This window comes from Gemmobacter aquaticus (genome assembly GCF_007859075.1).
In the GTDB taxonomy this organism is placed as follows: Bacteria; Pseudomonadota; Alphaproteobacteria; order Rhodobacterales; family Rhodobacteraceae; genus Gemmobacter; species Gemmobacter aquaticus.
The window spans coordinates 1-222945 of sequence record NZ_VOAK01000020.1 but is presented as its reverse complement, the minus strand read 5'-3'; the positions used below and the strand labels follow the sequence as shown (position 1 = coordinate 222945).

At 63.9% G+C, this 222945-nt stretch carries 216 protein-coding genes, 7 tRNA genes, 1 pseudogene and 2 riboswitches (1 of these 226 only partly in view); of the genes and pseudogenes, 105 read left to right on the top strand and 119 right to left on the bottom strand.

All coding sequences use genetic code 11. The features are described from left to right. The 10 genes from FQU74_RS10805 to FQU74_RS10760 all read left to right on the top strand — a co-directional run. Positions 1-319: the 3' portion of a tellurite resistance TerB family protein gene (locus FQU74_RS10805; protein ID WP_146286476.1), read on the top strand. Its footprint begins 122 nt before the window's first position; the window shows 319 of its 441 coding nt (coding positions 123-441); its start codon lies beyond the left edge, outside the window; the stop codon is at positions 317-319. A 192-nt stretch (positions 320-511) separates the two neighbouring features. Further along, the gene (locus FQU74_RS10800; protein WP_146286475.1) at positions 512-1312 is read left to right on the top strand and encodes an ABC transporter ATP-binding protein; all 801 of its coding nucleotides are present in this window, start codon (positions 512-514) and stop codon (positions 1310-1312) included. A gap of 35 nt (positions 1313-1347) precedes the next feature. Then, on the top strand, positions 1348-2070 hold the full coding sequence (locus tag FQU74_RS10795; protein ID WP_146286474.1) for a transporter substrate-binding domain-containing protein: 723 nt from the start codon (positions 1348-1350) through the stop codon (positions 2068-2070). Between the two features lie 67 nt (positions 2071-2137). Continuing rightward, positions 2138-3019 (top strand): ABC transporter permease, encoded by an 882-nt coding sequence (locus FQU74_RS10790; RefSeq protein ID WP_146286473.1) that lies wholly within the window; start codon positions 2138-2140, stop codon positions 3017-3019. Beyond that, the gene (locus FQU74_RS10785; RefSeq protein ID WP_146286472.1) at positions 3016-3843 is read left to right on the top strand and encodes an ABC transporter permease; all 828 of its coding nucleotides are present in this window, start codon (positions 3016-3018) and stop codon (positions 3841-3843) included. Before FQU74_RS10790 ends, FQU74_RS10785 begins: the two co-directional genes overlap by 4 nt. Before the next feature lie 212 nt (positions 3844-4055). Further along, complete coding sequence (locus FQU74_RS10780) at positions 4056-5390, top strand: glutamine synthetase family protein (RefSeq protein WP_146286647.1); 1335 nt, start codon at positions 4056-4058, stop codon at positions 5388-5390. A 102-nt stretch (positions 5391-5492) separates the two neighbouring features. Next, positions 5493-6179, top strand: coding sequence for a type 1 glutamine amidotransferase (locus tag FQU74_RS10775; RefSeq protein ID WP_146286471.1), 687 nt, complete (start codon positions 5493-5495; stop codon positions 6177-6179). 34 nt (positions 6180-6213) lie between these two features. Further along, positions 6214-7569 (top strand): glutamine synthetase family protein, encoded by a 1356-nt coding sequence (locus FQU74_RS10770; RefSeq protein WP_146286470.1) that lies wholly within the window; start codon positions 6214-6216, stop codon positions 7567-7569. 7 nt (positions 7570-7576) lie between these two features. Then, complete coding sequence (locus tag FQU74_RS10765; protein WP_146286469.1) at positions 7577-8878, top strand: NAD(P)/FAD-dependent oxidoreductase; 1302 nt, start codon at positions 7577-7579, stop codon at positions 8876-8878. Positions 8879-9035: 157 nt separating this feature from the next. Then, positions 9036-10232, top strand: coding sequence for a DegT/DnrJ/EryC1/StrS family aminotransferase (locus FQU74_RS10760; RefSeq protein WP_146286468.1), 1197 nt, complete (start codon positions 9036-9038; stop codon positions 10230-10232). Here FQU74_RS10760 and FQU74_RS10755 read toward each other — a convergent pair. From FQU74_RS10755 to phaC, 4 genes are all read right to left on the bottom strand, one after another. Then, on the bottom strand, positions 10219-11181 hold the full coding sequence (locus FQU74_RS10755; protein ID WP_146286467.1) for a LysR family transcriptional regulator: 963 nt from the start codon (positions 11179-11181) through the stop codon (positions 10219-10221). The genes FQU74_RS10760 and FQU74_RS10755 overlap by 14 nt on opposite strands. Positions 11182-11184: 3 nt before the next feature. After that, positions 11185-11751, bottom strand: a complete 567-nt coding sequence (gene phaR / locus FQU74_RS10750) for a polyhydroxyalkanoate synthesis repressor PhaR (protein WP_146286466.1) — start codon at positions 11749-11751, stop codon at positions 11185-11187. A gap of 158 nt (positions 11752-11909) precedes the next feature. Further along, positions 11910-12362, bottom strand: coding sequence for a Phasin (locus FQU74_RS10745; protein ID WP_146286465.1), 453 nt, complete (start codon positions 12360-12362; stop codon positions 11910-11912). A gap of 151 nt (positions 12363-12513) precedes the next feature. Further along, a complete protein-coding gene (phaC, locus tag FQU74_RS10740; protein ID WP_146286464.1) occupies positions 12514-14307 on the bottom strand; it encodes a class I poly(R)-hydroxyalkanoic acid synthase in 1794 nt (597 codons plus the stop codon). A gap of 108 nt (positions 14308-14415) precedes the next feature. Here phaC and phaZ point away from each other — a divergent pair, with 108 nt between their 5' ends. Further along, positions 14416-15687 (top strand): polyhydroxyalkanoate depolymerase, encoded by a 1272-nt coding sequence (gene phaZ, locus FQU74_RS10735; protein WP_146286463.1) that lies wholly within the window; start codon positions 14416-14418, stop codon positions 15685-15687. Positions 15688-15846: 159 nt separating this feature from the next. On the opposite strand, the gene FQU74_RS10730 is transcribed toward phaZ, so the two are convergent. After that, positions 15847-16596: an alpha/beta hydrolase gene (locus FQU74_RS10730; RefSeq protein ID WP_146286462.1), complete on the bottom strand. Its 750-nt coding sequence runs from the start codon at positions 16594-16596 to the stop codon at positions 15847-15849. A 48-nt stretch (positions 16597-16644) separates the two neighbouring features. After that, complete coding sequence (locus tag FQU74_RS10725; RefSeq protein WP_146286461.1) at positions 16645-17313, bottom strand: DNA-3-methyladenine glycosylase I; 669 nt, start codon at positions 17311-17313, stop codon at positions 16645-16647. Positions 17314-17474: 161 nt separating this feature from the next. On the opposite strand from FQU74_RS10725, the gene thrS reads away from it, so the two are divergent. Together thrS and FQU74_RS10715 are read left to right on the top strand one after the other, a co-directional pair. After that, a complete protein-coding gene (thrS, locus tag FQU74_RS10720; RefSeq protein WP_146286460.1) occupies positions 17475-19427 on the top strand; it encodes a threonine--tRNA ligase in 1953 nt (650 codons plus the stop codon). 220 nt (positions 19428-19647) lie between these two features. Continuing rightward, positions 19648-19854 (top strand): cold-shock protein, encoded by a 207-nt coding sequence (locus FQU74_RS10715; protein WP_146286459.1) that lies wholly within the window; start codon positions 19648-19650, stop codon positions 19852-19854. Between the two features lie 60 nt (positions 19855-19914). On the opposite strand, the gene FQU74_RS10710 is transcribed toward FQU74_RS10715, so the two are convergent. The 4 genes from FQU74_RS10710 to thyX form a co-directional block, all read right to left on the bottom strand. Beyond that, positions 19915-20241 (bottom strand): arsenate reductase family protein, encoded by a 327-nt coding sequence (locus FQU74_RS10710; protein WP_146286458.1) that lies wholly within the window; start codon positions 20239-20241, stop codon positions 19915-19917. Between the two features lie 57 nt (positions 20242-20298). Further along, on the bottom strand, positions 20299-20700 hold the full coding sequence (locus FQU74_RS10705; RefSeq protein WP_146286457.1) for a DUF2177 family protein: 402 nt from the start codon (positions 20698-20700) through the stop codon (positions 20299-20301). Positions 20701-20839: 139 nt separating this feature from the next. After that, a complete protein-coding gene (locus tag FQU74_RS10700) occupies positions 20840-21733 on the bottom strand; it encodes a type II toxin-antitoxin system death-on-curing family toxin (RefSeq protein WP_206665016.1) in 894 nt (297 codons plus the stop codon). Further along, positions 21730-22635, bottom strand: coding sequence for an FAD-dependent thymidylate synthase (gene thyX / locus FQU74_RS10695; RefSeq protein ID WP_146286456.1), 906 nt, complete (start codon positions 22633-22635; stop codon positions 21730-21732). The genes FQU74_RS10700 and thyX overlap by 4 nt, the downstream gene beginning before the upstream one ends. Before the next feature lie 196 nt (positions 22636-22831). Here thyX and FQU74_RS10690 point away from each other — a divergent pair, with 196 nt between their 5' ends. The 5 genes from FQU74_RS10690 to FQU74_RS10670 all read left to right on the top strand — a co-directional run bounded on the left by FQU74_RS10690 (position 22832) and on the right by FQU74_RS10670 (position 27625). After that, positions 22832-23788 (top strand): hypothetical protein, encoded by a 957-nt coding sequence (locus FQU74_RS10690; protein WP_146286455.1) that lies wholly within the window; start codon positions 22832-22834, stop codon positions 23786-23788. After that, a complete protein-coding gene (locus tag FQU74_RS10685; protein ID WP_146286454.1) occupies positions 23773-25182 on the top strand; it encodes a surface lipoprotein assembly modifier in 1410 nt (469 codons plus the stop codon). Before FQU74_RS10690 ends, FQU74_RS10685 begins: the two co-directional genes overlap by 16 nt. A 77-nt stretch (positions 25183-25259) precedes the next feature. Then, positions 25260-25688 (top strand): VOC family protein, encoded by a 429-nt coding sequence (locus tag FQU74_RS10680; RefSeq protein ID WP_146286453.1) that lies wholly within the window; start codon positions 25260-25262, stop codon positions 25686-25688. A 56-nt stretch (positions 25689-25744) separates the two neighbouring features. Further along, positions 25745-27490 carry a single-stranded-DNA-specific exonuclease RecJ gene (gene recJ, locus FQU74_RS10675; protein WP_146286452.1) on the top strand — a complete coding sequence of 582 codons (1746 nt, stop codon included), beginning with the start codon at positions 25745-25747 and terminating at the stop codon, positions 27488-27490. 60 nt (positions 27491-27550) lie between these two features. Then, a tRNA-Glu gene (locus FQU74_RS10670) sits at positions 27551-27625 on the top strand. A gap of 138 nt (positions 27626-27763) precedes the next feature. Here the strand turns inward: FQU74_RS10670 and FQU74_RS10665 are convergent. The 8 genes from FQU74_RS10665 to FQU74_RS10630 form a co-directional block, all read right to left on the bottom strand. Then, positions 27764-28606 carry a fumarylacetoacetate hydrolase family protein gene (locus FQU74_RS10665; RefSeq protein WP_146286451.1) on the bottom strand — a complete coding sequence of 281 codons (843 nt, stop codon included), beginning with the start codon at positions 28604-28606 and terminating at the stop codon, positions 27764-27766. A 10-nt stretch (positions 28607-28616) separates the two neighbouring features. After that, positions 28617-29357 (bottom strand): SDR family oxidoreductase, encoded by a 741-nt coding sequence (locus FQU74_RS10660; protein WP_146286450.1) that lies wholly within the window; start codon positions 29355-29357, stop codon positions 28617-28619. Continuing rightward, positions 29350-29703 carry an L-rhamnose mutarotase gene (locus FQU74_RS10655; protein WP_229704366.1) on the bottom strand — a complete coding sequence of 118 codons (354 nt, stop codon included), beginning with the start codon at positions 29701-29703 and terminating at the stop codon, positions 29350-29352. The genes FQU74_RS10660 and FQU74_RS10655 overlap by 8 nt, the downstream gene beginning before the upstream one ends. Then, positions 29679-31187, bottom strand: coding sequence for a UxaA family hydrolase (locus tag FQU74_RS10650; protein WP_146286449.1), 1509 nt, complete (start codon positions 31185-31187; stop codon positions 29679-29681). Before FQU74_RS10650 ends, FQU74_RS10655 begins: the two co-directional genes overlap by 25 nt. Further along, complete coding sequence (locus FQU74_RS10645) at positions 31187-31963, bottom strand: L-fucose dehydrogenase (RefSeq protein ID WP_146286448.1); 777 nt, start codon at positions 31961-31963, stop codon at positions 31187-31189. Before FQU74_RS10645 ends, FQU74_RS10650 begins: the two co-directional genes overlap by 1 nt. Positions 31964-32048: 85 nt before the next feature. Beyond that, positions 32049-32996, bottom strand: a complete 948-nt coding sequence (locus FQU74_RS10640) for an ABC transporter substrate-binding protein (protein WP_146286447.1) — start codon at positions 32994-32996, stop codon at positions 32049-32051. Between the two features lie 60 nt (positions 32997-33056). After that, on the bottom strand, positions 33057-34058 hold the full coding sequence (locus tag FQU74_RS10635; protein ID WP_146286446.1) for an ABC transporter permease: 1002 nt from the start codon (positions 34056-34058) through the stop codon (positions 33057-33059). After that, on the bottom strand, positions 34055-35575 hold the full coding sequence (locus tag FQU74_RS10630) for a sugar ABC transporter ATP-binding protein (RefSeq protein WP_146286445.1): 1521 nt from the start codon (positions 35573-35575) through the stop codon (positions 34055-34057). Before FQU74_RS10630 ends, FQU74_RS10635 begins: the two co-directional genes overlap by 4 nt. Positions 35576-35757: 182 nt before the next feature. On the opposite strand from FQU74_RS10630, the gene FQU74_RS10625 reads away from it, so the two are divergent. Further along, complete coding sequence (locus tag FQU74_RS10625) at positions 35758-36660, top strand: GntR family transcriptional regulator (RefSeq protein WP_146286444.1); 903 nt, start codon at positions 35758-35760, stop codon at positions 36658-36660. 83 nt (positions 36661-36743) lie between these two features. After that, complete coding sequence (locus FQU74_RS10620) at positions 36744-37571, top strand: amidohydrolase family protein (protein ID WP_206665015.1); 828 nt, start codon at positions 36744-36746, stop codon at positions 37569-37571. Here the strand turns inward: FQU74_RS10620 and FQU74_RS10615 are convergent. Continuing rightward, on the bottom strand, positions 37568-37993 hold the full coding sequence (locus tag FQU74_RS10615) for a Fur family transcriptional regulator (RefSeq protein ID WP_146286442.1): 426 nt from the start codon (positions 37991-37993) through the stop codon (positions 37568-37570). The genes FQU74_RS10620 and FQU74_RS10615 overlap by 4 nt on opposite strands. Before the next feature lie 113 nt (positions 37994-38106). On the opposite strand from FQU74_RS10615, the gene FQU74_RS10610 reads away from it, so the two are divergent. The 4 genes from FQU74_RS10610 to FQU74_RS10595 are packed head-to-tail and all read left to right on the top strand — an operon-like array spanning position 38107 to position 41555. Then, positions 38107-38994: a metal ABC transporter substrate-binding protein gene (locus FQU74_RS10610; protein ID WP_146286441.1), complete on the top strand. Its 888-nt coding sequence runs from the start codon at positions 38107-38109 to the stop codon at positions 38992-38994. 4 nt (positions 38995-38998) lie between these two features. After that, on the top strand, positions 38999-39880 hold the full coding sequence (locus FQU74_RS10605; RefSeq protein WP_146286440.1) for a manganese/iron ABC transporter ATP-binding protein: 882 nt from the start codon (positions 38999-39001) through the stop codon (positions 39878-39880). Then, entirely contained in the window at positions 39877-40731 is an 855-nt protein-coding gene (locus tag FQU74_RS10600) for a metal ABC transporter permease (protein WP_146286439.1), read from the top strand. The genes FQU74_RS10605 and FQU74_RS10600 overlap by 4 nt, the downstream gene beginning before the upstream one ends. After that, entirely contained in the window at positions 40731-41555 is an 825-nt protein-coding gene (locus FQU74_RS10595; RefSeq protein ID WP_146286438.1) for a metal ABC transporter permease, read from the top strand. The genes FQU74_RS10600 and FQU74_RS10595 overlap by 1 nt, the downstream gene beginning before the upstream one ends. A gap of 72 nt (positions 41556-41627) precedes the next feature. Here the strand turns inward: FQU74_RS10595 and FQU74_RS10590 are convergent, their stop codons facing one another. Beyond that, positions 41628-42236, bottom strand: a complete 609-nt coding sequence (locus tag FQU74_RS10590) for a calcium-binding protein (RefSeq protein ID WP_146286437.1) — start codon at positions 42234-42236, stop codon at positions 41628-41630. A 112-nt stretch (positions 42237-42348) separates the two neighbouring features. Continuing rightward, positions 42349-42594 (bottom strand): PepSY domain-containing protein, encoded by a 246-nt coding sequence (locus FQU74_RS10585; RefSeq protein ID WP_158635576.1) that lies wholly within the window; start codon positions 42592-42594, stop codon positions 42349-42351. Between the two features lie 117 nt (positions 42595-42711). On the opposite strand from FQU74_RS10585, the gene FQU74_RS10580 reads away from it, so the two are divergent. The 3 genes from FQU74_RS10580 to FQU74_RS10570 are packed head-to-tail and all read left to right on the top strand — an operon-like array spanning position 42712 to position 45064. Further along, entirely contained in the window at positions 42712-43026 is a 315-nt protein-coding gene (locus FQU74_RS10580; RefSeq protein ID WP_146286435.1) for a PepSY domain-containing protein, read from the top strand. Continuing rightward, complete coding sequence (locus tag FQU74_RS10575; protein ID WP_146286434.1) at positions 43026-43688, top strand: response regulator transcription factor; 663 nt, start codon at positions 43026-43028, stop codon at positions 43686-43688. The genes FQU74_RS10580 and FQU74_RS10575 overlap by 1 nt, the downstream gene beginning before the upstream one ends. Then, positions 43685-45064: a sensor histidine kinase gene (locus tag FQU74_RS10570; protein WP_146286433.1), complete on the top strand. Its 1380-nt coding sequence runs from the start codon at positions 43685-43687 to the stop codon at positions 45062-45064. Before FQU74_RS10575 ends, FQU74_RS10570 begins: the two co-directional genes overlap by 4 nt. A gap of 10 nt (positions 45065-45074) precedes the next feature. Here the strand turns inward: FQU74_RS10570 and FQU74_RS10565 are convergent, their stop codons facing one another. Beyond that, on the bottom strand, positions 45075-46289 hold the full coding sequence (locus FQU74_RS10565) for a hypothetical protein (RefSeq protein WP_146286432.1): 1215 nt from the start codon (positions 46287-46289) through the stop codon (positions 45075-45077). Positions 46290-46299: 10 nt separating this feature from the next. Then, the gene (locus FQU74_RS10560; protein ID WP_146286431.1) at positions 46300-47055 is read right to left on the bottom strand and encodes a cytochrome c biogenesis CcdA family protein; all 756 of its coding nucleotides are present in this window, start codon (positions 47053-47055) and stop codon (positions 46300-46302) included. A 144-nt stretch (positions 47056-47199) separates the two neighbouring features. Here FQU74_RS10560 and FQU74_RS10555 point away from each other — a divergent pair, with 144 nt between their 5' ends. Next, complete coding sequence (locus FQU74_RS10555; RefSeq protein ID WP_146286430.1) at positions 47200-47427, top strand: sulfurtransferase TusA family protein; 228 nt, start codon at positions 47200-47202, stop codon at positions 47425-47427. A gap of 33 nt (positions 47428-47460) precedes the next feature. Here the strand turns inward: FQU74_RS10555 and FQU74_RS10550 are convergent, their stop codons facing one another. Beyond that, positions 47461-50208, bottom strand: a complete 2748-nt coding sequence (locus FQU74_RS10550) for an Rne/Rng family ribonuclease (protein ID WP_146286429.1) — start codon at positions 50206-50208, stop codon at positions 47461-47463. Positions 50209-50436: 228 nt separating this feature from the next. Further along, on the bottom strand, positions 50437-50670 hold the full coding sequence (locus FQU74_RS19295; RefSeq protein WP_158635575.1) for a hypothetical protein: 234 nt from the start codon (positions 50668-50670) through the stop codon (positions 50437-50439). A gap of 20 nt (positions 50671-50690) precedes the next feature. On the opposite strand from FQU74_RS19295, the gene FQU74_RS10545 reads away from it, so the two are divergent. Next, positions 50691-51500 carry a calcium-binding protein gene (locus tag FQU74_RS10545; RefSeq protein WP_146286428.1) on the top strand — a complete coding sequence of 270 codons (810 nt, stop codon included), beginning with the start codon at positions 50691-50693 and terminating at the stop codon, positions 51498-51500. A gap of 38 nt (positions 51501-51538) precedes the next feature. Here FQU74_RS10545 and FQU74_RS10540 read toward each other — a convergent pair whose 3' ends face one another. From FQU74_RS10540 to FQU74_RS10520, 5 genes are all read right to left on the bottom strand, one after another. After that, the gene (locus FQU74_RS10540) at positions 51539-52864 is read right to left on the bottom strand and encodes a sigma-54-dependent transcriptional regulator (RefSeq protein ID WP_146286427.1); all 1326 of its coding nucleotides are present in this window, start codon (positions 52862-52864) and stop codon (positions 51539-51541) included. Between the two features lie 7 nt (positions 52865-52871). Beyond that, a complete protein-coding gene (locus FQU74_RS10535; RefSeq protein WP_146286426.1) occupies positions 52872-54683 on the bottom strand; it encodes a sensor histidine kinase in 1812 nt (603 codons plus the stop codon). A gap of 48 nt (positions 54684-54731) precedes the next feature. After that, a complete protein-coding gene (gene purQ, locus FQU74_RS10530) occupies positions 54732-55400 on the bottom strand; it encodes a phosphoribosylformylglycinamidine synthase subunit PurQ (RefSeq protein WP_146286425.1) in 669 nt (222 codons plus the stop codon). A 211-nt stretch (positions 55401-55611) separates the two neighbouring features. After that, entirely contained in the window at positions 55612-55851 is a 240-nt protein-coding gene (gene purS, locus FQU74_RS10525; RefSeq protein ID WP_146286424.1) for a phosphoribosylformylglycinamidine synthase subunit PurS, read from the bottom strand. Positions 55852-55864: 13 nt separating this feature from the next. Continuing rightward, positions 55865-56626, bottom strand: a complete 762-nt coding sequence (locus tag FQU74_RS10520; protein WP_146286423.1) for a phosphoribosylaminoimidazolesuccinocarboxamide synthase — start codon at positions 56624-56626, stop codon at positions 55865-55867. Between the two features lie 198 nt (positions 56627-56824). Between FQU74_RS10520 and FQU74_RS10515 the strand changes: the two genes are divergently transcribed. Beyond that, complete coding sequence (locus tag FQU74_RS10515; protein WP_146286422.1) at positions 56825-57139, top strand: DUF1476 domain-containing protein; 315 nt, start codon at positions 56825-56827, stop codon at positions 57137-57139. 180 nt (positions 57140-57319) lie between these two features. Next, on the top strand, positions 57320-58342 hold the full coding sequence (gene bmt, locus FQU74_RS10510; RefSeq protein ID WP_146286421.1) for a betaine--homocysteine S-methyltransferase: 1023 nt from the start codon (positions 57320-57322) through the stop codon (positions 58340-58342). Positions 58343-58469: 127 nt separating this feature from the next. On the opposite strand, the gene FQU74_RS10505 is transcribed toward bmt, so the two are convergent. Continuing rightward, complete coding sequence (locus tag FQU74_RS10505) at positions 58470-59555, bottom strand: PA0069 family radical SAM protein (protein WP_373289014.1); 1086 nt, start codon at positions 59553-59555, stop codon at positions 58470-58472. A 154-nt stretch (positions 59556-59709) separates the two neighbouring features. On the opposite strand from FQU74_RS10505, the gene FQU74_RS10500 reads away from it, so the two are divergent. The 4 genes from FQU74_RS10500 to FQU74_RS10490 all read left to right on the top strand — a co-directional run bounded on the left by FQU74_RS10500 (position 59710) and on the right by FQU74_RS10490 (position 62695). Continuing rightward, entirely contained in the window at positions 59710-60402 is a 693-nt protein-coding gene (locus tag FQU74_RS10500; protein WP_146286419.1) for a corrinoid protein, read from the top strand. 113 nt (positions 60403-60515) lie between these two features. Continuing rightward, a complete protein-coding gene (locus tag FQU74_RS19420; RefSeq protein WP_170246229.1) occupies positions 60516-60665 on the top strand; it encodes a hypothetical protein in 150 nt (49 codons plus the stop codon). Next, the gene (locus FQU74_RS10495; RefSeq protein WP_146286418.1) at positions 60662-61303 is read left to right on the top strand and encodes a DUF1638 domain-containing protein; all 642 of its coding nucleotides are present in this window, start codon (positions 60662-60664) and stop codon (positions 61301-61303) included. The genes FQU74_RS19420 and FQU74_RS10495 overlap by 4 nt, the downstream gene beginning before the upstream one ends. Before the next feature lie 30 nt (positions 61304-61333). Then, on the top strand, positions 61334-62695 hold the full coding sequence (locus FQU74_RS10490) for an FAD-binding oxidoreductase (protein WP_146286417.1): 1362 nt from the start codon (positions 61334-61336) through the stop codon (positions 62693-62695). On the opposite strand, the gene FQU74_RS10485 is transcribed toward FQU74_RS10490, so the two are convergent. The 13 genes from FQU74_RS10485 to FQU74_RS10425 all read right to left on the bottom strand — a co-directional run bounded on the left by FQU74_RS10485 (position 62689) and on the right by FQU74_RS10425 (position 76839). Then, positions 62689-62850: a DUF3563 domain-containing protein gene (locus tag FQU74_RS10485; protein ID WP_146286416.1), complete on the bottom strand. Its 162-nt coding sequence runs from the start codon at positions 62848-62850 to the stop codon at positions 62689-62691. The two genes, FQU74_RS10490 and FQU74_RS10485, sit on opposite strands and share 7 nt — an antisense overlap. Before the next feature lie 107 nt (positions 62851-62957). Then, entirely contained in the window at positions 62958-64601 is a 1644-nt protein-coding gene (gene recN / locus FQU74_RS10480; protein WP_146286415.1) for a DNA repair protein RecN, read from the bottom strand. A 36-nt stretch (positions 64602-64637) separates the two neighbouring features. Next, positions 64638-65486, bottom strand: coding sequence for an outer membrane protein assembly factor BamD (locus tag FQU74_RS10475; RefSeq protein WP_146286414.1), 849 nt, complete (start codon positions 65484-65486; stop codon positions 64638-64640). A gap of 146 nt (positions 65487-65632) precedes the next feature. Next, positions 65633-66553: a UDP-3-O-acyl-N-acetylglucosamine deacetylase gene (lpxC, locus tag FQU74_RS10470; protein WP_146286413.1), complete on the bottom strand. Its 921-nt coding sequence runs from the start codon at positions 66551-66553 to the stop codon at positions 65633-65635. Positions 66554-66790: 237 nt separating this feature from the next. Then, the gene (ftsZ, locus tag FQU74_RS10465; protein WP_146286412.1) at positions 66791-68428 is read right to left on the bottom strand and encodes a cell division protein FtsZ; all 1638 of its coding nucleotides are present in this window, start codon (positions 68426-68428) and stop codon (positions 66791-66793) included. A gap of 218 nt (positions 68429-68646) precedes the next feature. After that, entirely contained in the window at positions 68647-69981 is a 1335-nt protein-coding gene (gene ftsA / locus FQU74_RS10460; RefSeq protein ID WP_146286411.1) for a cell division protein FtsA, read from the bottom strand. Further along, on the bottom strand, positions 69978-70811 hold the full coding sequence (locus FQU74_RS10455) for a cell division protein FtsQ/DivIB (RefSeq protein ID WP_373289017.1): 834 nt from the start codon (positions 70809-70811) through the stop codon (positions 69978-69980). The genes ftsA and FQU74_RS10455 overlap by 4 nt, the downstream gene beginning before the upstream one ends. Positions 70812-70930: 119 nt before the next feature. Then, the gene (locus tag FQU74_RS10450) at positions 70931-71854 is read right to left on the bottom strand and encodes a D-alanine--D-alanine ligase (RefSeq protein WP_146286409.1); all 924 of its coding nucleotides are present in this window, start codon (positions 71852-71854) and stop codon (positions 70931-70933) included. A 39-nt stretch (positions 71855-71893) separates the two neighbouring features. Then, on the bottom strand, positions 71894-72820 hold the full coding sequence (murB, locus tag FQU74_RS10445) for a UDP-N-acetylmuramate dehydrogenase (protein WP_146286408.1): 927 nt from the start codon (positions 72818-72820) through the stop codon (positions 71894-71896). A gap of 57 nt (positions 72821-72877) precedes the next feature. After that, positions 72878-73108, bottom strand: coding sequence for a DUF2484 family protein (locus tag FQU74_RS10440; protein ID WP_188781581.1), 231 nt, complete (start codon positions 73106-73108; stop codon positions 72878-72880). Positions 73109-73145: 37 nt separating this feature from the next. Beyond that, complete coding sequence (gene murC / locus FQU74_RS10435) at positions 73146-74567, bottom strand: UDP-N-acetylmuramate--L-alanine ligase (RefSeq protein ID WP_146286406.1); 1422 nt, start codon at positions 74565-74567, stop codon at positions 73146-73148. Further along, entirely contained in the window at positions 74564-75670 is a 1107-nt protein-coding gene (locus tag FQU74_RS10430) for a UDP-N-acetylglucosamine--N-acetylmuramyl-(pentapeptide) pyrophosphoryl-undecaprenol N-acetylglucosamine transferase (protein WP_146286405.1), read from the bottom strand. The genes murC and FQU74_RS10430 overlap by 4 nt, the downstream gene beginning before the upstream one ends. A gap of 2 nt (positions 75671-75672) precedes the next feature. Further along, positions 75673-76839: a peptidoglycan glycosyltransferase FtsW gene (locus FQU74_RS10425; protein WP_146286404.1), complete on the bottom strand. Its 1167-nt coding sequence runs from the start codon at positions 76837-76839 to the stop codon at positions 75673-75675. A 191-nt stretch (positions 76840-77030) separates the two neighbouring features. Here FQU74_RS10425 and murD point away from each other — a divergent pair, with 191 nt between their 5' ends. Beyond that, positions 77031-78431, top strand: coding sequence for a UDP-N-acetylmuramoyl-L-alanine--D-glutamate ligase (murD, locus tag FQU74_RS10420; protein ID WP_146286403.1), 1401 nt, complete (start codon positions 77031-77033; stop codon positions 78429-78431). A 99-nt stretch (positions 78432-78530) separates the two neighbouring features. On the opposite strand, the gene mraY is transcribed toward murD, so the two are convergent. From mraY to FQU74_RS10380, 8 genes are all read right to left on the bottom strand, one after another. Further along, positions 78531-79613, bottom strand: coding sequence for a phospho-N-acetylmuramoyl-pentapeptide-transferase (gene mraY, locus FQU74_RS10415; protein ID WP_146286402.1), 1083 nt, complete (start codon positions 79611-79613; stop codon positions 78531-78533). After that, entirely contained in the window at positions 79613-81055 is a 1443-nt protein-coding gene (locus FQU74_RS10410; protein ID WP_146286401.1) for a UDP-N-acetylmuramoyl-tripeptide--D-alanyl-D-alanine ligase, read from the bottom strand. The genes mraY and FQU74_RS10410 overlap by 1 nt, the downstream gene beginning before the upstream one ends. Continuing rightward, positions 81052-82527, bottom strand: a complete 1476-nt coding sequence (locus FQU74_RS10405) for a UDP-N-acetylmuramoyl-L-alanyl-D-glutamate--2,6-diaminopimelate ligase (RefSeq protein ID WP_146286400.1) — start codon at positions 82525-82527, stop codon at positions 81052-81054. Before FQU74_RS10405 ends, FQU74_RS10410 begins: the two co-directional genes overlap by 4 nt. 29 nt (positions 82528-82556) lie before the next feature. Continuing rightward, positions 82557-84350 carry a peptidoglycan D,D-transpeptidase FtsI family protein gene (locus FQU74_RS10400; protein WP_146286399.1) on the bottom strand — a complete coding sequence of 598 codons (1794 nt, stop codon included), beginning with the start codon at positions 84348-84350 and terminating at the stop codon, positions 82557-82559. Continuing rightward, positions 84347-84712, bottom strand: a complete 366-nt coding sequence (gene ftsL, locus FQU74_RS10395) for a cell division protein FtsL (protein WP_146286398.1) — start codon at positions 84710-84712, stop codon at positions 84347-84349. Before ftsL ends, FQU74_RS10400 begins: the two co-directional genes overlap by 4 nt. Then, complete coding sequence (rsmH, locus tag FQU74_RS10390; protein ID WP_146286397.1) at positions 84712-85692, bottom strand: 16S rRNA (cytosine(1402)-N(4))-methyltransferase RsmH; 981 nt, start codon at positions 85690-85692, stop codon at positions 84712-84714. The genes ftsL and rsmH overlap by 1 nt, the downstream gene beginning before the upstream one ends. 3 nt (positions 85693-85695) lie before the next feature. Next, positions 85696-86217 carry a division/cell wall cluster transcriptional repressor MraZ gene (gene mraZ, locus FQU74_RS10385; protein ID WP_146286396.1) on the bottom strand — a complete coding sequence of 174 codons (522 nt, stop codon included), beginning with the start codon at positions 86215-86217 and terminating at the stop codon, positions 85696-85698. Between the two features lie 686 nt (positions 86218-86903). Then, positions 86904-87974: an Mrp/NBP35 family ATP-binding protein gene (locus FQU74_RS10380; RefSeq protein WP_146286395.1), complete on the bottom strand. Its 1071-nt coding sequence runs from the start codon at positions 87972-87974 to the stop codon at positions 86904-86906. 262 nt (positions 87975-88236) lie between these two features. Between FQU74_RS10380 and FQU74_RS10375 the strand changes: the two genes are divergently transcribed. Both FQU74_RS10375 and FQU74_RS10370 read left to right on the top strand, forming a co-directional pair. Further along, positions 88237-88452 carry a DUF1127 domain-containing protein gene (locus FQU74_RS10375; protein WP_188781582.1) on the top strand — a complete coding sequence of 72 codons (216 nt, stop codon included), beginning with the start codon at positions 88237-88239 and terminating at the stop codon, positions 88450-88452. A gap of 562 nt (positions 88453-89014) precedes the next feature. Further along, positions 89015-90160: a benzoate/H(+) symporter BenE family transporter gene (locus FQU74_RS10370; RefSeq protein ID WP_146286394.1), complete on the top strand. Its 1146-nt coding sequence runs from the start codon at positions 89015-89017 to the stop codon at positions 90158-90160. Between the two features lie 72 nt (positions 90161-90232). Here the strand turns inward: FQU74_RS10370 and FQU74_RS10365 are convergent, their stop codons facing one another. Further along, positions 90233-92650 (bottom strand): ATP-dependent helicase, encoded by a 2418-nt coding sequence (locus FQU74_RS10365; protein WP_146286393.1) that lies wholly within the window; start codon positions 92648-92650, stop codon positions 90233-90235. Between the two features lie 247 nt (positions 92651-92897). On the opposite strand from FQU74_RS10365, the gene FQU74_RS10360 reads away from it, so the two are divergent. From FQU74_RS10360 to FQU74_RS10330, 7 genes are all read left to right on the top strand, one after another. Continuing rightward, on the top strand, positions 92898-96338 hold the full coding sequence (locus FQU74_RS10360; RefSeq protein ID WP_146286392.1) for a pyruvate carboxylase: 3441 nt from the start codon (positions 92898-92900) through the stop codon (positions 96336-96338). A 515-nt stretch (positions 96339-96853) separates the two neighbouring features. Further along, positions 96854-96928 (top strand) — tRNA-Gly (locus FQU74_RS10355). A gap of 30 nt (positions 96929-96958) precedes the next feature. Then, positions 96959-97033: transfer RNA gene (locus FQU74_RS10350), tRNA-Gly, on the top strand. A gap of 113 nt (positions 97034-97146) precedes the next feature. Continuing rightward, a tRNA-Gly gene (locus tag FQU74_RS10345) sits at positions 97147-97221 on the top strand. A gap of 129 nt (positions 97222-97350) precedes the next feature. After that, positions 97351-97938 (top strand): imidazoleglycerol-phosphate dehydratase HisB, encoded by a 588-nt coding sequence (gene hisB / locus FQU74_RS10340; RefSeq protein ID WP_146286391.1) that lies wholly within the window; start codon positions 97351-97353, stop codon positions 97936-97938. Positions 97939-97996: 58 nt separating this feature from the next. Continuing rightward, the gene (hisH, locus tag FQU74_RS10335) at positions 97997-98635 is read left to right on the top strand and encodes an imidazole glycerol phosphate synthase subunit HisH (RefSeq protein WP_146286390.1); all 639 of its coding nucleotides are present in this window, start codon (positions 97997-97999) and stop codon (positions 98633-98635) included. Beyond that, on the top strand, positions 98635-99546 hold the full coding sequence (locus tag FQU74_RS10330) for a glutaminase (RefSeq protein WP_146286389.1): 912 nt from the start codon (positions 98635-98637) through the stop codon (positions 99544-99546). The genes hisH and FQU74_RS10330 overlap by 1 nt, the downstream gene beginning before the upstream one ends. Here the strand turns inward: FQU74_RS10330 and FQU74_RS10325 are convergent. Both FQU74_RS10325 and FQU74_RS10320 read right to left on the bottom strand, forming a co-directional pair. Then, the gene (locus tag FQU74_RS10325; RefSeq protein WP_146286388.1) at positions 99543-100400 is read right to left on the bottom strand and encodes a DMT family transporter; all 858 of its coding nucleotides are present in this window, start codon (positions 100398-100400) and stop codon (positions 99543-99545) included. The two genes, FQU74_RS10330 and FQU74_RS10325, sit on opposite strands and share 4 nt — an antisense overlap. 61 nt (positions 100401-100461) lie before the next feature. Further along, on the bottom strand, positions 100462-100845 hold the full coding sequence (locus tag FQU74_RS10320) for a DUF2147 domain-containing protein (protein WP_146286387.1): 384 nt from the start codon (positions 100843-100845) through the stop codon (positions 100462-100464). Between the two features lie 148 nt (positions 100846-100993). On the opposite strand from FQU74_RS10320, the gene hisA reads away from it, so the two are divergent. The 3 genes from hisA to FQU74_RS10305 all read left to right on the top strand — a co-directional run bounded on the left by hisA (position 100994) and on the right by FQU74_RS10305 (position 102880). Then, entirely contained in the window at positions 100994-101713 is a 720-nt protein-coding gene (gene hisA / locus FQU74_RS10315) for a 1-(5-phosphoribosyl)-5-[(5-phosphoribosylamino)methylideneamino]imidazole-4-carboxamide isomerase (RefSeq protein WP_146286386.1), read from the top strand. Between the two features lie 97 nt (positions 101714-101810). Beyond that, complete coding sequence (hisF, locus tag FQU74_RS10310; RefSeq protein ID WP_146286385.1) at positions 101811-102572, top strand: imidazole glycerol phosphate synthase subunit HisF; 762 nt, start codon at positions 101811-101813, stop codon at positions 102570-102572. Beyond that, complete coding sequence (locus FQU74_RS10305; protein WP_146286384.1) at positions 102569-102880, top strand: phosphoribosyl-ATP diphosphatase; 312 nt, start codon at positions 102569-102571, stop codon at positions 102878-102880. Before hisF ends, FQU74_RS10305 begins: the two co-directional genes overlap by 4 nt. A 24-nt stretch (positions 102881-102904) precedes the next feature. On the opposite strand, the gene FQU74_RS10300 is transcribed toward FQU74_RS10305, so the two are convergent. Then, positions 102905-103321 (bottom strand): CoA-binding protein, encoded by a 417-nt coding sequence (locus tag FQU74_RS10300; protein ID WP_146286383.1) that lies wholly within the window; start codon positions 103319-103321, stop codon positions 102905-102907. 173 nt (positions 103322-103494) lie between these two features. Beyond that, on the bottom strand, positions 103495-104283 hold the full coding sequence (gene rlmB, locus FQU74_RS10295) for a 23S rRNA (guanosine(2251)-2'-O)-methyltransferase RlmB (protein WP_146286382.1): 789 nt from the start codon (positions 104281-104283) through the stop codon (positions 103495-103497). 130 nt (positions 104284-104413) lie between these two features. On the opposite strand from rlmB, the gene FQU74_RS10290 reads away from it, so the two are divergent. Continuing rightward, positions 104414-104497 (top strand) — tRNA-Tyr (locus FQU74_RS10290). Positions 104498-104654: 157 nt separating this feature from the next. Here FQU74_RS10290 and FQU74_RS10285 read toward each other — a convergent pair. The 7 genes from FQU74_RS10285 to gltX form a co-directional block, all read right to left on the bottom strand. Further along, positions 104655-104730 (bottom strand) — tRNA-Ala (locus FQU74_RS10285). Between the two features lie 84 nt (positions 104731-104814). After that, positions 104815-105258, bottom strand: a complete 444-nt coding sequence (gene trxC, locus FQU74_RS10280; protein ID WP_146286381.1) for a thioredoxin TrxC — start codon at positions 105256-105258, stop codon at positions 104815-104817. Between the two features lie 115 nt (positions 105259-105373). Continuing rightward, complete coding sequence (gene gcvP, locus FQU74_RS10275) at positions 105374-108214, bottom strand: aminomethyl-transferring glycine dehydrogenase (protein WP_146286380.1); 2841 nt, start codon at positions 108212-108214, stop codon at positions 105374-105376. A gap of 80 nt (positions 108215-108294) precedes the next feature. Then, complete coding sequence (gcvH, locus tag FQU74_RS10270) at positions 108295-108654, bottom strand: glycine cleavage system protein GcvH (RefSeq protein WP_146286379.1); 360 nt, start codon at positions 108652-108654, stop codon at positions 108295-108297. A gap of 19 nt (positions 108655-108673) precedes the next feature. Then, on the bottom strand, positions 108674-109819 hold the full coding sequence (gcvT, locus tag FQU74_RS10265; protein ID WP_146286378.1) for a glycine cleavage system aminomethyltransferase GcvT: 1146 nt from the start codon (positions 109817-109819) through the stop codon (positions 108674-108676). Between the two features lie 125 nt (positions 109820-109944). Next, positions 109945-110059, bottom strand: a riboswitch (glycine riboswitch). Between the two features lie 78 nt (positions 110060-110137). Further along, positions 110138-111466: an MATE family efflux transporter gene (locus FQU74_RS10260; protein ID WP_146286377.1), complete on the bottom strand. Its 1329-nt coding sequence runs from the start codon at positions 111464-111466 to the stop codon at positions 110138-110140. 102 nt (positions 111467-111568) lie between these two features. Continuing rightward, a complete protein-coding gene (gene gltX / locus FQU74_RS10255; protein ID WP_146286376.1) occupies positions 111569-112894 on the bottom strand; it encodes a glutamate--tRNA ligase in 1326 nt (441 codons plus the stop codon). A gap of 99 nt (positions 112895-112993) precedes the next feature. Here gltX and FQU74_RS10250 point away from each other — a divergent pair, with 99 nt between their 5' ends. Both FQU74_RS10250 and FQU74_RS10245 read left to right on the top strand, forming a co-directional pair. Then, positions 112994-113404 carry a metallopeptidase family protein gene (locus tag FQU74_RS10250; RefSeq protein ID WP_146286375.1) on the top strand — a complete coding sequence of 137 codons (411 nt, stop codon included), beginning with the start codon at positions 112994-112996 and terminating at the stop codon, positions 113402-113404. A gap of 98 nt (positions 113405-113502) precedes the next feature. Beyond that, a complete protein-coding gene (locus tag FQU74_RS10245) occupies positions 113503-114429 on the top strand; it encodes an MBL fold metallo-hydrolase (RefSeq protein ID WP_146286643.1) in 927 nt (308 codons plus the stop codon). A 40-nt stretch (positions 114430-114469) separates the two neighbouring features. Here the strand turns inward: FQU74_RS10245 and wrbA are convergent, their stop codons facing one another. Further along, positions 114470-115066, bottom strand: coding sequence for an NAD(P)H:quinone oxidoreductase type IV (gene wrbA, locus FQU74_RS10240; RefSeq protein WP_146286374.1), 597 nt, complete (start codon positions 115064-115066; stop codon positions 114470-114472). A 163-nt stretch (positions 115067-115229) separates the two neighbouring features. On the opposite strand from wrbA, the gene FQU74_RS10235 reads away from it, so the two are divergent. Further along, positions 115230-116177 (top strand): 1-phosphofructokinase family hexose kinase, encoded by a 948-nt coding sequence (locus FQU74_RS10235; protein ID WP_146286373.1) that lies wholly within the window; start codon positions 115230-115232, stop codon positions 116175-116177. Next, a complete protein-coding gene (locus FQU74_RS10230) occupies positions 116174-116797 on the top strand; it encodes an alpha/beta hydrolase (protein WP_146286372.1) in 624 nt (207 codons plus the stop codon). The genes FQU74_RS10235 and FQU74_RS10230 overlap by 4 nt, the downstream gene beginning before the upstream one ends. 122 nt (positions 116798-116919) lie before the next feature. On the opposite strand, the gene FQU74_RS10225 is transcribed toward FQU74_RS10230, so the two are convergent. Then, entirely contained in the window at positions 116920-118578 is a 1659-nt protein-coding gene (locus FQU74_RS10225) for an NAD+ synthase (protein WP_146286371.1), read from the bottom strand. A gap of 90 nt (positions 118579-118668) precedes the next feature. Between FQU74_RS10225 and FQU74_RS10220 the strand changes: the two genes are divergently transcribed. Then, a complete protein-coding gene (locus FQU74_RS10220; protein ID WP_241659875.1) occupies positions 118669-120150 on the top strand; it encodes an MORN repeat-containing protein in 1482 nt (493 codons plus the stop codon). Positions 120151-120315: 165 nt separating this feature from the next. Here FQU74_RS10220 and FQU74_RS10215 read toward each other — a convergent pair whose 3' ends face one another. After that, positions 120316-120942, bottom strand: a complete 627-nt coding sequence (locus FQU74_RS10215) for a nicotinate-nucleotide adenylyltransferase (RefSeq protein ID WP_146286370.1) — start codon at positions 120940-120942, stop codon at positions 120316-120318. A gap of 196 nt (positions 120943-121138) precedes the next feature. Here FQU74_RS10215 and ettA point away from each other — a divergent pair, with 196 nt between their 5' ends. Then, positions 121139-122794, top strand: coding sequence for an energy-dependent translational throttle protein EttA (gene ettA / locus FQU74_RS10210; protein WP_146286369.1), 1656 nt, complete (start codon positions 121139-121141; stop codon positions 122792-122794). A 125-nt stretch (positions 122795-122919) separates the two neighbouring features. On the opposite strand, the gene parA is transcribed toward ettA, so the two are convergent. Together parA and FQU74_RS10200 are read right to left on the bottom strand one after the other, a co-directional pair. Then, positions 122920-123543: a ParA family partition ATPase gene (parA, locus tag FQU74_RS10205; RefSeq protein WP_146286368.1), complete on the bottom strand. Its 624-nt coding sequence runs from the start codon at positions 123541-123543 to the stop codon at positions 122920-122922. Positions 123544-123636: 93 nt separating this feature from the next. Then, entirely contained in the window at positions 123637-124989 is a 1353-nt protein-coding gene (locus tag FQU74_RS10200) for a 1-acyl-sn-glycerol-3-phosphate acyltransferase (protein ID WP_146286367.1), read from the bottom strand. Positions 124990-125124: 135 nt separating this feature from the next. Between FQU74_RS10200 and FQU74_RS10195 the strand changes: the two genes are divergently transcribed. Continuing rightward, positions 125125-127089, top strand: a complete 1965-nt coding sequence (locus FQU74_RS10195; protein WP_146286366.1) for a protein meaA — start codon at positions 125125-125127, stop codon at positions 127087-127089. 178 nt (positions 127090-127267) lie between these two features. Here FQU74_RS10195 and lpdA read toward each other — a convergent pair whose 3' ends face one another. The 12 genes from lpdA to mdh all read right to left on the bottom strand — a co-directional run bounded on the left by lpdA (position 127268) and on the right by mdh (position 140352). After that, on the bottom strand, positions 127268-128656 hold the full coding sequence (gene lpdA / locus FQU74_RS10190) for a dihydrolipoyl dehydrogenase (protein WP_146286365.1): 1389 nt from the start codon (positions 128654-128656) through the stop codon (positions 127268-127270). A 76-nt stretch (positions 128657-128732) separates the two neighbouring features. Next, entirely contained in the window at positions 128733-129128 is a 396-nt protein-coding gene (locus FQU74_RS10185; RefSeq protein ID WP_146286364.1) for an MAPEG family protein, read from the bottom strand. Beyond that, positions 129125-130003, bottom strand: coding sequence for a sulfotransferase family 2 domain-containing protein (locus tag FQU74_RS10180; RefSeq protein ID WP_158635574.1), 879 nt, complete (start codon positions 130001-130003; stop codon positions 129125-129127). The genes FQU74_RS10185 and FQU74_RS10180 overlap by 4 nt, the downstream gene beginning before the upstream one ends. Before the next feature lie 43 nt (positions 130004-130046). Further along, the gene (locus tag FQU74_RS10175; protein WP_146286362.1) at positions 130047-130439 is read right to left on the bottom strand and encodes an MAPEG family protein; all 393 of its coding nucleotides are present in this window, start codon (positions 130437-130439) and stop codon (positions 130047-130049) included. Positions 130440-130462: 23 nt separating this feature from the next. Then, positions 130463-130969, bottom strand: a complete 507-nt coding sequence (locus tag FQU74_RS10170) for a hypothetical protein (protein ID WP_146286361.1) — start codon at positions 130967-130969, stop codon at positions 130463-130465. Positions 130970-131103: 134 nt separating this feature from the next. After that, a complete protein-coding gene (gene odhB / locus FQU74_RS10165; RefSeq protein WP_229704368.1) occupies positions 131104-132309 on the bottom strand; it encodes a 2-oxoglutarate dehydrogenase complex dihydrolipoyllysine-residue succinyltransferase in 1206 nt (401 codons plus the stop codon). 4 nt (positions 132310-132313) lie between these two features. Beyond that, on the bottom strand, positions 132314-135280 hold the full coding sequence (locus tag FQU74_RS10160; protein ID WP_146286360.1) for a 2-oxoglutarate dehydrogenase E1 component: 2967 nt from the start codon (positions 135278-135280) through the stop codon (positions 132314-132316). A gap of 172 nt (positions 135281-135452) precedes the next feature. Then, positions 135453-136337, bottom strand: coding sequence for a succinate--CoA ligase subunit alpha (sucD, locus tag FQU74_RS10155; protein WP_146286359.1), 885 nt, complete (start codon positions 136335-136337; stop codon positions 135453-135455). Between the two features lie 4 nt (positions 136338-136341). Further along, the gene (sucC, locus tag FQU74_RS10150; RefSeq protein ID WP_146286358.1) at positions 136342-137535 is read right to left on the bottom strand and encodes an ADP-forming succinate--CoA ligase subunit beta; all 1194 of its coding nucleotides are present in this window, start codon (positions 137533-137535) and stop codon (positions 136342-136344) included. A 189-nt stretch (positions 137536-137724) separates the two neighbouring features. Continuing rightward, positions 137725-138402, bottom strand: a complete 678-nt coding sequence (locus FQU74_RS10145; protein WP_146286357.1) for a class I SAM-dependent methyltransferase — start codon at positions 138400-138402, stop codon at positions 137725-137727. Next, a complete protein-coding gene (locus tag FQU74_RS10140) occupies positions 138402-139214 on the bottom strand; it encodes a glycosyltransferase family protein (protein ID WP_158635573.1) in 813 nt (270 codons plus the stop codon). Before FQU74_RS10140 ends, FQU74_RS10145 begins: the two co-directional genes overlap by 1 nt. A 175-nt stretch (positions 139215-139389) precedes the next feature. Next, complete coding sequence (mdh, locus tag FQU74_RS10135; RefSeq protein WP_146286355.1) at positions 139390-140352, bottom strand: malate dehydrogenase; 963 nt, start codon at positions 140350-140352, stop codon at positions 139390-139392. A gap of 158 nt (positions 140353-140510) precedes the next feature. On the opposite strand from mdh, the gene FQU74_RS10130 reads away from it, so the two are divergent. The 14 genes from FQU74_RS10130 (at position 140511) to FQU74_RS10065 (ending at position 150140) form a co-directional block, all read left to right on the top strand. After that, positions 140511-141263, top strand: a complete 753-nt coding sequence (locus FQU74_RS10130; protein WP_146286354.1) for a sulfite exporter TauE/SafE family protein — start codon at positions 140511-140513, stop codon at positions 141261-141263. Positions 141264-141359: 96 nt separating this feature from the next. Continuing rightward, the gene (locus tag FQU74_RS10125) at positions 141360-142229 is read left to right on the top strand and encodes an HpcH/HpaI aldolase/citrate lyase family protein (RefSeq protein WP_146286353.1); all 870 of its coding nucleotides are present in this window, start codon (positions 141360-141362) and stop codon (positions 142227-142229) included. A 41-nt stretch (positions 142230-142270) separates the two neighbouring features. Next, on the top strand, positions 142271-142831 hold the full coding sequence (locus tag FQU74_RS10120; protein WP_146286352.1) for an NnrU family protein: 561 nt from the start codon (positions 142271-142273) through the stop codon (positions 142829-142831). Positions 142832-142835: 4 nt separating this feature from the next. Then, complete coding sequence (locus FQU74_RS10115; RefSeq protein ID WP_146286351.1) at positions 142836-143039, top strand: DUF1737 domain-containing protein; 204 nt, start codon at positions 142836-142838, stop codon at positions 143037-143039. A 49-nt stretch (positions 143040-143088) separates the two neighbouring features. Beyond that, the gene (locus FQU74_RS10110) at positions 143089-144120 is read left to right on the top strand and encodes a MaoC family dehydratase (protein ID WP_146286350.1); all 1032 of its coding nucleotides are present in this window, start codon (positions 143089-143091) and stop codon (positions 144118-144120) included. Between the two features lie 338 nt (positions 144121-144458). Beyond that, positions 144459-144842, top strand: a complete 384-nt coding sequence (gene sdhC, locus FQU74_RS10105) for a succinate dehydrogenase, cytochrome b556 subunit (RefSeq protein WP_146286349.1) — start codon at positions 144459-144461, stop codon at positions 144840-144842. A gap of 11 nt (positions 144843-144853) precedes the next feature. Next, complete coding sequence (sdhD, locus tag FQU74_RS10100; RefSeq protein WP_146286348.1) at positions 144854-145225, top strand: succinate dehydrogenase, hydrophobic membrane anchor protein; 372 nt, start codon at positions 144854-144856, stop codon at positions 145223-145225. Positions 145226-145232: 7 nt separating this feature from the next. Next, positions 145233-147041, top strand: a complete 1809-nt coding sequence (gene sdhA / locus FQU74_RS10095) for a succinate dehydrogenase flavoprotein subunit (protein WP_188781583.1) — start codon at positions 145233-145235, stop codon at positions 147039-147041. Continuing rightward, positions 147041-147466 carry a hypothetical protein gene (locus FQU74_RS10090; protein WP_146286347.1) on the top strand — a complete coding sequence of 142 codons (426 nt, stop codon included), beginning with the start codon at positions 147041-147043 and terminating at the stop codon, positions 147464-147466. The genes sdhA and FQU74_RS10090 overlap by 1 nt, the downstream gene beginning before the upstream one ends. A 1-nt stretch (position 147467) precedes the next feature. Continuing rightward, positions 147468-147797, top strand: coding sequence for a hypothetical protein (locus FQU74_RS10085; RefSeq protein ID WP_229704369.1), 330 nt, complete (start codon positions 147468-147470; stop codon positions 147795-147797). Between the two features lie 4 nt (positions 147798-147801). Next, on the top strand, positions 147802-148092 hold the full coding sequence (locus tag FQU74_RS10080) for a hypothetical protein (protein WP_146286345.1): 291 nt from the start codon (positions 147802-147804) through the stop codon (positions 148090-148092). A 3-nt stretch (positions 148093-148095) separates the two neighbouring features. Further along, positions 148096-148872, top strand: coding sequence for a succinate dehydrogenase iron-sulfur subunit (locus FQU74_RS10075; RefSeq protein WP_146286344.1), 777 nt, complete (start codon positions 148096-148098; stop codon positions 148870-148872). Between the two features lie 57 nt (positions 148873-148929). Continuing rightward, positions 148930-149121, top strand: a complete 192-nt coding sequence (locus FQU74_RS10070) for a hypothetical protein (protein WP_146286343.1) — start codon at positions 148930-148932, stop codon at positions 149119-149121. Between the two features lie 155 nt (positions 149122-149276). Continuing rightward, positions 149277-150140 (top strand): urea carboxylase-associated family protein, encoded by an 864-nt coding sequence (locus FQU74_RS10065; RefSeq protein WP_146286342.1) that lies wholly within the window; start codon positions 149277-149279, stop codon positions 150138-150140. A gap of 12 nt (positions 150141-150152) precedes the next feature. On the opposite strand, the gene FQU74_RS10060 is transcribed toward FQU74_RS10065, so the two are convergent. The 4 genes from FQU74_RS10060 to FQU74_RS10045 all read right to left on the bottom strand — a co-directional run bounded on the left by FQU74_RS10060 (position 150153) and on the right by FQU74_RS10045 (position 153326). Further along, positions 150153-151094, bottom strand: coding sequence for an aldo/keto reductase (locus FQU74_RS10060; RefSeq protein WP_308423076.1), 942 nt, complete (start codon positions 151092-151094; stop codon positions 150153-150155). A gap of 108 nt (positions 151095-151202) precedes the next feature. Continuing rightward, positions 151203-151907 (bottom strand): purine-nucleoside phosphorylase, encoded by a 705-nt coding sequence (gene deoD / locus FQU74_RS10055; protein ID WP_146286340.1) that lies wholly within the window; start codon positions 151905-151907, stop codon positions 151203-151205. Between the two features lie 44 nt (positions 151908-151951). Then, complete coding sequence (locus FQU74_RS10050; protein ID WP_146286339.1) at positions 151952-152593, bottom strand: GntR family transcriptional regulator; 642 nt, start codon at positions 152591-152593, stop codon at positions 151952-151954. A gap of 31 nt (positions 152594-152624) precedes the next feature. Further along, complete coding sequence (locus FQU74_RS10045) at positions 152625-153326, bottom strand: M48 family metallopeptidase (RefSeq protein ID WP_146286338.1); 702 nt, start codon at positions 153324-153326, stop codon at positions 152625-152627. Positions 153327-153519: 193 nt separating this feature from the next. Between FQU74_RS10045 and FQU74_RS10040 the strand changes: the two genes are divergently transcribed. Both FQU74_RS10040 and FQU74_RS10035 read left to right on the top strand, forming a co-directional pair. After that, positions 153520-153852 carry a TIGR02300 family protein gene (locus FQU74_RS10040; RefSeq protein ID WP_146286337.1) on the top strand — a complete coding sequence of 111 codons (333 nt, stop codon included), beginning with the start codon at positions 153520-153522 and terminating at the stop codon, positions 153850-153852. 151 nt (positions 153853-154003) lie between these two features. Then, a tRNA-Ala gene (locus tag FQU74_RS10035) sits at positions 154004-154079 on the top strand. 87 nt (positions 154080-154166) lie between these two features. Here the strand turns inward: FQU74_RS10035 and ade are convergent. Continuing rightward, on the bottom strand, positions 154167-155867 hold the full coding sequence (gene ade, locus FQU74_RS10030; protein WP_146286336.1) for an adenine deaminase: 1701 nt from the start codon (positions 155865-155867) through the stop codon (positions 154167-154169). 113 nt (positions 155868-155980) lie between these two features. Between ade and FQU74_RS10025 the strand changes: the two genes are divergently transcribed. After that, positions 155981-156922 (top strand): DMT family transporter, encoded by a 942-nt coding sequence (locus FQU74_RS10025; protein ID WP_146286335.1) that lies wholly within the window; start codon positions 155981-155983, stop codon positions 156920-156922. Positions 156923-156928: 6 nt separating this feature from the next. On the opposite strand, the gene FQU74_RS10020 is transcribed toward FQU74_RS10025, so the two are convergent. Continuing rightward, a complete protein-coding gene (locus tag FQU74_RS10020) occupies positions 156929-157750 on the bottom strand; it encodes a uracil-DNA glycosylase (RefSeq protein ID WP_146286334.1) in 822 nt (273 codons plus the stop codon). Between the two features lie 137 nt (positions 157751-157887). On the opposite strand from FQU74_RS10020, the gene FQU74_RS10015 reads away from it, so the two are divergent. The 4 genes from FQU74_RS10015 to plsY are packed head-to-tail and all read left to right on the top strand — an operon-like array spanning position 157888 to position 161233. After that, positions 157888-158850, top strand: coding sequence for an aspartate carbamoyltransferase catalytic subunit (locus tag FQU74_RS10015; protein WP_146286333.1), 963 nt, complete (start codon positions 157888-157890; stop codon positions 158848-158850). Further along, a complete protein-coding gene (locus tag FQU74_RS10010; RefSeq protein WP_146286332.1) occupies positions 158847-159344 on the top strand; it encodes a hypothetical protein in 498 nt (165 codons plus the stop codon). The genes FQU74_RS10015 and FQU74_RS10010 overlap by 4 nt, the downstream gene beginning before the upstream one ends. Then, the gene (gene pyrC, locus FQU74_RS10005; protein ID WP_146286331.1) at positions 159341-160618 is read left to right on the top strand and encodes a dihydroorotase; all 1278 of its coding nucleotides are present in this window, start codon (positions 159341-159343) and stop codon (positions 160616-160618) included. The genes FQU74_RS10010 and pyrC overlap by 4 nt, the downstream gene beginning before the upstream one ends. A gap of 6 nt (positions 160619-160624) precedes the next feature. Continuing rightward, positions 160625-161233 carry a glycerol-3-phosphate 1-O-acyltransferase PlsY gene (gene plsY / locus FQU74_RS10000; RefSeq protein ID WP_146286330.1) on the top strand — a complete coding sequence of 203 codons (609 nt, stop codon included), beginning with the start codon at positions 160625-160627 and terminating at the stop codon, positions 161231-161233. 32 nt (positions 161234-161265) lie between these two features. Here plsY and FQU74_RS09995 read toward each other — a convergent pair whose 3' ends face one another. Genes FQU74_RS09995 through FQU74_RS09985 form a run of 3 tightly spaced genes read right to left on the bottom strand, consistent with a single transcriptional unit; the run spans position 161266 to position 163929 of the window. Then, complete coding sequence (locus tag FQU74_RS09995; RefSeq protein WP_146286329.1) at positions 161266-162612, bottom strand: glutamate--cysteine ligase; 1347 nt, start codon at positions 162610-162612, stop codon at positions 161266-161268. Positions 162613-162670: 58 nt separating this feature from the next. After that, positions 162671-163204, bottom strand: coding sequence for a hypothetical protein (locus FQU74_RS09990; RefSeq protein WP_229704370.1), 534 nt, complete (start codon positions 163202-163204; stop codon positions 162671-162673). Beyond that, positions 163201-163929 (bottom strand): 16S rRNA (uracil(1498)-N(3))-methyltransferase, encoded by a 729-nt coding sequence (locus FQU74_RS09985; RefSeq protein ID WP_146286327.1) that lies wholly within the window; start codon positions 163927-163929, stop codon positions 163201-163203. Before FQU74_RS09985 ends, FQU74_RS09990 begins: the two co-directional genes overlap by 4 nt. 11 nt (positions 163930-163940) lie before the next feature. Here FQU74_RS09985 and ubiA point away from each other — a divergent pair, with 11 nt between their 5' ends. The 4 genes from ubiA (at position 163941) to FQU74_RS09965 (ending at position 168945) form a co-directional block, all read left to right on the top strand. Beyond that, on the top strand, positions 163941-164912 hold the full coding sequence (ubiA, locus tag FQU74_RS09980; protein WP_146286326.1) for a 4-hydroxybenzoate octaprenyltransferase: 972 nt from the start codon (positions 163941-163943) through the stop codon (positions 164910-164912). A 61-nt stretch (positions 164913-164973) separates the two neighbouring features. Further along, positions 164974-167001 carry an OmpA family protein gene (locus FQU74_RS09975; RefSeq protein ID WP_146286325.1) on the top strand — a complete coding sequence of 676 codons (2028 nt, stop codon included), beginning with the start codon at positions 164974-164976 and terminating at the stop codon, positions 166999-167001. Positions 167002-167026: 25 nt separating this feature from the next. Next, positions 167027-167362 (top strand): hypothetical protein, encoded by a 336-nt coding sequence (locus tag FQU74_RS09970; protein WP_146286324.1) that lies wholly within the window; start codon positions 167027-167029, stop codon positions 167360-167362. Between the two features lie 104 nt (positions 167363-167466). Continuing rightward, complete coding sequence (locus FQU74_RS09965; protein ID WP_146286323.1) at positions 167467-168945, top strand: NAD-dependent succinate-semialdehyde dehydrogenase; 1479 nt, start codon at positions 167467-167469, stop codon at positions 168943-168945. Between the two features lie 113 nt (positions 168946-169058). On the opposite strand, the gene FQU74_RS09960 is transcribed toward FQU74_RS09965, so the two are convergent. Together FQU74_RS09960 and FQU74_RS09955 are read right to left on the bottom strand one after the other, a co-directional pair. After that, positions 169059-169637, bottom strand: coding sequence for a DUF1190 domain-containing protein (locus FQU74_RS09960; RefSeq protein ID WP_146286322.1), 579 nt, complete (start codon positions 169635-169637; stop codon positions 169059-169061). 15 nt (positions 169638-169652) lie between these two features. Then, positions 169653-170816: a glutathionylspermidine synthase family protein gene (locus tag FQU74_RS09955; RefSeq protein WP_146286321.1), complete on the bottom strand. Its 1164-nt coding sequence runs from the start codon at positions 170814-170816 to the stop codon at positions 169653-169655. A 120-nt stretch (positions 170817-170936) separates the two neighbouring features. On the opposite strand from FQU74_RS09955, the gene FQU74_RS09950 reads away from it, so the two are divergent. Beyond that, complete coding sequence (locus tag FQU74_RS09950; protein WP_146286640.1) at positions 170937-171473, top strand: RNA polymerase sigma factor; 537 nt, start codon at positions 170937-170939, stop codon at positions 171471-171473. An 89-nt stretch (positions 171474-171562) separates the two neighbouring features. Next, the gene (locus FQU74_RS09945) at positions 171563-173461 is read left to right on the top strand and encodes a vWA domain-containing protein (RefSeq protein ID WP_421800975.1); all 1899 of its coding nucleotides are present in this window, start codon (positions 171563-171565) and stop codon (positions 173459-173461) included. 59 nt (positions 173462-173520) lie between these two features. On the opposite strand, the gene FQU74_RS09940 is transcribed toward FQU74_RS09945, so the two are convergent. From FQU74_RS09940 to FQU74_RS09920, 5 genes are all read right to left on the bottom strand, one after another. Beyond that, the gene (locus tag FQU74_RS09940; RefSeq protein ID WP_146286319.1) at positions 173521-174000 is read right to left on the bottom strand and encodes an Hsp20 family protein; all 480 of its coding nucleotides are present in this window, start codon (positions 173998-174000) and stop codon (positions 173521-173523) included. A gap of 160 nt (positions 174001-174160) precedes the next feature. Continuing rightward, a complete protein-coding gene (locus tag FQU74_RS09935) occupies positions 174161-175009 on the bottom strand; it encodes a trypsin-like serine peptidase (protein ID WP_146286639.1) in 849 nt (282 codons plus the stop codon). A 51-nt stretch (positions 175010-175060) separates the two neighbouring features. Continuing rightward, a complete protein-coding gene (glcF, locus tag FQU74_RS09930) occupies positions 175061-176344 on the bottom strand; it encodes a glycolate oxidase subunit GlcF (protein WP_146286318.1) in 1284 nt (427 codons plus the stop codon). Between the two features lie 42 nt (positions 176345-176386). After that, positions 176387-177445, bottom strand: coding sequence for an FAD-binding protein (locus FQU74_RS09925; RefSeq protein WP_146286638.1), 1059 nt, complete (start codon positions 177443-177445; stop codon positions 176387-176389). Positions 177446-177499: 54 nt separating this feature from the next. Then, positions 177500-178933, bottom strand: coding sequence for an FAD-linked oxidase C-terminal domain-containing protein (locus FQU74_RS09920; protein WP_146286317.1), 1434 nt, complete (start codon positions 178931-178933; stop codon positions 177500-177502). Between the two features lie 82 nt (positions 178934-179015). Here FQU74_RS09920 and FQU74_RS09915 point away from each other — a divergent pair, with 82 nt between their 5' ends. Beyond that, positions 179016-179738 (top strand): DUF599 domain-containing protein, encoded by a 723-nt coding sequence (locus FQU74_RS09915; protein WP_146286316.1) that lies wholly within the window; start codon positions 179016-179018, stop codon positions 179736-179738. 5 nt (positions 179739-179743) lie between these two features. On the opposite strand, the gene FQU74_RS09910 is transcribed toward FQU74_RS09915, so the two are convergent. Genes FQU74_RS09910 through FQU74_RS09895 form a run of 4 tightly spaced genes read right to left on the bottom strand, consistent with a single transcriptional unit; the run spans position 179744 to position 186445 of the window. After that, positions 179744-181819, bottom strand: coding sequence for a glutamine amidotransferase (locus FQU74_RS09910; RefSeq protein ID WP_146286315.1), 2076 nt, complete (start codon positions 181817-181819; stop codon positions 179744-179746). An 8-nt stretch (positions 181820-181827) separates the two neighbouring features. Then, positions 181828-184578, bottom strand: a complete 2751-nt coding sequence (locus FQU74_RS09905; protein WP_146286314.1) for a DUF4159 domain-containing protein — start codon at positions 184576-184578, stop codon at positions 181828-181830. After that, entirely contained in the window at positions 184578-185450 is an 873-nt protein-coding gene (locus tag FQU74_RS09900) for a DUF58 domain-containing protein (RefSeq protein WP_229704372.1), read from the bottom strand. The genes FQU74_RS09905 and FQU74_RS09900 overlap by 1 nt, the downstream gene beginning before the upstream one ends. Continuing rightward, the gene (locus FQU74_RS09895; RefSeq protein ID WP_146286313.1) at positions 185447-186445 is read right to left on the bottom strand and encodes an AAA family ATPase; all 999 of its coding nucleotides are present in this window, start codon (positions 186443-186445) and stop codon (positions 185447-185449) included. Before FQU74_RS09895 ends, FQU74_RS09900 begins: the two co-directional genes overlap by 4 nt. A gap of 61 nt (positions 186446-186506) precedes the next feature. On the opposite strand from FQU74_RS09895, the gene FQU74_RS09890 reads away from it, so the two are divergent. The 3 genes from FQU74_RS09890 to FQU74_RS09880 all read left to right on the top strand — a co-directional run bounded on the left by FQU74_RS09890 (position 186507) and on the right by FQU74_RS09880 (position 188097). Then, complete coding sequence (locus FQU74_RS09890) at positions 186507-187100, top strand: DUF1285 domain-containing protein (protein ID WP_146286312.1); 594 nt, start codon at positions 186507-186509, stop codon at positions 187098-187100. A gap of 117 nt (positions 187101-187217) precedes the next feature. Then, the gene (locus FQU74_RS09885) at positions 187218-187403 is read left to right on the top strand and encodes a zinc-finger domain-containing protein (RefSeq protein ID WP_146286311.1); all 186 of its coding nucleotides are present in this window, start codon (positions 187218-187220) and stop codon (positions 187401-187403) included. A gap of 10 nt (positions 187404-187413) precedes the next feature. Further along, entirely contained in the window at positions 187414-188097 is a 684-nt protein-coding gene (locus FQU74_RS09880; protein ID WP_146286310.1) for a DUF2459 domain-containing protein, read from the top strand. On the opposite strand, the gene FQU74_RS09875 is transcribed toward FQU74_RS09880, so the two are convergent. The 4 genes from FQU74_RS09875 to ccrA form a co-directional block, all read right to left on the bottom strand. Then, positions 188084-188320 carry an Lrp/AsnC family transcriptional regulator gene (locus tag FQU74_RS09875; protein WP_146286309.1) on the bottom strand — a complete coding sequence of 79 codons (237 nt, stop codon included), beginning with the start codon at positions 188318-188320 and terminating at the stop codon, positions 188084-188086. The genes FQU74_RS09880 and FQU74_RS09875 overlap by 14 nt on opposite strands. Before the next feature lie 58 nt (positions 188321-188378). Beyond that, complete coding sequence (locus tag FQU74_RS09870) at positions 188379-189905, bottom strand: ATP-dependent DNA helicase (RefSeq protein WP_146286308.1); 1527 nt, start codon at positions 189903-189905, stop codon at positions 188379-188381. A gap of 43 nt (positions 189906-189948) precedes the next feature. Beyond that, entirely contained in the window at positions 189949-190122 is a 174-nt protein-coding gene (locus FQU74_RS19290; protein WP_158635572.1) for a hypothetical protein, read from the bottom strand. A gap of 157 nt (positions 190123-190279) precedes the next feature. Further along, a complete protein-coding gene (gene ccrA / locus FQU74_RS09865; protein WP_146286307.1) occupies positions 190280-191572 on the bottom strand; it encodes a crotonyl-CoA carboxylase/reductase in 1293 nt (430 codons plus the stop codon). A gap of 348 nt (positions 191573-191920) precedes the next feature. Between ccrA and FQU74_RS09860 the strand changes: the two genes are divergently transcribed. Beyond that, positions 191921-192127, top strand: a complete 207-nt coding sequence (locus tag FQU74_RS09860; protein ID WP_146286306.1) for a cold-shock protein — start codon at positions 191921-191923, stop codon at positions 192125-192127. An 89-nt stretch (positions 192128-192216) separates the two neighbouring features. Here FQU74_RS09860 and FQU74_RS09855 read toward each other — a convergent pair whose 3' ends face one another. The 9 genes from FQU74_RS09855 to miaB all read right to left on the bottom strand — a co-directional run bounded on the left by FQU74_RS09855 (position 192217) and on the right by miaB (position 200912). Beyond that, positions 192217-192657, bottom strand: coding sequence for a hypothetical protein (locus tag FQU74_RS09855; RefSeq protein ID WP_146286305.1), 441 nt, complete (start codon positions 192655-192657; stop codon positions 192217-192219). 188 nt (positions 192658-192845) lie between these two features. After that, positions 192846-194012 carry a methionine adenosyltransferase gene (metK, locus tag FQU74_RS09850; RefSeq protein WP_146286304.1) on the bottom strand — a complete coding sequence of 389 codons (1167 nt, stop codon included), beginning with the start codon at positions 194010-194012 and terminating at the stop codon, positions 192846-192848. Between the two features lie 8 nt (positions 194013-194020). Then, positions 194021-194068, bottom strand: a riboswitch (SAM-SAH riboswitch). Between the two features lie 32 nt (positions 194069-194100). Next, complete coding sequence (gene lnt / locus FQU74_RS09845) at positions 194101-195585, bottom strand: apolipoprotein N-acyltransferase (RefSeq protein WP_229704373.1); 1485 nt, start codon at positions 195583-195585, stop codon at positions 194101-194103. Next, entirely contained in the window at positions 195586-196515 is a 930-nt protein-coding gene (locus FQU74_RS09840; RefSeq protein ID WP_146286303.1) for a transporter associated domain-containing protein, read from the bottom strand. Positions 196516-196537: 22 nt separating this feature from the next. Beyond that, positions 196538-197050, bottom strand: coding sequence for an rRNA maturation RNase YbeY (gene ybeY / locus FQU74_RS09835; RefSeq protein WP_146286302.1), 513 nt, complete (start codon positions 197048-197050; stop codon positions 196538-196540). A gap of 110 nt (positions 197051-197160) precedes the next feature. Continuing rightward, the gene (locus FQU74_RS09830; protein WP_146286301.1) at positions 197161-198174 is read right to left on the bottom strand and encodes a PhoH family protein; all 1014 of its coding nucleotides are present in this window, start codon (positions 198172-198174) and stop codon (positions 197161-197163) included. Between the two features lie 246 nt (positions 198175-198420). Further along, complete coding sequence (locus FQU74_RS09825) at positions 198421-198780, bottom strand: hypothetical protein (protein WP_146286300.1); 360 nt, start codon at positions 198778-198780, stop codon at positions 198421-198423. A 5-nt stretch (positions 198781-198785) separates the two neighbouring features. Next, the gene (locus tag FQU74_RS09820) at positions 198786-199358 is read right to left on the bottom strand and encodes an OmpA family protein (RefSeq protein ID WP_146286299.1); all 573 of its coding nucleotides are present in this window, start codon (positions 199356-199358) and stop codon (positions 198786-198788) included. 210 nt (positions 199359-199568) lie between these two features. After that, on the bottom strand, positions 199569-200912 hold the full coding sequence (miaB, locus tag FQU74_RS09815; RefSeq protein WP_146286298.1) for a tRNA (N6-isopentenyl adenosine(37)-C2)-methylthiotransferase MiaB: 1344 nt from the start codon (positions 200910-200912) through the stop codon (positions 199569-199571). A gap of 130 nt (positions 200913-201042) precedes the next feature. Here miaB and FQU74_RS09810 point away from each other — a divergent pair, with 130 nt between their 5' ends. Together FQU74_RS09810 and FQU74_RS09805 are read left to right on the top strand one after the other, a co-directional pair. After that, positions 201043-201915, top strand: coding sequence for a hypothetical protein (locus tag FQU74_RS09810; protein ID WP_146286297.1), 873 nt, complete (start codon positions 201043-201045; stop codon positions 201913-201915). Between the two features lie 322 nt (positions 201916-202237). Continuing rightward, the gene (locus FQU74_RS09805) at positions 202238-202969 is read left to right on the top strand and encodes a hypothetical protein (RefSeq protein ID WP_146286296.1); all 732 of its coding nucleotides are present in this window, start codon (positions 202238-202240) and stop codon (positions 202967-202969) included. Positions 202970-202982: 13 nt separating this feature from the next. On the opposite strand, the gene irrA is transcribed toward FQU74_RS09805, so the two are convergent. Next, complete coding sequence (gene irrA, locus FQU74_RS09800) at positions 202983-203447, bottom strand: iron response transcriptional regulator IrrA (RefSeq protein WP_146286295.1); 465 nt, start codon at positions 203445-203447, stop codon at positions 202983-202985. A gap of 227 nt (positions 203448-203674) precedes the next feature. Here irrA and fabA point away from each other — a divergent pair, with 227 nt between their 5' ends. The 3 genes from fabA (at position 203675) to FQU74_RS09785 (ending at position 206288) form a co-directional block, all read left to right on the top strand. Beyond that, positions 203675-204184, top strand: coding sequence for a bifunctional 3-hydroxydecanoyl-ACP dehydratase/trans-2-decenoyl-ACP isomerase (gene fabA / locus FQU74_RS09795; protein WP_146286294.1), 510 nt, complete (start codon positions 203675-203677; stop codon positions 204182-204184). Between the two features lie 22 nt (positions 204185-204206). Beyond that, positions 204207-205436 carry a beta-ketoacyl-ACP synthase I gene (gene fabB / locus FQU74_RS09790; protein ID WP_146286293.1) on the top strand — a complete coding sequence of 410 codons (1230 nt, stop codon included), beginning with the start codon at positions 204207-204209 and terminating at the stop codon, positions 205434-205436. Between the two features lie 63 nt (positions 205437-205499). After that, positions 205500-206288 carry an enoyl-ACP reductase FabI gene (locus tag FQU74_RS09785; RefSeq protein ID WP_146286292.1) on the top strand — a complete coding sequence of 263 codons (789 nt, stop codon included), beginning with the start codon at positions 205500-205502 and terminating at the stop codon, positions 206286-206288. A gap of 327 nt (positions 206289-206615) precedes the next feature. On the opposite strand, the gene FQU74_RS09780 is transcribed toward FQU74_RS09785, so the two are convergent. From FQU74_RS09780 to FQU74_RS09770, 3 genes are read right to left on the bottom strand one after another with little or no spacing between them, the layout of a single operon-like run. Further along, the gene (locus tag FQU74_RS09780) at positions 206616-207779 is read right to left on the bottom strand and encodes an MFS transporter (protein ID WP_146286291.1); all 1164 of its coding nucleotides are present in this window, start codon (positions 207777-207779) and stop codon (positions 206616-206618) included. Beyond that, positions 207770-209134 carry an FAD-dependent oxidoreductase gene (locus tag FQU74_RS09775; RefSeq protein WP_146286290.1) on the bottom strand — a complete coding sequence of 455 codons (1365 nt, stop codon included), beginning with the start codon at positions 209132-209134 and terminating at the stop codon, positions 207770-207772. The genes FQU74_RS09780 and FQU74_RS09775 overlap by 10 nt, the downstream gene beginning before the upstream one ends. A gap of 50 nt (positions 209135-209184) precedes the next feature. Continuing rightward, the gene (locus tag FQU74_RS09770) at positions 209185-209487 is read right to left on the bottom strand and encodes an ArsR/SmtB family transcription factor (RefSeq protein WP_146286289.1); all 303 of its coding nucleotides are present in this window, start codon (positions 209485-209487) and stop codon (positions 209185-209187) included. 223 nt (positions 209488-209710) lie between these two features. Here FQU74_RS09770 and FQU74_RS09765 point away from each other — a divergent pair, with 223 nt between their 5' ends. From FQU74_RS09765 to FQU74_RS09710, 12 genes are all read left to right on the top strand, one after another. Beyond that, positions 209711-210709 (top strand): permease, encoded by a 999-nt coding sequence (locus FQU74_RS09765; RefSeq protein WP_146286288.1) that lies wholly within the window; start codon positions 209711-209713, stop codon positions 210707-210709. 12 nt (positions 210710-210721) lie between these two features. After that, positions 210722-210949: a thioredoxin family protein gene (locus FQU74_RS09760; protein ID WP_146286287.1), complete on the top strand. Its 228-nt coding sequence runs from the start codon at positions 210722-210724 to the stop codon at positions 210947-210949. A 316-nt stretch (positions 210950-211265) separates the two neighbouring features. Next, positions 211266-212276, top strand: coding sequence for a substrate-binding domain-containing protein (locus FQU74_RS09755; protein WP_146286286.1), 1011 nt, complete (start codon positions 211266-211268; stop codon positions 212274-212276). Between the two features lie 77 nt (positions 212277-212353). Continuing rightward, positions 212354-213865 (top strand): sugar ABC transporter ATP-binding protein, encoded by a 1512-nt coding sequence (locus FQU74_RS09750; protein ID WP_146286285.1) that lies wholly within the window; start codon positions 212354-212356, stop codon positions 213863-213865. A gap of 2 nt (positions 213866-213867) precedes the next feature. Further along, positions 213868-214854 (top strand): ABC transporter permease, encoded by a 987-nt coding sequence (locus tag FQU74_RS09745; RefSeq protein WP_146286284.1) that lies wholly within the window; start codon positions 213868-213870, stop codon positions 214852-214854. Then, positions 214851-215822: a sugar-binding transcriptional regulator gene (locus FQU74_RS09740; RefSeq protein ID WP_146286283.1), complete on the top strand. Its 972-nt coding sequence runs from the start codon at positions 214851-214853 to the stop codon at positions 215820-215822. Before FQU74_RS09745 ends, FQU74_RS09740 begins: the two co-directional genes overlap by 4 nt. Next, positions 215819-216811 (top strand): aldo/keto reductase, encoded by a 993-nt coding sequence (locus FQU74_RS09735; protein WP_146286282.1) that lies wholly within the window; start codon positions 215819-215821, stop codon positions 216809-216811. Before FQU74_RS09740 ends, FQU74_RS09735 begins: the two co-directional genes overlap by 4 nt. 60 nt (positions 216812-216871) lie before the next feature. Next, positions 216872-218554, top strand: coding sequence for a glycerol-3-phosphate dehydrogenase/oxidase (locus FQU74_RS09730; RefSeq protein WP_146286281.1), 1683 nt, complete (start codon positions 216872-216874; stop codon positions 218552-218554). Positions 218555-218579: 25 nt separating this feature from the next. Continuing rightward, positions 218580-219398, top strand: coding sequence for a class I fructose-bisphosphate aldolase (locus FQU74_RS09725; RefSeq protein ID WP_206665014.1), 819 nt, complete (start codon positions 218580-218582; stop codon positions 219396-219398). Beyond that, positions 219388-220893 carry an FGGY-family carbohydrate kinase gene (locus tag FQU74_RS09720; protein WP_146286279.1) on the top strand — a complete coding sequence of 502 codons (1506 nt, stop codon included), beginning with the start codon at positions 219388-219390 and terminating at the stop codon, positions 220891-220893. Before FQU74_RS09725 ends, FQU74_RS09720 begins: the two co-directional genes overlap by 11 nt. Then, complete coding sequence (locus tag FQU74_RS09715; protein ID WP_146286635.1) at positions 220893-222494, top strand: GMC family oxidoreductase; 1602 nt, start codon at positions 220893-220895, stop codon at positions 222492-222494. The genes FQU74_RS09720 and FQU74_RS09715 overlap by 1 nt, the downstream gene beginning before the upstream one ends. Continuing rightward, positions 222491-222799: a putative quinol monooxygenase gene (locus FQU74_RS09710; RefSeq protein WP_146286278.1), complete on the top strand. Its 309-nt coding sequence runs from the start codon at positions 222491-222493 to the stop codon at positions 222797-222799. Before FQU74_RS09715 ends, FQU74_RS09710 begins: the two co-directional genes overlap by 4 nt. A gap of 21 nt (positions 222800-222820) precedes the next feature. Here FQU74_RS09710 and FQU74_RS09705 read toward each other — a convergent pair. Beyond that, positions 222821-222945: pseudogene (locus FQU74_RS09705) on the bottom strand (electron transfer flavoprotein subunit alpha/FixB family protein); the annotation flags it as partial.

The window sequence follows — 222945 nt, the reverse complement described above, 5'->3', positions numbered from 1 at the left end:
GGCCGGAGAGGTCACCCGCATCGACCGGGTGCTGACCGGTATGTATGCGCTCTCCCCCTTTGCCGCAGCCGCCCTGCGTCAGCAGGCCGAAACACTCGAATCCGAGGCCCCCGACACCGTGCGCTTTACCCGTGCGTTGAAGGATGCGGTGCCGCTTGACGAACGTCGCGCGCTGATCGAAGCGCTCTGGTCCGTCGCCTTGGCCGATGGCGCAAGGGGCGATGAAGAGGATCAGGTGATCCGCCTGACCGCCTCGCTTCTGGGTCTGACCGACCGGGAATCGGCCGAGGCGCGCCAAAGCGCCGCAGCGCGAAGCTAGTCCTGTCAGGCGCGAAAGCCAAAGCCATTGGGGCGCGTTCAATGCGCGCAAGGCCTGCGCATTCCGTAAAGGCAGATTGACCAAAGTGATGGCAAAACGGATTGTTTCGGCACAATTGCCGTTGCAAGGCGCCGTAATTTCCGCCCTACTTGCCCCAAGGGAGCCAATCTGGCCAACGATAAGCGAGTAAACGTGACAGCCGAACCGAATGCTACAAACCCGGCCCGCGACGTGCCGGTGATCGAAATTCGTGACCTTCACAAGAGCTATGGCCAGTTGGAGGTGCTGAAAGGCGTGGACATGACCGCGCCCAAGGGGCATGTCATCTCGCTGATCGGGTCTTCCGGCTCAGGCAAGTCGACATTGCTGCGGTGCTGCAACCTGCTTGAGGACAGCCAGCAGGGCGACATTCTGTTCGAGGGCGAGGCCGTGCGCTGGCGTGGAACCGGCCTGAACCGCCACCCTGCAGACAAGGCGCAGGTACTGCGCATCCGCACCAACCTGTCGATGGTGTTCCAGCAGTTCAACCTCTGGGCACATATGTCGATCCTGCAGAACGTGATGGAGGCGCCGCTGACGGTGCTGAAGCGCGACCCGGCAGAGGTTGAAGAGAAGGCGCGCGGCTATCTGGCCAAGGTGGGCATCGCCGACAAGGCCGACGTCTGGCCCGCGCAGCTTTCCGGTGGCCAGCAGCAGCGCGCCGCAATCGCCCGCGCCCTGTGCATGGAGCCGCGGGCACTTCTGTTCGATGAACCCACATCGGCGCTCGACCCCGAGCTTGAGCAAGAGGTGATCAAGGTGATCAAGGCGCTGGCCGAAGAGGGGCGCACGATGATCATTGTGACGCATGACATGAAACTGGCCGCTGACGTGTCGGACCATGTCGTGTTTCTGCACAAGGGCAAGATCGAGGAAGAAGGGCCGCCGGACACCCTGTTCGGCAACCCGCAGACCGAACGTCTGCGCGGCTTCCTTTCGGCCACGATGGCCTGAAAAGTTACCAATAAACCACCAACGGGAGTTACCACATGAAGAAACTGCTTCTGGCCACCGCGCTGCTGGCGCTGTCGGGCGGGATCGCCGCGGCGCAAACCGTGCGTCTTGGCACCGAAGGCGCCTACCCTCCCTACAACTTCATTGACGACGCGGGCAATGTCGCTGGCTTCGAGCGTGAACTGGGCGATGAGCTGTGCAAACGCGCCGGCCTGACCTGCGAATGGGTCACGAACGACTGGGATTCGATCATCCCGAACCTGCAGTCGGGCAACTACGACGTGATCATCGCCGGCATGTCGATCACCGATGAGCGCGAGAAAGTCGTCGATTTTTCGGAAAACTACATCCCGCCGGCCGACAGCGCATACATGGGCCTGACCGCTGATGCCGACATCAAGGGTGGTGTTGTTTCTGCCCAGGTTGGCACGATCCAGGCTGGCTATGTAGCCGAATCGGGCGCCACCTTGCTCGAATTCGCGACGCCGGATGAAACCGTGGCTGCGGTCCGCAACGGCGAGGCCGCGGCTGTCTTCGCCGACCTCGACTACCTCGCCCCCTTCGTCAAAGAATCGAACGGCGAGCTGACCTTTGTGGGTGAGCCCGTTCCGCTGGGCGGCGGCGTCGGCATGGCGTTCCGCGATAGCGATGATGAACTGCGCGAGAAGTTCAATGCTGCCATCAAGTCGATGAAGGAAGACGGCACCCTGAACCCGCTGATCACAAAGCACTTCGGGCCGGACACCAAGCTGTTCTGATCGCCCTGCCCCTGCCGATTTTTCCTGATCGGCAGGGGCATTTCATTCCGCTATCCCCCGGATCGCCATGTTCAGTTCCTGCGCCGACCCCAAGAGCCTTGAGGGGATCAGCTGGCTTCTTTGCTATCTGACCTCGGGCAAGCACATCGACTTCTACTGGTCATTCCTGACGGTGTTCGTCCTGCTGGCCGTGACGGCGCCGGCGGCGCTGCTGTTCGGCTTTGGCGGGGCCATGGCCGCGCGCAGCCATGTGGCGCCCCTGCGGTGGCTGGGCAAGATTTACACCGCCATGGTGCGGGGTGTTCCTGACATCGTGTTCTTCCTGTTCTTCGTTATCGCGCTCGATCAGGGGATCGAGTGGATGACCCACAAGATCGTCTGCCCTGACTGGACCGAACCGATCCGCCAGGGGCTAGAATTCCGCGTCTGCCCCGAGGCAAAGGTTCCGCCGGGCGACGCCCCCCAATTCTGGCACCAGCTATACGGCTTTGCTCTGGCGGTCTTCACCTTTGCCATTGTCTTTGGCGCCTTTGCAGCCAACGTGCTTTACGGCGCGATGAACGCCGTGCCGCGTGCACAGCTGGAAACGGCCGAGGCCTATGGCATGACGCATGGTCAGGTGTTCCGCCGCGTTCTGGTGCCGCAGATGTGGACCTATGCCCTGCCTGGCCTGTCGAACCTGTGGCTGATCCTTGTGAAGGCGACACCGCTTCTGTTCCTGCTGGGGGTCAAGGACATAGTCTATTGGGCGCGTGAATTGGGCGGATCCAAGACGCAGGCCTATGCCTATCCGCACCCCGACTGGCGCCTTTGGTACTTCCTCTTCCTTCTCGTGGCCTATCTCTGCATGACCCGCGTTTCTGAAATCGTGCTTGCGCGCATTGCCAAGCGGCTGAACCACGGCCAGGCCACCGCTGCCGGCGAAGCGATGCGGAGGGCTGCCCAATGAGCTGCTGGGATACGGTACAGGCCTATGCCTTCCGCAGTCTGGGCTTTGGCGAAAAGCTGCTGCCAAAATCCGACTTCACGCTTTGCGAGCACTTTACCCTGATCGGGTCTGGGCTGATCTGGAACATCTACTTCGGCGCATTGGCACTGTTCTTCGGCTTCTTCTTCGCCAATGCGCTTGCGCTGGCGAAAGCCTCGAAGAATTCTTGGCTGAAAAAGCCGGCTGACTGGTTCATCTTTGTCTTCCGCGGCTCACCGTTGTTCATCCAGTTCTTCCTCGCCTATTCGGCGCTGGTCATGCTGCCGCGTGGCGGGATCGACATCCTTGGCTTGCACATCCCCACCAGCTGGATGACCTCGGCCTGGGCAGGTGCGCTGTTCGTGCTGTTTCTCAACACATCCGCCTATGCTGCCGAGATCTTTTACGGCGCGCTGCAGTCGATTCCCAAAGGCGATCTTGAGGCTGCCGATGCTTACGGCATCTCGGGGTGGAGCAGGTTCCGCCGGATCCAGTGGCCGACGATGCTGCGGCTGGCATGGCCTGCCTACACGAATGAGGCGATCTTTCTGTTCCACGCCACGACGCTGGTGTTCTTTTCCGGCTTCCCGGCGTTCCAGCAGAGGGGTGACGCGCTCTATTACGCAAACTTCTTTGCGGACAAGACCTTCAACCCCTTCGTCGCCTATCCGATCGTGGCCTTCTACTTCATCCTGCTGACCTTTGCCCTGATCTACGGCTTCGGTCTGGTTAATCGCATGCTCAATCGGCACCTTCCGTCCAATATACGCAGCAGAATTCGCTTGCGTCCGCAGTTGGTCCGGTAGTATCCTGTATTTGATCAAATTCTTCGGGCCGTCGCCCGAACCGTGCTCCGGGTGGGGCATGGCGTCCCCTGTCCAGATGGGCGGGCGCGGATGGCAAGGATCAGACAAGGGAGAAAGGGCCAAGGGCATGGTCCTCACCCGCAGGGCGGCCGCAGGCGCGGCGTCGATGTGGCGGTGATCCCGTGCCCCGGGTCTTGAATGACACGATGAGCATGAAGGATTGGCTGAGAAAGCACCCCGAGGTCCGCACGATCCGTGTGGCCGCGGCGGATTTGAACGGTCAGGCGCGGGGCAAACGGGTCCCGGCACGATTTGCCGAAAGCGTGGTGAAGAACGGCACACGTTTCCCGTTTTCGGTACTGAACCTCGACATCTGGGGTGAAGACATTGACGACAGCCCGCTGGTCTTTGAACAGGGCGATCAGGACGGCGTGCTGAAACCTACCGAGCGCGGCTTCATGCCAATGCCCTGGCTCGAAGCCCCGACGGCACTGCTGCCGATTTGGATGTTCCGCGAAAACGGACAACCCTATGAGGGCGACCCGCGCCATGCGCTGAACGCAGTGGTGCAGCGCTACAAAGAACGAGGCCTTACCCCCGTCGTCGCAATGGAGCTTGAGTTCTTCCTGATCGACGACAGCGGCAAGACCCTGCAGGCACCGGCCTCTCCGCGGTCCGGCAAGCGCCGCAAGGCAGCCGAGACGCTGTCGATCCGGGCCCTCGATGCCTTCGACAGCTTCTTTACCGACCTCTACGACGCCTGCGAGGCGATGGACATCCCGGCCGATACCTCGACCTCGGAAACCGGTCTTGGCCAGTTCGAGGTGAACCTGATGCATTGCGATGACGCCCTGCGCGCCGCCGACGATGCCTGGCTCTTCAAGATGCTGGTCAAGGGGCTGGCGCGTCGCCACGGCTTCGCCGCAAGCTTCATGGCCAAGCCCTATCCTGAATACTCGGGCTCTGGCCTGCATACCCATTTCTCTGTCATCGACCAGAAGGGCGACAACATCTTTGACAGTGGCGGGCCGAAGGGTACGGCGACCTTGCGCCATGCTGTTGCCGGCTGTCTGAACGCGATGCACGACTCGACGCTGATCTTCGCGCCGCACCAGAACAGCTACAACCGTCTGGTGCCGGGCAAGCATGCGCCGACCTCGATAGCCTGGGGCTTTGAAAACCGCACGGCGGCCGTCCGCATCCCCGCGGGCAACCCGGCTGCACGCCGGATCGAGCATCGGGTCGCGGGGGGTGACGTAAACCCCTATCTCATGCTGACCGCTATTCTTGGTGCGGCGCTGACCGGGATCGAGGACGCGGTCGAGCCGCCTGCCCCGATCACCGGGAATGCCTACGCCATGGACCTGCCGCAGATCCCTGCCGATTGGGAACATGCGATCGACGCGTTCGAGAACAGCGACATTCTCTATCGCTTCTTCTCGAAAGAGCTGATCCGCAACCTCGTGCAGACCAAGCGCCAAGAGTTGCACTACACGGCCGAGCTGACCCCCGAAGAGCTTGTCGAGCTCTACCTCGACACTGTCTGACCTGAACCGCGGGCGGGCTTCGTCCCGCGCCGCACGGTATCGGCCCTTGCCCTGTGCAGGGGCCGATTGCTAGATTTCATCTGCATCTATCCTGGATACCCCATGCTGATCGGCATTCTGCAAACCGGTGAAGCCCCCGATGTTCTGGCACCCACCTCGGGTGACTACCCCGACATGTTCGAGCGCCTGCTGGCGGATCAGGGCCTGTCGTTCCGTACCTACCGGGTGCTGGATATGGAGTTTCCAGAGTCGGTCAATGACTGCGACGGCTGGCTGATCACCGGCTCGCGCTTCGGCGCCTATGAAGACCACGCCTTCATCCCGCCGCTCGAGGATTTCATCCGCGAGGCCTATGCCAAGGCCGTGCCGATGGTCGGCATCTGCTTTGGGCATCAGATCGTGGCCCAGGCACTTGGCGGCAAGGTGGAGCGCTATTCTGGCGGCTGGTCTGTCGGCCCCACGGAATACGACTTTGACGGCGAAACCCTGCGCCTGAATGCCTGGCACCGGGATCAGGTGACCCGCAAACCCGATGCGGCCGAGGTGCTGGCCTGCAACGACTTTTGTGAAAATGCCGCGCTGGTTTACGGTGACCGCATCTTCACCGTGCAGGCCCACCCCGAATTCCGCTCGGAATTCATTGACGGATTGATGAAGACCCGGGGCAAGGGCCTTGTCCCGGATACGCTGATGGCTGAGGCGGGCGCGCGTCTCGACCAGTCGATCGATGACCAGGCACTTGCGCGCCGCATTGCAGATTTCTTCAAGGCGTCGCGGACTGCCGCCTGACGGCTTCCGCTCGCCCAAACCAAGAGTGTGACCCATGTCCGACTGGACGTCCAAGCTGCCCGAGGCAGCCCGTGCCTATATTGCCGACCGTCGTATTGATGAAGTGGAATGCATCATCGGCGACATTGCCGGTGTTGCACGCGGCAAGGCCATGCCCGCCGCGAAGTTCGGCAAGCAGACCAGCTATTTCCTGCCGAACTCGATTTTCCTGCAGACCATCACCGGCGAATGGGCCGACAACCCCTTCGACGCCTTTACCGAGCCGGACATGATCCTCGTGCCCGACTATTCGACCGCAACCGCCGCCCCCTGGACGGCAGACGTCACCTTGCAGGTGATCCACGACGCACAGGACCAGCAAGGCAACCCGGTACCGTTCAGCCCGCGCAACGTGCTGCGGCGTGTTCTCGCGCTGTTTGAAGCCGAAGGGCTGCGCCCGGTTGTTGCGCCCGAGATGGAATTCTTCCTGACTGCCCGCAACATCGACCCGAACCAGCCGGTTCAGCCCCCGATGGGTCGCTCTGGTCGGCGCGCGGCACAGAAGCAGGCCTATTCGCTGTCGGCCGTCGACGAATACGGCAAGGTCATCGATGACATCTATGACTTCGCCGAGGCTCAGGGGCTTGAGATCGACGGCATCCTGCAGGAAGGCGGCGCAGGCCAGATCGAGCTGAACCTTGCCCATGGCGATCCGGTCCGGCTGGCGGACGATGTCTTCTTCTTCAAGCGGATGATCCGCGAGGCGGCGCTGCGCCACGACTGTTTTGCCACCTTCATGGCCAAGCCCATTGCGGGTGAGCCGGGCTCGGCAATGCACATCCACCATTCGATTGTCGATATCGCGACGGGCAAGAACATCTTCTCTGACCCCGATGGCGGCGAGAGCCTGGCCTTCCTGCACTTCATCGCGGGGATGCAGAACCACATGAGCGCAGCCATCGCCCTGATGGCGCCCTATGTGAACAGCTACCGCCGCTACGTCCCGGACTTTGCGGCACCGATCAACCTTGAATGGGGGCGCGACAACCGCACTACCGGATTGCGTGTGCCGATCTCTACTCCTGAGGGACGCCGGGTGGAGAACCGCCTGCCAGGCATGGACTGCAACCCCTACCTCGCTATCGCTGCAAGTCTTGCCTGCGGCTACATTGGCCTGAAGGCCAAGCAGATGCCGCGGCCCGAATTCTCGGGATCGGCTTATATCGACAGCGACGACATCCCGACAAACCTTGGCGATGCACTGGATTTGCTGGAGGAGGATGCCGCCCTGCGCGAGGTACTGGGTGTCGAATTCTGCACGGTCTACGACAGCGTCAAGCGCAACGAATACAAAGAGTTCCTTCAGGTCATCAGCCCGTGGGAGCGAGAGCACCTGCTCTTGAACGTCTGAGGCGACGATGAACCTGCTGTTTGCCAATGACAAGGCGGGGCAATACCCCGCCAGCTATTACGCGGCCACGCGCGCAGAGCTTGCCCCGTTTCCCGAGCTTCGGGGAACGGTCAATGCCGATGTCTGCGTGATCGGGGCAGGTTACACCGGCTTGTCCGCTGCATTGCATCTGGCGCAGGCCGGGCGCCGCGTGGTCGTGCTTGAGGCGCATCGCGTGGGCTTTGGCGCCTCGGGCCGCAACGGCGGTCAGGTTGGATCTGGTCAGCGGCTCGATCAGGTGCAGATGGAAAAGATCGCCGGGCGCGAGAACGCCCATCGCTATTGGCAGATGGCCGAGGATGCGAAAGCGCTGGTCAAGGGTCTGATCAAGGATCACGCCATGCCGGTGACCTTTCACCCCGGCGTCGCCCATGCCTGCTGGCATGAACGCGAGGTGCGCGATACGCACGCCTATGCCGAAAAGCTGCATCGCGACTATGGCTATACCCAGCTTGAGCCGCTCGACCGCGACGGGATCCGCGCGCTGATCGGATCAGACGCCTACAAGGGTGGCGAGATCGATTGGGGTGCCGGGCATGTGCATCCGCTCAACTTCACGATCGGGATGGCGCAGGCCGCCAGCCGGGCTGGTGCGGTGATCCATGAGGGCAGCCTTGTCCATCGGATCGACCACGGCGCAAAGGTAACTGTCGCAACCGGCCACGGTCGCGTGGTGGCCGACCATGTCATCCTCGCCTGCAACGGCTACCTGGGCGGGCTGGATCGCAAGGTCGCGGCCAAGGTCATGCCGATCAACAACTTCATCGTCGCGACCGAACCACTGGGCGCGCGCGCGGTCGAGGTGCTGTCGAAGCCTGTGGCCGTGGCGGATACCAAGTTCGTGGTGAACTACTGGCGACTGTCCGAGGACAACCGACTGCTCTTTGGTGGCGGCGAAAGCTACGGCTGGAAGTTCCCCGACATCATCAAGACGGTCTCGAAACCCATGCTTGAGGTCTATCCGCACCTGAAGGACGTGCGGATAGACTATGCTTGGGGCGGGACGCTGGCGATCACCATGAACCGCCTGCCCTGCTTTACGCGGGTCGCGCCCAATGTGCTGTCGGCCTCGGGCTATTCCGGGCATGGCGTGGCTCTGGCGACGCTTGCAGGCAAGCTGATGTCCGATGCGGTGCGCGGGCAATCCGAAGGCTTCGATCTGATGGCCGCCCTGCCGCAGCCCCGCTTCCCGGGCGGTGCCGCGATGCGCTGGCCGCTGCTGGTGCTGGCGATGACCTGGTTCTCCATGCGCGACCGGATGGGTGTTTGATCCGACCTGCCGCCGATCTGGCGGCAGATCGTTCCACCACACGCGGGAAACGCAGGCGGATTTCCCCGATTTTCCGAAGCGTCACAAACTTGTCGCTGGAGAATCGGGCGGCCCCGGCATACAGAAAATCGGAACAACAGTTTCAGGAATGCTGAAAATGGCTGCAGACGGCGCCCTTCGTGCCCCCGATGTCTATGATGCCGAGCCGATCCCCGAAGCCGCAAAAGCCGAGATAGACCGCCTGCTCGCGAGCGGCGATCTGTTCCGCTACACTGCCCCCGAAGGTGCACCCGTTGCATTGCTGGAGGCCGAGTTCGCCGAGCTTCTGGGCAGCCGCTATGCCTTGGCTGTGTCATCCTGCTCTGCTGCGCTGTTCCTGTCGCTGAAGGCACTGGACCTGCCACGGGGCGCACGGGTGCTGATCCCGGCCTTTACCTTTGCCGCCGTGCCATCGGCTGTGGTCCATGCCGATTGCGTGCCGGTTCTCGTCGAAGTTGGCCCGAACTACCGCATCGACATGGCGGATTTCGCCGCCAAGCTGCCCGGTGCAGGCGCGGTGATGATCTCGCATATGCGCGGCCACACCTCGGATATGGATGCGATCATGGCGTTGGCCGATGCCGCCGGCATCCCGGTGATCGAGGATGCGGCCCATAGTCTTGGTACAGAATGGCATGGCCGCAAGATCGGCACGATCGGCAAGATCGGCTGCTTCAGCTTTCAGTCCTACAAGATGATCAACGCAGGCGAAGGCGGCATCCTCGTCACCGACGACCCCGAGCTTGCCGCCCGCGCGGTCATCATGTCGGGCGCCTATGAGCATAATTGGAAAAAGCACGCGGGCCTGCAGAATAGCTACATGCTGTGGCAGAACCGACTGCCGCTTTACAACATGCGCATGCAGAATCTGTCAGCCGCCGTGATCCGTCCGCAGCTGCCGCATCTGGCCGATCGCGTGGCCAAGGGCCGGGCGAACCACGATCTTGTAGCCGCGCTTCTGAATGGCAGCGGCTACTTTGACGTACCCAATGCGCTGCCCCCCGAAGAGCGCGCCCCGGATTCCATCCAGTTCAATCTGAAAGGCTTTGCCACCGACGAGGCGGCGCTGGCCTTCCAGGCAGCGGCCAAGCTGCGTGGTGTGACGGTGCAGGTGTTCGGCCTGTCGCAGGACAATGCGCGCGCCTTCTGGAACTGGCAGTTCCTTCCCGAAATGCCGGATCTGCCGATGACCCGCGCGATGCTGATGCGCGCCTGCGACGTGCGTCTGCCGACCCGGCTTTCGGTAGACGATCTGCACTTCATCGCCGCGGCCCTCATCGACTCGGCGGCAGAGGCGCTGGCTAAAGCAGCCTGAAGCTCTCTCGCATCCAGGGCCAACGCGCGAGGGCGGGTGACACGACCTGCGCGTCAAGCTGCGCGCGCAGGCGGGCCGCAAGGGCGGCGGGCAGGCCCTGCAGCGCGCCTGCCCGCGCGCAGAGGGTAATCGTTCGCTCCAACCGGCCAAACGGCAGGGGTGATACGCCGACATCGGCCTGAAAGCGCGCCACATGATGCCAGGCCAGCGGCGTGAGGATCGCCCAGCCCTGCCCCGCCGCAACCATGGCCAGAATGGCGTGATAGCTGTCGAGCTCAAAACGGCCAGCCGGATCGAGGTTCAGGGCCGCAAGATGAGCGCCGATCTGTCGCCCCATGTGATGGCGCGACGAATAGCGGATATAGGGAAGCGTCCGCAGCGCCTCTGCATCCGCAGCCGATCCCAGCGGAGCCACCACGACGAACGGATCACAAATGAGCGGATGGATCTCGAGCCCCGTTTCAGGTGCGCGCGCGGCGCCCAGATCGGCGGCCACCACGATATCGAGCGCGCGCGCCTCAAGCTCGTCGCGCAAACGGTGGCTGGGTCCGGTTTCCAGAAGAAAGCGACAGGTCTGCATCTCGGCCGCAAGTTCGGCCAGCAGGCGCGGCGTCACATCGGCGTCCAGATCCTCGATCACCCCAAGGCGCAACGAACCGATGCCCGTCAGGTCTGACATTGCGAGTTCTGTCTGCGCCGCATGTGCGGCGCTGACCATCACTTGCGCGTGACGCCTCAGGACCATTCCCGCAGATGTCAGTCGAACCGGCCGCGCGCCACGGTCAAACAGCTGCGCGCCAAGCGTGGTCTCAAGCCCGGAAAGCTGCTGACTGACCGCCGATGGGCTGGACCCCAGTCGCCGCGCCGCGGCAGAAATCGAGCCTTCCTCGGCAATGGCAAGAAAGACCTCGATCCCCCAGAGCGTGACGCGCCCTGTGGATTGCGTCATCGGTCAGAGCTTGGAAAGCTTGGCCTGAAGTTCGGCAAGCTGCTTCTTGATGGCGGCAAGCTCGTCACTGGTGCCACCCTCAGGCGTCCGCCCCTCATCGTCAGGCGCAGGGCCTGTGCTGCTCCAGCCGGGAAGGCCACCCATCATGGTCTTCATGAAGGCTTCCTGCTGCTTGCGCATCGCATCAAAGCCCGGCATCGCGGCCATGGGGTTCGGGAAATTCGTCAGGTTTTCCAGCATCTTCGACTGCCCATCGCGCAGCATCTCGAACGAGGCGGCGAGGAACTGCGGCACAACCGAATTCATCCCCGTGGTGTAGGATCGAACAAGATCCGTGAGCACGTTGATCGGCAAGACGTTCTCGCCTTTGCTTTCATGCTCGGCCACGATCTGCAGCAGATACTGACGCGTCAGATCATCGCCCGATTTCAGATCTACGATCTGCACCTCTCGCCCGGCGCGGATGAAACCTGCAATATCCTCAAGCGTCACGTAGTCGCTGGTTTCGGTATTGTAGAGGCGTCGGCTGGCATAGCGCTTGATCAGAAGCGGTTTATCGGTGTTTGCCATGGCAGGCCCCTCCGCAGTCGTTGTGCATGTGCAGAACCTTAGGCCACGGGTCGACAAAAAAGCAAAGAAAAAGAATAGGGCGGACCCCGGGTTACCCCGAGATCCGCCCCCTGTGCATCCCCTTGCCCGGGAGGAGTGGGCCGTGGATGCCTGTCAGATCACTTCGCAGCTGCAGCAGCAGCCTTCTTCACGGCCGAGGTCGCATCGGCGGTGGCTTTCTTGACGGCGGCCTGGGCTTCTTCCGAAGCGTCCTTGCCAGCAGCCAGCATCAGCTCGACGGTTTCCATCTGAACTTTCTTCGCAACTTCGGCGAAAGCTGCCAGATTTTCAGCGGCCAGTTCAGCAGCAGCCGACGCGAAGTCGGTCACGGCTTTCGAGTATTCCGACGGGTCAGCCTTGGCCTTGGCGGTTTCCGTCAGCTTGGCGATGGTGTCCTTGGCCCACTTCGAGCTGATCTCGGTGGACTTGTCAGCAGCTTCCAGAGCAACCTTGGTGAATTTCTCACCCATGGCTGCTTGGGTCTTGAAGGCGTTCTGGAACGCCGAAGCGTCAACCGGGAACGAGGCCATCATGTCCTGCATGACTTTGGTGATATCGGGGGTCTTCGTCATCTTCATTCTCCATAGCTCGGGCAGGGAGGAGCGATGCCCGTTTCCTGTCACCATCATATATATGCTGCAGTGCAGAAAATCAAGTGAAGTTTCTGCAACGCAGCGTGACGCTACGACACACATCAGCCAATTGTCTGAATATTCTGGAGATTCAAGCCGCTGGCACAGCCTTAACATAGGTGCCCGGCGCGGGTGCCAGTACGGGATGATCCGAATCGCCTGGGATGCGGGCCGCGATTTGTCGCCCCGATCGCTTGGCGAGCCACTCTCCCCACATCGGCCACCAGCTCGACTTGTGGAATGTGGCGCCCGCCAGCCATTCCTCGGGCGTGGTCATGGGGCCCTCGTTTACATAGTGGCCGTACTTGCCCTTCGACGGCGGATTGATGATCCCGGCGATATGCCCGCTTTGCGACATGATGAAGGTCTTGTCCTTTGACCCCATCTGCCGAATGCCATTGAAGCTGCCCTTCCAGGCGGCGATATGGTCAGTCTCACAGGCGATCGCCGCCAGCGGAACCTTCACGTCGGACAGGTGCACCTTGTGGCCAAGGATGGTGAAGCCGCCTTGCGCAAACTCGTCGCGCTGGCAAAGCCCGCGCAGATATTCGACCGACATGCGTGCCGGGAGGTTGGTGCCATCCCCGTTCCAGAACAGAAGGTCAAAGGCGGGCGGTGCCTCGCCCATCATGTAGCTCTTGATTGCCGGCTGATAGATCAGGTCGTTCGAGCGCAGGAAGCTGAAGGTTCGGCTCATGAAGAACTTGTCGAGCACCCCGTCGACGGCGACCTGGCGCTCGATCCCGTCGACGAAGTCATCATCGAGAAAGACACCCACTTCGCCGGGATCAGAGAAATCGGTCAGTGTCGTAAAGAAGGTGGCCGACTTGATCGACTTGTCACCGATCTGCTGCAGATACGCCAGCGTCAGGCTCAGCGTGGTTCCCGCGATGCAATAGCCTACCGCATTGATCTGCTTTTCACCCGTGATGCGCTTTGTCTCTTCGATCGCAGCCAGATAGCCGTCACGGACGTAGTCATCGAGGCCCACGTCGCGGTAGCTGGCATCAGGGTTCACCCAGCTGACCACGAACAGGGTAAAGCCTTGGTCGACGATCCATTTGATCAGGCTGTTCGCCGGTTTCAGATCAAGAATGTAGAATTTGTTGATCCACGGCGGGAAGATCAGAAGCGGCGTCTGATGCACCTTCTCGGTCGTCGGGGTGTACTGGATCAGCTCGAACATCTTGTTGCGAAACACCACCGCGCCCGGTGTCGTGGCGATGTTCTCGCCCACCCGGAAGGCCTCTTTATCGGCCAGCGTCACCAGCAGATCGCCGTTGTTCGCCTCGATATCCCGAACAAGGTTCTCGAGCCCCTGCACAAGGCTTTCGCCGTCGGTGGCGACTGCCTTTTCCAAGGCGTCAGGGTTCGTGCCAAGAAAGTTCGTGGGAGACATCATGTCGACGATCTGTCGCGTGAAATACTCCACCCGGCGACGATCGACCGCATCCAGCCGGTCTAGACCGGAGAGCGCACCGGTAATCGCCTCGGACCCCATGAGATACTGCTGCTTGAGGTAATTGAAGAACGGATGCGTCTCCCACAGGGGGTTCGCGAATCGGCGATCACTCGGCCCTGGGTCGGCGGGGGCCTTCAATTCGCCCTGCGAAAGGGCATGCTGCGCCTCCACATAGTGCTTCAGCGTCTTGCCCCAGTAGCCCACCTGCTGCTCTATGATTTTGGAAGGGTTCTGCATCATTTCGGCAACATAGGCCGCAGCAGCCTTCATGTAGACCTCTTGCGAGGGCCCGGAAAGGGCCGGATCAGCCTGTTTGCGACGCGCAAGTGCCGCTGCCAGCCGCTTTGACAACTCATCAACCTTGGCAAGATTGGCGTTCAGACGTTCAAGCCGCGCCGCTTGGTCCTTGGTCTCAGTTGTCATATTGATCTTTCCCCCCTACACTTTTTGCAGATGCAGCAATTATTGCCCGGTTCCCCTGCGCCTGTGGGACCGGTTTTGTGCCACGGCCCAGCGCTCGAGGAGACGCCCATGAAGTATATGGCCACTTATGACCTGATGGAAACAGCGCGCAACACCAATGAGTGGCTTGGCGCCACTGCGCGCGCCATGGCGTCGTATCCCGTGTTCGCCTTGTCTGCCAACCCGATCTTCCAGTTGACGGCCGCCTGGGGCGAGGTGACCGAGCGCACCTTCTCACGCATGGTGACCAAACCCGACTGGGGCATCCGGTCGATCGTCGGCCCCGATGGCACCGACCACTTGGTCGACATTACGCCGGTGGTCGAGCGTGACTTTGGCAACCTGATCCATTTCTCGGTTCGCCGGCGCGAAAAGATGGCTCGCCAGATCCTCGTGGTGACGCCGATGTCGGGTCACTATGCAACCCTTCTGCGCCCAACTGTTGCCTCGCTGCTGCCCGATGCCGACGTCTATGTCACCGATTGGCACAATGCCCGCGACATCCCGGTTTCGGCCGGCAAGTTCGACGTGGATGACTATGTGCTCTACCTTGTAGATTTCATGCGTTATCTGGGTCCCGACACCCATGTGGTTGCGGTTTGCCAACCCGTGCCTCTGACACTGGCCGCCACCGCCTATCTGGCGGGTGAGGATCCGGCCGCGCAGCCCCGGTCACTGACGCTGATGGGTGGCCCGGTTGATCCTGATGCCGCAGCGACCGAAGTGACCGACTTTGGCCGCCGCGTGACCATGGGCCAGCTGGAGCAATGGGCCATCCAGCGGGTGGGCTTCAAGTACAAGGGCGCGGGGCGACTGGTCTATCCGGGCCTTCTGCAACTTGCCGGCTTCATGTCGATGAACGCTGAACGCCACGGAAAGGCCTTTGCTGATCAGGTCATGCGCGCCGCACGGGGCGAAACATCCGACCATGACGCCCACAACCGTTTTTACGACGAGTATCTGGCGGTCATGGATATGACGGCCGAGTTCTACCTCTCGACCGTCGAGCGCATCTTCAAGAACCGCGAGATTGCGCGCAACGACTTTACCGTTGCCGGCAAGAAGGTGGACTTCGGCGCGATCACCAGCGTCGCAGTGAAGATCGTCGAGGGTGAAAAGGACGACATCTCGGCCCCAGGCCAGTGCCTCGCCGCGCTGAAGCTGCTGACCAACCTTCCCGACGACAAGAAGGCCAGCCATCTGGAACCGGGCGCGGGCCACTACGGTATCTTCGCCGGCAAGAGCTGGCGTCTGAACATCCGCCCACTGGTGCTGAGCTTCATCGACGCGAACTCCGGCCAGCCGCGCAAATCGCCGGTAAAGCTGGCGGTGACGAAGTAGGCCTCTCGTATCAGGTCAAAGCTGGAACGCCGGGGCCAATACCCCGGCGTTTTCGTTTAATGTTCGAGGATTGAAGCCCGGCAGATGATCCAAGTCTGGAGGACACAACCAAGGCCTTGATTTTACTAACGCCAAAAATGCTCGGCATACCTTCGGTTGTCAGGATTTGACAAGCATCGACGTCTCCTCGACCGCTTCTATGACGAGGTCGAGACAGGCAGGCGTCGAAAACCGATGATCCGCCCCCTTCACGAGCGTCAGCCGAAGGTCAGGGCTTTCGGCGTGGGCCATCAGGCGCAGCGCCACCTCTGACGGCACATCCACATCCGCCGTCCCTTGCAGCAGGCGCACCGGGAAAGGCAGCGGCAGAGGGTCGCGCAGGACCAAATGACGGCGGCCATCCTCGATCAGCTTGCGGGTGATGATGTAGGGCTCTTCCGAATAGTCCGAGGGTTGCTCGACCCGCCCCGTCGCAAGTGCTGCGCGCTCTGCTTCGGTGAACTGCGCCCACATCAGATCTTCGGTAAAATCCGGCGCCGCCGCGATCCCGACGAGGCCCGCGACGCGTTCAGGCTGCGCGCGCGCCACCAGCAGCGCGATCCAGCCCCCCATCGATGAGCCGACAAGGATCTGCGGCCCGTCGGTCAGGGTGCGGATCACCTCAGATGCATCTGTCGCCCAGTCCCCGATGCAGCCCTCCAGAAAGTCTCCAGACGACTGACCATGCCCCGAATAGTCGAAGCGCAGAAAGGCGCGCCCCCTCGCCTCGGCCCAGTCCTGCAGGTGCTGCGCCTTGGTGCCGGTCATGTCGGATTTGAAGCCCCCTAGGAACACCACTCCCGGCCCCTGCCCCGGATGGCGGTGATAGGCAATGCGGCGGCCCTGCGCTGTCGTCAAGAAATCGGTCATTGGCGTCTCCAGTCTTGAGGCACCCCTAGCAGAAAGCCTGCGCCCGCCTCAACCGATGCTCTGCGCCAGAACCCGGCTGATCGTGTTCAGGGACTGTCCGCTTTCCGTGCGCCAGCGATCAAACGCCGCCTGCACCGCCGCCATTGCCTTGCGTGAGGTAGGCGGCCCACCAATCACCCCTTCGGCCACCAGCCTTGCGACAACGTCTTTTGAGAGAAGGTAGCCCTCTTTCCCCATCTGCCGCAGCATATAGGCGCCAGTGTTTCCGCCGAGCCGGCTGCCGGTGGTGGTGAGCCAATCCAGGAGGCCCGCGAAATCCCCGGCGGGCCAGTCAGCCACCTTGCGGGCAAAGCCGCCTTCCGCCTCGTTCACCCTGCGGATGAAGACCGCGTTGTCGCGTATGGCGGCGATCTTGGCGCCGCTGCGGATCACCCGCGTGTCGACGAGCAGCGCATCAAGCCAGCCATCATCCATCATCGACAGGCGACCCACGTCAAACCCGGCGAAAGCCTCTTCAATGCCTGGCCATTTCGCTTCGACCACCGTCCAGCTGATCCCCGCCTGAAAGATACCCCTCGCCATCATGGCCAGCCAGCGGTCGTCCGGAATGCTGGCCAGTTCGCCTGCAGTCTTGTAGGGCATGACACCGGCCAGCACCTTGTCGGCACCCCCCTTGCGCTCTGCCGCGATGGTCAGAATTTCCTCGAATGAGCGCATCATGCCCCCCTGCATCACCCCACAACAACGTTGCAGATGCGGCACCCTCGGGCAAGTCCACCACCCCACCGGCTTGACGCGGGCGGCGTGATTGCGCAAAAGCCCCAGACCATACCCGCAACCGGGCGTTCCGTGGGCGCCAAACCGACGAGGAGCCGGCCATGAGCCAGAATTCCCCCCAGAACATCACGTTGACATTCCCCGATGGGAACACGCGCGAATTCGCGGCAGGCGTGACGCCAGCCGAAGTGGCGGCCTCGATTTCAACGAGCCTTGCCAAGAAGGCGATCTCGGCCACTGTCGAGGGCAAGCAATGGGACCTGCAATGGCCCATCGCGCAGGATGCATCGATCGCCATTCACACGATGGCCGATGACGCGCAGGCGCTGGAGCTGATCCGCCACGACCTCGCCCATATCATGGCCCGTGCGGTGCAGGAAATCTGGCCGGATGTGAAGGTCACCATCGGCCCGGTGCGCGATCACGGCTGGTTCTACGACTTTGACCGTGAAGAGCCCTTCACGCCCGAAGACCTTGGCCAGATCGAGGCGCGGATGAAGCAGATCATCAACGCGCGCGAACCGGTCAAGACCGAGCTGTGGGAACGTGCCCGTGCGGTCGAGTACTATCGTGGCCGCGGCGAGCCCTTCAAACTGGAACTTCTCGACCGCATCCCCGAGGGCGAGGACATCCGCATGTACTGGCACGGCGACTGGCAGGACCTGTGCCGCGGCCCCCATCTGCAGCACACCGGGCAAGTGCCCGCCGATGCCTTCAAGCTGACGCATGTGGCCGGCGCCTACTGGCTGGGCGACGCATCGCGCCCCATGTTGCAGCGCATCTACGGCGTGGCCTTCAAGAACCGCGACGATCTGAAAGCGCACCTCACCATGCTGGAAGAGGCCGCCAAGCGTGACCACCGCAAGCTGGGCCGCGAGATGGACCTGTTCCACCTACAGGAAGAGGCGCCGGGGATGGTGTTCTGGCACCCCAACGGCTGGACCGTCTATCGCACGCTGGAAGACTATATGCGCAAGCGCCTGCGCGCTGCAGACTACAAGGAAATCAAGACGCCGCAGGTGGTTGATCGCGTGCTGTGGGAGAAATCCGGCCACTGGGAAGCCTACCGCGAGAACATGTTCATCGTGGAGGTGGATGAGGAAGGCGCCAAGGAAAAGCGCATCAACGCGCTGAAGCCGATGAACTGCCCTTGCCATGTGCAGGTCTATAATCAGGGCCTGAAATCCTACCGCGACCTGCCCTTGCGGCTGGCCGAGTTCGGGTCGTGCCACCGCTATGAATCCTCGGGCTCGATGCACGGTCTGATGCGGGTGCGCGGCTTCACGCAGGACGACGCGCATATCTTCTGCACCGAGGACCAGATCGAGGCAGAATGCGCAGGCTTCATCGGATTGCTCTCCAGCGTCTACAAGGATCTCGGGTTCGAGAAATTCGACATCAAGCTGTCGACGCGGCCCGACGTGCGCGTGGGCTCGGACGAGATCTGGGACAAGGCCGAAGGCGCCCTTGAGAAGGCAATCCAGAGCCTTGGCCTGCCCTATGAGGTGAACCCCGGCGACGGGGCCTTCTACGGGCCGAAGCTTGACTTCAAGCTGACCGACGCGATCGGCCGCGAATGGCAATGCGGCACCTTCCAGTGCGACTTCAACCTGCCGATGCGTCTTGGCGCGGAATATGTCGGCGAGGATGGCGGCAAGCACCGCCCGGTCATGTTGCACCGCGCCGTTCTGGGCAGCTTTGAGCGTTTCATCGGCATCCTGATCGAAAACTATGCCGGCAAACTGCCGTTCTGGCTGGCGCCGCGTCAGGTGGTGGTGGCCTCGATCGTCTCGGACGCCGATGATTATGTGCGCGAGGTGACCGCCGCCCTGAAGTCGGCCGGCATCCGGGCCGAGGCCGATACGCGGAACGAAAAGATCAATTACAAGGTCCGCGAGCACTCGGTCGGCAAGGTTCCGGTGATCCTTGCCATCGGCATGAAAGAGGTCGAGGAGCGCACTGTTTCGGTCCGCCGTCTGGGTGAAAACAGGACGGAAACGGTGGCTCTGGACGCGATCATTGGCGAACTTTCTTCCGCCGCCGAGATGCCATGATCCTGCCAAGTATCTGGCAGATCATCGAAAAATAATGAATCAGGCGGCCCTTGGCCGCTTGATCAAATAGTGTTGATTTTTGTCTGTTCCATGGCATCATCCTTTGCGTGACGACAGACTTTCGACCGCCTCCTGCCAGCAGGCAGCCGGAGAAGTGGAAGACCTGGCTGCACGACCCGCGGCAATCTCGCCCCGGGATGTCTGACAAAGGAGAAGCGGAATGCCGACCGGCACCGTGAAATGGTTCAACGCCACCAAGGGTTATGGATTCATCGCGCCCGATGATGGCGGCAAAGACGTATTCGTCCACATCTCGGCCGTCGAGCGCGCCGGGCTGAAAGGTCTGAACGACAATCAGAAGATCGCCTTCGAACTGCAGTCGGGCCGCGACGGCCGGGCGTCGGCCTCGGATCTCAAGCTTCTCTGATTGCAGCACCGGCCCGGACCTCCGGGAGATGCCATGGGCGGCCCCTGTCGGGGCCGTTCTTCATTTCAGAAGGGCCGATTGCACCGCATCGTCCCAGCCAAGGAAGAACCGCCCGTCATCCTCGATCACCGGGCGCTTCATCACCGTGGGCTGCGCGGCGATCTGGGCCTCTGGCTCGGATGCCTTGAGGAAATCGTTGAACCCGCGATAGGTGGTCGAGGTCTTGTTGATCAGCCGGTCGCCGAACTCGATCACCAGACGCGCAATCTCGGCCTCGGACAGCGGGTCCTTGCGGATGTCGCGAAAGCTGACTGCGTGGCCTGCCCCCTCAAGCGCCTTCAGCGCCTTCTTGCAGGTGTCACAGGTGGGAATGCCGTAAAGGATCATCGCGTGCCCCTGATGCAGGATCGGTCAGGGCGGGTATGGCCCCCGCCCCGGCAAAGATCAAGCGGCAAGGCCAAGGGCACGGGTGACCCACACCCCGACCGCAGCGGAGAACGCGGTCAGGATGGTGCCCCAGACCACATCGGTTGCCACCATCGACCAATGCCAGTCGCGCATCACGGCGTAGCTGGTGAATTCATAGGTTCCATAGGCCATGAAGCCCAGTACCGCCGCCTGCAACCAGACCCCGCTGCCGGTTCTGAGCGCGGGCAGCGACACCAGCCAGATCAGCCCCGCGATATAGGCCGCATAGAACACCGCCGCCGGTCCAAGCCGGATCGGATCGGCGAGCAGCGGGCCGATGTGACGCGCAAACAAGGGCTGCATCACATAGCGCAGCATCACCGCATCAAGGGCGAGGAAGGTGATGAAGGTCGAAAGATAAAGCGTGACGAGGGGCATGGCATTCTCCTTTGCAGAAGGAGGTAGCGCGTTGCCCGCCGAAGACCAACACAGCGGGCAACTTTTTCGCGTCATTGCGACAGCACCTACAGCGATCGTCGTGCCGAAATCAGTATCGGGGAATTTACGAAAATCACCACTACCGATAAGCCAAGTTCTGCAATGCCGTCCTGTAGCTTTTTATCATTTGAAAAGTTGGCGTCGCATCACGAAGGAGGACTTCACCATCGAACCCATCCTGATCCGTAAGTCCACACCCCTGCCGAATTAGACTCACGGTATTGTCCGGCACATCCACGCCCTCACCATGATATGCGATGCTCGCTATAACCTTGTTTGTTCTTTCAATTCTGTCACCCCAAAAAAATCTCGGGATACGCCTCTCCTCAACTTTCACAATGTCTATTGTTCCACGATAGGGGGTTGTGAACTTAAATCCGTTCTTCTCCACAATCTCACGAAGCTCCCTAAACTTTACAGTTCGCTCCAGTCTCGCGTTCTTGCGAGAGTTCTTCTGCAGATACCGAGCAAGGTATGTAATTTCTGGCCTTGGAACATTATCCTTTTGCAGGTCCTTCAGCGCTGACTTACGAAGAATTGAGTCATCTGCTATCTCCACCATCAAATTCTCAAATTCCTTCTCACTTACGGTTATCCGGCGCCCAAGTCTGTGCAGTTGCAGAAGCGCGCAAAGAAAAGCTGTCCGTTTGTTCGCATCATAGAAAGGATGGTTTTTTATTATACCGTAGAGCAGGGTTGCGATATCTTCAAACTCATTACGAGAAAGCTGAACTCCACCAAACTCTACAAATTGACGTTCAACCGTTGAGATAAATAGGTCCAAATTTCGATAACCGACTCCTGCCATCCCATACTCGTCTCGATAAAAGAAGTCAGCAATCGCAAAATGAGCGTCCAGAACATCGTCATAACTCAGGTGATGGACGCGAAGTTTCCTGTCTCCCATAGCAGGGACGGCTCCCCCGATACGCCACCTCTCGTCCTTCAAGCGCTTTGTGACGAGTATGTTCACCCCCAAACCTCCGTGAACTCCCGCCATTCCCCTTTGCTCATGCCGCTTTCTTCCTGCGTCACGGTCTCTCCGGCGAGGCGGCGTTTCAGAACGGCCATGGCTTTGGCGGAAAGGGTGGTGCCGCCCATGCGATAGTCCTCGAAGGCGCCATAGGCCACGGGAACCCAGTCGGCCACGACCTTGGCAATCGCCTCGGCATAGATGCGGATTTCGTATTGGGCATGGGCGTCGGCGCGCAGGCGCAGGAAGTGGAACAGGTTGTGCAGGTCAACCTTCCAGTACCATTGCGTATAGATATTGGCAGGCAGGTTCATGCGGGCCAGCTCGCGCGCCAGACCCTGCTGGCCGTCCTGGCTGAGCATCGCCTCGTAATGGTCATAGCTGCGGGCGGCGTCGGATTTCAGGATCTCCAGCACGCGCGCGGCCTCGGCCCCCTCAAGCACGGCGCCACGGCCCTGGTTGTTGACGGTCGATTGCGCCGCAAGGTGCTGCGGCTCGGGGATATAGAATTCGCGGTCCATGATCGAATAGCGGGCGCTGTATTCGTTCACATTGGCGGTGCGGTGGCGGATCCACTGGCGCGCGACGAAGATCGGCAGTTTGACGTGCAGCTTCAGCTCGCACATCTCGAACGGGGTCGAATGCCAGTGCCGCATCAAATAGCGGATCAGGCCGCTGTCATCGTTGACCTTTTTCGTGCCGGCGCCATAGCTGACCCGTGCCGCCTGCACGATTGCGGCGTCGTTGCCCATATAGTCGATGACGCGGACGAAGCCGTGGTCCAGCACCTCATGCGCCTTGTAAAGGTGCGCCTCCATCCCTTCCGACACGGCGCGCAGCGTGGGTCGCGGCGTGGCGCGCAGGGCTTCGATTTCGGCGATCTGGTCCGGGGTCAGCGGCATGGCGGGGCATCCTTTATGAGTCGGCGGCAACTATATCTTGCGGCGGGTGCAGGTGGCTAGGCGATATGCTGAAAGATGCTGAGGCAGATCGCGTCCTGCGCGACACGCGCACCGGGAATTCGCACGCCATCACATTGACTTGCAGGGGCGAACTGCAGAAACTCGCCTGAAAAACCGGCAAGCAATGGGCAGTATCATGGATTTCAGATTGACGTTGGCGGCGATGATGCTGCTTGCAGCCTGCGGCGGCAGCCCGTGGGTCGAGGATGACGGTTCCGGCAATGGCGGCGGCGATGGCGGTGGCAGCGACACCTCGACGGCCGTGCCGGATGCGGTGAAGGTGAACCTGCGCTCGATCGCCTATAACCCCGCAAACGGCGGCAGCTTGCAGGTGAACCTGCAAGGCCTGCAGTCCTCGCCCGAGGCAGTGGCCTTCCGTCGGGATAGCAGCCTCGACATTCAGGGCTATCGCGCCTTTACCTATCAGGAAACCGGCCTCCAGCGGAAATACCTTGCGCTGGTGCGCGAGAACGAGCGCGGCAACCTGCGCGTCGCGGCCGTCGCGGACGGTGGGCAGTTCAACCGCCACTTCGGCGGCACCACCTTTGCCCGGATTGATGCCTACACGCGGCCGAACCTCAGCAACGGCACCGAAAAAGGCCAGTTCAGCTATGCGGGCACCTATGCCGGCGTCTTTGTTCCCGGTGATACGGCGAACAACACCCTACCGGATGCGCTGCGTCCCAATCAGACGCTCCGCGTGCGCGGTGATGCGCTGATCAACGCGAACTTCGCCAACGATCTGGTCAATGGCGGCGTCGACAACCGCTGGCTCCTGGATTCGCGTGGACGCCGAATCGACCTGAATGGCGATGGAACGCTGAATGCCGAAGACCAGCTGACCGCCATCGCCTTCCCCTCGACGCAAATGAACAAGAGCGGACGTTTCGTGGGCGATGTTGAGTTTGCGGGCGATCCCAACCTCTCGATCGGCAAGGTCGCGGGCCTCTTTGGCGGCCGCGGGGCAACCGATGTCGGCGGCACGCTGGTGATCAACCCGATTGGCGGCGAAAGCGACATCTGGGAATACGGGGCCTTCACCTTGCCCCGCTGTGACACGGCCGGCGCCTCGCCGCTATGCAACCCGCGCTGAGGCAAGCGGCGCTCGGCATCGCACTTGTGGCGGGGATGGCACTTGCCGCCCTGCCCGCCAGTGGCGAAGAGGTTGCTGCCGAACAGTCCCTGACACTGGACGAGGCGCGTGACGTCGCGCAGGGTGCGGTTCTGGCCGGGCAGCCGGCCTTGGCCCGCGCCATCGCCATGCGTCTGGTCGAGGTCGACCCAAACGACGCCCGCGCCTGGCTGATCCTCTCGGCCAGCGCAACCGCCATGGGCGATACCGCCGAGGGGCGTAGGGCTGGAAGCCGCGCCTGGATCGCCGCCGGTCGCAAACCCGAGGGGCTGCCTCCGGCCCTGCGCTATGACATTGCGCGCCATACGGCCCATGCTGCATGGCAGGACGGGCGCCTTCTGGCCGCACAGATGTGGCTGCGGCGCGCAACGGACGAAGCACCCGATGAGGCCGAGTATGAGCGCACCGTTGCGGATTTTCGCGAAGTTCGCCGGCAGAATCCGACGCGGCTGGCGTTCAGCCTGTCGATCTCGCCCAGCAATAACCTGAATGGCGGATCGTCCAGCGCCTGGCTCACCATCGATGACTGGTTCTATGTCGGGCCGCAATCGGGCGCCTCGCTGGCACTTTCTGGCGTGCGAACGGTGATGCAGGCACGGCTGGACCATGCTCTACCCGCCGACGCCAACGGGCAGACCGTTCTTGGACTGCGCGCATTTGGCGCCTACCACGACCTGTCATCCGAGGCGCAGGCGCTGGCCCCCGGCCTGTCCGGTAAATTCCTGAACGTCACGCTGGTCGAAGGAACGGTCATGCGCCAGACCCGCTGGCCGGGCAGCGACTGGCCGGTATCGGTGACGCTCGGCCTCGGTCATGTCTGGGAGGCCGGAGAGAGCGCCGGCCCATCGGTCAGGCTTGAGGCCGAGACCCCCCTGCGCATCCGCGAGAACAGTTGGGTCAAGACAAGCGCGCTTTCCGAATGGAACCGGCGTCCCGACGGAAACCTGACCAGCCTAGGGCTGGCACTCGAGGGGCAATGGACGCTGCCGCAGGGCACGCTGTCCTGGGTCGCTGCCTATCGCAATGGCGATGCGCCTGACGTGAACCGGCAATACAGCGCGCTTTCGGGCGAGATCAGCTATGAACCGCCCCGCCCCATCGGCGATGTGCGGCTGCGCGGCTCGATCATCGCGGGGCTCAAGGATTACCCGTCCTATCTGCTCGGCCCCTTTGGCGTGACCGACGGGCGAGAGGATGAGACGCTGGGCCTGGCCCTTGACATCATGCCGGTGAAATTCGGCCTGATGGGCTATGTTCCCCGCCTGACCCTGAATGCCCAGGCCACAGATTCCAACATCAGCCGGTTCGAGACCCGCCAGATTGGCGTTTCGTTGGGCATAGAATCGCAATTCTGACGCCCCCTGCGGCAGTTCGGGCTGGCATGTTGGGCCAAGAAACCTATGCTTCGGCGCGGAAACGAAGGAGATGCGCAATGCCCACCCGTTACCTGCACACCATGGTCCGCGTGCTGGATCTGGACCGCTCGATGGCCTTTTACCGCCTGCTGGGCCTTGAAGAGATCCGCCGCATCGAAAACGAAAATGGTCGCTTCACGCTGGTTTTCATGGCACCGCCCGGCCAGCCCGAATGCCCGGTCGAGTTGACCTTCAACTGGGATGGCGACACCGGCCTTCCGTCGGACAGCCGGAATTTTGGCCACCTCGCCTATCAGGTGGATGACATCTACGCGACCTGCGCCCATCTGCAGGCCAATGGCGTGGTGATCAATCGCCCGCCGCGCGACGGGCATATGGCCTTTGTTCGCTCGCCCGACAACGTGTCGATCGAATTGTTGCAGCGCGGCCCGGCCCTTCCTCCCGCCGAACCCTGGGCCTCGATGCCCAATACCGGCCACTGGTAAGGCGCCAGCGTGACGAGGGGCTTGCAGAGCGGCCCCCGTCACGTCAGACCTGCGGCATGATCGAACGCGCATTTCTGAATGTCGAGGCGTCGCTGACCGGACGCCGTTGGGTGGGCCCTGCGGATGATGATCGCAGGCACGCCGAAGCCATCCATCAGGAAACCCGCTTGCCGCTGCCCCTGTGCCAAATTCTGGCTACGCGCGGCGTGACCGCGCGGGATGCGCAGACCTATCTCGCCCCTGCCTTGCGTGACCTTTTGCCCGACCCCGCCAGCCTGCGGGACATGAGCCGGGCCGCCGCGCGTTTTGTGCAGGCCGTAACCCGGCACGAGCGGATCGCGATCTTTGCCGATTATGACGTGGATGGCGGGTCATCTGCGGCCTTGCTGATCTGCTGGCTGCGCGCGATGGGCCGGGATGCCACGCTCTACATCCCCGACCGCATCGACGAGGGGTACGGACCCAACGTGCCCGCCATGCAGGGCCTTGCCGCGACCCATGACCTGATCATCTGCGTCGACTGTGGCACGCTGAGCCACGAACCCATCGAGGCCGCCAAGGGTGCGGATGTGGTGGTGCTCGACCATCACCTTGGCGGCGAGACCTTGCCACCCGCGCTTGCCGTGGTGAACCCCAACCGGCAGGACGAAGACGGAAGCCTCGCCCATCTCTGTGCGGCTTCGGTCGTCTTTCTGATGTTGGTCGAGGCCAACCGGCAATTGCGTGCCGAAGGCGTGCAGGGCCCTGACCTGATGGCCATGCTCGATCTGGTCGCGCTGGCAACCGTTGCGGATGTAGCGCCGCTGATCGGTGTGAATCGCGCCTTCGTGCGGCAGGGCCTGCGCGTCATGGCGCGGCGCGAGCGTGCGGGTCTGCGGGCGCTTGCCGATGTAGCCCGGATGGATCAGGCCCCCACCACCTATGCCCTTGGCTTTCTGCTGGGGCCTCGTGTCAATGCGGGCGGTCGCATCGGGCAGGCCGATCTCGGCGCGCGGCTGCTTGCCACGGCAGACGAGGCCGAGGCGCAGGCTCTGGCCGCGCGCCTGGATCAGCTGAACACCGAACGGCGCGAGATCGAAACCGCCGTCCGTGCGGCTGCACTCGCACAGGCCGAGGCGCGCGGCCTCGACGCCCCGCTCGTCTGGGCGGCGGGCGAGGGCTGGCATCCGGGCGTCGTGGGCATCGTGGCCGCGCGCCTCAAAGAGGCGACAAACCGCCCCGCCGTGGTCATCGGGCTTGACGGAGAGATCGGCAAGGGATCGGCCCGGTCGGTGAATGGTGTCGATCTGGGTGCAGCCGTGCAGCGCGTGGCGGCCGAGGGGCTGCTGCTGAAAGGAGGCGGGCACAAGATGGCGGCCGGACTGACCGTCGCGCGCGATCACCTCGATGCAGCGATGGAACGACTGGCCGAACTGCTTGCCCGTCAGGGCGCCGACCGGCAAGGGCCGCAGGAGTTGCGCCTTGATGGTATGCTCGCCCCTGCCGCGGCGACGGTCGAGTTGATCGAGAGCCTCGAATCGGCCGGCCCCTTCGGCGCCTCATCTCCGTCTCCGCGCTTTGCCTTTGCCGACATGGCCGTGCAGGCACGCCGTGTCGGCGAGTCGCATCTGAGGCTGAGTTTCGGGGACGGCATGGGCACGCGGCTTGAGGCAATCGCCTTTGGCGCCTTCGACGGACCGCTTGGCCCCGCGCTTGAAAATCCCGGCCACCGGCGTTTTCACCTTGCCGGACGGCTGGAACTGAACAGCTTTGGCGGCCGGACGCGGGTACAGCTGCGGCTGGACGATGCGGCCGAAGCATGAGCTGCGTTTTTCCTCTTGCGCGTCTGAACGCCGCCGGTTAGACACCCGCCTACCAACCGCGGCCCGTTCGTCTATCGGTTAGGACACCAGGTTTTCAACCTGGGAAGAGGGGTTCGACTCCCCTACGGGCTGCCAAGGTTTCCCTGAAAATTGATCGTGTTGCCTGGGACTCTACGCCTGCGGAACGTTTTGTTTTGCCGACTGACCAAGACGGAAAGGCCCACGCGAACAGGTCGCGAGGGCTATATCCGTCTTGATCCGCGGTGATCGGCTTCAGTCCGCGATCACGGTCTGGCGCTGCTGCCCCAACCCCTCGATGCCAAGCTCGACCACGTCGCCGACCTTCAGGTAGCGCGGCGGCTTTTGGCCCATCCCCACGCCCGGAGGCGTCCCGGTCGAGATCACATCACCCGGATGCAGTGTCATGAACTGGCTCAGGTAGCTGACCAGATGGGCCACGCCATAGACCATGGTGCGGGTCGATCCGTCCTGCATCGTCTGCCCGTTCACCTTGAGCCACATCGGCAGGTTCTGCGGATCGGCCACCTCGTCCCGCGTCACCAGCCAGGGGCCGATCTGCCCAAAGTTGTCGCAGCTCTTGCCCTTGGTCCACTGGCCCGCGCGTTCGGTCTGGAAGGCGCGCTCCGACACGTCATTGGTGATGGCAAAACCTGCGACATGCGCCAGCGCATCCGCCTCGCTGACGTATTTGGCGCGGGTTCCAATGATCACGGCCAGCTCCACCTCCCAGTCGGTCTTTTCCGACCCGCGGGGGATGATGATGGGATCATAAGGTCCGCAGATGGCGCTGGTGGCCTTCATGAAGATCACAGGCTCCGGTGGAACGGCCATGCCGGATTCGGCGGCGTGGTCAGCGTAGTTCAGGCCGATGCAGATGAATTTGCCGGTGCCGCCCACGCAGGGCCCAAGCCGCGTATCCGCAGGCACAACCGGCAGCGCCGAAAGATCAACCGCACGAATCGCGGCCAAGCCTTCGTCCGAGAGCACCGCCCCGGCGATATCCGGCACGAGGCCGGAAAGATCGCGGATCGTGCCATCATCCAACCGGATGCCGGGTTTTTCGGCCCCTGCCGGGCCATGACGCAGAAGTTTCATTCCATTCCCTTCAGATATTGGACCAGCCGCCGTCGATCACATGGGCCACGCCCGTGGTATAGGCGGATTCGTCCGAGGCAAGATAGACCACCAGCGCCGCGATCTCTTCGGCGCGACCGATGCGGCCGATGGGCTGGCGGGCGATAAAAGCGCGGCGAGCGGCCTCATAATCGCCAGTGGCGCGCAGGCGATCCTCCAGCGAGGGGCTTTCCACCGTGCCCGGGCAGATCGCATTGCAGCGGATGCCGCGCGTGATGAAATCGGCGGCGATGCCCTTGGTCAGGCCGATCACCCCGGCCTTCGTCGCGCCATAGACAAAGCGGTTGGGCGCCGCGATCTGGGATGAGACGACCGAGGCCATGTTGATGATCGACCCGCCCCCCCGTTCCAGCATGCCTGGCAGGAAGGCACGGCACATCCGGTACATGGCCGTCATGTTCAGATCGAGGCTGAAGGCCCATTGGTCTTCGTCACAGTCAAGGATCGTGCCGCTGGCAACAAAGCCCGCGCAGTTGAACAGCACATCGACCGCGCCTGCCCCTTCGACCGCCGCCGCGATACTGGCGGGGTCGCGCACATTCAGCACCCGTGTCTCGATCCCCTCGGCGCCAAGGCTTTCGAGTGCCGCCGCATTCACATCGGTTGCCAGAACATGCGCGCCCTCACGCGCCATGGCCAGTGCCGAGGCCCGCCCGATCCCCTGCCCCGCCGCCGTCACCAGCGCGCGCTTGCCCTTCAGCCTGTCAGTCATGGTGAAACACCTCTTCCATCATCGCCCACCATTCGCCGGGGGCCCTGCTTTCCAGTGGCACCTGACAGGGGTCGGTCAGCTTCCACCAGTCCTGTGTCACCGGATCGGCGGCAATCGCCGCCATGTCCGCCTCGAAATCGCTGCCATGATACTCCCATGTGCCGAACAGGATATTCTCAGGCTCGCGCAAGAAGATCGTGTAGTTGCGGATGTTTGACGCACTGATGCGCGCAAGGACACCGGGCCAGACAGCCGCGTGCAACGCCTTGTATTCAGATATTTTTTCTGGCTTGAGCCTGATCATCATACCCATGCGCTGCATCACATCACCGCCCCGATCTGCCATGGCACGAACTCGGCCCCGCCGAAGCCGAGCGCCTCGGATTTCGTCACCTCGCCCGAGGCGACGCGGATGAACATCTCAAACATCTCGCGGCCCTTGTCCTCAAGCGTGACGCCTTCCAGGATGTCGCCTGTGTTGATGTCCATGTCCTCGTCCATCCGGGCATACATCTCGGAATTGGTGGCGACCTTGATGCAGGGAACCGGCTTGTAGCCCGACACGGACCCACGCCCCGTGGTAAAGACGATCAGGTTCGCCCCCGATGCCACCTGCCCCGTGACCGAACATGGATCGTAGCCGGGGCTGTCCATGAAGACAAAGCCCTTGCGGTCGATCGGTTCGGCGAAAAGATAGACGCCCTCCAGCGGTGCCGATCCGCCCTTCGCGACCGCCCCCAGCGATTTCTCAAGAATGGTCGTCAGCCCGCCGCGCTTGTTGCCGGGGCTGGGGTTGTTGTTCATCTCTCCCTTGTTGCGGGCACAGTAGTCCTCCCACCAGCGGATGCGCGCCAGAAGCTTTTCGCCCACCTCGGCGTTGACGGCGCGGCGGGTCAGCAGATGTTCCGCGCCGTAGATCTCGGATGTCTCGGACAGGATCGTGGTGCCCCCGTGCGCCACCAGCAGATCAGAGGCCACACCAAGCGCGGGGTTGGCGGTGATGCCGGAATAGCCATCCGACCCGCCGCATTGCATGCCGATCACCAACTCCGACACCGGCACAGGCTCGCGACTGCAGCGCTCGGCCACTTGCGCCAGATCGCGCAGCGCCTCGACCCCGCGCTCGACGGTGCGGCGCGTGCCGCCCTGTTCCTGAATGGTCATATGGTGGAACTGACCGTCGGCACGCAGCCGCGCCTGCCCGACCAGCGCCGGGATCTGCATGACCTCGCAGCCAAGGCCCACCAGCAGGATGCCCGCAAAATTCGGGTTGCGCGCATAGCCCTGCAGGGTGCGGAACAGGGTCTCATACCCCTCATTGTCGCCGGCCATGCCACAGCCCGAGGAATGGGCGATGGGCACGATCCCGTCGACATTGCGCAGCGCGCGGAACCAGTCGGTCTTTTCGGCCGCCTCGGCGATGAACCGCGCCACAGAGCCCGAGCAATTGACCGAGGTCAGCACCCCCAGATAGTTGCGCGTCCCCGCCCGCCCGTCGGCGCGCCGGTAGCCCATGAAGGTGCGCGCCTCGGTCGCAGGCGTGATGGGGCGCAGGTCGGCGCCAATGGCGTAGTCCTGCGCGTGGTCCGACATGCCGAGGTTCTGCACATGGACATGATCGCCCGCAGCTATTGCGGCGGTCGCCTGCCCGATGATCTGACCATAGCGGCGCACCTGCGTGCCGGGGGCCATGGCATGCCGCGCGAATTTGTGTCCGCGCGGCACCGCAGTCGTCAGCGTGACGCCTGCAGCAACGTGCCCTGCAGGCAGATCGGCCAGCGCAATGGCGACATCATCGTCTGCGGCCAGAATGATGTGATCGGGCTTCATCACCGCACCCCAGCCAGCGCGCGGTCAAGGTGGGTGTAACCGCCATCGACAAACAGCCATTGTCCGGTCAGATGCAGCGCGCGCTGTGACAGCGCAAAGACGGCCATGGCGGCAATCTCGGATGCGTCAGTCATGCGCTGGCCCAGCGGGATGCGGGCCGTGATTTCGGCAAGCTTGGCATCGGGGTCGTCAAAGCTGTTGATCCAGCGGGCGTAGAGCGGCGTCATCACCTCGGCAGGGATCACGGCATTCACGCGCACGCCATCACCGGCAAAGGCTGCCGCCCATTCCCGCGTCAGACCCAGTTGTGCAGCCTTGGCCGCCACATAGGCTGATGTGCCGCCCTGCCCGGTGACGGCGGTTTTCGAGCTGATATTGACCACGGCGCCGCGCTCGGCCCGCAGATCATCCGCCAGAAGGTGGACCATCGTGTAATAGTGGATCAGGTTCAGATCCAGCGAGGCGCGAAAGGCCGCAGGCCCGGCGTCTATCCCCACGCCGTCGTTGACGCCCGCGTTGTTGACAAGCCCATAAATCCGCCCAAACCGCGCCCGCGCCTCGGCGACGGCGGCCACGCATTGCTGATCATCGGCCAGATCGACCTGAACCCAGCCGGCCTTCGGGCCAAGCCCCGCCAGCCAGTCGGCCTCGGGCGCGCGACGGGCGAGGATGACCGGCACTGCGCCCTCTGCCGCCAGCTGTTCCGATATCGCGGCCCCGATCCCGGCACCACCGCCGGTCACGATCACCACCTTGCCTGCAAGGCCCAGTTCCATGCCACACCTGTTCTTCTGCTCTGGCTGGCCCCCTCGGGGGCCAGCCACGATTTTCCATCCGGTGAACCGGGTCGCCTTTCCGGGATCAGTCGTACAGGACGGCCGCGATTTCCGGCGCGTCGATGGTCGACTTGTCGTAGTAGAAGAACCCGGTATCGATCGACTTGGACACCGCTTCGCCCTTGGCGGCGGCGACGGCGGCCTTGACCGTTTCATAGCCGATGCCGACAGGGTTCTGGGTAATCGCGCCTGCCATCGTGCCATCCATGATCGCGGCCTTTTGCGCGGCGCCCGAGTCATAGCCGATCACCACGAGGTCGGTCTTGCCCAGCTCTTTCTTGGCGTTCACCACGCCGATGGCCGAGCCCTCGTTCGCGCCGAACATCCCCTTCAGGTCGGAATGCGCGGTCAGGATGGCCTTGGCGATCTCGGTCGATTGCAGCTGGTCGCCCGCGCCGTACTGAATGTCGACGATCTCCACTTCGGGGTGGGCTTCCTTCATGCGGTTCACGAACCCGTCGCGACGGTCGATCCCGGTGCGAGAAGTCTGGTCATGCACCACAAGTGCCACCTTGCCCGAACCGCCGATCATCTCGGCCATCTTGTCGGCCGCAAGCGCTGCAGCGGCAAGGTTGTCGGTTGCGGCAGTGGCCACGGGGATGTCGCTGTCCACGCCACTGTCAAAGGCGATGACGGGGATGCCTGCCTCTTGCGCCTGCTTCAGAAGCGGGATCGCAGCCTGGCTGTCCAGCGCGGCAAAGCCGATGGCGGCGGGCTTCTTGGCAAGGGCTGCCGCCAGCATGTCGATCTGGCGGTCGACCTGGGCTTCGGTATCGGGGCCCTCGAATGTCACCTCGACGCCCAGTTCAGCGGCGGCCTTGTCGGCGCCTGCCTTCACCGCCTGCCAGAACTGGTGCTGGAACCCCTTGGAAATCAGCGGGATGTACAGCTTGTCCTGTGCAGCCCCGATACCGGCGCTGGCCATCAGGGCCACGGCGCTGATGGCGCCCAGCATATGTCTTCTGTTCAGCATCTTGATCTCCTCCATGTTCGGATGCCTTGGTGTTCGGGAACGTTGGCCGTTCTTCTGTGCCTACCCCGCCCGGCGGCGGCGCAGCATGTCTGCATAGACTGCGGCGATGATGATGAGGCCGGTCACCACCGTCTGCCATTCCTGCGCGACCGACAGGATGCGCAGGCCATTTAGCAGCACGCTCATGATCAGCGCGCCGATGATCGTGCCAAGGATCGAGCCGCGGCCACCGGCAAGCGAGGTGCCGCCGATCACCACCGCGGCGATGGCGTCAAGCTCGTAGCCAAGGCCAAGCGCGGGTTGAGCCGAGTTCAGACGCGAGGCAATCAGAAGGCCCGCGATCCCGCAGATCCCCCCGGCCAGCGCGTAGATCGCCACCTTCCAGGCGTCGGCGTTGACACCGGACAGCCGCACTGCCTCTTCGTTTGATCCAAGCGCAAAGCAGTAGCGGCCCAGCGTTGTGCGCGACAGAACCCAGGAAATCACAAGTGCCAGCACGAACAGGATCAGCACGCCATTCGGCACCGGCAGCGCCGGGATGAAGCTGCCAATCAGCGAACCGGTCGAGATCAGCGGAAAGCTGGGTGTATCGTTGAAATAGATGGGCTTGGTGCCGGAAATCACCAGCGACAGCCCCTTCAGGATCAGCATCATGCCCAGTGTGGCGATAAAGGGCGGGATCTTCATCCGCGCGATCAGCGAGCCCGAGATGAACCCACAGAAGGTCCCCGCCGCGATGGCCGCGATGATGCCGAAAGGCAGCGCCATGCCCCAGAAGGTCAGCACGACCCCCGCAATGACGGCGCAGAAGGTCATCAAGGTGCCGACCGACAGATCGATCCCGCCGGTGATGATCACCAGCGTCGCGGCAATCGCCAGCACGCCGTTCACGCTTGTCGCCTGCAGGATTGCAAGGATGTTCGACGTTTGCAGGAAGTTGGGCGAGGCCAGCGAGAAGAACACCAGAAGCACGATCAGGCTGGCAAAGGCCAGAATCTTCTGATGCGCGCCCGAGGCTTTCAGTCGGCTCAGCGCTCCGGTGGCGGCGGGGGTGGCGGTCATGCGATGGCTCCTTCCTGCGCGGCGTCGCGGTATGTGGCGAGGCGCATGATCTCTTGCTGGCTTGTACCCGGTCCGCCCGGCAGGATGCCGGTCAGCCGCCCTTCGCACATCACGGCGATGCGGTGGGACAGGCGCAGCACTTCGGGCAGTTCCGAGCTGATGACAATGATCGCCTTGCCTGCGGCGGCGAGGCTTTGCAGCAGGCGATAGATCTCTGCCTTGGCACCGACATCGATGCCACGGGTTGGCTCATCAAAGATCAGGATGTCGCAATCGCGCAGCAGCCATTTGGCGATGACCACCTTTTGCTGATTGCCCCCCGACAAAAGGCGAACCTCCTGGCGATCCGATGGCGTGCGGATCGCGAGCGTGCGGATATAGTCCTGTGCAACCCGGCCAAGTTCGGCATCGTCGACCCGGCCGATCCGGTCGGTGAAGCGCGGCAGAGAGGTGAGCGCGATGTTCGAGCGCACGTCGAGGCCAAGGGCCAGACCAAAATGCTTGCGGTCCTCTGACAGATACCCGATGCCAGCGGCCACCGCATCTTTCGGACTGCGGATATCACGCGGGGTGCCATGCACCGCGATCTCGCCCGCCTCGCGCGGGTCGGCGCCAAAGATCACGCGCGCCACTTCGGTCCGGCCAGCGCCCATGAGGCCGGCAAATCCAAGGATCTCGCCCGCCCGCAGATCAAAACTCACATCACGCACCATCCGCCCGCGCGTCAGGCCGCGCACGGACAGCGCAACCGGCGCCGCCGACAGGTCAGGGATTGCAACCTCGGCATGGTCAAGGGCGCGGCCCACCATCATGGCGATGATCGTCTCGATCGGCGTGTCGGCGGCGGCAACTGTTCCGACATAGGCACCGTCGCGCATCACGGTCACGCGGTCCGATATGCGGCGGATCTCGTCCATCTTGTGGCTGATGTAGACGATGGCCACGCCCTCGGATTTCAGGCGACGGATGATGGCAAAAAGCTCGTTCGTCTCGGCATCGTTCAGCGCGGCGGTGGGCTCGTCCATGATGAGGATGCGAGAGCGGAAGGACAGCGCCTTGGCGATCTCGACCATCTGCTGCTTGGCGATGGTGAGGCTGCGCACCTCGGCGCGCGGGTCCATCGGCACTTTCATGACTGCGAAGATCGCCTCGGCATCGCGGTTCAGCTGCGCCTCATTCAGAACGCCCCAACGGCTGCGCGGTTCGCGGCCGATAAAGATGTTCTGCGCCACCGTCAGGTCAGGCATAAGCGCCAGTTCCTGATGGATGATCCCTATGCCCAATCCTTGCGCCGCGCGCGGCCCGTCGATGCGGACCTCTTGGCCGTTCACGCGGATGCTGCCGCTGTCGGGCGCATAGATGCCGGACAGGATCTTCATCAGTGTCGATTTGCCGGCCCCGTTTTCGCCCATCAGGGCATGAACCTCACCCGCGCACAAATCAAAGCGCGCCGACCGCAGGGCATGCACCCCCGGAAAGCGCTTCTCGATCGCCTCCATCTCGATGACATTGGTCATTCGGGCCTCATTTCGACGGCCAGCAACGGACCGCCGCGCCGAAGGGCGCCGCAGGGCTTTGCGTCAACCATTCCAGCGCCTCCCGTCGCGTTATGGCTTTTATCATAAAGAACACTAGACATGCGGATGCGGCACTGTAAATTGTTTTTTATGCGTTCAACACAAAGAACAGGTCCGCGACCATGGCACGCACCGACACCCGATTTCGCAGCGCATATAACCAGACGCTTGACCTGCTGGCCCCCCTTGCGATTGACGCCGCGCTGCCATCGGAACTGAAACTGGCCGAGACGCTGAAAGTCAGCCGTACGGTGGTGCGCGCGATCCTGAAACGGCTGTCAGAAGAAGGGTTGGTGCAACTGGAGGGGCGGCAAAAAACCCTGCTGCGCACACCGCGCGAGGCCGATCGCGTGCCGGAACGCGACGACTACATCTCACTGCGCGAGCTTGAAGGGCGGTTCCTCGACTGGGTCTTGCGCTTCGACGTGCCCGCGGACACGCCGCTGAACGTGACCCAACTTGCACGGCGGTTTTCGGTCCCACCTCATATGTTGCAAGAGTTTCTGGCCGGGCTTGGCCAGTTCGGGCTGGTCGAGCGCCGCCCGCGCGGAGGCTGGAGCCTGCTGGGCTTTACCGCCGACTATGCGGTAGAACTTTCGGACTTTCGGCTGCTTCTGGAAGTGAACGCCGCGCGCACCGTCGTCGGACTGCCCGAGGGGCATCCGATCTGGGCCGCACTCGACGCGCTGGAGCGCGACCATCTTGACCTGCTGGGCCGGATCGAGACCGACTTCCGCGATTTCTCAAGCCTGGACGAACGGTTTCATGCGACGATCAACGGGGTGGTCAAGAACCGCTTTGTCGAGGACTTCCAGAAAGTCATCTCGCTGATTTTCCACTACCATTACCAATGGGACAAGCAGCTTGAGCGCCATCGGAACGAAGCCGCCATCGGCGAACACAGGGCGATCATCGACGCGCTGCGCTCCCGCGATCCAATGGCTGCGGAAAGGGCCGTGCGTGAGCATCTGGCCACGTCGAAAGAGACGCTGCTCGCCTCCTTGCGCGTCAACCGGCTGGTCTGAACCGGGCGGGATCAGTTGACAGGCAGGTTGACCAGCGCGTAGGTCTTTAATGATTAGATACAAACGCCATGCGAGGCTGCCGGATGATCGATTCCCATCAGCATTTCTGGCGACTTGGCCGGGGCGACTATGCCTGGCCAAATCCGTCGGTTGCGCCAATCAACCGGGACTTCGCGCCCGATGACCTGCGCGGCCTGCTAAAACGGCACGGCATCGCGCAGACCGTTCTGGTTCAGGCGACCGACTCGGTGGCCGAGACCGAGTTTCTGCTGAACATCGCGGCGACCGAGGCCTTCGTGGCAGGCGTGGTCGGCTGGGTTGACCTTTCAGCCCCTGACGCCATTGGCACCATCGACCGGCTGCGCGAGGATCGCTGGCTGAAGGGTCTAAGGCCCATGCTGCAGGGCATCGAGGATACCGACTGGATCCTGCGCCCCTCGGTCGCGCCGGTGCTTGCGCATATGGCGCAGGTTGGGCTGCGTTTCGACGCGCTGATCCAGCCCCGCCACCTGCGGGCCACAGAGACCCTTGCCCTGAGGCATCCATCGCTGCCAATCGTGATTGACCATGTGGCGAAACCCCGAATGGGCCAGCGGCAGGCCCCCGATCCGGACTGGATCAGGGGTATGCAGCGGTTGTCGGCGCTGCCAAATGTCTGGTGCAAACTGTCGGGGATGATCACCGAGATCGGCCCCGACTGGCATATCGACGATCTGCGCCCCTTTGCGCGGGTGGTGATCGACGCCTTTGGCCCTGACCGCCTGATGTGGGGCAGCGACTGGCCGGTGGTCAATCTGGCGAGTGACTATGATGCCTGGGTGACCGCAAGCCGCGAACTGCTCGCTCACCTGCCCGCCCCCGCGCAAGATCGCATCTTCAGCGGCGCGGCGCGGACGTTCTATGCGCTTTAGCGCCGCCGGCCGCTTTTGCGGCCGTAAAGCTCCAGCCGGTGCCACTCGATCTCATAGCCCAATTCGGCGGCGATCTCGGCCTGCAGGCGTTCGATTTTGTCGGAATGGAACTCGATCACCGCGCCGGTATCAAGGTCGATCAGATGGTCGTGGTGCCCACCCTCGGCCAGTTCATAGCGCGCCCCTGCCCCGTCGAATTCATTGCGCAGCACGGTGCCTGCCTTTTCCAGCACCGAGAGCGTGCGATAGACCGTCGCCTGAGACACACTTGGGTCCTGCTCCTTGGCGCGCGCCAGAATATCCTCGGCGCGGGGATGGTCCGTCGCCTCACGCAGGACATGCAGGATCGCCAGACGCTGACGCGTCACACGCACACCTTCCGTGCGCAAACCGGCTTCGATGGGATCAGATTCATCCGACATGGGAGCAATCCTAATGCGCCAATCGACAGGGCTCAAGTTGCGAATGAGTCTCAGATCCCTTGACTTATCGAGAATCGCTCTCATTATCACATACGACAGATGCAGGAGGATTCATGCGCACGTCCCTTCTTGCCCTGCTGGCCGGGCTTGCCGCCTTTCCCGCATGGGCAGACGAAATCAAGGTGGTCACGACCTTTACCGTCATCGCAGATATGGCCCGCAACGTGGCGGGCGAGCATGCAACGGTGGTGTCGGTCACGAAACCCGGGGCAGAAATCCATGGCTATGAGCCAACCCCGCGCGATCTGGTTTCGGCGCAGGATGCAGACCTGATCCTGTGGAACGGGCTGAACCTTGAACGCTGGTTTGAACAGTTCCTGTCAAATCTGGGCGACGTCCCCTCGGCGACGCTGTCCGACGGGGTTGACCCCATGCCGATCCGCGAAGGCGCCTATGAGGGCAAGCCCAATCCGCATGCCTGGATGTCGCCCACCTCGGCGCAGATCTATGTCGACAACATCGCAGCCGCCCTGGTCGCGGCCGACCCCAAAAATGCCGAGGCCTACAAGGCCAATGCCGCCGCCTACAAGGCGAAGCTCGCCGATACGCTGGCCCCCTTGCAGGCTGCCATCGCAACCGTGCCCGAGGACAAGCGCTGGCTGGTCACATGCGAGGGTGCATTCAGCTACCTCGCCCGCGATCTTGGCCTGCGCGAGGCCTATCTCTGGCCGATCAACGCCGATCAGACCGGCACGCCGCAGCAGGTGCGCCGGGTGATCGATACCGTGCGCGAGAACGCAATTCCGGTCGTATTCTGCGAAAGCACCGTCAACACCGACCCGGCCGAACAGGTGGCCCGAGAGACCGGCGCCGCCTTTGGCGGGGTGCTCTATGTCGACAGCCTGTCCGAACCCGAAGGCCCGGTGCCGACCTATCTCGACCTTTTGCGGGTAACCACCGAAACCGTGACCCGCGGCCTGACCGCCGCTGCCGGGAACTGAGATCATGTCCGAACGGCTTGCCCCTGATGACACCACGCGCGCGGGCATCAGCGCCGCCGGCGTCAATGTTACCTACCGCAACGGATTGACTGCGCTGCGCGACGCAAGTTTTGCGGTACCCAAGGGCAGCATCGCTGCACTGGTCGGCGTGAACGGCGCGGGGAAATCCACGCTTTTCAAGGCGATCATGGGCTTTGTGCCGGTGGCCTCGGGCCGGATCTCGGTCATGGGGCGCGACGTGCGCACCGCCCTGCGCGAAGGGATCGTGGCCTATGTGCCGCAAGCAGAAGAGGTGGACTGGTCCTTCCCCGTCCTTGTCGAGGATGTGGTGATGATGGGCCGCTATGGCCGCATGGGCTTTCTGCGCATTCCGCGTCCCGCAGATCACGCGGCGGTCGCAGCGGCGCTCGCCCGCGTCGGCATGTCGGACTATCGCAAACGCCAGATCGGTGAATTGTCGGGCGGGCAAAGGAAGCGCGTGTTTCTTGCCCGCGCGCTGGCGCAGGATGGGCAGGTGATCCTGCTGGACGAGCCCTTTACCGGCGTCGATGTGCAGACCGAGGAGGCGATCATTACGCTTTTGAAAGAGTTGCGCGACGAAGGCCGGGTGATGCTGGTCTCGACCCACAACCTCGGATCGGTGCCCGAGTTCTGCGATCAGGCGGTCCTCGTCAAGGGAACCGTGCTGAACTATGGCCCCACCGCGACCACTTTCACCCGCGAGAACCTTGAGCGCGCCTTTGGCGGCGTGCTGCGCCATTTCGTCCTCGGCGGGCCGGACCTGCATGATGACGAGGACGCGCGCGCCGTCACAATCCTGACCGACGACGAGCGGCCAATGGTGATTTACGACGACCGCACCCGCACCAAGGGGGGCGAGGCATGAGAGTTCTGCTCGAACCTTTCGCCTATGGCTACATGACCAATGCGATGTGGGTTTCGGCGCTGGTCGGCGGGGTGTGCGCCTTTCTGTCGGCCTATCTGATGCTCAAGGGCTGGTCGCTGATCGGCGACGCGCTGAGCCATGCCATCGTGCCGGGGGTGGCCGGGGCCTATATGCTGGGTCTGCCCTTTGCGCTTGGCGCCTTTCTCTCTGGCGGGCTGGCGGCGGGGGCGATGCTGTTTCTGAACCAGCGCACCGGGCTGAAAGAGGACACGATCATCGGCATCATCTTCACCTCGTTCTTCGGGTTGGGGCTCTTCATGATCTCGGTCTCGCCCACGCCGGTTGATGTGAAGACGATTATTCTCGGCAACATCCTTGCGATCTCGCCCGCCGATACGCTGCAACTGGCCATTATCGGCTTCGTGTCGATGGCGGTGCTTCTGGCCAAGTGGAAAGACCTGATGGCCGCCTTCTTTGACGAGAACCACGCGCGCTCCATCGGGCTGCGGCCCGAGCGGCTGCGGCTTATGTTCTTCGTGCTGCTCTCGGCCTCTTGCGTGGCGGCGCTGCAGACGGTGGGGGCGTTTCTGGTCATCGCCATGGTCGTGACGCCGGGCGCCACGGCCTATCTGCTGACCGACCGCTTTCCGCGCCTTCTGGTCTTGTCCGTCGCGATCGGGGCCAGCACCAGCCTGATCGGGGCCTATCTCAGCTACTTCCTCGACGGGGCAACGGGCGGGATCATCATCTGCCTGCAAACGGCGATCTTCCTGCTGGCCTTCGTCTTTGCGCCCAAACATGGCATGCTTGCCGCCCGACGCCGCGCAGCCGAACCGGCAGAGGTGGCTTGATGGACTGGCTTACTCCGTTCCAGTTTCCATTCATGCAGAATGCCTTTCTGGTCGCGGCATTCCTTGCCCCGCCGACCGCCCTTCTGTCCTGCTTTCTGGTTCTGAAGGGCTGGTCGCTGATGGGCGATGCGATCAGCCATGCCACCTTGCCGGGCATCGTTCTGGCCTATGTGCTGAACCTGCCCCTGATCGTCGGGGCCTTTGCCGCCGGGATGTTCTGCGCGCTTGCCGTGGGCTTTCTGAAAGAGAACAGCCGCATCAAGCAGGACACCGTGATGGGCATCGTCTTTTCCGGCATGTTCGGCCTTGGGATGGTGCTCTACACCAAGATCGAAACCGACGTGCACCTGGATCACATCCTCTTTGGAAACATGCTGGGTGTCGGTCCGGAGGATCTGTGGACAGCGGCGGTCGTGGCCCTCGGCGTGACGCTGGTCCTGCTGACGAAATGGAAGGATCTGCTGCTGCATGCCTTTGATGCGGCACAGGCCCGCACGATCGGGTTGCGTGTGGGCTGGCTGCACTACGGGCTTCTGGCGCTGATCTCGCTGACCATTGTGGCCACGCTCAAGGCCGTCGGGCTGATCCTTGCCATTGGCCTTTTGATCGCACCGGGCGCCATCGCATTTCTGCTGACGCGCGAGTTTCGCAGCATGATGGCAGTTGCGGTTGGCGTGACACTCGCGGCGATGCTGGGGGGCGTCTATCTTTCGTTCTGGATCGACAGTGCGCCTGCGCCGACGATCATCCTTCTGCTGTCGGCGGCGTTCATCCTCGCCTTCCTTTGGCGTCAGGCAGGCCACCCCGGCCGCGCGGCGCGCTGAAAGCTCAACCGGGCAAGAGCAAGGGGCGGCCCGCGCGAATGCGCCAACCGCCCCCAAGCAGACGAGACGTGATCAGATAATGAAGTCGTCGATCGTCAATTGCGAAGGGTTGATGTTTTCGATCCTTACCGTCGTGTCAGCCGACAGACGCAGGATCACGTCGTCACCCGACTGCCGGGCGCTGTCGAGCACCGCCTGCACCTGTGCCCGGCTGAAATCGTCGAACTTCAGGCGGTCAATCCCGTTCTGAAAGTCGGTGACAAGGTCACGCCCATCGCCGCGCTCGAATTCAAAGACATCCGCGCCCTTGCCACCGGTCAGTGTATCATTGCCCCGCTCACCTTCCAGCCAGTCGCGCCCAATGCCGCCATTCAGCCGATCATCGCCCGTCCCGCCCTCAAGGCTGTCGTTGCCGGCACCACCGAACAGTCGGTCATTACCAGCGTCACCCTCCAGATCGTCATTGCCGGCGTCCCCGAAGAGCAGGTCATTGCCACGGCCACCCTCCAACTCGTCCGAGCCGTTACCACCGCGCAGCTCGTCATTGTCGTCGCCGCCCTCCAGGTCATCATTTCCATCGCGACCAAAGAGGGTGTCGTTGCCAGCAAGGCCATAGAGCCAGTCGTTGCTAGACGTGCCGTTGATCGTATTGGGACCTGCGTTTCCGGTTTTACGCGCCATTCTTCATATCTCCTTCGTTCGGTATCATCATGGCAGCCCATTCTGCGGGCCTGTCCTTGATATGGGGATAGTCGGGGCCCAGTCGTAGTGATCGATCGGGCCCCGTCAGGGTTCAGTCATCTGCCTGCTTGCGCAGGATTTCGCCGGTTTTGGCATCCACGACCAGTTCGTGGCGCTGGCCATCCGCCGAGGCGACCTCGGCCTCAATCCAGTCAGCCTTGGCCTCCAGTTCGATGACGCGATAGCCCTTGGCTTCAAGCTGCGCGATCTGCGTCGACAGCTTTGGCTGGGTCTGCGCCAGCGCAGTCGTGGACGTCAGCGCGCCAACACAGATCATGGCGATCATAAGGGTCTTCATGGTGTGGTCCTTTCGATGACGCGTTTCCTGATGAATCGCTTTTTGCACATCCTTGCTGACAGGGGGCTGAGTACGCCCGTCAGGCATTTGTCAGGTTCGACACGCTATGACAGGCGCATGAAACCGATCGCCCTCCTCACCATCCTCCTTGCCACCTTCCCGCTTGCCGTCGGCGGGCAAGAGCCCGCGCTTCCCGATTTCGAGATCGCCGAAGATGCCGTCGCCCGAGGCGAGATCCTTCCGCTGGCAGAGATCCTGAAAAAGGTGCAGACAACCCATCCCGGCCGCGTGACCGAGGTAGAGCTTGAATTCAGCGACGGCATCCGGGTCTATGAGGTGGATGTCGTGACGCCGGATGGCCGGCTGATCGAGGTGGATCTGGATGCCCGCACAGGCGAGGTCATTGATTTTGAGGAGGAAGACGACGACTGATGCGCGCCCTTGTCGTCGAAGATGACCCACGGATCGCCGCCGACCTCGCCCGTGCGCTGCAATCTGCAGGCTTCCGCGTTGAACAGGCCGCCGATGGCGAGCAGGCCTGGTTCCAGGGGGGGACCGAGGGCTATGACCTGATCGTGCTCGATCTGGGCCTGCCGCGTCTGGATGGGCTGACCATTCTCAAACGGTGGCGGGAAGAGGGCGTCGAAGTTCCCGTGCTGATTTTGACGGCCCGCGGTTCCTGGAAGGAACGGGTCGAGGGGATTGACGCGGGCGCCGATGACTATTTGCCCAAACCCTTCCGCATGGAAGAGCTTCTGGCCCGCGCCCGTGCCCTTGTGCGCCGCGCCGGTGGGCGGGCCGCGGCGCAGCAGGCGGTGGGTGATCTGTCGGTCGACCTTAATCGGATGAGCGTGGCTTGTCGGGGCGTGCCGGTCAACCTGACCCCGCTTGAATTCCGGCTCGTTGCCTATCTCGCCCTGCATCACGACCGCGTCGTCGCGCCGACGGAGTTGCTGGAGCATCTCTATGGTGACGACGACAGCAAAGAGGCCAATGCGCTGGAGGCGATCATCGCGCGGCTCAGGCGCAAGCTGGGGCCCGGCATCATCGGCACGCGCCGTGGCTTTGGCTACTTCCTCGAAGGTGCTGCATGAGGGCGCAGTCGCTGCGATGGCGGCTCGGCCTGATCGGGGCGGTGGCGATCCTTGTCGCACTGGCGCTTTCGGTTCTGGGGCTGACGTACCTCTTTGACCGCCATGTCCAGCGCGTCGCCGTCGCCGATCTTGAGGCGCGGGCGCTGTCGGTGGTGGCGATGATCGACCCGGGCGGGGCGAATGGTCCCACCTTCCGCGCGACACAGGGCGATCCGCTTTATGATCAGCCATTCTCGGGTCACTACTGGCAGATTACCCTTGGCGATGAGGTGGGCAGGTCGCGGTCGCTATGGGATTTCGCGTTTCCGGCGGTCACGACCCTGCCGCCGGGCACGACCCGCGTTCTTGACCTGACTGGTCCCAAGGATGAGCCCCTGCTTGCGCTGGAACAATGGCTCGCCGTGGGCGGTGGTCCCGATCCGGTTGCCCTCCGCGTCATCGTCGCAACTGACCGCAGGGCACTCGAAACCGCGAGGCGCGGCTTTCTATCCGGCATCCTGCCGTTCCTTGGGCTGCTCGGTGTCTTGCTCGTCGGGGCATCATGGGCCCAGATCACTGTCGGCCTGCGCCCCTTGACCGAAGTCAGCGGGCGCGTCGCGGCACTGCGATCGGGGCGGCGCCCGCGGATCGGCGATGACCTGCCGCGCGAGGTTCTGCCTCTTGCCGGAGAGATCGATCAACTGCTGGACGCCCGCGACAAAGAGCTTGCGCGCGCGCGCCATCGCGCCGCTGATCTGGCACATGGCCTGAAGACCCCGCTTCAGGCCCTGCTGGGCGATGCCGCGCAAGTACGCGAACTGGGCGACCCCGAGATTGCCGACAGTATAGAGGCAATCACTGCCACCATGCAGCGGTCGGTCGACCGCGAACTGGCCCGCGCGCGCATTCAGTCGGGCCGCGCCACCGCACAGGCCGATCCGCAGCCCGTGGTCGCGCGGGTGGTCGAGGTGCTGCGTCGCACGCCCGCCGGCGCTGCGATCCTCTGGCGGATCGACATTCCATCGGGGCTCTCGATCCGCATCGACCCTGACGATCTGACAGAGGCCATTGGCGCCTTGGTCGAAAATGCTGTCCGTCATGCCGAAAGCACCGTCAGCATCCGGGCTGTTGCCTCTGCCAAATGGATCGATCTGACCATTGGCGATGACGGTCCGGGTGTGCCGGCCTCGGCGCTGGCACGCCTGACCCAGCGGGGCACCCGGCTTGACGAAGCGGGCGACGGTCAGGGCATCGGTCTGGCGATCGTTGCCGATATTGCCGAGGCCGCAGGGGGCGACCTGCTGCTGCGTAACGGCACAACCGGGCTTGAAGCCACGCTCCGTCTGGAGCGGCAGGCCGAGGATGCACCCCCACGCAGTGCAGCATGGCGCGGCTAAGGCAGCGACATCACGACAATGACGTATGCCCGCTTGCCGCGCGCTCGATCCGGCTGCGCGACGGCGGGCGGTCGGCATAGCGCTGGCCAAGCGTTTGCGGCCCGGCGGTTATACGAAAGTAATCATAATCCCAGGTGCTGCCCGGCAGATTGTCAAAGGCGCAGAGATACTGGAAATGCAGCCGGAAATACCGACGGCGCAGCTTTGCCCAGGTCTCGGGCCGCAGAGTCTGACTGAAGGCCGCCGAAAAGACCAGCGGCCAGCGCTGCCTGCTGGTCGCCACGCCCGACACCTTGACCGGATCGCAGAGGGCAAAGGCGCAGCCATCCCCCGGTGCCGTGACATCGACCCAGACTACGGCATCGGATTCCGACAGGAACCGCAGATCCGCCCGCAGACGCCCGGCATCGGGCAGGAAGCTGACCATGGGCACCACCTGCCCCAGGGTCAGAAGCGAAAGCGCCGGACCGCCGACCGGCTCGCCCGCGCGCAAGAGGTCGGCCAGAGCCGAGACCGCAAGATGCGCCCCCGAGGAGTGGCCCACGATCAGAACCTCGTCGCAGGGGTGCCGTAGTGCCTCGGCAATGTCGTGGCGAAACCGGGTCAGCCGCTCTTCCATCGCCGGTGAATAGCGCCCGCCCGCCTGCGCGGAATGGGCAAAGTCATGCATCAGGTAATAGGCGTAGATCCGGTTGTCGTGCTTCTGAAACCAGCGCAAGGTGCAGGCAATGGCCAAGGCCGCGCCCGTCAGACCGACGACCGTGGCCTGCACGCCTTCCAGAACCCCCTGCGCCAGCCACCAGACCGCGCACCCCAGCAAGAGCGCCGCAAATGCTTCGGCCATCAGCGCCGCCACCGGATAAAGTGCCGCAATGATCGGCCCCTTGCGCAGACGCATCAGCCGAAACAGGACACCCGTGCCCAGATACGCCCAGATCGTGCGCAGCATCTGCAGATAGGTGGCCGGAATTGACGCCCCCATCGAGGCCTGCACGATATCAGACCAGACCAGAACGCGGACATCGGTCTGAACGTCACGGCCCTCGATCTGGGCCTCGACGCGCCAGCCCTCTCCCCCCGCGACAGCCTGTTGCGTGATCCGATAGCCCGAAAGCTGCGCCTGCAACGCGCCTTCTTTGCGGTAAAGCTCGCGGTAGCGGCGCGGATGAAACGGATCATACCCCGGCACATAAAAGACCTGACGCCGGAAGATCGGTCCCGCCATCCCCGCCGACCTAACCCAGCGTTCCCAGGACCGGGAAGGTTTCCAGCAGGAAGAACGAAAACTCTGACAAGGCACCTGTCACAAGCGCCAGACCGACAAGGATCAGAAGCACACCCATGCTCCGCTCGATCAGCTTCATGTGACGCTTCAGCCTGGACATCACGCTGATCGACCGCTCGATGAAAAGCGCGGCCAACAGGAACGGCAGACCCAGACCTACCGCATAGCAGGCCAGAAGCAGCGTCCCGCGCGAGACATTGGCCTCGCTCGCCGCCATCGACAGGATCGCCCCCAGTTGCGGGCCGATACAAGGGGTCCAGCCAAAGGCGAAGGCAAGGCCCAGAACATAGGCGCCAAAGGTCGACCCGCCCTGATCCCCCGCATCGAGCCGGGCCTCACGGTCGAGAAACGGAATGCGGATGATCCCGAGGAAATGCAGCCCCATGACGATGACCGCCGCGCCCGAGATGCGGCTGAACAGCACCTGATTGGTCAAAAAGAACGCGCCAAAGGCCGAGGCGGTGAAGCCCAGGAACAGAAAGACCGTCGAAAGACCCAACACGAAGAACAGCGCGGGCAGCAGGATGCGCTGGCGGGCCGCCTGACTGTCCTCGCGCATCTCGGGCATCGAGATCCCGCCCATATAGGCCAGATAGGGCGGCACGATGGGCAGGACGCAGGGGCTCAGGAATGACAGGATGCCAGCCAGCGCGGCCACAGCCATCGATACGGGAAGTCCCGCGGCAAACAGGTCGAACTCGATCATGCCAATCCCTTCGCGGCGCCTGATGCGGAGATAGCGCATCGCAGGCCTGACGTCACGCGGCAGCACGTCACATCCCCGTCACCGGTTTCGTCTGGCGCAGGCGATCCGGCCTGCGCTATGAGATCCGGGCCAAAGGAACATGCCATGGATTTCGACGTCGATCTGGATTGCGAGGGGTTGCTCTGCCCCCTTCCCGTTCTTCGCGCGCGCAAGCGCCTGCTCGGATTGCCTGCCGGATCGGTACTTAGGCTGCGGGCGACTGATGGCATGGCCGCAGTCGATCTGCCACATTTTTGCGGACAGTCCGGGCATGAATATATCGGCAGCGAACCCATCGGTGCAGCAACCGCCTATTTCATTCGCCGCAAATGAAAACGCCGGGCTGGTCGCCCGGCGTTTCAATGTTCAGCGGCCCAGCGACCACCAGCCCTTGCGACGCGGCCGGTTGTCGTCGGCGTCGTCAGCGGCGGGTTCGTTTGCCTGAGGATCGGGGCTTAGGGCCTCTGCCAACGGAGCTTCAGACACGTCCGGCTGAAGTGGCGGCAGGTCAACGGCGACCTCGGCGACAGGCACCAGAGCCATGGTTTCCGGCGCGGCCACAGCCTCTGGGGTTGCGTCCGGGGCAAGGGTTGCGTTCGGGGCAACCTCGGCTGCTGGCTTTGCTTTCGGCTTGGCACGGCTGCGCTTGGGCTTGGCCACGGGCTCTTCCGCCGCTGCGGCGGGCGCCTCAGCCGGGGCCTCTTCCGCCTCGGCTGCCGGAGCCGCCGCTTTCGCCGCGCGCGACCGGGTCGATTTGGCTGCCGGCTTGCGTGCCGATCCGCGAGCGGACTTGGCAGGCTTTTCGACCGCCTCAGCCTCAACCGGGGCGACAACCTCTGCGGCGTCTGCCGTGGCCTCCGCGGCCACTTCGCTGACAGCGGCGGCTTCAGCCTCTGTCACGACGTCGGCGACGGCCTCATCACCCTCGGCGTCATCGCCCTCGGCATCCTCATCTGACGATGCGGCGCCCTGGCCTTCGACCCCGTCCTTGCCCTTGCCACCACGGCGGCGCGGACGACGGCGGCGCTTTTTCTTGCTGCCGTTCCCAGCAGCCTCGGCCGCAGCGGGTTCGGGCCGGGCCTCGGCGACAACTTCCTCGACCTCGTCCTCGTCATCCAGCGGCAGTTCAGGATCGTCCTCGTCCTCATCGACGGGGGCGCCCATAAAGGCGGCGCTGCCGGAAATCACGCTCGAGGCCTCGGGCACAACACGGGTCGCCGTCTTGAACTTCTCGATCGAGAAATCGGGCGAAACCAGATGCGGGTCGGCCTCAAGCCGCACCGCCATGCCATAGCGTGCCTCGATCAGCGCGATATGCTCACGCTTGTGGTTGATCAGATAGTTGATCACCGCGACCGGCGCCTTCAGCAGCACCTCTTTCGACCGCTTCCGCGTGCCCTCTTCCTCAAGCGCGCGCAGGATCGTCAGCGCAAGGCTGTCGTCCGAGCGGATAAGGCCCGTGCCATGGCAGTGGGGGCAAGGCTGTGTCGTCGATTCCAGCATGCCCGGACGCAGGCGCTGGCGGCTCATCTCCATCAGGCCGAAGCCAGAGATGCGGCCCACCTGAATCCGCGCGCGGTCGGTTTTCAGCTTGTCCTTCAGGCGCTTCTCGACGGCCGAGTTGTTGCGCCGCTCTTCCATGTCGATGAAGTCGATGACGATCAGCCCGGCAAGGTCGCGCAGGCGCAACTGGCGGGCAATCTCCTCGGCGGCCTCAAGGTTGGTCTTGAGCGCGGTTTCCTCGATCGAGCCTTCCTTGGTGGCGCGGCCCGAGTTCACGTCGATGGCCACCAGCGCCTCGGTCACGCCGATGACGATGTAGCCTCCTGACTTCAGCTGCACGACCGGGTTGAACATGCCGGCGAGGTAGGTTTCGACCTGATAGCGCGCAAACAGCGGCATATCGCCCGCGTAACGCTGCACCACGCGGGCGTGGTTGGGCATGATCATGCGCATGAAGTCCTTGGCGGTACGGTAGCCCGCCTCGCCTTCGACCAGAACCTCGTCAATCTCGCGCGAGTAGAGATCGCGGATCACGCGCTTGATAAGGTTGCCCTCTTCATAGATCGGCGCCGGGGCGATCGATTTCAGCGTAAGCTCGCGGATCTCTTCCCACAGCCGCATGAGGTATTCATAGTCGCGGCGGATTTCCTGCTTGGTGCGTTTGGCACCTGCGGTCCGGATGATCAGACCCGCACCTTCCGGCACCTCCATCTCGGAAGCGATTTCTTTCAGCTTCTTGCGATCGGCAGCCTGGGTGATCTTACGGCTGATGCCGCCACCACGCGCCGTGTTGGGCATGAGCACGCAGTAGCGCCCTGCCAGCGACAGATAGGTCGTCAGCGCGGCGCCCTTGTTGCCACGCTCTTCCTTGACCACCTGCACCAGCATGATCTGGCGCACCTTGATCACTTCCTGGATCTTGTAGCGGCGATGGCGCGGCTTGCGCGGCTGTTGGATCTCCTCGGCGACGTCCTCTTCGGCGATCGATTCGATCTCGTCGTCGATCTCCGAAGCGTGGTCGACAGCGGCATAGGCCTGCTCGTCACGCTCCGAAGCAACGGCGGCGCGCGATTCGTTGCGCTGCACCAGAAGCGGCTCATCGCCGTTTTCTTCGCCCAGATCGATCACGTCCATGCCGGCGATCGCGCGCGGCGCGACCGGTGCATCTGCGGCAGGCTCGGCCGCAGGCGCTTCGGCGGGCACCTCAGCCACGACAACGGCATCCTCAACCTCGACCACCGCGGGGGCGGGGGCGGGGCGCTCTCCCCCACGGTCACGACGACCGCGCTGCGGGCGGGCGTCTTCCTCATCCTCGGCGCGCGCCAGCGCACGCTCTTCCTCGAGCAGCGCTTTGCGGTCGGCGACGGGGATCTGGTAATAGTCGGGATGGATCTCGGCAAAAGCCAGAAAGCCGTGCCGGTTCCCGCCGTAGTCGACGAAGGCCGCCTGCAGCGAGGGTTCGACCCGTGTCACCTTTGCGAGGTAGATATTTCCCTGAAGCTGACGCTTGTTTACGGTCTCAAAGTCGAATTCCTCGACCTTGTTTCCATCCACCACCACAACGCGGGTTTCTTCCGCGTGGGTGGCGTCGATGAGCATTTTCTTTGCCATGGTGTTCCATTGCGCCTGCGCATGGCCAGTGTGACGGCACTCCCCCAGGGGAGGCACCGGTCAGGGTCTGGTCAAGCGGATGGCGACTTGTTCGGGCGAGGCTGCGCAATGCATGGATCGCAGGGGGACGCACGGGCCCCCTGTCGGATCTCAAGTCATCAATCGCGCGGTTCATCGCGGTTCGTATTCCCGGGCGCAAAAGCGCCCAATCTGGTCAGGCCGACGCATTCAACATGCGATCGGGCAAACAATCGGCCTTTCGGCCAGCGAAATCTGCGAGGCCATGCGCACCCGGACCTGTAGCCCGGACCACGCCGACAGCAGCAAAACTGTGAACGTGGGGATCGCGTTCATGACGGAACTCCCCACGTTCCATGACATTACGGTGAGCCTGTCTAAAAAGACAATGGGAAAATTCTGCTGCCCATCTATCGTGATGAAGCGGAAAATCAATTTCATCATGCAATAGCGGGAGACGATTCATGGTTCTCGACAACAGCAAAGTCACGGTTCGCGTTGCCTACCCCGACCTCAAGACACCGGCTTCGTCCCAGGTCATTGCGACGATCGACCCCGAACAGGTCGAGATCGACGATATTGCAGACTTCGCGTTACCCGGCAAACTGCTCGTCCATGCGACCTTCGATTTCTCGGGCTCTGATCTGACATACGCATTGCACGGCTCGGGTGGCTATGCAGATGCCCCGGGCGACGGGTTCAACGGCTACAAGATCAATTTCGCCAAACTCGCCGACGAGACGAACAGGATCTCCCTGCATGCCGTTGATATCGTCGCCGGGCTTAACACGTTCAACCTTGATCGTTCATCCATCCGGTTTGACCGTGACAGCCTGTTTCTGAACATGGATGCTGTGCGCGCGCCGTATGGATCTGAATTCACGTTGCGCTTTGGCTTTGCCATCGATGGCACCGCCGGGTCGAACCAGCTTAAAGGCGATGCAGGGCGGGACAAGCTATCCTCCTTCGACGGTGACGACAGATTGTCGGGCGGCGATGGCGCAGACACCCTCAATGGTGGGCGCGGCGCCGACACGCTGATCGGAGGACTTGGACGAGACACGTTCGTACTGCGCGAAGGATCAGGGAACGACCTTGTCACCGATTTTCAGAACGGCATCGACCGTATTCTGATCCGCACCACGGACGATCGCTTTGCGGATCTGACGATCATTGAGGTCGAGGCAGGGGTCAGGATCCGGTCAGATGGAGAGACGATCCTGCTGCGTGGCGCGGATCTGTCGGATATCAACGCAGCGGACTTCATCTTCTGAGGGATTGGAGGGCGGCAAGGACGCCGCCCTCACCAGCGTCAGGTATAGTCCGAGCGTTGGAGGCTGTACTTCGCCATCTTCTCGTTCAGCGTCCGGCGCGGCAGGCACAGCTCTTCCATCACAGCGACGATGCTACCCTTATGACGGCGCATGGTGTTGTCGATCAGCATCCGCTCAAAGGCATCCACATATTCCTTCAAGGGCTTGCCTTCGGTCGTCAGCGCAGGTCCCGATGCTTCGTTATCGGCCATCAGAAGTGATGCAATCGAACCTGACCCGCGGCGGTTCTGCAAAACGGCGCGTTCAGCAATATTCACCAACTGGCGCACGTTGCCGGGCCAGGGGGCCTGCAGCAGTTGCGCGGCCTCTTGCGCAGTCAGGGCCGGGGCGTCGCAGCCGTATTCCTCGGCAAATTGCTCTGACAACCGGGTGAAGAGCGTCAGGATATCCTCGCCGCGCGTCCGCAGGGGTGGCAGCACGATGGTCATCGCGCCCAACCGGTAGAACAGGTCAGGACGCAGAATATCCTCCAGCGTGGTGTCGGGGGCATGCTGGTTGCAGATCGCGATGATCCGGGTTTCCGGCGGGCTGCCCTGTTCGTTGATCACCGTCAGCAGGCGTGACTGCAGGGCGTGGCTCAGGCTCTCGATATCCTCAAGACAGAGCGTGCCGCCGCGGGCCTCTTCGATCAGGGGAACGCCGTCCTCGGTAGGGCCGAAAAGCTTGGCTGACAACTGATCCTCGGACCACGCTGCACAGCTGATCGTCACGAACTTCTTCGATCCGCGCGGACCCACCGCATGCAGGGCATGGGCCACCAGCGTCTTGCCGGTGCCGGTCTCGCCGTCAATCAGGACGTGACTGTCGGCCTGCCCCAGATCGAGAATATCCTCGCGCAGCCGCTCCATCGCCGGGCTGGAGCCGATCAGCTTTTTCATGATCGTTGTGCCGTCGGACAGCTCTTTGCGCAGGGCACGGTTGTCCAGCGTCATCCGACGAGCCTGCGTCGCGCGCTTGGCAAGCTCTGTCATCCGGTCGGGGTTGAAGGGCTTCTCCAGAAAATCAAAGGCGCCAAGGCGCATGGCCTCAACCGCCATGGGCACGTCGCCATGGCCGGTGATCATGATGACCGGCAAGGCCGAATCCATGCCCATCAGACGCTTGAGGAACGCCATCCCGTCCATCCCCGGCATGCGGATGTCACTGACGATCACGCCGGGAAAGTCCGGGCCGATCACCGATAGCGCCTCTTCGGCGCTGCCGTAGGTCTCGGTGTCAAAGCCTGACAGGGCCAGCCATTGGCTGATCGATTGGCGCATATCCGCCTCGTCATCGACGATGGCGACTTTCATGGTGCGGGCCATTTGGTCCTCATTCTGCTGCCTTGACGGGGGCCGTGGTTGGGGCCTTCGTTGGGGCCTTCGCCGGAGAGTCCGTCACTGGTCCCAATATGGGAAGCTGTATTTCGAATACAGCCCCCCCGCCTTCCGCATTTCGCGCGGTCAGCCGTCCGCCAAGGTCGGTCACGATGCCGGTCGAGATGGCAAGGCCAAGGCCAACCCCCTCGCCGGGTTTCTTGGTTGTGTAGAAAGGTTCGAACAGGTTCTCGAGATCCTTGATGCCATGCCCGTTGTCCCGCACGGTCAGCGTGGCGGTCTCGCCCGCCGAAAGCATCAGATCAATCTGCGGACGCGGCGAATCCTTGGTTGCATCAAGGGCATTGCGCAACAGGTTGATGATGACCTGCTCCAGACGGATACGGTCTGCCATGACCATGACCGGCGTTCGCGGCAAGGTGCGGGTGATGCGCACGACCCGTGCCTTCAACTGCGGCTCCATCATCGAAAGCGCAGCCGAGACCGAGTTGCGCATATCCAGCGCCTCGAATGCCTCGCCGCCCTTGCGGGCATAGGACTTGAGCTGACGGGTAATTGCCCCCATCCGGTCGATCAGGTCATCGATCCGCTGGAAAGATGAGAGCGCCTCTTCCGGGCGCTTGCGTTGCAATAAAAGGCGGGCGCCCGCCAGATAGGTCTTCATCGCGGCAAGCGGCTGGTTCAGCTCATGGCTGACCGCCGCCGACATCTCGCCCAAGGCCGCGAGTTTTGACGATTGCGCCAGCGTCAACTCGGCAACCTCAAGGTTCTTTTGCACCTTCTCGCGCTCGGCGATTTCGCGTTGCAGACGGGCGTTCAGCATCCGCAGTTCCGCGCTTTCGCGCTGGAAGGTCACGCTTTGCGACCAGGCCCGGCGCGAGAGCATGTAAAAGGTCACAGCGAGCAGGATCGCAAAACCCATGATTTCAAGCGCAAGCACGCCATTCACGCGCTCGCGCACCGAATCGAAGGCCGTGAAGGTGACCATTCGCCAGCCGCGAAACGCGACGCGGGTTTCGGTCTTCATTACCGCCTCGCCCGAGACATAGGCATCGGGCGGCTCTTGCGCCCAGTCGGCAGCCCCTTGCAACGCCCGGCGAATGGCCGAGGGCGCATCGCGCGCCTCAAGCGCCTGATCGACGGGCAAGCCACGCCAGCGCGGCTCGGTCGCCAACAGAACCGTGCCCTCGGTATCGGTGACAAGGACCGCGTCCTGGAGGCCGGCCCATGCGCGTTCATACTTCATCAGATCGACCGCGACGACGATCACGCCCACGACCTGCCCTTCCACCCGGATCGCGCGTGAATAGGTGAAGTCAAACCCCGCCGTCTCACGCGAGGCGACGGTGAAGACCGTATCATTCACCCGCTGCGCATCGATGAAACTGGGCGAGTTGCGAAAGCTCTCCCCAAGCTGGTTGCGGTTCGTGGCGCCAACCACCCGGCCCTCGGCATCCAGAAGCACGATCGAGGCCGCGCCGATCTCTGCCTGAAACGAGATCAGCCGCGCCGAGGTCATCGAAAAGTCGCGCCGCTCCAGCGCGCCGATCAGTTCGGGGTCGCGCGCCAACAGCAGCGGCACAACCGAGGTGCGCTGCAATTCGGAGATCATGTTGCCAGAATAGAGCGCGAGCCGCAGTTCGGCCCTGTTGCGCGTGACCTCTGTAAACCGCTCGGACAGCCAGCGGTTGGTCACCAGAACAACGCCCGTCGCCAGAAGGATCAGCAGCGCCACGACAAGCTTCACCCGCCAGGAGATGCCCGGTTCGCGCGGCTCAGGCCCGGAAGATGTGGTCGTATCCAGCATTGGCACAGTTTAGGCCGAGGCGTCAGGCAGCCTCAAGCCTTGCTGTGCTCAGGCCAGCGCCATCTTGCCGATCAGGCTGGAAAAAAGCGCCATCCCGTCGGTGCCGCCATGGCCTGCGTCCACCACCCGCTCAGGGTGCGGCATCATGCCAAGGACGCGGCGGTTCTCCGACAGCACGCCCGCGATATCGGCCATAGAGCCGTTGGGGTTGTCGGCATAGCGGAAGGCGATGCGATCCTCGGCCTTGATCCGGGCAAGCGTCTCGGCATCGACCGCATAGTTGCCGTCGTGATGGGCGACCGGCACGCGGATGTGCTGGCCCATCGTATAGCCCGAGGTGAAGTCAGAGGCGGTCGTCGCCACCTCAAGCTCCACCGTCTTGCAGATGAACTTGAGGCCCGCATTGCGCATCAGCGCGCCGGGCAGCAGGCGCATCTCGGTCAGCACCTGAAAGCCATTGCAGATGCCGATGACATAGCCGCCCCGATCCGCATGCGCCTTGACCGCCGCCGCGATCGGCGATTGCGCGGCAATGGCGCCGCAGCGCAGGTAATCGCCGAACGAGAACCCGCCCGGAACACCCACCACATCAACGCCCGCAGGCAGCGCGCTGTCCTTGTGCCAGACGCGGACGACATCCGCCCCTGCCCGTTCAAAGGCTACTGCCAGATCGCGGTCGCAGTTGGATCCGGGGAAGGTGATGACGGCGGCTTTCATCGGGTCTCTCTCGCTCTGTCCGGGATGGCAGCGCCATAGCGCAATCGACCTGCGGCTGCCAGAGAAAAACCACCATCGGCGCGCCGGTTGACAGAGGTTGCCGGGTATTTGATCCAAGGGGAAATGGCAGAGGTGGTTCTGTGCAGGCACTGATGACGCAAAAGCCGCCGGGGCATGCCGGCGGCTTTGCAGAACTACAGGGGCGTGGCCCTCAGGCGATTTCGACCGAGTATTTCTCGATCACGGTGTTGGCCAGCAACTTTTCACACATGGCCTTCACCTCGGCCTCGGCCGCCGCCTTGTCGGTTGCAGCCAGGTCAAGCTCGATGACCTTGCCCTGACGCACGGCTTCGACCCCTTCGAAGCCAAGGGTGCCAAGCGCGCGGCGCACAGCCTCGCCCTGCACATCAAGCACTCCGGTCTTCAGCATGACGGTGACACGCGCTTTCATGGGGACAGGCCTTTCAGTTGATCAGGGTGGGCTTGAGGGTGTGGGTGACATTCGAGGGCAGCACGCCAAGGCGCCGCGCCAGTTCGGTGTAGACGTCGTTCAGGGGGCCGGGCTCTCGCTGCTGGCCTTCACGGTCCGGGGCCTCCAGGCCGCGCAGATCCCAGAGGCGGCAGCTGTCCGGGCTGATCTCGTCAGCAACGATCAGGCGCATGAAATCGCCCTCCCAGATGCGGCCGACCTCAAGGCGGAAGTCCATCAGACGGACACCCACGCCCATCATCACGCCCGACATGAAATCGTTCACGCGCAAGGCAAGTGCGACGATATCATCGAGATCCTGCTGGTTGGCCCAGCCAAAGGCCACGATGTGCTCTTCCGAGACCATCGGATTGCCCAGCTTTTCATCCTTGTAATAGTATTCGACGATCGGGCGCGGTAGCCCCATGCCTTCGGGGATTCCCAACCGCTTCGACAGCCCACCAGCCGCGAAATTGCGCACGACCACCTCAAGCGGGACCATCTCGCACATGCGAACCAGCTGTTCGCGCATGTTCAGGCGCCGAATGAAATGCGTGGGCACACCGATGCCATTCAGGCCCGACATGAAGAACTCGCTGAGGCGGTTGTTCAGAACGCCCTTCCCCTCGACTGCGGCCGAAGGCTGGTTCACGGCAGGAATCGCATCGTCCTTGAAGTACTGGATCAGGGTCCCCGGCTCTGGTCCTTCGTAAAGGATCTTAGCCTTACCCTCGTAAACCTTCTTGCGACGTGCCATGAAATTTCCCGAATCGCGGAACGGACGGGCGCCAGGGCGTCCATCCTTTGGGCCGGGCTATAGTCCAACCCCCGCCTGCCCGCAAGGTTTAGCGCCAACTGCGCCCCTTCGGCCCTTGCGGCGAAAGGCCGGGGCGGGCATATGAAGAGACAGACGAACCCGTTCCGCGCCGTTCGGAACCAAAATGGGGGCCTTGCCATGACCACCTTCGACGATCGCGAAAAGGCGTTCGAAACCAAATTCGCCCATGATGCCGAAATGCTGTTCAAGGCTGAGGCGCGCCGTAACCGGCTGGCCGGTCTCTGGGCCGCGGGCCTGCTGGGTAAATCGGGCGCTGAGGCGGATGAATACGCGCTGAGCGTGGTGAATGCCGATTTCGAGGAAGCCGGGTCGGAAGACGTGGTGCGCAAGCTGGCTGCCGATCTGGACGGCAAGGCAACGGCGGACGAGATCCGCAAGAAACTCTCCGATCTGATGCACACTGCCAAGTCGCAACTGATGAGCGAGATCTGATCGGGCAAAACCGCTGAATTGCAGGGCCGTCCCTTTCAGGGGTGGCCCTTTTTCGTTCGTTGCATCGACCGGGTTCAGGATGATCATGAAGATTATGAATTTGCCTCAAGCGTGCCTACATGGCACAGGAAGGCAAATGGCATCCGCACCCCCGGTGCGGCCCTAAATCTGCGAGGCCCCATGACCGACGCCCTTTCTAAACTTCTGGCCAGCCGCGAATGGCTGATGGCCGATGGCGCCACCGGCACCAACCTGTTCAACATGGGACTGGAGTCGGGTGAGCCGCCCGAATTCTGGAACACCGACAGGCCCGACAACATCCGCACCCTTTATCGCGGCGCGGTCGAGGCCGGGTCGGACATCTTCCTCACCAATACCTTCGGCGGCAACTCGGCGCGGCTGAAGCTGCACAACGCCCAAGGTCGCGTGCGCGAGCTGAACCGGATCGGCGCGGCGCTTGGGCGCGAGATCGCCGACGCATCCGGGCGCACCGTTGTTGTTGCCGGATCGGTGGGGCCTACGGGCGAGATCATGGCGCCCATGGGCGCGTTGACACACGAGCTGGCAGTCGAGATCTTCCACGAACAGGCCGAAGGCTTGAAGGAAGGCGGCGCTGATGTGCTGTGGGTCGAAACGATCTCGGCCCCCGAAGAGTTCCGCGCCGCAGCCGAGGCCGCAGCGCTTGCCGGCATGCCCTGGTGCGGCACCATGAGCTTTGATACCGCCGGGCGCACCATGATGGGTGTGACGTCCTCGGATCTGGCGACGCTTGTCGAAAAGCTGCCGAACCCGCCGATTGCCTTTGGTGCGAACTGTGGCGTGGGCGCATCTGATCTTTTGCGCACCGTTCTGGGCTTCTTTGCCCAAGGCAGCGAGCGCCCGGTGATCGCCAAGGGCAATGCTGGAATCCCGCGCTATCAGGACGGTGCCATCCACTATGACGGCACGCCCGAACTGATGGCTGAGTACGCAGTCCTTGCGCGCGATGCAGGGGTGCGGATCATCGGTGGCTGCTGCGGGACCATGCCCGAGCATCTGAAGGCCATGCGCGCCGCTCTGGAAAGCCGCCCCAAAGGACCGCGCCCTACGCTGGACGATATCTCGGCCAAGCTCGGCGCCTTCTCCTCGGCCTCGGATGGCACTGGTCCGGGATGCGGCCACGATCACGGCGCACCACGCCGCGAGCGCCGTCGGGCGCGTTAAGACTTGGGTATCTAGGCCAAGAGGAATGGGGAGAGCGGCGCCCCCCATTCCCTCTTTGGTGGCGCAGGTCATCCGCTTCCTCTTGGCAAAAAATACCCAAATCCTGCGGACGTGCCCCGCGCTGCGCCTAGAATAGTGAAAGCTGGTCCCCGGCCTGCACGGGCCGCGCGAAAAGATCCGTGCGCAAGGGTGGCTGCCTTATCGTCAGCCCCTCGCGCGTGCAGGCCTTGTCAAAGCGTTGCGCGATCAGGTCCGACCAGAGCCCCTCGCCCCGCATGCGACGCCCCCATTCCGGGTCATAGTCGCGCCCGCCGTGGACCTCTCGGATACGGGCCATCACCTTGGCCGCGCGCCCAGGCAGGCGCGTCTCAAGCCAGTCCTTCATCATCGGCGCGACCTCCAGCGGCAGACGCAGCATGATCCAGCTTGCCGCCACTGCGCCCGCAGCGCGGGCCGCAGCAAGGATCGGCTCAAGCTCATGATCTGTCAGCCCCGGTATCACCGGCGCGATCATCACACGCACAGGCACGCCCACATCCGACAGACGCCGGATCACCTGCAGCCGACGTTGCGGCGACGGGCAACGCGGCTCCATTGCGCGAGAGAGGCCTGCATCCAGCGTGGTGACCGATATCCCCACACGCACCAATCCCGCCGCAGCCATCGGGGCGATCAGGTCAATGTCGCGTTCGACAAGCGCCCCCTTGGTTGTGATCGCAACAGGATGGTTCCAGTCATGCAGCACCTGCAGAACCTCACGCATCACGCGGTGATCCGCCTCGCAGGGCTGGTAGGGATCGGTATTTGTGCCAATGGCGATCGGGGCCACCTTGTAGGACCGCCGGCCAATCTCTTGCGCCAGAACCGCACCGATGCCAGGCCGGGCAATCAGCCGCGTCTCAAAGTCGAGACCGGGCGAGAGGTTCAGCCAGGCATGTGTCGGGCGCGCAAAGCAATAGACGCAGCCATGCTCGCAGCCCCGATAGGGGTTCACGCTGCGGTCAAACGGCAGATCGGGCGAGCGATTGTAGCTGATCGCGGTTCGGGGCGCCTCGAGCCGCACCTCGGTGCGCAACAGCCGCTCATCCTCGGGCAGGTCCCAGCCGTCATCCTCCGCGATGCGATGCTCACGTTCAAAGCGCCCGGTTGCGTTGTCCAGCGCCCCCCGTGCCTTTACCCGAAGCTCCGGGCGTAATGCGGTTTCCTTCCTCATAATGAACATTAGAACTTTTCATGAACAAACGGCAAGTCCCTCTCGGCTTGGGCCTTGACTGTCGCCTTTGCCTGCGGCCATGTCGCAAAGCGAAAAGTCGTTGCGTCGCAATCGGCGCATTGAACGGACATACACATCCCGCAGGAGCCGCCAGATGGCCGACGAAGACGATATCATCCTGTCCGAACTGAACGACGAGGAACTCGTCCTTCAGATGCATGACGACCTTTACGACGGTCTGAAGGAAGAGATCGAGGAAGGCGTTCAAATCCTGCTGGAACGGGGATGGACCCCCTACGATGTGCTGACCAAGGCGCTCGTTGCCGGCATGACCATTGTCGGTGCGGATTTCCGTGACGGCATCCTGTTCGTGCCCGAGGTTCTGCTGGCCGCCAACGCCATGAAGGCCGGCATGGCCATCCTCAAGCCGCTGCTCGCCGAAACCGGCGCGCCGCGCATGGGCAAGATGGTGATCGGCACCGTCAAGGGCGACATCCACGACATCGGCAAGAACCTCGTCGGCATGATGATGGAAGGCGCCGGGTTTGAGGTCATCGACCTTGGCATCAACAACGCGGTCGAGAAATACATCGAGGCGCTGGAAACCGAAAAGCCCGATATTCTGGGCATGTCTGCCCTGCTGACCACGACCATGCCCTACATGAAGGTCGTGATCGACACGCTGAAGGAAAAGGGCATGCGCGAGGACTATATCGTTCTGGTCGGCGGCGCGCCGCTGAACGAAGAGTTCGGCAAGGCCATCGGCGCTGACGCCTATTGCCGCGACGCCGCCGTTGCGGTGGAAACCGCCAAGGCGATGGTCGCACGCAAGCACAACCAACTCTGAGGTTGCGCATCTCGATGCATGGCCCCGGAGCGATCCGGGGCCTTTTTCTTTGGACGCTTGCCGAACGCGCCCCGCCTGCCCACATTCATCTTGTAGCCAGACGGAACCCGCCTATGCCGCCAAAGGTCTTCGCCCTGTTGATCGCCGCAGTCATCGCCGATGCCGCGCTGACGATCTGGCTGGTCACGGCCTTTGGCCTGCCGCTGGCGGCCGTGGCGCAGGTGGCGCTGCTCGCCGCCCTACTGATAAGGCTGAAAGCATGAGGCTTCCCGACGACACTGCATTGACCGAAGCAGGCCTCGCCCCGTCCGCGCGGGGCCGCGTCCTTCTGATTGCCTGCGGCGCACTGGCACATGAGGTTCTGGCCATAAAGCGTTCTGGCGGCTGGAATCATCTGGATCTGCAATGCCTGCCGGCGAACCTGCATCTCTGGCCCGACCGTATTCCCGCAGCCGTTGAGAAGGCCGTTGGTGACGCCAAGGGCTACGAGAAAGTGTTTGTTCTCTATGCCGATTGCGGCACGGGCGGCCAATTGCAGGAAAAGTGCAAGGAATTGGGCGTAGAGATGCTGGAAGGACCCCATTGTTATTCGTTTTTTGAAGGCAATGACCGCTTCGCCCGCATCGCCGAAGGCGAAATAACCGCCTTCTACCTGACGGATTTCTTGACCCGGCAGTTTGACGCCTTTGTCTGGCGTCCGATGGGGTTTGACCGGCACCCCGAACTGATCCCGATGATGTTCGGCAATTACACCAAGCTCGTCTATCAGGCGCAGACGGACGACCCTGCCCTTGACGCCAAGGCGCGCGACGCGGCCGAACGCCTTGGCCTTGCCTATGAGCGGCGCTTTACAGGATATGGCGATCTGGCGGTCGCGATTGACCGGATCGGCGGATCTTGACGCAGCGCCCCAGTCCCCTACCCTGACGGCATGACAGGCTTTGACGAACTCCGCGCCCTTATGGGCGATCGCTTCACGACCGCTCAGGCGCTGCGTGAGCAGCACGCCCAAAGCGAGACCCACGTCCTGGCAGGGCTTCCCGATGCGGTGGCCTTCCCAGAGACCACGGCCGAGGTCTCAGCCATTCTGAGGGTTGCCCATGCCAACCGTATTCCGGTGGTCGGCTGGGGCGCCGGCACCTCGCTGGAAGGGCATGCCCTTGCGCTGCGCGGCGGTATCACGGTCAATTTTGCCCGCATGGACCAAGTGCTTGAGGTGCGCCCAGAGGACATGCTGGCACGGGTTCAGCCCGGCATCACGCGCGAGGCGCTGAATACCGAGTTACGGGCGACGGGTCTGTTCTTCCCGGTCGATCCCGGTGCCAATGCAAGCCTCGGCGGAATGGCTGCCACGCGGGCTTCGGGCACAACGGCGGTGCGCTACGGCACCATGCGCGATGCCGTTCTGGCGCTTGAGGTGGTTCTGGCCGATGGCACGGTCATCCGGACAGGGTCGGCCGCGCCAAAATCTGCGGCGGGCTATGACCTGACGGGGCTGATGGTCGGATCTGAGGGCACGCTCGGTCTGATCACCGAACTCACCCTGCGCCTGCAGGGCCAGCCCGAGGCAATCTCGGCTGCCGTTTGCGCCTTTCCGACCATGTCAGAAGCCGTGGACTGCGTGATCGAAACGATCCAGTCCGGTAAACCCATGGCGCGGATCGAGTTTCTGGACCCTTCGGCCGTCGCGGCATGCAACGCCTATTCGGGGCAATCGCTGACCGAAGCGCCATATCTGCTGGTCGAATTCCACGGCTCTGCCGCTGGCGTGGCCGAGCAAGCCGAACGCTTTGGCGACATTGCAGACGGCCACCATTGCAGCGGGTTCCGCTGGGCGGAGCGTGCCGAAGACCGAAACGCACTGTGGAAGATGCGGCACAACGCCTACCCGGCCTGTATCGCCTCACGCCCCGGCGCGACGGCGATCGTCACCGATGTCTGTGTGCCGATCTCACGGCTGGCCGAGGCGGTCGAGGAAACTCGCGCCGATATCGCCGCGAGTTCCATTCCCGGCCCGATCCTTGGCCATGTCGGTGACGGGAACTTCCACGCCATCTTGCTGATCGAACGCGGCAATGCCGCTGAGGCAACCGAGGCGCAGCGCCTTGCGGCCCGAATGGCCGAGCGCGCCCTGCGCCTTGGTGGCACGGTCACGGGCGAGCACGGCATCGGTATCGGTAAACTGCCCTATATGCAGGCAGAGCACGGGGCAGGATGGGCGGTCATGGGGGCGGTCAAACGCGCGCTGGACCCGCTGAACATCCTGAACCCCGGCAAGCTGGTGCCTCAGTAGTAGCGTGCAGGGCGACGGAACAGCCCGCCGTCCACTTCACGCTGGCGCATTTCAAGATCGTAGCGCGAGGCAGAGTGGTTCAGATAGTCGCGTTCCAGTTCCTCGATCGTCGGGACGTGGAAAGCGCGGATGATGCGCGAAACTTGTTTCAGCATGGCAAACCTCTTGTGGTTGCCCTCCCTGCCAAGGAATTTAGGTCAGCAGAACTTCCGCAACAACGACCATTCGCGCCGTGCCGCCTTGCGCCTGCTGCAACGCAGCATCAGGCATCGAGCAGCGACCGCGCCGCCGCCCGCGCCGCATCAGACACCGTATCGCCCGACAGCATGCGCCCGATTTCCTCGACACGGTCGCCCGGTTCCAGCGGGATCACTGTGGTGGTGGTCATGCCATCCTGCACGCGTTTCTCGACACGCCAATGATGCGCGCCAAGCGCTGCCACCTGCGGGCTGTGCGTCACAACCAGCACCTGCGCCTGACCCGCCAGCGCCTTGAGCCTGCGCCCGACAGCGTCCGCCGTGGCACCGCCGACACCGCGGTCAATCTCGTCGAAGATCATCGTGACGCCGGGCGTGTCACCCGTCAGACAGACCTTCAGCGCCAAAAGAAACCGGCTCAGTTCACCACCCGAGGCGATGCGGTTAAGCGGCCCCGCCGGCGCGCCGGGGTTGGTTGCGACTGTGAAGGTTACCGCATCCACCCCACCCGGTCCGGGCTCGGAGGTTTCGAACTCGGTCGTGAAAACCGCGCGCTCCATCCGCAGGGGTGCCAGTTCTGCCGCCATCGCAGAATCGAGGCGCTTCGCCGCCGCCTTCCTTGCCGCAGAAAGCGCGGTTGCTGCCTCGGAATACCCCGTCTCTGCCAGCACCACGGCGCGGCGCAACTGGGCAAGGTTGCGCTCGCCACCGTCCAGCGCCTCAAGCCGGGCACGCAGCTCATGCGCAAGCGTGCCCAGATCATCCGGCAGGACGCCATGCTTGCGGGCCAGCGCACGGATCGCGAAAAGCCGCTCCTCCAGCACCTCAAGCTCAGACGGGTCGAAATCGAGTGCGCTCAGACAGGACTCGACACCCGCCTGCGCATCGGCCAGCTCTGCCAATGCCCGGCCGAGCGCTGCAATCGGGGCTTCAAGAGCCCCACCTGCGCGGTCTCCCGCGCCTTCAAGCCGACGCAGTGCATCGAGAAGAACCGCCTCGGCACCTTGCTCTGATATCTCGGCATGAGCGCGCGAGACATCGGCGCGGATTTTTTCGCTGGCCTGCATCGCCCGGCGGCGGGCATCCAGGACAGCCTCCTCGCCCGGCTCAGGGTTTAGCTTGTCCAGCTCGGACACCGCGTGGCGCAGGAAATCCTCCTCGGCCTTTACCGCCTGAAACGCAGCCTCGGCCTCGGCCAGCGCGCGCCGCGCCTGACCAAGCGCAGACCAGGCATCACGCGTGGGGCCAAGATCCAGCCCGGCAAAGGCATCCAGCAGGGCGCGATGTCCGCGCGGATTCAAAAGGCCCCGGTCGTCATGCTGACCGTGCAATTCGACCAGCGTCTCCGACAAGGCCCGCAGCACCTCGCCCGAGACGCGGCGATCGTTCACCCAAGCAGTCTTGCGTCCGTCCGCATAGTTCACGCGCCGCAAGATCAGCTCGTCTTCGACCTCGATCCCCGCCTCTGCCAGAACGTCATGGGCGGCGTGCCCGGCAGGCAGATCAAACGCCGCGACCACCTCGCCCTGTGTCGCACCCGCGCGCACAAGCTCGGCACGGCCGCGCCATCCCAGAACAAAGCCCAGCGAATCCAGCAGGATCGACTTGCCAGCCCCGGTTTCGCCGGTCAGCACATTCAGGCCCGGCTGAAACGCCAGCGAGAGCCGGTCGATGATCAGCATGTCGCGGATATCGAGCGCGCGCAGCATCCACTCACCTTTCAGGGCAGAGCGCCCTGCCCGACCTTACAGCCATTCGCCCTTGACGGTTTGCCGATACACACCGGCAAGCCAGCTGTCGCCCGCCGCCTTGGGCTCAAGCCCACGGCTGGTCAGCAGCTTGTAGCTGTCCTGATAGAACGGGCTGGACTGGTAGTTATAGCCCAGAATCGCGCCTGCGGTCTGCGCCTCGTTGGTCAGGCCAAGCGCAAGATAGGCTTCAACCAGACGGTGCAGCGCCTCGGCGGTGTGGGTCGTGGTCTGGAAGTCCTGCACCACGGTGCGGAAGCGGTTTATCGAGGCCGCGTAGTTGCCACGCTTCAGGTAGTACCGCCCGATCTCCATCTCTTTCGCCGCCAGATGGTCAAAGGCGAGGTCGAACTTCAGGATGGCCGAGCGGGCATATTCGCTGTCAGGGTATTCCTCGATGACCTCGCGCAGAGCCTGAAGCGCCTGGAAAGTCAGTCCTTGATCGCGCCCAACCTCGTCGATCTGGTCGTAGTAGGAGAGCGCAAGCAGGTACTTTGCATAGGCCGCGTCCTCATCACCCGGATAATAGTCAAGGAATCGCTGCGCTGCCTGACGCGCATCCTCGTACTCTTTCGACTTGTGATAGGTGAAGGCCTGCATGATCAGGGCGCGGCGCGCCCAATCGGAATAAGGATAAAGCCGCTCCACCTCGGTGAAATAGCGGATCGCCTTGGTTGGGTCGTTCTCTTCTTCAAGCGTGTATTCGCCGCGATCGTAGATCTGCTGCGCGCTCAAGGTCTCAAGCGGGGGTTCCTTGGACTGACCACCGCCACCACTGCACCCAGCAAGAACGGCAGAAAGCAGAATTCCCGCAAGGAGACCCGCGCCCGAAGTTCCACCCGTCATCTTTCGCACTACTGCCTCGTCAGATCCCGGCCCGCGGAACATGCCCGCAAGTACCCGCCCGCCGCCTAGCGGTCAGAGCTGTTTGGCTTGTCCTAGCACAGAAAAATCGGCGGTGCAAAACGCCTTTCCGTGCGTTGGCGCACCGTTCAGGCGTGAATCGGCAGATCGCCCGGATGAACGCCCATGCCCGGCAATTTACGGCCGGCGCTATTGCCGCATTCCACCGGTGCCCAGGCCGTCGGATCGGCAAACAGCGCCCGAAGCAGGCGGTTCGTCAGCGCATGACCGGCGCGGATACCCGTGTAACGACCCAGGATCGGCCCGCCGGCCAGCGAAAGATCGCCAAGCGCGTCAAGCATCTTGTGGCGCACAGGCTCGTCGCGATGACGCAGGCCACCGGGGCTCAGCACTTCGCCATCGTCAAAAACCACAGCATTTTCCAGCGTGCCGCCGAGGGCCAGACCGCTTGCGCGCATCCGGTTAACATCTGCCTGCAGACAGAAGGTACGACAATCGCTCAACTCGCGCACAAACGCGCCATTCGCCATCGAGAGGTGCTTTTCCTGCCGACCGATTCCCGCCTCGGCAAAGTCGATGCGGAAGTCGATCTCGAGGTTGTCCGAGGGTTCCAGCCGGGCGACGGCATCGCCTTCGCGCACCTCGACGGATTTCAGGACGCGGATTGCGCGCACGGGCTCGCCCTGCGGGGCGATGCCGACCTGAAGAAAGCGTTCGACAAAGGCCACGGCCGAACCATCAAGGATTGGCACTTCCGGCCCATCAATTTCGATCAGCGCGTTGTGGATGGCGCAGCCTGCCAGCGCGGCCATGATATGTTCAATGGTCGAAACCGAAGCGCCCGATTCATTCGCGATCAGGGTGCACAGCTTCGAGGGCACAACCGCATCCCAGCGGGCCGGGATCATCGGGTTGCCTTCGGTCAGGTCGGTACGACGGAACCAGACCCCGGAATCGACCGGGGCAGGACGCACGGTCATGCGCACGGGTTCCCCCGAGTGCAGGCCGAGTCCGTCAAAGACCGCAGCGGATTTCAAGGTATTCTGCACGTTCATCCCCTTGGATGTTCTTACCAACCGACGAGATATCCACAGGACTTTCGCCGTGCAGTTTAGGTAATTCGCGTGGCCTTTCTGAACAACTCACTCTTTGTAACCGGATGTAACAGTCAGACGTCAGGCCCGCAGAATCCCGCCAACCGCACCGCAATATGCTGGAAACAAATAGAAAAAGGCCCGCCTTCGCGAGCCTTTTTCCAGAACAATGTTACCTTGACGTAACGTCCTTCAGTTCGCCTGACGCCGCAGGAAAGCGGGAATCTCGATCCGTTCCTGGTCTGCCGACATGTCCTGCTCGTCGTCATACGAGGTGACCTGCGGCTGCTGACGCGGTGCCGGACGCTCTGCTTCGGCCGAATGTCCGGCCATGCGGTTGATCAGCGAGCCGATGCCGAAACGCGACTTTTCGGCCGGGCGGGCGGCCTGAGGCGCCGCGGGCTGGGCGGCACGCTGCGCAGCCGGTTGCGGGCGTTGCGCGGTGGCCGGGTTCTTGCTGACGGCCGCCTGCAGGCGGGCAAGTGCTTCGGGCGAGGGCTGGCCGCTCGGGCGCGGACGCGGCGCGACAAAGGCCGCGGCATCCTCGTCATGGGCGGCAAAGCTGCGCACGACCGGGGCCGCCGGGGTTTGCGGGCGATAAGCCGGAGGCGGCATGTCATCGATCAGATCTTCGACCTCATCGACCGGCATGAAGGCGGCGGGTTGCTGCACAGGGGCAGGCTGCTGCACGGGCGGTGCATCAAACAGCGTCGGGGCCGGCTGCGGTTCGGGGGCAACAACCGGCTGCGGCGCCGGAGCGGCCTGACGAACCGGCTCGGGCTTCACTTCGGGGGCTGCGTTGAACGTCGGTGCGGCGCTGCCCATCGGACGGCGGCTCGGGGTTTCGGCGCGGTTGGCGGCAGAGGCATCGATGCCGGTCGCCACGACCGATACGCGCAGCGCGCCTTCCATCGACGGATCGAGGGTCGAGCCCACGATGATGTTCGCGTCGGGGTCCACCTTTTCGCGGATCAGGTTTGCCGCCTCATCCAGCTCGAACAGCGTCAGGTCGTAGCCGCCGGTGATGTTGATCAGTACGCCCTTGGCGCCGGTCAGCGAGATCTCGTCGAGCAGCGGGTTGGCAATCGCCTTCTCGGCCGCCTGACGCGCGCGATCCTCGCCGGTCGCCTCGCCCGTGCCCATCATCGCCTTGCCCATCTCATCCATGACCGAGCGAACGTCGGCAAAGTCGAGGTTGATCAGGCCCGGACGTACCATCAGGTCGGTGACCCCCTTCACGCCCTGATACAGCACGTCGTCGGCCATGGCGAAGGCCTCGGTAAAGGTCGTGCGCTCGTTCGCGAGGCGGAACAGGTTCTGGTTCGGAATGATGATCAGCGTGTCGACCACCTTCTGAAGGGCCTCGATCCCCTCATCCGCCTGCCGCATGCGCTTGTTGCCCTCGAACTGGAAGGGCTTGGTCACGACGCCGACGGTCAGCACACCCAGTTCACGTGCGGCCTGCGCGATGATAGGGGCCGCACCGGTGCCGGTGCCACCGCCCATGCCGGCGGTGATGAAGCACATGTGCGCGCCGGCGAGATGATCCACGATGGCCTCTATGGTCTCTTCAGCGGCGGCGGCACCAACCGAGGGGCGCGCGCCCGCGCCCAGACCTTCGGTGACTTTCGGGCCCATCTGGATGCGGCTGCCGGCCTTCGACTGCTGCAGCGCCTGCGCGTCGGTATTGGCAACAACGAACTCGACCCCCTCAAGGCTCTTGTCGATCATGTTGTTGACGGCATTGCCGCCCGCCCCGCCGACACCGAAAACGGTGATGCGCGGCTTCAGATCCGGGTTCTGGGAGGTCATCATCAGATTCAGTGTCATCGCCAATCCGCCTGCGTTTATATATGTGGCCGCCAGTGCTTTTCGTTCATTTCCAGAATGTTGCGCACATCTGTCCCAATCGGCGCACTTCTGGTTTATCCGCAATTCTATCCACAGTCGTCGGGAACGTCACGAAAAAAACGCTTTCACCCCACAAAATATGGGGGATCACGCCAACCGCGTAAGCGGGATTTCGCCTCTACCGCAGGATGTTGGGACTACCAGTTGTCGCGGAACCATTTGATGGCCCTGCGCAGCGACCGCGCCGGATACTTCTCGGTCGGGATGTCAAAATCCCACCACTCGTCCTGCGGATGCGTCGCAAAGAGGCAAAGCCCGACGGCGGACGAAAACGCCGGCCCCGTTACCGCCTGCGGCAGCCCCTGAATGCGCAACGGACGGCCAAGGCGCACCCGCTGCCCCAGAATCCGGGTTGCGAGCCCATCGAGACCCATCAGCTGGCTGCCCCCGCCCGTCAGCACGATCTGCTGGCTGGGCAGGTGATCGAAGCCCGCCGCGTCCAGCCGGGCGCGCGCCTCTTCAAGGATTTCCTCGACGCGCGGCCGCATGATCCCGATCAACTCGGTCCGGCTGACCTGACGGCGGTCCTTTTCCCAGTCGCCGCTATCGCCGCCGATCTCGATCATGTCGCGGTCATCCTTGCTGGTCGCGTGCACGCCACCATGCTTGGTCTTGATCCGTTCGGCCACGTTCATCGGAATATGCAGACCCTTGGCGATATCGGCGGTGATATGGTCACCCCCCATCCGCACGCTGTCGGCATAGATCATGTGCTTCTTGATGAAGATCGAGATGCCGGTCGCCCCGCCACCCATATCGATGCAGGCAGCACCCAGCTCCTGCTCATCCTCGACCAGGCTGGAGATACCCGAGACATAGGCGGATGAGGCAATGCCGGCCAGTTCCAGATCACAGCGCTTGATGCAGTAGAACAGGTTCTGCACCACCGAGGCCTCGACCGACAGAAGATGCATGTCGCAGGCCAGGCGGTTGCCGATCTGCCCACGGGGATCGCCAAGCCCCGACCGGTGGTCGAGCGCAAAGTTTACGGGCTGGGCATGCAGCACCTCGCGCGCCTGCCCGATATCGGGCATGTCGCAGGCGGCAAGTACCCGCGCGACGTCCTGTTCCGTCACCACGCTGTCTGCCAGCTCGATATCGCCTGCCAGCCCATAGCTGCGCGGCTCCGCACCCGAGAAGCAGGCGATGACGTGGTCCACGCGCACATTGGCCATCTTTTGCGCGGCCTGAACGGCAGTGCGGATCGCGCGTTCGGTTTCGGTCATCACATGGATTTCGCCAAAGGACACGCCGCGCGACCGCGTGGTTGCCGCCCCGATGATACGGAACTGCGACTGGCCGGCCATCGAACCCACACCGTCGGAATCGCGGCGGCGTTCAGGCCCGTCGAAGCGCAGCACCAGACAGGCAATCTTGCTGGAGCCGATATCGAGGATCGCGACAACGCCCCGCTGCATGGCGGCGCGGCGCATGTTCCGCATGGCACGTTGGGATTGATAGAGATCGGTCACAGTGCGTTCTCCACAGTCTCGATACCCTGGGCGCGACGCAACTCGCGCAGGGCGTTCGGGGCAAGTCGAAGGGTGGATCGGTGCGGGTTGCGCAGGTCCACGGAAAGAATGTCGCGATTCAAAAGGTCTTCGGCCTTGTCGAGCGCCAACAGGCGCTCAAGCGCGCGGACGGGATCATGCGCGGGCAGCAGGATGCGCTGGTCGCGGTCAAGCACCAGATCCCAACGGCGGTCGCTGACACGCACCAGCCCGCGGACGCGATCCACCACCGGCTCGGCGGCGTCCATGATTTCCAGTGCCTCGGCGGTCGCCAGATTCGCCCCCTCGCCCGTGATCACCGGAAGGTCAGGCCGGTCGGCCCGCGTCAGAACGCGCGCCACGCGGCGACCGGTCTCATCCAGCAGATCCAGCTCGTCCCCCTGGCGCCAGATCAGCCGGGGCTCGCGTTCGACAACGCGCACCTCAAGGATGCCACCGCTCATGACCTGCATTTCCACCTGCGCCACGGCATCGAGCTGGCCGATCCGGCTGCGCGCACCCTCGAGGTCGATGTCAAAGCTGGAGATCGGCAGGTTCAGCGCAAGCAGCTTGCGGATCGCGGAATCGAGCGCAGGCGAGGCTCCTGTAACCTGCAGGACCGAAACGCGGAACTCTGGCCGGCTCTCCACCGCCTCGCGCACGCTGTCGACCTGCGCCAACAGCGCCGCACGGCGCGCGTCGTCGGAAAGCCAGAGCAGCGTGCCGAAGGACAGAACGAAGGCGGGCAGACCGACGCGCACGCAAACGCGGAAGAAGGGCGTCAGCCAAAGACGCTGCATGCGATAGGCCATGCGCGTCGGCGCCGGATCGCGCCGGACATGCGGCTGCGGTGGGCGCGGATGGGCCGCCTGCGCCACGGCCTCGGCCTGCGGCGCGCGCGCGGCATGTTGCGGATAGCGTCGGTCTGCGGTCAGCGGTCGCATGACGCATCCTCCACGATCCAGTGGCAGAGCTCGGGAAAGCTGATCCCGCAATGCGCGGCCTGCTCGGGTGCAAGCGAGGTCGGCGTCATGCCCGGCTGGGTGTTCGTCTCAAGCAGGATCAGACCGTTCAGGCCACGCGTCTCGTCCCAGCGGAAATCGGTCCGGCTCAAACCCCGGCAGCCGAGCGCCTGATGGGCACGCCGCGCGTAGTCGAGGCAGGCTTGCGTGATCTCAGCCGGCAGATTGGCGGGCACCTCATGGCGCGAGCCACCGGCCTTGTACTTGGCATCATAGTCATACCAGCCCGTCGTGATGATATCGGTCACCGCCAGCGGGCGATCCCCCATCACCGCGCATGTCAGCTCTCGTCCGGGGGCGTAGGTTTCGACCATCACCTGCGCGGGCATAGTGTCGGCCAGCTGCGGCGGGCTGTTGGCCGCCTCATGCACCAGATAGACGCCGACCGACGAGCCTTCGTTATTGGGTTTCACGACATAGGGCGGCGGCAGTACATGGCGCGCGCGCGCCTCATCCCGAGGCACGATCACGCTTTGCAGCACCGGCAGGCCAGCCGCGCGGAAGACCTCCTTCGAGCGCTGCTTGTCCATCGCCAGAGCCGAGGCCAGAACACCCGAATGGGTATAGGGGATGCGCAGCCATTCGAGGATGCCCTGAACGCAGCCATCCTCACCCCAGCGACCGTGCAGGGCGTTGAAAACCACTTCGGGCTTGATGTCCAGCAAACGCGCGACGAGGTCGTGGCCGGCATCGACCTCGATCACCTCATATCCGGCTTCCCGAAGGGCGTTTGCGCATTCGCGCCCAGACACAAGCGATACTTCCCGCTCTGCGGAAAGCCCACCCATCAAAACCGCCACACGGGAGCCCGTCCTGCCCGACTTGCCCGCCATCTACTGCCTCTACGGGGTCTTGTGCCCCGATATTATTCGTTATTTTGCGGTCGGTTCGCCGACCCGCATGATTTCCCACTCTAGCGTGATACCGCTGTGTTGGAAAACCCTTTTTCGCACTTCCTCGCCCAGATTTTCCAGATCGGCGGCGGTTGCTCCACCGGCGTTGATCAGGAAGTTCGAGTGCTTCTCGCTCATCTGAGCGCCGCCGATGCGGGCGCCGCGCATACCGGCGTCGTCAATGACCTTCCAGGCCTTCAGCTCATCGGTGTCATCCGCCTTGCCGGTCGAGCTTCGCCCCAGCGGATTGCGGAAGGTCGACCCTGCCGAGCGGTCTTTGGTGGGCTGGCTTGCGTCGCGCTTTGCAAGCTGATCCTCCATCCGCGCCACAAGTTCAGCCGGATCGCCCTCGGGCGCACGGAAGGTGGCCGAGACCACAACAGCGCCCTCGGGAAGTTCAGACTGCCGATAGCGCAGGTTCAACGCGGATGCGGGCAGAACCGCGACCTCTCCCTGTCGCGTAACAATTCGGATTTCCTCAAGGAAATCCGCAACATAATGTCCGTAGCAGCCCGCATTCATCCGCACGGCCCCGCCGATCGAGCCGGGAATGGTGCGCAGGAAAGTAAGGTCGCGTCCCGCCTCGGCCGCGCGCCGGGCGACATGGGCATCCAGTGCTGCGGCGCCGGCGATGACCCGTTCTCCCCGCACCTCGATCCCGTTGAATCCCCGGCCAAGCCGGATCACAACCGCGCGAATGCCCCCATCGCGCACGATCAGGTTCGAACCGACGCCCATGGGAAACACCGGAACGGACGGGTCCAGCCCTGCCAGAAACGCGGCCAGATCCTGCTCATCGGCGGGCTGGAACAGCCAATCGGCCGGCCCCCCGACACGAAGCCAGGTCAGATCCGCAAGCGGGCGATGCGGCGTCAACGTGCCGCGAACAGGGGGAAGCGTGGTCATGGCGCCTTGGTAAAGCGGGACGCGTCCGCGTTCAAGCCGCGCCTTGGCGCCCTTGCCCTAACGCCGGACGCGCTGTGCCAGCCGGATCAGTGGCCAGCGCAGGACGGATGCCCCCGCCAGCAGGCACAGAAGACCCCAGAACGGCCCGTTCTCATAGGTGACCCAGCCCAGAAGCGGCACGCCCGTCGCGGCAAGGACATATGCCCCGCGCCAGTGAAACCGGCGCGGAAGCAGCATGATCAGGCTCGCCAGAACCACCCAGAAGCAGACGAACGCCAAAGAGAGCATCAGCCACCTGCCCTGACGCGGACCAGGCCCCGCAGCATCAGGCAGCCGCCTTCAGCCGCGCGGGCAAGGCGTTGGCCCAGGCAGAAATGGTACCGGCCCCCAGACAGACAAAAATGTCGCCCGGCCGGGTCTGTTCGCGGAAGAGCCGCGCAAGATCGGCTTCGTCAATCACGGCGCGGGCGTGGCGATGGCCATGGGCGATAAGGCCCGACACCAGATCGTCGCGCCCTGCCCCGGCGATCGGGTCCTCGCCCGCCGAATAGACATCGGCGATACCGACAACATCTGCCTCGTTGAAGCAGGTGCAGAACTCGTCAAAGAGGCTCGACAGGCGCGTGAACCGGTGGGGTTGATGCACGGCGATCACGCGCGCGCCTTCACGTCCGGCAATCGCCTGACGCGCGGCCTTGAGGACGGCTGCGATCTCGACCGGGTGGTGGCCATAGTCGTCGATGATCGTCACGCCATCAACCTCGGCCACCTTGGTGAAGCGGCGGTTCACACCGGCGAAATTGGCCAGCGCATCGCGGATCTGGTCTTTCTTCATGCCCAGATGGCGGGCCACCGCCACGGCCGAAAGCGCGTTCGAGACGTTGTGATCGCCCGGCATGGGCAATGTGCAGCCTTCGATTTTCGAACCTTCGCCCTCACCCTGTAGCAGGATATCGAAGTGCGCCTTGCCATTATCGAACTTCAGGTTCACCGCCCGCACATCAGCCTGCGCATTGAAACCAAAGGTGACCACGCGCCGATCGGTCACGCGGCCAACAAGGGCCTGGACCTCGGGGTGGTCGGTGCAGCAGACGGCCAATCCGTAAAACGGGATGTTCGACACGAAGTCGTAAAAGCCTTTGCGCAGCGCGTCGAAGTTGCCCCAGTGCTCCATATGCTCGGGGTCGATATTGGTGACGATGGCAATGGTTGCGGGCAGGCGATTGAAGCTTCCGTCGGATTCATCGGCCTCGACCACCATCCATTCGCCCGCGCCGGCGCGGGCGTTGGAGCCATAGGCATGGATCACGCCACCGTTGATCACGGTCGGGTCAAACCCGCCCTTGTCCAGCAAGGTCGCAACCATGGTCGTGGTCGTCGTCTTGCCATGCGTTCCCGCGATGGCGATGTTCGACCGCAGGCGCATCAGCTCGGCCAGCATCTCGGCCCGGCGCACCACAGGCAACTTGCGGCGGCGCGCCTCTTCAAGTTCGGGGTTGCCCTTCTTGATGGCGGAGGAGATCACCACCACCGCAGCCTCACCGATATTCTCGGCGCGCTGGCCTTCAAAGAAGGTGGCACCAAGCGACACCAGCCGGTCGGTGATCTTGGACGCCTTGGCATCCGAGCCCTGCACCCGGTAGCCGTGGGTCATCAGAACCTCGGCGATGCCCGACATCCCGATGCCGCCGATCCCGACGAAATGGATGGGGCCAAGCTCCAGCGGCAGTTTGGTTGCAGCGTTCATCGTGTCACTCTTTTTTCGGCAAGGCGCAGGACCAGATCGACCAGATGCCCGGTGGCGTCGGGGCGGCCCTGCGCAAGGGCATTGGTGGCCATGGCACCCGCAGCCTGCGGGTTTGACAGCACGGCGGCCATTTGCGCCGCAAGCGCGGCAGGGTCAAGGGCGGATTCCGGGATCAGCACCGCCGCATCGGCCTGAACCAGCCCACGGGCGTTGGCCGTCTGGTGGTCGGCGGTGGCGGCCGCGAAGGGGATCAGGATCGATGGCCGCCCGATGACCGAGATGTCGGCGATCGACGAGGCGCCCGAACGCGAGACGACAAGCTGCGCCTCGGACAGACGGCGCGGGATATCGGTGAAGAAGGGCTGCACATCGGCGTCGATCCCGGCGGCGTCATAGGCCGCAATCACGCGGTCCAGATCCTCGGCCCGCGCCTGATGGGCGACACGCAGGTTGGCGCGGATCCCCTCGGGCAGCAGCGCCACGGCAGCAGGCACCACGTCCGATAGGATGCGCGCGCCCTGGCTGCCGCCGATCACCACAAGGCTCATCGGATAGTCGCCGGGCGGGATATAGGGGGCGGCTGCGCGGTCCAGCACCGCCTGCCGCACCGGGTTGCCGGTATGGATCCCCTCGACACCTTCGGGCAGCGTGGTGGGCCAGGTGCCGCAGGCGACTGCGTTCACGCGCGGCGCGAAGATCTGGTTCACCCGGCCCAGCACACCGTTCTGTTCATGGATCATCCGGGGCAGCCGCAGAAGCGTTGCCGCCGCCAACGCCGGAATCGAGGGGTAGCCGCCAAAGCCCACCACCACCGTCGGCCTGTCGCGCCGCATCGCCATGGCCGCCGACATGACCCCACCCGCGATGCGAAGCGGCACGGCGGCTTTCGCGGCCAGCCCTCCGCGGGCAAAGGTGGCGGAGGACACCTCTTCGACCGGAACCTCTTTGGGGAAACCACCGGCGTAGCGCGCACCACGGGCATCGGTCGAAAGCTTCACCCGCCAGCCGCGCGCGATCATCGCCTCGGCCAGCGCCTGCGCGGGGAACATGTGCCCGCCGGTGCCCCCGGCCGCGATCAGCAGAAGCGGCGCCGACCCAGCCATGGTCACCGGCCCCGCCGGAACATGATGTCCTCAAGTTCGCCCTGCGGGCGCGAGCGTGTCAGCGCCAGCAACATGCCGACGGTCAGCCCGGCCGCGATCACCGATGACCCGCCGTAGCTGACGAAAGGAAGGGTCATGCCCTTGGCGGGCAAAAGCCGAACCGCAACGCCCATGTTGATCATGGCCTGCACGCCAAAGATGCAGGCAAGCCCAGCCCCCGCCAGACGGACAAACGGGTCGCGCTCTTTCATCAGACGGAACATCGACCGCACGACGACACAGCCGTAGAGCGCAAGGATGATCAGCACCAGAACGAGGCCGTATTCCTCGGCCGCGACGGCGATGATGAAGTCGGTATGCGCATCAGGCAGTGTCCACTTCACCTGCCCCGCGCCGACGCCCACGCCGAAGAACCCGCCCTCCTGAATGGCGTTGGTCGCGTAGCCAAGCTGCGAGCGCGGGTCGACCTCGGCAGCAAGGAAACCATCGATCCGGCGCGCAAGGTGTTCGGACATGCCGTAGAGCAGGAAACCGACACCGCCCACAGCAGCGATGATGGCGGCGATCAGCGTCATGGGGGCACCGGCCACGAAGTAGACGACGCACCAGCCAAAGACGATCAGCATCGACTGGCCAAAGTCCGGCTGGATTGCCAGCAGAAATACCACGGTGACCGCGATCATGAACGAGATCAGCTTGCCGGGCGGGCCGTTGATCTCTTGTGCGGCCGCCATCATCCATGCGCAAACGATGATGAAGCCGGGCTTCAAGAACTCGGACGGCTGGAACGAGGCAAAGCCCAGCGAATACCAGCGCACGGCACCCTTGCCAAAGTCGGTGCCAAGGAAGGGCAGCAGGGCCAGCGCCAAAAACGACAGCGCAAATCCGAGGATCCCCACGCGCCGGACGGCCTCGGGCGGCAGCATCGAGGCCCCCAGCATGACAGCCAGCGCCATCCCGCCGAAGAACCCCTGACGGATCACATAGTGATAGGGATCAAGCGAGTTACGCTCGGCCAAGGGCACCGAGGCCGCAAGGCCCAAAAGGATGCCGATGCCGAACAATGCCAGAACCGCCCCGAGCGACCATTTGTCAATGGTGCGCCACCATTTGGGAAGAACCGGCTCTGATACCCTGCGGGGCATCGAGCCATAGACCATCTCAGTCATGGGAACCGCCTGAATACGCCTGCTTGCCTCTTGCCGGTGTGACCCCGGCCTTTGAGAAAAACACTAGCGGCAATTCTTTCACAAAGCCAGCGGGGAATGTGGGAAGGCGACCCGCGTGCTGCATTGCGCGACCTTGCGCCGCCCGTCCCCCTCGCCCATTCTGCCGCCGCAAATAAAGTCGGGGATGACAGATGATTCCGGTGCAGGGGTATCAGGGACAGAAAGTGGCCGTGCTGGGACTTGGCCGATCAGGCCTTGCAACGGCGCGCGCCCTGAAGGCCGGGGGTGCCGAGCCGCTTTTGTGGGACGACAGCCCCGAGGCACGCGCCAAGGCCGAGGCTGAGGGTTTTGCCTGCACTGACCTGATGCGCCACGGCGCGTTTGACGGGGTCGCCTGTCTGGTCACATCGCCCGGTATTCCGCATCTCTACCCCGCGCCCAACAAGGTGATCGCCCGCGCGCTGGAGCTTGGTGTGCCGGTGGACAATGACATCGGCCTTTTCTTCCGCAGCTTCGCGACGAAGGACTGGGACGGCTTCGACGCCATGCCCAAAGTGGTCTGCATCACGGGTTCCAACGGAAAATCGACGACCACCGCGCTGATCCACCATATCCTGAAGGTCGCCGGTCGCCCCACGCAAATGGCCGGCAATATCGGGCGCGGCGTGCTGGACATTGACCCTGCGTCCGACGGCGAGGTGGTGGTGCTGGAACTGTCCAGCTATCAGACCGATCTTGCCCGCGCGTTGACACCCGATGTGGCGGTCTTCACCAACCTCTCGCCCGACCATCTAGATCGTCACAACGGCATGGGCGGCTACTTTGCAGCCAAACGCCGACTCTTTGCCGAAGGTGGCCCGGATCGCTGCATCGTCGGCGTCGATGAGCTTGAGGGCCGGTTCATGGCTGGGCAACTGGCGCAGGGGCCGCAGGATGACCGCGTGATCCGCATCTCTTCTGGCAGCAAGCTTGAGGGGTTCGGCTGGTCGGTCTTTGCGCGCAAGGGGTTCCTTGCGGAGTGGCGCAAGGGCAAACAGGTGGCCAGCATCGACCTGCGCGAGGTGACAGGCTTGCCCGGCGCCCATAACCACCAGAACGCATGCGCGGCCTATGCGGCGACCCGCGCGCTTGGGATCGCCCCCAAGCTGATCGAGGGCGCGTTCCACAGCTTTGCAGGCCTTCCCCATCGCAGCCAGTTGGTGGGCGAGCGTAATGGCGTGCGTTTCGTGAACGATTCAAAGGCCACGAACGTCGATGCAGCGGCCAAAGCCTTGCAGGCCTTCCCGAAAATTCGCTGGATCGCGGGCGGGATGGGCAAGGACGGCGGCATCGCCGCGCTGGAGCCGCATCTGGGTTCCGTTGTGAAAGCCTATCTGATCGGCTTTTCGGCCCGCGACTTCGCGCTTCAGATCGGAGAGACCCCGCATGAGATCTGCGAGACGATGGAACGCGCTGTCGCCCGTGCCGCCGCCGAGGCGCAGCCGGGCGAGGTTGTCCTGCTGGCCCCTGCTGCCGCGAGCTTTGACCAGTATCCGAACTTCGAGAAGCGGGGCGAGGATTTCACTGCGCGGGTGAAGGCGGAGATCGGGTAAGGGGGCTTTGCCTCCGCCGCCCGCCGGGCGGCTCCCCCAGGGTATTGGGGCCAAGAGGAAGCCCGAATTGAAGAGGCCCCCGCGGGGGCCTTTTGCGTTTCAACGCACTTTCAGCGTGGCGAGCCCGATCAGTGCGAGGATCAGCGAGATGATCCAGAAGCGGATCACGATCTGCGGCTCGGCCCAGCCCTTCTTCTCGAAATGGTGGTGGATGGGCGCCATCAGAAAGACCCGGCGACCGGTGCGCTTGAAATAGGCAACCTGGATGATCACGCTTAGCGCCTCGACCACGAAGAGGCCGCCGACGATGGCCAGCACGATCTCGTGCTTGGTGCAGACCGCGATGGCCCCAAGGGCGCCACCAAGGGCAAGGCTGCCGGTATCCCCCATGAACACCGCAGCCGGCGGGGCGTTGTACCACAGGAAGCCCAGACCACCGCCGACGAGGGCTGCGGTGAAGATCAGCAGCTCCCCCGTGCCCGGCACGAAATGCACACCCAGATATTCGGTGAAGTTGAAGTTGCCGACCACATAGGCAATGGCGCCCAGCGTGGCGGCGGCGATCATCACCGGCATGATGGCCAGCCCGTCCAGACCGTCGGTCAGGTTCACCGCATTGGCGGCACCGACGATGACGATCATGCCGAAGGGCACGAAGAACCAGCCCAGGTTGACAAGCGCATCCTTGAACAGCGGCAGTGCCAGTTGGTTGGTCAGCGGATCGGGGTGGAAGCTTGCGGCGGAAAACGCGGCGAGTGCGGCAATCAGCAGCCCCAGCCCCATGCGCACGCGCCCCGACACGCCCTTGGTGTTCTGCTTGGTCACCTTGGCATAGTCATCGGCAAAGCCGATCAGGCCAAAGCCGATCGTCACAAGAAGCACGATCCAGACATAGGGGTTGTCGAGCCGAGCCCAGGCCAGGGTTGACACCAGAAGCGCCGACAGGATCAAAAGCCCCCCCATCGTGGGCGTACCCGCCTTGGACAGGTGCGAGGCCGGACCATCATCGCGGATCGGCTGTCCTTTGCCCTGCTTGCGACGCAGGAAGTTGATCAGCGGCCTGCCAAACAGAAAGCCGAAGATCAGTGCGGTGAAAAAGGCCGCCCCGGCCCGAAAGGTGATGTATCTGAACAGGTTGAACAGGTCTCCGCCGTCCGAGAACTGTGTCAGGATATAAAGCATTACTCTGCCCCTTCGGTTTCTTGGGGGCGGGCGCGCCCCAGTTTTCTCAGCGCATCGACCAGCAGGCTGACCTTGATGCCCTTCGATCCCTTCACCAGCACCACATCGCCGGCATCGACAAGGCTTGCCACGCGGGGCAAAAGCTCGGCGGCGGTTTCGACCCATTCGCCACGGCGCGCCTTGGGAAGCGCGTCGTGAAGTGCCTTCATGCGGGGACCCACGCAATGCACAATGGCGAGGCTCGCCATCGCGGGATGCTCGGCAATGGCCGCATGCAGGGCAAGTTCGGTTTCGCCCAGTTCCAGCATATCGCCGAGGATGGCGATGCGCCGCCCTTTCTGGATGCGTCCGATGTTGTCCTTGGGGTTGAGGATCGAGAGCACATCAAGGCTCGCCGCCATCGAGGCCGGGTTCGCATTGAAGGCGTCGTCGATAAGGTCAAACCCGGTATCGTCGATCAGGTCGGTCACGATGCGCTCGCGCTGGCCCCGCCCGGCGGGTGGCACCCAGCGACCCAGGCCCTGCGCCGAAAGCGCAGGATCAAGACCAAGCGCCTCGGCCACTGCCAGAACCGCCAAGGCGTTGACCGCAAAGTGACGACCCGGAGATTGCACGCGGAAGAGACGCGGCCCCTTCGGGGTGGCCGCCTGAACCGCACTCGCCTCTTCCCCCCATTGGGCCGAAGCGATGTGCCAGTCTGCCCCCTGCGCCGCAAAGGTCACGGCAGGCACGTTGTTTGCTGCAGCCTTGGCCAGAAGGATGTGCGACACCGGCAACCCTTCCGGCAGGACGGCGGTGCCGCCCTTGCGCAGACCGTCAAGGATCGAGGCTTTCTCGACCGCAATGCCATCAAGACTGTCGAAGGAAAAGAGATGCGCGGGTGCGACCGTGGTGATCACTGCCACGTCAAGGTCAGCCATCCGGGCCAGTGGCGCGATCTCGCCGGGGTGGTTCATGCCGATCTCGATCACGGCAAAGTCGGTATCGGCTGGCATGCGTGCGAGGGTCAGCGGCACGCCCCAGTGGTTGTTGTAGCTGGCCTCTGCGGCATGGACCCGGCCCTGCCCTGTCAAAGTGGCGCGCAGCATCTCTTTGGTCGAGGTCTTTCCGACCGATCCGGTGACGCCAATCACCCGCGCCCCGGTGCGTGCCCGCGCGGCACGGCCAAGCGCCTCCAGCCCTTGCAGGACATCGGGCACAACGAGCAACGGCGCATCGGGCGCGACACCATCGGGAATACGGCTGACCAGCGCAGCCGCCGCCCCCTTTTCCAGCGCCTGCGCCACGAAGTCATGGCCATCGCGCACATCTTTCAGCGCCACGAACAGATCGCCGGGGCGCAGGGCGCGGGTATCGATCGACACGCCTTCAGCGCTCCAGCCTACCGCTGAGGTGCCGCCGGTTGCCTTTACTGCCTCGGTCGAGGTCCAGAGTGCCATCAGATCACCCCATCCAATGCCGCCACGGCGATCGAGGCCTGCTCTACATCATCGAACGGGAAGACATCTCCCTTGATGATCTGCCCGCTTTCATGCCCTTTGCCGGCAACCAGCAATGCGTCCCCCGGTTGCAGCGCATCGACGCCGCGCAGGATCGCCTCGGCCCGGTCACCCACCTCGTTCGCGTCCGGGCAGGCTTGCATAATTTCTGCACGAATGGCGGCCGGATCCTCGGATCTGGGGTTGTCGTCTGTCACAAATAGAACATCCGCATGTTCGCGCGCGGCTGCGCCCATCAGCGGGCGCTTGGTGCGATCTCGGTCGCCGCCCGCGCCGAAAACGACGATCAGGCGCCCCATCACATGCGGGCGGAGGGCTTTCAGTGCGGTGGCAATGGCGTCGGGCGTATGGGCGTAGTCAACAAAGACGGAAGCCCCGTTGCTGCGGGTCGCGGCCAGTTGCATCCGACCGCGCACGCCCGAGAGTTGCGGCAAGACCCGGAAGACATCGGCGGGCGCAGCCCCGGCACCGATCACAAGCCCTGCGGCCATGGCGACATTCTCCGCCTGGAAACCGCCGATGAGATCAAGACGTACCTGCCGCGGTTTGCCCTGCCACAGGTAGCGCACGTCCTGTCCTGTCGCGTCGAACCGCTGCCCCGCGATCTGCAGATCGCAGCCCGCGTCATGACCAACCGTAATCAGACGCTGCCCGTGGGCCTCTGCAATCCGGGCCATTTCGGCGCCCTTGGGATCATTCATGTTGATGACCGCCGCCGCCTCGGGCGGCAGAACCCGGTCAAAGAGCCCTGCCTTGGCGGCAAAATAGGCCTCGAACGTGCCGTGATAATCGAGGTGATCCTGTGTGAAGTTGGTGAAGCCCGCCGCACGCAGCCGCACACCGTCCAGCCGGAACTGATCAAGCCCGTGCGAGGATGCCTCCATCGCCGCATGGGTAACGCCCGCCGCGGCTGCATCAGCCAACATCGCGTGCAATGTGATCGGATCGGGCGTGGTGTGGGCAGACGGCGCGGCCCATGCCCCTTCTACACCGGTGGTGCCGATGTTGATCGCGGCATGCCCAAGCGCAACCCATATCTGGCGGGCAAAGGTCGCCACACTGGTCTTGCCGTTGGTGCCCGTGACGGCGACCATGGTCTGCGGCTGCGCCCCGAACCAGAGCGAGGCCGCCATTGCAAGCGCCGCGCGCGGCTCTTCGGCCACGATCAGGGCGACACTTTCAGGCAGATCACCCGCGCGGCGCGCGCCTTCTGCATCCGTCAGGATCGCGACAGCACCCTGTGACAGGACAGAGGGGATGTAGTCAGCCCCGTGGGACTTGCTGCCCGCCAGCGCCGCAAACAGGTATCCCGGCCGCACAGCCCGGCTGTCAACGGCAAGGCCCGTGATCCGCGCCTCGCGCCCGGCCTTGGCCGTCAGCCCCAGTTGTGCGAGGGTCGCAACCCGCTCCGCCATCTTGTCCTACCTTGGCCATCGGGCCGCATTCAGTTGTTCTGACTGACGGCTGTTACCTCATTGGGCTGGGCAAGTTCAATCTCGGGACGCAATCCCATCAGGGGGGCAGTGCGGCGAATGACCTCGGCAGCGACGGGTACGGCGGTGTAGCCAGCCGTGCGACGCGGCTCTGTGCCCGAGGTATCGACCGGCTCATCCAGCGTCACGACCAGCACATAACGCGGGTCCGAGGCCGGGAACATCGAGGCGAATGTGTTCACCACCTTGTCCTTGTAATACCCGCCGGTGCGCTTTGGCTTGTCGGCCGTGCCGGTCTTGCCCGCCACCGGATACCCCGGAATACGCGCATAAGATGCAGTTCCATGATCCACCACCCCGCGCAGCATGGCGACCGCATCCGCGGCAACCCGTTCGGACAGAAGCCGCGTGCCATCCGGCAGGCTCGAACGACGCAGCAGGGTGGGTGTTACGGCGACACCACCATTGGCAATTGTCGCGTAGGCAGAGGCCAGATGCATCGGGCTTGCGCTCATCCCATGGCCGTATGAGGCGGTAATCGTCACGATATCGGGCCACTTGGCCGGAATCAGCGGCTTTGAACTGCGCGCCTCGACCATCTCCAGCGGAGAGGGTTCAAAGAAGCCCAGCGACTTGAGGAAGGCCTGCTGCCGCAACCCGCCGATCATCAGCGCGATATGCGCGGTGCCCACGTTGGAGCTTTTGGCGATCACGTCCGACACCGAGAGTTTCGGGCCATAGTTCTTGCCCTGGAACTCCTTGATCCGGTGCTTGCCCCAGACCATCGGCGCATTGGCGTCAACCAGCGTATCGGGGTTGACCAGCCCCAACTCCATCGCCTGCGCGGCGGCAAAGATCTTGAAGGTCGATCCAAGTTCATAGACGCCCTGCACCGCGCGATTGAAGAGCGGGCTGTCAGCGGGATCGCCCTTCACCAACGGGTTGGGGCGATCATTGGGGTCGAAATCAGGCAACGAGACAAGGCTCAGCACTTCGCCGGTGCGCACATCCATCAGGATCGCCGCTGCACCTTTGGCGTTCATCATCTTCATGCCGGCGTCCAGCACCTCGGTCACCGTCGCCTGCAAGGTCAGGTCGATCGACAGGGCCAGCGGCTCTGCCGTCTGTGCGGGGTCACGCAGACGTGCATCCAGCAGCTTTTCGATACCGGCGGTGCCGATCACCTCGGCGCTGTTCACGCCCTCGGCACCGAAGCTGGCGCCCCCGAGGATATGGGCAGCAAGCTTGCCATTCGGATAAAGCCGCATCTCGCGCGGGCCGAACAAAAGGCCGGGGTCACCGATCTCATGCACCTTTTGCATTTGTTCGGGCGAAAGCTTCTTCTTGATCCAGAGGAAACTGCGGCCATCCGTCAGCCGGCGCTTCAGATCATCTTCCTTGAGATCGGGGAAGATCGCGGCCAGTTCGCGCGCGACGCGCGCGGGATCAACCATGTCCTTGGGCTGGGCATAAAGCGCGTGGGTCACAAGGTTGGTGGCAAGCACGCGGCCATTGCGGTCGGTGATGTCGGCCCGTTGCGCAAGGATCGCAGCACCGGGCGCGGCCGAGCGCGGCTCCATCGGCTCGGACGCGGCAAGAAGACCCATGCGCGCACCGATCAGACCAAAGGACGCAAGGAAGGCCAGCCCGAGAAACAACAGGCGCCCCTCGGCCCGGCGGCGGGATTTCTCGCGCACGACCTCGTGCCGGGCGCGGATATTCTCGCGCTCGATATGGTCGGGGTTCTCGCCCGCGTCGCGGGCCGACAGGATGCGTGCAAGCGGGCGCAGGGGCGTGCGGGTCATGGGGATTGCACCTCGTCAAGCGGCTCGATGCCCGAGACGTCGACCGGCATCTGCAAATCGGGCATGACCACTGTGGGCATCGGATAGACGACCTGGCTTGCCACGCCGAACTGCTCAGGCTCCAGCGGCAACAGGCGCAGGCGGTCAAAGTTGATGGTGGCAAGCTCGCGCAGGCGGTCGGGGCGATTCAGATAGGCCCATTCGGCCCGCTGGATCGACAGCGCCTCGCGCAGATCGGCGATTTCAGCATTCAGGCGTGCGACATCCTTCAAGGCCTGCTGCGTGGCGTAGTTCTCGGTATAGGCCCAGAATCCAAGGCCGATCACCGAGGCAAAGGTCAGCAGATAGACAAGCGCACGCATCAGCGACGTCCCCCTTTCTGACGCAGCAGCGGCACATCCAGCGCCGCAAGATCGAGTTTGTGGGCAGGCGCATCATTGCGCAGACCAACCCGCAGCTTGGCCGAGCGCGCCCGCGGATTTTCAGCCATTTCCTGGTCGTCCGGCCCCACGGCACGCTTTGTCAGCATGGTGAAACTGGGCGCCGGCCCGGTTTGCGCCGGGGCATAGCGGTTGCCCTGCTGTTCGGTACTGCGTGTCTGGAAAAACCGCTTCACGATGCGGTCCTCCAGACTGTGAAAGGTCACGACCGCAAGCTTCCCGCCGGGCTTCAACGCACGCTCTGCCGCAGCCAGACCGGCAGCCAATTCGTCAAACTCGGCATTCACCGCGATGCGGATTGCCTGAAAGCTGCGCGTCGCCGGGTGGCTCTGGCCGGGCTTGGGGCGCGGCAGGCAGCGCGAGACGATCTCAGCCAATTGCAGCGTTGTGGTGATCGGGCCCGTCTTGCGCGCCTCGACAATCGCGCGCGCGATCCGACGAGAGGCACGCTCTTCGCCATAAAGATAAAGGATGTCAGCCAGAACCGACTCTTCTGTCTCGTTCACCAGATCGGCGGCGGAGCGGCCTTCCTGGCTCATCCGCATGTCGAGCGGGCCATCCTTCTGGAAGGAAAAGCCGCGCTCGGGCTGATCGAGCTGCATGGACGACACGCCCAGATCCAGCACGACCCCATCCAGATCCTGCGCATAGTCATCAAGATGCGAGAAGGTGCCCGCAACCAGCTTCAGCCGGTCGCCGTAAGCGCCCGCCCAAGCCGCCGCCATCTGCAGGGCCAGCGGATCACGATCAACGCCGGTTACCTCGGCGGCACCCGCCTCAAGCAGGCCGCGCGCATAGCCCCCTGCCCCGAAGGTGCCATCCAGCCAGCGCCCCGATATCGGGGCGCACACCTCGATGAGCGGCCGCAGAAGCACCGGAATGTGCGGTGCACGCGTCTCCACGGCTCACCTCTCGGTTTCTGGGGGAAGCAGCGACAGAAGATCGGCGCCATCTGCCAGGAAATCGAGATCGGCGTCCTCGTCGGTCGCAAGCTCGGCTTCATAGGCCGCGCGGTGCCATATCTGAAAGGTATCCAGCGTCCCGGCGAAGATCGCCTCGGCACCGTCCTTCATGATCTCTGGGGCAAGGCCGATCTTCTCACGCCCCTTGGGCGGCAGAACGATCCGGCCATCGTCATCGACTTCTACCAGTTGCGAAAGCGTGACGAAGTTGCGCTCAAGAAGCCGCCGTTCACGTGTGCCAGCCGCCATCTGACGGATGCGCGCCTCAAGCCGCTTCATGCCGGCAATGGTGTAGCATTCGACAAAGGCGCCATTGGGGCGACCATAAACCATGACAAACTTCGGGCGCCCGCCCTCACAGGATGGGTCACCGGCCTCCAGCACACGGCGAAAGGGCGCCGGGATGGATACCCGCGCCTTTGCGTCAACCTTCTGGTTGAATTCGCCTCTGAATGCCTCCGACACGACCCGCTGTCCCCGCCTGGCCAAATTTCGTGCCCCACGCCCCACCTGCGCGCGACCAAAAGGAAGTTGCCGACCAGAATGAAAAGGCGGACCGAGCGGCTGCCACTGCTCGATCCGCCAACTGTCCCATCGCTGGGCCGGCCCGGCTTGCGCGTGCCACCTGGGGGAGATGTCTGCTCGCCCGCGCGCCGGTCGTCATTGGGATGGTTTGTGGGGCCTGTATGAAACCTGCTTTATCGCCTGAGGGGTCTTGGTCGCCCCGTGTTTTCACTTCCCACCGCCATCCGGTAGTTAAGGGATGCCATGGGATTTGATGGGACGCAACGGTTTTCTTCGGGAGATCGTCCGGGATTCAGGCCCCAAGAACTGCCAAACACAAGCTATAGGGCCGCGCCCGCCTCGTCGATCCGCAATTTATGGCAGAACACGAACCCGTGAGCCACTAAATGTAGAAGTGAGACCTTAAGGCGGCTTGGTCCAGAAATTCCCGCGGCCCGGCACGAAATCCGCAGGCAACAGCCTGAAACGCCATGAAATCCGGGTTGTTCCATCAAATCCCATGGCCAATCACGGCAAATCACTGGCGCATGATTCGCCGTGAACGCCAGGCAGACCACCCCGTTCCATCAGATTCCATGAGATCGATTTGCGCCCTGTTGCCCCGCCGCGGCGGGCCGGGCCACCCGTCAGGCCATGCCGCCGTCGATCAGCCGCCGGGCAAGGCGGGCATAGGCCTCGGCCATGGGCCCGTCCCCGGCAGCAATCGGGGTGCCCGCGTCCCCCGCAAGACGGGTATCCAGGTCCAGCGGCAACTCGCCCAGGAAGGGGGCGCCCTGTCGCGCGGCCTCGTCCGCCACGCCACCATGACCAAATAGATGCGACTCATGTCCGCAGTTCGGGCAGACGAAGGTGGACATGTTCTCAATCAGACCCAGAACCGGCACCTTCAGCCTGTGGAACATGTCGAGCGCCTTGCGCGCATCGATCAGGGCCACATCCTGCGGTGTGCTGACCACGACCGCGCCGGTCAGCGCGAACCGCTGGCTCAGCGTCAGCTGGATGTCCCCCGTACCCGGCGGAAGATCGATCAGAAGGATGTCAAGCTCGCCCCATTGCACCTGTTCGATCAACTGCTGCAGCGCGCCCATCAGCATCGGACCGCGCCAGATGACAGCCTCATCCTCTTTCAGCATGAAACCAATCGACATCACGGTAACACCATGAGCCTGCAGCGGGATGATGGTCTTGCCATCAGGGCTCGCCGGGCGGCGGTTCACCCCCATCATGCGTGGCTGGCTCGGCCCGTGGATATCGGCATCAAGAAGGCCGACGCGCCGCCCCTGCCGGGCCAGCGCCACCGCCAGATTGGACGAGACGGTGGACTTGCCCACCCCGCCCTTGCCCGAGCCGATGGCGACAATCCGGTCAATCCCGCTTACCCGTTTCGGCCCACCCTGATGCGGTGTGGGATGGCCGCCAACCTTGAGACTGGGGGCCGGTTTTGCTGCCGGTCCATGGGCCGTCATGACGACCTGCACGCGGTCGACACCGGCAAGCCCCCTCAAAATCGCCTCAGCTCTCTCTTGGACCGGGGCTAGCTGGCGCGCCATTTCGGGCGATTCCGCCTCTATCACAAAGCTGACCAGACCGGGTTCAACCCGCAACGCACGAATCAAATCGCGCGAAACCAGCGTTCCGCCGTCCGGAAGCGTCACGTCCGAAAGCGCTTTGAGAACAGTTTCCCGCGTGATTTCCATGTCGATCTCCGAATTTCCGGGCCAGACTCGTTCAGCGCGGCAGAAAGGGCAAGACTGGTTTTCCAGGCGATCAAATTTCACGCAGACCGCCTGACAAGCCATCGCCAAGGCGTCGTCAGCCATGCAACATCCGCATATCGGCAATGCAGCATTCTTGGATTGTGCAGGTGCAGAAATTCCCCCATCTTCATCCCATCGGCGCAGAAGACGAGGACGCAAAGAAAGCACCCCCGCCCAAGCGCAGTATGCAAGGACTGATGAAATGGCTTTCGTGAACACCTCTCGCGTTGCTCAGGCCGGGTTCGGCGAGCAAATCGTCGCGCTGGTGGGCGGCGTGAAGAAAGCGATGGCGCAGCGCGCCATCTTCAAGCAGACGGTGCGTGAACTGAGCGCGCTGAATGATGCGGAGCTGGCGGATCTCGGGATCCACCGCTCGATGATCGTGGCGCTGGCCTATGAGGCCGCCTACGGCAAGTAAGTTTCTGCGCGGCCCATCTCCTCCCAGGGCCAGTGCATGATCGGCGACACCGCTCCTCCTCCCAGGTGTCGCCGTCCAAATACGGAAGCCAAGGCTTCCTGAAATGCCCGACCCACTCCTCCTCCCTTGGGTCGGACGCAGCGGCGGTCCCCACTCCTCCTCCCTGGGATCGTCGCAACTTATTCGGGGCTGAACGGCCCCATTCGGATCCCGGCCCTACCTCCTCCCTGGGCCTGGGTTCTGCGGCGGCCCCCTCCTCCTCCCTGGGGTCGCCGCTTCTTCTTCGGGCCTGGTGGCCCACCAAGGATCCTTGGCCCCTCCTCCTCCCTGGGCCTGGATAAATGCGGTGTCTCCCTCCTCCTCCCTGGAGGCGCCGCGACAGAAACGCTGCCCCTCCTCCTCCCTGGGCAGCCGATTTCGGAACGGCGGCGCCCCTCCTCCTCCCTGGGCGTCGCCGTTTTCCGTTTTGGGGCCAGCGTTTGCCGCCCCCTTGCATCCCGACTGCGCCAAGGCCAAGGTCGCCCGACCCCGACTACCCCGACCACGACCGCCGGAGCGCCCGATGCCTGCCTCATTGATTTCCGCCGCCCTCGTTGCCGCGCTGGTTGGATATGGCTCCACCATCGCGCTCGTGCTGGCGGCCGCAGCAGCGCTTGGCGCCAGTGCAGCGCAGACGGCAAGCTGGGTTCTGGCGATCTGTCTGGGAAAGGCGGTGGGCTCGGCTTTCCTCAGCTGGCAGTCAAAGGTCCCGATCGTGCTGGCCTGGTCGACACCAGGCGCCGCCCTGATCGCCGCGACCGAGGGGATCAGCATGCCAGATGCCGTTGGCGCCTTTGTCGTCACCGGCCTGATGATCGCGCTGACCGGGGCACTGAAACCTCTGGGCCGGGCAGTTGCGTTGATCCCGGACGGAATAGCGGCAGGCATGCTGGCGGGGGTACTTCTCCCCTTCTGCCTCAAATTGCCCGCCGCGACTGTGGCCAGCCCGGTCCTGATCCTGCCCGTCATCGCGGTCTTTGCCGTGGTTCGGTTGCGCAATCCGGCAATGGCGGTTCTTGCCGCGCTTGGCTGCGGGCTTGTTGCCGTCTTCACGCTAGGGATCGCCAGCCTGCCGGATCTGCGACTGCCAACGCCCGCGCTGACCTTCATCATGCCGGGGCTCAACCCATCTGCGCTGGTGGGCCTGGCTCTTCCGCTCTACCTCGTGACCATGGCCTCTCAGAACCTGCCCGGCTTCGCCACGATCCGTGCTGCCGGGTACGAGCCACCGGTGCGCGCAGGTCTTGCAGTGACAGGGGGCATTTCGGCAGTGATTGGTCTTTTCGGCGCGCATACGATCTCGATGGCGGCGATCACTGCCGCGATCTGCCTGGGCGATGACGTGCACCCCGATCGCAGCCGTCGCTGGGTGGTGGGATTGGTCTACGCCGCAGTCTGGGTCCTGCTGGGCCTCCTCAGCCCGCTGATCCTTGCCCTTCTTGGCGCCCTGCCCCCCGAACTGATGGCCTCCATCGTGGCGCTTGCGCTGCTTGGTCCCTTCATGGGCGCCGCAGCCGGGGCTTTTGCCGTGCCTGAGACCCGGTTCGCCGCCGCAATCACCCTGTCAGTCACTGCATCCGGCACGCCCGCGCTTGGCATCGGCGCCCCCTTCTGGGGCCTGATGGCCGGAATCCTGTTCCAGCTGCTCGAACGGCTGAGACCCAGATAAGCCGCCCGCACCTTCTTCTTTTCCTAAATATCCTCGGGGGTGCGGGGGCAGACAGCCCCCGCCTTCGCCAGATTAAAAGGGCACATCATCGGCGGATTGCGCCTCGGTCACAAAGCCCGCGACCACTTTCTTCGTACCGGCCTTGTCAAAGGCGATATCGAGCTTGTCACCCTCGATCGCCATCACCGTCCCATAGCCAAATTTCTGGTGGAAGACCCGGTCGCCCTCGGCAAAGCGTGACACGGCCGCAAGGTCGATGACCGAGCTGCGGCCCTCCTTCGGCGCGGCGATGGGACGGCTGGCGCTTCGATCCTGCATCCGCCGCCATCCGGGAGAGTTATAGACATCGGCCCGCGTCGCGCGCTCCTCAATCTGTGACCCGCCCCCCAAACCCGCCGCGGCGCCGAAGCCGCCGCCGTAAAGTCCGGGTGGGGTCAGAACATCCACATCCCGCGCGGGCAACTCGTCAATGAACCGCGACGGCAGTTGGCTCTGCCATTGACCATAGACCCGACGGTTGGCGGCAAAGCTAATCGTGCACAGCCGCTCGGCTCGCGTGATCCCGACATAGGCGAGCCGCCGCTCTTCCTCGAGCCCCTTCTGACCGCTTTCATCCATGCTGCGCTGGCTCGGGAACAGCCCGTCCTCCCAGCCCGGGAGAAAGACCACCGGAAACTCCAACCCCTTGGCAGCGTGCAGCGTCATGATGGTGACCTTTTCGGTCGCATCCTCGGTGTCATTGTCCATGATCAGCGCGACGTGCTCCAGAAAACCCTGCAGGCTGTCGAACTGCTCCAGCGCCTTGACCAGTTCCTTCAGGTTCTCCAGCCGCCCCGCAGCCTCGGGCGTCTTGTCGTTCTGCCACATCGAGACATAACCCGATTCCTCAAGGATCACTTCGGCCAGGCGCACATGCGACAGATCGGCATGGGGCGGCGTCTCGGGCAACATGGGCTCGATCACCGCATCGGCAAGCTGCGGGCGGGCGTTCAGGATCGCCGCATGCCAGCGATCGACCCCCTCGACAAAGGCACGCAACTGCCCTGCCCCCTTGCCGCCGATTCCGCCCGAGACCACCAGTTCGCGCGCGCCTTCCAGAAGGCTGACCCCGCTTGCGCGGGCGGTGCGCTGGATATCCTGCTGGGCCTTGTCGCCAAGGCCGCGCTTGGGCGTATTCACCACACGCTCGAAGGCCAGATCATCGTCGGGGCTGACCGCCAGCCGGAAATAGGCCATAGCATCGCGGATCTCGAGACGTTCATAGAACCTCGGGCCGCCTACGACGCGATAGGGCAAGCCGATTGTCAGGAACCGGTCCTCGAAGGCGCGCATCTGGTGGCTGGCGCGCACGAGGATCGCTTGCGCGTTCAGGCTGACCGGATCGCGCCGACCGCCGCGTTGAAGCGCCTCGATCTCGTCCCCGATCCAGCGCGCCTCTTCCTCGCCATCCCAATGGCCGATCAGACGCAGCTTCTCTCCGCCTTTCGCCTCGGTCCACAGCGTCTTGCCAAGCCGGCCGGCATTGGCCGCGATCACGCCTGAGGCTGCGGCAAGGATATGTTCGGTCGATCGGTAGTTCTGTTCCAGCCGGATAACCTGCGCGCCCGGAAAGTCCTTTTCGAACCGCAGGATGTTGCCCACCTCGGCGCCACGCCAGCCATAGATCGACTGATCGTCATCGCCCACGCAACAGATGTTGCGATGCCCCTGCGCCAGCAGGCGCAACCAAAGATACTGCGCGACGTTGGTATCCTGATACTCATCCACCATGATGTAGCGCAGCCAGCGCTGATACTGCTCCAGCACATCCGGGTGCGCCTGAAAGATCGTGACGCAATGCATGAGCAGGTCGCCGAAATCGCAGGCGTTCAGCGTGCGCAGACGTTCCTGATACTGCTCGTAAAGCTCGGTCCCGCGGTTATTGAAGCCCCCCGCCTCTGACGAGGGCACTTTGGCTGGCGTCCAGGCGCGGTTCTTCCAGTGGTCGATCAGCCCCGCCAGCGCCCGCGCGGGCCAGCGCTTTTCATCCATGTTGGCAGCGATGATCAGCTGCTTCAGCAGGCGCAGCTGATCGTCTGTATCAAGGATGGTGAAGTTCGACTTCAGCCCCACCAGCTCGGCATGCCGGCGCAGGATCTTGACGCTGATCGAATGGAAGGTGCCCATCCAGGGCATCCCCTCCACCTGCCCCAGCAGTCGCGCCACCCGCTCCTTCATCTCGCGCGCGGCCTTGTTGGTAAAGGTCACGGCGAGGATTTCGTTCGGGCGTGCCTTGCCAGTGGCCAGAAGATGCACGATCCGGCTTGTCAGCGCCTTGGTCTTGCCGGTCCCTGCGCCCGCCAGCATCAGCACCGGGCCATCCAGCGCCAGAACAGCGGCCCGCTGTGCCGGGTTCAGATCATCCAGATACGGCATCGGCCGCGCCGCCATGGCACGCTGCGACAGGGGAACTGCGGCCTCGAAGGCCTCTGATTCATCAAATCCGCTCATAGGGGCAGAATAGTCGCTCCGTTCCGCCTTGGAAAGGCTGCGTTCCTTGAATGTTCCAATCTTGCCGATTGCTGAATGTTAGCGCTAACCAATGAGCGCCGTGATCGTATGGTTTGCAGTTGCGAAATTGCGCTGAATATTTCGCAAAGCTTTGCAGAATTGTCGTATACCGCCCTTGCGCTGCATCGCAGCACCCCTAGAGTGACCCCGGCGCCGGCTGGTGCGGTGCTGACATCGGAGGGGAACGATGACCGAATTCCGCAAGATTCTGATTGCCAACCGTGGCGAGATCGCGATCCGCGTGATGCGCGCGGCAAACGAGATGGGCAAGAAGACGGTTGCCGTCTATGCCGAGGAAGACAAGCTTTCGCTGCACCGCTTCAAGGCGGACGAGGCCTATCTGATCGGTGAGGGCCTCTCGCCGGTTGGCGCCTATCTCTCGATCCCCGAAATCATCCGCGTGGCCAAGCTGTCGGGCGCCGATGCGATCCATCCAGGCTATGGGCTTCTGTCTGAAAATCCTGATTTTGTAGAGGCTTGCGAACAGGCGGGCATCACCTTCATCGGCCCCAAGGCCGAGACGATGCGCGCTCTTGGCGACAAGGCAAGCGCCCGGCGGGTCGCGATTCAGGCGGGCGTTCCGGTCATCCCCGCGACCGAGGTACTGGGCACCGACTTTGACGCGATCCGCAAAGAGGCCGCCGAGATCGGCTACCCCCTGATGCTCAAGGCAAGCTGGGGCGGCGGCGGTCGCGGCATGCGCCCGATCAACACCCCCGAAGAGCTTGAGGCCAAGGTGCTGGAGGGTCGGCGCGAGGCCGAGGCCGCCTTCGGCAATGGCGAGGGCTATCTGGAAAAGATGATCCTGCGCGCCCGCCACGTCGAGGTGCAGATCCTCGGCGACAAGCACGGCACGATCTATCACCTTTATGAGCGCGACTGCACCGTGCAGCGCCGCAACCAGAAGGTCGTCGAGCGCGCCCCCGCCCCCTACCTGACCGACGCGCAACGCGCCGAGATCTGCGAGTTGGGCAAGCGCATCTGCCAGCATGTGAACTATGAATGTGCCGGCACAGTCGAATTCCTGATGGATATGGACGAGGGCAAGTTCTACTTCATCGAGGTGAACCCCCGCGTGCAGGTGGAACATACCGTCACCGAACAGGTGACCGGCATTGACATCGTGCAGGCCCAGATCCTGATCGCCGAGGGCAAGACACTGGCCGAAGCGACGGGCGTTGCCAGCCAGGAGGGCGTGCGCCTGATGGGCCATGCGCTGCAGTGCCGGGTGACGACGGAAGACCCGCAGAACAACTTCATTCCCGACTACGGTCGGATCACCGCCTATCGTTCGGCCACTGGCAACGGCATCCGTCTGGATGGCGGCACTGCCTATGCCGGCGCAGTCATCACGCGCTATTACGACTCGCTGCTGGTCAAGGTCACGGCCTGGGCGCAGACGCCCGATCTGGCGATCAACCGGATGATCCGGGCACTGCGCGAGTTCCGCATCCGAGGCGTATCGACCAACATCGATTTCGTCATCAACCTGCTGCGCCACCCGACCTTCCTTGATGACACCTACACGACCAAGTTCATCGACACGACGCCTGACCTCTTTGCCTTCAAGAAGCGCAAGGACCGGGCGACGAAGATCTTGACCTATATCGCCGACATCACCGTGAACGGGCACCCCGAGACTGCGGGCCGTCCGCGCCCTGCGGCCGAGGTGCGGGCGCCGCGTCCGCCAGCCGCCAAGTCCGATCCTGCGATGGGCACGCGCAATCTTCTGGAACAGAAGGGGCCGCAGGCCGTCGCCGACTGGATGCGCGCGCAGACCAAGGTGCTGATCACCGACACAACCATGCGCGACGGCCACCAGAGCTTGCTTGCCACCCGGATGCGGTCGATCGACATGATCCGCGTGGCACCAGCCTATGCCGCGAACCTGCCCCAGTTGTTCAGCGTTGAATGCTGGGGTGGCGCGACCTTCGACGTGGCCTACCGCTTCCTTCAGGAATGCCCCTGGCAGCGCCTGCGCGACCTGCGTGCCGCCATGCCGAACCTGATGACCCAGATGCTGCTGCGCGCCAGCAATGGCGTGGGCTATACCAACTACCCCGACAATGTGGTGCAGGCCTTCGTCAAACAGGCCGCTGCGACCGGGGTTGATGTGTTCCGCGTCTTCGACAGCCTGAACTGGGTCGACAACATGCGCGTCGCGATGGACGCGGTGATCGAGGCGAACAAGGTCTGCGAAGGCACGATCTGCTACACCGGCGATCTGCTTGACCCGAACCGCGCCAAGTATGATCTGAAATACTACGTCGGCATGGCCAAGGAGCTGAAGGGCGCCGGCGCGCATGTGCTGGGCCTGAAGGATATGGCCGGGCTTCTGAAGCCCGCCGCCGCCCGAGTGCTGATCAAGACGCTGCGGCAAGAGGTGGGCCTGCCCATCCACTTCCACACCCATGACACAAGCGGCGCTGCGGCGGCAACTGTGCTTGCGGCCTGCGACGCGGGTGTCGATGCAGTCGATGCGGCCATGGACGCGTTCTCGGGCGGCACCTCTCAGCCCTGTCTTGGCTCGATCGTCGAGGCGCTGCGCCATACCGAACGCGACACCGGGCTCGACATTGCCGCTATTCGCGAGATCTCCAACTACTGGGAACATGTGCGCGCCCAGTATTCCGCCTTTGAAAGCGGCATCCCGGCCCCCGCCTCCGAGGTCTATCTGCACGAAATGCCCGGCGGGCAGTTCACCAACCTCAAGGCGCAGGCCCGCTCGCTGGGTCTGGAAGAACGCTGGCCCGAGGTTGCGCAGGCCTATGCCGATGCGAACCAGATGTTCGGCGACATCGTGAAGGTGACGCCCTCGTCCAAGGTGGTGGGCGACATGGCGCTGATGATGGTGGCGCAAGGCCTTACCCGCGCGCAGGTCGAAGACCCAAGCGTTGACGTCGCCTTCCCGGACTCGGTCGTTGACATGATGAAGGGCAATCTCGGCCAACCCCATGGCGGCTGGCCCGCCGGGATCCAGAAGAAGGTGCTGAAAGGCGAAAAGCCGCAGACCACCCGCCCCGGCCTCGGCATGGCCCCGGTGGACCTTGAGGCGACGCGCGCGAAGCTGTCGGCCGAACTGAACGGGTTCACCGTCGATGACGAGGACCTGAACGGCTACCTGATGTATCCCAAGGTCTTCCTCGACTACATGGGTCGCCACCGCCTTTATGGCCCGGTGCGCACCTTGCCGACACGGACCTTCTTCTACGGGATGGAACCGGGCGAGGAGATCACCTCCGAGATCGATCCCGGCAAGACGCTTGAGATCCGCCTGCAGGCCGTGGGCGAAACCGGCGACGACGGCGACGTGAAGGTGTTTTTCGAGCTGAACGGCCAGCCGCGCGTGATCCGCGTTGCAAACCGTGCCGTCAAGGCCAAGACCGCCGCCAAACCCAAGGCGCAGGAAGGCAACCCCGGCCATATCGGCGCGCCGATGCCTGGATCGGTCGCCAGCGTCGCGGTCACGGCCGGGCAGAAGGTGCGCGCGGGCGATCTGCTGCTGACCATCGAGGCGATGAAGATGGAAACCGGCCTGCACGCCGACCGCGAGGCGACCGTCAAGCTGGTCCACGTGAGCGCAGGCACGCAGATCGATGCAAAGGATCTGCTGATCGAACTGGAATAACGCCGCTTGATCCTGCGGTGTCATCAAGGGCGGCAGGGAAAACCCGTGCCGCCCTTTTCCTGTCTGAATCACCCGCTTTCCAGGTTGCGGGCTACAGATCCTGACAGTTTCCCTTTGCACCCAATGCCCGACAGAACTTATCAACTATTTGTTTTTGTTGCATTTTTCTTGACCTTATCATTTTCGCGCCCTAAGTGTTTGCTCAAGGAAGACATGGCCGCCCCTTCCTGACAGGAACGTGGCAGCCAATCGCAAAGCAGCAAGCCAGCACCAGCTTTTCGCCAGTGCCAGCCAGCCACTCTCCCCCGAACACCCAGACCTGCCCGGTCGCGCGCCAGCACCAGCCATTTCGCACGTGCCAGCCAGCCCCCCAGCACATTCAAGGCATCAAGGGGCCGCCAGGGCCCCATTCCGCCCTGCCGCCCCCTGCGACCAAATTTCTGCGTGACCTCCGTCTTTTTCCCCTTGCGGCCTCCGGCATGATCCCATAAATCCGCCTCCACCGAACCGGCAGCGCGGGCGTAGCTCAGGGGTAGAGCATAACCTTGCCAAGGTTAGGGTCGTGAGTTCGAATCTCATCGCCCGCTCCAGTTCGGATACCCGGCCGCAAGGCCAAGGATGCGGGCGTAGCTCAGGGGTAGAGCATAACCTTGCCAAGGTTAGGGTCGTGAGTTCGAATCTCATCGCCCGCTCCAATCGAAGCAGGCGGCCTTCGGGCCGCCTTTCGCTTTTCTGGCCCCCGCGCACGCGCTACCGAAATCCCCCTTGCGGTGCTGCGCATCACCCGCTAGAAGCCCCATCACGGAGTGCGGGCGTAGCTCAGGGGTAGAGCATAACCTTGCCAAGGTTAGGGTCGTGAGTTCGAATCTCATCGCCCGCTCCAGTCGAACAGGGCGGCCCTCGGGCCGCCCTTCGTCGTTTTGGGCTCAAGTGCCCGGCTCGGCTGCACAAACCCTTCCCTCGCGCCGCCGCCCGCCCTATAACGCCCGCGACACCGCAAGCGGAGAGCGTCATGCGCAAGGCCGAAATTACCCGCCGCACAGCAGAGACCGAAATCTCGATCGCCGTCGATCTGGACGGAAGCGGCCGCTATGACATGCAATCGGGCGTGGGCTTCTTTGATCACATGATGGACCAGTTGGCCCGCCACTCGCTGATCGACATCACGCTGCGCGCAAAGGGCGACCTGCACATTGACGACCACCACACCGTCGAGGACACCGGCATCGCGCTTGGACAGGCACTGACACAGGCGCTTGGCGACAAGCGCGGTATCCGCCGCTATGGCGAATGCAGCCTGCCGATGGATGACGCGCAGGTGCATTGCGCGCTTGATCTGTCGGGGCGGCCCTTCCTTGTGTGGAATGTCCCCTTCCCGACCCAGAAGATCGGCACGTTCGACACCGAGCTCGTGCGCGAGTTCTTTCAGGCGCTGGCCACCCATGGCGGCATCACGCTGCATATCGACCTGCGTCATGGGGTGAACAGCCACCACATCGCAGAGGCGGCCTTCAAGGCCGTGGCGCGGGCGCTGCGCATGGCGGTAGAGACCGATCCGCGCAAGGCGGATGCGATCCCGTCGACCAAGGGCACGCTCTGACCGACACTGATAGCCGCAGCACCCCGGTGCCTGCGGCCAAAGCGAAAAAGGCCATTCCATGCTGACCGTCCTCGTCGATTATGACAGCGGCAACCTGCATTCCGCCGAAAAGGCCTTTGCCCGCATGGCGCAAGAGGTGGGCGGAGGCGAGATCCTCATCTCGTCGCGCCCCGAGGATGTGGCGCGCGCCGATCGCATCGTGCTGCCCGGCGATGGCGCCTTCCCCGCCTGCCGCCGCGCGCTCGGCGAATATGGCGGGCTGTTCGAGGCTATTGCCGAGGCGGTTCGGATGAAGGGCCGGCCCTTCATGGGCATCTGCGTTGGCATGCAGATGATGGCGACCTGGGGCCGCGAGTATCAGGACACCCCCGGCTTCGACTGGATCGGCGGCGAGGTGACCCGTATCACCCCCACCGACCCACATCTGAAAGTGCCACACATGGGCTGGAACGATCTGGTGATCGACAACGCCCACCCGGTGCTTGAAGGCATCTCGACCGGGGACCACGCCTATTTCGTCCACTCCTACGCTTTCCGCGTGGACAAGCCCTCGGAGCGGCTCGCCCATGTCGACTATGGCGGGGACGTCACGGCGATCATTGGCGCGGGCAATATGGTGGGCACCCAGTTCCACCCTGAGAAATCCCAGGCGACCGGCCTGCGCATCATCGGAAACTTCCTGCGCTGGACCCCCTGATGGACCTGCAAGCGATTCTCGACGGTATCGGGGCCGAGATGGCGGCCGCGCCCGAGCGCGGTCGCGTCGCCGACTATATCCCGGAACTCGCCCGGGTGTCGGTTGACCATTTCGGCATGGCGGTCTGCACGGCGGATGGGCAAACCTTTACCGCGGGCGAGGCGACGACGCCCTTCTCGATCCAGTCGATCAGCAAGGTGTTCACGCTTGCCATTGCGCTCGGGCGTCTTGGCGACCAACTCTGGGGCCGCGTCGGGCGTGAGCCGTCCGGGCTTGCCTTCAACTCGATGATCCAACTGGAGCATGAGCGCGGCATCCCCCGCAATCCGTTCATCAATGCGGGCGCCATCGTGGTGACCGACGCAATCCTCGCCGGCCACCAGCCGCGCGAGTTGCTGGGCGAGATCCTGCGCTTTCTGCGCGAGGCGGCGGGCGATGATGACATCCACATCAACCGGGCCGTCGCGGCATCGGAACAGGCGCATGGGCACCGCAATCTGGCGTTGGCGCATTTCATGGCGGCACATGGCAATCTGCTGCACGCGCCGGAACTGACCTGCGGCACCTATTTCCACCAATGCGCCATTGAGATGAGCGCGCTGCAACTGGCCCGCGCCGGGCGCTTCCTGATGGGGGGCGCCGACGGCGGTCGGATCCTGACGCCCGCCCGGCGGCGGCGGATCAACGCGCTGATGATGACCTGCGGGCATTATGACGGATCGGGTGAATTCGCCTATCGGGTGGGCCTGCCGGGAAAATCCGGCGTCGGCGGCGGAATCCTCGCGGTGGCACCGGGACGCGCCTCGATCGCAGTCTGGTCCCCCGGCCTGAACGCCCAGGGCAATTCGCAACTGGGCACCCTTGCGGTGGAGCGGCTGACCCGCGCAACTGGCTGGTCGGTCTTCGGCTAGACCCGCCGCGCAACTGCCCAGAGTCCGGCGGCAATCAGGGCAAAGCCTGCATAGTGCTGCAGCTCCAGCCGCTCATCCAGAACCAGCGCGCCCAGAAGGGCCGCCGAGACCGGGATCAGGAAGGTCACCAGAAGCAGTCGCACCGCCCCGGCCGAGGCGAGCAGACGAAAGTAGATCGCATAGGCCAGAGCGGTGGAAAGTGCGGCAATGCCGATCAGCGCGCCCATAACGCGCCCGCCGGGCCAGTCGAGCATCCAGGGCCGGTCAACCAGCAGCCACAGCGGCGTAACGATGACGGCCGCCGCCGTCACCTGCCCAAAAGCCGCCTGCATCGGCGCAACGCCCATCGCCTTGAACCGCCGCCCCCAGACCCCGGCAAGCGCATAGCTGAAGGCTGCCGCGAGGCAGGCCACCATCGCAGGCAAGGCGCCCGCGCCGCCCCCTGCCATGATGACCACGCCCGCAAATCCCGACAGAAGCCCCGCGAGACGCAGCCGTGTCATCCGCTCGGCCCCCGCGACATGGGCTACCACCACGCCAAACAGCGGCGTCGTGGCATTGTGGATCGCCGCGAGGCTGCCACTGACCTCACCCTGCGCAAAGGCAAAGAGGCTGAATGGTACGGCGTTGTTCAGAAACCCCATGACCATCAGTGCGCGCCAGACCGCCCACCCGCGCGGCAGGGATGCACGCCCCGCGTTCAGCATCAGCGCGATCAGCACGGCGCCCAGCGAGACGCGTGCCCAGACCACGCTCAGGGGCGGAAGGCGCTCCAGCGCGATCTCCACGAACAGGAAAGACCCGCCCCACAGCAGGGACAGAGCGATCAGGCGGGTCCAGTCCTTGAGTTCCATGGCAGGCTCCCTTTGTCAGAAACCTGCCGCAGCGGGACGCTGGCTGCGACCCGCTTTCTGCTTATTTGATCCGGGTCCAGGTCTGGGCCTTGCAGAACAACCCACCAGCCACGCAACCCGAAAGCTTCATCGAATCGCCTGAGATCACCATCTTGCCGGTGTAGATCTTGTCATTCGAGGGCCGCCAGACCTGGCCTGCATAGCTGCCGTCGCCTGCAGGCACCATGTCGATCACGATCTGCTTGCCAAGGTTGGGCGAGTTGAACTCGGCGCCGTCCTTGAAGGATTTGCTGATCTGGCCACAGAACGCCGGGCCGCAAGGGGCCATGGTCACATGGGCATAGGCACCATCGTCCTCTTGCGTCTGCCACAGGCCCTCTGCCGGATCGGCCTGCGCCACACCGGCGACCAGCGCCAGCACAGCGGCGGCAATCATCGTCTTCATCGGGTTCTCCTCCCCATACTTCCTCTTGGCAATGTTCCGCACGCGGCCGGGATTCCCGCAAGCATGACGTTGCGGCCCCTGATCGGACTTGCCCAAGCGCCGCGTGCATGCCAAACCGCCCGCAAGCAGCAAATGCCGGAGCAAGCCCATGATCCTTTACCCCGCAATCGACCTGAAAGACGGCCAATGCGTGCGCCTTTTGCGGGGCGAGATGTCGGCGGCAACCGTCTTTGGCGACGACCCCGCCGCGCAGGCCGCCAAGTTTGAGGCCGCGGGCTGCGAATGGCTGCACCTCGTCGACCTGAACGGCGCCTTCGCCGGCGCGCCGGTCAACGGTGCGGCCGTCGAGGCAATCCTGAAGCGCATCAAGGTGCCTGCCCAGCTTGGCGGCGGCATCCGCGACATGGCCACGATCGAGATGTGGCTGCACAAGGGTCTCTCCCGCGTCATCCTCGGCACCGTCGCCGTGGAAAACCCCGACCTCGTGCGCGAAGCCGCACGCGCCTTCCCCGGCCATGTCGCCGTGGGGATCGACGCCCGCAAGGGCTTTGTCGCGACCAAGGGATGGGCCGAGGAAACTACCGTGCAGGCCACCGATCTCGCCCGCAGCTTTGAAGACGCTGGTGTTGCCGCCATCATCTACACCGACATCGACCGTGATGGTGCCATGCAGGGGCCGAACATCGAGGCGACCGAGGCACTGGCCCGCGCCGTCACCATCCCCGTGATCGCCAGCGGCGGCGTCAGCCGGATGGACGACCTTATCGCCCTTCGCGATACCGGCGTGATCGCAGGCGCCATCTCGGGCCGTGCGCTCTATGACGGCGCCATTGACCTCGCCGCAGCGCTGAAAGCTCTTCAGTCCTGATTTCTTCTTTTCCCAAATATCCTGGGGGTGAGGGCCGCATGGCCCGAGGGGGCAAAGCCCCCTTCCCCCGTCCCGCCCCGCACGCTAAGGTCGGCCCATGCTGAAAACCCGCATCATTCCCTGCCTCGACGTGGCCGATGGCCGCGTGGTGAAAGGCGTGAACTTCGTGAACCTGATCGATGCGGGCGATCCCGTCGAGGCCGCCAAGGCCTATGACGCCGCCGGCGCGGATGAACTGACCTTCCTCGACATTCACGCCACCCATGAAAATCGCGGCACCATGTTCGATCTGGTGACCCGTACGGCCGAGCAATGCTTCATGCCGCTGACGGTGGGCGGCGGCGTCCGCACGCCCGAAGACGTGCGCGCCCTGCTGCTCGCCGGGGCTGACAAGGTCTCGTTCAACTCGGCCGCCGTGGCCGACCCCGATGTGGTCGCCCGCAGTGCTGACCGTTTCGGCAGCCAGTGCATCGTCGTCGCCATCGACGCAAAGACCGTGGCGCCCGGAAAATGGCAGATCTTCACCCATGGCGGGCGCAAGCCCACGGGCATCGATGCGGTCGAGTTTGCCCGCACCGTCGCAGCCAAAGGCGCGGGCGAGATCCTGCTGACCTCGATGGACCGCGACGGCACCAAGGGCGGCTACAACCTGCCGCTCACCCGCGCCATCGCCGATGCGGTCTCGGTTCCGGTCATTGCCTCGGGCGGCGTCGGCACGCTTGACCACCTCGTCGAAGGTGTAACCATCGGCGGCGCGTCAGCGGTGCTGGCCGCGTCCATCTTCCACTTCGGCACCTATACAATCGGCGAGGCCAAAGCCCACCTGGCCGCAGCCGGCATCCCCGTGAGGCTGACATGAGCGTGCTTCAGGCCCTGGCCGCAACCATCGCCGCACGCAAAGGCGCAGACCCTGACAGCAGCTGGACTGCCAAGCTGCTGACCAAGGGCCCCGAGAAATGCGCCGAAAAGTTTGGGGAAGAGGCCGTCGAGGCGATCATCGAGGCGGTCAAGGGCGACCGCGACCGCCTGACATCCGAGGCGGCAGATGTGCTTTACCACCTGCTTGTCATGCTGGCCGCACGTGATGTGACCTTGGCCGATGTGGAGGCCGAGCTTGCGCGGCGTGAAGGCAAATCCGGTATTGCCGAAAAAGCCGCGCGCAAATAGGCGTGGATCAAAGCACCGGCCGGATCAAAGCCCCAGACGCGGGATCTCGATCGCCGGGCAGCGGTCCTGTACCACCTGCACCCCCCTCGCCTCGGCCTCGGCCGCGGCCTGCGCATTCGTGATGCCAAGCTGCATCCAGATCGCCTTCAGACCCGGCAGCCTCAGCGCCCCCTCGACGACCGGCGGCACAGCCTCAGACCGGCGGAAGATTTCGACCATATCGACCGGCCCCTCGATTTCGGCCAGCGATGCGCGCACGGTCTCACCCAGGGCGATCTGCCCGGCGGCACCCGGATTGACCGGAATCACCCGATATCCCCGCGCCGCCAGATAGGCTGCGACCCGATGGCTGGGCCGGTCCGGCTTTGGCGACCAGCCGACCATGGCAATTGTCTTCACCTCGGTCAGGATGGACCGGATCTTTGCGTCAGTGTCAGACATCACATCATCTCGCGCAGAAAAAAGCGCCCGAAGCGGGGGCCCGGGCGCCAGGTGTGGAACGAGGGACAGTAAAAGGAAGGGACGGGGGTTCCATACCCGCTCTCCAATTCATCATATGGGCACTTTGCCGGGCGAATAAAGTGCAGGCAGCCCCCAGTCGCAGGAACGTGAACTCAGCGCTGGCTGACGGCATAAAGCGCCACCGCCGCCGCGTTGGAGACGTTGAGCGAACCGAACCCGCCCGGATAGGGAATGCGCACCAGCCTGTCACAGGTCTCGCGCGTTTTTTCGCGCAGGCCCGGCCCCTCGGCGCCCATGACAAGCCCAATGGGGCGCGTTCCGGCCTCGACCACAGCCTCGGCCAGCGTCACCTCGGCCTCGCCATCGAGGCCCAGCAGAACAAAGCCCATCTCGCGCAACTCGTCCATCGCCTCGGCAAGGTTGGTGACGCGCAGATAGGGCTGGCGTTCTAGCGCGCCGCTTGCGGTCTTGGCCAACGCGCCGGTTTCGGGCGCCGAATGGTGGCGCGGTGCGATCACGGCGCGGGCACCGAAAACCTCGGCCGAGCGCAGTACGGCGCCGACGTTATGCGGATCGGTTACCCGGTCGAGAAGCACGACAAGCGGTGCCCCCAAGCCAGAGATTGCCACATCGGCAAGCTTGCCCCAGTTGAGCGGCTTCACCTCAAGCGCGGCACCCTGATGGACCGAACCTTCGTCGATCGGCACGCTGAACTTGCGCGGGTCGACGATCTCGGGCTCGATCCCGGCTTGTGAAACGGCATCCTCAAGCTTGTCAAAAGCGTTCTTGGTCAGCACCAGCCGCAGCTTCTGACGCGCCGGGTTCAACAGCGCATCACGCACGGCATGCAGGCCGAACAGCCAGACGGTTTCGCTGGCCGCCGCGCGCTTGGCGCGTTCCTTGTCGATGACCCAGGCCGGTTTCTTGGCGCCGCCGCTCATGTTTCTTCCCCTTCAGATCGTGGCGCGGACAATGCGCCGGGGGGCCTACCGGCTGCAAGCGAAAATCCTTCACTTTCCGCGCCGTCGCCCCTTGACGACCCCGGCGCCCCCGGATACATCCCCCGCCAGTGGGCGACGTGCTGCAAGGTGCGGCAGCGGACTGTAACTCCGCCGAGGCGACTCGTGCCTGGTTCGATTCCAGGGTCGCCCACCATCCTCCGACAGATATTGAGGAATTTCCACCTCTGCGCTGAGCCATGTGGACGCAGCACTTCGCAGGCCGTCCACGACAAGGCCGCGTGCAGCCACAGCACGTCAATCAATCAGCCAAACCTTTGCGAAAGCTCAGAGATTTTCGGGAAGGAAAGGTCTGGTGGAGCAGAGGGGGATCGAACCCCTGACCTCGTCATTGCGAACGACGCGCTCTCCCAACTGAGCTACTGCCCCTCGACCTGAGCCGGGTTGTGGCGAATCGTGCCTGAATTGTCAAGCATCGCAGGATTGCGCAGGGTCGTTGGGCAGGCCCGTTTGTCACATACGCCCTGCAAGGTTCTGGCGCACGAAATCGGCAATCTGCGCGGCGGGGCGGGCGCCGGCCAGGCGGGCAACCTCGCGCCCCCGATCGTAGAGGACAAGCGCCGGAATCCCCATGATCTTGGCGCGCGAGGCCACGTCCGGGTGGTCTTGAGTATTGAGCTTGACGCAGCGCACGTCTGGCGCAAGCGCCTGCGCCGCTTTGGCGAACTCGGGCGCCATCATCCGGCAGGGGCCGCACCAGGGCGCCCAATAATCGACCAGCAAGGGCAAATCATCGCTTCGGATCGCCTTGTCATGGCTTTTGGCATCAAGTTCGCGCACCTTGCCATCATCAAGCGGCTCGCCGCAGATGCCGCATTTTGGTCTTTGCTCAAGCCGTTCGCCTGCGACACGGTTGATCTGTCCACAAGAGGTGCAGGTCAGTTTCACGCTGGTCATTGGCTTCCCCAAAACACATTCACCTGCCCGAATATATTGGAAGCCATCATCTCGGGTGCAAGTCCACACGATGTGGAAAAGGGGCGGCATTTGCAGCCGCCCCCCTTTGGATGCCTCACTCGGCCGCCTGGGCGTAGCTTTCAACCGGCGGGCAGGTGCAGATGAGGTTCCGGTCACCATAGACGTTGTCGACGCGCCCCACCGGCGGCCAGTACTTGTCCACACGGAAGGCACCGGGCGGGAAGCAGCCCTGCTCGCGCGGGTATTTGCGCGTCCAGTCTGCAACCAGATCTTCCACCGTGTGCGGCGCGTGCCGCAGCGGGCTGTCCTCGGCCGAGATCTCGCCGGCCTCGACCGCCTTGATCTCGGCCCGGATAGCCAGAAGGGCTGTGATGAACCGGTCGATCTCGGCCTTGGTCTCTGACTCGGTCGGCTCGACCATCAGCGTACCTGCGACGGGCCAGCTCATGGTCGGCGCATGGAAGCCATTGTCGATAAGGCGTTTGGCGATGTCGTCCACCGTGACGCCCGCTTCGGCGAAGGGGCGCGTATCGAGGATGCATTCATGCGCCACGCGGCCGCGGTTGCCCATGAAGAGCACCTCATAGGCACCCTTCAGGCGTGCCGCGATGTAGTTGGCGTTCAGGATCGCCACGCGGGTCGCCTGCGTCAGCCCCTCGCCCCCCATCATCAGACAGTAGGCCCATGAGATCAGCAGGATCGAGGCCGAGCCATAGGGCGCCGCGCTGACCGGGCCTTCGGCACCGCCGGTTTCGGGATGCCCCGGCAGATGCGGCGCCAAATGCGCCTTCACCCCGATCGGCCCCATGCCGGGGCCGCCGCCGCCATGCGGAATGGCAAAGGTCTTGTGCAGGTTCAGGTGGCTTACGTCGCCGCCGATCTCGCCCGGCTTCACCAGACCGACCATCGCGTTCATGTTCGCGCCGTCGATATAGACCTGCCCTCCGTGGTCATGTGTGATCTTGCAGATCTCGCGCACCGTTTCTTCGAACACGCCATGCGTGCTGGGATAGGTGATCATGCAAGCCGCAAGGTTTGCACCCGCTTCGGCCGCCTTGGCGCGGAAATCCTCGACATCGACGTCGCCGTTGGGAGAGGACTTCACCACAACGACCTTCATGCCCGCCATTTGCGCCGAAGCCGGGTTGGTGCCATGGGCCGATACCGGGATCAGACAGACGTCGCGGTGCCCTTCACCACGCGCGCGATGATAGGCCTGAATGGTCAGAAGGCCCGCGTATTCGCCCTGCGCACCCGAGTTGGGCTGCATGGAGAAGGCATCATATCCGGTGATCTGGCACAGCTTCTGCGACAGATCCGCAATCGCCTCGGCATAGCCCGCCGCCTGATCCACCGGAACAAAGGGATGCAGCGTGGAAAACGACTGCCAGGTGATCGGCATCATCTCGGCTGCAGCGTTCAGCTTCATGGTGCAGGACCCAAGCGGGATCATCGCGCGGTCGAGCGCGAGGTCGCGATCCGAAAGCCGCCGCATATAGCGCATCATCTCGGATTCCGCGCGGTTCATGTGGAAAACCGGATGGGTCAGCACCTCGGATTCCCGCAGCATCTCGGACGGGAAGCCAAGCTCGGCCTCGGCCGGGGGGGCCTGATGGATACCAAAGGCGCGCAGCACACGGATCAGCACGTCTTCGTTCGTGGTCTCATCAAGGCTGATGCCGACATGGTCGTTGCCGACCTTGCGGAAGTTTAGCCCCTCAAGCCGGGCCGCAGCGAGGATGCCCGCCTGCCCCACGCCGACGTTGACCGTGATCGTGTCGAAAAAGGCCTTGGGCGGCAGCGTGGCGCCAGCGTCGCGCAGCGCGCGGGCCAGCCGCACGGTATAGCTGTGCACCCGCTCGGCAATGGCGCGCAGACCTTTAGGCCCGTGGAACACGGCATACATGCTGGCCATCACCGCCAGCAGCGCCTGCGCGGTGCAGACGTTGGAGGTGGCCTTCTCGCGCCGGATATGCTGCTCGCGCGTCTGCAGGGACAGCCGGTAGGCCTTGTTTCCGCGCGCGTCGATCGACACGCCCACGATCCGCCCGGGCATCGCGCGCTTGAAGTCGTCGCGACACGACATGAAGGCTGCATGCGGCCCGCCATAGCCCATCGGCACGCCAAAGCGCTGCGCCGACCCGACCGCGATATCCGCCCCCATCTCGCCCGGCGCCTTGAGCATCATCAGCGCGAGAAGGTCGGTCGCGACCACGGCCACGGCCTTGGCCGCGTGCAGCGCATCGATCCACGGCGCGAGGTCACGCACATGGCCCCAGGTACCCGGATACTGGAAAATGGCGCCGAAAACCGCGCCCGCATCCATCGTCTCGGGATCTCCCACAATCACCTCGATGCCGAGGGGGAATGCGCGGGTGCGGATCACCTCGATTGTCTGCGGGTGGCAGTGATCATCGACAAAGAAGGCGCGCGCCTTGGACTTCGCCACGCGTTCGGCCATGGCCATGGCTTCGGCGGCGGCGGTCGCCTCGTCCAGAAGGCTTGCATTGGCCACCGGCAGCGCGGTCAGGTCGGCCACCATGGTCTGATAGTTCAAAAGCGCCTCAAGCCGGCCTTGCGCAATCTCTGGCTGATAGGGCGTATAGGCGGTGTACCAGGCCGGGTTTTCCAGAATGTTGCGCTGGATGGCAGGCGGCGTCACAGTGCCATAGTAGCCCTGCCCGATCAGGCTGGTCATCACCTTGTTCTTGGCCGCAACGCCACGCATCTTTGCCAGCAACTCATGCTCGGACAGCGGCGCCCAGTCGAGCGGGTCGGTCTGGCGGATGCTCGCGGGGATCGTCTCGTCGATCAGCGCATCAAGCGTCGGCACGCCCACCGCCTTCAGCATCTCGGCCATCTCGGCCGGAGAGGGACCGATATGGCGGCGGTTCGCGAAATCATAGGGGTTATAGTCGGTCGGCGTGAAGCCCATCTCACCACATCCTGTGCAGCGGCATCCGGGGATCGCCTCGCAATCACCCGGAGCCGGAATGTTCACCGGTTACCGGCCGTTCAGCCGATCAGCTCGTTGTATTCGTCTTCGTCCATGAAATCGTTCAGCACGGCCAGATCGTCGATCTTCATCTTGAAGAACCAGGCCGTGCCCGTCGGATCTTCGTTCACAAGGCCTGGATTGTCGGAAAGCGCCTCGTTCACCTCGACGATCTCGCCATCGACCGGGGCCAGAATGTCAGAGGCGGCCTTGACGCTTTCGATCACGCAGACCTCGTCACCAGCGGCAACCTGCGTTTCCGGCTCGGGCAGTTCGACAAAGACAACGTCGCCAAGGGCTTCGGCGGCATGCTGGGTGATGCCCACCACCACAAGCTCGCCCTCGACGCGCAGCCATTCATGTTCTTTGGTGTATTTCATCTCTTTTGGCTCCCAGGTCTCAGCGTTTGTAGGTTGTGGGTTGGAAAGGCATGGCAGCCACCGTCACGGGCAGGCGCTTTCCGCGCACCTCGCCCTGCAAGGTGGTGCCGATCTCGGCTTGGCCGCGCGGCACATAGCCCATGGCAATCGGCGCCTCGACCGAAGGTCCGAAGCCGCCCGAGGTCACCTGACCAAGGGCCGTGCCGTCATGGGTGAAAAGTTCTGTCCCCTCGCGCATCGGGGCGCGACCTTCGGGGCGCAGACCGACGCGCAGCCGCGCCGGCCCATCGGCCAGTTCGCGCAAGATGCGCGCAGCGCCGGGGAACCCGCCTTCACGCGCGCCGCCAGCACGGCGGGGCTTCTGGATTGCCCATGTCAGCCCCGCCTCGACCGGGCTGGTCGTCGTATCAATGTCGTGGCCATAGAGGCAAAGCCCGGCCTCAAGGCGCAGGCTGTCGCGCGCGCCAAGCCCGATCGCCTCGACCTCGGCCATATCGAGCAGCGCGCGGGCGAGTGCCCCCGCGCCCGCCTCGGGGACCGAGATCTCGAACCCGTCCTCGCCGGTATAGCCTGACCTGCTGATCCACAGTTCGCCATAGCCCGAGGGAAGCTGCGCCACATCCATGAACCGCATCGCGGCGACTGAAGGCACGATCCGCGCCAGCGCCGCCTCTGCCTGCGGCCCCTGCAGCGCCAGAAGCGCGCGGTCGGTCACGGCAATCACCCCGGTCGTATCCGAAAGATGCGCCTGCATATGGGCGACATCCGCCTCTTTGCAGGCCGCGTTCACAACCACGAACAGATGATCACCGCGGTTGGCGAACATCAGGTCATCCAGAATACCGCCGGCTTGGTCGGTAAACAGGCCGTAGCGCTGCCGCCCTTCGGCCACGCCCAGCACATCGACCGGCATCAGCCCTTCGAAGGCCAGCGCCGTGTCCTGATAGCTGCCCTTTGGACGCAGGATCACCTGCCCCATGTGGCTCACATCGAAAAGCCCGGCGGCGGCACGCGTATGCAGATGCTCTTTCATCACGCCGAGGCCGTATTGCACAGGCATTTCATAGCCGGCGAAGGGAACCATCTTGCCCCCAAGTGCCACATGCAAGTCATGCAGCGCCAAACGCTTCAGGTCGCTCACGCGTCCCCCCTTTCCGCCGGACATGATGTCACCGGCACCGTGCGGACAGGCCAACCCCTGCCTCTCGGTGCCCCCTCTGTCCCTACCCGTTCGGGCGCCTGAGATCGTTATCCCTTCGGCGGGCGCCTTGCGCCACTCTCCAGAGTTTTTGCGTCAGAACGGTTCTTGCGCCTGAGAGTTTACCGGGGCGGTTGCTCCTTCGGCACCGGCTCCGAAGCGCCCGATAGACTGGGTGCCCCCGCCGGATTCTCCCGATCCTGACAGGCACAGGGTTAGCCCGCAGCGCTGTGGCGTGGCAAGCGGAAAATGTGATTCCGACGCATCATCACACAAATCCGACATTCACATGGTCGCAGACCGACGCCGGATCACCCGTAGTGCCAGAAAAACCGCCAGAAGCCCGAAGAGGACCCCACCGAAGGACTGGCCGATCAACACCCCCTGCGGTCCCCAGACCTGTGCCCCCCACCAGGCGAATGGCAGCGTGCCCAGGGTATGCCGGCCCCAATTGACCAAGGTCGACTGAAACGCCGCGCCCAGATTGTTGCAGGTGGCATTGGCAATGAAGATCAGACCGTTGAAGAAGAAGGAAAGGCTCAGCGGCCCGCAGAACAGATAGAGGATGTCGCGCGTCACCCCCTCGGCGTGAAAAAGTTCGGCCAGTGGCGCGCGCAGCAGGAACAGCAGAAGCGACATCCCCGAGATCACAAGGGCGCAAAACAGGATCGCGTCCCAAAAGGTGCGTTTGACGCGGTCCATACGCCCCGCCCCAAGGTTCTGCCCGATAATCGGTCCAACCGCGCCCGCCAGCGCAAAGATCATGGCAAAGGCGACCGGCGTCAGGCGACCGGCAATCGCCATGCCGGCAACCGCCGCCTCGCCGAAACCTGCAACCATCCGCGTCACCATCGCCTGCCCGACCGGGGTTGCAAGCTGCGTCAGGATCGCAGGCCCCGAAATGACGAACAAGGGCGCCATCGCCGCCCACAGGCTGCGCCCCGAGACGGGGGTGAACCCGCCCAAGACCCGCCAGATCGGCCAAAGCCCAAGCGCCGCCATGGCAAGTCGCGACCCCCAGCCCGCCATCGCTGCCCCTGTCAGCTCCAGATCGGCCCAGAGGATGAAGACCGGGTCCAGAAGCGCCAGCACGATGGCACCCCAGACCGTGACCATCATCGCGCGCCGCGCAGCACCATGCGCGCGCATCACTGCCGCGCCGACAATCCCCACCGTCAGCAGCGGCTGGCCGGGGATCACAAGTTGCAGAAACCACAGCGTTTCCTCTGCCGTGCGCCCTTTTGCCCCCAGCACGGCCACGATTTGCGGCAGCAAGATCCAGACCACTGCCGAAAACAGCACCGACAGCACCGCGCTTAGCACCAGCCCCTCGGTCGTTCTTTGACGGGCAAGCGGCAGGTCACGCGCACCGATCGCCTGCGCGACCAGCGCAGAAACCCCGATCGATAGCCCGATCCCGAAGGCAGTGGCAAAGAACAGCACCGCGCCTGCGTAACCCACGGCGGCTGTCAGTACCTCGTCCTTCAGCCAGCTGATGTAGACCATGTTCACCAGGTCCACGATGAAGATCGCCATCAATCCGACAGAGGCCGTCAGCGACATCACCGTCACATGCCGAAAGAGGTTGCCCTCAACAAACTTTGCCTGCGCCATAACCAAGCCCTCAAAACGCCAGAAGGGCGCGACCGCGCCCCTCATTCTTCTTTTGAAATATATCCCGCGGGGTCCGGGGGCGCGAAGCCCCCGGTGCAAGGATCACAACCCGCGCACCTTCTGCAGCAGAGGCATGACATCCGCCATCTCGGGGCCATGCGCCTGTCCGGTCAGTGCCTTCCTCAGCGGCATGAACAAACCCTTGCCCTTGCGGCCCGTGGCCTCTTTCACCGCAGCCGTCCATTGCCCCCAGGTTGCCTCGGTCCAGGGCTGGGCGGGCAGCATGGCCAGCGCCTGCGCCACGAATTCGCGGTCCTCGTCATCGACCATCGGCTCAGCGCCGTTCTGGAACAGGTCCCACCAGCCAGCCAGATCGTCCAGCACGGTGATATTGTCCTTGGCCACGCGCCAGAATTGCGCGGCCTTGTCCTCCGGCACGCCAAGGGCGCGGATGCGCTCGGCCACAGCATCGAGCGGCAGCGCCTGCACATGGGCGCGGGTCAGCGGGAACAGATCCTCGGGGTCGAACTTGGTGGGGGCCGAGCCAAAGCTGCCGACGTCGAATCCTTCGGCAAGCTCGTCAAGTGACCCGGCCAGCACCACCGGTTTCGAGGACCCAAGCCGCGCCATCAGGCTCAGCAGCGCCATCGGCTCTACCCCGCGGGCACGCAGATCGCGCAAGGACAGCGTTCCCAGACGTTTCGACAGCTCTTCCCCCTTCGCGCCGGTCAGCAGCGAATGGTGGGCGAAGGCGGGGGGCGTGCCGCCCATCGCTTCCATAATCTGGATCTGTGTCGCGGTATTCGTCACATGGTCGGCGCCCCGCACGATATGCGTGACACCCATGTCGATGTCATCGACGGACGATGCAAAGGTATAAAGCACCTGACCATCCGCGCGGATCAGCACCGGATCTGAGACGCTGGCCGCATCGATCGAGATCGGCCCAAGGATGCCGTCCGCCCATTCGATCCGCGTCTGGTTCAACAGGAAGCGCCAGTAGCCCTCGCGCCCTTCGGCACGCAGCTTTGCCTTCTCCTCATCGCTCAGGCGCCAGGATGCGCGGTCATAGACCGGCGGCTTGCCCATGTTCAGCAGCTTCTTGCGCTTCAGATCAAGCTCGGTCGGGCTTTCGAAGCATTCATAAAACCGGCCCTTGGCCTTCAGCGTCTCCGCTTCGGCGCGATAGCGGTCAAGGCGCAGCGACTGCTTCTCCAGTCGGTCCCAGTGCAGGCCCAGCCATTCCAGATCGCGCATGATGCCATCGGCGTATTCCTGCTTTGAGCGTTCCTGGTCGGTATCGTCCAGCCGCAGGATGAACTGGCCGCCGCTCTTGCGTGCGATCAGATAGTTCATCAAGGCGGTGCGCAGGTTGCCGACATGGATATAGCCGGTGGGCGAGGGCGCAAAGCGGGTAACGGTGGTCATTTCAAGCCTCCTGAATCCGGCACCCTTTGCACGGGCCGCGCGTTTTGTCCATATCGCGCGCCCTTCCCCTGCCCCCGCCGCACACCTATCTTGCCGCGCATGACCCAAGCCCAAGCCGCAACCCTTGCCCCCGACCTCGCCCTGATCGAAGAGTTGGCCCATCAGACCCTCGAGGGCCTGCCCGAGCCATGGCGCCTGCCCGCCGCACAGGTCCGTCTGCGGATCGAGGATTTCCCGCCCGACCACATCCTTGACAGCATGGGCATCGAAGACCCGTTCGAATTGACCGGCCTTTACGAAGGCACGCCGCTGACCGAGAAGTCGGTGATGGACCAGCCGCTTGGCCCCGACGTCATCTGGCTCTTCCGACGCCCGATCCTCGATGAATGGCTCGATCGGGGGAATGTCTCGTTGGGCGAGCTGGTTGCGCATGTTCTGATACACGAGCTTGCCCACCACTTTGGCTGGTCCGATGCCGACATCGCGGCCATCGATCCGTGGTGGGAATGACGCAAGCGTGACTTGGCGTCGCGCGCGTTCGACCTACCCTCACGACGACAGCCACGGGCAAGCTGCCCCAGCCGGTATCGCAGAGGAGAGCCATGACCATGACAAGCCTGACCTTTTCCCGACGCACCGCACTTTTCGCAGGGGCCGCGCTGCCGCTTGTGGGCCTGGCACCCCGCCCGGCCCAGGCCGCGGCGGGCATGATGGGTGCGACAACCCCCACCCACCACCGCTTCAAGCTGGGCGGGTTTGAGGTGACGACGCTGCTTGTGGGCACCCGGACCACTGAAAAGCCGCAGGAAACCTTTGGCCTGAACGCGACTCCGGAAGACTTCGCGGCCCTCGCCGCTGCCAATTTCCTGCCAGCAGACAAGACGCAGAACTTTTTCACCCCCACATTGGTGAACACCGGGGCAGAACTGATCCTCTTTGACACTGGGCTCGCGCCCGAGGCGATTACCGGCGCGCTGGCGGCGGCGGGCTACACTCCCGACCAGATCGACGTTGTGGTGCTGACCCATATGCATGGCGACCATATCGGCGGGATCGCGGGCGAGGCGCCGACCTTTGCCAATGCCCGCTATGTCGCTGGCGCGACCGAGTTCGATCACTGGACCAAGGCCGGCAACGAAGGTTTTGACACCAAGGTCAAACCGCTGGCCGAAAAGATGACCATGATCGATGATGGCGCGTCGGTCGCCCCCGGCATCACGGCGATGGCGGCTGTGGGTCACACCCCCGGACATATGGTTTTCCGCATCGAAAGTGAGGGCAAACCCTTGATGCTGACGGCCGATACCGTGAACCACTATGTATTTTCGCTGCAGCGCCCGGACTGGGAAGTGAAATTCGACGCCGACAAGGCAAAGGCCGCAGCCACGCGCAAATCCTTGCTGGGCATGATCGCAGCCGACCGGCTTCCGTTTATCGGCTACCACATGCCCTTCCCGGCGATTGGGTATCTCGAGGCGCAGGGCGACGGCTTCCGCCTTGTGCCAGCCAGCTATCAGTTCATGCTGGAAGGCTAAGGCGCACAGGGGGCGCAGACCGCGCCCCCGACACAATTCCTCAGGCGGAAAGCTTGCCCGCGATCTCGACCAGACGCTTGACCTGATGGCTGATCGCGGCCTTTTCCACATCTCCGAACGGCTTGCCCTGGGTATGGCTGTAGCCATAGGGGTTGCCGCCCGCTGCAAAGATCGACTGGTCCGTATAGCCCGGCGCCACAATCACCGACCCCCAGTGCAGGAAGGTGGTGTAAAGGCCCAGAGTCGTCGCCTCTTGCCCACCATGCGGGTTCTGCGCCGAGGTCATCGCCGAGATCGCCTTGTTGGCCAGTTTCCCCTGGAACCACACCCCGCCCAGCGTGTCGATGAATGCGCGCATTTGCGAGGCCGCCTGACCAAAGCGGGTGGGTGTCGAGAAGAGATAGGCATTGGCCCATTCCATATCCGCAGGCGTCGCGACAGGAATGTCCTGCATCTTGTCGAGCGTGGCCTTCCACGCATCCTGACCGTTCACCACGGCCTCCGGAGCGGTTTCAGCGACGCGCAGCAGGCGCACTTCGGCGCCGGTGGCCTTGGCGGCTTCGGCAGCGATGCGGGCCATTTCAAGGTTGGTCGCGTAGGTCGAGTAGAAGACGATGGCGAGTTTGACGGCAGACATCGGCGCGCTCCATGGTTGGCTGACTGACCCGAGTTAAGCGCAGATCCCGCACTCCGCACATCCCATAGTTTCGCGTAAGACTTGTGCAACCTTGCACAAATCGGTTTTCATGGCCCGTTGCCTCGCAATGGGTGCTCTGGCAGTCTTGGGCCAGAGGAGCCCCATGACCCCGATCCTGACCCTCACACTGAACCCTGCGCTCGACATCGCGACATCCGTAGCCAAAGTTGTTGCCGGGCCGAAATTGCGCTGCGCGCCGCCCGTCGTCGATCCCGGTGGCGGTGGCATCAACGTATCCCGCGCCATTCGCATTCTGGGAGGGGAGTCGCTGGCGCTGGTCGCGCTTGGCGGGGCAACTGGCCTGCGTCTTGCCGCTTGCCTGCGGCGTGAGGGCGTGGGCCATAGTATCGTCTCCGCCCCGGGCGAGACACGGCAGAGCCTTGCTGTAACAGATCGCACCTCGGGACAGCAGTTCCGCTTTGTCCTGCCGGGCGAGCATTGGGAACGGGCGGACATGGACCGCCTGCTGACCCGCCTGCGCGAGATCGCGTCCCCCGGCACGATGGTGGTGCTGTCGGGAAGCCAGCCCCCCGGCATCCCCGATGATTTTGCGACGCTGGTTGCAATGGAGATCCCGCCAGATGCGCAACTGGTTCTGGATACGTCCGGGGCGGCGCTGGCATCTGCAGTCAAATCGCCCGTACCGGGCCTTGCGATACTGCGGATGGATGATGCCGAGGCCGAAGGCTTGGCCGGTCGCCCCCTGCCCCGCCGCGAGGATTCGGCGGCCTTTGCGCAAGACCTTGTTGCTGCAGGCATCGCACGCTGCGTGATCATCGCGCGCGGCGCCGAAGGCTCGGTCCTGGCCGATGCCGCGGGCAGGCTCTTTGCCCCCGCCCCCGCGGTTCGGGTCGTCAGTGCCGTGGGCGCAGGGGATACGTTCGTCGCGGCCCTGGTACTGGCCGCCGCACGTGGGGCAGGACGGGCCGAGATGCTGGCACACGCGGTCGCTGCCGCTGCGGCCGCCTGCATGACCCCGGCCACCGACCTCTGCCGCGCCGAGGACGTCGCTCGCCTGATGGCCACCGTTCAGCCGGTGGTCCTGACATGACTGGGCAGGCAGGCACTGAGGTACTGGTCGTTATCCTGCACGGGGTCGGCGGGCGCGGCGCGCATCTTGAGGAACTCGCAGCCCTGATCGCCCCGCACCTGCCCGGCGCAACCTTCGCCTGCCCTGACGCGCCCCAGCCCTGCGATTGGGATGCTCAGGGACGCCAGTGGTTCAGCATGACCGGGATAAACGGACGCAACCGACCGCCACGACTGCGCGCGGCACGCGCCGGGTTTGACACCCTTTTGCAGCAGACGATCGCCGACGCGGGCTTCGCCGGGCGTCTGAACCGCGTGGCTCTGGTCGGCTTTTCGCAGGGCGCCATCATGTCGGTTGATGCGGTGATGACCGGCCGCTGGCCCGTCGCGGCGCTGGCGGCCCTGTCAGGACGGCTGGTGCGCACAGGCCCCGTGGTGCCCGGCCCGCCGGTCATCCTGTCGCACGGCCTGGATGACCCCGTGATCCCCGCAGATGACGCCCTCCGCGCCGCAAGGCACTGGGGCGCAAGCGGCCGCCCGGTTGACCTTCACCTCTGGACCGGGCTCGGCCATTGGTTCGACGACCGCGTCGCCGAGTCCACCGCGGCCTTCCTTCGCCGTACACTGTGGCCCGCGCCCTGACGGGCCGGCCCACTGCTTTCTTCTTTTTCGAAATATCCTCGGGGGTGAATGGGCCGCAAGGCCCAGAGGGGGCAGACAGCCCCCTCATCTTTCCAGCGCGGCGACGGTGGAAAGCACCAGTGTCACGAGGGGTCGCGGAAACGCATCGCGATCGGATAGCGGCGATCCAGCCAGAAGGACTTCGGCGTCAGACGCACCCCTGGGGCAGACTGGAAGCGCTTGTATTCACTGATGTAGAGCAGATGCTCCACCCGCTTGACAGTCGCCCGGTCAAACCCCTGCGCGACGATGTCGGCAACCGACAACTCCTTGTCGACCAGCCCTTCAAGAATGGCGTCCAGCACCTCGTAGGGCGGAAGGCTGTCCTGATCGGTCTGGTTTGGCCGGAGTTCGGCGCTTGGCGGCTTGGTGATGATCCGGTCGGGGATCACCACGCCCTCGGGCCCCTTCATCCAGGGACGGTGATTGGCGTTGCGCCAGCGGCAGGTCTCGAACACGCGGGTCTTGTACATGTCCTTCAGCGGGTTGTAGCCGCCGTTCATGTCGCCATAGATCGTGCAATAGCCGACTGCGACTTCAGACTTGTTGCCAGTGGTCAGCAGCATCTCACCGAACTTGTTGGAGATCGCCATCAGCATCACGCCGCGCAGGCGGCTCTGGATATTCTCCTCGGTGATGCCCGGCTGTGTCCCGGCAAAGAGCTCCGCCAAAGCCTCACCTACAGCGCCCTGCGCCCCGCCAATCGGCACGGTATCAAGCCGCACACCCAGAAGCCGCGCACATTCCCCCGCATCCTCCAGCGAGTGCGCCGAGGTGTAGGCCGAGGGCAGCATCACACAGCGCACATTCTCAGGCCCAAGGGCGTCTGCCGCGATCGTGGCAACCAGTGCTGAATCGACCCCGCCCGACAGGCCGAGCAGTGCCTTGGTGAAGCCCGTCTTGGCCATGTAGTCCTGCAAGGCCATCACGCAGGCGCGGTAATCCGCCTCCCAAACGCGGGGGATCTCGACGACCATGCCGGGTTCGGCGCGCCAGCCCTGATCGTGCTGCACGAAATCCACATGGGTGATGCAGTCGTCGAACTGCGGCATCTGCACCGCAAGCTCCCCTCCGGGGTTCAGCACCATGGAGGATCCGTCAAACACTTGATCGTCCTGCCCACCCACCATGTTCAGATACACCAGCGGCAACCCGGTCTCGACCACCCGCGCCACCATCAGGTTCAACCGCAGGTTCGGCTTGCCCCGGTGATAGGGCGAGCCGTTGGGCACCAGCAGAATCTCCGCCCCGGTTTCCTGCAGCGTCTCGGCCACATCAGGGTGCCAGGCATCCTCGCAAATCGGTGTACCGATACGGATCGGCCCGATCCGGTAAGGGCCTGAAACATCTGCAGGCGTGAACACGCGCTTTTCGTCGAACACATCGGTGTTGGGCAGATGGTGCTTCAGGACCTTGGCCACCACCTTGCCGGCCTGAAGCACCCAATAGGCGTTGTAGAGCTTGCCATCGATCAGCGCCGGGGCGCCGATGCCGATCGCAGGCCCCTCGGCGCAATCCCGCGCAAGCTGCATCAGGGCAGCCTCCGCCCGTTCGACAAAAACGGGCTTCAGGATCAGGTCCTGCGTCTGGTAGCCGGTGATGAACATCTCTGTCAGCGCCAGCATATCGGCTCCTGCGGCCCTTGCGTGATCCCAGGCGTCACGCGCGAGGCGGGCGTTATCGTCGATGGCACCGACTGTGGGGTTCAACTGCGCGAGCGTCAGGCGGAAACGGCTGGTCATTGGCAAGCTCTCCGGTCTTCGCGGGCGCGGTGTCCCGAGGATTTGTCTTGCTTTCTAGCAGACTGACAGCCAAGGAAAAGGTGACAAGAAATGGAGTCGATTATGCGTCGAGTAATCGGGACTGCGGGTCTGTTGCTTGGGCTGATGGCCGTGCCAACCTTTGCGCAGGACGAGCTCAGCGACGTTCTGGTCAAACAATACGACGACGGATCAGTCTACGAGGGCACCTTCCTCGAAGGTCGCCAGCATGGCACAGGCATCTATCGGCTGCCCAATGGCTATGAATATGCCGGCGAATGGGTGAACGGCGAAATTCGCGGGCGCGGCGTGGCGCGCTATCCCAACGGATCGGTCTATGAGGGCGATTTTCTCGGCGGAAAGCCCTTTGGCGTGGGCAAGATCACCTATGCCGACGGATCAAGCTATGACGGCAAGTGGGAAGACGGCGTGATCGCCGGCGAGGGCGTGGCGCGCTATGCGGATGGCTCGGTCTACGAGGGCGGCTTCAAGGACGGCAAGCACGACGGTAAGGGCAAGCTCACCTCCGCCAGCAAGGCCGTCTATGAGGGTGACTGGATCGCGGGCCAGAAAGAGGGATCGGGCAAGCTCACCTACCCCGATGGCACGGTCTATGAGGGCGCGATGAAGGCCGGCCAGCGCGAGGGCAAAGGCAAGCTGACCATGCCTGACGGGCTGATCTACGAAGGGGACTGGGCCAAGGGCCAGATCAACGGCCTGGGCAAGCTCACGCTGCCTGATGGATCGGTCTATGAAGGCGCCTTTGTCGATGGTGTCCGCCAGGGCCGTGGCAAGATGACCTACAAGGATGGCGCGGTCTATGAGGGCCAGTTCACCGCCGACCGGCGCGAGGGCAAGGGCATCTTCCGCACTGCCGACGGCTTCAGCTACGATGGCGACTGGAAGGCCGGAAAGATGGAAGGCGCGGGCAAGCTGCGCTACGCCGATGGCTCGACCTATGAGGGCTCCTTCAAGGCCGATGAACCCCATGGACGTGGCAAGATTACCTATCCCGACGGGTCAAGCTATGATGGCAACTGGACCATGGGCGAGATCGAGGGACAGGGCCGGGCCACCTACAAGGACGGCGCGGTCTATGAGGGGATGTTCAAGGGCGAACAGGCGGACGGCAAGGGCAAGCTGAACCGCCCCGATGGCTATAGCTATGATGGCGACTGGAAGGCGGGCAAGCGCACCGGCAAGGGCATGGCGCGCTATCCCGACGGTTCAACCTACACCGGTGATTTCGTCGCTGGCGTTCGCCAGGGCCAGGGCGAGATCGTGATGCCCGACGGCTTCCGCTACAACGGCCAGTGGCAGGGTGGCGAGATGACCGGCAAGGGCACCGCAACCTACGGCAATCGCGATGTTTATGAGGGCGAATTCGTCAAGGGCAAGCGAGAGGGTCAGGGCAAGCTGACCTATGCGACAGGGCAGGTCAGCGAAGGCACTTGGCTGAACGGCATCCTTGTCGCGGCCCCCGAACCCGCACCCGAACCCGCACCGGCGCAAACAGAGCCCGCCCCCGCGGAGCCCGCGCCGTCGGGCGGCTGACGCGAAAAGAAAGGGGGCGCTCGCGCCCCCTCTGGGCCTGTAGGCCCATTCACCCCCTGAGGATATTTCAGAAAGGAAAGCGGGACAGACCGGGTTCTTTCCTTTGCCAAATATCCTCGGGGGAAGCGCCGAAGGCGCGCGGGGGCAGACAGCCCCCGTCCGGCCCTAACGCCTGGTACCGCCGGGGCCGCTTTTGCCCCATTCGCCCTTGGCGCGGATGGCGGTCGAGGACAGATCGTTCAGGGGCACGTCGGCCAGAACCCATGCCGGCGGCGCGATATCGCCCAGATCACCCGCCGCGCCTTCGGTCACGCGGTCGGTCGCATAGACCCGCGCGGCGCGCCCCATGCGCCCCTTTACGCCCCAACCCGGACGGGCCAGAACCCCGATGGGCGTCATGCGCATGATCTCCTCCCACTGCTCCCACCGGTGGAACTGCACCAGATTGTCGGCCCCCATCAGCCAGACGAACCGCACACCGGGATAAAGCGCGCGCAGCTTGCGGATGGTCTGCGCCGTGTATCGGGTGCCCAGATGCACCTCGAGGTCGGTGATCATCACCCGCGGGTGGCGCATGATCGACCGCGCCTGCGCCAGACGCTGGGCCATGGGGGCGGGCTGGCGCCGCTTCAGGGGGTTGCCGGGACTGACCAGCCACCAGACGCGGTCCAGGCCAAAACGGCGCAACGCCTCGCGCGTGATATGCACATGCCCCTCATGTGCAGGATCGAACGAGCCGCCGAGAAGCCCGATCTTCATGCCGCGCGTGGCAATCGGAAATCCCTGCCGCATGCCCGTGTCCCACCCCTTGCCCGGCGACCTTTGCCGGGTATTGCCCCTATCCCTCTGAATACATGGCCCTACGGCCTTGCCAATGGCAAAAGCCCCCCTCAGGCAACGATCATTGCCCTCATTGAACCGTCAATCCATTGCAGAGCGCGCGCGGGGCGGATAGAGGAGGGGCAATTCCGGAACATGGAGCACCCCTATGGCCTCGTATCAATACGTCTATCACATGGATGGCGTCTCCAAGACCTATCCCGGCGGCAAGAAGGTTTTCGAAAACATCCACCTGAACTTTCTGCCCGGCGTGAAAATTGGCGTCGTCGGCGTCAACGGCGCCGGTAAATCGACCCTGCTGCGCGTCATGGCTGGCTGGGACAAGGATTTTCAGGGCGAAGCCTGGGCCGCCAAGGGCGCCAAGGTGGGCTATCTGCCGCAAGAGCCGCAGCTCGACCCCGCGCTGACCGTGCGCGAAAACGTCAAGCTGGGCGTTGCCGAAAAGCAGGCCAAGCTCGACCGCTATAACGAACTCGCCATGAACTACTCGGACGAGACGGCCGAAGAGATGTCGCGCCTGCAGGACGAGATCGACGCCGAGAACCTGTGGGATCTGGACAGCCAGATCGATGTCGCGCTCGAGGCCCTGCGCTGCCCGCCCGATGATGCCAATGTCGAAACGCTCTCGGGTGGTGAAAAGCGCCGGGTCGCGCTCTGCAAGCTGCTGCTTGAGGCGCCCGACATGCTGCTGCTGGACGAACCGACCAACCACCTTGATGCCGAAACCATCGCCTGGCTGCAGAAGCACCTGATCGAGTACAAGGGCACCATCCTGACGGTCACCCACGACCGTTACTTCCTCGATGACATCACCACCTGGATCCTCGAACTGGAACGCGGCCGCGGCATCCCGCACGAAGGGAACTACTCCTCGTGGCTGGACGCCAAGGCCAAGCGGCTTGCGCAGGAAGCGCGCGAGGACAAGGCCAAGCAGAAGGCGCTGGAAAAGGAACTTGAATGGATCCGCGCCGGCGCCAAGGCCCGTCAGGCCAAGTCCAAGGCCCGTATCCAAGCCTATGAAAAGATGGCCGACGAATCTGTCAAGGAACTGGTTGGGCGCGCGCAGATCATCATTCCGCACGGGCCGCGCCTTGGCTCGAAGGTCATCGAGTTTGACAATGTGCGCAAGCACATGGGCGACAAGCTGCTGATAGAGAACCTGAGCTTCACGCTGCCGCCGGGTGGCATCGTGGGCGTGATCGGCCCCAACGGCGCGGGTAAATCGACACTGATGAAGATGATCATCGGGCAGGAACAACCCGATGAAGGCACCATCACCCTTGGGGAGACTGTGCAGCTTTCCTTCGTGGACCAGTCGCGCGATGCGCTCGACCCCAACAAGAACGTCTGGGAAGAGATCACCGACGCGCTGGACATCGTGCAGCTTGGCGACGCCGAGGTGAACAGCCGCGCCTATTGCTCGGCCTTCAACTTCAAAGGGTCGGACCAGCAGAAGAAGGTCGGCATCCTCTCGGGAGGTGAGCGCAATCGCGTGCACATGGCCAAGCTGCTGCGTTCGGGCGGCAACGTCCTGCTGCTCGACGAGCCGACCAACGATCTGGACGTTGAAACCCTGCAGGCGCTGGAAGCCGCGATCGAGAACTTTGCCGGCTGCGCGGTGATCATCAGCCACGACCGTTTCTTCCTCGACCGTCTGTGCACGCATATCCTCGCCTTTGAAGGCGATGCCCATGTCGAATGGTTCGAAGGCAACTTCCAGGCCTATGAAGAAGACAAGATCCGCCGCCTTGGCCCCGATTCGGTCAACCCGAAACGGGTAAAGCACAAGAAGTTCACGCGGTAATCAGTGATGCGAAAGGGCGGCGGACAGTCCCGCCGCCCTTCTGATTCCTGCGACGTTCCCTTTCGGGGCCCGCATCTCAACTGCGTGGCGCCACCTTGAGGCACAAGGCCCGTTGGCCTAGGGGCTCAGGCCTCCAGCTCGGCCAGCACCTCGGCCGCCAGCGCTTTGGCCTCGGCTGCAGCCTGCCCGCGGGCATCAATGGCAGAAGCCCCCTGCCCCAGCGTCTCGGCATAGGCCACCCGAGAGCCGAGCCGGGCGCCCGCAACCCGCGCAACCCCTTCGGCCGCCAGCGCCACCTCTTCGGACAGGCGCGTGCCGCCCGACATCCGGTTCAGCACGATCAACGCCCGACCGCTTTCACGCGCCACAAGATCAAGCACGCCGTCCGTCGCCCAAAGATCCACATGGCTGGCCGTCACCGGCACCAGAACCAGATCGGCCTCGCGCAGGGCGGGACGCAGGTCGCTGTCTGCCTTGGGCGGCGTGTCAATGATCACGATGTCATGGCTGCTGCGCAGCTTGCGCACTTCATACCCCACGCCCCAGGCCGAGGCGGTCGAGAACTCCAGATCCGGCGCGCCCAGACGTTCAAGACGGGTCATGAACCAACGCCCCAGGGTTCCTTGCGGATCGCTGTCCAGCAAAGCAACCGATAGCCCCTGTCTGACAAAGGCGCCCGCAAGGGTAACCGCCAGCGTAGTCTTGCCGGCGCCGCCCTTCTGCTGTGCCACGGTAATGACCTTGCCCATACGATTCCCCCATTGCTGCAATGCAGCATAGCGCGGTTCTGCATCAAATCACAGCGACACGACAGCCCAGTGACGGAAACAGGCGGGAAAGCCCTAGGGTGTAAGGTGCTGCTCGACGGAAGCGGCCTGAAATGCGCCAAGAGCGGCCTTGTCCGGCACGATGTGGAACCCGCCCTCGTCCGACACGATCCCGCGCGCGATCAAGGTGTTAAGCCCCTGCCGGACAGCAACCTCCTCGCCACCATCAGGCAGTTCAACCGGCACCCCGCGCGCTTGGAGCAGCCCGACCATCGCCGAGACCGAGGCCGTCACTGCCGCCACATCGCGCGCACCCGTGCGGATCGCGGCGGCCACCAAGGGCACGGACAGGGCCGGAACCACCTCTTGCACCCGCGCCATCAGGGCGGCACTCAGCATCTCGGGGTCGGGCGCGTGCCCCTCAAGCCAGCCGCGCAACGACAGGGGGGCGCCGAAACTTACCGCGGCGGTGCCGAAGCCCGTGTAGCGCCCCTGCCACTTGCGCCGCGCCATGCGCGCAAGAAAGGACAGAACGCCCAGCCAGCCCGCGCTGAACCGCCGGTCCCCGCGCGCGGCAGCCTCGACCAGCACCCGGTCCTCCAACACGCGGTCATAGGCGATCCCGACGGGCACAAAGACCACATCGCGGTGCCCCGGCCCAAAATCCTGAAGGATATAGGTGATCAGCCCGACCTTCGCCGCGCCGACTCGCCCGTTCAGGCTTAGTCCGCCCTCGGGAAAAATCGCCTGCGTCACGCCTTCGGCGGTGATCGTCTGCACATAGCGCGCCAGCACCCGGCGATAGAGCGCATCTCGCGAGCTGCGCCGCACGAAAAACGCCCCCATCGCCCGGATCATCGCAGACAAAGGCCAGACCCGCGCCCATTCGCCCACCGCGTAGGACAGGGCCGATCGATTTGCGACAAGCCATGTTACCAGCACATAGTCCATGTTGCTGCGATGGTTCATCACAAAGACGACCGTCGCCTCTCGGTCAATCTGCGCGAGTGTCGCGTCGACGCGCCCCACCCGTACGTCATAGAGCGCCCTGCTCAGCCAGCGCGCGGCCTTTGTGGCGACCCCGAAATAGAGAAGCGCCGAAAAACCCGGGACGATCTCGCGCGCCGCGCGCCGGGCGGCCTGGAAGGCGACGGGTTCTGGCGTGCCGGTTTCGCGCGCATGGTCCATTGCGGCCTGCATCACCTGGCGGTCGTAGGTCAGCTGCACGATCCGATCCGCCCGCGCCATCAGTCGAAACGGCTGGATGGGACGCGCCAGATGCGTGTTCAGCCGGGTAACCATCCGTTCCGCCCGCCGCCGCAAGAACCAGCGCGCCGAGGGCATCAACACCCGCTCCAGCGCGGCGATGGCGGCGAGCGAGAGGGCCAGCACCACCAGCCAGAGAGGGAGTTCCACAGTTGTCGTCATGCCCTGACCTTAGGCAATTGCCGCCGCTGCAACAATCCGGTCATGCCGCAACGCGGCGAATTGACAGCGCCATATTCTTTCCCCCATAACTGCACCGCAGCAATATTATTGCCGATCCGATTCATGAGGCCCGCGATGACCCAAGCAAAGGATACCCCATGGCTGTTCCGCACTTATGCGGGGCATTCCACGGCCAAGGCGTCGAACGCACTGTATCGCACCAACCTTGCCAAAGGACAGACCGGGCTTTCCGTCGCCTTCGACCTGCCCACCCAGACCGGCTATGACAGCGACCATGAACTGGCGCGGGGCGAGGTGGGCAAGGTGGGCGTACCCGTCAGCCATCTGGGCGACATGCGGGCGCTGTTCGACCAGATCCCGCTAGAGCAGATGAACACCTCGATGACGATCAACGCGACAGCACCCTGGCTGCTCGCGCTCTATATTGCCGCAGCCGAGGAACAGGGCGCCGATGTCACCAAGCTGCAGGGCACGGTGCAGAACGACATCATCAAGGAATACCTCAGCCGTGGCACCTATATCTGCCCGCCGAAACCCAGCCTTCGGATGATCACCGACGTCGCCGCCTATACGCAGAAGCATCTGCCGAAATGGAACCCGATGAACGTGTGTTCCTACCACCTGCAAGAGGCAGGCGCGACGCCCGAGCAGGAACTGGCCTTTGCCCTCGCAACCGCCTGCGCCGTGCTGGATGATCTGAAAGGGAAAGTTTCGTCCGAAGATTTCCCCAATATGGTCGGCCGAATATCGTTTTTTGTAAACGCCGGCATCCGCTTTGTGACCGAGCTCTGCAAGATGCGCGCCTTTGTCGATCTGTGGGACGAGATCCTGCTGGAGCGCTACGGCGTGCAGGACGCCAAATATCGCCGCTTCCGCTATGGCGTGCAGGTCAACTCGCTGGGCCTGACCGAACAGCAGCCGGAAAACAACGTCTACCGCATCCTGATCGAGATGCTGGCCGTGACACTTTCGAAAAAGGCGCGTGCCCGCGCGGTGCAACTGCCCGCCTGGAACGAGGCACTTGGCCTGCCGCGCCCCTGGGATCAGCAGTGGTCACTGCGCATGCAGCAGATCCTCGCCTATGAGACAGACCTGCTTGAGTACGAAGACCTGTTCGATGGCAACCCCGCCGTGGATCGCAAGGTTCAGGCGCTGAAAGACGGCGCGCGCGCAGAACTGGCCCAGATCGACGCCATGGGCGGTGCCGTTGCCGCCATCGACTACATGAAGGGCCGTCTGGTTGAGGCCAATGCCGAACGCATCGCCCGGATCGAAGGCAAGGAAACAACCGTGGTCGGGGTGAACCGCTGGACCGAGGCCGCCCCCTCGCCCCTGACCGCCGGAGATGGCGCGATCATGGTGGTGGATGAGGCCGCCGAGCGTGACCAGATCGAGCGGCTGCAGGCCTGGCGCACATCCCGCGACGAGGCGGCCGTTCAGTCGGCGCTATCGGCCCTGCGCGCAGCCTGCGCCAGCGGCGAGAACGTCATGCCCGCGTCGATTGCCGCCGCCAAGGCAGGCGCCACGACGGGCGAATGGGGTGCCACCGTCCGTGCGGCCTTTGGCCAATATCGCGGCCCGACCGGCGTGTCGATGAACCCTTCGAACCGGACCGAGGGGCTCGACCCGATCCGCGAGGCGGTCTCGGCGGTGTCGTCCAAGCTGGGCCGGAAGCTCAGCTTCCTCGTGGGCAAGCCGGGGCTCGACGGACACTCCAATGGCGCCGAACAGATCGCCGCCCGCGCCCGCGATTGCGGAATGGAGATACACTACGACGGCATCCGCCTGACCCCGGCCGAGATCGTCAGCGCCGCCGCCGAAAACCAGTCACATGTCGTGGGCCTGTCGATCCTGTCGGGCAGCCACCTGCCGCTGATAGCCGAAACGATGGATCGGATGCGCGCAGCCGGGCTTGACCATGTGCCGGTGGTGGTGGGCGGCATCATCCCCGAGGACGATGCCGAAAAACTGCGTGCGATGGGTGTCGCCGCCGTCTACACCCCCAAGGATTTCGAGCTGAACCGGATCATGCTTGATATCGTGGCCCTCGTTGATCGCGCGCCACTGGCCGCCGAATAAGGGGCGGTTCGCGCCCTCACCCCCGAGGGTATTTGACCAAGGGGAATGTGGCTTCCTCTTGGCCCAAATCCCCCCGCCGGAGGCATCCGCACTCTGCCATCAGACGCAAGGATATGGTTGCGCACAAGACAAAAGCCCCGGCCGAACACCGGGGCTTTCGTGCAATTTACGCTTGCGATCAGGCGTGGATCGCACCGTCTCCACAGGCCAGCGCCGCCTCACGCACAGCCTCGGAGTAGGTGGGGTGGGCATGGCAGGTCAGGGCAAGGTCCTGTGCGCTGGCCCCAAATTCCATCGCGACGCAAACCTCGTGGATCAGATCACCTGCGCCCGGACCGATGATGTGGCAGCCAAGAATACGGTCCGTCTCCTTGTCGGCGAGCATCTTGACGAAGCCTTCGGCCTGAAAGATTGCCTTGGCGCGGGCGTTGCCCATGAAGGGGAACTTGCCGACCTTGTAGGCGCGGCCCTCGGCCTTCAGCTGCTCTTCGGTCTTGCCCACGCTTGCGACCTCGGGCGTCGTGTAGATCACGCCGGGGATCACATCATAGTTCACATGGCCATGCTTGCCGGCGATCACCTCGGCCACCGCCATGCCCTCGTCCTCGGCCTTGTGCGCGAGCATTGGGCCGACAACGGCGTCACCGATGGCGTAGATGCCCTTCACATTGGTCTGGAAGTGGCCGTCGATCTTGACCTGACCGCGCGGCTCCATCTCCACGCCCGCAGCCTCCAGCCCGAGGCCAGCGGTATAGGGGCGCCGACCGGTGGCAACCAGCACGACATCGGCCGCAATCTCATGCGCGCTGTCATCCTTGCGCAACTTGTAAGCCACCTTCGCGCCGGTCTTGGTGCGTTCGGTTCCCTGCACGGCAGCGCCGAGGATGAACTTCAGGCCCTGTTTCGCCAGCAGTTTCTGGAACGACTTCGCGACCTCGGCATCCATGCCGGGCGTGATCGCGTCGAGGTATTCGACCACCGTGACCTCGGCCCCGAGGCGGGCATAGACCGAGCCCATTTCAAGGCCGATGACGCCCGCGCCGATCACCACCATCGATTTCGGGATCTTGCCCAGCGAAAGCGCCCCGGTAGAGGTCACCACGACCTCTTCATCAACCGTGACACCCGGCAGGGACGAAGGCTCTGACCCGGTCGCAACGACGATTGCCTTGGCCGAATGGATCTCTTCGCCCACTTTCACCTGACCTGCGGCAGGGATAGAGCCCCAGCCCTTCAGCCAGGTGATCTTGTTCTTCTTGAACAGGAACTCGATGCCCTTTGTGTTGCCGTTGACCACGTCCTGCTTGTAGTCCTGCATCTTGGCCCAATCGACCTTGGGCTTGGCCCCCATCAGGCCCATTTTTTCAAAGTTCTCATGCACCTCGTGCAGATGGTGCGTCGCGTTCAGCAGCGCTTTCGAGGGGATGCACCCCACATTGAGGCAGGTGCCGCCCAGGGTCTCGCGCCCTTCGACACAGGCGGTCTTCAGCCCCAGTTGCGCGCAGCGGATGGCGCAGACATAGCCGCCGGGGCCGCCGCCGATCACGATCACATCGAATTCTGCCATTTCTATCTCCTGTGGTACGGAAGGCCGGGGGGCTATGCCCCCGGACCGCCGGGGTATTTGGTTCAGGTTGAACGGGTCAGATCAGGCTGGCCACGATCATGGTGACGGTTGCAAAAAAGCCAATCCCCCAGATTGCCGAGCGCCATGGGCGCCAGCCGAAGGCATAGGCCGGGATGTAGAGAACGCGGGCGACGAGGTAGACCCAGGCCGCCGTCTGCGTGACCGCAGTGGATTGGCCGCCCAGGGTGACCACGACCACCGCGAGCGTGAACAGGATCAGCCCTTCGAAGTGATTGTTCATCGCCCGTTGCATACGCGCAGTGGTGATGGAAAGCTGCCGCGAAGGCGGCTTGTCGCGGGCCGAAGAGGTATAGCCGGTGCCAAGTTCCATATTGGCGGGCAGCGCGAACAGAATGAACTGCACCGCCTGCAAGAGCCCCGCAAGAGCGAGGACTGTCAGTTCGACGCTCATGCCTCCCCCCCGGGGTCATAGCCCAGCCAATCGAAATCAGCGGCATAGATGGTGGCGATCCGGTCGCGCGCCTCAGGCGTCAGCCAAGCGGAACGGTCACCCGCATAGGTCTGGCGGTTCGCAGCCCGCACATCGAAACCGGACGGCAGGGGCTGCCCCAGTTGGTCGGCCACCTCGCGGTAGAAGGCCCCCATGTCTTCCAGTCGTCCGATGATCTGCGGGCGGAAGATCGTGGGCACGACGTTGTCGATCTGCGGGCGCCAATGCGGGTTGATGTCAAAGCGCCCCACCTCGGCTTGCATCCAGGCGATATAGTCGAGGAACTTGAGAAAACCGCGCGGGCTTCGCGTGTCGAGCGTCCAGTCAAAGCCCAGCACGGCGTTCATGCGCAGGCGATCCTGCACGAACCAGCTGTGGCGCAGATCATGCGACTTGCAGAGGTATTCAAAGGCCGAAATGGCCCGGCTGACCGGATGCCGCACCGTCGCCAGACGCATCGACCCGGCCAGCACCGCAAGCGGCGTGGGCAGCGCGATAGCGGGACGGAAGATGCCTGCCCCCCCCTGCAGGCTGTGCACGACCCCATCCGGGTTGATGTCATGCGGCACATCCCAATCGACCGTCAGAGGCACGCCGAATTCCATCTGGAACAGAAAGCGACGGGCCGAAGACGTTCCGGCCTTGCCATTGTTCAGAAAGGCCCACCGCCGGCTTGCGGGCAGATGGATCGACCGCAAAAGGCCGATCGCATCCTCGGGCTTGCCGAACACCTCGGGGTGATCCGCCATCAGGCGTTCCGCAACGGCGCGACGCTGCGGCTGCGGCGTCTCGGGGGCCAGAAACACGCGCCCGGCCGGGCGGGGCTCTTCCGTCATGGCGTGCCTTGTGGCTGGAGGGGGGGCGGCAACGGTCATCGGATCATATCCAGCCCAGCACGAGCAAGCCAGTCGTGCAGATCATGCCCGCAAGCCAGATCAGGCTGCGCCCCGGCACCCATTCCAGCGCATAGGCCGGCACATAGAGCACGCGGGCCGCGACAAAGCCCCAGGCGAGAACTGCCGTCAGCGTCGAGGTCTTGTCCGCCAGAACCACCACCACGACGGCAATGATGAAGGGGCCGATATTCTCGACGAAGTTCGCGGTCGCACGGCGCAGGCGCAGGGTCAGCGGCGACAGCTGCGCCTCGAGGTTCTCACGCGTGCCCATATTGCCCGCGCGGCCCACGTCACGCGTAAGGAAGCGCTGCGACACGAAAATGGTGGCGAAGTGCAGGATGGCCGTAGCAGAGAGGGCGGCGAGTTCGGGGGTCATGACAGCTCCATAACAATTGCACCCTACTTTTCAATCTGTGCGATAAAATCATGGTCAGCGGCTATTCCGAAATGCGCCGCTCCCAAGTAACAGAAAAAGTAAACACCGAAAAAGGGTGGAAAGACCAACGTCCCAACACCAAGAACAATCAGGAATAGCCAAGGCATTTCCTTAAAGTACGGCAGCAGGCGCATTAAGCGAAGAATTTCAATGTGGAAATTCCACGCGGATGCGAGGAGTATTAGCACTGACCGGAAGACGTCGCCCAACCCCAGACTCTTTCCGGATTGCGCTTTCTTAGCGAGGTCGGCAGTATCTTCAGAAGAGTTTAGAGAACCAGACATTGCACCCAGAGAACTCTCGCTCTCAGTCTTGCCGCTTCGCGAAATCAGCCAGCCAATAAAGGCGCCCAAGGGGCCAAAAACTAGCGCGCCGTTGTAAGCAGTTCCACCGAACGCGACGCCCGACGAAATGCCCAAGAGTACCCCGACCCCCGCACCGGCAAGGATAAGTGAGCGCGCACTAATCAACTTTTGCCCATCCGAAACAAGTCATTACCACGCAAGACTTTTCAAGGTCATCTGGGTCTATGTCCCAATTCGACAATTAGGTCATTCTGCCCAAAATGCGCAAAGTGGGCGGGGTCTACCCCGCCCTCCCAAGATCACAGATCCATCAGCAGGCGGCGCGGATCTTCCAGCGCCTCTTTCACGCGGACGAGGAAGGTCACGGCGCCTTTGCCGTCGACGATGCGGTGATCGTAGCTCAGCGCCAGGTACATCATCGGGCGGATCACGATCTGGCCGTTCACCACAACCGGGCGGTCCTGGATCTTGTGCATGCCAAGGATGCCCGATTGCGGCGGGTTCAGGATCGGCGAGGACATCAGCGAGCCATAGACGCCACCATTCGAGATGGTGAACGAGCCGCCCTGCATCTCGGCCATCGACAGCTTGCCGTCGCGAGCGCGAATACCCAGTTCGGCAATCTTCTTCTCGATCGCGGCAAAGCCCATCTGATCGGCGTCCCGCACGACCGGAACCACCAGACCCGAGGGCGTGCCCACGGCCACGCCCATGTGGACGTAGTTCTTGTAGACGACGTCAGTGCCGTCGATCTCGGCATTGACCTCGGGCACCTCCTTCAGCGCGTGGCAGCAGGCTTTCACGAAGAAGGACATGAAGCCCATCTTCACGCCATGCTTCTTCTCGAAGGCGTCCTTGTAGGTGTTGCGCAGCTCCATAATGCCCGACATGTCCACCTCGTTATAGGTGGTCAGCATCGCGGCGGTGTTCTGGCTGTCTTTCAGGCGGCGCGCGATGGTCTGGCGCAGCTTGGTCATCTTGACGCGCTCTTCGCGGGCGGCGTCATCAGCCGGAACCGGGGCGCGCGGCACGGCAACCGGCGCGGGCGCTGCGGTGACCGAGGCGGCAACAGCGCGGGCCACATCTTCCTTCATGATGCGGCCATCGCGACCCGAGCCCTGCACCTGAGCGGCGGTCAGGCCAGCCTCGGCCATCGCCTTCTTGGCGGCCGGAGCATCCTCGACGTCCTTGGCCGCAACAGCAGGGGCCGGCGCGGCAACGGGCGCAGGCTCAGGCGCCTTGGCCGAGGGCGCAACGGCGCCACCCGCACCTTCGGTAATGGTGGCCAGCAGCGCGGCGGCGGCAACGGTCTCACCTTCCTGCGCGACGATCTCGCCCAGAATGCCAGCGGCGGGCGATGGCACGTCGAGGCTGACCTTGTCGGTCTCAAGCTCGCACAGGATCTCGTCCACCGCGACGGCGTCGCCCGGCTTCTTGAACCAGGTGGCGATGGTCGCTTCGGTTACGCTTTCGCCAAGGGCGGGGACGCGGACTTCAACGGTCATTGGCTCATTTCCCTTCAACGGTCAGCGCTTCGTTCACCAGCGCTTCTTGTTCAGCTTTGTGTTTGGAGGCGAGGCCCGTGGCGGGCGAAGCCGAGGCTGTACGGCCCGCATAGCGCGGACGTTTCGCGGTGCCGCCAACCTGTTCCAGAACCCATTCGATGTTCGGCTCGATGAAGCTCCAGTAGCCCTGGTTCTTCGGCTCTTCCTGGCACCAGACGACCTCGGCCTGCGGGAAGCGGGCAAGTTCGTGGCGCAACGATTGGGCCGGGAACGGATAGAGCTGCTCGACGCGCATGATGTAGACATCATCTGCGCCGCGGGCATCACGCTCGGCCAGCAGGTCGTAGTAGACCTTGCCGGTGCACATGATGACACGCTTGATCTGGTCATCAGGCTTCAGCACCAGCTTGGACTGGCCGGTCTGGGCATCATCCCACAGCACGCGGTGGAAGGTCGAACCGGTGGTGAACTCGGCCGCCTTTGACACGCACAGCGGATGGCGCAGCAACGACTTCGGCGTCATCAGGATCAGCGGCTTGCGGAAGTCGCGGTGGATCTGGCGGCGCAGGATGTGGAAGTAGTTGGCGGGCGTCGAGCAGTTCGCGACGATCCAGTTTTCCTGGGCCGACTGCTGCAGGAAGCGTTCCGGACGCGCCGACGAATGTTCGGGCCCCTGACCTTCAAAGCCATGCGGCAGAAGCACGACCAGACCCGACATCCGCAGCCATTTCGATTCGCCCGAGTTGATGAACTGGTCGAACATGATCTGCGCACCGTTGGCAAAATCGCCGAACTGCGCCTCCCACAGGGTCAGGGCATTGGGTTCCGACAGCGAATAGCCGTATTCAAAGCCCAGAACCGCATATTCCGACAGCATGGAGTCGATGACCTCATACCGCGCCTGACCGGGGCGGATGTGGTTCAGCGGGTAGTACCGTTCTTCGGTGGTCTGGTCGATCAACCCTGAATGGCGCTGGCTAAAGGTACCGCGGGTACAGTCCTGCCCCGACAGACGCACCGGGAAGCCCTCGACCTGAAGCGAGCCGAACGCCAGTGCCTCGGCGGTTGCCCAGTCGAAACCCTCGCCGGATTCGAACATCTTGCGCTTGGCCTCAAGCTGGCGCCCGACGGTCTTGTGCAGATCGAAACCCTCGGGCACGCGGGTCAATGCGGCGCCCACCTCGGCCAGCGTCTCGGGCGAGATCGACGTACGGCCAGGCGTATAGGCGTCGCCCTCGCGCGAGAGATTCTTCCAGCGGCCATCCAGCCAGTCGGCCTTGTTGGGCTTGTAGTCGCGGCCGGCCTCGAACTCTTCGTTCAGGCGCGCCTGGAAGGCGGCCTTCATGTCCTCGATCTCACCTTCCGGGATCAGTCCATCCTGCACAAGACGCTCGGTATAAAGCTGAAGCGTCGTTTTGTGCTTCTTGATCCGGTTGTACATGATCGGGTTGGTGAACATCGGCTCGTCGCCTTCGTTGTGACCGAAGCGGCGATAGCAGAAGATGTCGATGACCACGTCCTTGTGGAACTTCTGGCGGAACTCGGTCGCGACCTTGGCCGCATGCACCACCGCTTCGGGGTCATCGCCGTTCACGTGGAAGATCGGCGCCTCGACCATCAGCGCGATGTCGGTCGGATAGGGCGAGGTGCGCGAGAAGTGCGGCGCCGTGGTAAAGCCGATCTGGTTGTTCACGACGATATGGATGCAGCCGCCAGTGCGGTGGCCCTTGATCCCCGAAAGCTGCAGACATTCAGCGACGACGCCCTGCCCCGCAAAGGCCGCGTCCCCGTGCAGCAGGATCGGCAGCACGGCGATCCGCGCGTCCGTGTCGCCCAGCTGGTCCTGCTTGGCGCGCACCTTGCCCAGCACGACCGGGTTGACTGCCTCAAGGTGCGAAGGGTTGGCCGTCAGCGACAGGTGGACGGTATTGCCATCGAAGGTGCGGTCGGATGAGGCACCGAGGTGATATTTCACGTCGCCCGATCCATCGACATCCTCGGGCTTGAAGCTGCCGCCCTGGAATTCGTTGAAGATCGCGCGATAGGGCTTGCCCATCACATTGGCCAGAACGGACAGGCGGCCACGGTGCGGCATGCCGATCACGACCTCTTTCACACCAAGGTTGCCGCCCCGCTTGATGATCTGCTCCATCGCCGGGATCAGCGCCTCGCCACCGTCGAGGCCGAAGCGCTTGGTGCCCATGAACTTCACATGGCAGAACTTCTCGAAGCCCTCGGCCTCGACCAGCTTGTTCAGGATCGCGCGGCGCCCCTCACGGGTAAAGGCAATCTCCTTGCCATAGCCCTCGATCCGCTCTTTCAACCAGCTGGCCTGTTCGGGATCGGAGATGTGCATGTATTGCAGCGCAAAGGTGCCGCAATAGGTGCGCTTCACGATATCGAGGATCTGGCGCATCGACGCATGGGTCAGGCCCAGCACATTGTCGATAAAGATGGGCCGGTCCATGTCGGCTTCGGTAAAGCCGTAGGATTTGGGATCAAGCTCGGGGTGCGAGTTGGCGTCGCGCATGCCCAGCGGATCGATGTCGGCGATCAGGTGGCCACGGATCCGGTAGGCGCGGATCAGCATGATGGCGCGGATCGAGTCGAGCACGGCGCGCTGGATCTGATCCTGACTCAGTTGCACACCGGCATCGGCGGCCTTGGCCGCGATCTTCTGACCGGCCCCCTTCGCCTCTTTCGGTGCCAGCGGCCATTCGCCGGTCAGCGCGGCCGTCAGGTCATCGCCTGCGGTCGGCGGCCAGTCGGCGCGCGCCCAGCTGGGACCGGCGGCGGCGCGCTTGGCATCCAGCTCGCTGTCGCCAAGGGCCGCGAAGAACGCAGCCCAGCCCGCATCCACCGAAGCGGGATCGGCGGCATATCGGGCCTGAAGCTGGTCGATGTAATCGGCGTTGGCGCCGTCCATGAAGGACTGGGCGTGGAACGTCGCGTTGGGGGATTGGTCGGTCATCGGCGTTATCCTTGAAGGGGCTGGGCCGGGTCATACATGGGTTCGAGGGGCGGCATCACAGGAAAAAGCCCGGCTGGCCGAAGGCTGCGGGACAAAGGATCATGGTTTCCGTTCATGCACACTCCCCTCCCAAAGAGTGTGCCCCCCGACTGCGGCCGGGGGGCCGTTGCGCTTACTTGCCAAGAGCCTTCATCACAGCCTCACCCAGATGGGCGGGGCTGTCGGCGACGATGATGCCGGCCGATTTCATGGCCTCGATCTTCGACTCTGCGTCGCCTTTGCCACCGGCGACGATGGCGCCGGCATGGCCCATGCGACGGCCTTTCGGCGCCGTGCGGCCAGCGATGAAGCCTGCGGTCGGTTTCCAGCGGCCGCGCTTCTTCTCGTCGGCCAGGAACTGCGCGGCTTCCTCTTCGGCGCTGCCGCCGATCTCGCCGATCATGATGATCGACTGGGTTTCGGGGTCGGCGAGGAACATCTCGAGCACGTCGATATGCTCGGTGCCCTTGATCGGGTCGCCGCCGATGCCCACGGCCGAGGACTGGCCCAGGCCAAGGTCAGAGGTCTGCTTGACCGCCTCATAGGTCAGCGTACCAGAACGCGAGACCACGCCCACCGAACCACGCTTGTGGATGTGGCCCGGCATGATGCCGATCTTGCAGGCGCCGGGGGTGATGACGCCGGGGCAATTCGGCCCGATCAGGCGCGATTTGGAGCCTTCCAGCGCGCGCTTGACCTTCATCATGTCCAAAACCGGGATGCCTTCAGTAATGGCCACGATCAGCTCGATCTCGGCATCGATCGCCTCGAGGATCGAGTCCGCGGCGAAGGGCGGCGGCACATAGATCACCGACGCATTGGCGCCGGTAACGTGACGGGCCTCATGCACCGAGTTGAACACCGGCAGGTCGAGATGCGTGGTGCCACCCTTGCCGGGGGTCACGCCGCCGACCATCTTGGTGCCGTAGGCGATCGCCTGTTCCGAGTGGAAGGTGCCCTGCGAGCCGGTGAAGCCCTGGCAGATGACTTTGGTATTTTCGTTGACGAGAACGGCCATTGGATTACCCCTTCACCGCTTTGACAATTTTCTGGGCGGCATCGGCGAGGTTGTCGCCTGCGATGACGTTCAGACCCGAGTTGCGGATGATCTCCTTGCCCAGCTCGACGTTCGTGCCTTCCAGGCGCACGACCAGCGGAACCTTCAGGCCGACCTCTTTCACTGCAGCCAGCACGCCTTCTGCGATGACGTCGCAGCGCATGATGCCGCCGAAGATGTTGACCAGGATGCCTTTGACGTTCGGGTCAGAGGTGATGATCTTGAAGGCCTCGGTCACCTTTTCCTTGGTGGCGCCACCGCCCACGTCAAGGAAGTTGGCCGGTTCCGCGCCATAAAGCTTGATGATGTCCATCGTGGCCATGGCAAGGCCCGCGCCGTTCACCATGCAGCCAATTTCACCATCAAGCGCGATGTAGTTCAGATCGAACTTCGACGCGGCCAGCTCTTTGGGGTCTTCCTCGGTCTCGTCGCGCAGGGCGGCGATATCGGCGTGGCGGTAGATCGCGTTGCCATCAAAGCTGATCTTGGCGTCCAGCACCTTGAGGTTGCCGTCGGGCATGACGATCAGCGGGTTGATCTCCAGCATCTCCATGTCCTTCTCGGTGAAGGCCTTGTAGAGCGTCTTGACCAGCGCCACGCATTGTTTGACCTGATTGCCTTCAAGACCGAGGGCAAAGGCCACGCGGCGGCCGTGGAAATCCGAAAGCCCCGAGGCCGGATCGACCGAGAACGAGACGATCTTCTCGGGCGTGTGGGCTGCGACTTCCTCGATATCCATGCCGCCTTCGGTCGAGGCGACGAACGAAATGCGCGAGGACTGACGATCAACCAGCAGCGCCAGATACAGCTCGCGCGCGATGTCGGAACCGTCTTCGATATAGATGCGGTTGACCTGCTTGCCCACCGGCCCGGTCTGGTGCGTCACCAGCGTGCGGCCCAGCATCTGCTTGGCCAGCGTCTCGGCCTCTTCGACCGACTTGGCCAGACGGACGCCGCCCTTCTCGCCCGCCTCGGGCTCCTTGAACTTGCCCTTGCCGCGGCCGCCGGCGTGGATCTGTGCCTTCACCACCCAAAGCGGGCCGTCAAGCTCGCCCGCTGCGGTCTTGGCCTCTTCCGCTTTCAGGACGACGCGACCGTCGGAAACCGGGGCGCCATAGCTACGCAGAAGCGCCTTGGCCTGGTATTCGTGGATGTTCATGGATCATGTCCCATCGCTGCTGATTTGCCGGCGTGATGCCATATAAACAGGCGCTGTCAAAACGCGATTTGCGCCTTCCGAGGGATTTGCAGCATAAAAATCGCCTTTGTGATCACAGTCGGAAAAAGTGTGATCACAAACCGGTTTCTGTTTCCGCAAACGCCGCAGCGCCGCAAGGCAGAAGGGGCGTCAGATCCGAGTCGCCTCGCACAACACCTGCCCGCGCGGCAGCCGGTTGGGACGGATCTCGACCTGCAATCCGGCCTGCGCGGCAAAGTGGTGCACATCCTGCGCCAGCATGTGATAGGGCGGGCGCGTGCCGTGCGTGACCACGCCATCGGGCTGTCGCACCGGGCCAAGGCTCGCCTCGGCATCGGGCGCCAGAAAGACCGTGAAAAGAAATTTCTCGAACCGGGTGAAATGCTGTGCGACGCGCAGAAGCCCGCGCCGCAGATGGTTCATCGGCAAATGGGTGAACACGGCAAAGCACAGGATGTAGTCGAACTCGGTCGGCACAGCCGGGAACCCGAAATCGCCATCCTCAACCAACTGGTTGCGCGGCAGACGGGCGCGGTCGCCTTCTGACAGCTCATCAGCATAACCGCGCCGCAACAGTTCACCCGAGAGGTCCGTCGCCCAGTAGTTGCCAGGGTTCAGATAAGGCACCACGCGGCAGCCCGTGCGCAGCGGCCCCGCCCCGATATCGAGCAGGCTGTGACGTGGTTTTAACCCCGCCTCGATCAGCATCTGCATCTGGATCCAGCCCGTCTCCTCCCACCGACCGCCGATGATGGCCCGGTGCTTGCCTTTGAGAAGGGCATCCGGGATGAAGCCCGGCGCATGATATGGCGAGACATGACCCGACATCAGATCCCCCGACGGAAGAGCGCGTCATCCAGACGCTGCAGAAACGGCCGCCGGCTGCGTGGTGACACCGGACGCCTGGACTTTGGCCAATGGCGGTCGGCCTCGATCAACTGCTGAAGCTTCTCGAACTGCCGGGGTGGCAGGAATTTCTCTACTTCGAATGGGGTCGAGGGGTCATCCGCCGCATCGTTCAGCGGCAGGATATGCAAAAGGCGCGGCGCCCCGTTGTTCAGGGGCCAGTATGACAGTCGCTGCAGCTCGATCGTGTTGTATTCGATCGGCAAGGTCACAAACGACTTGCGCCGGTGATACATCAGCTCGCGCAGCCAGCCTTGATCCACCTCTGCCCCGGTCTCCTGCATCTTGCGCAGCCATTGGCGGATCAATCCCTGCACCTGGCGCGTGCGGCGAAAGGCGATTACCCCCGCATTCAGCACCGGAAAGGCGCGCGGTACGCTGTCGTCGCGCATGAACTTCTGCTCACGCGATCGGGCATGCGCCATGGCAAGGTCGGAAAAATCCAGAACGTCAAACAGCTCGGTCACGTCGCATAGAACGATCACGTCGCTATCGAGATAGACTGAGCGATCGAACCGGGAATTGAGCATCGCCTCCATCTTGGGGCGAAAGAAATCGTTCTTGATCGGATGGATACGGTCAAAGACCGCGTCCTCGACCTTCTGGTTGGTGAAAAGGTCAATCTGCGCGTCTGGCATGGCCTGTCGCAGGTTTCGCGCGGCCTTGCGGGCGGCGTTTGTGTATTTTTTCCCAGTGGTTGCAAAGACAAACCCACGGGTTTCCGACTTGCGCATGATGCCTCTGGCAAAGAAAAAGAACTGATCCGCAAAACAAGAAACGCGCGATCGCCAGAGGCGTCCGCGCGATATGGGAGTAACCACCCCAAGGGTGCCGCCCGCCCCCGACATAGCGGATGGCGGGCCAGATGGCGAGGGGGCGAGCGGTTGAACCTCCGCCCCCGGAGGGGCTTCAGGCCAGCGAGGGGTCGATGCCCTTGCAGGCGGCGACCAGACCCTTCACAGCGTCCACCGACTTGTCGAACATGGCCTGTTCATCGGGGTTCAGCTTGATGTCGACGATCCGCTCGATCCCGTCCTTGCCGATGATGGTCGGCACGCCGACATACATCCCGTTCAGGCCGAAAGCGCCGTCGACATAGGCCGCGCAGGGCAGCAGGCGCTTCTGGTCTTTCAGATAGGCCTCGGCCATCTCGATCGCCGAGGTGGCAGGCGCATAGAAAGCCGAACCGGTCTTCAGCAGGCCCACGATCTCGGCGCCGCCATCGCGGGTGCGCTGGATGATCCCATCCATCCGCTCTTGGGTGGTCCAGCCCATGGCGACCAGATCCGGCAGCGGGATACCCGCGACGGTCGAGTAACGGGCCAGCGGCACCATGGTGTCGCCATGACCGCCCAGCACAAAGGCCGTCACGTCACGCATCGAGACGTTGAATTCGACCGAAAGGAAATGGCGGAAGCGGGCCGAGTCGAGCACGCCGGCCATGCCGACGACCTTGTTGTGCGGCAGGCCCGAGAATTCGCGCAGCGCCCACACCATAGCGTCGAGCGGGTTGGTGATGCAGATCACAAAGGCGTTCGGCGCGTGCTGCTTGATGCCTTCGCCGACCGACTTCATGACCTTCAGGTTGATGCCCAGAAGGTCATCGCGGCTCATGCCGGGCTTGCGCGGCACGCCGGCCGTCACGATGCAGACATCGGCGCCCGCGATGTCTTCATAGCTGTTGGCACCCTTCATCACGGCGTCAAAGCCCTCGGACGGGCCTGATTGCGCGATGTCCAGCGCCTTGCCCTGCGGCGTGCCTTCCGCGATGTCGAAAAGAACGACGTCACCGAGTTCCTTGATGGCTGCAAGATGGGCGAGCGTGCCGCCGATCTGGCCTGCGCCAATCAGTGCAATCTTGGGTCGTGCCATGATTCCGTCTCCGGCTGGGATTGTATGCAATGGTATGCTATACGGGTATCGCAAGATTCTCGCAACCCGCCGCGATGCGGCATGACAGGCCGGACTGGTTCACGCAAGCTGTTTGCGCTAAAGGCAGCGCGATTTGGCAAACATGGAAAGCCGGGCGGATGGCAGAGGCGGGATTCTGGGTCGCGGCAAGCCTCGCGGCAGTTCTTGTCGGCATGGGCAAGGGGGGCGTTCCGGTCGTGGCGATGCTGTCCGTGCCCCTGATGTCGCTGGTGATGCCCCCGGTGATGGCGGCTGGCCTTCTGCTGCCCATCTACGTCGTGTCCGATGCCTTCGGCCTGTATGCCTATCGCGCGGCCTTTGACCGTCGCGTGCTGGCGATCATGGTGCCCGCAACGACGATTGGCGTGGGCCTTGGCTGGGCCACCGCCCATCTGGTGCCCGAGGCACTGGTCACCGGCATCGTCGGCCTGATCGGCGCGGCTTTCGCAGCAAATCTGCTTTTGCGCCGCGATGCGCTGCCAACGCCGCAACCCGCCCGCGTTGCCCCCGGCCTGTTCTGGGGCACGGCCACCGGGTTCACCAGCTTTGTCAGCCATGCTGGCGCCCCGCCCTATCAGGTCTACACCATGCCGCTGCGGATGCCGAAAGAGGTGTTTGCCGGCACCTCCACCATTCTTTTCGCCTATGTGAACGCGATCAAGCTGGTGCCCTACTGGGCGCTTGGCCAGATCAACCTTGAGAACCTTAGAACCACCGCAATCCTGTGCGTCCCGGCGGCGCTGGCTGTCTTTGCGGGCGTCAGACTGGTGAAATCGCTGCCCGAACGGCTGTTCTTTCAGTTGGTCACCTGGGCGCTGCTTCTGCTCTCTTGCAAGCTGATCTGGGATGCGGCACGGGACCTGGCTGCCTGAGTCTGCAGTTTTTTCTGCAATGCGGCAAATCTGGTCTTGCCGAAAGTGGCGATTTCATGCTTCCTCGCGCAAGATTGTTGCTCACGGGAGAGACTCATGACCCAGGCCGCCCGCCCGTTCCGCTCGGTGCTCTATATCCCCGGCTCGAAAGAGCGCGCGCTGGAAAAGGCGATGGGGCTTGCCGCCGATGCCATCATCTTTGACCTTGAAGATGCGGTCGCCCCCGATGAGAAGCCCGCCGCGCGCAAGCTACTGACGCAGGTGTTGACCGACTGGGACTTTGGCCGCCGCGCACGGATCGTCCGGATCAACGGGTTTGATACCGAATGGGGCCATGCCGATGCCAATGCGATGGACGAGGCGATTGCCCGCGGCGCAAAGATCGACGCGATCCTGATCCCCAAGGTGAACCGCGCCGCCGATCTCGATGCCGTGGCCGAAGCCGTGCCGGGCGCCGATCTCTGGGCGATGATGGAGACCTGCCAGGGCATGCTCAACGCAGCCGAGATTGCCGCCCACCCGCGCCTGAAGGGCATGGTCATGGGCACCAATGATCTGGCCAAGGAGTTGAACAGCCGCTTCCGTCCCGACCGTCTGCCGATGCAGGCGGGGCTCGGGCTGTGCCTGCTGGCCGCACGCGCGCATGGGCTGGTGATCGTCGATGGCGTCTATAACGCCTTCAAGGACGAGGACGGTCTGCGCGCGGAATGCAATCAGGGCCGCGACATGGGCTTTGACGGCAAGACCCTGATCCACCCGGCGCAGCTGGAGATCGCCAACGCGGCCTTTGCCCCATCCGAGGCCGAGATTGACCTCGCCCGACGCCAGATCGCGGCCTTTGACGAGGTGACGGCGCAGGGTGGCGGCGTTGCGGTGGTCGACGGCAAGATTGTGGAGAACCTGCATATCGTGACGGCGCGGGCGACGCTCGCCAAGGCCGAGGCGATTGCGGCGCTGGCCGAATGATGTGAATGTGAGCCGATTTCACATTCAACGGAGCCAGCCCAATGACGCTGCCAGCGTTCCCCCTGCTCGCCCTCGGCCTGATCCTGTGGATCGGGGCGCATCTCTTCAAACGCCTTGCCCCTGCGGCCCGCGCCCGGTTGGGCGATCCGGGCCGCGGGATGGTCGCTGCGGCCATTGGCCTAGGCGTGGTGCTGATGATCATCGGTTATCGCGGCGCAGAGGGGGCATTCTTCTGGGGCCGCAACCCGGCACTCGTCGGCATTAACAACCTGCTGATGCTGGCCTCGGTCTACCTCTTTGCCGCATCCGGTATGAAGACGGCCATCGCGCGCCGGATGCGCCACCCGATGTTGACGGGCGTGCTGCTTTGGGCCGTGGCGCACCTTCTGGTCAATGGCGACACGCCTTCGTTCCTGCTGTTCGGCGGGCTTGGCGTCTGGGCCGTGGCGCAGATGGCGATCATCAACACGCAGCAGCCCGACTGGACGCCGCCCCCTGCCCGCCCGGCCAAGTTCGAGGCAATGGCCCTTGGCGGCACGCTGATCGTCTTTGCTGCCCTTGCCGGGGTGCACTACGCGCTCGGCTATCCTGCGTTCGGGTGATCCCATGAAACTCTATCGTTTTCTGAGCGACGACGACACTTCGGCCTTTTGCCACAAGGTGACCGCTGCCCTGAACAAGGGCTGGGACCTGCATGGCGCACCAACCTATGCCTTTGACGCCGCCCGCGGAGTGATGCGCTGCGGTCAGGCCGTGGTGAAAGAGGTCCCCGGCACCTACACGCCCGATACCAAGCTGGGCGAGCACTGACCCCACCAGCGGCGGATGGCCCCCGCCGCACCGACAGGAGAGAGAGCGCATGAAGACCAATCCGGGACGCTTCTTCGAGGACTACCGTATCGGCGACGTGATCCGCCACGCCGTGCCGCGCACGGTTTCGGGCGGCGAGCGGGCACTCTATCATGCGCTCTATCCCGCCCGGCACGCGCTCTATTCCAGCGATCGCTTCGCACAGTCCTGCGGCCTGCCCGCCAGCCCGCTGGATGATCTGATTGCGTTCCACGTTGTGTTCGGAAAGACCGTGCCGGACGTCAGCCTGAACGCGGTGGCGAACCTTGGCTATGCCGAGGGGCGCTGGCTGAAGCCCGTCTGGCCGGGCGACACCTTGCGGTCGGAATCCGAAGTGATCGGGCTGAAAGAGAACTCGAACGGCAAGTCGGGGAATGTCTATGTCCGCACCCGAGGCCTGAACCAGCATGACGAGGTTGTGCTGGACTATGTTCGCTGGGTGATGGTGCGCAAGAACCGACTGGACGCCCCCGCGCCCGATCCGGTTGTGCCGGAGCTGAAGAAATCCCTTTCGGCAAGCGATCTTGTGATCCCCGAGGGGCTCGACTTCTCGGACTACGATGACGCGCTGGCGGGTGAGCCGCATCGTTGGGGCGACTACGAGATCGGCGAGAAGATCGACCACGTCGATGGCGTGACCATCGAAGAGGCCGAGCACATGATCGCGACCCGGCTCTGGCAAAACACGGCCAAGGTTCATTTTGACGCCACCTTCCGTGAGGATGGCCGTCGGCTGATCTATGGCGGGCATGTCATCAGCATGGCACGGGCGCTGTCCTTCAACGGGCTTGCGAATGCGCAGATGATCGTCGCGCTGAATGGCGGCGCACACGCGAACCCCTGTTTCGCCGGGGACACCGTCAAGGCCTGGTCCGAGGTGCTGGACCGCGCAGACACCCCTGCGCCCGGCGTCGGCGCGATCCGTTTGCGACTGGTGGCGGTGAAGCAAGGCGCGGCCCCCTTCGCGCTGAAGGGCGAGGATGGCAAATACGCACCCGAGGTTCTGCTCGACCTCGACTATTGGGCGCTGATGCCAAAGTAATGGGGCATTGCACTAAGCTCGCTCCGCACGCTCTCCCAAGGCATTCGGTCCAGACTGAAAGAGCCATCGAGGGGTCGTGACTGGATATCCGGCAAGGGGTGACGAAGCTGCGTCGCAGAGAGTCGTGCCAACCGTGGCTCTCTGCAAACGCAGCAAAACTGTGATCACGGGCAGAAAATTCGTGATCACAAACCAGTTTTTTTCGCCTTGATAGCGTAAACGGCCGGGTTTCGAGGCGTTTGGGCAGGTGACTCGGCGAAAAAACGCGCTATTGAACAAGCAGAATTCCTGCCAGCGCGCGACGCATGGGCCGCGCCAAGCGACAGAGGGACACCACCATGGCCGAAGCGAAACGGGTCGAGCGCCCCCTTTCCCCCCATCTGCAGATCTATCGTCCGCAGTTGACCTCCATCACCTCGATCCTGACCCGCATCACCGGAAACGGCCTGATCGTGGGCACGCTGCTTGCCGTTTGGTGGCTGCTCTCTGCGGCTGTCGGGCCTGAGTATTTCGAGATTGCGAATGCGGTCGCGACGTCGTGGTTCGGTGATCTGGTCTTTGCTTTGTCGGCCTGGGCGCTGTGGTACCACTATCTGGCCGGCCTGCGGCACCTTTACTACGATGCGGGCAAGGGGCTCGATATTCCCACGGCTGAGAAGCTGGGCTGGGCCTGCATCATCGGTTCGGTCGTGCTGACCGTCATCACCATCATTCTGGTCTGAGGGAGGGGTTCATGCGTTACCTGACCGCACGCAAGCGCGCCGAAGGCAAGGGCGCCTCGGGCACCGGAACCGAGCACCACTGGTTCATGCAAGTGTCGGCCGTCGGCCTTGCCTTCATGATCCCGGTCTGGGTCTACATCTTCGGCTCGACGCTGGGCAAACCCCATGCCGAGGTTGTCGCGACCTTTGCACGCCCGTTTCCGGCGATCCTGACCGGCCTCGTGCTGTTCGTCGGCATGCGCCACTTCGCCAAGGGCGCGCAGATGATGATCGAGGACTATGCCCATGGCAGCACCAAGAAGGGTCTGATCATGCTGGCGATTTCGATTTCCTATGCCGTGATTGCCGTGGGCATCTATGCCCTGGCGAAGATCGCGCTCTGAGAGGCTGATGATGACTGCTGCTTACCCCTACGAAGTTCACGACTATGACGTCGTCGTGGTCGGCGCCGGTGGCGCGGGCCTGCGCGCCACGCTGGGTATGGCCGAACAGGGCCTGCGCACGGCCTGCGTGACCAAGGTGTTCCCGACGCGCTCGCACACGGTTGCCGCGCAGGGTGGCATTGCCGCCTCGCTGTCGAACATGGGGCCGGACAACTGGCAATGGCACATGTACGACACCGTCAAGGGGTCGGACTGGCTGGGCGATACCGATGCGATGGAATACCTCGCACGCGAGGCCCCCGCCGCGGTCTATGAGCTTGAGCATTATGGCGTGCCCTTCTCGCGCACCGAAGAGGGCAAGATCTATCAGCGCCCCTTTGGCGGGCACACCACGCAGTTCGGCGAAGGCCCGCCGGTGCAACGCACCTGTGCCGCGGCCGACCGGACCGGCCACGCGATCCTGCACACCCTTTACGGCCAGAGCCTGAAGAACAACGCGGAATTCTACATCGAGTACTTCGCGCTGGATCTGATCATCACCGACGGGCGCTGCACTGGCGTCGTCTGCTGGAAGCTCGATGACGGCACGATCCACGTCTTCAACGCGAAAATGACCGTGCTTGCGACCGGTGGCTATGGGCGTGCCTATTTCAGCGCGACCTCGGCCCACACCTGCACCGGCGACGGCGGTGGCATGGTGGCCCGTGCGGGCCTGCCGCTGCAGGATATGGAATTCGTGCAGTTCCACCCGACCGGCATCTACGGCTCGGGCTGCCTGATCACCGAAGGCGCGCGTGGCGAGGGCGGGTATCTGACCAACTCCAAGGGTGAGCGTTTCATGGAACGCTATGCGCCCACCTACAAGGATCTCGCCAGCCGCGACGTCGTCTCGCGCTGCATGACGATCGAGATCCGCGAAGGTCGCGGTGTGGGCGCCGAGGCGGACCATATCCACCTGCACCTGAACCACCTGCCGCCGGCCACGCTCCACGAACGTCTGCCCGGCATTTCGGAATCGGCCAAGATCTTTGCCGGCGTCGATGTGACCAAAGAGCCGATCCCGGTTCTGCCGACCGTGCATTACAACATGGGCGGCATTCCGACGAACTACTGGGGCGAGGTCCTGAATCCCACGCCCGGAAACCCCGACGCAATCTTCCCTGGCCTGATGGCCGTGGGCGAGGCAGGTTGCGCCAGCGTGCATGGTGCAAACCGTCTGGGTTCGAACTCGCTGATCGACCTTGTGGTCTTCGGCCGGGCGGCTGCGATCAAGGCAGGCGAGATCGTGAACCCGAAAGAACGCAATGCCCCCGTCAACAGTGTTGAGGTGGACAAGGCCCTGTCGCGCTTTGACGCCCTGCGCCATGCCAAGGGCTCGATCCCGACGGCCGACCTGCGGCTTGAGATGCAGAAGACCATGCAGGCCGACGCCGCCGTGTTCCGCACCGACAAGACGCTGGCCGAAGGCGTGGTCAAGATGACCCGCGTGGCCGAGAAGATGGCCGATCTCAAGGTCACCGACCGCAGCCTCGTGTGGAACAGCGACCTGATGGAGACGCTGGAACTGACCAACCTCATGCCCAACGCGCTGGCCACCATCGTCGCCGCCGAGGCGCGCAAGGAAAGCCGCGGCGCCCATGCGCATGAGGATTATCCGAACCGCGACGACGAAAACTGGCGCGTTCACAGCCTTGCCACGGTCGACGGGGCAAAGGTCACGCTCTCGTCCCGTCCGGTCCATCTTGATCCGCTGACGCGGCATGAAGACGGCGGGATCGACCTGAAGAAGATCGCGCCGAAAGCGCGGGTGTACTGATGCTGCGGCCGGGGGCTTTGGCACTGGCGGCGGTTCTGAGTCTGGCGGCGTGCCAGTCTGCTACGCCGACGGTTCTGTCGACGCCTCCCGAGGTGCAGAAATGCGCCGATGCTGCAGGGTTTACTGCGCGGGCCAATACCCTGCGCGCAAGGGGCGTGCGTGGCGACATCATCGCCACGCCGCAAGAGCAGGCGGAAATGAACGCCTGCGTCAAGGCGGCCGGTCACTCGGCGCCCGTGACGTCCGCGCCCACAGCCAGCAACGCTTCCGTCAATGCCGCACCGGTGGCAACCACCGCCCCTGCGCGGGATTTCAGCGCGCCCGCCCCCGCCACCCGGCAGAAAACCGCCGTGATCCCGCCCGTCCGTCTCTGCCGCGTGACGATGGTCGGTGGAACCGGCTACGCTTGCAGCATGTACCGCTAGGATGGATCACCATATGCCGCAACGTCTTGCTTTTCTTGCACTTATCGGCCTCGCGGCCTGCTCGCCGCAGGTCATGGCCGACAATGTCACTGACCGCGCGGCGCGCTCGGTTGTGGTGGCCGTCATGCAGAATTACATGACGGCACCGCAGGCCGAAATCGCCGCCGACTGCGTCCTGCAGAACGCCACCATCGAGGAGCGGCGCGCCCTCGCCCGCGATGTCGGCGTCATGGCGGGAACGCAGACCGTGCAGAATGTTGTCAATATCGTCAGCCGTCCGAATACTGGCGCCTGCATGCGGGCGCGCGGCGTCGCCCCGATCGGAGGTTGATCCCTTGCGCGCAGCCCTGCCCCTGCTGGTGTTGCTTGCCGCCTGCGGCCCGGTCAGCCGGGAAGAGGCTGAGCGCAGCTGCTTTGAGCGGGCACGCCTTGCTGCGCAGCCGCGCGGCGAAGTGGGCTTTGGCATGGGAAGTAACGGCAGCACTGCCGGCAATCTCGAGATTACCGTGACCTCTGACTATCTGCAGGGGCGCGATCCGTCAGCCGTCTATGACGCCTGCGTCTATCAGAAATCCGGGCAGCTGCCCTTGCAGCCGCTCACCTCACGTCCCGATTGGAAAGGCTAGCCAATGGTCCAGCTCACCCTGCCCAAGAACTCCAAGGTCCGCACCGGCAAGACCTGGCCAAAGCCGGAAGGCAAGAACGTCCGCAAGTTCCAGATCTATCGCTGGGACCCGGACACGGGCGAGAACCCGCGCGTCGACACCTATTTCCTCGACATGGACAAGTGCGGGCCGATGGTTCTGGACGCGCTGATCAAGATCAAGAATGAGGTCGACCCGACGCTGACCTTCCGCCGCTCGTGCCGCGAGGGGATCTGCGGGTCTTGCGCGATGAACATCGACGGGATCAACACGCTGGCCTGCATCTATGGTCTGGATGAGATCAAGGGCGACGTGAAGATCTATCCGCTGCCGCATATGCCGGTCATCAAGGACCTGATCCCCGATCTGACGCATTTCTACGCCCAGCATGCCTCGATCATGCCCTGGCTGGAGACCAAGACAAACCGCCCGGCCAAGGAATGGCGCCAGTCCATCGATGACCGCAAGAAGCTGGACGGGCTTTATGAATGCGTGATGTGCGCCAGCTGCTCGACCTCGTGCCCGAGCTACTGGTGGAATAGCGACAAGTATCTTGGCCCGGCCGCGCTGCTGCATGCCTACCGCTGGATCATCGACAGCCGTGACGAGGCGACGGGCGAACGGCTTGACGATCTCGAAGACCCCTTCAAGCTCTACCGCTGCCACACGATCATGAACTGCGCCAAGACCTGCCCCAAGGGCCTGAACCCGGCCAAGGCAATCGCCGAGATCAAGAAGATGATGGTCGAACGCGCGGTCTGATCCCCTGGCCAAGCCACATATGGCCCCGGTTCGCCGGGGCCTTTTCATTCGGGCGCCATGATCCTTCTGATCCCCCTTCTGGCCATCGCGGTCTTTCTCTACCTCTGGCTTACACGCCGGGGCAGCACGCTGACCCGCCAATGTCTGTGGCGCGAAAGCCGCGCTGAGGGCATCTGGCGTTGCGCCGCCTGTGGTGCCACCTGCCTGCCCGATCGCGGCGCACCGCGGCATTGCCTGCGCCCACGCTGATCCCTTCCTCTTGGCCGAAATACCCCGGGGTGAATGGCGCCAAAGGCGCCAGAGGGGCAGCGCCCCTGAAAACCGACATCGCCGCCGTCGCCCCGGCAATTGACGCCCGCGCGACATGGGCCCAGCCTGCGGGGAACAGCACAGAGGGACCCGACATGAAACCCCAATCGCCCGACCACCTCCCCCCGGCCGACGCGGCCAGCCGCAAGGCCATTTCGCCGGTGATCTGCTACCCGGTCGAAACCCTGCCCAAGCCCGATCTCGCGGGCTATCGCGCCGCGCGAGAGGGGTGGCAAAAGGTGGCCGAGGTCCTCGTTCCCGCCCGCGACGCGCGCTGCTTTGATGTGCCCGCCGGCCACTTCTTCCGCATCACCTCGGTCGAGGGCCCGCAAGTCGGCGATCTGAACCTCTGGAACGCCGCCAATCTGGCCGAACGGTTCTACTCGGGCAAAACGCGCGCGCTGCATGGCACGCATCTCTCCAGCGGCGACCGGATGTGGACAAGCCACCCTTACCTGCGCCCGATGGCCACGATCACGGATGACACGCTGGACTGGTATGGGTTCGACGCCTTCGGCGGCGCGGTGCATGATGTGATCGGCACGCGCTGCGATCCCTATACCCACAACCTTCTCAGCCATGGGGGTCAGTATCACCATTGCTGCCATTCCAACCTGACCCGTGCCCTGGCGGATGCGCGGGGCCTTCCGCTGGATCAGGCCGAGGGGCATGTGCATGATGTGCTGAATGTCTTCATGTGCACCGGCTTCACCCGCGACACCGGGCAGTATTTCATGAAGGCGAGCCCCGTTCGCCCCGGTGACTACCTTGAGTTCTTTGCCGAAATCGACCTGCTTGGTGCGCTCTCTGCCTGCCCCGGCGGGGATTGCTCGTCAGAACATTCCTCGGACACGGCCGCGTGCCATCCGCTGCTGGTCGAGGTGTTCCGCCCGGCTGTGCCGCCCACTGGCTGGGTCAGCCCACCGGTGAACGGGTACGACGGCAGCCACGGGCGCTAGGCGCGCGGGCCGTCAGCAATAGCGCTCGATGCTTTGCAACTGGTGATCGCCGTAGCGGTCACCGGCGGCGAATCCCGCAGGCAAGACCGCTTCGATGGCCGCAAGATCCTCGGCCGACAGGCTTGGCAGCGGCAGCCATTCGCGCAGCCTCTCGGCCCGTCTTGTGCCCGGAATGGGGATCACATGATCGCCGCGCGACATCACCCAAGCCAGCGCCGTGGCAGGCACCGACCAGCCCCGCGCTGAACAGAATTCCCGGAAGCTGTCGATCCGCGCGATGTTGCGGCTGAAATTCGGCTCGGTGAACCTTGGGTTCGCGCCGCGAAACCCGTCCTGCACCTGATCGAGGCGCAATGGCACGTGTCCCAGCATGCCCCGCGCCAAGGGTGAGAAGGCGACGAATGCGACACCCAGCCGGGCGCATTCCTGTATCAGGCCCAGTTCTGGCTGGCGGCTCCATAGCGAGTATTCGTTCTGTACGGCCAGGCAGGGGTGGATCGCATGTGCCTCGCGTAGCGTCTCGGGCGAGATCTCCGAAAGGCCATAGCCACCGATCTTTCCCTCGCGCTCAAGATCGCGCAACGCCCCGATCACTTCAGCGAGCGGTTCGTCGGGGTTGCGACGGTGGATGTAGAAAAGATCAACACGCTCCACCCCAAGCCGCTTCAACGATGCATCAAGCTCGGCGCGCAGATGGGCGGCGGAATTGTCGATCCGGCGCGGAGGGCCGCTGACGATAGAGGCCTTGGTTGCGATCGTCACCGGCACCCGGCGGCTTGCCAGCCATCTGCCGATCACGCTTTCGCTGACACCCATGCCATAGATATTCGCCGTGTCGATGAAGGTAATACCCGCATCCCACATCGCATCGAGGCATGCGTGGCTTTCCGCCTCGGTCGTGGGCCCGAAGATGCCACCGAAGGACATCGCGCCCAGCCCGATGGCTGACACCATCGGACCCTGTCTGCCTAGTTGCCGTTGCTGCATCTGCCGGGCCTTTCTTCAGGAGGGAAGGCAGAAAAGCCCGACGAATCGGTTCATGCAAGTCGAAAATCGAAGGTCTCAGGCAAACGCCGCGGTCAGCGCGATCTCGATCATGTCGGCAAAGCTGCGCTCGCGCTGATCAGCCGGAAGTGCCTCATCGGTCAGGATGTGGTCCGAAATCGTCAACACCGCCAATGCCCTGCGCCCATAGCGGGCGGCAAGGGTGTAAAGCTCGGCCGCCTCCATCTCGATTGCCAGCACCCCGTGGCGCTGCAATTGCTCGCTCAGGTCCGGGCGCTCGTCATAGAACGTGTCCGAGGAATGGATCGCACCCACATGCAGCCCGACGCCACGCCCCTGCCCCGCCTCATAAGCGGCCTTCAGCAGACCAAAATCGGCGGTGGGTGCAAAATTCAGTTCGCGAAAGATCGTCCGTGACGGAGAGCCCGCCGTGCAGGCCGCCATCGCCAGAACGACATCGCGCACCTTCACATGATGCTGAAGCGCCCCTGCCGAGCCGATGCGGATCAGCGTCTGTGCGCCATAATCGCGGATCAGTTCGTTTGCATAGATCGACAGCGACGGCATGCCCATGCCACTGCCCTGAATGGTCACCCGGTGTCCTTTCCAGGTGCCGGTATAGCCCAACATCCCGCGCACCTCGTTGACCAGAACGGCATCGGTCAGAAAGGTCTCTGCGGCCCAGCGGGCGCGATAGGGATCGCCCGGCAGCAGCACGGTTTCGGCAATCTCGCCCGGTTTGGCCCCGATATGAAAGGTCATGTCGCTCTCCGCTTGATCTGGCGGAAACTATGCCCAGAGGCGCCTCAGCCGGCAAGGTGGCGCAGGCCCTGCGTCACATCGGTGCGCACGGCCAGACGCAGCGCAGGCTCGTCGCCCGCGCGCAGGGCGGCAAGGATCATACGGTGATGTTGCGGCGGCTCGTTTCGGCGCAGGCGGGAATAGAGCGCCCGCATGGTCGGGCCAAGCTGCAGCCAGACGGTCTCCAGCATGGCCAACATCGCAGGGGCCTGCGCCCGCAGATAGAGCGTGCGGTGGAATTCGAGGTTCGTGCGGATATAGGCCACCGAATCCTGACGCGCCACCGCCTCGGCATTGGCCGCGTTGATCGTGGCCAGACGGTCGATCAGCGCGAAATGCGCGCGCGGCAAGGCACGGGCGGCCAGTTCCGGCTCAAGCAGCGCGCGGATCGCCGCAAGCTCTTCGATACGGTCGGGCGAAAGCTCGGGCGTCGCAACCCGCCCCGAGGATGACAGCGAGAGCGCCCCTTCGGCCACCAGCCGCCGCACCGCCTCACGCGCGGGGGTCATTGACACCCCGTACTGCTTCCCAAGTCCCCGCAGCGTCAACGGCTGTCCGGGCGCAATCTCCCCATGCATCACCTGCGATCGCAGGGCGCGGTAAAGCCGCTCATGTGCGGCGGGATCGGTCGAGCGTGGAGCGTTCATTCGCGCAGCCAACACCCGCGCAAGGGGGCGGTCAAGACCCGTCGAACCTGTAGGCATGCAGCGTCTGACCATGACGCTTCAGCCATTGGCGCCAAGGCTGGTAGTCGGGCATCAGTTGCGCCACTTCGGCCCAGAAGGCGGGTGAGTGATTCATCTGCGCCAGATGCGCCACCTCATGCGCGCAGACATAGTCCAGAACGGCAGGCGGGGCCATGATCAGGCGCCAGCTGTACATCAGCCGTCCATCATGGGTGCAACTGCCCCAACGTGACCGTGTGTCGCGCAAGGTGACGCCCGCATGCGGCCGGCCAAGGGCGATAGCAAAACGGTCGGACGCCGCGACCAGCCTGTCGCGCGCGCGCGTCTTCAGGAAGGCTGCGACACGGCGCGCAAGTTGCGCCTCATCCCCCGGCACCAGAAGCGAATCGCCCACGATCTGCGGCGCGCGGGCCGTTCCCGGCGCGAGGACGATCATCTGCCCCTCATAAGGAATCCCGGCACCGAATCGCAGCGTGGCCTCGGACGGCACCGATGCCAGCGCGCGGCGTAGCCAATCCTCTTGGGCGCGGGCAAAGGCCAAGGCATCCGCCTCGCGCGCACGGGCCGGCAATGACAGTGTGACCCGCCCGTCAAGCCGCGACACACGCAACGAAAACCGGCGCGCGCGCGCCGACCGGCGCAGGGTGATCTCGATCGGCGTTTGGCCGGGATCAGAGGGCGGCAGAACCGGCATCGGGGCTCCTTCCAGGGCGGGGTCAGCATAGCGACGCGCCCTTGTGCCGCAAGGGACTGCTGCGCTTTTCACATCCATGCGCAAAAGGTTTTGACAGTGCTGGCGTCCTGTGGCATGGGCCATTTTTCTCAGGTTGATCCTCGTGGGGTCAGCCCGTCTCAGGCCGCTTCCGGCCATGTTCAAGGGAAGAACCATGCCCAACGAAGAATGGGGTACGAAGCGCGTCTGCCCGACCACCGGCAAACGCTTTTACGACCTGAACAAGACCCCGGTCATCAGCCCCTACACCGGCGAGGTCGTGGATATCGAGAGCGCACGCCGCAAGCTCGCCGCTTCGGTGATTTCGCGCGGTGCCCCCGACAAGGACGATGTGCTGGTCGATGATCTGGACACCGATGACGAACTGCTGGGCGCCGGCGTGACCGACGATGCCGAGCTGGACGATGATCTTCTGGAAGAAGATGCCGACGACAACGTTTCGCTGGACGATCTGGCAGATGTCGCCGGTGACGAGGAAGACGTCTGAGGCAAGGGCCGGCAAAATTCGGCGCGGGGAGGGCAAAATACCTCTTGCACCCCCCCGCGACATACCCTAGATAGCCCGCATCGACGCGATGCAGCGACGCAGACAGAGGCGAGAGCCGAAGAAAGCGAAGCAAATCAAGAAGATACCCGGTGGGGTCATAGCTCAGATGGGAGAGCGCTTGAATGGCATTCAAGAGGTCGGGAGTTCGATCCTCCCTGGCTCCACCAATTAAAACAACGGCCTAGACAGCAAAAGCCCCGCCCTTCGGCGGGGCTTTGTCGTTCCCCGGTGACGGCCCGAAGGCCGTGCCCGTTTCAGGGCAGCACCTCGAACTTGTCCACGTCCACCATGCCGTGATCGGTAATCTTCAGATGCGGAATGACCGGCAGGGCCAGGAAAGCCAGTTGCAGGAAGGGCTCTTCCAGCACGACGCCCAGTGATCTGGCTGCCGCGCGCAGGGTGATCAGGTCGTCGCGCACCACTTCGAAGGGCTGCAGGCTCATCAGCCCGGCCACCGGAAGCGCCAGTTCGGCGAGGATACGACCGCCCTCGGCAACCACGAACCCGCCCTCAATCTCGGTCAACCGGTTCGCGGCGAGCGCCATGTCCGCGTAATCAACCCCGACCACGGCGATGTTGTGGTGGTCATGGCAGACGGTCGAGGCGATGGCTCCGCGTTGCAGGCCAAAGCCCTTGACAAAGCCGGTGGCACGGTTGCCGTTCTTGCCGTGCCGCTCGATCACGGCGATTTTCACCAGATCGCGGGCAAGGTCGGGGCGCTTGTCGCCGCCGTCGGGCGCGATATCGAAAGTCAGATGCTCGGTAATGATCTTGCCGGGCAGGATGCCGATGACAGGCGTTTCGGTACGGTTGCCACCGGTGCGGAAATCTTGCGCCGAGACCTGCGGCGCCTTGACCGAATGGCGCGCAACCGGCGGTATGACCTTGCGCGCGGCAAAGGCCGCATCGCTTGCCCGCACGCCCCCCGCAAAGACCATCTCGGGCCGGCAATCGGCCAGATCGGACAGCACCACGATATCGGCGCGCTTGCCCGGGGCAATCAGCCCGCGATCCTTCAACCCGAAGGCCTCGGCAGCCGACAGCGAGGCTGCGCGATAGGTCGCCAGTGGCGAACAGCCCAGGCTGATCGCCGTGCGGATCAGATAGTCGAGATGCCCATGTTCGGCGATATCCAGCGGATTGCGGTCGTCGGTGCAGAAGCAGCAATAGGCCGAGGTCCGCTCTGTCAGAACCGGGGCCAGCGCGTGCAGGTCTTTCGAGACCGACCCTTCGCGGATCAGCACCCGCATGCCCTTGCGCAACTTTTCCAGTGCCTCGGCGGCAGTGGTTGCCTCATGCTCGGTCCGGATACCGGCGGCGATATATCCATTCAGATCGCGCCCCGACAGAAGCGGCGCATGGCCGTCGATATGGCGGCCACGAAACGCATCAAGCTTGGCCATGCAACCGGGGTCCTGGTTCAGCACACCGGGAAAGTTCATGAACTCGGCCAGACCGATCACCCGCGGGTGATCCATCAGCGGGGCAATATCCGCAGCCTCAAGCCGCGCGCCGGCCGTCTCCATATGGGTCGAGGGCACGCAGGAGGAAAGCTGCACCCGGATGTCCATGACCGTGTGGCCTGATGCCTCAAGGAAATAGCCGATGCCCTCCAGCCCGCAGACATTCGCGATCTCATGCGGGTCGCAAATCGCGGTCGTCACGCCATGTGGGGTCACGCAGCGGTCGAACTCATAGGGTGTGACGAGCGAACTTTCGATATGCAGATGCGTGTCGATAAAGCCCGGGACAAGGATCTTGCCGCTGACGTCGATGACCTCGCGCCCCTCATAGTGATCAAAGACCCCGACGATCACCCCGCCACAGATCGCGACATCGCCCTCAAGCAACTCGCCCGTGATCAGGTCAAAGACCCGCCCGCCCCGCAGCACCAGATCCGCCGGGGCAAGCCCCCTCCCCTGCACGATGATATCCGAAAGCGGTGTCTGGGGCATGGTGATCTCCTGTTCTGCGGCCAGTGAAGCGCAAAGCGCAGGTGCGCCGCAACCCCTGCCAGATCTTGCACCGCCTCGCGCATGGTGCAACTGATGCGGGGAAAGGAACGACCATGCCCCACAACACGCCGGAACGCCCCCCGCAGCGGCCCCTGCGCGGGATCGCGCTGAAGGTGGCCTCTGTGCTTGTCTTCATCGTGATGTCGAGCCTGATCAAGGCCACGGCAGACCGGGTGCCAGCGGGCGAGGCGGTGTTCTTCAGGTCGTTCTTCGCCATCCCGGTGATCATGGTCTGGCTGGCGCTGCGTGGCGAGTTGCGCACGGGGCTTGGGACCTCCAACCCGTTGGGGCACGTCTGGCGCGGTTTGATGGGCACCTGCGCCATGGGGCTGGGCTTCGCGGGACTTGCCTTCCTGCCCCTGCCCGAGGTGACCGCGATCGGCTATGCCGCGCCGCTGCTGACCGTGGTCTTTGCTGCGATGTTTCTTGGCGAAACGGTCCGCGCCTTTCGCATCAGTGCGGTTGCCCTTGGCCTTGCCGGGGTGCTTATCGTGCTCTGGCCGCGCCTGACCATCGTGGGCGGGGCAAGCCATGCGCAGGCGCTTGGTGCGATGCTGGTGCTGGGCGGCGCGGTCTTTGCGTCACTCGCGCAGGTCTTTGTCCGCAAGCTGGTCGATAGCGAAAAGACGGCTGCCATCGTCTTCTGGTTCTCGATGACGGCCACGCTGCTGTCTCTGATCACCCTGCCCTTCGGCTGGGTCTGGCCCACCCCGACCGAGGCCGCCCTTCTGATCACAGCGGGGCTTCTGGGCGGCATAGGGCAGATCCTGCTCACCTCCAGCTATCGCGAGGCCGATGCCTCGCTGATCGCGCCCTTCGACTATGCGTCGATGCTGTTTGCCTTGCTGATCGGCTACTTCATATTCTCCGAGGTGCCGACGCTGACGACGCTTTCGGGCGCGGCGCTTGTCATCGTGGCGGGGATCCTGATCATCTGGCGCGAACGGCAACTTGGTCTGCGGCGCGAACGGCAGCGCAAGGCGATGACTCCCTAAGTACGCTCAGCCCTGCAGATGCGATTGCAGAAGCAGAAGGTCGGCCCAGGCCTCTCGCTTGGCAACCGGATTGCGCAACAGATAGGCCGGGTGCAGCATCGGCAGCACGGGCTTGCCCCAGGCTTGGGTCCAGTTTCCGCGCAACCGGGTGATCCCGCGCTGACGCAGAATCGCCGTGGCAGGCGTATTGCCCATCACGACGATCACTTCGGGATCAACCAATTCGACGTGGCGGCGCAGGAAAGGCACCATCATCGCCATTTCCTCAGGCAGCGGTTCGCGGTTCGATGGCGGGCGCCACGGCATGACATTGGTGATGTAGAGAGCGCGCTCGGCATCCGGGTTCGTGCGGCCAAGGCCGATGGCTGCGAACATCCGGTCCAGAAGCTGCCCTGCCCGACCGACGAAGGGGCGGCCCTCCATATCCTCGTCGCGGCCGGGCGCCTCTCCGATCACCATGACGCGCGCCCGTGGATTGCCGTCGCAGAACACCGTATTGCGCGCACCCTTCTTCAGGTCGCAATGCGGATATGCCGCCATCGCCTCGCGCAGCGCATCAAGCGTAGTGGCGCGGGCCGCAGCCGCTTCCGCGACCGCCACCGGATCGACCTTTACCGCTACTGGTGGCTCTGACGCGGGCACAGGCGGGCGCCCCACCGGCTGTGCGGGCGCGGCTTGCGGACGGGTTGCGGGGGCCTCGCGCTCGGCCAGCGCATAGCGGTCGACCGGCATCTCACCCACCGGATCAAGCGCGCCCAGTTCCTGCAGCCATTGCAGGGCCGCAGCAGAGGCATGCCAGTCAGAAAGGATGTCGCTCTCGATTCCCATGCGCGGACCCTATCACCCGGCACGGCCTGCCGCCACGCCCGGATGCGGCGCCCGGATGCGGAGAGAGGGATTTCCCCGATTGATCCGCTTGCCCGCCCTGCCTATAACCCCGCCACACGCTGCCGAGGGAGATCGTCATGTCATTCCGCGCCCGCCACCTTCTCGGCATCGAACATCTGGCCCCGGACGAGATCCGAAGCGTTCTGGATCTGGCCGAACGCTATGTCGAGCTGAACCGCCGCACGATCAAAAGCTCGGACGCGCTGGCGGGCATGACGCAAATCAACATGTTCTTCGAGAACTCGACCCGGACGCAGGCCAGTTTTGAACTCGCAGGCAAGCGCCTTGGGGCCGACGTGATGAACATGAGCGTCGCGCAATCTTCGGTAAAAAAGGGCGAGACGCTGATCGACACCGCGTTGACGCTGAACGCCATGCACCCTGACCTGCTTGTGGTGCGCCACCCACATTCGGGCGCGGTCAACCTGCTGGCAAGCAAGGTGAATTGCGCGGTGCTCAACGCAGGCGACGGCAAGCACGAACACCCCACGCAGGCGCTGCTTGACGCACTGACCATCCGACGGGCCAAGGGGCGCATCCAGCGGCTGACCGTGGCGATCTGCGGCGATATCGCCCACAGCCGGGTCGCCCGGTCCAACCTGATCCTTCTGGGCAAGATGGAAAACCGCATCCGCCTGATCGGGCCGCCAACGCTGATGCCATCCGGCGTGGCCGAGTTTGGCTGCGAGGTCTATGACGACATGAAGGAAGGCCTGAAGGGCGCCGATGTCGTGATGATGCTGCGCCTTCAGAAAGAGCGGATGGACGGCGGCTTCATCCCGTCCGAGCGCGAGTATTACCACCGCTACGGTCTCGATGCCGAAAAGCTGGGCTATGCCAGCCCCGAGGCCATCGTGATGCACCCCGGCCCGATGAACCGCGGGGTGGAAATTGACGGCGAGATCGCTGATGACATCAACCGCAGCGTCATTCAGGACCAGGTCGAGATGGGGGTCGCTGTGCGCATGGCCTGCATGGACCTGCTCGCCCGCAACCTGCGCGCCGAACGCGGTGCGCGCGCGGTAGGGGCCATGGTGTGACCGATCTTGCACCCGGCGAACGTATGATCTGGCAAGGTCGTCCCGAAGGGGGCGCACGGCCCGACCTCTCCAAACCCGGCGAGATCGTGTTCGGGCTGGCCTTCATCGCTTTCTCTATGTTCTGGATGGACAAGGCGAGGGAGGACGGGCCGATCTGGCTGGCGGGCCTGCCGTTTCTGGCTGTCGGCCTGAAGCTTGCCTTCTGGCGGGCCTGGGGGCCGCGCCTGCGGTCGAAATTCGCGCGTTACACCCTGACCAACCGGCGCGCGCTGGTCGAGATCCGCTGGCCGCTTGTCGGCAGCGTCCGGCAAGAGATGACGGTGACCCCATCCACCATCGTCGATATCGACGGCCCCGCGCCCGAGACGATCACCCTGACCCAAGCCCTGAGCGGCCCGCGCGGCACCACGCGCGAAAGCCTGCGGCTCGAACGGCTCGCCGAGGGACAGCGCGTGCTGAACCTGATCCGCGACATTCAGAAAGGTGCCGCATGACCACGCTGCATTTCACCAACGCCCGCCTGATCGACCCCGAGGCGCAGTCTGATGCCCTCGGCACGCTGACCGTCGAGGCGGGCGTGATTGCCGCGCTGAATGGCGCAGCACCGGCGGGCGCCGAGGTCATCGACTGCGGCGGGCATTGCCTCGCTCCGGGGATCGTGGATCTGGGCGTGAAGATCGGTGAGCCGGGCGAGCGTCACCGTGAGAGCTTTCGCTCGGCCGGGCTTGCGGCGGCGGCAGGGGGCGTGACCACGATCATCGCCCGTCCTGACACCCACCCCGCCATCGACACCCCCGAAGTGCTGGAGTTCGTGACCCGCCGCGCGGCCGAGGCGAGCCCCGTGCGCATCCGCCACATGGCCGCGCTGACCAAGGGCCGCCAGGGCCGCGAGATGACCGAGATCGGCTTTCTGCGCGATGCGGGCGCCCTGGCCTTTACCGATGCCGATGCGGTCTCCACCGACACCAAGGCGCTGGCGCGTGCCTATACCTATGCCCGCAGCCTCGGCGCGCTGGTGATCGGCCATCCGCAGGAACCGGGTCTGTCGAAAGGGGCTGCTGTCACCAGCGGCAAGTTCGCCTCGTTGCGTGGCTTGCCCGGCGTGCATCCGATGGCCGAACGCATGGGACTGGACCGTGACCTCGCGCTGGTCGAGATGACGGGTGCGCGCTACCACGCCGACCAGATCACCACCGCCCGCAGCCTGCCCGCGCTGGAGCGCGCCAAGGCAAACGGCCTTGATGTCACCGCCGGCGTCTCGATCCATCATCTGACGCTGAACGAGATCGACGTGGGCGATTACCGTACCTTCTTCAAGCTCACCCCGCCGCTTCGGTCCGAGGACGACCGGCTTGCGATGGTCGAGGCGGTGGCCTCGGGCCTGATCGAGGTGATCTCGTCGCAGCACACGCCCGCAGACGAGGAAAGCAAGCGCCTTCCCTATGAAGAGGCCGCATCCGGCGCCGTGGGGCTTGAGACGCTGCTGCCCGCCGCGATGCGGCTTTACCACGCCGGGCACCTGAGCCTGGCCGAGTTGTGGCGCGCGCTCAGCCTCAATCCCGCGCGCAGGCTGGGCCTGCCGCAAGGGCGGCTCGCACTCGGCGCGCCGGCTGATCTGGTGCTGTTCGACCCCGACACGCCCTTTGTGCTGGACCGCTTCAAGCTGCGGTCAAAGTCGAAGAACACGCCCTTTGACGGCAGCCGCATGGAAGGTAAGGTGCTGGCAACCTATGTGGGCGGTGCCCGCGTCTACGCCGCCGGAGAGTGACTGCCCATGCCCACCTTCACGACTGACCCGCTGCTGCTTTGCCTTGTGGCGGTGGGGTCTTACCTGCTGGGCTCGGTCCCTTTCGGTATCGTCATCACCCGGATGCTGGGTCTGGGCGATCTGCGCCAGATCGGCTCGGGCAATATCGGGGCGACGAACGTCCTGCGAACGGGCAACAAGGGCGCGGCTCTGGCGACGCTCCTGCTTGATGCGGGCAAGGGTGGCATCGCCGTTCTGATCGCGCGGGCATTGACCGGTGCAGGCGATGCCGCACAGGTGGCAGCCTTTGCCTCGTTCCTTGGCCATCTCTATCCGGTCTGGCTGGGCTTCAAGGGCGGCAAGGGGGTCGCGACCTTCCTTGGCACCCTGCTGGCGCTGGCATGGCCCGTCGGGCTTGCCGCCTGCGGTACCTGGCTTGTCACGGCGATCGTGACCCGCATTTCGTCGCTGTCAGCCCTCGTTGCGGCGGCAAGTGTGGCGATCTGGATGTGGGTCTTTGGCCAGCCGCAGATGATCGCGCTTGGCATCATTCTGGCCGCGCTGATCTTCTGGCGCCATAGCGCGAACATCCAGCGCATCCTCGCAGGGACCGAACCGAAAATCGGCAAGAAATAGGGGGCGTCATCGCCCCCCGTGCTGGTGCCGGATCACAGCCGCGCGGCGGCGTAGATCGGGGCAAGGCTGCCCTGCCATTCGCCCTGCCATGCGGCAAGATAGCGGTCGGCCTGCACAAGACCCGTGGCAAGGCTGGCCTGCAGGGGCGCCAGATGCGCCTCCTCGCCATACCCGCGCGCGGCAAGACCCTGGGCGCTCAGCCGCACAGCCTCACGCGCGAGATCGGCAAGCTTGACGCCCCCGGCCTCGCCCTGCAGCGCCGAGACCGAGGCCGCGACCCGCAGCCCCTCTCGCGTGTCAATGTCAAATCCCTTGACCAGATCCCAGGCCGCATTCAGCGCGCCCTGATCGTACATCAGGCCCACCCAGAAGGCTGGCAGCGCGACGATATGGGCCTGATCGCCCACATCGGCGCCGCGCATCTCGATGTATTTTTTGACCCGCGCTTCGGGGAAGACCGTCGTCATATGGTCGGCCCAGTCCGAAAGGGTGGGCTTTTCGCCCGGCAATGCCGGAAGCTCTCCCTTCAGGAAATCGCGGAAGCTTTGCCCAAGCGCATTGATGTAGTGTCCGTCGCGGTAGACGAAGTACATCGGCACATCCAGCACCCAGTCCACATAGCGCTGGAAGCCCATCCCCTCTTCAAAGACGAAGGGCAGCATGCCGGTGCGCGCGTCATCCAGCCCCCGCCAGATACGCGAACGCCAACTGCGATGGCCATTGGGCTTACCCTCGAAGAACGGCGACGAGGCGAAGAGCGCGGTCGCCACGGGTTGCAGCGCCAGCGCAACACGCAGCTTCTGCACCATGTCGGCCTCGGAGGAAAAGTCGAGGTTCACCTGCACGGTCGAGGTGCGATACATCATCTGCGTGCCATGGGTGCCGACGCGCCCCATGTAATCCGTCATAAGCCGATAGCGCCCCTTGGGCATGACCGGCATATCCTCATGCCGCCATTCCGGCGCGGCGCCGATCCCCATGAAGCCCACGCCCCAACCTTCGGTGACGGCGCGCACCTCATCGAAGTGGTTTTGCAGTTCGGCCGCCACCTCATGCGTCGTGGCCAGCGGCGCGCCTGACAGTTCAAACTGCCCGCCGGGTTCCAGCGAGACATTCGCGCCATTGCGCGAAAGGCCGATGATCTTGCCCTGCTCCAGCACCGGCTGCCAGTTGAACCGGTCGCGCAGCCCCTCGAGTAGCGCCCGGATCGAGCGCGGCCCGTCATAGGGCAAGGGAGCATGGCTGTCCTCGAGGAAGCCGAATTTCTCGTGTTCGGTTCCGATCCGCCAGTCCTGACGCGGTTTGCAGCCCGATTCCATATAGCCCGCCAGCTGGTCAAAGCTTTCGATAAGGCCACCGCCGCTTTGAGGGATCGACATTGGAAACTCCGTGCTGCCGGGATCGGGCGCTAACAGGTGGCGCGGGGCGCGGGGTAAGTCAAGCCGGGCCGATGCGCGAGCGCCCATCCGGCCGGTGCCAGATCACCGGGCCAAGCGCATCTGCTGCCGCACTTGGGGGGGTGGCGAGCGCCGAGACAAGGGCGTTGCTGTCCATCCCCGGCAAGGCGGTGAAGGCATCAAACAGCCGCTCCGCGCCGCTGGCATCGACCGGGATCAGCAGGGCCTGCCCGTCCAACTGCTTCAAGCGCCAGAACCGACGGCTGCCGCGCGACATCAGCCGCAACTCGGCCAGTTCGCGCAGCGAAAGGTAGCCGCCGCCCTCGGGGCCAAGCCAGCCGATCTGCGCCTCGTCAAGCTCTACAACGCCGGGGCCGCCGGCATCGTGGACAAAGCGAAGGCGGCGCAGGGCTATGACGCCAAGGCCCACGCCAAGCGCGATTGCAGCCATCCCGACCGGAATCAGGATCAGCCCGCCCAGCACGCACAGCCAGACGCCCGTACAGACAATGCAGGCCGCCATCAGGGCCTCGCGCCACCGCGACAGCGCCGCCAATGCCTCGGGGCGGATCATAGCCAATCCCCCAGGGCAGCCTGCCACAGCGTCAAGGCCGCGACCGCCGCCGTTTCGGCCCGCAGGATACGCGGGCCGAGGCTCGCCTCAACCACCTGCGGCACAGCGGATATGCGCGCCCTTTCGCGGTCCGAGAAGCCCCCCTCGGGGCCGATCAGGATCGCCCAGGGCTGCCCACGCGCCTCGGCGCCAAGGCGTGTCGCCACCCCCGCCTTCGCCTCGTTGCACCACAGGATACGGCGGTCCGCGGGCCAATCCGCAAGGCGCTGCTCCAGCGAGACCAGCTCATCAACCACCGGCACCAGCGTTGCGCCGCATTGTTCGGCTGCCTCGCGCGCATTGGCCTGCATCCGGTCGCGGTTGAAGCGGTCCGAGTTGGTGAAGGCGGTCTGCACCGGGCAGAGCCGTGCCACGCCGAGCTCAACCGCCTTTTCGACGATATAGGTCGTCTCGGCCTTCTTGACCGGCGCGAAGAGCAGCCAGACATCGGGGGGCGGCTGCAATGGCCGGGTCTGCGTCTGGCAGACCAGCACCCCGCGTCGCTTCGATGCCTGCGCGACCTCGGCCAGCCACTCGCCGTCCTGTCCGTTGAACAACAGAACCCGGTCACCGACCGCACGGCGCATGACCGCGAAAAGATACATCGACTGATCTTCGTCCAGGGGCACCGATTGCCCCGGACAAAGCGGGTGGTTTACATAGAGCCTGATCTTCGCATCTGACATGAGCCCAGACTATGCCCCACCCGACCGGAATTCCAGAGCCCGACCAACAGGTCGCGGATGCCGCGCGGGGCAACTGGGTTGACCGCTGGGCACCGGCCGCAAGCCGGCCCTATCTGCGACTGAGCCGTGCAGATCGACCGATCGGCACCTGGCTTTTGCTGATTCCCTGCTGGTGGGCGCTGGCCCTTGCCATGGCCGCCGACCCGGCAGGGCCGCGCTGGCAGGATCTGTGGATTGCGCTTGGCTGCGGGATCGGGGCCTTTGTCATGCGCGGGGCGGGCTGCACCTGGAATGACATCACCGACCGTCACATCGACGCGCAGGTGGCCCGCACCCGATCGCGTCCCCTGCCATCCGGGCAGGTCACGGTGCGGCAGGCGCTGGTCTGGATGGTGGTGCAGACGCTGATCGGGGCGGCCGTGCTGCTCAGCTTCAATACGACCACGATCGTCGCGGGCATCGTCTCGCTACTGCCAGTTGCGATCTACCCATTTGCCAAGCGGTTCACCTGGTGGCCGCAGGTGTTTTTGGGTGTCGCCTTCAACTGGGGCATCTTTGTCGCCTGGGCGGCCCATACCGGCAGCCTGTCGTGGCCGCCGCTCCTGCTCTGGCTGGGCGGCATTGCCTGGACGCTGTTCTATGACACGATCTACGCCCATCAGGACAAGGACGATGATGCGCTGATCGGCGTGAAGTCAACCGCGCGCCTGTTCGGTGATGCCGAAACCCCGGCCTGGCTGCGGCGCTTTCTGGTGCTGGCGCTGACCCTGATGGGCGCGGGCGTCATCCTCGCACTGATCGAGGCGCCGGGGGCCTCGCTGCTGGTGGCAATCATCGGCCTGATGGCCTTTGGCGCGCATCTGCGGTGGCAGCTTTTGCGGCTGGATACGACGGATCCGGGGCTGTGCCTGCATCTCTTCCGCAGCAACCGCGATGCCGGGCTGATCCTTGCGCTGTTTCTTGCCGGTGCAGCCGCCCTTTGATTGATCCTTGCGGCGCCGCGCCGTAAGCACATGATCAACCGACCGGAACCAAGGCCCCCATATGCGAATCCCGTCCTCCCTGCTGACCACGACCGCCTTTGTCGGCGCGGGGATTGCAGCGGTCCTGACTGCCTGGACCGGCGCCATGGTCATCGAGAACAAGTCCGAGGCCGAAGTGCGTTCGGTCCTGCTGACGGCGGGCATGACATGGGCCGACGTGCGCGCCTCGGGGCTTCAGGTGCGCCTGCACGGCACCGCGCCGAACGAGGCCGCGCGCTTTCGCGCCCTGAACCTTGCGGGCACGGTGATCGAAAGCAGCCGCGTGCGGGACCGCCTGGATGTGGCCCCGGTCCGCGCCATCGAGCCCCCGAAGTTCTCGGTCGAGATGCTGCGCAACACGGATGGCATTTCGCTGATCGGTCTGTTGCCAGCCGCCGTTGGAACCGATCCCAATGCCCCGCCCCCCAATGCAGATGCTGCGCTCCGGGACGAAATCCTGGGCTTTGCCGGCAGTCTTCCTGTTTCCGACATGCTGGAAACCGCGGCCTTCCCCGCGCCCGAGACCTGGGCCGCCGCGCTGGATTTCGGGACCGAGGCGCTCAAGCTCTTGCCACGCTCCAAGGTCTCGGTTTCGGCCGATTCTGTGGACATCACGGCGATTTCCGACAGCGATGCCCAGAAGCGGCGGCTTGAAACAGAGCTGGCCAAGATCCGCCCCCAGGGGCTGAAGGTCAGCATCGAAATCTCGGCCCCGCGCCCGGTGCTGACGCCGTTTACGCTTCGCTTCATCAAGGATGCCGAGGGTGCGCGCTTTGACGCCTGCTCTGCCGATACCGATGCCGCACGGGACCGCATTCTTGAACTGGGCAAGGTCGCAGGGGTCGAAGGGGCGATCATGTGCACCATCGGTCTGGGCGTGCCGACACCCAGCTGGGCCGACGCGGTCGAAGCCGGGATCACCGCCGTGACCGATCTTGGCGGCGGCTCGATAACCTTCTCGGACGCCGATGTGACGCTTCTCGCCGATCCGGGCACGCCGCAGGCCACGTTTGACCGCGTGGTCGGAGAGTTGCAGGCCGACCTTCCCGCCGTCTTTTCGCTGAAATCCACGCTGCCGCCAAAGTCGGATGGGGCGCTTGCCGGGCCTGCCGACTTTACGGCGCAGCTGTCTGAAAAGGGCAAGGTTCAGCTACGCGGGCGCCTGACCGATGAGTTGCTGAAAACCTCGGTCGATGCCTTCGCCAAGGCGCGTTTCGGGGCCGACAACGTCTATACCGCGACCCGCTTTGATGATGCGCTTCCCGAAGGCTGGCCCGTCCGGGTGCTGGCAGGGCTCGAGGCGCTGTCCATCCTGCATCATGGGAACCTGACCGTCCGCGCGGATACGGTCGAGGTGTCGGGGATTACCGGCCGTCAGGATGGACGCGCCCGCGTGGCGCAGGTTCTGTCTGACAAGCTGGGTCAGGGCCAGTCCTTCAAGATCGACGTCCGCTATGACGAGGCCTTTGACCCCTTCGCAGCCCTTCCGACGCCCGAGGAATGCGCAAAAGACCTGAACGCGGTCGTCTCGCGCCAGAAGATCACCTTCGCGCCCGGTTCGGCCGAGATCACGACCGATGCAAACGCGACGATGGATGCACTCGCCAAGATCCTGCTGGAATGCCCGGCGATGAAGATGGAAATCGCAGGCCATACCGATGCGCAAGGTTCAACTGGCGGCAACCTGTCGCTCAGCCAGGCGCGGGCCGAGGCGGTGCTTCTGGCGCTGCAGGGTCGCCGCGTTCCGGTCGCCGGGATGGTGGCCAAGGGTTATGGCGAAGGCGTCCCGATCGCCGACAATGGCACCGAAGAAGGCCGCGAGGCCAACCGCCGGATCGAGTTCAACCTGCAGGCCCCGGTCGACAGCCCCGAGGTCGCCACGGCCCCCGATGGCGAGCAGACTGCGGATGCCGGCGCCACAGGCAATCAGCCCGCAGCCGAGGCAGCCGCAGCATCCGAGGCAGCCCCGGACTTCTCCAAGGACCTCAGCCCCTCGGTCGCGCCGAAAGAGGCCAAGCTGAAGCCCCGCCCCCGCCCTGACCGCAACTGACCGCATCGCAAGACAGGACTGCCGCATGAACCGCAACGAATTTGTCGTCGCCACGGCCATCGTGCTGCTGCTGGCCTTCACTCTGGGCTGGTTTGTTCATCTGATCGTGCAGCGGTTCCGCCGTGGCTCGACCGATGACATGGGGGAACTTGAACGACTGGCGCAGTCGCTCCACGATGCCGAGGAGGCGCGCGACGAGGCGGTCATGCAACTGGAACAGCGCGAGTCGGAACTGGGCAACAAGCTGAGCCAGACCGAGGCCGAACTGCGCGCCGCGATGGACGGTTTGCGGGATGCCCGGCAAGAGGCCGAGGAAATGCGCGCCTATATCGAGCGGATGCATTCCAACTCCAGATCATAAATTTGATCAAAAGTCACGAAATTACCCCAAGTCTGGCGTGATCGAACTGGACAGGGTGACAAAAACCTGCCTTCTGTTCCCGCATCCGGACATAGGAGGCCCGCATGCTTGATTCCGTCACTGATCTTCGCTCGCTTCTCAAAGATCCGTCCCTGCTCGCCACCAAGGCCTATGTGGCCGGTGAATGGATCGACGCCGACGACGGCACCAGCTTTGAAGTGACCAACCCCGCCCGTGGCGACGTGATCGCCCGTGTGCCGAACCTCGGCCGCGCCGAAACCGCCCGCGCCATCGCCGCCGCTGCAAAGGCGCAGAAGGAATGGGCCGCCCGCACCGGCAAGGAACGCGCGGCGGTCATGCGCAAATGGTTTGACCTGATGATGGCGAACCAGGATGATCTGGGCACCATCCTCTGCGCCGAAATGGGCAAGCCGCTGGCCGAGGCCAAGGGCGAGATCGCCTATGGCGCCAGCTTCATCGAATGGTTTGGCGAAGAGGCCAAGCGCGTCTACGGCGAAACGATCCCCGGCCATCAACGCGACAAGCGCATCACGGTGATCAAGCAGCCCATCGGTGTGGTCGCCTCGATCACGCCCTGGAACTTCCCCAATGCGATGATCACCCGCAAATGCGGCCCCGCGCTTGCCGTGGGCTGCGCCTTCGTCGCGCGCCCCGCTTCGGAAACCCCGCTCTCGGCGCTGGCCCTCGCGGTGCTGGGCGAGCGCGCGGGCCTGCCTGCGGGCATCCTGTCGGTTATCACCTCGGAACGCGCCTCGGACATCGGCAAGGAATTCTGCGAGAACCCGGTCGTGCGCAAACTCACCTTCACCGGCTCGACCGAAGTGGGGCGGATCCTGCTGCGTCAGGCTGCGGATCAGGTGATGAAATGCTCGATGGAGCTGGGCGGGAATGCGCCCTTCATCGTCTTTGACGACGCCGACCTCGATAAGGCCGTCGAAGGCGCAATGATCTCCAAGTTCCGCAACAACGGCCAGACCTGCGTCTGCGCGAACCGCATCTATGTGCAGTCCGGCGTCTATGATGCCTTCGCTGAAAAGCTGCGCGCGGCTGTGGCCAAGTCGCAGGTTGGCGACGGCCTGAAAGATCCGGTCCAGTTCGGCCCGCTCATCAACATGGACGCGGTCGAAAAGGTCGAGGAGCACATCGCCGACGCCACGGCCAAGGGCGCCAAGGTCGTCCTCGGCGGCGCGCGGCATGAGCTTGGCGGGTCGTTCTTCCAACCCACGGTTCTCACCGGCGTGACCGACGAAATGACCGTCACCAATGAAGAGACCTTTGGCCCGGTCGCACCGCTCTTCCGGTTTGAGACCGAAGAAGAGGTGATCGAAAAGGCCAATGCGACGATCTTCGGCCTCGCCTCTTATTTCTTTGCCCGCGACATCGGGCGCATCACCCGTGTGCAGGAAGCGCTGGAATACGGGATGGTGGGCGTCAACACCGGCCTCATCTCGACCGAGGTCGCGCCGTTTGGCGGGGTCAAGCAATCGGGTCTAGGTCGCGAGGGCAGCCATCACGGGATGGAGGACTATCTCGAGATGAAATACATCTGCCTCAGCATCTGATGACGGGCAGGGAAAGCGCGCCTCTGTGCTCGCTTTCCTTTCTCAAATATCCTCAGGGGGTGAATGGGCCGGCACGGGCCAGAGGGGGCGCGAGCGCCCCCTTTCTCTTTCCCTCAGCCGCCGGTGGAGGTGCTGCGGCCTGCCCCGGTCGTCCCGAACCCGCCGCGCTGCGCCACGGTCGCGCGGGTCATGGCGGGCTGGCCCTTGGTGACGGGGGCTTTCGCAAAGGCCTCGGTCGGCACCTTGCCGGATGCGCCAAGACGGCTGATCCCGGTTCCGGCGGGCGTCGAATACCCCCCGCCCGCACGCCCAAAGACCGGCTGCGCCACGGGACGGCCACCCGAAAGCGCGCTGCCCAGAAGATAACCCATCATCAGCGGCATGAAGATCGACCCACCGCCCCCGCCTGCCGGGCCGGCCGAGGCATCGGGCTGACAGTTCCCCTCACCATGCTGTTCCTCGCAGAGCGCCGCACTGTCGTAACGCGGCGCTGTCTCGTCATGCAGCAATTCCGCCTCGGCAAAGGTCGTGCGGCAATCGTCTGCGGTGAACCAGCCGTCCTGCGTCGCAGCCTTCAGGCAGCTGTCCAGATCAGGAAAGCTTGCCGCATCGGTTGCCGTTTCCTGACACCCCGCCAGCCCGAAGGCCGCCGCCCCGAGGATCGCCAGCGCAACGTGACCTGACCGTTTCATTGCCCCACTCCTCGCTTAATCCAAGATAACATGCGGCTGGAACCGCGACAGGTTCTGCGTGATGCGGCTGCGGTCGGACCGCACCCCAAGACCCACACAGGCCTCACCCACCATCCACGCCCCAAGAACCGGGCGCCAGCCCTCAAATTGCGGCAGGGGGTGATAGGCCTGCCGGATGCGCGGATGGGCATCATAATCGGCCACGTCAGAGGCCTCGATCACCGCACCGTTCTGCACGATCCTGATGCCCGCTCCCTCACGCGAAAAGATCGGCTTTTCGACATGGCCATGTTCAAGCCCCGCGCCTTCCTCGCCCACGAAATAGGCGGGCAGCAGGTTCGGATGATCCGGGAACATCTGCCAGAGCATTGGCAGGATCGCCTTGTTCGACAACAGGGCCTTCCACGGCGGCTCAATGAACCGGCAGCCGGACGAGGCCAGATACTGCGCGAAATCGTCAGCGAACAGATCCTCCCAAGGATACAGCTTGAACAGCGCGCCGATCACCCGATCCTCGCTATCGGCAAACTGGCCATCCGCCGTCAGCCCGATCGATTGCAGGTCGGTGTAATGCGCGCCCAAACCCGCCTCGCGTGCGGCCCAGCCCAGCGTTTCGACCGTGCCATAGTCTTCGGGCGAATCCTTCATCGCGGCGAAATGCAGGTCCTGACCGGGCGCGCATATCGCGGCAAAGCGTTCGACCAGCGCCTCGTGGATTCCGTTGAACTGATCGGCTGCCTCGGGCAGGACGCCGGCCTTAATCTGATCTTCCAGCCACAGCCACTGAAAGGCCGAGCTTTCGTAAAGCGATGTCGGGGTGTCGGCGTTGTATTCCAGAAGCTTGGCCGGCCCTGTCCCGTCAAAGGCCAGATCAAAGCGCCCGTAAAGCTCGGGCTCGGCCCGGGCCCAACTGTCGGCGATAAAGTCCCACTGCGCCCGCGGAAGCCCCATCCGCACCATCAGCGCCTCGGACCCGATGATGCGCCCCACCGCCTCGCGGCAGAGGGCGTGAAGCTCGGTGCAGGGGTCTTCGATGCAGCCCTCGATCTGACCCATCGTGAACCGCCAGACATGGCCCTCATCCCAATAGGGTTCGCCATACATATCGGCGAAGTTGAAGCCCAGATCCCGCGCCCGGTCACGCCAGTTCGGCCGTTCGGGCAGCTTCAAAAGTTCCATGCACGTCTCCTGCTGTTCCGCTCGATATCGGGCGGCGTGACAGTTTTCGCAAGTGCCCACCTTTTCGCAAGCGACCTCCAAGGATTGCGGCGGCAGATGCGTCTGATTAGCGTCATGCGCATGGAAACACCGGATGAAACCCTGGCACTGGCCGCCGCAGGCGGAGACCGCGCCGCCTTTGCCGCGCTGGTGACGCGGCATTACGATCGCATCCATGCGCTGGCCTGGCGACTGACCGGTTCAGCCGCCGATGCGCAGGATCTGACGCAAGACATCTGCGCGGCCCTTCCCGCAAAGTTGGCGGGCTGGCGGGCCGAAGCGCGGTTCACCACCTGGCTCTACCGGGTGGTGATGAACGCGGCCCATGACCTGCGCCGCCGCCAGATGACCCGCTCGCGCGCGGCCGACGGCTGGGGCGACTGGGAAATCGCGCGGCAGGATGAGGCCAGCACCGAGCGCGAGGCCCGGTTGTGGCTTGAAGATGCGATGGCCCGGCTTGGCCCCGATCTGCGCGATACGGTCGCACTGGTCCTGGGTGAGGAGTTGACACAGGCCGAGGCCGCAAAGGTGCTGGGCGTATCCGAGGGAACCGTCGCCTGGCGGATGTCCGAAGTGAAGAAGCGTCTGCGCCGCATGGCGCAAGAGGAGGCGCAATGACCGACGATCTTGACCGGCTGCGGGCCGCATTGCAGGCCCCCCCGCCTGCCCCCGGATCGCAGGCGCGCATGGCGGCCCTCGAAGCCGCGATGAAGAATTTCGATGACCTGCACGACGCGCCCCAAGGAATTGCAGATGCGCCGCGTTCCAGTGAGGCAAGCCCGAAACGGTCGGGCCTGCTGAGCGGAGTCTGGACCATGTTGAAACCCCTTGCGCGGCCGGGCGTCCTGGCCGCATCGACCTCTGTTGTCGCGGCGCTGGCCGCCGTTGTCGTCTTTTCGCCCGACTGGATGCCGCGCGTTGGCGCGCCGCCACTCGCCCCGCAACCGGCCGCAGCACCCGAGATGCCCGTGGCGGAACCCGAAGCCGTGGTCGTCGCCACTCCGCAGGCCAAGATGGCGCCCGCGTCCGAGGCCCCGATGATGGACATGGTGGCCGAAGAGAGCGCGCCGGCTCTGGCCTCTCCCCCCGCCCAGTCACGTGCCGAGGCGCCAACGGGTCTTGCCGAGGACGCCGCTGTCGGTGCCGCGATTGTGGCGGCGGTGCCGATGGAGGGCGAGATCGCGCCTGCGCCGCCCGCGACGACCGAGGACTTTGCCAATGCCAAGGCGAACCACGTGAAGGTGACGGCCGAAGAGCCTGTTTCAACCTTTTCGATTGATGTGGATACGGCCTCATGGACGGTGATCCGGCAAAGCCTGAACGCAGGCACCCTGCCCCCGGCCGAGGCCGTGCGGATCGAGGAAATGGTGAACTATTTCCCCTATGCCTATCCAGCGCCTGAAGGGGAGGCACCGTTCCGTGCCGATGTCTCTGTCTTTGAAACACCGTGGAACGCGGGCACCCGGCTGGTGCGGATCGGGCTGCAGGGGCGCCTGCCCGCCATCGCCGACCGCCCGGCCCTGAACCTCGTGTTCCTGATCGACACTTCGGGCAGCATGGATGAGCCGGCAAAGCTGCCTCTGCTGAAACAGGCGCTGCGCCTGACCCTGCCGCAACTGCGCCCGGAAGATCAGGTGGCAATCGTCGCCTATGCTGGATCCGCGGGCGTGGTGCTGGAGCCGACCGCCGCCGGCGACACCGGCGCCGTTTCAGCCGCACTGGACCGCTTGCAGGCCGGTGGTGGCACGGCCGGCGCCGAAGGGTTGACGCTGGCCTATGAAGTTGCGGCGCGCATGGCAGGCGACGGCGAGGTCAGCCGCGTGCTGCTGGCCACCGATGGCGACTTCAACCTCGGGATCAGTGACCCCTCGGAACTGATCGACCTGATCGCCCAAAAGCGCGAGTCAGGCACCTACCTCTCGGTTCTGGGCTTTGGGCGCGGCAATCTGGATGATGTGACGATGCAGGCGCTGGCCCAGAACGGCAATGGCCTCGCCGCCTACATCGATACGGCACAGGAGGCCCGGAAGGTGCTGGTGGACCAGTTGTCAGGTGCGCTCTTCCCACTAGCGAATGATGTGAAAGTGCAAGTCGAATGGAACCCCGCCCAAGTCGCGGAATACCGGCTGATCGGCTATGAGACCCGCGCACTCAACCGCGAGGACTTTAACAACGACCGGGTGGATGCGGGCGAGATCGGCGCGGGCCATCAGGTGACGGCGCTTTACGAGATCACCGCACCAGAGAGCCCCGCGCGGCTGACCGATCCGCTGCGCTATGGATCAGAACCCGCCCCGATTGATGCCGCCGAGCTTGGCTTCTTGCGCCTGCGCTACAAGGCACCAGGCTCTGCGGACAGCACCTTGATCGAGGCTCCGATCACCGCACAGAACGCGCCCGCCGATGCGGACGCCCGCTTTGCCGCCGCAATCGCCGGCTTTGGCCAGCTGCTGACCGGATCACCCTATGTGCAGGACTGGGACTGGGCCGATGCCATCACGCTTGCTGAAGGCGCGCGGGGCGACGATCCCTTCGGCTACCGGGTCGAGGCGGTCAACCTGATGCGGCTTGCACAGTCGCTTTCGCAGGCGCTTTCGCCGCGCTGAAACGAAAAAGGCGCACGGGCCCAAACCCGTGCGCCTCTCTGACGGCAATTCAGGAGAGATCAGTTGACCGCCGTCTGGGCGGGTGCGGCTTCGACCACGTCGGCCTGAACCGGGGCCGCGCGCGAAATCTCGATCCGGCGGGGTTTCAGCGCCTCGGGCGTTTCGCGGACAAGGTCGATATGCAGCATGCCGTGTTCATGGGCCGCACCACTGACGCGCACATGATCGGCCAGCGCAAAGCGGCGCTCAAAGGCACGGGTGGCGATGCCACGATGCAGGAAATTGCGATCGGCAGCCTCGGGCGCCTTGCGGGCCGAGACGAACAGCGCGCCTTCCTTGACCTCGACAGCCAGTTCCTCGGGCGTGAAGCCGGCCACTGCGATCGAGATGCGATAGGCGTTCTCGTCGGTCTTTTCGATATTGTAGGGCGGATAGGTCGGCTGGGCGACATCGGCAGTCAGGGCGCGATCCAGCAGATCGGCGATGCGGTCAAAGCCCACGGTGGCACGATAGAGCGGTGCGAAATCGAAGTTACGCATGGTCATCCTCTTCAAGCGATGTAGACGGCCCCCCGATGCCGGGCAGGCCTTGGTTCGTCAGCCGGGCCCGCAATGGCGCCCGGTTTGCCAGATCTGGGAAGGGATGCGCGCCATTTCAAGGGGCTGGCGATTGTCCAAAGGCGACAGGCCCAGGGTGCGCTCAATCGCCGGGACGATCCTCGTCGGGGCGCAGGAATTTTGGGCCTGAGGTAATGCCGCCGCGCAGGATGCGCGCCGAGCCAAGGCCTGCGGCCTCCTCGGCCTCCATGATCTCGCGCCGCAGATCTTCCAAAGGTTCGGCGAGCCCGGTTCCGATGGCCACCTTGTGCCCGTCGTATTCGGCCTTGGCCGAGACGACCGAGACGATGCGCGGCATGCCACCCAGAAACGCAAAGACGGGTGCCCCGGATGAGCCGAAATCGACATCGCAGGTCAGCATCAGCATCTTGGGTTCCTGCGCCAGAACCTTGCACACTTCCTGCAACGACGGCGCCTCGGACCGGTCCTGCGCATAAGAGACGACGCTGACGGCATCGCCCGCCAGGGGTTGCTCGCCAATGGCGAACGGCGTGACCGAAGGCTGCCGGATCGGTTGGTCCAGTTGCAGAAGCGCGATATCAAAGGCCACGCGCTCATTCAGTTTCTCGCCGCCATAGACGTAATCTGGATGGGCCACCGCCCGCTTGATGCCGCGATAGGCGATGGCGCGGCCATTGCGCCAGCCTGCACGAAACTCGATCGAGGCGGGGTCGATGCGGGCGCCTGTGTCGCGGTCAAACAGGCAATGTCCGGCGGTCAGCACCAGATCGGGCGCAATCAGCGCGCCCGTGCAAAAGCCACGACGGCCCAGCTCCAGCTTGCCCACCGCCTCCCACCCGCGACCGGCGTCGGATGTCTCAAGGCTTTCCAGCCGGGCATCCCGCGCAGGGGCCAAGGTCACAACATCCTGCGCAGGGGCGCCAAAGGGCACCACAAGGGCAATCGCCAAGGATGAGAAGATGCGCTTCATGATACCGCGGGCCAGACTCTTACCCGCACAGATTTGTGCCATTCGCCCCGATCAGGCAAGGGCCCTTGGACGTGGCCCGCCGGTCGCCCAGTCGACGAGTTCAACAGTGTGGACTATCGGCACCGTAGTTCCCGACCCGATCTGCATCATGCAGCCAATGTTTCCGGCCGCGATCACTTCGGGCGCCTTCGCCTCAAGCGTTGCGACCTTGCGCCGTTTCAACTCGGCCGAAATCTCGGGCTGCAACAGGTTGTAGGTACCGGCCGAGCCGCAACAGAGATGGCTGTCAGTGGGTTCAACCACCTCAAATCCCAAGCGTTTCAACACATCCTTGGGCGCGGTTTTCACCTGCTGGCCGTGCTGGAGCGAACAGGCGGCGTGATAGGCGACACGCATGCCCCGTGGCGGTGCCATCGGCAAATCGAGCTTTGCCAGAAGCTCTGAGATGTCCATCGCCAGGCGCGAGATCTCGGCGGCATCGGGGGCCAATGGCTCGGTGCGGAACATATGGCCGTAGTCCTTGACGGTCGTGCCGCATCCGCTTGTGTTGATCACGATCGCGTCAAGCCCGCCGCCCCGCTTTTCCGCCATCCATGCGTTGATGTTGGCCGCCGCCTGATGGTGGCTTTCATCGACCCGCCCCATGTGATGGGTCAGCGCGCCACAACAACCCATGCCGCGCGCCACCACCACCTCGCAGCCAAAGCGGCGCAGTACCCGGATGGTGGCATCGTTGATGTCGGTGTTCAGCGCCTTCTGCGCGCAGCCCGTCAGCAGCGCGACCCGCATCCGCCTTTGACCGATTGCCGGAAACACCTGCGGATCATCGTTGCGGCTGACCGGCGGCACCTGCTTTGGGGCCATCGCGACCATCGCGCGCAATCGTGGGTCGGGAAGGAGGCGCGCGAAGGGCCTTGCCATCTTCGCCCCCAGCATCGCCAGACGGAACCGGCCCGGATAGGGGATGATACGTGACAGCAACCAGCGCAGCGCCCGGTCACCCAACGGCCGACGATAGGTCTTTTCGATATGGGCGCGCGCGTGGTCGATGAGGTGCATGTAATGCACGCCGCTTGGGCAGGTGGTCATGCAAGCCAGACAGCTAAGGCAGCGGTCGATATGCTTGACGGTGCGCGCGTCGGCAGGGCGGCCGCTTTCGAGCATCTCCTTGATCAGATAGATCCGGCCGCGCGGGCTGTCGAGTTCATCCCCCAGAACCTGATAGGTCGGGCAGGTCGCGGTGCAGAACCCGCAATGCACGCAGCTGCGCAGGATCTGGTTCGCGCGGGCGATGCCGGGGTCCTTCAGCTGTTCCTGCGAGAAATTCGTCTGCATGGCGGCTCCTGCGATGGCTTTGCGCGCGTGTCGGCGTGGGGGTCAGGCAAAGATGCCGCGTGGATCAAAGGCCTGGCGCAGCCCTTTGGTCAGTTCGGCGAGATGCGGGGATTCGGGGGGCGCCGGATCGGGTGGAGTGCCGCGCAGGCAGGTGGCATGGCCAGAGAGATCGCCCAGTTTTGCGCGCAGGTCTGTGCCTTGAGGCGTCAGCACCCAGATCAGCGCGCCACCCCAATCGAGCATCACTTCATCGGCCCCGATCCGCGCGATCAGCCCTGCGGCCAGCGATGGACGGGTCGAGATGCGCCACAGATCACCCTGCCGACCGCCAAGCGGCGCCACATCGCGGATCGCAGCCCACGCAGAGGGCACCTCGCGGGCCTCTCCCCAGGGTGCCAGCAATGCGCGCAACCGGCCCGCCCGATAAGCGACCGAGCCCTCAAACCCTTCGATCCGCAGAAAGGTGCCCTGCCCGGGCAGATGCGCGGCACCCGTAACCTCGAAGGGCGAGCCAAGGGCTGCCGACATCGCCGCGACCGCCTGATCGACCGAAAGTCCCGACAGGGCCAGCGTCAGCTCGATCTCCGGGCGCGGCAGCACCTTGAGCGCGACCTCGGTCAACACCCCCAGCTGGCCCCGGCTGCCTGACATGAGCTTCACCAGATCATAGCCGGTCACGTTCTTCATCACGCGCCCGCCATTGCGAACGACATCGCCGCGCCCATCGACAAAGCGCACGCCCAGACAGAAGTCGCGCGCGGCGCCCACTGCCACACGCCGCGGACCCGAGGCATTCTCGGCCACCACACCCCCAATGGTCGAGGTGCCCGCACGCACCAGAACCCCACGCAGGTCCGGCACTTCGAACGCAAGGCGCTGCCCCTCGGCGGCAAGCGTCGCCTCGATTTCGGCCACCGGGGTTCCGGCGGCCACCACAAGGGTCAAAGCGCCGGGTTCGTACAACGTTATCCCTGTCAGCGCGGTTGTGCTGATCGCCGGGCCTTGTGGTGCGCGCCCGCGCGTGCCGCCGCCGCGCACCGCAAGCGGCCCGTGGGTTGCACGGATCATCTCTGAAAGCTCGGCCTCATCGCGGGGGATCAGTTGCGCGGTCATTGTCTTTCCAGTCAAACTGAGGGGCAGATGCGGCGCCGGGCGTTAACCCGCACGGCGGCTGGCAGTCACATGCAGCGGGAACACCTTGGCGGGGTTCAGAAGCCACCGGGGGTCGAACACGTCCTTCACCCGCAGCTGCGCCTCAAGATCAAGGGGGCCATACTGCACCTCCATCAGATCGCGCTTCTCGATCCCCACGCCATGCTCGCCCGTCAGGCAGCCGCCAACTTCGACACAGAGCTTCAGGATCTCGGCGCCAAGCTCTTCGCATTTTTCCTGATCGCCCGGCGTGTTCGCGTTGTAGAGGATCAACGGGTGCATGTTGCCATCGCCCGCATGAAAGACATTCGCCACCTCAAGTCCAAAATCGCGGCTCAGCTCTCCAATCCGGCGCAGCACATAGGGCAGGCTGGACACCGGGATCGTGCCATCGAGGCACATGTAGTCGTTGATCTGCCCCATGGCGCCAAAGGCCGATTTGCGGCCCAGCCAGATGCGCTTGGCCTGATCGGCGTCCGCAGCCTCACGCAGGTCGACCGGATTGTGGCGGCGCGCGATGTCCATGATCAGGTGCAGTTGATGACGGATTTCTTCCTCGGCGCCCTCAACCTCGACAATCAGAAGCGCCTCGCAGTCAGGGTAGCCTGCCTGCGCAAAGGCCTCACAGGCCTTGATGCAGGGGCCGTCCATGAACTCGATCGCAACCGGTAAGACCCCCGCCTTGATGATGTCAGAGACACAGGCGCCGGCCACTTCGGAGGAGTCGAAGCCGATCAGCACTGGCAGCGCGCCTTCGGGCTTGGGCAGGATGCGCAGGGTCGCCTCGGTCACCACCCCGAGCTGACCTTCGGATCCGCAGATCAGGCCCAGAAGATCCAGCCCTGGCGCATCCATCCACGGCCCGCCGACCTCGACCACGCGGCCATCCATCATGACCATGGTCACGCCCAGCAGGTTGTTGGTGGTCACCCCGTATTTCAGACAATGCGCCCCGCCCGAGTTCATCGCGATATTGCCCGCGATCGCACAGGCGAGCTGGCTTGAGGGGTCGGGGGCATAGAAAAACCCTTCGTCTTCGACGGCGGCGGTTACGGCAAGGTTGGTCCGGCCGGTCTGCACCCGGATGAAGCGGTCGGGGAAGCTGACCTCCAGCACCTCGGTCATGCGGGCAACACCAAGGATCACGCTGTCTGCGGTGGGCAGTGCACCGCCAGCCAGCGACGTGCCCGCCCCACGCGGGACGACCGGCACGCCCTCTTCATGGCAGATGCGCAGCACGGCCGAAACCTCGGCCGTCGTGCGCGGCAGAACGGCAACAAGCGGGGGGCATCGATAGGCGGAAAGCGCATCGCATTCATAGGCGAGCACCTCTTGCGGATCATGGATCACCGCATCTGCCGGCAAGACAGCCCGCAGCCGAGCGACGATGCGATCCTTGCGTGCAAGGATCGACGGGCTTGGAACCGGCATGTCCATGGCTACCCTCCCTATATTTGGTAAACTTATATAACCAATTTTACAATTTGGCAAGGCCGCGCGGTCACGCTAGACAAGGATCATGGACGCCATTTCAATCCTTCGCCTGTTCACGCCTGCGGATGCGCTCGCTGTCGGCTTTTCGCTGACCGGTGCCATTGTCCTGCAACGGCTGATCGAAAGCCCGACCTTCCGTCGCCCTTCGGTCTCGCAGATCATGGTGCATTACCGGCGCGACTGGATGCGCGAGATGGTGACGCGCCAGCCGCGGATCTTCGATGCGACCATTCTGGACGGGCTGCGGCAAGGGATCACCTTTTACGCCTCGTCCTGCCTGATCGGGTTGGGTGCGGGTCTTGCGCTGGTGTCGGATACGACGCCGCTGCAGGGGCTTGCCACCTCGTTCGATCTGGACGCAGGACCTGCGCTGATCATGAAGGCCAAGATCCTGTTCGTGCTGGCCTTTGTGGTGAATGCGTTCCTGATGTTCGTCTGGTCGCACCGGCTGTTCGGCTATTGCTCGGTGCTGCTGGCCTCGGTTCCGAACGACATCCATCACCCGCGCGCCTATGAACGCGCGGCCCGCGCGGCCGAGGTGAACATCACCGCCGCGCGCAACTACAACCGGGGGCTGCGGTCGGTCTACTATGCGCTCGGCGCGCTTGGCTGGCTGCTTGGACCCTGGGCGCTGATCGTGACGATGGGGGCGACCTTCGCCACACTGATCCGGAGAGAGTTCGCCTCGCAAAGCCGCGAGGCGATCATCGCCCGGCTGACTGAAGACGCCCCGCCGCCCCGGCATTAGGGCGCCTAGACAGCCTTTCCGCCCAAACGCCCCTCGCGCAGCCATGCGAGCAAGATTAAGGCCGAGGCAATCGCCAGCCAGACCCATTCGGGCAGCAGTGCCGAAATGCGGATATCCTGCGTGACATGGGCACCCCGTGGCGTAATGCCGATCCAGCCGCGACCGGCGGCGGTCCGCCCCTCGCCCACGGTCCGCAGGTCGGGCAGACCATCCTCGATTCTGAGAACACCGCCCCCTGCCGCCTCCACCACTGGCTCCAGCACCTCGGCCGAGGCGAGCGTCTCCTCGAACTCACGCGGGGATGGCGGGCCTACGGCGACGACGGTCGAAAGTTCACCCTGCTTTAGCCGGTAAAGGCCCTGCTGCGGCGCAGGCATCTCGGCCCGGTAATGCCCCGGTGAAACCTGCGGCAATGCCAGCGCGGTGACAGTACCATCAGGCAAGGTCACCTCCACCGCATCGGGCGGCGTTTCGGACAGCGTGCGGCGGCTGACGACGATCGATTGCTCTTTCGGTTCCGCCGAGAGCGTCTCTTCCTCAAGCTCCGGCTCTTTCAGCATCCAGTGTGCAAGCCGGCGCAGCAGTTCAAGCTGCGGGCCACCGCCCTCATACCCCCGGCCCCACAACCAGGCGTGGTCCGAGGCCAGCACGGCCACCCGCCCTTCGCCCTCGCGCGCGAGAACCAGCAGCGGACGGCGTTCCAGCCCCTCCATCACCACCTGACCGGCGCCACGAGCCGAGATCTCGATCTGCCGGAACCAGCGGCCCCATCCCCCTTCGGGCGCACGGGCATCAAGGCCCTGCGTCACCGGATGGCGTTGCCCCAGATCGGTCAGCGCCGGGCGGAAGCCCCCCTCCAGCACGCGGCTGGTGGTGGTGACGGGCAGAATGTCGGCCAAGGGTGAGCGCCAGAGGCTGTCGGCCGTCCCGAACTCGGGGCCAGCCGCTACCAGAACCGTCCCTCCGCGCGTGACATAATCGCGCACGTTCTCAAGATAGGCCTGCGGCAGGATTCCCCGCAGTCGATAGCGGTCAAAGATGATCAGGTCGAATTCTTCGATCTTTTCGACAAACAACTCTCGCGTGGGAAAGGCGATCAGCGACAACTCGTCAACCGGCACGCCGTCCTGCTTTTCCGGCGGGCGCAGGATGGTGAAATGTACCAGATCGACCGAGGGATCGGATTTCAGCAGGTTCCGCCAGACACGCTCACCAGCATGGGGCTCACCGGAGACCAGAAGCACCCGCAGTCGATCCCGTACACCGTTGATCGCGGTGACCGAGCTGTTGTTGCGCGTGGTCAGCTCGCCCTCGGCGGCGGCCACGTCGAACTGCAGGATGTTTTGCCCGCCATGTGGCAGGGTGACGGGCAGTTCCAGATCTTCGCCCACGGGGACCGAGTACCATTGCGGCTCTCCCCCGTCGATGGCGATGGAAAGGTCAGCCATGCCCGCGGCCGAAGCAGGCACATCGCCCGCATCCTCGATCCGCAGGGTCAGCGTCACGGGCTCATCAATGATGGCGAAGGCGGGGGCGTTCTTGACGATCAGCCGGCGATCCCAGTCTGACTCACGCCCTGTCATCAGCAAATGCAGGGGGGCGGGCATGGCGGGCGCGAGCTCGATGTCATGCACGCGCCCGTCCGAGATGATCACCGCCCCCGCGATCCGGTCGCGGGGTTCGGCGGCGATTGCCTCGGCCAGCGCCGCCATGACGGGCGATCCGCCATCCCCGGGCGCATCCAGAACCGTCGTGACGCGCAGCTCTGTTCCCGGCAGGGCCGCGACCTCGGCCTCAAGCGCCGCAAGGGCCGTCTCGGCCTGAAGCGCGCGGTCACCGACGCTCTGGCTTGACGTGCGGTCAACCACGGCGATGACGATGTCGCTGAGCGGTTTACGCTCCTCGCGCTGGATCGCGGGGTTCATCAGCGCCGCCAGCAGGGCCAGCGCGGCGCCGGTGCGCCATGGCCATCCGGCAAGCCCGCGCCACAGCGCGTAAAGCGCAAGCCCAAGGCACAGAACCGCCAGCCCCGTGATGACCGCCCAGGGCAGCAGCGGGTCAAAGACGATGGATGCGGCCATCCCCCCGATCATTGCCCCAGCCTTTCCAGCAGCGCGGGCACATGGACCTGATCGGATTTGTAGTTTCCGGTGAACACATGCATCACAAGGTTGATCCCGAACCGATAGGCAATCTCGCGCTGGCGTTCGCCGCCCGAACCACGCCCCACCGGATAGAGTGGCAGCCCGCGCTCATCCACAGCCCAGGCTGCGGCCCAGTCGTTTCCGCCAATCACCACCGGCGTTACCCCGTCGTTGAGATTGCGGAATGGCATCCCCTCGGCCTGCTCGGCATCGGGTGGCGCGGCCTCGACCCAGATCGTGCCGTTCTGCCGTCCGGGAAAGTCCTGCAACAGATAGAAGGTCCGGGTCAGCACATGATCGGTGGGGATAGGCTCCAGCGGCGGGATGTCCAGTGCCGCAGCAATCAACTGCAACCTGCGTGCCTCGGCCGAGGTGCCGCCCGGCGTGTTGGCGTCGCGGGTATCAAAGAGGATCATGCCGCCAGTCCGCAGAAACTCGTTCAGCTTGCCATAGGCCTGAACCGAAGGCAGCGGCTGATCCGCCGTCACCGGCCAGTAGAGAAAGGGAAAGAACGCAAGTTCGTCGCGTTCAATATCAACGGCAATCGGCTCGGCCGGCTCGACCGTGGTGCGCCCGAAGAGCTGCTGGCCCAGGCCGCGCAATCCGGCCTCTGACAACCCATCTACCCGCATATCGCCTGTAACCACATAGGCCAGCCGCAACTCGGTGGTTGCCGTCAGCGCGAATGCATCATCGCCCGACTGCGCGCGCCCCTCTGTCGGGGCAAGGCCCAGCAGGGCCAGCACAAGTCCCAGACGCGCCGCAAGGTTGCCCGACAGGCGACCCGAAACCAAAAGCGCCGCCAGCACATCTGCTGCCAGCAGGATCAGGGCGGCGGCGAGGAAGCTGCCCTTCAAGGGTTGCTCCTGCGCAGCCTCCAGCCCCTCGACCGGCACGTTGGCGGGCCAGACGGCAGGCGCAAGGCTTGTCTCGGGGCTGATCACGTTCAGGGCGATCAGCCGATCCTCGCCCGCATACAATCCCGGCAGGCGATCGGGGCCCGGTTGGCCCGTTGCAAGCGCCTCTCCCGGCACGCCGGGCAGGCCCGTGGGGTCTTGCAAGACACCAAAGGCATCAAGCACCTGTTGCGGCGCAAAGGTCTGACCAGCCAGATCGGCAGCCTCGGGCAGTGCGGGGCGGGTCGAGACAGCCAGCCGTTCCAGCATCTGGACGAACAAGCCCGACAGCGGCAGCGACGACCATTCGGCATTTGCGGTGACATGGAACAGTACCACCTGCCCCTGCCCAAGCGCCTTGCGCGTCACAAGGGGGGTGCCGTCCTCCAGCATGGCGATCGAGCGCGCGGCAAGATCAGGGTCGGGCTGGGCCAGAACCTGCGCCTTGACCGTCACCTCTGCCGGCACCGAAAGGCCGTAGAATGGGCTCGTCTCGGCGAAAGGCGCCAGCGTGCGAGGGCTACCCCAGCTCATGGCGCCGCCAAGCGCACGGCCACCCTCGCGCAGGCGCACGGGCAGAAGCGGGTCCTCTTCCATGCGCGCCACATCCGAGGCCGCGAGCCGCGGCCCGGCAAAGCGCAGCAGAAGCCCGCCTGCATCAACCCATTTCACCAGACCATTGTTTTCTTCGGCCGTCAGCCGCGCAACATCGGCAAGGATGATCACATCGGGGCTGGCCTTTAGCACATCGACAAGGCTGCCGTCGATCAGTTCGGCCACCGGCGCCAGTGCCTGCCGCAGGTAATGGGTGGGCGACAGAAGCAGCAGCCCTTCGCGCCCGGCACTGCCACCGATCAGCGCGACCTTGCGCCGCTTCAGGCTGTCATCGGTCAGCGTGACTGAGCCTGCGGTGCGGATCCCCGCCATCTCGAACCGGGTCAGGCGGTTACGCAGTTCGGGCGGCAGGTTCAGCGCAGCCTCGGTCTCGGTCTTGCCGGTGGCAAATGTCAGCGTGGCGCGCGCAAGTTCCCGGTCAATCCCGGCGGGGTCCAGCCCACGCGCGGCGACATCCACCTCCATCTGCGTGCCGGCAGGCTGGCGCAGGCCGCGGATCTGCACGGCGCCATCCTTGAACGCGACCGGAGCAAGCGCGACAACGGGGCGCGCGGTTTCAAAGACGCGCAACGGCCCACGCCCCTGCAACGCGGCAAGCAGGTCGGACCGACCCGGATGATCCAGCCCGCTGGCAATCCAGTAGGTCTCAAACCCACCCTCAGGCAGCGCTGCGATCCAGTCTGCATCCATGGGATCAAAGGGCAAGGGCGAAAGCCCGGCAATCCGGTCAAGCACGGGCTGTGCGGTCTGAAACTCGGGCCGCGCGGGCGTATCGGTCAGGCGGATCGCGGCGACGGTGCGACCACTGCGGCCCGCCTCTTCGACGATCAGACGGGCGCGTTCAATCCGGCGCGGCCAGTCGCGCGCATCCGCCCAGCCCCCGTCGATGACCACCAGAAGCGGCAGGTCGGGCGTAACCTTGGGCTGCGAGGGGTTGAGCACCGGGCCAGCAAAGGCGATGATCGCCGCCGCGACTGCCGCCGCCCGCAAGAGGAGCAGCCACAGCGGCGTGCGTTCGGTTTCGGTATCCGTGTCCTTAAGCCCGAGAAGCAGCGCCACACCCGGAAAGCGCCGCCGGATCGGTGCGGGCGGCACCGCCCGCAGCAGGATCCACAGAAGCGGCAGCGCCAGCAGCGCCCCCAATACCAGCGGCGAGGTGAAGCCGATGGCGCCAAGCGTCCACATCAGAACCCGGCCTCCAGCGCACGATAAAGCCACAGAAGTGCGGGCTGCGCGCCCTGCCCCGTATGGTGCTGGGTGAACTGCCAGCCTGAAAGGCGCGCCAGCGTCGCAAGGCGCTCGCGCCGCTCTGCCAGCCGGGCGAGATAGCGGCTGCGCAGATCGCCGGCGCGCTGCGTTTCATAGCGAAGAGAGCCCGCCATGGATTCAAAGATCGTCCGGCCATCAAAGGGGAAATCCTCTTCGGCCGGATCGAGTACCTGAAGAAGCGCGCCCCGCACGCCCCGGGCCATGGCCACGCCGATGGCATCCTCGACCGCCGCAAGGTCCCCCATGAAATCCGAAATCAGCACCGCCTGGCCATGGGCGGCAAGGCCTGTCGTTTCGGGCCGGCCATAGTCTTCGGCACCGTCCTGCGCCAGCGCCCGTGCAAGCCGTTCCGCCTGCGCCCGCCCGGATCGCGGCGGGGTCAGCCCGCCCATCAGGCCCACACGTTCGCCCCCGCGCAACAGAAGAACAGAGAGAGCCAGCGCCAGCAACCTTGCGCGATCAGCCTTTGGCGCGCGCGCCTTGTCGCCCGTAAAGCGCATCGAGGCCGAGGGATCCACCCAGATCGACACGCTTTGCGCGGCCTGCCATTCGCGTTCACGCACATATTGCACGTCGCCCCGGCCCGACCTGCGCCAGTCGATCATCCGGGCGCTGTCGCCCGCATGGACCTGCCGGTATTGCCAGAACTCATCCCCCATTCCGGCGCGGCGGCGCCCGTGTTCCCCCAGCATTATGGCCGCAGCCAGATGTTCGGCCGCCGCCAGAAGCGGGGGCAAAGACTGCCCCAACTCCTCGGCGCGGGCGCGGAGATCGGATTGCGGTGTCACGCAGCCGCCTCTTGGCCAAGGCTCTGCGCCACAACGCGGTCGATGACAGCGCCAAGCGTTTCGCCACGCGCGCGCGCCGCAAAGTTGAGCGCCATCCGATGCGTCAGCACCGGACGCGCGAGATCTGCCACATCAGCCACCGAGGGCGCGAGCCGGCCATCGAGCAGCGCCTTGGCGCGGGTTGCCAGCATCAGGGCCTGCGCCGCGCGCGGGCCCGGACCCCAGCTTAGCGTATCGGCAACAGCCGTGCCTTCGGCCTCGCCGGGGCGGCAGGCACGCACCAGATCAAGGATCGCCTCGACCACGCTGTCACCCACCGGCATGCGCCGGATCACCTCTTGCGCGTCGAGCAGCCCGGCGGCGGTAAACACCTGATGCGCCTCGGCCTCTTCGGCACCGGTGGTGGCAAGCAGGATGTCACGCTCGGTCGCACGGTCGGGGTAGTCCACATCGACCTGAACCAGAAACCGGTCCAACTGCGCCTCGGGCAGCGGATAGGTGCCCTCCTGCTCGATCGGGTTCTGCGTGGCGAGGACGTGGAAGGGCCGGCCCAGCGGGCGATGCTCACCCGCGATCGTCACCTCGCGTTCCTGCATGGCCTGCAACAGCGCCGATTGCGTGCGCGGGCTGGCCCGGTTGATCTCGTCGGCCATCAGCAACTGGCAGAAGATCGGGCCTTCGATAAAGCGGAAGGCGCGGCTGCCGTCAGCGCCGGTCTCCAGCACCTCGGACCCCAGAATGTCGGCGGGCATCAAGTCCGGGGTGAACTGGATGCGGTTGCCTTTAAGCCCCATCACCGTCGACAGGGTATCGACCAGACGCGTCTTGCCAAGGCCGGGCAGCCCCACCAGCAGCGCATGCCCCCCGCAGAGCATCGAGGCAAGCACCAGATCGACCACCCGTTCCTGCCCGATGAAGCGCCTGTTGATCGATGTCTTGGCCTGCGCCAGTTGCTCCCCCAGGGATTCGATCCGTTCCACCAGCGCTTCCGCCATGACTTTGCCCTTCAAAGCATTATATCCTGCGCATTAGAGCGGATCGCGGGGCGCGGCACAAATGACAAAAGCGAAATCGGGGCAAATGTCTGAAACCTCTGACATTCTGGCGGTTGCCAAGGCTGCCGGAAAGAAAGGGCCACCACCCGTGCATCTGTGGAACCCGCCCTATTGCGGCGAGATGGACATGCGCATTGCCCGCGACGGCACATGGTTCCATGAGGGTACGCCGATTGGCCGGGCACCGCTGGTGAGGTTGTTTGCCTCGATCCTGAAGCTGGAAGACGGACGCTACTATCTGGTCACGCCGGTCGAAAAGCTGGGGATCACGGTCGAGGATGCGCCGTTCATCGTGGTGGACTTCCGGCTGGAAGAGGGCGAGCACGGAGCGGAGCTGACCTTTACCACCAATGTCGGCGACGAGGTGACCGCAGGCCCTGACCATCCGATGCGGATGGGCCGCGATCCCACGACCCCAAATCCTGCACCCTATGTGATGGTACGGCGCGGGTTGGAAGCGCGCGTTGACCGCAAAAGCTTTTACCGGCTGATCGAACTGGGAGAGGTTGCGGAACATGCAGGCGAAGCGTGGTTCGGCCTCTGGTCCCGCGGCACCTTCTTTCCAGTGATGCGCGAGGCCGATCTGGTGGGCTGACGGCCCCTGCCAAGGCAAAGACCCAGCGATCCACCGCTTATGCCTTGAAGCTACCCCTTTGCCTTTCTAGAATAGGCAAAACGCTCGCCAGACCCGCCAGTTGCAGGAGATCAGCCCATGACCAATGATGCCCCGGAAACCCAGATCGTCACCCACTGGAAAGTGGCCTGCGACGGGGGAGAGGGCGCGCTTGGACATCCGCGCGTCTGGCTGACCATTCCGCAGGACACCGGCTTTGTCGAATGTGGCTATTGCGACAAGCGCTATGTGATCGATCGCGAACACGCCCACGACGACCACTAAGCGTCGCATCATGCGGATCTGGGGGCGCAGGCTGGTCTGGGGGCTGGCCGCGCCCTTTGTGATTCTGTCGCTCTGGTTCGCCGCCGGTCTGTTCGGCGCCCTATGGCCTGCAGAGAGTGCGCGCTTCGATGGGCCCGCCGGGATCGAGATCGGACTGGTCGGTACGCCCATCCACTACGACCTGCTGCTGCCCCTGACACCAGAACTGCGCCGCCGCTTTACCTTTGCGGCCGATGCGAATGTGGCGGTACTGGCCGAGAATGCCGAATGGCTGCTGGTCGGCTGGGGCGCGCGGGATTTCTACATGTCGGCTGGCAGCTACAGCGATGTGCCAATGGCAGCAGTGGCCAAGGCCGTTCTGGGCGACAGCGCCGTCATGCGACTGGAGGCCTGGGGCGCAGTTGCCCTTGAAGACATCCCGGGGGCGCGAAAGATCAGGCTTAGCGCAGAAGGCTATCGCGCCCTGCTGTCTCGACTGGACCAAGACCTTGGACTGCGCCGGCTGGTCAAGGCGCCAGGGCTGACCGCACAGGATGCCTTCTTCGCCAGCCGGGGTGACTTTTCAGGCCTGCGCACCTGCAACGTCTGGGTGGGTGAGGTGCTGCGCGAGGCGGGCGTGCGCCTTGGCGCCTGGACACCGACGCCGCAATCGTTGCGCCTGTCGCTGTGGTGGAACGCGGTCAGAACGCCTTGAAGGTCATCGTGGTCAGCGTGCGCACGATCCCCGGAATGTCGAACAGCCTTTCGCTAAGATAGTGCCCCACATCCGCCTCGTCCGGCACATAGACCTTGGCGATCAGGTCATATTCGCCCGAGGTCGAATAGAGCTCTGACACCACCTCGCGGTCATAGATGGCCTCGGCCACCTTGTAGGTCTGGCCGGGGGTGCAGCGGAACTGGACGAATACGCAGATCATGGGCGGGCTCCTTTTAAGGTCAGCATAGCGGCAGCAGACGGGGCTTGGCAAACCGGCGTCAGTCTTGCGATTGCAGCGACAAGACCGCCCCGCTGTGCGCGCGCAGATCCTCGATGCCAAGCGGCACCTGCGGGCGGGCAAGGCGGTTGCGGATCACCCAGTGCAGGCGCTTTTCGGCGCGTGTGATCGCCACGTAGGCCAGCCGCTTCCATAGCGGGATGCCCGCCTCGGAACGACCGGCCTGCGCGGCAGCCCAAAGATCAGGGGCAAAGACCTGCACCTCGGGCCATTGGCTGCCCTGCGCCTTGTGGATCGTGACGGCCGCGCCATGCAGGAAGGTCGCACCCATGGTGGCAGCCTGCGGGATAAAGGGCTCTTCCTCATCCGGCTTTTCGATCTTGATGATCGAGGCGGCCGAAAGCTGCGGCTCTTCGGCGCCGATGACATGCAGCCGCGCAAAACCGGGCCGGGTGCCGGGGCCAAGGTAGATGACCTGCGCCCCCTTGATCAGGCCCCGCGCCTCAAGGTCGATGCGTTTCTTGCGGTGCTTCAAGGGCAGTTCGATCCCGTCGCAGATCAAGGGTTCGCCCGGCAACAGCGCATCCTCGGGCGCGCCATAGGCGCTGCGGAAGGCATGGATCAGGCGGATACGGGTCGCATTGCGCCAGACCAGAACCGGCGAACGCGCCATCAGCGTGGCGTCAACCCGTTCGGCCATGACCACGCGATCATCGCTGCGGGCCGCCTGTTCCACCATCCGCTCGAACTGGTCAAACGTCAGATCCGGGTCGGCCAGCGCATGGGCCAGATCAAGGATCGGGTTGCCCTCGGCCTGCCGGTGGATACGGCTGAGGTGGAGTTGCCTCTCTCGCCCCAGCTTGTCAAAAACCATCTGGCCCGATTGGTTCACCGGTGCCAGCTGTGCCGGGTCACCGAACAGCACCAGCGTCGGGAATATCTCGCGCAGATCGTCGAACTGCCGGTCATCCAGCATCGAGCTTTCATCGATAAATCCGATGTCGAGCGGCTCTTCCCGACGCTTCCAGCCCTGAATGAAGTCCGACCCACGCAAGCCGGCAGCCGCCAGCGCACCGGGAACCGAGGCGTTGCCGTCGTAAAATGCCTTGGCTCGATCCAGCGCCTGCTCGGTCAGCCCCTCCACCTCGGGCCGGGTGCCATTGCCGGTCAGCCAGTCTGCGATCCGCTCGTATTGGGGATCATAGACCGGGGTATAGAGGATGCGGTGGATCGTCGTCGCCGGGACGCCGCGCATCCGCAGCACCGACGCCGCCTTGTTGGTTGGCGCGAGGATGGCTAGCGTGCGCCGGTCCTTGCGTTTTTTCCCCTCGTAATCGCCCGAGACGATCTCGACCCCGGCCCCCTGCAAGGCCTTGTAGAGCGAGGCGAGCAGCATGGTCTTGCCCGATCCCGCCTTGCCCATCACGCCCAGAACGGTGCTCTTCCCCTCGGCGGCAGGGGTCAGGGTGCCCTCGACAATATCGACACCCATGCCACGCAGCTGATCGGCCACGCGGTCCCAGGCCTCGGCCTGATCGTCAGAAAAGATAAGGGCGGGGTGTTGCATCGCGCGCACCATAGGCGAGCGTGCCAGGATTGGCGAGAGCCCGTCAGTTGAGACTGCGGGATTGCACCTGTGCTCTGTGAGGTTCGGCCCGCGTTGCGATTTCCGCCTCGGCAACGCGGGTCGCACGTTCGATCTGCGCGGCAAAGGCGGGCAGGTCGTTGATCTGGGCGAAGCTGCGCAAATCGCGCAACACGTCGAAAATCCAGCTGTCCGCCATATGGCCACCCTCGCCCGTTGTGACAGGCGGAAACGATGAAACCGCCTGCCCCAGATCTACGGCGGTTTGGTCAATAGAACGTCAACGAAACACCTGCGCAGAACGGAAAACCGCCGCCCCCGGGTGGGAACGGCGGGACAGGGATCAGAACCCAGGATCAGCCCTTGGGGCCGGCCTCGAGCGCATCCTCGAATGTGCGCAGGCCGGTGCGGGGCGCCTGCACCAGCACCGCCATGTTGCCAGGCTTGTGCTGGTTGCGCAGCATCAGCGTATGCGCCTTGGGGATCTCGGCCCAGGGAAAAACCTCGGACATGCAGGGATCGAGCCGACGCTCGCACATCAGCTTGTTGGCCGCCGCCGCCTGCTTGAGATGGGCGAAGTGCGAGCCCTGCAGGCGCTTCTGGTGCATCCACATGTACCGCACGTCGAAGGTGCAGTTGAAACCGCTGGTGCCGGCACAGATCACCACCATGCCGCCCTTCTTGCAGATCAGGGTCGAAACCGGGAAGGTCGCCTCGCCCGGATGCTCGAACACCATGTCGACGTTGACGCCCTTGCCGGTGATGTCCCAGACCGCCTTGCCAAACTTCCGGGCCTCTTTCAGCCAGTCGTTGTATTCTTGGCTGTTGACCTTGGGCAGTTGCCCCCAGCATTTGAAGTCATTGCGGTTGATCACGCCCTTGGCGCCCAGCGACATCACGAAGTCGCGCTTGGTTTCATCCGAGATCACGCCGATCGCATTGGCACCCGCCGCTGCCGCAAGCTGGATCGCGTAGGACCCAAGACCACCCGACGCCCCCCAGACCAGCACGTTCTGGCCGGGCTTCAGGTCATGCGGCGCATGGCCAAAGAGCATCCGGTAGGCGGTCGCCAGTGTCAGCGTGTAGCAGGCCGACTCTTCCCAGGTCAGATGCTTGGGACGTGGCATGAGTTGCTGCGCCTGCACACGCGTGAACTGCGCGAACGAGCCATCATGCGTCTCGTAGCCCCAGATCCGCTGCGTGGGCGAGAACATCGGGTCACCGCCGTTGCATTCCTCGTCGTCGCCGTCATCCTGATTGCAGTGGATCACCACCTCGTCGCCGACCTTCCAGCGCTTCACCTTGTCACCCACCGCCCAGACGATGCCCGAGGCATCGGAACCGGCGATATGGTAGGGCTGCTTGTGGCCGTCGAACGGGCTGATCGGCACGCCGAGACCAGCCCAGACGCCGTTATAGTTGACGCCGGCGGCCATCACCAGAACCAGCACCTCATGGCTGTCGATCTCCCACGTGGGCACGACCTCCATCTGCATGGCCTGCTCTGGCTCGCCATGGCGTTCGCGACGGATCGCCCAAGCGTACATGTTCTTCGGAACATGGCCGAGGGGCGGCATCTCGCCGATTTCATACAGATCCTTGATTGGCGCGTCGTAAGGCGCGATCGCGGGCTGGTTATCCAGTGCCATTTGGCCCTCCTGTTCATTGTGCCGCAGCGCAGAATCAACGCGGCTCATGCAGCATAGAGATACATTCGCCGCGCAACATTGCAACTGTAAACAGGTCTATATTGTAATTTTATGTCCGCCGCGTTGCGGCAACGGCTCGAAATGCGGCAGCGTTCTTGCGACCGCTCGGCGCTTTGGACGGGCAAGTACAGGAATCTTCCTTGCTTTCTGGAAAAAGCACCCCCATATCTTCGGAGCGACGTTATCTCAATTCGACCACTGTCTCCGAAATCCGGCCACAGCTCGACGCGTGCTGACGATGCCGGGCCACCGCACTTCCGCGGGTGGCATGTTAAAGGAGATCTCACGATGGCCAAGGGCACCGTGAAATGGTTCAACGCTACCAAGGGCTTCGGCTTTATCGCCCCTGAGGGTGGCAAGAAGGACGTGTTCGTCCACATCACCGCACTGGAACGCGCTGGCATCCGCTCGCTGGCTGATGGTCAGGCTGTGACCTTCGACATCGAAGCTGGCCGTGACGGCCGCGAATCGGCGACCAACCTGTCGCTGGCCTGATTTTCGGCAGGCCGGTTGCCGGCCAAAGCTGAAATCCGCAAAGGGGTGGGCGAAGTCCGCCCCTTTTTTCATATCCGGTGAACGCCCCGTCAGGCGGCGCGCCACAAAATCCGATCACGCAAGGCATGACGGATTGCCGGGCGCAGACTTTTCTCCAATGAATTGACCGGCAGAGTTACTGCGCCTGCGCGGTCTTCGGGAAAGGTCGGGGCTTCGCTGCCCGCGCCGATGACAATCGCCGGAACCCGGCACCCTGCCCCACGCAACAGCGACATCGCACGCGCGCCGGCCCAAAGGCCATCGTCCGTCTCGTCGCAGACCAGCACAAAGAGCCCATAGCCGCCCGGATCGTCGATCACGGCATCAAGGCCGGTAAAGAGTTCAGTCGCGAGCTCCACATCCCCGCCCATTGACAGCACGGCATCTGCCGCCCTCTGCGCGGGCCGGGGATCGCCCGTTGCGATCAGCAGCACCCGCAATCCGCAAAGGACGGGTTCGGCTGAGAAGAGTTGTGCGCGGATTGTCTGCATGGAATGGACACGCCGAGGATAGAGGATCTACCCCTTTTGCTAGCCCTGCATCGCGGCGAAAATTGGGGCAAAGGTGGGCGCGAACAATTCGCTCGCAGTCGGACCATGGCGGACCGCACGCATTGCGCCAGAACATGAAAACGGCCCGGCGTGCTGATACCGGGCCGATCGAAGTCATCAGGTGCTGCTCAGACCGCTTTCTTCAGCGCGTCGATCAGGTCTGTCCGCTCCCAGCTGAAACCACCCTCGGCATCAGGCGCACGACCGAAATGGCCATAGGCCGCGGTGCGGGCGTAGATCGGGCGGTTCAAGTTCAGATGTTCGCGAATTCCGCGCGGCGTCAGATCCATACATTCGGCCACGGCGCGTTCGATCGCGGATTCCGCAACCTGCCCGGTGCCATGGGTGTCGATATAGATCGACAGCGGCCGCGCCACACCGATCGCATAGCTGAGCTGCAGCGTGCAGCGATCGGCCAGTCCGGCCGCGACCACGTTCTTGGCCAGATAGCGCGCGGCATAGGCGGCGGAACGGTCCACCTTGGTCGGATCCTTGCCCGAGAATGCACCGCCACCATGCGGCGCGGCACCACCGTAGGTATCGACGATGATCTTGCGGCCCGTCAGCCCTGCATCCCCATCCGGTCCGCCGATGACGAAGGTGCCAGTCGGGTTGACCCACCATTCGGTCTTGTCGGTAATCCAGCCCTGCGGCAGCACGTCACGGATATAGGGCTCAACGATGGCCCGGATATCGGCCGAAGTCTGATCTTCGCTTTCGTGCTGGGTCGAGAGCACGATCGAGGTCACCTCGACGGGCTTGCCATCGACATAGCGCAACGACAGTTGCGATTTGGCGTCGGGGCGCAGTGTCGGCTCTTGCCCCGATTTCCGCACTTCCGCCAGACGGCGCAGGATCGCATGAGCGTACTGGATCGGCGCTGGCATCAGCTCGGGCGTCTCGCGGCAGGCATAGCCGAACATGATGCCCTGATCGCCCGCCCCGTCCTTGTCCACGCCCTGCGCGATATGGGCCGATTGCTTGTGCAGGTAGTTCTTCAGCTTCAGCGTCTTCCAGTGAAACTCGTCCTGCTCGTATCCGATGTCACGAACGCAATCGCGGACGATCTGGTCCACGCCGTCCATCATCGACTTCAGCTTGTCCTGATCACTCAGTCCGACTTCCCCGCCCACAACCACGCGGTTGGTGGTGGCAAAGGTCTCGCAAGCAACGCGTGCGTTTGGCTCTACCTTCAGAAAGGCATCCAGGATCGCGTCGGAAATGCGGTCGCACACCTTGTCCGGGTGCCCCTCGGAGACGGATTCCGAAGTGAAGACGTAGTCTTTTCTGCTCATTGGGGAAGTGCTCCATTACCAATCCCCGCCACGCCAGGAAGCCGTTGTGGCGGTTCAATGTTCCCGTTACGCCGCGACGGCGGGGGCGTCAAGGCGTTGCGGTGCCGCGACGCAGAATGACGGCGGCGCAAAGCGCGGCCAGAAGGACCAGGAACGGGATCTCGCCGAAGCGGCTGTAGACTGTGGGGGGCAGCGCGCCGGGCAAGGGGGCATCGAGGAAGCTTGCGATGCCGAAATCCAGTTCATGCGTGACCTGCCCGCGTGCATCCACCATCTGCGTCACGCCCGTATTGGCGACACGAACAAGCGGCAATCCCTGTTCGATCGCGCGCAACCGCGCGATACCCGCATGCTGAAAGGGGCCGGTCAGGGTGCCAAACCAGGCATCGTTGGTAATCTGCAAAAGCCAGCCGGGGCGTTCGGCCGGGGCGTTCACCTCCAGCGGAAAGACCGCCTCATAGCAGATCAGCGGCAGCGCGCGGCCAAGCGGCCCCAGATCAAGCACCCGTGGCCCCGGCCCTGCCGCATAGCCAAACCCCGCCTGCGCGGCAAAGGCACGCAGCCCGAACCAGGCGTGCAGCCGGTCGCCAAAGGGGATGTACTCGCCAAAGGGCACCAGATGCGCCTTGTCGTAGCTTGCAAGCTCTGCGCCACCCGCGCCGATCATGACCAGACTGTTGTAGGCCGCATCGCCTTCCAGACGCTGCACGCCAGTGATCACCGGCACGCCACGCGCCGCGCGGGCAACGCCCTGCGCCGCATCGCCCCATGGCTCATAGAGGTAAGGTAGCGCCGTTTCCGGCCAGATCACCAGATCAGGCCGGGGCTCAGCGGCAGTGAATTCGGTTTGCAGCCGGTAAAGTCGGCTGGCCTGCTCCGGGTCCCACTTCAGATCCTGTCGGGCATTTGGCTGCACCAGACGGAAGATCAGCCCCGGCCCGTCGGGCAGCGGCGCGGCCAACCGCAAGGTACCCAGACCAAAGGCCATCGCAAGCGCAAGCGCCGCCAGCGCCGCCCCCGCCGGGCCGAACATCACCGGCAGCGCCGCGACAACAAGCGTCAGCAGTGTGAGACCATTCGCCCCGATCCAGGCCGCCAGTTGCGCAACCGGCGTGTCAATCCAGATATGCCCCGGCAAGGCCCAGGGGAAACCGGTGAAGAGAACACCGCGCAACGCCTCCATCCCGGCAAGCGCCGCGACGAAAGCTGCCACGCGGCGCCCCTGCCCTCCGACTGCGCCTGCAACCAGCGCGGAAAGCGCCCCGGCCGCCGCCCAGAACAGCGCAAGACCTGCCGCCATCAGGATCAGCGCAAAGGGCGCCATCCAGGCATAGACCTCGGGCTCAACCAGAAAGGGAGAGATGATCCAGGTCAGCGCACCAAGGAATTGCCCCGCACCCGCCGCCCAGGCCTGTACGGCGGCGCGGCGGGCGCCTTCGGCCCCGGCCACCCGTGCGATGACCACCGCCAGCGCCGGCAAGGCAACATACCAGGCGCCCAGTGGAAGCTGGCCCGCTGCAGTCAGCAGCCCCAGCCCGAAGGCTGGACCAAGGTTCCGCAGGACGCCGCGCAATCAGCCCTCGGTCGCAGGTGCGGTTGGTGGCGCGGTGGGCCGGTGGTCTGGCAAGGTTACACGAAGACGCTTGATGCGACGCGGGTCGGCATCGACGATCTCAAACTCAACCCCGCTTTCGTGGGCAATCACCTCGCCCCGCGCCGGCACCCGACCGATGCGCAGGAAGACGAGGCCCCCAAGCGTGTCGATCTCTTCGTCATCTTCGCCAGTACGCAGGCGAACGCCGATCTCGGCCTCAACCTCATCCAGCGGCGCAGTGGATTGCATGACCCAGACACCCGGCTTTTCCTGCCGCCACAGGGTGCCCTCTTCCTCGTCGTGCTCGTCCTCGATCTCGCCGATCACCGTCTCGATCAGATCCTCGATGGTCACAAGCCCGTCGACACCGCCGTATTCGTCGATGACCAGCGCCATATGCACACGGTCTTTCTGCATCTTCTGCAACAGCACATGCAGCGGCATTGAAGGCGGAGCATAGAGGATCGGGCGCAACAGCCGCTTCAGGCTGAACCGCCCGCCTGCGCCAAAGCCGTGCTGCAGCGCCAGATCCTTGAGAAGGATCAAACCCTGCGGATGGTCCAGTGTGCCTTTGTAGACCGGCAGGCGCGAAAAGCCCTGCTTGCGGAAAACCTCGACCAGGTCATCCTTGCCGATGTCGAGGGGGACGGCCACGATCTCCACCTTGGGGATCGCCACATCGTCAACGCGCAGCTTGCGCAGGTTGGCCAGCCCGGGCAGCTGCGGCAATGCAGGTGCATCTGGCCGACCCGGCTGGGTTTCTGACGCCGGGTCCGAGGGGACAAACGCGGAAAGTATCCGCCCGAAGAACCCTCTCTGCCCCGGCTCGGGAGACTCTCCCTCGTCCTGCTCTGCCCGCTCCGAGGACGGCTGCGCCGCCCCTGTCGATCCTTCGTAACTACTGCCCATCGGTCCTTGTATCCAGGTTGCGTCAGCCGCCCGCATAGGGGTCGGCAATTCCAAGCGCGGCGAGGATTTGCCGCTCGGTGTCTTCCATCAGTTCGGCATCATCATCGTCGATGTGATCATAGCCGAACAGATGAAGAATCCCATGTATCAGAAGATGTGTGACATGGGCGTCAAAGGTTTTTTCCTGTTCGGCGGCTTCCCGCGCACAGGTGTCAAAGGCAATCGCGATATCGCCCAAGGGCTCTGGCGCCTCCAGAGTGCCCGGTTCTGGCAGCTCAGGCGCCTCGCCGGCATATTCCGACCCGCGTTCGGCTGAGGGCCAGCTGAGCACATTCGTGGGCTTCGCCTTGTCGCGAAAGGTGCCGTTCAACTCGGCGATCCGCGCATCATCGCAGCCCATCACGACCGCCTGATAGAGCGCAGGATCATATCCCAGATGCGTGGCAACCGCGCGCGCCGAAGTTTCAGCCAGCCGGGAAAGCCCTGCGGCCTCCCATCGGTCATCCTCGATGACAATATCCACGATTCCGGTCATGCGCGCCTCATAGCCGTCAATTCGCGCAACCGCAAATGCCTTTCAACCCGGCAGGATCGACCAGAAAAGGGCGGGGAGCCGCGCCCCCGCCCTTGCTTTCAACCAAGGCTTCAGCCCGTTGCCTCATCCGCGTCATAGGCCTCAATGATGCGGGCAACGAGCGGATGGCGCACCACGTCCTTGGCGGTGAAGTAGTTGAAGCTGACACCCTTGACCCCTTTCAGGATACGTTCGGCATCCTGAAGACCACTCGGCACGCCGCGCGGCAGGTCAACCTGCGTGCGGTCGCCGGTGATCACCATGCGGCTGCCCTCACCCAGACGGGTCAGGAACATCTTCATCTGCATGGTGGTCGCGTTCTGCGCCTCGTCCAGCACGACAAAGGCATTGGCCAGAGTCCGGCCACGCATGAACGCCAAGGGCGCGATCTCGATGCGTTTCTCCTCGAGCAACTTCTGAACCTGCTTCGCGGGCAGAAAGTCGTTCAACGCGTCGTAAAGCGGCTGCATATAGGGGTCGACTTTTTCCTTCATGTCGCCCGGCAGGAAGCCCAGTCGTTCGCCCGCCTCGACGGCCGGGCGCGACAGGATGATCTTCTCGACCATCCCGCTGATGAACATCGTCACCCCAACCGCGACGGCCAGATAGGTCTTGCCGGTGCCGGCGGGACCGATGCCGAACCCAAGCTCATTGGCAAACAGGTTCGCGACATAGGCCTTCTGCGCCTCGGTCCTGGGCTCGATCGGCTTCTTGCGGGTGCGCAGTTCTACGGCGCCGGGGGTGAACATCTCGATCTGCTCTCCGTCGCGCGGCGTCTCGATCATCGGATGCCCCATGCGGATGGCGGCCTCGATTTCGCCCGCACTGATGCCGCGCCCGGCCTCAAGCCGGGCATAGAGCGAATGCAGCACTGCCGCCGCCTGTTCGCGTGCGCCCCTGTCCCCGATCACCGCCAGACGGTTGCCGCGCCGCAGGATATGCACCCCCATCTGGTGCTCTATCTGGGCAAGGTTCCGGTCGTATCCGCCACAGAGGTCGATCAAGAGCCTGTTGTCGGGAAATTCCAGAAGGGTCTCGACGACGTCCTCGGCACGGGTCGGGGGTGTCAGCGCACTGATGCCCAAGCTATGTTCCTTTGCGGCTGGAGGGCTTCATGATTTGAGTCTGCGCCTCGAAGATTAAGGAAACAAGACAAAGCTGCGTTGCGGGCGGCCAAACCGTGGGCGCTGCCCATTTTTTAGGCGACACCTCAGCCTGACACACAAGTGCTTGTGGGCAATCCAGTTGGCAACACATGCGGTGGAAATGAGATCGGCCACCGTAGACCGGCGGCCGATGTCTTGATTTTGCTGCGGAAAGCCGCGGGGACGTCAGTTCGACCGGCGCACGCCAACCGGAACGCGATCCGGTATACCGGCCTTGGGCGTTTCGTAATTGCCCAGAACCGTTCCCGGCGGATAGCGGCCATCGCAGACCGGCTTGCCCGTCGCGGGATCGAATCGCCGCGTCGCATAGCCTTCTAGCCCGTCATCGACGATCCAGACCTGACATCCATCAGGGTCATAGGCGACGGCGCCGGTGCCATTCGGCAGAGGATAGGCGTCGAGACCGGTGTCGGTATTGGTCGCGATTACGGTGTCAGGGCCTGCCATGAAGGGATATCGCGCCTCGCAGCCCGCGAGGGTGGCCACCATCAGCCCGGCGAAAATGACATGGGAATGCAGCTTCATCCGGGTCACCATTTATAGCAGACGACTTCGACGCGGCGGTTCTTCTGCATGCCTGCAGCCGTCGCATTCGAGGCGACAGGCTGGCTTTCGCCATAACCCGTCTGCCGCTCGACCCGCGCGCCAAGCGAACGGGCAAGATCGGCAACAGTGGCCGCGCGACGCTCGGACAGGGTCTGGTTCGCCGCCGACGAGCCGCGACTGTCGGTATGACCCGCAATCGCAAAACTGGCACGCGTTTCAGACTCGCCCTGCTGCTTGAAAAACTCGGTCAGGCTCTCGCGCCCCTCAGTCGAAAGATCGGCGCTGCCCGTCGCAAACACGGTGTCGGCATCAGCCACCAAACACGTCGATTTGGCTGCACAGATCGGCTTGCCGGTCGAGGGATTCACGCGGGCCACCATATAGCCCTCTTCCCCGCCATCGGCCCACCAGTGCTGGCAGCCATCCGCATCGACCCAAAGGCCCCACTCAATCTTTCCGGAGACCTTCGGCTCGGTTTCGGCCCCGGCGACACCGGCGACAGCCACACAGGCGACCGCTCCGATCCATGCGCGCAAGGCACGGGCAGACAAATGCATCACGAACCACTCCTTCATCCAACCCATAACCATGGCCACCCCGGCAGCGGGCGGCCTGCAATTTTGTCAGCTTTTAGGATCGCCCACGCGCAAGTAAAGGCAAATGAGGTATGCAGGCGCCAAACGGCCCCAAATATTGTGGATAAATCCGTGCAGTTCCACAACTTCGGCCCGGCGCGTGCGACAAGGCCAAAGACTTCCCTGACGTCATCAGGCCCTGATTCTCTCGCCCCCAAGCGAGTTCGGCGCCGAGGCCGCAATCCGCACGCGAACCAGTTCCCCCACCTTGCCAGTCGGGTCATAGACGTGAACGGCATGCAGGTGGTCGGACTTGCCCACCATCTGACCGGGCAGCCGCCCCGCCTTTTCGTACAGCACCCCGACCTCTCGCCCCACCATGGCAGCCTGCGCGGCGCGCTGTTGCTCAAGGATCAGCGCCTGCAGGGTGTGCAGACGCGCGTCCGCAACCTCGGCCGGCAGTTCAGGCTTTTCCGCCGCCGGCGTGCCGGGGCGGGCTGAGTACTTGAAGCTGAAGGCCGCGCCATACCCCACCGCGCGGATCAGGTTCATCGTGTCCTCAAAATCGGCATCCGTCTCGCCGGGGAAGGCCACGATGAAATCCGAGGTCAGCAGGATGTCGGGCCGCGCAGCGCGAATACGCTCGATCAGACGCAGGTATTGCTCGGCCGTATGCTTGCGGTTCATCGCCTTGAGGATGCGGTCACTGCCCGATTGCACCGGCAGATGCAGATAGGGCATCAGTTGCGGCACCTCGGCATGGGCGGCAATCAGGTCATCATCCATGTCGTTGGGATGGCTGGTGGTATAGCGCAGCCGCTCTACCCCATCGATCGCGGCCAGCTCGCGGATCAGACGGCCAAGCCCCCATGTGCCACCGCCCAGATCGCTCGGGCCCTCACCGTGATAGCCGTTCACGTTCTGGCCCAGAAGCGTGATCTCGCGCACGCCGCGGCTGACCAGATCGCGCGCCTCGGCCAGAAGACGGCTGGCCGGACGGCTGACTTCGGCGCCGCGTGTATAGGGCACTACGCAAAAGGCGCAGAACTTGTCGCAGCCCTCCTGCACCGTCAGAAACGCGGTCGGCCCGCGCAGGGCCTTGCGTTCGGGCAAATGGTCGAACTTGTCTTCCTCGGGAAAGTCGGTGTCGATCACCCGGCCCTTGGCCTCCACCATCTCGGGCAGCCGATGATAGCTCTGCGGCCCGACCACCAGATCGACAAGCGGCATCCGCCGCAGGATCTCTTCGCCTTCGGCCTGCGCCACGCAGCCCGCGACACCGATCTTCAGGTCGGGGTTTGCCGCCTTCAGCGGACGCAGGCGGCCAAGGTCGGAATAGACCTTCTCCGCCGCCTTCTCGCGGATGTGGCAGGTGTTCAGAAGCACCATATCGGCCTCTTCGGCCACCTCGGTGGTGACATAGCCCTTCGCGCCAAGCGCTTCGGCCATACGCTCGCTGTCATAGACGTTCATCTGGCACCCGTAGGTCTTGATGAACAGCTTTTTGGGCGCAGTCGTGGACGGCGTGTCGGTCATGGGGGCCTCACTGGATCAGCGCGCGTTCTACCCGAACGGGCGGGCGGGCGCAACAAAGCCCGCGAGCGCCTTGCAAAGCGGGCCGCCTTGGCAGAACTTGCGCCGAAAGACAGGCAGGACGGCACCCGACATGAAGCACCAGAGCATCGAGGATTTCGCGGCAACGCCCGAGGCCCGTGGCGCAAAGGGACCGGTAGCTATCGTCATGGCGGAAGATGAAGTCGAGCTTTCCGGAACGCTGGAGCGGCTGCACTCTTTCGGCTTTCGACCGGTCCTTTTGCTCGCCCCCGCCGATCTGTCGCTGGACGAGGCGTTGGCACCGCGCATCCACCGCATCACATTTGACGTTTATCAGGAAAACGCGCTGCAAAAGGCCGTCAACCGCATCAGCGCCGCCCTGCCCGAAGGAATATGGCTGCACTACTGCTACAACGCCGAGTACCTGTTCTTTCCCTTCTGCGAGACCCGCAGCGCGCGCGACCTGCTTGCCTTCCACACCGAAGAGCGGCGCGATGCGATGCTGACCTATGTCATTGACCTTTATGCCGCCGACCTTGAACAGCACACCAATGCGGTTTCGGTTGCCGACGCCCATCTGGACCGGTCGGGATATTACGCGCTGGCGCGGAAAGACCCTGCCCGCAACTGGGAGGTGCTGGAACGCCAGTTCGATTTCTTCGGCGGCCTGCGCTGGCGGTTTGAAGAGCATATCCCGTGGACACGGCGCAAGATCGACCGCATCGCGCTGTTCCGCAATCGCCGGGGGCTGGAGCTTCGCCCCGATTTCACCTTTGACGACGCCGAATACAACACCGTGTCCTGTCCCTGGCACCATAACCTGACAGCGGCGCTGTGTTCCTTTCGCACGGCCAAGGCCCTGCGCACCAACCCGGGCTCGCGGTCAGCGATCCGGACCTTTCGCTGGCGCAATTCGGCCAAGTTCAGTTGGCACAGCCAGCAATTGATGGACCTCGGCCTGATCGAACCCGGCCAGTGGTTCTGAGCACCACGCCACACGATATCTGGCGGTCGTATCGGCGGGAACACGCCAGATGCTGGAAACCGACTAGGCAAGCGGCAGCTCGGCGGCTATCCTTGCGCTCAACAAGGCCAAAGGCCAGCCGAGCAGCAGGGCGAAACGCCCATTCACAGGACACCGCACCACTTCCGCCACAGCGCGGTCGTGTCGGGCATCATTCCTGCTTCATCGGCACCAGATTTCGCGCGGCTTGCACGCTGCAATGACTTTGAAGGGGGGACGAGGCCCCAACTTCCGCCCGCTGCGGCTCGTCACGCACAGGCAACCGATTGACCCGAGGTATCCGATGTCGCGCACCCCTGCCCTTCCGCTGACCGCTGCCCTGACCAGTGCGCTGATCGCGCTTATGGCCCCGACGGCGCAGGCCGAGATGATTGGCGGTCGTGTCGGCCTTGAGTATTCAGCTTTCACCGACGACACCGACTATGCCAAGGCCGGTATTGAAGGGGCGCTGCAATTCGGCCTCACCCCCATGTTCTCTGTGCAGACCGATCTGGGCCTCCACCGCCTGAACGAGGTTGGCGAAACCGCGATCACCGGCACCCTGCACGGGATCGCCGATATCGACGGGATGAGCTCGGCCGGTGCCTTCCTTGGGGTTGACAGCTTTGCAGGCAGCTCGGTGCGACACATCGGTCTCGAATATGGGCGCGAGGTCGGGATGGGCAGCATGGAAGGCTATCTGCAATACGCCGACCGGGCGGATAGCGATGGCTTCGTGCTGGGCGTCTCGGGCGAGATGCCGGTGATGGATGACACCATCTGGGTCGGCGGGCGACTTGATCATGCCGATCTCGATTCTGACCTGTCGATGACCCGCTATGGCATCAACGGAAGCTACAGGTTCGGCACCGGAAGCTCAGCCTCGGTCGAGCTTGGCGCACTGAGCGGCGACGCGGATCTTCTGGGCGACGATGCCGAGGTCTATGTGCGGCTTGGTCTCGACTTTCGCTTCGGCCCGAAAAACGGCACCGATTTTGGCCCGCGTGGGCTGACGCAGCTTTTGCCTGGTCTTTGACCTCGTCTGCCGCTCACGCCTGCGGCGGTGTCCGGCGCAGGCGGATCACGACATCAACGCGCGAGATCTCGGTTCCTTCGGGCGCGTCGGGCAGATGCGCAATGGTCAGCTGATCGGCAGGCGCGTCGGTGAGCATGGCCGTGTCTTCCCAGAAGAAATGCGGGTGATCATCCATGCGGGTATCGAAGTAGCCCTTCGATCCGTCCACCACCACCTCTTGCATAAGGCCCGCGTCACAAAAGGCGCGAAGGGTGTTGTAAACTGTCGCGAGGCTCACTTTCTCATCCCCGCTGACCGAGGCTGCGTAAAGGCTTTCGGCGGTCACATGGCGGTCCTCGCCATCGCCCACCAGCAGCGTCGCCAGCGCCAGACGCTGTCGCGTTGGCCGCAGCCCGCCACGCGCAAGCCAGCTCGACGCGCGCTCGACCGCACGTTCATCCACCGATCCTGACGCTGTTTCCAGAGCCTTAACGTCCATCTTCGCCTCTGTTCCAAAGTAAAGGTGAATGTAGGACGCGCGGGCGCAAGTTTCAAACGCTATTCCGCCGAAACGAGAGCCACACAGGCGCGCGGCAGGCGCGCGGCGGTGCAGGCTGAGCACCGCTTTTCCCCCAGCAAGGCAATGCCGGGCGCACGCCCCGCCCTTGCCACGCCCAAGACCGGGGTGATAGAGGGAACGGAAGATCATTGGGGGGTTAAGGCCAGATGGCGGCATATCCGACGAGTTTCAGCAAGGAAGACCTTTTGAAATGCGCGCGCGGCGAGCTGTTCGGGCCGGGCAATGCGCAGCTTCCGGCACCGCCCATGCTGATGATGGACCGCATCACCGAAATCTCGGGCGATGGCGGCCTGCACGGCAAGGGCCATGTGGTTGCAGAATTCGACATCACGCCCGACCTGTGGTTCTTTGAATGCCACTTCCCCGGCAACCCGATCATGCCGGGTTGCCTCGGGCTTGATGGCCTGTGGCAACTGACCGGCTTCAACCTTGGCTGGCGTGGCTGGGAAGGTCGCGGATACGCGCTTGGCGTGGGCGAGGTAAAGCTTACGGGTATGGTGCGCCCCGACCGCAAGATGCTGACCTACAAGGTCGATTTTACCAAGGCCGTGCAGACCCGCCGCCTGACCATGGGCGTCGCCAACGGCATCGTCGAGGCGGATGGCGAAGTCATCTATCAGGTTACAGACATGAAGGTGGCCCTTTCGGCCAGCTGACCCCGGATTAAAGGAGCATCCCATGCGTCGCGTCGTCATCACCGGGATCGGCATCGTCTCGCCCATCGGCAACAATGCTGCCGAAGTGGAAGCAAGCCTGCGCGCGGGCAAGTCGGGCATTGTATTCGCCCCGGAATATGCCGAGCACGGCTTCCGCTCGCGGGTCCATGGCCAGCCGCAGATCGTGCTGGAGGACCATATCGACAAGCGCGACCTGCGCTTCATGGGCGATGGCGCCGCGTACAACTTCATCGCGATGCAGCAGGCGGTGGCGGATTCTGGCCTTACCCCGGCCGAAGTCTCGCATGAGCGTACCGGCATCATCGTGGGTTCAGGCGGGCCTTCCACCAAATCCTTCTTCAAGGCCCATAACATTGTCCGCGAAACCGGTAGCCCGAAGCGGATCGGCCCCTTCGGCGTGACCAAGGGCATGTCCTCGACCAACTCGGCCTGCCTTGCGACGCCCTTCAAGATCAAAGGCGTGAACTATTCGATCACGTCGGCCTGCTCGACCTCGGCCCATTGCATCGGCAACGGCACCGAACTGATCCAGATGGGCAAGCAGGACATCGTCTTTGCCGGCGGCGGCGAGGAACTGGACTGGACATTGTCCTGCCTCTTTGACGCCATGGGCGCCATGTCGTCGAAATACAACGACACCCCGTCCACCGCATCGCGCGCCTTTGACGCCACCCGCGACGGCTTTGTCATCGCAGGCGGCGGCGGCGTTGTCGTGCTGGAAGAATTGGGCCATGCCCTTGCCCGCGGTGCCAGGATCTATGCCGAGGTGACGGGCTACGGCGCAACCTCTGACGGCTATGACATGGTCGCACCTTCGGGCGAAGGCGGCGAGCGCTCGATGCGTCTTGCGATCTCTACCCTGCCAGAGGGTCGCAAGATCAGCTACATCAACGCCCATGGCACGTCGACCCCGGCAGGCGACGTGACCGAGGTCAAGGCCGTGCGCCGCGTTTTTGGCGAGGGCAATGTACCGCCGATCTCGTCCACCAAATCGCTGACCGGGCATTCGCTGGGCGCGACGGGCGTGCACGAGGCGATCTATTCGCTGCTCATGCTGCAAGGCGACTTCATCACCGCCTCGGCCAATGTGACCCAGCTTGACCCTGAGCTGAAGCCCGAAGAGATCGCGACCACCCTGCGCGAGAATGTGGGAATGGATTCGGTTCTGTCGAACAGCTTTGGCTTTGGCGGAACCAATGCGACGCTGGTCATGAGCAAATTTCTGGGCTAAGCCCGAGTTACGGGGCCACAAGGCCCCGTTTTGACACATAATTCTATTGCTGGGAGAGCCGGAATGGCCGGATGGATGGCAGGCAAGCGCGGGCTTGTGATGGGCGTCGCCAACGAAAAATCCATCGCCTGGGGTATCGCCAAGGCCTTGGCTGCCGAAGGCGCGGAGCTTGCGTTCTCCTATCAGGGCGAGGCGTTCGGCAAGCGGGTCGAGCCGCTCGCAGCCAGTGTGGGGTCGGATTTCCTCGTCGATGTCGACGTGACCAGCGATGAAAGCCTCGATGCCTGCTTTGGCGCACTGAAAGAGCGTTGGGGCAAGCTCGACTTTCTTGTGCATGCCATCGCGTTTTCCGACAAGAACGAGTTGACGGGGCGCTTCATCAACACCTCGCGTGGGAATTTCCGCAACTCGCTGGATATCTCGTGCTTCTCGTTCATCGATGTCAGCCGCCGCGCGGCAGAACTGATGCCCGATGGCGGCAGCCTGATCACCCTGACGTTCCAGGGATCAAACCGGGTAACCCCCAATTACAACGTCATGGGTGTGGCCAAAGCCGCACTGGAAAGCGCCACGCGCTATCTGGCAAACGACCTCGGCCCTCAGGGCATCCGCGTCAACGCCATCTCGCCCGGACCGATGAAGACGCTGGCCGGCGCTGCAATCGGCGGCGCGCGCGCGACCTATCGCCACACGGAAGCCAATGCCCCCCTGCGCAGCAATGCAACGCTCGACTGCATCGGCGGCACGGCGGTCTGGCTCTGCTCGGACCACGGTGCCTGCACGACGGGCGAGATTATCCTTGTGGATGGCGGATTCCACGTTCTGGGCATGCCCCAGGCCGAAAACATCTGACAACACACCACTTTACCTTCTTCCGAAGCCCGGCGTCGCAGATGGCGCCGGGCTTCGCAGTTCATTTTCGTTCGCGGCCTTGCCCTCGTGCGAAACACATCGCACAGTTAGGCATGATGATTTGATCGAATCTTGTTCGGTGGTGTAAAAGGTACGACAGTTCAGTGAAGCTGGTATCCCCAGTACCGCTTCACGGAAGCGAGGGTCGGGCGGGAAACCCCCGACCCTTTGCATGTCCGCTGCCTGCGCAAGTGCCACACCACGGGGGCCACCGCTGTCTCTCGGTCAAACCCGAGTTCGTACGGATCCTGATCAAGCCATTATCGCTCAGCGTCGCTTCAGCAGAAGAAGCGCCGCCATTGCCAAAATCCCAATCCCCGTTGTCAGCCAGACCGCCGAGAGGCCCCAGGCCGCCAATGCTGCGCCGAAGATCAGCGGTGCGGCCGATTGCACCGCACGGGCAGGCGCATTCAGCCAGCCAAGCCGTGCACCATAGCCCGCCGCCCCGAACAGCGCGAGCGGCAGTGTGCCCTTGGCGATGGTGAGTATCCCGTTCCCCGCCCCGTGCAGAACGGCAAAGGCATAGGCGGCCGGTCCGCCAAAGGCCATCAGGCACAGTGCAGCCATCGGATGCGCGGCGGCGGCGAGCCGGGCCGAGGCGAGCGGGTGGAAGCGGCGGAGCAGCCCGAACTCCAGCACCCGCGCCGCAACCTGCGCCGGGCCAATCAGGGCGCCCGCTGCAATCGCGACCGCAGGGGTCGCACCGGCAGCCTGCAGCAGTCCCGGCAGATGTGCCGCCATGGCGGTCGAATTGAACCAGGTTGCGGCAAATACGAAGGCCAGCAACCACAGAGCAAGGCGTGGCGGCGGCGGACCACCAGCTTCCGGGGCGGTGGGCAGCGCTGCAATCCGTTCGGCCCCCTTGGGCAAAAGTGCATTCAGCGGCAAGGCAAGGCACAGATGCAGCAACGCCCAGCCCGTGCAGGCCTCGCGCCAGCCCAGATGCGTCAGCATCATGCCCGACAGCGGCCACCCGACCGTGCTCGCAAATCCGGCGATCAGGGTGATGCCGGTCATGGGCCCTCGCGCCTCGCGCCCATAGATACCCGCAAGCGTGGCAAAAGCCGCCTCATAAAGCCCCATGCCCATAGCCAGCCCGATTACCGCCCAAGCGAGAAACAGAACTGCCGCCGATGGCGCGACGGCCAGCATAGCCAAACCGCAGGCGAAGACGAGGTTGGACAGCATCAGAATGCCGCGCCCGCCGATCCGGTCAATGCGTCCGCCCGCCCAAGGGCCGACCATGGCCGAGACCACCATCGCCATCGAGAACGCCCCGAAAACCCAAACCGGCGACAGGCCAAAGCTGGCCCCCATCGGTGCCGCAAGAACGGCAGGAAGGTAATAGCTTGAGGCCCAGCCGACAGTCTGGGCTGTCCCTAGCGCCATCACGATCCAGCCGCGCCGGGCCTGCGGCAATGTCAGCAGCATGCCGGGGTCTTGGCAGGTCCGGCCGTCCCGGCACATCCGTACCCGGAGGCGCCGTTGTCCCGTGCAGTCTCATCTGCGGCGCAGCAGGCATCGGCGTGCGCCACGGCAGGCCCACCGCAACAGCCGGACCCGACATCTGCGACCTGTGGTCCGGAGCCAGAGCAAACACCAGTTTCCGGCAACACAAGCTCAACACGCGCGGCGGCAGCGTGATCACCGGCAATGGCCGCGACGATGGAGCGGACCTGTTCATGCCCCGTCGCCAAAAGGAAGGTCGGCGCACGGCCATAGGACTTCATGCCGGCGATGTAGAATCCCGGCTCAGGATGGGCAAGCTCTGCCGCGCCGTGGGGTCGGACGGTGCCACAGGAATGCAGGTTGGGATCAATAAGCGGGGCCAGCGCGGGCGGAGATTCCAGCGCCGGATCCAGCGTCACGCGCAGTTCGCGCAGGATCGAAAGATCGGGCCGAAAGCCTGTCGCAATGATCAGTTCGTCCACCTCGACGCGGCGGCCGTCGGTCGAAATGGCGGCAAGCGGCGTCACGTCATCGATCGCCGACAGGTGAAATCCGGTTTCCAGCCGGACGCGCCCGCTTTGAACCAGCCGGGCTGTATCGCTGCCTAATGCGCCGCGCGCAGAAAGCTGATCGGCGGCCCCCCCGCCCAAGGCCCGCGCGATGCCCGCAGCCCTGCACAGCCAGATCGGGGACGCACCCGGCAAATCCGACAAGGCAATCAGCGTTCCGATCGCGGAATGACCACCTCCCAAAACGGCAACGCGCTTGCCTGCATAGCGCGCACGATCACGGCCCAGAACATCGGGCATTCCATAGCGGATGGCCGGGTGCCCCACCTCACCGGGAACGGGGCGCCCGGCACCGCCGGGGTTGGGCTGAAACCAGGTGCCGGTCGTATCGATGACCGCATCGGCGCGATGGCGCTCTGCCCCTGCGGCGCCCTCTGTCTCGATCACGAACGCAGCCGCTGCGCGCCCCGCGTCCTTGACCTTATCCACCCCGTCACGGGACACAGCCACCACCCGCCGACCCAGACGCAACCAAGGCCGCAGGGACAGGCCGAGCGGCACGAGGTAGTGATCGACCAGATCGGCACCTGTCGGATGTGCCCCATCGTCGGGCGGCGCCCAGCCGGTCGCCAGAAGCCGGCGCGCCGCTGCCGCATCGATGTTGTAGCGCCAGTTTGAAAACATCGGCACATGGCCCCATTCCCGCACCGCATGTCCAACCTCATCGCCCTGTTCAAGGATCAGCGGCTGCATCCCCCGCTCAAGCACATGGGCTGCCGCCGCGAGGCCAACCGGCCCAGCCCCGAGAATTGCCACGACCTTTTCCATCCCGTCCCCCTGTGATGAAAACAATGATATTTCGCACCAGAACGCCTGCGTCACGGCGCCGTGCAACAGGCATCCACACAGCATTCCGCTTGCAGATCGTCGATCAGCCCGCGCATGACGGGATAGTTGGTGCGGCAAATCAACGATGTGCCAACCCTCTCCTGATGGATGAGATCGACCTGCACAAGCGCACGGCAATGATGCGAAAGGGTCGAGCCGGGAATCCCCAGACTCTCTTGAATTCGCCCCATCGAAAGCCCTGCGTCACCTGCCCGGACGAGCAGCCGATAAAGCCGCAACCGCGTCGGATTGCCAAGCGCGGCAAGTCGTGAGGCTGCCTGATCAATATCCATGCGCCGACTCCATTTTCGATATTTCTAGTTTTATGGAAATTAAAGGTCAAGGGGGATGCCATCCAGACATCGGTGCATATTCCCGTGGCCCGGTTGACGCAGATCAACGCCGAGACGTCAGAGACATGCGCAGCTTCACCTGACCGAAAAAGGTGCAAAAGATGGCTACCAGCCGCATATTCGCGCGCCCCGAACAGGATGCTCTGGCCAAACCGGAGACTGCATGAACGTCTTTTCTGGGATGAACGACCAGTTCCTTCGCATGGTCTGGCTGGATGATCTGGTCCGGGCGGGCATCACCAGCCTTGGACTCGACCCCGCTTCGCGCATTGGCGGATCGGTGCAGTTCTTTGTCTATGATGTGATCAAGATCTTCATCCTGCTGTCGGTCCTGATCTTTGCGATCTCATATGTCCAAAGCCACTTCCCGCCCGAGCGGACCCGCGCGATCCTCGGAGGGCGCTCGGGGATTGGTGCGAACATCCTCGCCGCACTTCTGGGCACACTGACCCCCTTCTGTTCCTGTTCGTCGATCCCGCTGTTCATCGGGTTCACGGCAGCCGGATTGCCGCTGGCCGTGACGTTTTCCTTTCTGATCTCGTCCCCGTTGGTCGATCTGGCATCCGTGATCCTGCTGGCCTCCATCTTCAGCTGGCCGATCGCCTTGACCTATGTTGCGACAGGGCTTGTGGTCGCCGTCATTGGCGGCACGGTGATCGGGCGGCTGCAGATGGAAGATCAGGTGGCCACATTCGCCCGCGCCGCCCGAGTTGGCGCCGAGATCCCGCGCATGACCCGCACCGAGCGTCTGGCCTATGCCCGCGATCAGGTCGGCGACATCATCCACCGCGTCTGGCCCTATGTGCTGGTGGGCGTCGCCATTGGCGCGGCGATCCATAACTGGATCCCGGCAGAGGCGATCGCCACCCTTCTGGGGCAGGACAAGTGGTGGGCGGTTCCGGTTGCGACACTGATCGGTATTCCGATCTACGCCGATATCTTTGGCACGCTTCCGATTGCCGAGGCGCTGGTCGCCAAGGGCGTGGGTCTTGGCACGGTTCTCGCCTTCATGATGGCCGTCACGGCCCTCTCGCTGCCCTCGTTGATCATGCTGAAACGGGTGGTGCGACTGCCCCTTCTGTTCACCTTCGTCGGCGTTGTCACCCTTGGCATCCTTGCCATCGGCTTTCTGTTCAACGCCATCACCCCGCTTTTCGTCTGAAAAGGAGACGACATGATCATCAAGATCCTCGGTTCTGGCTGCAAGAAATGCCTGACGCTCGCCGAGAATGCGCGATCGGCAGCCGCCGCCGTCGGCAAGCAGGCCGAAATCGTCAAGGTGACCGACTTTGCCGAGATCGCAGCCTATGGCGTCATGTCCACACCTGGCCTCGTCATCGACGAGAGAGTCGTCTCGAGCGGCAAGGTGCTTAGCGCTGAAGAGATCGGGAAGCTGATCTGACGCATTATCTGTGAATGCCCACGGGGATGGTTACTGGCAGAAAATCCAGTGTCCGGTGACAGGCGTTATTTGCAGATCCGGTCCGCCGACTCATCGTCCATCAATGTCCCACCAAGGCTGCCTTCGGGCGGCCTTTTTTCATGCGGACACCGCCAGACAACCCCGATCTAATGAAATTAATTTCACTTTGTGATAGAAAAATAGAATGGCTTTGACCCAACGCTTCTTCGACTGCTATGTCGATTCTGCAATCTATTGCGAGACGCGCGACAAATTGCAGAATGGGCGCCAAGCCCCTCAAAAACGGGAGGAACAGATGAACAACCTGAAGGCACTTGTGCTCGGCGGCACCTCCGCCATCGCGATTTTGGGGGCAAGTCAGGCTGCCCTTGCACAGGACACACTGCGCTGTGAACCGGGCGAAACCTATGTGATGAACGTGATGGTCATGGGGCACCCCTATTGGGTTCCGGTGTTCCAGGGCTTCAAGCAGGCCGCCGAGGCTTTTGGCTGCGAGGCCGTGTTCTCGGGCACGCCCGACTACGACATCACCAAGCAGATCGCCTCGTTCGAGCAGGATCTGGTAACCAGCCCGAAGGGCATCCTGCTTCACCCGATGCAGGCGGACCCCTTCATCGATCCGATCAACCGCGCGGTCGATGCGGGGATCTCGGTCACGACCTTTGCTGCAGACTCGCCCAAGTCGAAGCGGACCGCCTACATCACCTCTGACAATCTGGCCGAGGCGAAATTCGCCGCCGAAGAGATCGTCAAGACCGTGGGCGACAGCGCGGAATATGCGGTGCTGGAAAACCCAGGCCAGTCGAACCACGACCTGCGCGTAACGGCGCTGATCGCCTATATGGAGAAGAACTACCCGAACATGAAGCTCGTCGGGCGGCAGGCCACTAACCAGGACCCGAACGCAGCGTTTACCGCCGTGTCTGCCATGCTTCAGGCCAACCCCAACCTTGCGGCGCTCTGGATCCCCGAGTCGGGTTCGGCCGAAGGGGCGGTTGCCGCTGCCAAGGCCGCCAGCAAGAAGCCCATGATCATCCACGCCGACATCTCGCCCACCACGCTGGAAGAGATCAAGGCCGGCAACATCCACATGGCGCTGAACCCGAACCAAGGGATTCAAGGGTTTGTCGGGTTCATGAACACCTTCCTCGGGGCACATCCCGACGCAATCGACCCGTTCAATGACTACAAGACCGCAGGCTACAACCCGATGCAGATCCCCTTCGTCGACAACGGCTTTGCCGTGATCACCAAAGAGAACGCCGAGAGCTTTGTTCTCGAGAAGTACATGGAAGGCCGGAACTGAATCCGCAGCCCCGCTGCGGACAGCAGCGGGGACCCTCGTCCGACCAGTCGCCCATCTCACATCAACCAATGGTCATCATGTCACCCGAGCCCCTGCTGCAGCTTCGCGATATCTCCAAGTCTTTCGGGGCGGTCCGTGCGCTACGCTCGGGGCAACTGGAGCTTCGGGCCGGTGAAATCCATGCACTTGCCGGCGAGAACGGTGCCGGGAAGTCCACACTGATGAACATTGTCGATGGCATCCTTCAGCCTGATGCCGGAGAGATCCTGATCGACGGTCAGCCCGTGAGCGTCGACAGCCCCGCTGTGGCGCAGGGGCTGGGCATCGGTTTCGTCCATCAGGAAATCGCGCTGTGCCCCGAGATTTCGGTGGCCGAGAATATCTTCATGGCCCGGACCGCACAGTCGCGGCGCAGGCTGATGGAGGGGCATGCACTCGTGACCGCCGCACAAGAAGTCCTCGCCCCCCTTGCCTACATTGACCCCAGACTTCCGGCGGGCGCGCTTTCCATCTCGCAGCAACAACTGGTCGAGATCGCCAAGGCGCTGACCTTGAACTGCCGGATCCTCATTTTTGACGAACCGACGGCTGCACTGACCGAACACGAGGCGCAAAAGCTGTTCTCGATCATGCGTGATCTGGCGGCACGGGGCATCGGCATCATCTACATCTCCCACCGCATGGCCGAAATCTTTGAGAATTGTCAGCGCGTTACGGTGATGCGCGACGGTCAGCACGTGATGACGGCCGATACATCCGACGTGACACCGGCCGATGTGGTCAATGCCATGGTGGGTCGCAAGCTCGATACACTCTACCCCCCCAAGCTATCAGGCCCTCGGCAGGCCGAGATTCTGCGCGTCGAGAACGCCTCTGGGCACTGTTTCAGGGATGTGTCCTTCTCGGTCTACCGGGGCGAGATCCTGGGCTTCGGGGGTCTGATCGGCGCGGGACGCACCGAGATCGCCCGCGGGATCACGCGGCTTGAGGGGGATGCCAAAGCCTGCGTTCACCTTGAAGGGGAGCCTGTCACCCTCAGGGACTATGCCGACTGCATCTCCAAAGGCGTGGTCTACCTGTCAGAGGACCGCAAGGGAGATGGCGTGTTTCTTGACCTCTCGATCGCGGCCAATGTCTCGGCGCTTGACCTGCGGCGCGTTGCGGGCAGGTTTGGCGTGATCGACAAGCGCCGCGAGGCCGGGATGGCGCAGGAGATCGGGGAAACCCTGCGCCTCAAAGCTGCAAGCATGGCCCACCGTGTGGCCAGCCTCTCGGGCGGCAACCAGCAGAAGGTCGCACTCGCCAAGCTTCTGGCCGTCCACCCCCGATTGATCTTTCTGGACGAGCCGACCCGCGGTGTCGACGTCGGCGCCAAGGCTGAAATCCATGCGATCCTGCGCAACCTCGCCGAACAGGGCGTGGGCATCGTGGTTATCTCGTCCGAGATGCCCGAACTGATCGGCCTGTGCGACCGCGTCCTTGTCGTCAGCGAGGGCTATCTGACGGGAGAGTTGTCCGGCGAAGACCTGACCGAAAAGAACATCATGACCCTTGCCGCACCCGGTGCAGGCGCAGGGAAAAGGACCTGAGGATGATTGCGACCACTCAACATCAATCGCTGCTTTCCCGACTCTTCGGGGCGCGTGAAACCGGGCTTGTGCTGATCATCATGGTGCTCTTTCTGGCCATGACATTCGCCTCGCCGCATTTTCTGACATGGACGAACATGCGCGCCATGGCGATGGCGTTCTCGGTCGAGGCCATCGTGGTGGTCGGCATGACGATCCTGCTGATTTCCGGCGGGATTGATCTTTCGGTGGGATCTGTCACGGCGCTTGCAATGGTGATCGCGGGGCTTTTGTTCCTTGCCGGGGTCAACCCCTGGATTGCCTCGCTGATCGCCATTGCCGCCTGTGCGGGGATAGGCGCAATCATGGGCTTCTTCGTGACGGTCGTGGGGTTGCACCACTTCATCGTCACGCTGGCCGCAATGGTCATCGCGCGGGGACTATGCCTGCTGGGCACAGGTGGGCGTCCCCTTGGGCTCTTTGAACTTCCCGACAGTTTCAAGTGGATCGGTATCGGCTCCATCGGCCCCATTCCCGTCGCAATCGTGGTCTTTCTGGTCACCGTTGTCGTCTTTGACTTCCTTTTACGGCGCACAACGGCCTTCCGGAAGGTTTTCTACACGGGAAGCAATGAACGCGCCGCCGCCTATTCGGGCATTCGCACCAAGCGTGTCCTGTTCCTGACGACCATGCTGTGCTCAACGCTTTGCGGTGTGGCCGGGATCATCTACATGGCCCGCTTCGGATCAGCACAACCGACCTTTGGGGTTGGAATGGAGCTGAACGTGATCGCCGCAGCAGTGATCGGCGGGGCAAGCCTCTCGGGCGGCAAAGGCTCGATCCTCGGCGCGATCCTCGGCGCGGTGCTTCTGTCGCTCGTCTCCTCGTCTCTCGCACTGCTCAACGTTTCGGTCTACTGGCAGGACATTATCCGCGGCTCCATCCTTCTGGCCGCCGTGACCTTTGACCATTACCTCGTGAAGCGCCGCGCCGCGGGAGGACGAGCATGACTGACGGGACCAATGACTTTGCAATTATGCGCCAGACCTATGCGGTTCTCGTGCGCCACTTCATCGAGGGGCACAAACAGGCGGAAATCGCCGACGAGATGAACCTCTCGACATCCAAGGTCAATCGGATCATCGCACTGGCCCGCCGTACCGGCATGGTCAAGATCAGCATCGAGACGCCCTTCCAGCGTTTGATGGAGCTTGAAAAGCAACTGATCGCTACCGGCCTTGTGAAAGCAGCAATCGTTTCGCCGACAGTTTCAGAGAACGACAACACCCGCCTGTCGCAGGTGGGTCTGGCAGCGGCCGCGCACCTGACAGAGACGTTGCGCGACGGAGATGTCTTGGGGATTTCGGGCGGGAAGGCCGTAGCTGCGGTGGTCGATGCGCTCACTGTCGAACGCCCGATCGACGTGCAGGTGGTTCCGCTGACAGGCGGGGTGCAGGGCAAATACCACACGGACGTCAATCATCTGGCCTCGCGCCTGGCAGAACGGCTGGGCGGGCAGTCGCTGCAACTTCACGCCCCGCTCTTTGCCGAGCGCGCCGAGCAGCGTGACATGCTGATGCAGATGGGCGCGGTGAAAGAGGTTCTGGATCTTGGGCGCCGCGCCACCACCTGCCTTGTCGGCGTCGGCTCGATCACGACGCCGGGGTCGTCCTACTTTGACTTGCACCCGCTCTCGGCCCCGGACCGGGCCATGCTTCCCGGACTTGGGGTCATGGCCGAATTCCTGGGCCATCTGGTGCATGATCGCGGTCAGGTTGCAAGGTTTGCGCTGAACCAGCGCCTTGTCGCCCTGCGCCCCGATGAGCTGCGCAATTGCGACCGCGTCATCGCTGTGGCTGCGGGCGAAGACAAGGTCGGGCCGCTGCGGTCCGTTCTGCGGGGCGGATACATCTCGACACTGGTCACCGATGAGGAGACCGCAAAAGACGTTCTGGAAATCAAGGGAGAGCCGGCATGAGCCAAATGCTGAAAAGGGAAATCGGCGGCACCGGCATTCAGGCTTCGGCCGTGGGGCTGGGCACTTGGGCGATCGGTGGGTGGATGTGGGGCGGCACGGATGACGCTGCCGCAGAGGACGCCATCCGCGCAGGCCTGGACGCAGGGATCACACTGATCGACACCGCCCCCGCCTATGGTCTGGGCCATGCCGAAGAGGTGGTTGGCCGCGCCATTGACGGGCGGCGCGACGGGGTGGTTCTGGCCACCAAATGCGGCCTTGTCTGGCATGAGCAGCGCGGGCCCTATTTCTTCACGCAGGCCGATCTGCCGGTACACCGCGACCTTTCCGGGGCGGCCATCCGACATGAGGTCGAACTGAGCCTGCGCCGTCTGCGAACCGATCGGATCGACCTCTACATCACCCACTGGCAGGACCCGTCAACCCCGATCGCCGAGACGGTAGACACCCTGAAAGCGTTGCAGGCCGAGGGAAAGATCCTTGCCTTTGCTGCCTCAAACACCAGTCCCGCGGATCTGAACGCCTATCAGCAGGCCGGCGGAATCGCGGCGGTTCAGGAAGAGTATTCAATGCTGTCCCGCCGCATCGAGGAGAGCCATCTGCCGGTCTGCCGAGAATCCGGTATCTCGGTCATGGGGTATTCGGTTCTGTCCCTTGGCCTTCTGTCGGGGCGCATCCCGGCAGACCGTGTCTTCACCGGTGACGATCAGCGCAAGAATGATCCGCGCTTTTCGGTCGAGAACCGGCTTCGGGTGGAAGAGGTGATGAAGACCGTTAGACCCATCGCCGAGGGACATGGCGCAAGCCCTGCCCAGATCGTTATCGCCTGGACGCTTGCCCAGCCGGGACTGACCTTCGCGCTTTGCGGCGCGCGCAATCCCGAACAAGCGCGAGAGAATGCGCGGGCCGGCGAACTGCAGCTCAGCGATAGCGAGGTCGCCGCCATCACCCAGGCTGTCGCCGCTAACCTGCCAATGACCCGTAGCTAAACTTCGACACCCGATCCGGATCTCAATGCTGCGGGGCGTGCCTCCGCAAACGGAGACGTCATGCCAATCTGCCGGCAAAACAAACTGGACCTGATCACGGCCGACCCCGCCTTTGACGCGGTCGTGGTCGGCGGCGGGATCAACGGGATCGGCGTATTCCGGGACCTCGCACTTCAGGGGCTGCGGGTGCTTCTGGTCGAAAAGGGCGATTTCTGTTCCGGCTGCTCATCGGCACCCTCGCGCATGATCCACGGCGGTTTGCGCTACCTGGAAAATGCCGAGGTCGGACTGGTGCGAGAGAGCCTTCAGGAGCGCGACCGCCTGCTTGAAAACGCCCCTCATATGGTGCGCCCCTTGCCGACGGTCATTCCGATATCGCATGTGTTTTCAGGTATTGCCAACGCGGCGCTTGGCCTGTTCGGGTTTACCGGTCGTCCCCGACCTCGTGGGGCTCTGCCCATCAAGATCGGCCTCGTCCTCTACGATGCCATCACCGGTCGACACCGCAAGCTTCCCCGGCATCGTTTCATGGGGCGCGGCGCGGCGCATGCGCGCTGGCCCGCCCTTCCCCCAGGCATACTGGCCGCAGCGACCTATCACGATGCCTGGATCACATATCCTGAACGGCTGGGCATCGAACTGATCAACGACGCCATCACCGCGTCACGGCAGGCGATTGCGCTGAACCATGCCGAGATACGGATGGAGGGCGGACGGCTGCTGCTGCGCGACGCCCCCACCGGCGCCCGGATCGAGGTCACTGCAAAGGTCATCGTCAACGCCACAGGGGCCTGGGTGGATCAGGCTGCCGAAACGCTTGGCGCGAGGCTGCAGAAGCGCATGGTGTCGGGCACCAAGGGATCGCACCTGATCCTCGACAATCCGGCGCTGATGCAGGCGCTTGGCGGCCACATGGCATATTTTGAACATGGCGACGGGCGGGTCTGCATCGTTTTTCCCTACCTCGGTCGCGTGCTTGCCGGATCAACGGACTTGCGCGTATCCGCCCCCGGACGCACGGCCTGCACGACCGAAGAGCGTGACTATATCCTCGGCGCACTGAGCGCCCTGTTCCCGACCATCCCGATCACACCGGAACAGATTGTCTACAGCTATTCCGGCATTCGCCCACTTCCGTTCAGCGATGCCGACTTTACCGGGCGCATCTCGCGTGGCCATTCTCTGCGGCGGCTTGACGGTCCCATCCCGCAGATCGGCATGATCGGCGGTAAATGGACTACCTACCGGGCCTTCGCCGAAGAGGCTGCGGATCTCGCTCTGATGGAGTTGGGCCGGAACCGCCTGCACAATACGCGCGACCTGCGCATCGGGGGTGGTGCAGGTTTCGACGCAACCACCCGGGATCGACTGGCTGCTGAATTCAAGCTGGGCGCCGAGCGCGCCAACCATCTGGTCGATCTCTATGGCGCGGGCGCATTCAGCGTCGCGCGGTTCTGTGCAGAGGGGCCGGATGCAGCGCTGCCCGGAACCCAACTGACCGGGCGCGAGGTGATCCGCTTCATGCGGGAAGAGCACGCCCTTCGTCTGGCTGATGTCCTTCAACGCCGCAGCCCCTGCGCGATCCGGGGTGAGCTGTCGTTGCCGCTGATTGACGCCGTCAGCCGGATCATGGCGCAAGAACTTGGCTGGTCCGACACCGAGCGCGCACAGGAAACGGCGCGCTTCCTCGACGACCTCAACACTTTCCATGGGGTCAGCCTGACCCCTCAAACGGGTGCATGACATGAAGATTTCCAGCAAGGCCAGAATGAACCGGCTATTCAAGAGTGGCGGCTGCCTTGACGTCGCCATTGACCATGGCGTCTGCAACGAACCAAGCTTCCTGAACGGGCTGGAGGATATGGGGCTTGTGGTCGATATGCTGGTCAATGCAGGCCCGGACGCGATCCAGATGTCCTACGGGCAAGCCGATCTGCTGCAATCGCGACCCGACCACGAAAAGCCGGCGCTCGTCATGCGTCTGGATATGGGCAATCCATACAATGCGTCACGCCATCGCGTCATGTGGGCCGAGTTGCAATGTGACGATCCCGTCCTGCCGGCAGTCGAGATGGACGCCGCCTGCGTGGTCGTCAATCTCTTCATGCTGCCAGACGAGCCTGACCTGTTCCGCCAATGTGTGCGCAACATCGCAAGGGTGCGGACAGATTGCACAAGATACGGAATGCCGCTGATGATCGAGCCGCTGGTCATGCTGCCCAATGACATACGCGGTGGGTATCAGGTGGATGGTGACGCAGAGAAGATCGTGACGCTTGTGCGCGTCGCAGCCGAAATGGGGGCGGACATCATCAAGGCTGACCCCACGACAAACGCCGACGACTTTCACAAGGTCATTGAGGCCGCGCGGGTTCCTGTTCTGGCACGTGGTGGCGGCAAGGAAGACTTGCGCATTGTGCTGGAGAAGTCCGCAGCCTTGATCGCGCAGGGTGCGCGCGGACTGGTCTATGGTCGCAACATCTATCAGCACGCCAACCCGCAGGCCGTTGTCGCAGCCCTGATGGCCATCATCCACGACCGCGCGAGTGGCGCCGAGGCATGGGAGATCTACAATCATGCAGGGTGATCTGATCCTGGGCATCGACATCGGCAACACGGTCGTCAAGGCTGTGCTCTTTGACGCAACCGGGCGGCAAGTTGCACGGCACGGTGTGGATGGAACCACGATCAAGCCCGCGCCCGGCATGGTCGAGCGCCCGGTGGCCGAATTGTGGCGCAATGCTTGCGCTGCGATCTCTGGTTGTCTGGCCTCTGCTGGCGTTGCGGCGGAACGCATCGTGGCCATCGGGCTCGCCGGTCACGGGAATGGCCTCTATCTTCTCGACAAGCAAGGCGCGCCGCTTCTGGGGATCCAGTCGCTCGACAGCCGTGCCGCGCAGCTTGCGACCGATCTGGCTGCCACACGGGGGGCTGCGCTTTACGACATCTGCCTTCAGCAGCCCTGGCCCTCGCAAACGCCGGTGCTTCTGGCCTGGCTCAAGGCCAACCAGCCCGAGACCTATTCCCGCGCCGGAACACTTTGTTTTGCGAAGGATATCATCGGGATGCACCTCACCGGCGCGCGGGCGACCGAGGTCTCCGACATGTCGGGCGCGGGGCTTCTGCGCCTGCCCGAGACGCAGTATGACGCAGAGCTTATGGCGATTTATGGCCTGGATGACGCCATGGATCTGCTGCCCCGGCTCTGCCAGCCGACTGACACTGTGGGCCTTGTCACATCAGAGGCTGCAAAGGTCACCGGCCTGCGCCCCGGTATTCCGGTGATTGCGGGGTATTTCGACGTCATCGCCTCGGCGCTCGGCTCTGGCGCCATCGGGGCCGGCGCAGCTTCGATCGTTCTGGGCAGCTGGTCGATCAATCAGGTTTTCACCAACCGCCCCTTGCACGACCCGCGCGTGTTCATGGCGACGGCCTTTGGTCCCGGCCAGTATTCCAGCATGGACAACAGCGCGACTTCGGCCGCCAATCTTGAATGGTATGTCCGCAGCTTTATCGAGCGGGGTGGGCACCACGATGATCCCTTTGGTCTGGTAAACCGGCTTGTCGGGCAAGGCGCGGTTGCGCCGGATGATCCGATGTTCCATCCCTTCCTCTACGGCGGACGCGATGGCGCCCATCAGCGCGGCGGCTTCTTCGGGCTTGCCGGATGGCATGATGAAGGCCACGTGCTGCGCGCTCTGTTCGAGGGCGTCTGTTTCGAGCATCGCCGCCACATCGATACCTTGCGGTCAGCGGGCGCCACGATCACTACGGTGATCCTCTCGGGTGGGGGAACACGCTCCGCCATCTGGCCGCAGATGATGGCAGATATCCTTGGCATGCCCGTCACGCTTGGCCAAGCCGAGGAAACCGGCGCGCTTGGCGGCGCGATTGCAGCGGTCGTCGGGATCGGCCGTTTTGCAACCGAGGCCGAGGCCGTCCTCGCGATGACCTCGGTCCGGGCACAGGTCCTCCCCGATCCGTCGAGCAAGGCAGTGTTTGACCGCCGCTTTTCGCTTTGGGCGCGCTTGGCATCCGCGCTCGACCCCTACTGGGAAGAACTCAGCGGGATGCGCCTATGATGAAGGACGAGGGCCAGTACGACTTTATCATCATCGGGGCTGGAACGGCGGGTTGCGTTCTGGCCAACCGGCTGACCGCCGACGGAAAGAACCGCGTGCTCCTGCTCGAGGCCGGCGGCTCGGACCGCTACCACTGGGTGCAGATACCCGTGGGTTATCTTTACTGCATCGGCAATCCGCGCACCGACTGGATGATGAAGACAGCCGCCGAGCCCGGATTGAACGGGCGCTCGCTGGCCTATCCACGCGGCAAGGTCCTGGGCGGATGCTCGTCGGTCAATGGTATGATCTACATGCGCGGCCAGGCCGCCGACTATGACCACTGGCGGCAATTGGGGAACGTCGGCTGGGGCTGGGAAGATGTGCTGCCCTATTTCCGCCGTTCTGAAAGCCACTGGGCCGGGGAAAGTGACCTGCATGGTGCCGGTGGCGAATGGCGGGTGGCCCGGCAAAGGTTGAGCTGGGAGATCCTGCGGGCTGTGCAGGAGGGCGCAAGGGAATTCGGCATCCTTCCCAGGGCAGATTTCAACGATGGCTCGAACGAAGGGTCAGGCTTCTTTGAGGTCAACCAGTCAAGCGGTCTGCGCTGGAGCAGCGCACGCGGCTTCCTGCGCCCCGCAATGCGACGAGGCAACCTGCGCGTCGTGACCCATGCACTCGTCTCGCGCATAGGCTGCGAAGGCGGACGGGCAACTGGCGTCGAATGGCGGGTCGGAAACCAGGCCTTCCATGCCATGGCCTCGGCCGAGGTCATCCTTTCGGCAGGCGCCGTGAACAGTCCAAAGCTGCTGGAACTGTCTGGCATCGGCCAGCCCGCGCGCCATGCCGCGATCGGAGTATCAACGGTTCATGCCCTGCCCGGCGTGGGCGAGAACCTGCAGGACCATCTACAGATCAGGACTGTGTTCAAGGTTCACGGCGCTCGCACCCTGAACGACATGGCCGGATCGCTGTGGGGCAAGGCAAGGATCGCCGCGCAATATGCGCTGACCAGATCGGGGCCGATGGCCATGGCGCCCAGCCAGTTCGGGATGTTTACCCGGTCGGGACCCGAGAAGGACACGCCCGACCTTGAATATCACGTCCAGCCCCTGTCGACCGACAGGCTGGGTGACCCACTGCATCCGTTTCCGGCCATCACGGTTTCGGTGTGCAACCTGCGCCCGACCTCGGTGGGCCATGTGCACGCCACGGGTCCCGATCCAGAGGTTCAGCCCGAGATTCGGCTGAATTACCTGTCGACCGAAGAGGACAAACGCATCGCCCTCGCCTCGATCCGGCAGGCCCGCAAGATCATGACGGCCAAAGCCCTGTCGCGCTATTCGCCGCAGGAATGGCTGCCCGGACCGGGCTTCGACACCGATGAGGCGCTGCTGCGGAAATCGGGCGACATCGCCACCACGATCTTTCACCCGGTCGGCACCTGCCGGATGGGCCATGATGCGATGGCGGTCGTCGATCCGGCCTTGCGGGTTCACGGCATGGCGGGGTTGCGCATTGTCGACGCCTCGGTGATGCCACGCATCGTTTCGGGCAATACCGCCTCACCGGTCGTGATGATCGCCGAGCGCGCCGCCGACTTGATCCGGGGCAAGGCGTGAACGGTGCAGCGCCTCTCCCCATTCTCGTCCTCGCGATCATCGACCTGCCCCGCGGGCATGAGGCCGAGGGGTTGCAGGCTGTGCACCGTCTGGCCGCGGCATCGCGCGCCGAGGCCGGATGCATGTCCTATCGGGTGCTAAGGTCAGTCCGCGCACCCGCCCGCGTGGTCATCCAAGAGGAATGGCGCGATGCCGCTGCCGTCGAAACACATCGCACGTCAGACCATGTCGCGATGTTCCGAAGCCATGCCACCGCATCCGGGATGGTTGTCTGGGCCAGCGGCTTTGACGTTGCCGACGGATGATACCAGCCTCAGCCCCAGACCTCACAGTTTCCCTGTGAGTTCCGGGACGGCGGTGAAGAGATCTGCGACGAGGCCGTAGTCTGCGACCTGGAAGATGGGGGCCTCTTCGTCCTTGTTGATGGCGACGATGACCTTGGAGTCCTTCA

What these genes read in the sequence shown, in the direction of transcription:
- FQU74_RS10450 (WP_146286409.1), bottom strand. Translation starts at nt 71,854, where the DNA reads ATGGCGGGCAAGTCGGGCAGGACGGGCTCCCGTGTGGCGGTTTTGATG.
- FQU74_RS10745 (WP_146286465.1), bottom strand. Translation starts at nt 12,362, where the DNA reads ATGACGAAGACCCCCGATATCACCAAAGTCATGCAGGACATGATGGCC.
- FQU74_RS09715 (WP_146286635.1), top strand. Translation starts at nt 220,893, where the DNA reads ATGAAGGACGAGGGCCAGTACGACTTTATCATCATCGGGGCTGGAACG.
- FQU74_RS10725 (WP_146286461.1), bottom strand. Translation starts at nt 17,313, where the DNA reads ATGCGCTCATTCGAGGAAATTCTGACCATCGCGGCAGAGCGCAAGGGG.
- FQU74_RS10575 (WP_146286434.1), top strand. Translation starts at nt 43,026, where the DNA reads ATGCGCGCCCTTGTCGTCGAAGATGACCCACGGATCGCCGCCGACCTC.
- FQU74_RS10635 (WP_146286446.1), bottom strand. Translation starts at nt 34,058, where the DNA reads ATGACCGCCACCCCCGCCGCCACCGGAGCGCTGAGCCGACTGAAAGCC.
- mdh (WP_146286355.1), bottom strand. Translation starts at nt 140,352, where the DNA reads ATGGCACGACCCAAGATTGCACTGATTGGCGCAGGCCAGATCGGCGGC.
- FQU74_RS10200 (WP_146286367.1), bottom strand. Translation starts at nt 124,989, where the DNA reads ATGACGACAACTGTGGAACTCCCTCTCTGGCTGGTGGTGCTGGCCCTC.
- sdhD (WP_146286348.1), top strand. Translation starts at nt 144,854, where the DNA reads ATGCGTTACCTGACCGCACGCAAGCGCGCCGAAGGCAAGGGCGCCTCG.
- FQU74_RS10075 (WP_146286344.1), top strand. Translation starts at nt 148,096, where the DNA reads ATGGTCCAGCTCACCCTGCCCAAGAACTCCAAGGTCCGCACCGGCAAG.
- FQU74_RS10580 (WP_146286435.1), top strand. Translation starts at nt 42,712, where the DNA reads ATGAAACCGATCGCCCTCCTCACCATCCTCCTTGCCACCTTCCCGCTT.
- FQU74_RS10305 (WP_146286384.1), top strand. Translation starts at nt 102,569, where the DNA reads ATGAGCGTGCTTCAGGCCCTGGCCGCAACCATCGCCGCACGCAAAGGC.
- FQU74_RS09910 (WP_146286315.1), bottom strand. Translation starts at nt 181,819, where the DNA reads ATGGCCGCATCCATCGTCTTTGACCCGCTGCTGCCCTGGGCGGTCATC.
- FQU74_RS10160 (WP_146286360.1), bottom strand. Translation starts at nt 135,280, where the DNA reads ATGACCGACCAATCCCCCAACGCGACGTTCCACGCCCAGTCCTTCATG.
- FQU74_RS10475 (WP_146286414.1), bottom strand. Translation starts at nt 65,486, where the DNA reads ATGACGGGTGGAACTTCGGGCGCGGGTCTCCTTGCGGGAATTCTGCTT.
- sucC (WP_146286358.1), bottom strand. Translation starts at nt 137,535, where the DNA reads ATGAACATCCACGAATACCAGGCCAAGGCGCTTCTGCGTAGCTATGGC.
- FQU74_RS10570 (WP_146286433.1), top strand. Translation starts at nt 43,685, where the DNA reads ATGAGGGCGCAGTCGCTGCGATGGCGGCTCGGCCTGATCGGGGCGGTG.
- FQU74_RS09740 (WP_146286283.1), top strand. Translation starts at nt 214,851, where the DNA reads ATGACTGACGGGACCAATGACTTTGCAATTATGCGCCAGACCTATGCG.
- FQU74_RS09875 (WP_146286309.1), bottom strand. Translation starts at nt 188,320, where the DNA reads ATGATCTGCGTATTCGTCCAGTTCCGCTGCACCCCCGGCCAGACCTAC.
- FQU74_RS09770 (WP_146286289.1), bottom strand. Translation starts at nt 209,487, where the DNA reads ATGGATATTGATCAGGCAGCCTCACGACTTGCCGCGCTTGGCAATCCG.
- FQU74_RS09940 (WP_146286319.1), bottom strand. Translation starts at nt 174,000, where the DNA reads ATGCGTAACTTCGATTTCGCACCGCTCTATCGTGCCACCGTGGGCTTT.
- FQU74_RS10715 (WP_146286459.1), top strand. Translation starts at nt 19,648, where the DNA reads ATGCCGACCGGCACCGTGAAATGGTTCAACGCCACCAAGGGTTATGGA.
- FQU74_RS09965 (WP_146286323.1), top strand. Translation starts at nt 167,467, where the DNA reads ATGCTTGATTCCGTCACTGATCTTCGCTCGCTTCTCAAAGATCCGTCC.
- FQU74_RS10710 (WP_146286458.1), bottom strand. Translation starts at nt 20,241, where the DNA reads ATGATCCTTTACGGCATTCCCACCTGTGACACCTGCAAGAAGGCGCTG.
- FQU74_RS10645 (WP_146286448.1), bottom strand. Translation starts at nt 31,963, where the DNA reads ATGGAACTGGGCCTTGCAGGCAAGGTGGTGATCGTGACCGGCGGTGGT.
- FQU74_RS10490 (WP_146286417.1), top strand. Translation starts at nt 61,334, where the DNA reads ATGACAGGCTTTGACGAACTCCGCGCCCTTATGGGCGATCGCTTCACG.
- ybeY (WP_146286302.1), bottom strand. Translation starts at nt 197,050, where the DNA reads ATGACCGGAATCGTGGATATTGTCATCGAGGATGACCGATGGGAGGCC.
- FQU74_RS10610 (WP_146286441.1), top strand. Translation starts at nt 38,107, where the DNA reads ATGCGCACGTCCCTTCTTGCCCTGCTGGCCGGGCTTGCCGCCTTTCCC.
- FQU74_RS10235 (WP_146286373.1), top strand. Translation starts at nt 115,230, where the DNA reads ATGACCCCGATCCTGACCCTCACACTGAACCCTGCGCTCGACATCGCG.
- trxC (WP_146286381.1), bottom strand. Translation starts at nt 105,258, where the DNA reads ATGACCAGCGTGAAACTGACCTGCACCTCTTGTGGACAGATCAACCGT.
- FQU74_RS09885 (WP_146286311.1), top strand. Translation starts at nt 187,218, where the DNA reads ATGACCAATGATGCCCCGGAAACCCAGATCGTCACCCACTGGAAAGTG.
- FQU74_RS10375 (WP_188781582.1), top strand. Translation starts at nt 88,237, where the DNA reads ATGGCTTTCGTGAACACCTCTCGCGTTGCTCAGGCCGGGTTCGGCGAG.
- FQU74_RS10765 (WP_146286469.1), top strand. Translation starts at nt 7,577, where the DNA reads ATGAACCTGCTGTTTGCCAATGACAAGGCGGGGCAATACCCCGCCAGC.
- FQU74_RS10520 (WP_146286423.1), bottom strand. Translation starts at nt 56,626, where the DNA reads ATGGCACGTCGCAAGAAGGTTTACGAGGGTAAGGCTAAGATCCTTTAC.
- FQU74_RS19420 (WP_170246229.1), top strand. Translation starts at nt 60,516, where the DNA reads ATGCCGCCAAAGGTCTTCGCCCTGTTGATCGCCGCAGTCATCGCCGAT.
- gltX (WP_146286376.1), bottom strand. Translation starts at nt 112,894, where the DNA reads ATGACCACCGTTACCCGCTTTGCGCCCTCGCCCACCGGCTATATCCAT.
- FQU74_RS09935 (WP_146286639.1), bottom strand. Translation starts at nt 175,009, where the DNA reads ATGAAGCGCATCTTCTCATCCTTGGCGATTGCCCTTGTGGTGCCCTTT.
- FQU74_RS10555 (WP_146286430.1), top strand. Translation starts at nt 47,200, where the DNA reads ATGGATTTCGACGTCGATCTGGATTGCGAGGGGTTGCTCTGCCCCCTT.
- FQU74_RS10495 (WP_146286418.1), top strand. Translation starts at nt 60,662, where the DNA reads ATGAGGCTTCCCGACGACACTGCATTGACCGAAGCAGGCCTCGCCCCG.
- mraY (WP_146286402.1), bottom strand. Translation starts at nt 79,613, where the DNA reads ATGCTTTATATCCTGACACAGTTCTCGGACGGCGGAGACCTGTTCAAC.
- FQU74_RS10600 (WP_146286439.1), top strand. Translation starts at nt 39,877, where the DNA reads ATGAGAGTTCTGCTCGAACCTTTCGCCTATGGCTACATGACCAATGCG.
- FQU74_RS10790 (WP_146286473.1), top strand. Translation starts at nt 2,138, where the DNA reads ATGTTCAGTTCCTGCGCCGACCCCAAGAGCCTTGAGGGGATCAGCTGG.
- fabA (WP_146286294.1), top strand. Translation starts at nt 203,675, where the DNA reads ATGGCGGCATATCCGACGAGTTTCAGCAAGGAAGACCTTTTGAAATGC.
- FQU74_RS10455 (WP_373289017.1), bottom strand. Translation starts at nt 70,811, where the DNA reads ATGGCCTATCGCATGCAGCGTCTTTGGCTGACGCCCTTCTTCCGCGTT.
- fabB (WP_146286293.1), top strand. Translation starts at nt 204,207, where the DNA reads ATGCGTCGCGTCGTCATCACCGGGATCGGCATCGTCTCGCCCATCGGC.
- FQU74_RS09950 (WP_146286640.1), top strand. Translation starts at nt 170,937, where the DNA reads ATGGAAACACCGGATGAAACCCTGGCACTGGCCGCCGCAGGCGGAGAC.
- parA (WP_146286368.1), bottom strand. Translation starts at nt 123,543, where the DNA reads ATGGGCAAGGTCATTACCGTGGCACAGCAGAAGGGCGGCGCCGGCAAG.
- sdhC (WP_146286349.1), top strand. Translation starts at nt 144,459, where the DNA reads ATGGCCGAAGCGAAACGGGTCGAGCGCCCCCTTTCCCCCCATCTGCAG.
- FQU74_RS10060 (WP_308423076.1), bottom strand. Translation starts at nt 151,094, where the DNA reads ATGGTGTCAGCCATCGGGCTGGGCGCGATGTCCTTCGGTGGCATCTTC.
- phaR (WP_146286466.1), bottom strand. Translation starts at nt 11,751, where the DNA reads ATGGCAAACACCGATAAACCGCTTCTGATCAAGCGCTATGCCAGCCGA.
- FQU74_RS10050 (WP_146286339.1), bottom strand. Translation starts at nt 152,593, where the DNA reads ATGAACGCTCCACGCTCGACCGATCCCGCCGCACATGAGCGGCTTTAC.
- FQU74_RS09825 (WP_146286300.1), bottom strand. Translation starts at nt 198,780, where the DNA reads ATGAAGCTGCATTCCCATGTCATTTTCGCCGGGCTGATGGTGGCCACC.
- FQU74_RS10430 (WP_146286405.1), bottom strand. Translation starts at nt 75,670, where the DNA reads ATGGCTGGGTCGGCGCCGCTTCTGCTGATCGCGGCCGGGGGCACCGGC.
- FQU74_RS10195 (WP_146286366.1), top strand. Translation starts at nt 125,125, where the DNA reads ATGACCCAAGCAAAGGATACCCCATGGCTGTTCCGCACTTATGCGGGG.
- FQU74_RS10760 (WP_146286468.1), top strand. Translation starts at nt 9,036, where the DNA reads ATGGCTGCAGACGGCGCCCTTCGTGCCCCCGATGTCTATGATGCCGAG.
- FQU74_RS10180 (WP_158635574.1), bottom strand. Translation starts at nt 130,003, where the DNA reads ATGACGGAAGAGCCCCGCCCGGCCGGGCGCGTGTTTCTGGCCCCCGAG.
- FQU74_RS10370 (WP_146286394.1), top strand. Translation starts at nt 89,015, where the DNA reads ATGCCTGCCTCATTGATTTCCGCCGCCCTCGTTGCCGCGCTGGTTGGA.
- FQU74_RS10300 (WP_146286383.1), bottom strand. Translation starts at nt 103,321, where the DNA reads ATGTCTGACACTGACGCAAAGATCCGGTCCATCCTGACCGAGGTGAAG.
- phaC (WP_146286464.1), bottom strand. Translation starts at nt 14,307, where the DNA reads ATGACAACTGAGACCAAGGACCAAGCGGCGCGGCTTGAACGTCTGAAC.
- FQU74_RS10425 (WP_146286404.1), bottom strand. Translation starts at nt 76,839, where the DNA reads ATGACTGAGATGGTCTATGGCTCGATGCCCCGCAGGGTATCAGAGCCG.
- FQU74_RS10535 (WP_146286426.1), bottom strand. Translation starts at nt 54,683, where the DNA reads ATGCTGGATACGACCACATCTTCCGGGCCTGAGCCGCGCGAACCGGGC.
- hisA (WP_146286386.1), top strand. Translation starts at nt 100,994, where the DNA reads ATGATCCTTTACCCCGCAATCGACCTGAAAGACGGCCAATGCGTGCGC.
- FQU74_RS10175 (WP_146286362.1), bottom strand. Translation starts at nt 130,439, where the DNA reads ATGACCCCCGAACTCGCCGCCCTCTCTGCTACGGCCATCCTGCACTTC.
- FQU74_RS10690 (WP_146286455.1), top strand. Translation starts at nt 22,832, where the DNA reads ATGGATTTCAGATTGACGTTGGCGGCGATGATGCTGCTTGCAGCCTGC.
- gcvH (WP_146286379.1), bottom strand. Translation starts at nt 108,654, where the DNA reads ATGAAATACACCAAAGAACATGAATGGCTGCGCGTCGAGGGCGAGCTT.
- FQU74_RS09780 (WP_146286291.1), bottom strand. Translation starts at nt 207,779, where the DNA reads ATGCTGCTGACATTGCCGCAGGCCCGGCGCGGCTGGATCGTGATGGCG.
- recN (WP_146286415.1), bottom strand. Translation starts at nt 64,601, where the DNA reads ATGCTGCGCGCGCTCGATATCCGCGACATGCTGATCATCGACCGGCTC.
- FQU74_RS10230 (WP_146286372.1), top strand. Translation starts at nt 116,174, where the DNA reads ATGACTGGGCAGGCAGGCACTGAGGTACTGGTCGTTATCCTGCACGGG.
- FQU74_RS10485 (WP_146286416.1), bottom strand. Translation starts at nt 62,850, where the DNA reads ATGCTGAAACAAGTTTCGCGCATCATCCGCGCTTTCCACGTCCCGACG.
- hisF (WP_146286385.1), top strand. Translation starts at nt 101,811, where the DNA reads ATGCTGAAAACCCGCATCATTCCCTGCCTCGACGTGGCCGATGGCCGC.
- FQU74_RS10770 (WP_146286470.1), top strand. Translation starts at nt 6,214, where the DNA reads ATGTCCGACTGGACGTCCAAGCTGCCCGAGGCAGCCCGTGCCTATATT.
- FQU74_RS10225 (WP_146286371.1), bottom strand. Translation starts at nt 118,578, where the DNA reads ATGACCAGCCGTTTCCGCCTGACGCTCGCGCAGTTGAACCCCACAGTC.
- FQU74_RS10565 (WP_146286432.1), bottom strand. Translation starts at nt 46,289, where the DNA reads ATGGCGGGACCGATCTTCCGGCGTCAGGTCTTTTATGTGCCGGGGTAT.
- gcvT (WP_146286378.1), bottom strand. Translation starts at nt 109,819, where the DNA reads ATGTCCGGCGGAAAGGGGGGACGCGTGAGCGACCTGAAGCGTTTGGCG.
- FQU74_RS09960 (WP_146286322.1), bottom strand. Translation starts at nt 169,637, where the DNA reads ATGAAACGGTCAGGTCACGTTGCGCTGGCGATCCTCGGGGCGGCGGCC.
- FQU74_RS09870 (WP_146286308.1), bottom strand. Translation starts at nt 189,905, where the DNA reads ATGCAACACCCCGCCCTTATCTTTTCTGACGATCAGGCCGAGGCCTGG.
- FQU74_RS10015 (WP_146286333.1), top strand. Translation starts at nt 157,888, where the DNA reads ATGTCATTCCGCGCCCGCCACCTTCTCGGCATCGAACATCTGGCCCCG.
- FQU74_RS10400 (WP_146286399.1), bottom strand. Translation starts at nt 84,350, where the DNA reads ATGACCCGCACGCCCCTGCGCCCGCTTGCACGCATCCTGTCGGCCCGC.
- FQU74_RS09760 (WP_146286287.1), top strand. Translation starts at nt 210,722, where the DNA reads ATGATCATCAAGATCCTCGGTTCTGGCTGCAAGAAATGCCTGACGCTC.
- FQU74_RS10115 (WP_146286351.1), top strand. Translation starts at nt 142,836, where the DNA reads ATGAAACTCTATCGTTTTCTGAGCGACGACGACACTTCGGCCTTTTGC.
- FQU74_RS10325 (WP_146286388.1), bottom strand. Translation starts at nt 100,400, where the DNA reads ATGGAACTCAAGGACTGGACCCGCCTGATCGCTCTGTCCCTGCTGTGG.
- FQU74_RS10220 (WP_241659875.1), top strand. Translation starts at nt 118,669, where the DNA reads ATGGAGTCGATTATGCGTCGAGTAATCGGGACTGCGGGTCTGTTGCTT.
- plsY (WP_146286330.1), top strand. Translation starts at nt 160,625, where the DNA reads ATGCCCACCTTCACGACTGACCCGCTGCTGCTTTGCCTTGTGGCGGTG.
- FQU74_RS10615 (WP_146286442.1), bottom strand. Translation starts at nt 37,993, where the DNA reads ATGTCGGATGAATCTGATCCCATCGAAGCCGGTTTGCGCACGGAAGGT.
- FQU74_RS09995 (WP_146286329.1), bottom strand. Translation starts at nt 162,612, where the DNA reads ATGTCGATCCCTCAAAGCGGCGGTGGCCTTATCGAAAGCTTTGACCAG.
- ccrA (WP_146286307.1), bottom strand. Translation starts at nt 191,572, where the DNA reads ATGGCACTGGATAACCAGCCCGCGATCGCGCCTTACGACGCGCCAATC.
- FQU74_RS10545 (WP_146286428.1), top strand. Translation starts at nt 50,691, where the DNA reads ATGGTTCTCGACAACAGCAAAGTCACGGTTCGCGTTGCCTACCCCGAC.
- FQU74_RS09970 (WP_146286324.1), top strand. Translation starts at nt 167,027, where the DNA reads ATGAACCGCAACGAATTTGTCGTCGCCACGGCCATCGTGCTGCTGCTG.
- FQU74_RS10045 (WP_146286338.1), bottom strand. Translation starts at nt 153,326, where the DNA reads ATGCCGGTTCTGCCGCCCTCTGATCCCGGCCAAACGCCGATCGAGATC.
- FQU74_RS09860 (WP_146286306.1), top strand. Translation starts at nt 191,921, where the DNA reads ATGGCCAAGGGCACCGTGAAATGGTTCAACGCTACCAAGGGCTTCGGC.
- FQU74_RS10440 (WP_188781581.1), bottom strand. Translation starts at nt 73,108, where the DNA reads ATGCTCTCTTTGGCGTTCGTCTGCTTCTGGGTGGTTCTGGCGAGCCTG.
- purS (WP_146286424.1), bottom strand. Translation starts at nt 55,851, where the DNA reads ATGAAAGCGCGTGTCACCGTCATGCTGAAGACCGGAGTGCTTGATGTG.
- FQU74_RS09745 (WP_146286284.1), top strand. Translation starts at nt 213,868, where the DNA reads ATGATTGCGACCACTCAACATCAATCGCTGCTTTCCCGACTCTTCGGG.
- FQU74_RS10405 (WP_146286400.1), bottom strand. Translation starts at nt 82,527, where the DNA reads ATGGCGGAGCGGGTTGCGACCCTCGCACAACTGGGGCTGACGGCCAAG.
- FQU74_RS10705 (WP_146286457.1), bottom strand. Translation starts at nt 20,700, where the DNA reads ATGCCCCTCGTCACGCTTTATCTTTCGACCTTCATCACCTTCCTCGCC.
- murB (WP_146286408.1), bottom strand. Translation starts at nt 72,820, where the DNA reads ATGACCACGCTTCCCCCTGTTCGCGGCACGTTGACGCCGCATCGCCCG.
- FQU74_RS09975 (WP_146286325.1), top strand. Translation starts at nt 164,974, where the DNA reads ATGCGAATCCCGTCCTCCCTGCTGACCACGACCGCCTTTGTCGGCGCG.
- ade (WP_146286336.1), bottom strand. Translation starts at nt 155,867, where the DNA reads ATGCCCCAGACACCGCTTTCGGATATCATCGTGCAGGGGAGGGGGCTT.
- ftsL (WP_146286398.1), bottom strand. Translation starts at nt 84,712, where the DNA reads ATGCGTGCGCTTGTCTATCTGCTGACCTTTGCCTCGGTGATCGGCCTT.
- FQU74_RS10040 (WP_146286337.1), top strand. Translation starts at nt 153,520, where the DNA reads ATGCCCAACGAAGAATGGGGTACGAAGCGCGTCTGCCCGACCACCGGC.
- FQU74_RS10620 (WP_206665015.1), top strand. Translation starts at nt 36,744, where the DNA reads ATGATCGATTCCCATCAGCATTTCTGGCGACTTGGCCGGGGCGACTAT.
- FQU74_RS10515 (WP_146286422.1), top strand. Translation starts at nt 56,825, where the DNA reads ATGACCACCTTCGACGATCGCGAAAAGGCGTTCGAAACCAAATTCGCC.
- FQU74_RS09775 (WP_146286290.1), bottom strand. Translation starts at nt 209,134, where the DNA reads ATGGAAAAGGTCGTGGCAATTCTCGGGGCTGGGCCGGTTGGCCTCGCG.
- FQU74_RS10585 (WP_158635576.1), bottom strand. Translation starts at nt 42,594, where the DNA reads ATGAAGACCCTTATGATCGCCATGATCTGTGTTGGCGCGCTGACGTCC.
- FQU74_RS09750 (WP_146286285.1), top strand. Translation starts at nt 212,354, where the DNA reads ATGTCACCCGAGCCCCTGCTGCAGCTTCGCGATATCTCCAAGTCTTTC.
- FQU74_RS10110 (WP_146286350.1), top strand. Translation starts at nt 143,089, where the DNA reads ATGAAGACCAATCCGGGACGCTTCTTCGAGGACTACCGTATCGGCGAC.
- phaZ (WP_146286463.1), top strand. Translation starts at nt 14,416, where the DNA reads ATGAAGTATATGGCCACTTATGACCTGATGGAAACAGCGCGCAACACC.
- hisB (WP_146286391.1), top strand. Translation starts at nt 97,351, where the DNA reads ATGCGCAAGGCCGAAATTACCCGCCGCACAGCAGAGACCGAAATCTCG.
- hisH (WP_146286390.1), top strand. Translation starts at nt 97,997, where the DNA reads ATGCTGACCGTCCTCGTCGATTATGACAGCGGCAACCTGCATTCCGCC.
- FQU74_RS10730 (WP_146286462.1), bottom strand. Translation starts at nt 16,596, where the DNA reads ATGACCGATTTCTTGACGACAGCGCAGGGCCGCCGCATTGCCTATCAC.
- FQU74_RS10785 (WP_146286472.1), top strand. Translation starts at nt 3,016, where the DNA reads ATGAGCTGCTGGGATACGGTACAGGCCTATGCCTTCCGCAGTCTGGGC.
- FQU74_RS10660 (WP_146286450.1), bottom strand. Translation starts at nt 29,357, where the DNA reads ATGACTGACAGGCTGAAGGGCAAGCGCGCGCTGGTGACGGCGGCGGGG.
- odhB (WP_229704368.1), bottom strand. Translation starts at nt 132,309, where the DNA reads ATGACCGTTGAAGTCCGCGTCCCCGCCCTTGGCGAAAGCGTAACCGAA.
- FQU74_RS10775 (WP_146286471.1), top strand. Translation starts at nt 5,493, where the DNA reads ATGCTGATCGGCATTCTGCAAACCGGTGAAGCCCCCGATGTTCTGGCA.
- FQU74_RS09895 (WP_146286313.1), bottom strand. Translation starts at nt 186,445, where the DNA reads ATGGCGGAAGCGCTGGTGGAACGGATCGAATCCCTGGGGGAGCAACTG.
- glcF (WP_146286318.1), bottom strand. Translation starts at nt 176,344, where the DNA reads ATGCAGACGAATTTCTCGCAGGAACAGCTGAAGGACCCCGGCATCGCC.
- FQU74_RS10330 (WP_146286389.1), top strand. Translation starts at nt 98,635, where the DNA reads ATGGACCTGCAAGCGATTCTCGACGGTATCGGGGCCGAGATGGCGGCC.
- FQU74_RS09955 (WP_146286321.1), bottom strand. Translation starts at nt 170,816, where the DNA reads ATGGAACTTTTGAAGCTGCCCGAACGGCCGAACTGGCGTGACCGGGCG.
- FQU74_RS10065 (WP_146286342.1), top strand. Translation starts at nt 149,277, where the DNA reads ATGAAACCCCAATCGCCCGACCACCTCCCCCCGGCCGACGCGGCCAGC.
- FQU74_RS10625 (WP_146286444.1), top strand. Translation starts at nt 35,758, where the DNA reads ATGGCACGCACCGACACCCGATTTCGCAGCGCATATAACCAGACGCTT.
- FQU74_RS10070 (WP_146286343.1), top strand. Translation starts at nt 148,930, where the DNA reads ATGATCCTTCTGATCCCCCTTCTGGCCATCGCGGTCTTTCTCTACCTC.
- FQU74_RS19295 (WP_158635575.1), bottom strand. Translation starts at nt 50,670, where the DNA reads ATGATGAAATTGATTTTCCGCTTCATCACGATAGATGGGCAGCAGAAT.
- FQU74_RS09840 (WP_146286303.1), bottom strand. Translation starts at nt 196,515, where the DNA reads ATGGGCAGTAGTTACGAAGGATCGACAGGGGCGGCGCAGCCGTCCTCG.
- FQU74_RS09880 (WP_146286310.1), top strand. Translation starts at nt 187,414, where the DNA reads ATGCGGATCTGGGGGCGCAGGCTGGTCTGGGGGCTGGCCGCGCCCTTT.
- deoD (WP_146286340.1), bottom strand. Translation starts at nt 151,907, where the DNA reads ATGACCTTTCATATCGGGGCCAAACCGGGCGAGATTGCCGAAACCGTG.
- FQU74_RS10320 (WP_146286387.1), bottom strand. Translation starts at nt 100,845, where the DNA reads ATGAAGACGATGATTGCCGCCGCTGTGCTGGCGCTGGTCGCCGGTGTG.
- metK (WP_146286304.1), bottom strand. Translation starts at nt 194,012, where the DNA reads ATGAGCAGAAAAGACTACGTCTTCACTTCGGAATCCGTCTCCGAGGGG.
- FQU74_RS09765 (WP_146286288.1), top strand. Translation starts at nt 209,711, where the DNA reads ATGAACGTCTTTTCTGGGATGAACGACCAGTTCCTTCGCATGGTCTGG.
- lpdA (WP_146286365.1), bottom strand. Translation starts at nt 128,656, where the DNA reads ATGGCAGAATTCGATGTGATCGTGATCGGCGGCGGCCCCGGCGGCTAT.
- FQU74_RS10365 (WP_146286393.1), bottom strand. Translation starts at nt 92,650, where the DNA reads ATGAGCGGATTTGATGAATCAGAGGCCTTCGAGGCCGCAGTTCCCCTG.
- murC (WP_146286406.1), bottom strand. Translation starts at nt 74,567, where the DNA reads ATGAACGCTGCAACCAAACTGCCGCTGGAGCTTGGCCCCATCCATTTC.
- FQU74_RS10560 (WP_146286431.1), bottom strand. Translation starts at nt 47,055, where the DNA reads ATGATCGAGTTCGACCTGTTTGCCGCGGGACTTCCCGTATCGATGGCT.
- FQU74_RS10250 (WP_146286375.1), top strand. Translation starts at nt 112,994, where the DNA reads ATGACCCAAGCCCAAGCCGCAACCCTTGCCCCCGACCTCGCCCTGATC.
- pyrC (WP_146286331.1), top strand. Translation starts at nt 159,341, where the DNA reads ATGACCACGCTGCATTTCACCAACGCCCGCCTGATCGACCCCGAGGCG.
- FQU74_RS10120 (WP_146286352.1), top strand. Translation starts at nt 142,271, where the DNA reads ATGACGCTGCCAGCGTTCCCCCTGCTCGCCCTCGGCCTGATCCTGTGG.
- FQU74_RS09855 (WP_146286305.1), bottom strand. Translation starts at nt 192,657, where the DNA reads ATGCAGACAATCCGCGCACAACTCTTCTCAGCCGAACCCGTCCTTTGC.
- FQU74_RS10215 (WP_146286370.1), bottom strand. Translation starts at nt 120,942, where the DNA reads ATGCGGCAGGGATTTCCGATTGCCACGCGCGGCATGAAGATCGGGCTT.
- FQU74_RS10090 (WP_146286347.1), top strand. Translation starts at nt 147,041, where the DNA reads ATGCTGCGGCCGGGGGCTTTGGCACTGGCGGCGGTTCTGAGTCTGGCG.
- FQU74_RS09810 (WP_146286297.1), top strand. Translation starts at nt 201,043, where the DNA reads ATGAAGCACCAGAGCATCGAGGATTTCGCGGCAACGCCCGAGGCCCGT.
- FQU74_RS09720 (WP_146286279.1), top strand. Translation starts at nt 219,388, where the DNA reads ATGCAGGGTGATCTGATCCTGGGCATCGACATCGGCAACACGGTCGTC.
- FQU74_RS10360 (WP_146286392.1), top strand. Translation starts at nt 92,898, where the DNA reads ATGACCGAATTCCGCAAGATTCTGATTGCCAACCGTGGCGAGATCGCG.
- FQU74_RS10540 (WP_146286427.1), bottom strand. Translation starts at nt 52,864, where the DNA reads ATGGCCCGCACCATGAAAGTCGCCATCGTCGATGACGAGGCGGATATG.
- FQU74_RS10085 (WP_229704369.1), top strand. Translation starts at nt 147,468, where the DNA reads ATGGATCACCATATGCCGCAACGTCTTGCTTTTCTTGCACTTATCGGC.
- FQU74_RS10380 (WP_146286395.1), bottom strand. Translation starts at nt 87,974, where the DNA reads ATGGAAATCACGCGGGAAACTGTTCTCAAAGCGCTTTCGGACGTGACG.
- irrA (WP_146286295.1), bottom strand. Translation starts at nt 203,447, where the DNA reads ATGGACGTTAAGGCTCTGGAAACAGCGTCAGGATCGGTGGATGAACGT.
- FQU74_RS10640 (WP_146286447.1), bottom strand. Translation starts at nt 32,996, where the DNA reads ATGCTGAACAGAAGACATATGCTGGGCGCCATCAGCGCCGTGGCCCTG.
- FQU74_RS09890 (WP_146286312.1), top strand. Translation starts at nt 186,507, where the DNA reads ATGACAAAAGCGAAATCGGGGCAAATGTCTGAAACCTCTGACATTCTG.
- FQU74_RS10500 (WP_146286419.1), top strand. Translation starts at nt 59,710, where the DNA reads ATGGCCGACGAAGACGATATCATCCTGTCCGAACTGAACGACGAGGAA.
- FQU74_RS10185 (WP_146286364.1), bottom strand. Translation starts at nt 129,128, where the DNA reads ATGAGCGTCGAACTGACAGTCCTCGCTCTTGCGGGGCTCTTGCAGGCG.
- bmt (WP_146286421.1), top strand. Translation starts at nt 57,320, where the DNA reads ATGACCGACGCCCTTTCTAAACTTCTGGCCAGCCGCGAATGGCTGATG.
- rlmB (WP_146286382.1), bottom strand. Translation starts at nt 104,283, where the DNA reads ATGAGCGGCGGCGCCAAGAAACCGGCCTGGGTCATCGACAAGGAACGC.
- sucD (WP_146286359.1), bottom strand. Translation starts at nt 136,337, where the DNA reads ATGGCCGTTCTCGTCAACGAAAATACCAAAGTCATCTGCCAGGGCTTC.
- FQU74_RS10125 (WP_146286353.1), top strand. Translation starts at nt 141,360, where the DNA reads ATGACCCAGGCCGCCCGCCCGTTCCGCTCGGTGCTCTATATCCCCGGC.
- murD (WP_146286403.1), top strand. Translation starts at nt 77,031, where the DNA reads ATGATTCCGGTGCAGGGGTATCAGGGACAGAAAGTGGCCGTGCTGGGA.
- FQU74_RS10685 (WP_146286454.1), top strand. Translation starts at nt 23,773, where the DNA reads ATGCAACCCGCGCTGAGGCAAGCGGCGCTCGGCATCGCACTTGTGGCG.
- wrbA (WP_146286374.1), bottom strand. Translation starts at nt 115,066, where the DNA reads ATGTCTGCCGTCAAACTCGCCATCGTCTTCTACTCGACCTACGCGACC.
- FQU74_RS10655 (WP_229704366.1), bottom strand. Translation starts at nt 29,703, where the DNA reads ATGGCAGATCGGGGCGGTGATGTGATGCAGCGCATGGGTATGATGATC.
- FQU74_RS09990 (WP_229704370.1), bottom strand. Translation starts at nt 163,204, where the DNA reads ATGATCCGCCCCGAGGCATTGGCGGCGCTGTCGCGGTGGCGCGAGGCC.
- FQU74_RS09725 (WP_206665014.1), top strand. Translation starts at nt 218,580, where the DNA reads ATGAACCGGCTATTCAAGAGTGGCGGCTGCCTTGACGTCGCCATTGAC.
- FQU74_RS10665 (WP_146286451.1), bottom strand. Translation starts at nt 28,606, where the DNA reads ATGAAACTTCTGCGTCATGGCCCGGCAGGGGCCGAAAAACCCGGCATC.
- ubiA (WP_146286326.1), top strand. Translation starts at nt 163,941, where the DNA reads ATGCCCCACCCGACCGGAATTCCAGAGCCCGACCAACAGGTCGCGGAT.
- FQU74_RS10025 (WP_146286335.1), top strand. Translation starts at nt 155,981, where the DNA reads ATGCCCCACAACACGCCGGAACGCCCCCCGCAGCGGCCCCTGCGCGGG.
- FQU74_RS09730 (WP_146286281.1), top strand. Translation starts at nt 216,872, where the DNA reads ATGCCAATCTGCCGGCAAAACAAACTGGACCTGATCACGGCCGACCCC.
- FQU74_RS09735 (WP_146286282.1), top strand. Translation starts at nt 215,819, where the DNA reads ATGAGCCAAATGCTGAAAAGGGAAATCGGCGGCACCGGCATTCAGGCT.
- recJ (WP_146286452.1), top strand. Translation starts at nt 25,745, where the DNA reads ATGATCGAACGCGCATTTCTGAATGTCGAGGCGTCGCTGACCGGACGC.
- FQU74_RS10755 (WP_146286467.1), bottom strand. Translation starts at nt 11,181, where the DNA reads ATGACGCAATCCACAGGGCGCGTCACGCTCTGGGGGATCGAGGTCTTT.
- FQU74_RS09785 (WP_146286292.1), top strand. Translation starts at nt 205,500, where the DNA reads ATGGCCGGATGGATGGCAGGCAAGCGCGGGCTTGTGATGGGCGTCGCC.
- ftsZ (WP_146286412.1), bottom strand. Translation starts at nt 68,428, where the DNA reads ATGACACTGAATCTGATGATGACCTCCCAGAACCCGGATCTGAAGCCG.
- FQU74_RS10245 (WP_146286643.1), top strand. Translation starts at nt 113,503, where the DNA reads ATGACAAGCCTGACCTTTTCCCGACGCACCGCACTTTTCGCAGGGGCC.
- gcvP (WP_146286380.1), bottom strand. Translation starts at nt 108,214, where the DNA reads ATGGGCTTCACGCCGACCGACTATAACCCCTATGATTTCGCGAACCGC.
- FQU74_RS09905 (WP_146286314.1), bottom strand. Translation starts at nt 184,578, where the DNA reads ATGTGGACGCTTGGCGCCATCGGCTTCACCTCGCCGCTGGTATTGGGG.
- FQU74_RS09755 (WP_146286286.1), top strand. Translation starts at nt 211,266, where the DNA reads ATGAACAACCTGAAGGCACTTGTGCTCGGCGGCACCTCCGCCATCGCG.
- FQU74_RS10505 (WP_373289014.1), bottom strand. Translation starts at nt 59,555, where the DNA reads ATGAGGAAGGAAACCGCATTACGCCCGGAGCTTCGGGTAAAGGCACGG.
- FQU74_RS10650 (WP_146286449.1), bottom strand. Translation starts at nt 31,187, where the DNA reads ATGAAGCCCGATCACATCATTCTGGCCGCAGACGATGATGTCGCCATT.
- FQU74_RS10550 (WP_146286429.1), bottom strand. Translation starts at nt 50,208, where the DNA reads ATGGCAAAGAAAATGCTCATCGACGCCACCCACGCGGAAGAAACCCGC.
- FQU74_RS10145 (WP_146286357.1), bottom strand. Translation starts at nt 138,402, where the DNA reads ATGTCGGGTCATGTCTCGCCATATCATGCGCCGGGCTTCATCCCGGAT.
- FQU74_RS10130 (WP_146286354.1), top strand. Translation starts at nt 140,511, where the DNA reads ATGGCAGAGGCGGGATTCTGGGTCGCGGCAAGCCTCGCGGCAGTTCTT.
- FQU74_RS09805 (WP_146286296.1), top strand. Translation starts at nt 202,238, where the DNA reads ATGTCGCGCACCCCTGCCCTTCCGCTGACCGCTGCCCTGACCAGTGCG.
- FQU74_RS19290 (WP_158635572.1), bottom strand. Translation starts at nt 190,122, where the DNA reads ATGGCGGACAGCTGGATTTTCGACGTGTTGCGCGATTTGCGCAGCTTC.
- FQU74_RS10605 (WP_146286440.1), top strand. Translation starts at nt 38,999, where the DNA reads ATGTCCGAACGGCTTGCCCCTGATGACACCACGCGCGCGGGCATCAGC.
- FQU74_RS09820 (WP_146286299.1), bottom strand. Translation starts at nt 199,358, where the DNA reads ATGCATTTGTCTGCCCGTGCCTTGCGCGCATGGATCGGAGCGGTCGCC.
- FQU74_RS09985 (WP_146286327.1), bottom strand. Translation starts at nt 163,929, where the DNA reads ATGTCAGATGCGAAGATCAGGCTCTATGTAAACCACCCGCTTTGTCCG.
- thyX (WP_146286456.1), bottom strand. Translation starts at nt 22,635, where the DNA reads ATGCCGCTGACCCCGGACCAGATCGCCGAAATCGAAGCCCTGCGCGCC.
- ettA (WP_146286369.1), top strand. Translation starts at nt 121,139, where the DNA reads ATGGCCTCGTATCAATACGTCTATCACATGGATGGCGTCTCCAAGACC.
- FQU74_RS10260 (WP_146286377.1), bottom strand. Translation starts at nt 111,466, where the DNA reads ATGGCGCAGGCAAAGTTTGTTGAGGGCAACCTCTTTCGGCATGTGACG.
- FQU74_RS10140 (WP_158635573.1), bottom strand. Translation starts at nt 139,214, where the DNA reads ATGCGCAAGTCGGAAACCCGTGGGTTTGTCTTTGCAACCACTGGGAAA.
- thrS (WP_146286460.1), top strand. Translation starts at nt 17,475, where the DNA reads ATGAGCCAGAATTCCCCCCAGAACATCACGTTGACATTCCCCGATGGG.
- FQU74_RS10795 (WP_146286474.1), top strand. Translation starts at nt 1,348, where the DNA reads ATGAAGAAACTGCTTCTGGCCACCGCGCTGCTGGCGCTGTCGGGCGGG.
- FQU74_RS10630 (WP_146286445.1), bottom strand. Translation starts at nt 35,575, where the DNA reads ATGACCAATGTCATCGAGATGGAGGCGATCGAGAAGCGCTTTCCGGGG.
- FQU74_RS10780 (WP_146286647.1), top strand. Translation starts at nt 4,056, where the DNA reads ATGAAGGATTGGCTGAGAAAGCACCCCGAGGTCCGCACGATCCGTGTG.
- FQU74_RS10590 (WP_146286437.1), bottom strand. Translation starts at nt 42,236, where the DNA reads ATGGCGCGTAAAACCGGAAACGCAGGTCCCAATACGATCAACGGCACG.
- FQU74_RS10680 (WP_146286453.1), top strand. Translation starts at nt 25,260, where the DNA reads ATGCCCACCCGTTACCTGCACACCATGGTCCGCGTGCTGGATCTGGAC.
- FQU74_RS10020 (WP_146286334.1), bottom strand. Translation starts at nt 157,750, where the DNA reads ATGGGAATCGAGAGCGACATCCTTTCTGACTGGCATGCCTCTGCTGCG.
- FQU74_RS09920 (WP_146286317.1), bottom strand. Translation starts at nt 178,933, where the DNA reads ATGGACATGCCGGTTCCAAGCCCGTCGATCCTTGCACGCAAGGATCGC.
- FQU74_RS09915 (WP_146286316.1), top strand. Translation starts at nt 179,016, where the DNA reads ATGGACGCCATTTCAATCCTTCGCCTGTTCACGCCTGCGGATGCGCTC.
- miaB (WP_146286298.1), bottom strand. Translation starts at nt 200,912, where the DNA reads ATGACCGACACGCCGTCCACGACTGCGCCCAAAAAGCTGTTCATCAAG.
- FQU74_RS09945 (WP_421800975.1), top strand. Translation starts at nt 171,563, where the DNA reads ATGAAGAATTTCGATGACCTGCACGACGCGCCCCAAGGAATTGCAGAT.
- purQ (WP_146286425.1), bottom strand. Translation starts at nt 55,400, where the DNA reads ATGAAAGCCGCCGTCATCACCTTCCCCGGATCCAACTGCGACCGCGAT.
- FQU74_RS10595 (WP_146286438.1), top strand. Translation starts at nt 40,731, where the DNA reads ATGGACTGGCTTACTCCGTTCCAGTTTCCATTCATGCAGAATGCCTTT.
- sdhA (WP_188781583.1), top strand. Translation starts at nt 145,233, where the DNA reads ATGATGACTGCTGCTTACCCCTACGAAGTTCACGACTATGACGTCGTC.